General features: G+C 45.0%; 194 protein-coding genes, 3 tRNA genes and 5 pseudogenes (2 of these 202 cut by a window edge). 130 read left to right on the top strand and 72 right to left on the bottom strand.

All coding sequences use genetic code 11. The features are described from left to right. The 14 genes and pseudogenes from PPO43_RS07225 to PPO43_RS07160 form a co-directional block, all read left to right on the top strand. On the top strand, positions 1–1,371 hold the 3' end of the coding sequence (locus PPO43_RS07225) for a hypothetical protein (protein ID WP_272621136.1). Its footprint begins 2,706 nt before the window's first position; the window shows 1,371 of its 4,077 coding nt (coding positions 2,707–4,077); its start codon lies beyond the left edge, outside the window; its stop codon occupies positions 1,369–1,371. Between the two features lie 66 nt (positions 1,372–1,437). Further along, positions 1,438–2,514, top strand: coding sequence for a PorV/PorQ family protein (locus PPO43_RS07220; protein ID WP_272621135.1), 1,077 nt, complete (start codon positions 1,438–1,440; stop codon positions 2,512–2,514). Between the two features lie 739 nt (positions 2,515–3,253). Next, positions 3,254–4,621, top strand: a complete 1,368-nt coding sequence (mnmE, locus tag PPO43_RS07215) for a tRNA uridine-5-carboxymethylaminomethyl(34) synthesis GTPase MnmE (protein WP_272621134.1) — start codon at positions 3,254–3,256, stop codon at positions 4,619–4,621. A gap of 101 nt (positions 4,622–4,722) precedes the next feature. Further along, positions 4,723–5,730: a hypothetical protein gene (locus tag PPO43_RS07210; protein WP_272621133.1), complete on the top strand. Its 1,008-nt coding sequence runs from the start codon at positions 4,723–4,725 to the stop codon at positions 5,728–5,730. 89 nt (positions 5,731–5,819) lie between these two features. Further along, a pseudogene (locus tag PPO43_RS07205) lies at positions 5,820–6,673 on the top strand (Fic family protein). Between the two features lie 244 nt (positions 6,674–6,917). After that, entirely contained in the window at positions 6,918–7,751 is an 834-nt protein-coding gene (locus PPO43_RS07200) for a GIY-YIG nuclease family protein (protein WP_272621131.1), read from the top strand. A 9-nt stretch (positions 7,752–7,760) separates the two neighbouring features. Then, entirely contained in the window at positions 7,761–8,198 is a 438-nt protein-coding gene (locus tag PPO43_RS07195) for an NUDIX hydrolase (protein ID WP_272621130.1), read from the top strand. Positions 8,199–8,276: 78 nt separating this feature from the next. Next, positions 8,277–9,254, top strand: coding sequence for a UDP-3-O-(3-hydroxymyristoyl)glucosamine N-acyltransferase (locus PPO43_RS07190; RefSeq protein WP_272621129.1), 978 nt, complete (start codon positions 8,277–8,279; stop codon positions 9,252–9,254). A 556-nt stretch (positions 9,255–9,810) separates the two neighbouring features. Beyond that, entirely contained in the window at positions 9,811–11,148 is a 1,338-nt protein-coding gene (locus PPO43_RS07185) for a peptidoglycan-binding domain-containing protein (RefSeq protein ID WP_272621128.1), read from the top strand. A 213-nt stretch (positions 11,149–11,361) separates the two neighbouring features. After that, positions 11,362–13,053, top strand: coding sequence for a tetratricopeptide repeat protein (locus PPO43_RS07180; RefSeq protein ID WP_272621127.1), 1,692 nt, complete (start codon positions 11,362–11,364; stop codon positions 13,051–13,053). Positions 13,054–13,242: 189 nt separating this feature from the next. Further along, on the top strand, positions 13,243–15,948 hold the full coding sequence (locus PPO43_RS07175) for a valine--tRNA ligase (RefSeq protein ID WP_272621126.1): 2,706 nt from the start codon (positions 13,243–13,245) through the stop codon (positions 15,946–15,948). Between the two features lie 207 nt (positions 15,949–16,155). Continuing rightward, entirely contained in the window at positions 16,156–16,686 is a 531-nt protein-coding gene (locus tag PPO43_RS07170) for a hypothetical protein (protein WP_272621125.1), read from the top strand. 7 nt (positions 16,687–16,693) lie between these two features. After that, the gene (locus PPO43_RS07165) at positions 16,694–17,686 is read left to right on the top strand and encodes an SDR family oxidoreductase (RefSeq protein WP_272621124.1); all 993 of its coding nucleotides are present in this window, start codon (positions 16,694–16,696) and stop codon (positions 17,684–17,686) included. A gap of 193 nt (positions 17,687–17,879) precedes the next feature. Beyond that, positions 17,880–21,239, top strand: a complete 3,360-nt coding sequence (locus PPO43_RS07160) for a methylmalonyl-CoA mutase family protein (RefSeq protein ID WP_442985446.1) — start codon at positions 17,880–17,882, stop codon at positions 21,237–21,239. Between the two features lie 312 nt (positions 21,240–21,551). On the opposite strand, the gene PPO43_RS07155 is transcribed toward PPO43_RS07160, so the two are convergent. After that, positions 21,552–22,715, bottom strand: coding sequence for a hypothetical protein (locus PPO43_RS07155; RefSeq protein ID WP_272621122.1), 1,164 nt, complete (start codon positions 22,713–22,715; stop codon positions 21,552–21,554). 472 nt (positions 22,716–23,187) lie between these two features. Here PPO43_RS07155 and PPO43_RS07150 point away from each other — a divergent pair, with 472 nt between their 5' ends. The 3 genes from PPO43_RS07150 (at position 23,188) to PPO43_RS07140 (ending at position 27,153) form a co-directional block, all read left to right on the top strand. Then, on the top strand, positions 23,188–23,595 hold the full coding sequence (locus tag PPO43_RS07150) for a lipocalin family protein (protein ID WP_272621121.1): 408 nt from the start codon (positions 23,188–23,190) through the stop codon (positions 23,593–23,595). Between the two features lie 334 nt (positions 23,596–23,929). After that, the gene (locus tag PPO43_RS07145; RefSeq protein ID WP_272621120.1) at positions 23,930–25,510 is read left to right on the top strand and encodes a peptide chain release factor 3; all 1,581 of its coding nucleotides are present in this window, start codon (positions 23,930–23,932) and stop codon (positions 25,508–25,510) included. Between the two features lie 2 nt (positions 25,511–25,512). Beyond that, on the top strand, positions 25,513–27,153 hold the full coding sequence (locus tag PPO43_RS07140; protein WP_272621119.1) for an Ig-like domain-containing protein: 1,641 nt from the start codon (positions 25,513–25,515) through the stop codon (positions 27,151–27,153). A 216-nt stretch (positions 27,154–27,369) separates the two neighbouring features. Here the strand turns inward: PPO43_RS07140 and PPO43_RS07135 are convergent, their stop codons facing one another. The 3 genes from PPO43_RS07135 to PPO43_RS07125 all read right to left on the bottom strand — a co-directional run bounded on the left by PPO43_RS07135 (position 27,370) and on the right by PPO43_RS07125 (position 30,560). Next, a complete protein-coding gene (locus tag PPO43_RS07135) occupies positions 27,370–28,269 on the bottom strand; it encodes an Rpn family recombination-promoting nuclease/putative transposase (protein WP_272621330.1) in 900 nt (299 codons plus the stop codon). Between the two features lie 397 nt (positions 28,270–28,666). Beyond that, a complete protein-coding gene (locus PPO43_RS07130; RefSeq protein WP_272621118.1) occupies positions 28,667–29,026 on the bottom strand; it encodes a DUF779 domain-containing protein in 360 nt (119 codons plus the stop codon). A gap of 13 nt (positions 29,027–29,039) precedes the next feature. Beyond that, positions 29,040–30,560 (bottom strand): aldehyde dehydrogenase family protein, encoded by a 1,521-nt coding sequence (locus PPO43_RS07125; protein ID WP_272621117.1) that lies wholly within the window; start codon positions 30,558–30,560, stop codon positions 29,040–29,042. Between the two features lie 282 nt (positions 30,561–30,842). Between PPO43_RS07125 and PPO43_RS07120 the strand changes: the two genes are divergently transcribed. The 5 genes from PPO43_RS07120 to PPO43_RS07100 all read left to right on the top strand — a co-directional run bounded on the left by PPO43_RS07120 (position 30,843) and on the right by PPO43_RS07100 (position 38,160). Continuing rightward, positions 30,843–31,733: an AraC family transcriptional regulator gene (locus PPO43_RS07120; RefSeq protein ID WP_272621116.1), complete on the top strand. Its 891-nt coding sequence runs from the start codon at positions 30,843–30,845 to the stop codon at positions 31,731–31,733. Positions 31,734–32,147: 414 nt separating this feature from the next. After that, entirely contained in the window at positions 32,148–35,477 is a 3,330-nt protein-coding gene (secA, locus tag PPO43_RS07115; protein ID WP_272621115.1) for a preprotein translocase subunit SecA, read from the top strand. A 276-nt stretch (positions 35,478–35,753) separates the two neighbouring features. After that, positions 35,754–36,227, top strand: coding sequence for a DUF1569 domain-containing protein (locus PPO43_RS07110; RefSeq protein WP_272621114.1), 474 nt, complete (start codon positions 35,754–35,756; stop codon positions 36,225–36,227). A gap of 177 nt (positions 36,228–36,404) precedes the next feature. Further along, positions 36,405–36,620 carry a hypothetical protein gene (locus tag PPO43_RS07105; RefSeq protein WP_272621113.1) on the top strand — a complete coding sequence of 72 codons (216 nt, stop codon included), beginning with the start codon at positions 36,405–36,407 and terminating at the stop codon, positions 36,618–36,620. A gap of 28 nt (positions 36,621–36,648) precedes the next feature. Further along, the gene (locus tag PPO43_RS07100; RefSeq protein WP_272621112.1) at positions 36,649–38,160 is read left to right on the top strand and encodes a S8 family serine peptidase; all 1,512 of its coding nucleotides are present in this window, start codon (positions 36,649–36,651) and stop codon (positions 38,158–38,160) included. 65 nt (positions 38,161–38,225) lie between these two features. Here PPO43_RS07100 and PPO43_RS07095 read toward each other — a convergent pair whose 3' ends face one another. The 3 genes from PPO43_RS07095 to PPO43_RS07085 are packed head-to-tail and all read right to left on the bottom strand — an operon-like array spanning position 38,226 to position 40,218. Next, positions 38,226–38,552 (bottom strand): HesB/IscA family protein, encoded by a 327-nt coding sequence (locus PPO43_RS07095; RefSeq protein WP_272621111.1) that lies wholly within the window; start codon positions 38,550–38,552, stop codon positions 38,226–38,228. Between the two features lie 24 nt (positions 38,553–38,576). Next, positions 38,577–38,963 (bottom strand): Fe-S cluster assembly scaffold IscU, encoded by a 387-nt coding sequence (iscU, locus tag PPO43_RS07090; RefSeq protein ID WP_015692242.1) that lies wholly within the window; start codon positions 38,961–38,963, stop codon positions 38,577–38,579. 34 nt (positions 38,964–38,997) lie between these two features. Next, on the bottom strand, positions 38,998–40,218 hold the full coding sequence (locus PPO43_RS07085) for an IscS subfamily cysteine desulfurase (RefSeq protein ID WP_272621110.1): 1,221 nt from the start codon (positions 40,216–40,218) through the stop codon (positions 38,998–39,000). Positions 40,219–40,699: 481 nt separating this feature from the next. Between PPO43_RS07085 and PPO43_RS07080 the strand changes: the two genes are divergently transcribed. From PPO43_RS07080 to PPO43_RS07070, 3 genes are all read left to right on the top strand, one after another. After that, positions 40,700–41,452 carry a TrmH family RNA methyltransferase gene (locus PPO43_RS07080; protein ID WP_272621108.1) on the top strand — a complete coding sequence of 251 codons (753 nt, stop codon included), beginning with the start codon at positions 40,700–40,702 and terminating at the stop codon, positions 41,450–41,452. A 20-nt stretch (positions 41,453–41,472) separates the two neighbouring features. Beyond that, positions 41,473–42,237 carry a cell envelope biogenesis protein OmpA gene (locus tag PPO43_RS07075; RefSeq protein WP_272621106.1) on the top strand — a complete coding sequence of 255 codons (765 nt, stop codon included), beginning with the start codon at positions 41,473–41,475 and terminating at the stop codon, positions 42,235–42,237. A gap of 199 nt (positions 42,238–42,436) precedes the next feature. Next, on the top strand, positions 42,437–43,480 hold the full coding sequence (locus PPO43_RS07070) for an OmpA family protein (protein WP_272621105.1): 1,044 nt from the start codon (positions 42,437–42,439) through the stop codon (positions 43,478–43,480). A 79-nt stretch (positions 43,481–43,559) separates the two neighbouring features. Here the strand turns inward: PPO43_RS07070 and PPO43_RS07065 are convergent, their stop codons facing one another. Further along, positions 43,560–43,799, bottom strand: coding sequence for a hypothetical protein (locus PPO43_RS07065; RefSeq protein ID WP_272621104.1), 240 nt, complete (start codon positions 43,797–43,799; stop codon positions 43,560–43,562). Positions 43,800–43,995: 196 nt separating this feature from the next. Continuing rightward, the gene (locus PPO43_RS07060) at positions 43,996–44,457 is read right to left on the bottom strand and encodes a DUF2147 domain-containing protein (protein ID WP_442985445.1); all 462 of its coding nucleotides are present in this window, start codon (positions 44,455–44,457) and stop codon (positions 43,996–43,998) included. A gap of 179 nt (positions 44,458–44,636) precedes the next feature. Here PPO43_RS07060 and dnaN point away from each other — a divergent pair, with 179 nt between their 5' ends. Beyond that, the gene (gene dnaN, locus PPO43_RS07055) at positions 44,637–45,755 is read left to right on the top strand and encodes a DNA polymerase III subunit beta (RefSeq protein ID WP_272621102.1); all 1,119 of its coding nucleotides are present in this window, start codon (positions 44,637–44,639) and stop codon (positions 45,753–45,755) included. Positions 45,756–45,971: 216 nt separating this feature from the next. Here the strand turns inward: dnaN and PPO43_RS07050 are convergent, their stop codons facing one another. Next, positions 45,972–47,333: a hypothetical protein gene (locus tag PPO43_RS07050; RefSeq protein ID WP_272621101.1), complete on the bottom strand. Its 1,362-nt coding sequence runs from the start codon at positions 47,331–47,333 to the stop codon at positions 45,972–45,974. Between the two features lie 434 nt (positions 47,334–47,767). Between PPO43_RS07050 and PPO43_RS07045 the strand changes: the two genes are divergently transcribed. Both PPO43_RS07045 and ccsA read left to right on the top strand, forming a co-directional pair. Beyond that, positions 47,768–48,184 carry a cytochrome c maturation protein CcmE domain-containing protein gene (locus PPO43_RS07045; protein ID WP_272621100.1) on the top strand — a complete coding sequence of 139 codons (417 nt, stop codon included), beginning with the start codon at positions 47,768–47,770 and terminating at the stop codon, positions 48,182–48,184. A 46-nt stretch (positions 48,185–48,230) separates the two neighbouring features. Continuing rightward, entirely contained in the window at positions 48,231–50,741 is a 2,511-nt protein-coding gene (gene ccsA / locus PPO43_RS07040) for a cytochrome c biogenesis protein CcsA (protein WP_272621098.1), read from the top strand. A gap of 1,532 nt (positions 50,742–52,273) precedes the next feature. Here ccsA and PPO43_RS07035 read toward each other — a convergent pair. From PPO43_RS07035 to PPO43_RS07015, 5 genes are all read right to left on the bottom strand, one after another. Next, entirely contained in the window at positions 52,274–53,368 is a 1,095-nt protein-coding gene (locus PPO43_RS07035; protein WP_272621097.1) for a mannose-1-phosphate guanylyltransferase, read from the bottom strand. A gap of 38 nt (positions 53,369–53,406) precedes the next feature. Beyond that, positions 53,407–53,967, bottom strand: coding sequence for a hypothetical protein (locus PPO43_RS07030; protein ID WP_272621096.1), 561 nt, complete (start codon positions 53,965–53,967; stop codon positions 53,407–53,409). Between the two features lie 56 nt (positions 53,968–54,023). Then, complete coding sequence (locus tag PPO43_RS07025; RefSeq protein ID WP_272621095.1) at positions 54,024–56,792, bottom strand: 2-oxoglutarate dehydrogenase E1 component; 2,769 nt, start codon at positions 56,790–56,792, stop codon at positions 54,024–54,026. A 557-nt stretch (positions 56,793–57,349) separates the two neighbouring features. Next, positions 57,350–57,718 carry a hypothetical protein gene (locus tag PPO43_RS07020; protein ID WP_272621094.1) on the bottom strand — a complete coding sequence of 123 codons (369 nt, stop codon included), beginning with the start codon at positions 57,716–57,718 and terminating at the stop codon, positions 57,350–57,352. Between the two features lie 56 nt (positions 57,719–57,774). Then, positions 57,775–58,104 carry a hypothetical protein gene (locus PPO43_RS07015; protein ID WP_272621093.1) on the bottom strand — a complete coding sequence of 110 codons (330 nt, stop codon included), beginning with the start codon at positions 58,102–58,104 and terminating at the stop codon, positions 57,775–57,777. 521 nt (positions 58,105–58,625) lie between these two features. Here PPO43_RS07015 and PPO43_RS07010 point away from each other — a divergent pair. Beyond that, a complete protein-coding gene (locus PPO43_RS07010; RefSeq protein WP_272621092.1) occupies positions 58,626–59,210 on the top strand; it encodes a WG repeat-containing protein in 585 nt (194 codons plus the stop codon). A gap of 81 nt (positions 59,211–59,291) precedes the next feature. Here the strand turns inward: PPO43_RS07010 and PPO43_RS07005 are convergent, their stop codons facing one another. After that, positions 59,292–61,115 carry a tetratricopeptide repeat protein gene (locus PPO43_RS07005; protein ID WP_272621091.1) on the bottom strand — a complete coding sequence of 608 codons (1,824 nt, stop codon included), beginning with the start codon at positions 61,113–61,115 and terminating at the stop codon, positions 59,292–59,294. Positions 61,116–61,474: 359 nt separating this feature from the next. On the opposite strand from PPO43_RS07005, the gene PPO43_RS07000 reads away from it, so the two are divergent. Together PPO43_RS07000 and PPO43_RS06995 are read left to right on the top strand one after the other, a co-directional pair. Continuing rightward, positions 61,475–61,861, top strand: a complete 387-nt coding sequence (locus PPO43_RS07000; protein ID WP_272621090.1) for an acyl-CoA thioesterase — start codon at positions 61,475–61,477, stop codon at positions 61,859–61,861. A 271-nt stretch (positions 61,862–62,132) separates the two neighbouring features. Then, complete coding sequence (locus tag PPO43_RS06995; RefSeq protein WP_272621089.1) at positions 62,133–62,882, top strand: hypothetical protein; 750 nt, start codon at positions 62,133–62,135, stop codon at positions 62,880–62,882. Between the two features lie 44 nt (positions 62,883–62,926). Here PPO43_RS06995 and PPO43_RS06990 read toward each other — a convergent pair. The 5 genes from PPO43_RS06990 to PPO43_RS06970 all read right to left on the bottom strand — a co-directional run bounded on the left by PPO43_RS06990 (position 62,927) and on the right by PPO43_RS06970 (position 66,431). Beyond that, positions 62,927–62,998, bottom strand: a tRNA-Glu gene (locus PPO43_RS06990). 30 nt (positions 62,999–63,028) lie between these two features. Further along, positions 63,029–63,100 (bottom strand) — tRNA-Glu (locus PPO43_RS06985). A 31-nt stretch (positions 63,101–63,131) separates the two neighbouring features. Continuing rightward, positions 63,132–63,203 (bottom strand) — tRNA-Glu (locus tag PPO43_RS06980). 59 nt (positions 63,204–63,262) lie between these two features. Next, on the bottom strand, positions 63,263–64,105 hold the full coding sequence (locus PPO43_RS06975) for a DNA-binding response regulator (protein WP_272621087.1): 843 nt from the start codon (positions 64,103–64,105) through the stop codon (positions 63,263–63,265). Further along, positions 64,095–66,431: a tetratricopeptide repeat-containing sensor histidine kinase gene (locus PPO43_RS06970; protein WP_272621086.1), complete on the bottom strand. Its 2,337-nt coding sequence runs from the start codon at positions 66,429–66,431 to the stop codon at positions 64,095–64,097. The genes PPO43_RS06975 and PPO43_RS06970 overlap by 11 nt, the downstream gene beginning before the upstream one ends. Before the next feature lie 276 nt (positions 66,432–66,707). On the opposite strand from PPO43_RS06970, the gene PPO43_RS06965 reads away from it, so the two are divergent. The 4 genes from PPO43_RS06965 (at position 66,708) to PPO43_RS06950 (ending at position 70,603) form a co-directional block, all read left to right on the top strand. Then, the gene (locus PPO43_RS06965; RefSeq protein ID WP_272621084.1) at positions 66,708–68,780 is read left to right on the top strand and encodes a hypothetical protein; all 2,073 of its coding nucleotides are present in this window, start codon (positions 66,708–66,710) and stop codon (positions 68,778–68,780) included. Between the two features lie 336 nt (positions 68,781–69,116). Then, positions 69,117–69,353: a helix-turn-helix domain-containing protein gene (locus PPO43_RS06960; protein ID WP_002658994.1), complete on the top strand. Its 237-nt coding sequence runs from the start codon at positions 69,117–69,119 to the stop codon at positions 69,351–69,353. Continuing rightward, on the top strand, positions 69,328–69,657 hold the full coding sequence (locus PPO43_RS06955) for a HipA N-terminal domain-containing protein (protein WP_015692212.1): 330 nt from the start codon (positions 69,328–69,330) through the stop codon (positions 69,655–69,657). The genes PPO43_RS06960 and PPO43_RS06955 overlap by 26 nt, the downstream gene beginning before the upstream one ends. After that, on the top strand, positions 69,650–70,603 hold the full coding sequence (locus tag PPO43_RS06950; protein WP_272621083.1) for a HipA domain-containing protein: 954 nt from the start codon (positions 69,650–69,652) through the stop codon (positions 70,601–70,603). Before PPO43_RS06955 ends, PPO43_RS06950 begins: the two co-directional genes overlap by 8 nt. Before the next feature lie 10 nt (positions 70,604–70,613). On the opposite strand, the gene PPO43_RS06945 is transcribed toward PPO43_RS06950, so the two are convergent. Continuing rightward, positions 70,614–73,610: a glycoside hydrolase family 3 N-terminal domain-containing protein gene (locus PPO43_RS06945; protein ID WP_272621082.1), complete on the bottom strand. Its 2,997-nt coding sequence runs from the start codon at positions 73,608–73,610 to the stop codon at positions 70,614–70,616. 634 nt (positions 73,611–74,244) lie between these two features. On the opposite strand from PPO43_RS06945, the gene rpsL reads away from it, so the two are divergent. The 37 genes and pseudogenes from rpsL (at position 74,245) to PPO43_RS06760 (ending at position 100,124) form a co-directional block, all read left to right on the top strand. Further along, the gene (gene rpsL / locus PPO43_RS06940; RefSeq protein ID WP_270100555.1) at positions 74,245–74,628 is read left to right on the top strand and encodes a 30S ribosomal protein S12; all 384 of its coding nucleotides are present in this window, start codon (positions 74,245–74,247) and stop codon (positions 74,626–74,628) included. A gap of 126 nt (positions 74,629–74,754) precedes the next feature. Continuing rightward, the gene (gene rpsG, locus PPO43_RS06935; RefSeq protein WP_272621081.1) at positions 74,755–75,228 is read left to right on the top strand and encodes a 30S ribosomal protein S7; all 474 of its coding nucleotides are present in this window, start codon (positions 74,755–74,757) and stop codon (positions 75,226–75,228) included. A 48-nt stretch (positions 75,229–75,276) separates the two neighbouring features. After that, entirely contained in the window at positions 75,277–77,409 is a 2,133-nt protein-coding gene (fusA, locus tag PPO43_RS06930; protein WP_272621080.1) for an elongation factor G, read from the top strand. Between the two features lie 250 nt (positions 77,410–77,659). Beyond that, positions 77,660–77,968, top strand: a complete 309-nt coding sequence (gene rpsJ, locus PPO43_RS06925) for a 30S ribosomal protein S10 (protein ID WP_015692206.1) — start codon at positions 77,660–77,662, stop codon at positions 77,966–77,968. A gap of 41 nt (positions 77,969–78,009) precedes the next feature. Further along, the gene (gene rplC, locus PPO43_RS06920) at positions 78,010–78,696 is read left to right on the top strand and encodes a 50S ribosomal protein L3 (protein ID WP_272621079.1); all 687 of its coding nucleotides are present in this window, start codon (positions 78,010–78,012) and stop codon (positions 78,694–78,696) included. Position 78,697: 1 nt separating this feature from the next. Further along, complete coding sequence (gene rplD / locus PPO43_RS06915; RefSeq protein WP_272621078.1) at positions 78,698–79,507, top strand: 50S ribosomal protein L4; 810 nt, start codon at positions 78,698–78,700, stop codon at positions 79,505–79,507. A 30-nt stretch (positions 79,508–79,537) separates the two neighbouring features. After that, on the top strand, positions 79,538–79,900 hold the full coding sequence (gene rplW / locus PPO43_RS06910) for a 50S ribosomal protein L23 (RefSeq protein ID WP_272621077.1): 363 nt from the start codon (positions 79,538–79,540) through the stop codon (positions 79,898–79,900). Between the two features lie 235 nt (positions 79,901–80,135). Next, positions 80,136–80,975, top strand: coding sequence for a 50S ribosomal protein L2 (gene rplB / locus PPO43_RS06905; RefSeq protein WP_272621076.1), 840 nt, complete (start codon positions 80,136–80,138; stop codon positions 80,973–80,975). 2 nt (positions 80,976–80,977) lie between these two features. Beyond that, entirely contained in the window at positions 80,978–81,247 is a 270-nt protein-coding gene (rpsS, locus tag PPO43_RS06900; RefSeq protein WP_272621075.1) for a 30S ribosomal protein S19, read from the top strand. Between the two features lie 41 nt (positions 81,248–81,288). Continuing rightward, complete coding sequence (gene rplV / locus PPO43_RS06895) at positions 81,289–81,714, top strand: 50S ribosomal protein L22 (RefSeq protein WP_015692201.1); 426 nt, start codon at positions 81,289–81,291, stop codon at positions 81,712–81,714. A gap of 18 nt (positions 81,715–81,732) precedes the next feature. After that, positions 81,733–82,497, top strand: a complete 765-nt coding sequence (rpsC, locus tag PPO43_RS06890) for a 30S ribosomal protein S3 (protein ID WP_272621074.1) — start codon at positions 81,733–81,735, stop codon at positions 82,495–82,497. 129 nt (positions 82,498–82,626) lie between these two features. Then, a complete protein-coding gene (gene rplP / locus PPO43_RS06885) occupies positions 82,627–83,049 on the top strand; it encodes a 50S ribosomal protein L16 (protein ID WP_002659020.1) in 423 nt (140 codons plus the stop codon). A 14-nt stretch (positions 83,050–83,063) separates the two neighbouring features. Then, a complete protein-coding gene (gene rpmC, locus PPO43_RS06880) occupies positions 83,064–83,315 on the top strand; it encodes a 50S ribosomal protein L29 (RefSeq protein WP_272621073.1) in 252 nt (83 codons plus the stop codon). 27 nt (positions 83,316–83,342) lie between these two features. Beyond that, entirely contained in the window at positions 83,343–83,609 is a 267-nt protein-coding gene (gene rpsQ, locus PPO43_RS06875) for a 30S ribosomal protein S17 (protein ID WP_015692198.1), read from the top strand. A gap of 12 nt (positions 83,610–83,621) precedes the next feature. Then, entirely contained in the window at positions 83,622–83,990 is a 369-nt protein-coding gene (gene rplN, locus PPO43_RS06870) for a 50S ribosomal protein L14 (RefSeq protein ID WP_002659023.1), read from the top strand. A 2-nt stretch (positions 83,991–83,992) separates the two neighbouring features. Continuing rightward, a complete protein-coding gene (gene rplX, locus PPO43_RS06865) occupies positions 83,993–84,322 on the top strand; it encodes a 50S ribosomal protein L24 (RefSeq protein WP_272621072.1) in 330 nt (109 codons plus the stop codon). 2 nt (positions 84,323–84,324) lie between these two features. Then, complete coding sequence (rplE, locus tag PPO43_RS06860; RefSeq protein ID WP_272621071.1) at positions 84,325–84,879, top strand: 50S ribosomal protein L5; 555 nt, start codon at positions 84,325–84,327, stop codon at positions 84,877–84,879. 2 nt (positions 84,880–84,881) lie between these two features. After that, entirely contained in the window at positions 84,882–85,151 is a 270-nt protein-coding gene (rpsN, locus tag PPO43_RS06855; protein ID WP_272621070.1) for a 30S ribosomal protein S14, read from the top strand. 97 nt (positions 85,152–85,248) lie between these two features. Then, on the top strand, positions 85,249–85,653 hold the full coding sequence (gene rpsH, locus PPO43_RS06850; protein ID WP_272621069.1) for a 30S ribosomal protein S8: 405 nt from the start codon (positions 85,249–85,251) through the stop codon (positions 85,651–85,653). A gap of 41 nt (positions 85,654–85,694) precedes the next feature. Continuing rightward, entirely contained in the window at positions 85,695–86,249 is a 555-nt protein-coding gene (rplF, locus tag PPO43_RS06845) for a 50S ribosomal protein L6 (RefSeq protein ID WP_272621068.1), read from the top strand. A gap of 59 nt (positions 86,250–86,308) precedes the next feature. Next, positions 86,309–86,689: a 50S ribosomal protein L18 gene (gene rplR / locus PPO43_RS06840; protein ID WP_272621067.1), complete on the top strand. Its 381-nt coding sequence runs from the start codon at positions 86,309–86,311 to the stop codon at positions 86,687–86,689. Positions 86,690–86,716: 27 nt separating this feature from the next. Then, complete coding sequence (gene rpsE / locus PPO43_RS06835) at positions 86,717–87,232, top strand: 30S ribosomal protein S5 (protein ID WP_272621066.1); 516 nt, start codon at positions 86,717–86,719, stop codon at positions 87,230–87,232. Between the two features lie 20 nt (positions 87,233–87,252). Continuing rightward, positions 87,253–87,432: a 50S ribosomal protein L30 gene (rpmD, locus tag PPO43_RS06830; RefSeq protein ID WP_015692190.1), complete on the top strand. Its 180-nt coding sequence runs from the start codon at positions 87,253–87,255 to the stop codon at positions 87,430–87,432. A gap of 40 nt (positions 87,433–87,472) precedes the next feature. Beyond that, positions 87,473–87,925, top strand: a pseudogene (rplO, locus tag PPO43_RS06825) (50S ribosomal protein L15); the annotation flags it as partial. 727 nt (positions 87,926–88,652) lie between these two features. Then, a complete protein-coding gene (gene secY, locus PPO43_RS06820) occupies positions 88,653–90,068 on the top strand; it encodes a preprotein translocase subunit SecY (RefSeq protein WP_272621064.1) in 1,416 nt (471 codons plus the stop codon). A gap of 80 nt (positions 90,069–90,148) precedes the next feature. After that, on the top strand, positions 90,149–90,367 hold the full coding sequence (gene infA, locus PPO43_RS06815) for a translation initiation factor IF-1 (protein ID WP_002659038.1): 219 nt from the start codon (positions 90,149–90,151) through the stop codon (positions 90,365–90,367). A gap of 17 nt (positions 90,368–90,384) precedes the next feature. Next, a complete protein-coding gene (gene ykgO, locus PPO43_RS06810; RefSeq protein ID WP_002659039.1) occupies positions 90,385–90,501 on the top strand; it encodes a type B 50S ribosomal protein L36 in 117 nt (38 codons plus the stop codon). A 15-nt stretch (positions 90,502–90,516) separates the two neighbouring features. Continuing rightward, positions 90,517–90,894 (top strand): 30S ribosomal protein S13, encoded by a 378-nt coding sequence (gene rpsM / locus PPO43_RS06805; RefSeq protein ID WP_272621063.1) that lies wholly within the window; start codon positions 90,517–90,519, stop codon positions 90,892–90,894. Between the two features lie 38 nt (positions 90,895–90,932). Further along, a complete protein-coding gene (rpsK, locus tag PPO43_RS06800; protein WP_272621062.1) occupies positions 90,933–91,322 on the top strand; it encodes a 30S ribosomal protein S11 in 390 nt (129 codons plus the stop codon). A 54-nt stretch (positions 91,323–91,376) separates the two neighbouring features. Then, positions 91,377–91,991 (top strand): 30S ribosomal protein S4, encoded by a 615-nt coding sequence (gene rpsD, locus PPO43_RS06795; protein ID WP_272621061.1) that lies wholly within the window; start codon positions 91,377–91,379, stop codon positions 91,989–91,991. A gap of 135 nt (positions 91,992–92,126) precedes the next feature. Beyond that, positions 92,127–93,125: a DNA-directed RNA polymerase subunit alpha gene (locus tag PPO43_RS06790; protein ID WP_272621060.1), complete on the top strand. Its 999-nt coding sequence runs from the start codon at positions 92,127–92,129 to the stop codon at positions 93,123–93,125. Positions 93,126–93,194: 69 nt separating this feature from the next. Next, positions 93,195–93,710 carry a 50S ribosomal protein L17 gene (gene rplQ, locus PPO43_RS06785; protein WP_272621059.1) on the top strand — a complete coding sequence of 172 codons (516 nt, stop codon included), beginning with the start codon at positions 93,195–93,197 and terminating at the stop codon, positions 93,708–93,710. 493 nt (positions 93,711–94,203) lie between these two features. Continuing rightward, on the top strand, positions 94,204–94,662 hold the full coding sequence (dtd, locus tag PPO43_RS06780; protein WP_272621058.1) for a D-aminoacyl-tRNA deacylase: 459 nt from the start codon (positions 94,204–94,206) through the stop codon (positions 94,660–94,662). Between the two features lie 27 nt (positions 94,663–94,689). Beyond that, on the top strand, positions 94,690–95,499 hold the full coding sequence (locus tag PPO43_RS06775; RefSeq protein WP_272621057.1) for a T9SS type A sorting domain-containing protein: 810 nt from the start codon (positions 94,690–94,692) through the stop codon (positions 95,497–95,499). Between the two features lie 134 nt (positions 95,500–95,633). After that, positions 95,634–96,989 carry an ATP-binding protein gene (locus PPO43_RS06770; protein ID WP_272621056.1) on the top strand — a complete coding sequence of 452 codons (1,356 nt, stop codon included), beginning with the start codon at positions 95,634–95,636 and terminating at the stop codon, positions 96,987–96,989. A 124-nt stretch (positions 96,990–97,113) separates the two neighbouring features. After that, entirely contained in the window at positions 97,114–98,010 is an 897-nt protein-coding gene (locus PPO43_RS06765) for an ion transporter (protein WP_272621055.1), read from the top strand. Between the two features lie 311 nt (positions 98,011–98,321). Further along, entirely contained in the window at positions 98,322–100,124 is a 1,803-nt protein-coding gene (locus tag PPO43_RS06760; protein ID WP_272621053.1) for a leucine-rich repeat domain-containing protein, read from the top strand. Between the two features lie 112 nt (positions 100,125–100,236). Here PPO43_RS06760 and PPO43_RS06755 read toward each other — a convergent pair whose 3' ends face one another. The 3 genes from PPO43_RS06755 to PPO43_RS06745 form a co-directional block, all read right to left on the bottom strand. Continuing rightward, positions 100,237–101,214 (bottom strand): hypothetical protein, encoded by a 978-nt coding sequence (locus PPO43_RS06755; protein ID WP_272621052.1) that lies wholly within the window; start codon positions 101,212–101,214, stop codon positions 100,237–100,239. Between the two features lie 147 nt (positions 101,215–101,361). After that, on the bottom strand, positions 101,362–103,503 hold the full coding sequence (gene scpA / locus PPO43_RS06750) for a methylmalonyl-CoA mutase (protein ID WP_272621051.1): 2,142 nt from the start codon (positions 103,501–103,503) through the stop codon (positions 101,362–101,364). A 222-nt stretch (positions 103,504–103,725) separates the two neighbouring features. Next, positions 103,726–104,103, bottom strand: a complete 378-nt coding sequence (locus PPO43_RS06745; protein WP_272621050.1) for a diacylglycerol kinase family protein — start codon at positions 104,101–104,103, stop codon at positions 103,726–103,728. Positions 104,104–104,439: 336 nt separating this feature from the next. On the opposite strand from PPO43_RS06745, the gene PPO43_RS06740 reads away from it, so the two are divergent. After that, a complete protein-coding gene (locus PPO43_RS06740; protein ID WP_272621049.1) occupies positions 104,440–105,690 on the top strand; it encodes a metallophosphoesterase in 1,251 nt (416 codons plus the stop codon). Here the strand turns inward: PPO43_RS06740 and PPO43_RS06735 are convergent. Further along, a complete protein-coding gene (locus tag PPO43_RS06735; RefSeq protein WP_272621048.1) occupies positions 105,680–106,108 on the bottom strand; it encodes a hypothetical protein in 429 nt (142 codons plus the stop codon). The two genes, PPO43_RS06740 and PPO43_RS06735, sit on opposite strands and share 11 nt — an antisense overlap. 39 nt (positions 106,109–106,147) lie before the next feature. Next, positions 106,148–106,576 carry a hypothetical protein gene (locus PPO43_RS06730; RefSeq protein WP_272621047.1) on the bottom strand — a complete coding sequence of 143 codons (429 nt, stop codon included), beginning with the start codon at positions 106,574–106,576 and terminating at the stop codon, positions 106,148–106,150. Positions 106,577–106,650: 74 nt separating this feature from the next. Between PPO43_RS06730 and PPO43_RS06725 the strand changes: the two genes are divergently transcribed. The 9 genes and pseudogenes from PPO43_RS06725 to PPO43_RS16235 all read left to right on the top strand — a co-directional run bounded on the left by PPO43_RS06725 (position 106,651) and on the right by PPO43_RS16235 (position 118,851). Next, entirely contained in the window at positions 106,651–109,218 is a 2,568-nt protein-coding gene (locus tag PPO43_RS06725) for a S8 family serine peptidase (RefSeq protein WP_272621046.1), read from the top strand. Positions 109,219–109,977: 759 nt separating this feature from the next. Then, on the top strand, positions 109,978–111,405 hold the full coding sequence (locus PPO43_RS06720) for a TolC family protein (protein ID WP_272621045.1): 1,428 nt from the start codon (positions 109,978–109,980) through the stop codon (positions 111,403–111,405). A 7-nt stretch (positions 111,406–111,412) separates the two neighbouring features. After that, positions 111,413–112,741, top strand: coding sequence for an efflux RND transporter periplasmic adaptor subunit (locus tag PPO43_RS06715; RefSeq protein ID WP_272621044.1), 1,329 nt, complete (start codon positions 111,413–111,415; stop codon positions 112,739–112,741). Positions 112,742–113,165: 424 nt separating this feature from the next. Next, positions 113,166–115,364 (top strand): peptidylprolyl isomerase, encoded by a 2,199-nt coding sequence (locus PPO43_RS06710; RefSeq protein ID WP_272621043.1) that lies wholly within the window; start codon positions 113,166–113,168, stop codon positions 115,362–115,364. Between the two features lie 445 nt (positions 115,365–115,809). After that, a complete protein-coding gene (locus PPO43_RS06705; RefSeq protein WP_272621042.1) occupies positions 115,810–116,694 on the top strand; it encodes a MerR family transcriptional regulator in 885 nt (294 codons plus the stop codon). 2 nt (positions 116,695–116,696) lie between these two features. Beyond that, positions 116,697–117,596: a tyrosine-type recombinase/integrase gene (locus PPO43_RS06700; RefSeq protein WP_272621041.1), complete on the top strand. Its 900-nt coding sequence runs from the start codon at positions 116,697–116,699 to the stop codon at positions 117,594–117,596. Positions 117,597–117,622: 26 nt separating this feature from the next. Continuing rightward, positions 117,623–118,120 carry a hypothetical protein gene (locus PPO43_RS06695; protein ID WP_272621040.1) on the top strand — a complete coding sequence of 166 codons (498 nt, stop codon included), beginning with the start codon at positions 117,623–117,625 and terminating at the stop codon, positions 118,118–118,120. A gap of 275 nt (positions 118,121–118,395) precedes the next feature. Further along, positions 118,396–118,596 (top strand): annotated as a pseudogene (locus PPO43_RS16240) (TM2 domain-containing protein); the annotation flags it as partial. Between the two features lie 75 nt (positions 118,597–118,671). Continuing rightward, positions 118,672–118,851, top strand: coding sequence for an SHOCT domain-containing protein (locus tag PPO43_RS16235; protein ID WP_442985444.1), 180 nt, complete (start codon positions 118,672–118,674; stop codon positions 118,849–118,851). A 249-nt stretch (positions 118,852–119,100) separates the two neighbouring features. On the opposite strand, the gene PPO43_RS06685 is transcribed toward PPO43_RS16235, so the two are convergent. The 3 genes from PPO43_RS06685 to PPO43_RS06675 form a co-directional block, all read right to left on the bottom strand. Continuing rightward, positions 119,101–119,352: a hypothetical protein gene (locus PPO43_RS06685; RefSeq protein WP_272621038.1), complete on the bottom strand. Its 252-nt coding sequence runs from the start codon at positions 119,350–119,352 to the stop codon at positions 119,101–119,103. A 351-nt stretch (positions 119,353–119,703) separates the two neighbouring features. Continuing rightward, a complete protein-coding gene (locus tag PPO43_RS06680) occupies positions 119,704–120,717 on the bottom strand; it encodes a FecCD family ABC transporter permease (RefSeq protein ID WP_272621037.1) in 1,014 nt (337 codons plus the stop codon). Further along, positions 120,704–121,798 carry an ABC transporter substrate-binding protein gene (locus tag PPO43_RS06675; protein ID WP_272621036.1) on the bottom strand — a complete coding sequence of 365 codons (1,095 nt, stop codon included), beginning with the start codon at positions 121,796–121,798 and terminating at the stop codon, positions 120,704–120,706. The genes PPO43_RS06680 and PPO43_RS06675 overlap by 14 nt, the downstream gene beginning before the upstream one ends. 371 nt (positions 121,799–122,169) lie before the next feature. Between PPO43_RS06675 and PPO43_RS06670 the strand changes: the two genes are divergently transcribed. The 8 genes from PPO43_RS06670 to ytxJ all read left to right on the top strand — a co-directional run bounded on the left by PPO43_RS06670 (position 122,170) and on the right by ytxJ (position 133,744). Further along, positions 122,170–124,299 (top strand): T9SS type A sorting domain-containing protein, encoded by a 2,130-nt coding sequence (locus PPO43_RS06670; protein WP_272621035.1) that lies wholly within the window; start codon positions 122,170–122,172, stop codon positions 124,297–124,299. Positions 124,300–124,679: 380 nt separating this feature from the next. Further along, a complete protein-coding gene (locus tag PPO43_RS06665) occupies positions 124,680–125,804 on the top strand; it encodes a glycosyltransferase family 4 protein (RefSeq protein ID WP_272621034.1) in 1,125 nt (374 codons plus the stop codon). 226 nt (positions 125,805–126,030) lie between these two features. Then, positions 126,031–126,585 (top strand): LPS export ABC transporter periplasmic protein LptC, encoded by a 555-nt coding sequence (gene lptC / locus PPO43_RS06660; RefSeq protein ID WP_272621033.1) that lies wholly within the window; start codon positions 126,031–126,033, stop codon positions 126,583–126,585. A 22-nt stretch (positions 126,586–126,607) separates the two neighbouring features. Continuing rightward, positions 126,608–127,879, top strand: a complete 1,272-nt coding sequence (locus PPO43_RS06655; protein WP_272621032.1) for a hemolysin family protein — start codon at positions 126,608–126,610, stop codon at positions 127,877–127,879. An 87-nt stretch (positions 127,880–127,966) separates the two neighbouring features. Next, positions 127,967–128,779: a hypothetical protein gene (locus tag PPO43_RS06650; protein WP_272621031.1), complete on the top strand. Its 813-nt coding sequence runs from the start codon at positions 127,967–127,969 to the stop codon at positions 128,777–128,779. Positions 128,780–128,973: 194 nt separating this feature from the next. After that, positions 128,974–130,089 (top strand): T9SS type A sorting domain-containing protein, encoded by a 1,116-nt coding sequence (locus PPO43_RS06645; protein ID WP_272621329.1) that lies wholly within the window; start codon positions 128,974–128,976, stop codon positions 130,087–130,089. Between the two features lie 1,424 nt (positions 130,090–131,513). Next, a complete protein-coding gene (locus PPO43_RS06640) occupies positions 131,514–133,346 on the top strand; it encodes a UbiD family decarboxylase (RefSeq protein ID WP_272621030.1) in 1,833 nt (610 codons plus the stop codon). 5 nt (positions 133,347–133,351) lie between these two features. Beyond that, entirely contained in the window at positions 133,352–133,744 is a 393-nt protein-coding gene (gene ytxJ / locus PPO43_RS06635) for a bacillithiol system redox-active protein YtxJ (RefSeq protein ID WP_015692137.1), read from the top strand. 272 nt (positions 133,745–134,016) lie between these two features. Here the strand turns inward: ytxJ and PPO43_RS06630 are convergent, their stop codons facing one another. Together PPO43_RS06630 and nadA are read right to left on the bottom strand one after the other, a co-directional pair. Next, positions 134,017–134,253: a hypothetical protein gene (locus tag PPO43_RS06630; protein WP_015692134.1), complete on the bottom strand. Its 237-nt coding sequence runs from the start codon at positions 134,251–134,253 to the stop codon at positions 134,017–134,019. Between the two features lie 17 nt (positions 134,254–134,270). Next, on the bottom strand, positions 134,271–135,278 hold the full coding sequence (gene nadA, locus PPO43_RS06625) for a quinolinate synthase NadA (protein ID WP_272621029.1): 1,008 nt from the start codon (positions 135,276–135,278) through the stop codon (positions 134,271–134,273). A 364-nt stretch (positions 135,279–135,642) separates the two neighbouring features. On the opposite strand from nadA, the gene PPO43_RS06620 reads away from it, so the two are divergent. From PPO43_RS06620 to PPO43_RS06595, 6 genes are all read left to right on the top strand, one after another. Next, positions 135,643–136,221 (top strand): RNA polymerase sigma factor, encoded by a 579-nt coding sequence (locus tag PPO43_RS06620; RefSeq protein ID WP_272621028.1) that lies wholly within the window; start codon positions 135,643–135,645, stop codon positions 136,219–136,221. A 5-nt stretch (positions 136,222–136,226) separates the two neighbouring features. Further along, complete coding sequence (locus tag PPO43_RS06615) at positions 136,227–136,418, top strand: hypothetical protein (RefSeq protein ID WP_272621027.1); 192 nt, start codon at positions 136,227–136,229, stop codon at positions 136,416–136,418. 79 nt (positions 136,419–136,497) lie between these two features. Next, the gene (locus tag PPO43_RS06610; protein ID WP_272621026.1) at positions 136,498–137,340 is read left to right on the top strand and encodes a mechanosensitive ion channel family protein; all 843 of its coding nucleotides are present in this window, start codon (positions 136,498–136,500) and stop codon (positions 137,338–137,340) included. Positions 137,341–137,355: 15 nt separating this feature from the next. Beyond that, complete coding sequence (locus PPO43_RS06605; protein ID WP_272621024.1) at positions 137,356–138,531, top strand: hypothetical protein; 1,176 nt, start codon at positions 137,356–137,358, stop codon at positions 138,529–138,531. Between the two features lie 187 nt (positions 138,532–138,718). Beyond that, positions 138,719–141,220, top strand: coding sequence for an OmpA family protein (locus PPO43_RS06600; RefSeq protein ID WP_272621023.1), 2,502 nt, complete (start codon positions 138,719–138,721; stop codon positions 141,218–141,220). A 420-nt stretch (positions 141,221–141,640) separates the two neighbouring features. Then, complete coding sequence (locus PPO43_RS06595) at positions 141,641–142,348, top strand: hypothetical protein (RefSeq protein WP_272621022.1); 708 nt, start codon at positions 141,641–141,643, stop codon at positions 142,346–142,348. Between the two features lie 229 nt (positions 142,349–142,577). Here PPO43_RS06595 and PPO43_RS06590 read toward each other — a convergent pair whose 3' ends face one another. Both PPO43_RS06590 and PPO43_RS06585 read right to left on the bottom strand, forming a co-directional pair. Then, positions 142,578–144,062 (bottom strand): FAD-binding oxidoreductase, encoded by a 1,485-nt coding sequence (locus PPO43_RS06590; RefSeq protein ID WP_272621021.1) that lies wholly within the window; start codon positions 144,060–144,062, stop codon positions 142,578–142,580. A 12-nt stretch (positions 144,063–144,074) separates the two neighbouring features. Continuing rightward, positions 144,075–144,686, bottom strand: coding sequence for a GNAT family N-acetyltransferase (locus PPO43_RS06585; protein WP_272621020.1), 612 nt, complete (start codon positions 144,684–144,686; stop codon positions 144,075–144,077). Positions 144,687–145,316: 630 nt separating this feature from the next. Here PPO43_RS06585 and deoC point away from each other — a divergent pair. The 3 genes from deoC to PPO43_RS06570 all read left to right on the top strand — a co-directional run bounded on the left by deoC (position 145,317) and on the right by PPO43_RS06570 (position 148,071). After that, positions 145,317–145,979, top strand: a complete 663-nt coding sequence (gene deoC, locus PPO43_RS06580) for a deoxyribose-phosphate aldolase (RefSeq protein ID WP_272621019.1) — start codon at positions 145,317–145,319, stop codon at positions 145,977–145,979. Positions 145,980–145,984: 5 nt separating this feature from the next. Next, positions 145,985–146,374 (top strand): sporulation protein, encoded by a 390-nt coding sequence (locus PPO43_RS06575; protein ID WP_272621018.1) that lies wholly within the window; start codon positions 145,985–145,987, stop codon positions 146,372–146,374. A gap of 161 nt (positions 146,375–146,535) precedes the next feature. Next, a complete protein-coding gene (locus PPO43_RS06570; protein WP_272621017.1) occupies positions 146,536–148,071 on the top strand; it encodes a leucine-rich repeat domain-containing protein in 1,536 nt (511 codons plus the stop codon). A 223-nt stretch (positions 148,072–148,294) separates the two neighbouring features. Here PPO43_RS06570 and PPO43_RS06565 read toward each other — a convergent pair whose 3' ends face one another. Next, positions 148,295–148,669 (bottom strand): hypothetical protein, encoded by a 375-nt coding sequence (locus PPO43_RS06565; RefSeq protein WP_272621015.1) that lies wholly within the window; start codon positions 148,667–148,669, stop codon positions 148,295–148,297. 99 nt (positions 148,670–148,768) lie between these two features. Between PPO43_RS06565 and uvrB the strand changes: the two genes are divergently transcribed. Next, positions 148,769–150,799, top strand: coding sequence for an excinuclease ABC subunit UvrB (gene uvrB / locus PPO43_RS06560; RefSeq protein ID WP_272621014.1), 2,031 nt, complete (start codon positions 148,769–148,771; stop codon positions 150,797–150,799). Here the strand turns inward: uvrB and PPO43_RS06555 are convergent. Continuing rightward, positions 150,796–151,434: a DUF4291 domain-containing protein gene (locus PPO43_RS06555; RefSeq protein WP_272621013.1), complete on the bottom strand. Its 639-nt coding sequence runs from the start codon at positions 151,432–151,434 to the stop codon at positions 150,796–150,798. The genes uvrB and PPO43_RS06555 overlap by 4 nt on opposite strands. Positions 151,435–152,030: 596 nt before the next feature. Here PPO43_RS06555 and PPO43_RS06550 point away from each other — a divergent pair. Further along, positions 152,031–152,801, top strand: a complete 771-nt coding sequence (locus PPO43_RS06550) for a TIGR02757 family protein (RefSeq protein ID WP_272621012.1) — start codon at positions 152,031–152,033, stop codon at positions 152,799–152,801. A gap of 90 nt (positions 152,802–152,891) precedes the next feature. On the opposite strand, the gene PPO43_RS06545 is transcribed toward PPO43_RS06550, so the two are convergent. The 7 genes from PPO43_RS06545 to PPO43_RS06515 form a co-directional block, all read right to left on the bottom strand. Continuing rightward, the gene (locus PPO43_RS06545) at positions 152,892–153,425 is read right to left on the bottom strand and encodes an IS5 family transposase (RefSeq protein WP_272621011.1); all 534 of its coding nucleotides are present in this window, start codon (positions 153,423–153,425) and stop codon (positions 152,892–152,894) included. Continuing rightward, on the bottom strand, positions 153,425–153,826 hold the full coding sequence (locus tag PPO43_RS06540; protein ID WP_272621010.1) for a transposase: 402 nt from the start codon (positions 153,824–153,826) through the stop codon (positions 153,425–153,427). The genes PPO43_RS06545 and PPO43_RS06540 overlap by 1 nt, the downstream gene beginning before the upstream one ends. A gap of 92 nt (positions 153,827–153,918) precedes the next feature. Then, positions 153,919–154,116 (bottom strand): hypothetical protein, encoded by a 198-nt coding sequence (locus PPO43_RS06535; protein ID WP_272621009.1) that lies wholly within the window; start codon positions 154,114–154,116, stop codon positions 153,919–153,921. A 21-nt stretch (positions 154,117–154,137) separates the two neighbouring features. Beyond that, on the bottom strand, positions 154,138–154,800 hold the full coding sequence (locus PPO43_RS06530) for a hypothetical protein (RefSeq protein WP_272621008.1): 663 nt from the start codon (positions 154,798–154,800) through the stop codon (positions 154,138–154,140). Positions 154,801–154,838: 38 nt separating this feature from the next. Continuing rightward, entirely contained in the window at positions 154,839–156,134 is a 1,296-nt protein-coding gene (locus PPO43_RS06525) for a hypothetical protein (protein ID WP_272621007.1), read from the bottom strand. A gap of 45 nt (positions 156,135–156,179) precedes the next feature. Next, positions 156,180–156,827: an IS3 family transposase gene (locus PPO43_RS06520; RefSeq protein ID WP_272621005.1), complete on the bottom strand. Its 648-nt coding sequence runs from the start codon at positions 156,825–156,827 to the stop codon at positions 156,180–156,182. Positions 156,828–157,128: 301 nt separating this feature from the next. Beyond that, entirely contained in the window at positions 157,129–157,302 is a 174-nt protein-coding gene (locus PPO43_RS06515) for a transposase (RefSeq protein ID WP_272621003.1), read from the bottom strand. 480 nt (positions 157,303–157,782) lie between these two features. Between PPO43_RS06515 and PPO43_RS06510 the strand changes: the two are divergent. Then, a pseudogene (locus PPO43_RS06510) lies at positions 157,783–158,064 on the top strand (DUF2400 family protein); the annotation flags it as partial. Here PPO43_RS06510 and PPO43_RS06505 read toward each other — a convergent pair. The 6 genes from PPO43_RS06505 to PPO43_RS06480 all read right to left on the bottom strand — a co-directional run bounded on the left by PPO43_RS06505 (position 158,054) and on the right by PPO43_RS06480 (position 166,207). Then, positions 158,054–159,073 (bottom strand): hypothetical protein, encoded by a 1,020-nt coding sequence (locus PPO43_RS06505; protein ID WP_272621001.1) that lies wholly within the window; start codon positions 159,071–159,073, stop codon positions 158,054–158,056. The pseudogene PPO43_RS06510 and the gene PPO43_RS06505 sit on opposite strands and share 11 nt — an antisense overlap. A gap of 11 nt (positions 159,074–159,084) precedes the next feature. Beyond that, the gene (locus PPO43_RS06500) at positions 159,085–159,390 is read right to left on the bottom strand and encodes a hypothetical protein (protein WP_272621000.1); all 306 of its coding nucleotides are present in this window, start codon (positions 159,388–159,390) and stop codon (positions 159,085–159,087) included. A gap of 114 nt (positions 159,391–159,504) precedes the next feature. Continuing rightward, the gene (locus PPO43_RS06495) at positions 159,505–161,709 is read right to left on the bottom strand and encodes a peptidase domain-containing ABC transporter (RefSeq protein ID WP_442985435.1); all 2,205 of its coding nucleotides are present in this window, start codon (positions 161,707–161,709) and stop codon (positions 159,505–159,507) included. A gap of 60 nt (positions 161,710–161,769) precedes the next feature. After that, positions 161,770–163,140: a radical SAM/SPASM domain-containing protein gene (locus PPO43_RS06490; protein WP_272620999.1), complete on the bottom strand. Its 1,371-nt coding sequence runs from the start codon at positions 163,138–163,140 to the stop codon at positions 161,770–161,772. A gap of 245 nt (positions 163,141–163,385) precedes the next feature. Then, entirely contained in the window at positions 163,386–165,764 is a 2,379-nt protein-coding gene (locus PPO43_RS06485; protein ID WP_272620998.1) for an outer membrane beta-barrel family protein, read from the bottom strand. A gap of 260 nt (positions 165,765–166,024) precedes the next feature. After that, positions 166,025–166,207, bottom strand: coding sequence for a hypothetical protein (locus PPO43_RS06480; protein WP_272620997.1), 183 nt, complete (start codon positions 166,205–166,207; stop codon positions 166,025–166,027). Positions 166,208–166,520: 313 nt separating this feature from the next. On the opposite strand from PPO43_RS06480, the gene dnaG reads away from it, so the two are divergent. After that, positions 166,521–168,572: a DNA primase gene (gene dnaG / locus PPO43_RS06475; protein ID WP_272620996.1), complete on the top strand. Its 2,052-nt coding sequence runs from the start codon at positions 166,521–166,523 to the stop codon at positions 168,570–168,572. A gap of 184 nt (positions 168,573–168,756) precedes the next feature. On the opposite strand, the gene PPO43_RS06470 is transcribed toward dnaG, so the two are convergent. Genes PPO43_RS06470 through PPO43_RS06455 form a run of 4 tightly spaced genes read right to left on the bottom strand, consistent with a single transcriptional unit; the run spans position 168,757 to position 171,081 of the window. Continuing rightward, positions 168,757–169,338 carry a hypothetical protein gene (locus PPO43_RS06470; RefSeq protein WP_272620995.1) on the bottom strand — a complete coding sequence of 194 codons (582 nt, stop codon included), beginning with the start codon at positions 169,336–169,338 and terminating at the stop codon, positions 168,757–168,759. 13 nt (positions 169,339–169,351) lie between these two features. Next, a complete protein-coding gene (locus PPO43_RS06465) occupies positions 169,352–169,927 on the bottom strand; it encodes a hypothetical protein (protein WP_272620994.1) in 576 nt (191 codons plus the stop codon). A gap of 9 nt (positions 169,928–169,936) precedes the next feature. Continuing rightward, positions 169,937–170,512 (bottom strand): hypothetical protein, encoded by a 576-nt coding sequence (locus PPO43_RS06460; RefSeq protein WP_272620993.1) that lies wholly within the window; start codon positions 170,510–170,512, stop codon positions 169,937–169,939. Positions 170,513–170,523: 11 nt separating this feature from the next. Continuing rightward, positions 170,524–171,081 (bottom strand): hypothetical protein, encoded by a 558-nt coding sequence (locus PPO43_RS06455; protein WP_272620992.1) that lies wholly within the window; start codon positions 171,079–171,081, stop codon positions 170,524–170,526. Between the two features lie 129 nt (positions 171,082–171,210). On the opposite strand from PPO43_RS06455, the gene PPO43_RS06450 reads away from it, so the two are divergent. The 6 genes from PPO43_RS06450 to PPO43_RS06425 all read left to right on the top strand — a co-directional run bounded on the left by PPO43_RS06450 (position 171,211) and on the right by PPO43_RS06425 (position 180,684). Beyond that, positions 171,211–171,849, top strand: a complete 639-nt coding sequence (locus PPO43_RS06450; protein WP_272620991.1) for an N-(5'-phosphoribosyl)anthranilate isomerase — start codon at positions 171,211–171,213, stop codon at positions 171,847–171,849. 696 nt (positions 171,850–172,545) lie between these two features. Further along, positions 172,546–174,363, top strand: coding sequence for an ABC transporter ATP-binding protein (locus PPO43_RS06445; RefSeq protein WP_272620990.1), 1,818 nt, complete (start codon positions 172,546–172,548; stop codon positions 174,361–174,363). A 130-nt stretch (positions 174,364–174,493) separates the two neighbouring features. Beyond that, positions 174,494–175,057, top strand: a complete 564-nt coding sequence (gene frr, locus PPO43_RS06440) for a ribosome recycling factor (protein ID WP_272620989.1) — start codon at positions 174,494–174,496, stop codon at positions 175,055–175,057. 142 nt (positions 175,058–175,199) lie between these two features. Further along, the gene (locus PPO43_RS06435) at positions 175,200–176,594 is read left to right on the top strand and encodes a DUF389 domain-containing protein (RefSeq protein WP_272620988.1); all 1,395 of its coding nucleotides are present in this window, start codon (positions 175,200–175,202) and stop codon (positions 176,592–176,594) included. A 551-nt stretch (positions 176,595–177,145) separates the two neighbouring features. Then, positions 177,146–179,332: a tetratricopeptide repeat protein gene (locus PPO43_RS06430; RefSeq protein ID WP_272620987.1), complete on the top strand. Its 2,187-nt coding sequence runs from the start codon at positions 177,146–177,148 to the stop codon at positions 179,330–179,332. Continuing rightward, positions 179,332–180,684: a M16 family metallopeptidase gene (locus tag PPO43_RS06425; protein ID WP_272620986.1), complete on the top strand. Its 1,353-nt coding sequence runs from the start codon at positions 179,332–179,334 to the stop codon at positions 180,682–180,684. The genes PPO43_RS06430 and PPO43_RS06425 overlap by 1 nt, the downstream gene beginning before the upstream one ends. A 138-nt stretch (positions 180,685–180,822) precedes the next feature. On the opposite strand, the gene PPO43_RS06420 is transcribed toward PPO43_RS06425, so the two are convergent. Beyond that, positions 180,823–182,154, bottom strand: a complete 1,332-nt coding sequence (locus PPO43_RS06420; protein WP_272620985.1) for a dicarboxylate/amino acid:cation symporter — start codon at positions 182,152–182,154, stop codon at positions 180,823–180,825. Between the two features lie 280 nt (positions 182,155–182,434). Here PPO43_RS06420 and PPO43_RS06415 point away from each other — a divergent pair, with 280 nt between their 5' ends. The 9 genes from PPO43_RS06415 (at position 182,435) to PPO43_RS06375 (ending at position 191,890) form a co-directional block, all read left to right on the top strand. Further along, the gene (locus PPO43_RS06415; protein ID WP_272620984.1) at positions 182,435–183,355 is read left to right on the top strand and encodes a hypothetical protein; all 921 of its coding nucleotides are present in this window, start codon (positions 182,435–182,437) and stop codon (positions 183,353–183,355) included. 30 nt (positions 183,356–183,385) lie between these two features. Beyond that, a complete protein-coding gene (locus PPO43_RS06410; RefSeq protein WP_272620983.1) occupies positions 183,386–183,970 on the top strand; it encodes an RNA polymerase sigma factor in 585 nt (194 codons plus the stop codon). 23 nt (positions 183,971–183,993) lie between these two features. Next, positions 183,994–185,244 carry a hypothetical protein gene (locus tag PPO43_RS06405; RefSeq protein ID WP_272620982.1) on the top strand — a complete coding sequence of 417 codons (1,251 nt, stop codon included), beginning with the start codon at positions 183,994–183,996 and terminating at the stop codon, positions 185,242–185,244. Positions 185,245–185,549: 305 nt separating this feature from the next. Next, positions 185,550–186,371, top strand: a complete 822-nt coding sequence (locus PPO43_RS06400) for a ParA family protein (protein WP_272620981.1) — start codon at positions 185,550–185,552, stop codon at positions 186,369–186,371. Positions 186,372–186,960: 589 nt separating this feature from the next. After that, on the top strand, positions 186,961–188,283 hold the full coding sequence (locus tag PPO43_RS06395; protein ID WP_272620980.1) for a UDP-glucose dehydrogenase family protein: 1,323 nt from the start codon (positions 186,961–186,963) through the stop codon (positions 188,281–188,283). Positions 188,284–188,289: 6 nt separating this feature from the next. Continuing rightward, positions 188,290–189,222 (top strand): UDP-glucuronic acid decarboxylase family protein, encoded by a 933-nt coding sequence (locus PPO43_RS06390; protein WP_272620979.1) that lies wholly within the window; start codon positions 188,290–188,292, stop codon positions 189,220–189,222. Then, entirely contained in the window at positions 189,222–190,277 is a 1,056-nt protein-coding gene (gene rfbB, locus PPO43_RS06385) for a dTDP-glucose 4,6-dehydratase (RefSeq protein WP_272620978.1), read from the top strand. The genes PPO43_RS06390 and rfbB overlap by 1 nt, the downstream gene beginning before the upstream one ends. 256 nt (positions 190,278–190,533) lie before the next feature. After that, a complete protein-coding gene (locus PPO43_RS06380; RefSeq protein ID WP_442985443.1) occupies positions 190,534–191,280 on the top strand; it encodes a shikimate dehydrogenase family protein in 747 nt (248 codons plus the stop codon). Beyond that, complete coding sequence (locus tag PPO43_RS06375; protein ID WP_272620976.1) at positions 191,267–191,890, top strand: polysaccharide deacetylase family protein; 624 nt, start codon at positions 191,267–191,269, stop codon at positions 191,888–191,890. The genes PPO43_RS06380 and PPO43_RS06375 overlap by 14 nt, the downstream gene beginning before the upstream one ends. Positions 191,891–192,082: 192 nt before the next feature. Here the strand turns inward: PPO43_RS06375 and ygiD are convergent, their stop codons facing one another. Continuing rightward, positions 192,083–192,967, bottom strand: coding sequence for a 4,5-DOPA dioxygenase extradiol (ygiD, locus tag PPO43_RS06370; protein ID WP_272620975.1), 885 nt, complete (start codon positions 192,965–192,967; stop codon positions 192,083–192,085). A gap of 212 nt (positions 192,968–193,179) precedes the next feature. On the opposite strand from ygiD, the gene PPO43_RS06365 reads away from it, so the two are divergent. The 3 genes from PPO43_RS06365 to PPO43_RS06355 all read left to right on the top strand — a co-directional run bounded on the left by PPO43_RS06365 (position 193,180) and on the right by PPO43_RS06355 (position 196,607). Next, positions 193,180–194,964: a gliding motility-associated C-terminal domain-containing protein gene (locus PPO43_RS06365; protein ID WP_272620974.1), complete on the top strand. Its 1,785-nt coding sequence runs from the start codon at positions 193,180–193,182 to the stop codon at positions 194,962–194,964. 11 nt (positions 194,965–194,975) lie between these two features. After that, positions 194,976–195,740 (top strand): MBL fold metallo-hydrolase, encoded by a 765-nt coding sequence (locus PPO43_RS06360; protein WP_272620973.1) that lies wholly within the window; start codon positions 194,976–194,978, stop codon positions 195,738–195,740. 261 nt (positions 195,741–196,001) lie between these two features. Continuing rightward, the gene (locus PPO43_RS06355) at positions 196,002–196,607 is read left to right on the top strand and encodes an LON peptidase substrate-binding domain-containing protein (protein WP_272620972.1); all 606 of its coding nucleotides are present in this window, start codon (positions 196,002–196,004) and stop codon (positions 196,605–196,607) included. Between the two features lie 694 nt (positions 196,608–197,301). Here PPO43_RS06355 and PPO43_RS06350 read toward each other — a convergent pair. Next, positions 197,302–198,750, bottom strand: a complete 1,449-nt coding sequence (locus PPO43_RS06350) for an L-serine ammonia-lyase (RefSeq protein WP_272620971.1) — start codon at positions 198,748–198,750, stop codon at positions 197,302–197,304. Positions 198,751–199,049: 299 nt separating this feature from the next. On the opposite strand from PPO43_RS06350, the gene PPO43_RS06345 reads away from it, so the two are divergent. Both PPO43_RS06345 and PPO43_RS06340 read left to right on the top strand, forming a co-directional pair. Then, positions 199,050–200,840, top strand: coding sequence for a BamA/TamA family outer membrane protein (locus PPO43_RS06345; RefSeq protein WP_272620970.1), 1,791 nt, complete (start codon positions 199,050–199,052; stop codon positions 200,838–200,840). A 239-nt stretch (positions 200,841–201,079) separates the two neighbouring features. Continuing rightward, positions 201,080–201,751: a Crp/Fnr family transcriptional regulator gene (locus PPO43_RS06340; protein WP_272620969.1), complete on the top strand. Its 672-nt coding sequence runs from the start codon at positions 201,080–201,082 to the stop codon at positions 201,749–201,751. A gap of 67 nt (positions 201,752–201,818) precedes the next feature. On the opposite strand, the gene PPO43_RS06335 is transcribed toward PPO43_RS06340, so the two are convergent. The 6 genes from PPO43_RS06335 to PPO43_RS06310 form a co-directional block, all read right to left on the bottom strand. Then, complete coding sequence (locus PPO43_RS06335; protein ID WP_272620968.1) at positions 201,819–204,374, bottom strand: OmpA family protein; 2,556 nt, start codon at positions 204,372–204,374, stop codon at positions 201,819–201,821. 252 nt (positions 204,375–204,626) lie between these two features. Then, positions 204,627–205,616, bottom strand: a complete 990-nt coding sequence (locus tag PPO43_RS06330; protein ID WP_272620967.1) for a PorP/SprF family type IX secretion system membrane protein — start codon at positions 205,614–205,616, stop codon at positions 204,627–204,629. A 435-nt stretch (positions 205,617–206,051) separates the two neighbouring features. Next, positions 206,052–206,336 (bottom strand): hypothetical protein, encoded by a 285-nt coding sequence (locus PPO43_RS06325; protein WP_272620966.1) that lies wholly within the window; start codon positions 206,334–206,336, stop codon positions 206,052–206,054. Between the two features lie 52 nt (positions 206,337–206,388). Beyond that, a complete protein-coding gene (locus tag PPO43_RS06320) occupies positions 206,389–207,027 on the bottom strand; it encodes an RloB family protein (protein WP_272620965.1) in 639 nt (212 codons plus the stop codon). Continuing rightward, a complete protein-coding gene (locus PPO43_RS06315; RefSeq protein WP_272620964.1) occupies positions 207,008–208,330 on the bottom strand; it encodes an AAA family ATPase in 1,323 nt (440 codons plus the stop codon). The genes PPO43_RS06320 and PPO43_RS06315 overlap by 20 nt, the downstream gene beginning before the upstream one ends. Before the next feature lie 65 nt (positions 208,331–208,395). Next, on the bottom strand, positions 208,396–209,901 hold the full coding sequence (locus PPO43_RS06310) for a sodium:solute symporter (protein WP_272620963.1): 1,506 nt from the start codon (positions 209,899–209,901) through the stop codon (positions 208,396–208,398). A gap of 286 nt (positions 209,902–210,187) precedes the next feature. Here PPO43_RS06310 and PPO43_RS06305 point away from each other — a divergent pair, with 286 nt between their 5' ends. Then, positions 210,188–212,815 carry an AAA family ATPase gene (locus PPO43_RS06305; RefSeq protein ID WP_272620962.1) on the top strand — a complete coding sequence of 876 codons (2,628 nt, stop codon included), beginning with the start codon at positions 210,188–210,190 and terminating at the stop codon, positions 212,813–212,815. 115 nt (positions 212,816–212,930) lie between these two features. Next, a pseudogene (locus PPO43_RS06295) lies at positions 212,931–214,237 on the top strand (IS3 family transposase). Positions 214,238–214,581: 344 nt separating this feature from the next. On the opposite strand, the gene PPO43_RS06290 reads toward PPO43_RS06295, so the two are convergent. Together PPO43_RS06290 and PPO43_RS06285 are read right to left on the bottom strand one after the other, a co-directional pair. Then, complete coding sequence (locus PPO43_RS06290) at positions 214,582–215,010, bottom strand: hypothetical protein (protein ID WP_272620961.1); 429 nt, start codon at positions 215,008–215,010, stop codon at positions 214,582–214,584. Then, complete coding sequence (locus PPO43_RS06285; protein WP_272620960.1) at positions 214,979–216,802, bottom strand: AMP-dependent synthetase/ligase; 1,824 nt, start codon at positions 216,800–216,802, stop codon at positions 214,979–214,981. The genes PPO43_RS06290 and PPO43_RS06285 overlap by 32 nt, the downstream gene beginning before the upstream one ends. A 221-nt stretch (positions 216,803–217,023) precedes the next feature. On the opposite strand from PPO43_RS06285, the gene PPO43_RS06280 reads away from it, so the two are divergent. Beyond that, positions 217,024–217,944: a zinc-dependent peptidase gene (locus tag PPO43_RS06280; protein ID WP_272620959.1), complete on the top strand. Its 921-nt coding sequence runs from the start codon at positions 217,024–217,026 to the stop codon at positions 217,942–217,944. A gap of 17 nt (positions 217,945–217,961) precedes the next feature. Then, entirely contained in the window at positions 217,962–218,747 is a 786-nt protein-coding gene (gene cysQ / locus PPO43_RS06275; protein ID WP_272620958.1) for a 3'(2'),5'-bisphosphate nucleotidase CysQ, read from the top strand. Between the two features lie 70 nt (positions 218,748–218,817). On the opposite strand, the gene PPO43_RS06270 is transcribed toward cysQ, so the two are convergent. From PPO43_RS06270 to PPO43_RS06245, 6 genes are all read right to left on the bottom strand, one after another. After that, complete coding sequence (locus tag PPO43_RS06270; RefSeq protein ID WP_272620957.1) at positions 218,818–219,375, bottom strand: hypothetical protein; 558 nt, start codon at positions 219,373–219,375, stop codon at positions 218,818–218,820. Positions 219,376–219,423: 48 nt separating this feature from the next. Then, positions 219,424–220,158: a hypothetical protein gene (locus PPO43_RS06265; protein WP_272620956.1), complete on the bottom strand. Its 735-nt coding sequence runs from the start codon at positions 220,156–220,158 to the stop codon at positions 219,424–219,426. Positions 220,159–220,304: 146 nt separating this feature from the next. Then, complete coding sequence (locus PPO43_RS06260) at positions 220,305–220,748, bottom strand: hypothetical protein (protein WP_272620955.1); 444 nt, start codon at positions 220,746–220,748, stop codon at positions 220,305–220,307. Positions 220,749–220,922: 174 nt separating this feature from the next. Beyond that, positions 220,923–222,503, bottom strand: a complete 1,581-nt coding sequence (locus tag PPO43_RS06255) for an NAD(P)/FAD-dependent oxidoreductase (protein ID WP_272620954.1) — start codon at positions 222,501–222,503, stop codon at positions 220,923–220,925. A 307-nt stretch (positions 222,504–222,810) separates the two neighbouring features. Beyond that, complete coding sequence (locus PPO43_RS06250; protein ID WP_272620953.1) at positions 222,811–223,137, bottom strand: rhodanese-like domain-containing protein; 327 nt, start codon at positions 223,135–223,137, stop codon at positions 222,811–222,813. Between the two features lie 18 nt (positions 223,138–223,155). After that, the gene (locus PPO43_RS06245) at positions 223,156–223,881 is read right to left on the bottom strand and encodes an RluA family pseudouridine synthase (RefSeq protein ID WP_272620952.1); all 726 of its coding nucleotides are present in this window, start codon (positions 223,879–223,881) and stop codon (positions 223,156–223,158) included. A 174-nt stretch (positions 223,882–224,055) separates the two neighbouring features. On the opposite strand from PPO43_RS06245, the gene PPO43_RS06240 reads away from it, so the two are divergent. Continuing rightward, positions 224,056–225,318: an MFS transporter gene (locus PPO43_RS06240; RefSeq protein WP_272620950.1), complete on the top strand. Its 1,263-nt coding sequence runs from the start codon at positions 224,056–224,058 to the stop codon at positions 225,316–225,318. Positions 225,319–225,970: 652 nt separating this feature from the next. On the opposite strand, the gene PPO43_RS06235 is transcribed toward PPO43_RS06240, so the two are convergent. Both PPO43_RS06235 and rplS read right to left on the bottom strand, forming a co-directional pair. Continuing rightward, a complete protein-coding gene (locus tag PPO43_RS06235; protein ID WP_272620949.1) occupies positions 225,971–227,200 on the bottom strand; it encodes a hypothetical protein in 1,230 nt (409 codons plus the stop codon). 90 nt (positions 227,201–227,290) lie between these two features. Beyond that, positions 227,291–227,704 carry a 50S ribosomal protein L19 gene (gene rplS / locus PPO43_RS06230; RefSeq protein ID WP_272620948.1) on the bottom strand — a complete coding sequence of 138 codons (414 nt, stop codon included), beginning with the start codon at positions 227,702–227,704 and terminating at the stop codon, positions 227,291–227,293. A gap of 195 nt (positions 227,705–227,899) precedes the next feature. Between rplS and PPO43_RS06225 the strand changes: the two genes are divergently transcribed. After that, a complete protein-coding gene (locus PPO43_RS06225) occupies positions 227,900–229,183 on the top strand; it encodes a DNA recombination protein RmuC (protein WP_272620947.1) in 1,284 nt (427 codons plus the stop codon). Positions 229,184–229,396: 213 nt separating this feature from the next. Then, on the top strand, positions 229,397–230,686 hold the 5' portion of the coding sequence (locus PPO43_RS06220) for a DUF5723 family protein (protein ID WP_272620946.1). Its footprint extends 216 nt past the window's final position; the window shows 1,290 of its 1,506 coding nt (coding positions 1–1,290); the start codon lies at positions 229,397–229,399; its stop codon lies beyond the right edge, outside the window.

Raw genomic sequence — 230,686 nt, 5'->3', positions numbered from 1 at the left:
ATCTTGAAAACTGGAAATGCTCAAGATGATCAGTCATTAGATCCTGATCAAGATTACTCGGAGATGGCTGGTGGCTGGCACCCCGTTCGCCTAGCTGATTGTGTATTCCGTACAGATGAATACTACTTCTCTACATCTCAAATTGTTCTATCTTCAAATGCATTGACTTTCTGCCAAACTTGGAGAGCCGGAAACCGTGATCAGTTACTAAGCAATGTTCGCAATGTAAATGTAGTGCTTACACCAGAGAAGAGTCAATGGAGCCGCTGTATTGTAGTCGAGTCTGCAAGTATATATCACAGCCAATCACTTGGACTTAGCATCCCTGGTAACTATGGTCAATTGAACTGGAAACGTAATGAGCCTAGTCGTAATATCGAAGGCCAGATAGAAGCTGGTACAGGTATGTCTTGGTTCCCCGGTTTTGCTTATGATGTTGAAACTGGTGAGCGTCTTAATGTATACTTTGGAGAAAACTCTCTTTATGACGGTTCTTTCTTCGATGCTAATACTTTCCCAGCTGCTGCTACAGGTAACGATATGCTATTCAACCCGACTGACTTGCAACAAGTAGCACCTAGCAGTGGATTCCCTGTATTTGGCGCAGCCAATACATTTATGTCTACTGTAAATGGTGGTCAGCATGTTATTTATGTAACAAATACTGCTTATGATGAGTGTGCAGCTGTAATTGCAGACCAAGTAAGCGTTGGTGTTTTTGCCACACCTTACAAAGCATTAAGAGATCACCTTGTTTGGGGAACATTCATGTATATGGCTCCAGGAACAAGTATGCTTAACAATGCTGGAGTTGCTGAAATAGGTGGGCACGTACCACCCTCTAAAGTGACTTTCAAGTTGCGTGTATCTACTCCATATGAAATCTATGCTGCCACTAATGATAACCAAGGTTATCCACTTTATGAGTTTGATCTCACTGGCTTAGCTCCTACTAAGGAAGACAAAGCCACAGCTGAAAGTGCTCTAGATCTTATCGGTGTAGTTCCTAACCCTTATTATGCTTACTCTGAATATGAGCAGACAGAAACTCAGAACGTAGTGAAAATTACGAACCTGCCTGCTACTTGCGAAGTAAATATCTATTCTATTGAAGGACGCCTAGTTCGTCATTACAATGTGGCTCAAGACTACAATGCAGAGGTGCGTAGTGGTATTGCTCGCGTTGGTGCTTTTGGTAGTGGTGATATTGAAACTCAGGTAACTACCTCTCTCAACTGGGACCTCAAGAACCAAGCTGGTGTTCCTGTAGGTAGTGGGGTATACCTCATCCATGTTGTAGTGAAGGGTGTTGGTGAGAAAGTGGTAAAAAGCTTTGTTATCAACCGTGCACTTGATGCTCAAAAACTCTAGTGATTTATTTTTGTTTTGCTCCCTCTAATCCAGAGGGGGCAAAACCCTTTTAAACGATTTCATAGCATGACTAAATATACTTCTTTGTTGTTTGTGGGCCTTTTTTGCCTTAGCTTTTTGGCTACTTCGCCCACAGCAAAAGCAGGAAATCCGGATCGACAAGGGGAAGCCGGTGCCTATGAGTTGATCATGAATCCTTGGGCCCGTTCTGCTGGTCTAAATGGTTTGGTGGCTGCTCGTGTAACTGGGGTAGAAGCACTTCGCTTTAACCCTGCTGGGATTTGCCGTATCTCAGGAAAAACAGAGGTGGCATTAGGTCATACTCAATATATGGCAGGAACTGGCATTAGCCTGAATGCCGCTGGATTAGTCCAGAAAATTGGTGACAATGGTGCTTTGGGCGTAGAACTGATGTCTGTAGGCTTTGGTGATATTCCTCTAACTACCGTTGATCAGCCTGGTGGAATTACTACTTTTAGCCCTTCATTTTTTAATATTGGTCTTTCTTATGGCTATGTGTTTAAAGATGAAGAAGGGAATGAAAAAGTTTCTGTTGGTTTTGGTGTCCGCGTAGTATCAGAATCTATCGCCAATGCTTCTGCTACTGGTGTAGGATTTGATGCTGGTGTACAATATGTAACAGGTGTTGATCGTCAAATTAAATTTGGTGTCGCTCTTCGTAATATCGGAACTAAGATGTCTTATTCTGGAGATGGTTTAGCCTTTGTAGGGGTCGCTCCTAATAATACAACTGCACTAACTGTAAATAGTCGTGGTGCAGGTTACGAGTTGCCTTCATTGCTTCATATTGGATTGTCTTATGACTTTTACCTCGGTAGCAAGATTAACCGCCTAACAGCAGTAGGTAACTTTACTTCTAACTCTTTCTCTCGCGACCAATATGGTGTAGGCGTTGAGTATGCCTTTAAGGAAATGTTTATGGCACGTACTGCTTTCCGTTATGAAGGGGATATGTATAACGCTGAAACTTCTAGCACTGCTTCGGGTGGATTGACTGCTGGCGTTACTGCTGAGCTTCCTCTCCGCAAAGGCTCTGCTAAGAAAATTGCCTTTGATTATGCCTATGAGTATACTCAGGTGTTCAAAGGTACTCACTCTTTGACCTTGAAGTTGAAACTCTAATTTTTTAGAGCGGAAATGATATGACCTCTAAGCCTTAGGCTTAGAGGTCTTTTTTTTTGAAAGAAATATCTTGTCCTGATAGATTGGAGCAATAAGGCTAGAAGATGGATTATTTGGGGCTGCCCCGCCCTGCGGGCGGGTCGCTCCCTCCGCAGCTCGCAGTTCTGCTCGGCCCTGCGCGGGCTTTGCCCGCTGGGTCTGCCGCCTTTGGCGGCCCTGCTCTGGCAGCTCAGCCTGCGGCGGCTTCGCCGCCTGTACACCGCAAAAATGGCATTCGTCGCTGCGCTCCTCATCCGCTCCTATTTACCCGCCCACCCACCCCTTTTCAGACCTCCTTGCGGAGGCCCTCAGGCTGGGCTGGGCATTTTTCATTTACTGCAGCCCGCAGGGCTAGCTCAAAATGGCCTAGCGATGTGCAGGGGTGGCCGAAGGCCAGACCAAGGCGCTTTGCGCCGCAGGGCCGAGCGAACAGCGAGCCCCGAAACGTAGCGCCGCAAGCGGAGCGCAGCGGAGGCCCCAAAAAATTAGCGAGCCCCGACAACCAGCCTCGAAGAGGCGCCAGTTCGATGACCAACGGGAATAAACGACAACAAGCCCTTTAGGGCGCAGTTCGACGACCGAAGGGAGTAACCGCCGCAGCTTTGCTGCGGAGGCCCCAAAACATCAAAAAAAAGGGAAAAGAATAGTCTTTTTCTCCAAAGGCCTGTATTTTTGAGTTTGCATAAAAAAAGGCGTTAAAATGTACAACTACCTAGATTTACAAGACACCATTGTGGCCGTGGCCACCCCTGCTGGGGCTGGAGCCATTGCCGTCATTCGCTTATCGGGCAAATCGGCCATTAGCATTGCCAACGGGATGTTTCGGGCCAAGGATTTGAGCCAGCAAGACAGTCACAGCCTGCATTTGGGCTACATTTATGATGAGGCGGGGCAGCGGGTTGATCAGGTACTTTGTTCAGTTTTTAAGGGACCAACCTCCTACACTCGAGAAGACGTCATTGAGTTTTCTTGTCATGGTTCGCCATATATTCAGCAGCGCTTGCTCAGTTTGTGTTTGCGTTCGGGTGCGCGTTTGGCCAAAGAGGGGGAATTTACCCTGCGGGCTTTCCTCAATGGGCAATTGGATTTGGCCCAGGCAGAGGCCGTGGCCGACCTCATTGCGGCAGATTCGGAAGCGGCGCATCAGATGGCTTTGCAGCAAATGCGGGGCGGTTTTTCTCAGCAAATTGAGGGCTTGCGGAAAGAGCTTTTGCAATTTGCTTCCCTGCTAGAGTTGGAGCTTGATTTTGGCGAAGAAGATGTGGAATTTGCGCAAAGAAAAGAGCTAGAGGCGCTCCTTTTGAAAATTCGGGCCATGATTAAGCAATTGATGGACTCCTTTCAGTTGGGTAATGTATTGAAAGAGGGGGTAAGCACCGTTTTGGCGGGCCGTCCCAATGCGGGAAAATCGACCTTGCTCAATGCTTTATTGAATGAAGAGCGGGCCATTGTGTCGGATATAGCGGGCACCACCCGCGACAGCATCGAAGAACTGCTCAACATAGATGGGATTCAGTTTCGCCTAATTGATACGGCGGGGATTCGGGAGGCCAGCGATCAAATTGAGGCCATTGGGGTAGAAAAAACCTATGAAAAAATTGCGCAATCTACGGTCTTGCTCTATGTCTATGATGCCAGCCAATTGAGTCAGGAAGAATGCGAGGCGGACCTTGCTCGTTTGCGCAGAGAGGGCTTGGCCGTCTTGGTATTGGCCAACAAATGCGATCAATTGGAAGAAGGGCAAGCCTTAGCTGCCGATCATTTTCGGCTTTCGGCCAAGCAAAAAGAAGGCTTGGGCGAGCTGCGTTCGGCCTTGCGCAATTTAGTTGTTGAGGGGCAAATTCATCAGCAAGGGACCACAGTAAACAATCTACGGCATTATCAGGCATTGGAAGAAGGTTATCAGGCTATAGATGCGGCCTTACTGGGCTTAGAAGAGGGCCTCAGTGGCGACCTACTGGCGATGGATATTCGAGCTGCGCTTCGGGCTTTGGGCGAAATTACGGGCAAGGTAGATGTGGAAGATTTGTTGGAGAATATTTTTGGGCAGTTTTGTATTGGGAAGTAGGTTGCAAATTTTAAATGAGTTTACTGCTTTTAAACTAAAAGTAGTAAATAGCTAGTGAGCTATAATTTGCTGGCATTTTCGTTAAATTATTAAAGAATAACATGAATAAACAGGATATAGAAAGAGCTAAAATAAATGTTAAGTGTAGAAAAAAGGCAATAGGTGAGATAAATACTTGCTTTTTCCCTGGATGTAACCAAAGATCAATTAACTCTCACATCCTTCAAAAGAATGGTATTCTTTCTTCAATTGCTCCAGACAATCATCTTTGGGAAATTGGTATAAATTTGTTTAAGTCACCTATTTTCCAGCTACAAAAAATTGGAATAAATAAAATTTTTGCATTCAATTGTTTTTGTAATGACCATGACACCAATTTGTTTTCAGAAATAGAGCAGCCGTCAGAAATTGATTTTACAAAGTATAGAATACTTCTCTTATTTGTAGTGAGAACATTTTATAATGAATTATTTCGAAAAAAAGTTTTAGTTAGTGAGTTTTCTTGTTTAGAGAAGAAAACGAGTGATGTAAAGAAGAAAGAATGGCTAAGAGAAAATGTTAATCAAATAAATAAGGCAATAAATGACTTAGTTTTTTGGGAGAAGTTTATTTGGCAAGACTATAATCAAAATACACAATCATTCGTTTTGGAATATCGAGAACTTAGCAAAGCTGATTTAATAATGTCTTCTTTATATGATTATGAGACGACTAAAGATATACAAGAGCATGAGTATAGGACAGGAAGAGATAAAGAAAGACTATCTTCAATATTTGCTTCGTTCTTCCCCTATAAAGATAAGTCAATATTGATAAAAGGATACCTTAAAGAAGATGAAAAAGCATTAAAAGGGCATTTTAATACTTTTTTTAAAGAGTATGAGAAAAGGGTGCAAAGAAAGTTGACTAATTTACTATTGTTTCAATGTGAAAATTGGGTCTGTTCTCAAGATTTTTATGATGAAAAAATAAATGGTAAGGAGGATTTATTTAATAATGCTATTAACTATTCAAATAAAAATGACAATGAACGAAGATGTTTTAATATCAATATATTTAGAAATGATTTTGATACAAAGTTTAAAGAATGGGACGAAAAATATGCCTAATTGAAGACAAGAAAGCTAGCCATACTTACCAAAACTGTAAAACAGAGCTAACGATATTTAACTGAAACCATGAACTAAGGCATTGATGTATGAAACCACCGTATCAGCTTACAGATAAAATCTTAAAGTTAGTTGTGGCTATTTCCGAGCGTTTAGGAGAGGTTAACGCTATTCATATACACAAGCCAGCGACAGCATTACAAAAAAAAAATCGCATCAAAACCATACAGTCTTCTTTAGAGATAGAAGGAAATACGCTAACGGAAGAGCAGATTACAGCGCTTTTAAATAACAAGCGAGTTATTGCTCCGCAAAAAGACATTATAGAGGTACAGAATGCTATAAAAGTGTATGATCAGCTGGATAAATTTGATCCTAATAAGTTAGCGGATTTAGAAAAAGCGCATGCTATTTTGATGGCTGGATTGATAGACGGGGCGGGGAAGCTAAGAGTAAAAAATGTGGGCATTGTGAAAGGGGATAAAGTAGCGCATTTGGCTCCAACTGGATATATGGTGAGAGGACTGATGCAAGATCTTTTCCATTACCTTAAAACAGATCAGGATGTATTACTCATTAAGAGCTGTGTTTTTCATTATGAGTTTGAGTTTATCCATCCTTTTTTAGATGGAAATGGTCGAATGGGGCGTTTATGGCAGACGCTTATTTTAATGCAAAAATATCCTGTTTTTGAATACTTGCCTGTAGAAAGTTTGATTAAGGAAAATCAAGAAGAGTACTATAAAGTATTGAGTTTGTCTGATAAAACAGGGCAATCAACATTATTTATAGAATTCATGTTAGGGCTTATCTTAGAGGCATTAGATCAGCTTTTAGTACCGCAAGTAGAGATTTGAAGTGGGCTGTGGAAGAAGGGGTTTTAGAAAAACAGGGAGATAAACGCTTGACAAAGTATCGGTTTGTTTCTGAAATAGACCTTTAAAAGCACTAGAAAGATTTACTTAAAACTACCTTGATAGTATCAAATGATACTATCACTCATCCATTCAATCCCATAAAATGACTTCTTTTCACCTTGGCGTTGGCGCCATTATCTGTAGTTCGGACCAGCAATTATTTTTTGTGCAGTTTAGAAGGACACTACAAGATGTTTTGGAGAAAAAAATAATGTTTTTTATGAATAAATTTATATGTTGAGCTGTCTTCTAACGAAAAAAAATAAACAGATGGGACAAACAATTATTACACACTTTATAGAGGGAACACCTAAAGGAATACAGAGCTTGCAGTTAAGCAATAAAACAATTATGGGCTTTGTTATTCCAAGGGCAGATACGAAAAAAGCAAAAGACCTATTGAGCGAATTGTTGGATACACCTTGTTTGTATCTGTTGTTAGATGATGATAATGAGGGTGTTAAGCCTAAGGTGTACATTGGGCAAACGGATGATTTTTTCTCTAGAATTTATAGTCATAATCAAACTAAACAGTTTTGGACTAAAGCCCTAGTTTTTACATCTCAAGCAGGGACGTTAAATAAAGCGGATATACTTTTTCTGGAATACTTGGCAATTCAAAAAGCTCGCGAGGCCAATGTTTTTGATACAAAAGAGAATAAGCAAGTCCCTCGACAGCCAAAGTTACAACGACATATTATAGATACCTTAAATGATTTTTTTGGAGATGTTCAGTTCATTATGTCATTTATTGGATATAGCGTATTTAGAGTTGCAGGTGAGGCTACTGATAGTTTGAAGCTTTTCTATACAAAAGGAAGACAATCAGATGCCAAGGGATTTTATGATGAAAATGGTTTTACAGTTTTAAAGGGGAGTATTTTAAGTAAAGAAACATCACCTTCATTTGCATGGTCTGAAAAACGGAATAAAATGATACAAGAGTATGTGAGGGAAGAAAACGAGGTATTGATCTTAAAAGATGATTACTTGTTTTCTAGTCCAAGTACTGCTGCTGAATTTTGTATAGGGAGTAGCACGAATGGTTGGACTGCATGGAAAAATAAAGATGGAAAAACATTAGATGAAGAATATCGACAGTAATCCCTCAAAATGACTTCTTTTCACCTTGGCGTTGGCGCCATTATCTGTAGTTCGGACCAGCAATTATTTTTTGTGCAGCAAAAGGATGAAACTTATCCGCTGTCGCAATGGCAACTGGCCTTATCGGTTTGGGGTGGGGCTGTAGAGGCCGAAGATGAAAGCCCAGAAATTGCCTTATACCGAGAGCTGCAAGAAGAGTTGCGCTGGCAACCTGAGCAGCCGCCTATTTTTATTGGGCAGTTCAAGATCAAAAGTATTCAGGAGTTTAAGCTTTGTTTGTTCAAAATTATCTTGCCCAAAGAAGAGTTAGAACAGTTGGCCCAGCAGCCCGTCTATGAGGGCTATGGCCGCTTGCTCGATGCAGAAAGTTTGCAAAAACATAATTGGGTTTGGGATTTGGGGACAGTTATTTATCAAGAGATTATAGAAAAGGGCCCCAAGGGCTAGTGCTTTCTTCAAATTTTAACGAACTTTGGGTGATTTAGCCCTATGGGGCCTTCTGTTCCTGAATAAATTTGGAAATCAATGAAACTTGCGGAATCGATTCTCGTCTCTGAGCTAGCAGATATGCTAGGCGCCAAACTCATCGGAGATCCCAATGTAGAAATTACTCATCTCAACGAAATTCACAAGGTGTGTAAAGGCAGCCTGATCTTCGTCGATAATGAGAAGTATTATACTCAAGCTATTTATTCTACGGCCTCGGCTATTCTGATTGATCAGGCGGTAGATTGTCCCCCGAATAAGGCCCTTTTGGTGGTGGAACGCCCCTTTGAGGCCTATAATAATTTGGCCAAAAAGTATTTGCCTTTTACGCCTATGAGCAGCCAAATTAGTCCCACGGCCCAAATTGGCAAAGGGACGGTGATCGAGGCAGGTGCTGTTGTGGGTAATCATGTCGTGATTGGCGAAGATTGCTTGATTCGGGCCAATGCCGTGATTTCTGATTATACGGTGATTGGCAATCGAGTGAAAATCCACTCTAATTCTGTAATTGGTAATGATGCTTTTTATTACCATCTAGAGGAGGACCGCAGTTATAAGCCTTGGCATTCTATTGGCCGAGTGGTGATTGAGGATGATGTCCGTATTGGGGCAGCTTGTACCATTGATCGCGGGGTTTCTGGCGATACGCATATTGGTAAAGGCTGTAAATTAGATGATCAGGTGCATTTGGGCCATGGTGTGGTTTTGGGCAAACATTGCTTGATTGCGGCCCAAACGGGAATCGCGGGCAAAACCATTATCCAAGATTTTGTCACTATTTACGGACAAGTGGGTATTTCTAAGGGCTTGGTTGTTGGCGAAGGTGCCGTTTTGCTTGCTCAAGCTGGGGTCTCTAAGTCTATTCCTGGTGGCAAGCGCTATATGGGCGCTCCTGCAGTAGAGGCTTACAGCCGCTTTAAGGAATTGGCTGCCATTCGTCGCTTACCCGAATTGACGAAAACAGTAGATCAACTTCAAAAACGATTTAAGAATCAAGATCTTAACCCCCAAGATTAGGCCTTGATCCATAACGAGATAGGAGAGAAGTATTGCTTTTTAGCAGTACTTCTCTTTTTTTTAGGGGCCTCCGCTGCGGCTTCGCCTTGCGGCGCTACGTTTCGCAGCTCGCTGATCGCTCGGCCCTGCGCGGGCTTCGCCCGCTTGGTCTGGCCTGCGGCCACCCCTGCACATCGCTAGGCCCTGCCCGCCCAACTGCGAAGCTACAAGCTGCTGCCGCAGCTTCAAGCTTCGCAGGCTCGCGCCAAGCGCGCCCGGCCGGCGGATGGCGGCAGCCACCCCCTTCTCTGCGCCTCAGCAAATTAGGTCCTCAAAATATTACATTTCAGCTTTAATTTTCCCTTTGGCCGCCCCCGCCTGGGGGCTGGGCTCCTTTGGCCTTGGGGGCCAAAGCGCCCAGCATTGCATTCGTCGCTCCGCTCCTCATTCTCAAAAAACAAGGAAATACAGCCTAAGCCTGTCATAAATCGTATATCTAGTCTCAAAAAGGGCAAAAACAAGAGATTTTTTGTAATTTAATAGGGCCAAAATTAAACCACCTTTATTTACCATTCCCATGAGTCAAATAGAAACCATTAAGCAGACGCTGCAAACCTATCAGCAGGAACTGCCCAAGCTACGCCAACTCTTTATGCAAGATGGCGTCATCGATGCCCAAGAAAAGGCCCAACTAGAAGAGATTGAAGGCCGCATCCAAAAATTGCAAAGCCAATTGGGGCAGGCCTCAGCTGGAGCCAGCGATGCGCTCACAAAAGCCGCTGGCCTCAGCGGCTCCGTAGGCTACAAAGGCGAGAACCAAAAAGCCGACGTCATCAAGGTCCAAGAACTACTCAACAAAAAAGGCGGAAAACTCAAAGAAGATGGCAAATGTGGCCCAGCCACCATCTACGCCATCCGAGATTTTCAAAAGACCAACTTTGGTGGAGCCGATGCCCGAGTAGATCCCGACGGCAGAAGCTGGAAAGCCTTAACGGGCAGCGGTAAAAACTTTACCCCCTCCGCTCCTCCAGCCAAAGAACAGGTCCAAAACTTTTCTAAGGCAGAAAGCACCGTAGACACTAAAGCCAAAGATACCAGCCCCTCGGCTATCGGTAATCTAGTGTCTAAAGAAAACCTAGAAAAAGGCGCTCGCTTTGCCCTACAACAATTTATTAGCCAAGGCAATGTGGATATCGAGGTCTTTAACGTAAGTAAAGACATCCCCTTAGCGGAATATCTCATCTTTTCTTTACATCTAACGATGGGCGTTCAAATGAACCTGACCCTAGAACATACCTTAGTCGAAAAAGAGCTAGCCATTGAGTCTAAAGCCAGTGGTATAATTGATGCCTATTTTGGGGTCAAAGGAAGTGCTATTGGTATTATGGGCTACAATATGTTGGATGTTACGGCTGCTTTGCATGGTGCTCTAGATGCCAATGGCACCGCCAAATTGGCCATTAAAAAAGATACGGTTTTAGAAGGAAGCCTCAGAGCCGAAATGGTCCTTAAAGCCTATGCAGATTTTAATGTAAAAATCCTGGCGGAATCAATCACGCTTTATACGACCAAAACCAGTGATTTCAACTTCTTTATCATGACGGCGCCAACATATGCTATTTCTTTTCAAGTGAATAGTTGGACCTATAAAGGGGCACGTCGTGTAGGCGGTGAATTTGCCGCTGAAATGCATCCGGACTTCCGCAATTTCTTGCAAAAGACCAAAGAAGTCTTGACCAGTCCAATGACTTATTTGAAGAAAGGTGCTGCCGCCGCCGCCCACCTAGCCGAAGAGGTTTGGGATGGGGTAGAGTATGTCGCCGGAGAAGTAGGCGAAGCCGCCGAATGGGCTCTAGATACTGCTGCGGATGCGGTGGCATATATGAATCCTTATTATTGGTTTGCCGAAGATTAAACGTTCCTCTTGCGTTCCTCTTGCGTTCCGAGGCGAGCGTAGCGAGCCGGCTGAGGGATGGACAGCAGTGGCCGCAGGCCAGACCCAGCGGGCGAAGCCCGCGCAGGGCCGAGCGATCAGCGAGCTGCGAAACAGCCCGACCCCAAGGCCCAAAGGGCCGAGGGGGCAGCCCCAAAATCATTCTAAAAAAGCAAAGAAAAATACCCGAAATCCATGTCAAAAGCAGAACAAATAGAAGCCCTCAAAACCGCTGCTGCCGCCGCTGAATGGCCAAAATTGCAAGAGCTGGCTTTGGGCGCCTTAAATGAATATCCAGAAGAAGGCTTTGGCTATGATTATTTGGCCCAAGCATTAGATGCTCAAGAAGGGGGTTCATTAGAAGCCATAGAGCGTTGTTTACTCAAGTTGGTAGAGCTGAATCCCAAAGATACCAAGGCGCTTTTGCGTTTAGCGCAAACCCGGCTAAAAATGGGGGATGCGCCTCAGGCCATGGTGGCTTATCGCCAAATATTAAAGTTGCAACCAGAGCAAGATGAGGCCCTAAATGCCATTGGAGAAGAGCTGCTTTTTGAGCAAAATAAAGCGACGGAAGCCCTTGCTTTTTTTCAAGCGGCCATGAAGGCTAATCCGCAAGAATTGTTGTATGCAGTTAATGCGCTTTTGGCTATGAGAAGCATGGGGAACCGAGAAAAAGAAGCTTTGGCCCTATTGACCAAAAACATCAAGCAGCATGGTTATCAAGAAAAACTATTTGCGGTAGGGGCCGAAATTTATTTGGCAGAAGGAGAGCAAAAAAAGGCCCTTAAATTGTTGCAAATGCTGCGCGAAAAGGACCCCAATCTGACCTATGTCTATAATGTGGGGCGAATTGCCAATGAGTTAGAAGATTATCCCTTGGCTTATGAGGCCCTAGAACAAGCTTATGAGTTGGCTAAAGCTAGCAATGAATTGAGTTCGGTACTTTTGCAGGCTTATGCCAAGGCAGCTATGGAGCTTGGGCATGCACAAAAAGCGCAGGAACTGATCGAGCAGGGAATACAAATAAACCCCAGCGTTAGTGCCAGCCTTCTGTTACTAGATAGCCTTTTGGCCCAAGGAAAACTGGAAGAAGTAGAGAAGGAACTAGATTTTTTAGGGCGTAAATATCCATTGGGTAGCACTTTTGGTCTAGATGTAACCCTTAAGCAGGGTAAACTCTTACAAGCTAAAGGGGATTATGCTGCAGCAGAAGCTTTATATCTGGACCTTATGAAGACTGAAGGCGGGCAAAAAGATGCCGCTATGGCTTTGGGGCAAATGGTGATTAAGCAAGAGAATAATCCAGCTAAAGCTTACTTTTATTTGTCTAAAGCCGATGCCCAAGGGGCGCCAAGAGCTAGTCAGCTGATTAAAGAAAAGCTTTATGACTATTTGAAGGGCTATGCCGAGCAAACTTTAGCCGAAATGGCTCCTGCGATAGCGCATAATAAAAGTCAAGCGGTATTTCAGCAGCTAGCGGGCAAATACCTTAGTTTTAAAGCTATTCGCTCTGAAAGCATGCAACAGCTTAATAAGGAGGTTGCTGATATGATTGAGGAACAACTCAAAAAACGGATCATCTTTTTTAGTCCTCAAGGGGGCTTTAGCGTTAATCCTATTGGACAAACTACCGTTTTTGCTTACGAGCTCAAAGTGGAACATTCTCCAAATATGCTCGATTTTGAGCTGCGTCCGCTAGATGGCCGCCGTGGACTTGGCGTTCGCCTAAATATGAGCCCACAAGGTTTGGTTTGGAGCGAAAAAAGAGGTGAGTTTCTCCTCTTTGAACTGAAAGATTGGACCGAACTAAGCGAGGAACAGCAATCTCATGTTCAAGAAAGCTTAGCCAAAGTGGCTTATTTACCCGATTTTATTCCAACGCATTAGGCTATTTTTTAGCCAGATAAAGGAGCTTGTAGGCCAATTTTGCCTGCAAGCTCCTTTTTGTTTGTATTTGATGCCCTCAAAGCAGGCCAAAAATAGCCTTGAAGAAGAAAAAGCCGTAACAAAGCTCTTTTCTCCCCACGAACTTCTGTATTTTTGGCCTTCGATTTAGAATCACTAGTTATACAGAATATGGAATTATCTAAACATTATGATGCCGCCAGCGCCGAAAAACGCTGGTATGCTCACTGGGAAGAAAAGGGCTATTTCCGCTCTACCCCCGATGAGCGCCCCGCTTATACCATTGTTATCCCCCCACCCAATGTTACGGGGGTCTTGCACATGGGCCATATGCTCAACAACACCATCCAAGATGTGCTGATTCGTAAAGCACGCTTGCAAGGCTTTAATGCTTGTTGGGTGCCTGGTACCGACCATGCCTCTATCGCTACAGAAGCTAAGGTGGTCAAAATGCTACGGGAACAAGGCATCAAAAAGTCAGATATTTCTAGAGAAGAGTTTCTAGAGCATGCCTTTGCCTGGAAAGATAAATACGGCGGAATTATCCTGGATCAACTCAAGTTGCTGGGCGCTTCTTGCGATTGGGAACGCAGCCGCTTTACTATGGAACCCAAGCTCTCTAAGTATGTACAAAAGGTTTTTGTAGATCTCTACAAAAAAGGCCTTATCTATAGAGGTTTGCGCATGGTGAACTGGGATCCCGAAGCACAAACAGCCCTCTCTAATGAGGAGGTGATCCACACCAATGAACAATCAAAACTCTACCACCTCCGCTACCAAATTGAAGGCAGTGAGGAATATGTTATCATTGCGACAACCCGCCCCGAAACTATTTTGGGCGATACGGCTATCGCCGTCCACCCCAATGACGAACGCTACGAAAAACTAAAAGGGAAAAAGGTACTAGTGCCCATCATTGGCCGTGCTATTCCCGTTGTTTTTGATCGCTATGTAGACCAAGAATTTGGTACTGGGGCCCTCAAGGTGACGCCCGCTCATGATATGAATGACTACGAGATTGGTCAACGTCATGAGCTCGAGAGCATCGATATTTTCTACGATAATGGTCGCATGCACCCCAATGCTGGCCTCTATGTGGGTATGGACCGCTTTGAGGTGCGCAAGCAAATTGCTAAGGATCTCAAGGCCCAAGGTGCTCTAGTTAAAGTAGAAAATTATAGCAATAAGGTAGGCCGCTCAGAACGCACTCAAGCTGTTATTGAGCCCCGCCTCAAGGAACAATGGTTCCTCAAAATGGAAGGCCTAGCCGCTACGGCCCTCGCTGCCGTAGAAAATGGCGAAGTGAATTTCTTCCCCGAGCATATGCTCAATATGTACCGCAACTGGCTGAAGGAAGAGAATGTCAGAGACTGGTGTATCTCTCGCCAACTTTGGTGGGGACAGCAAATTCCCGCTTATTATGGCCCCAATGGCGAAATCGTTGTAGCCGAAAGCCTAGAAGATGCCCTAGCCCAACTCCAAGCCGATGGCAAGGAGTATAGCGCCGAAGACCTTACTCAAGATGAGGATGTAGTGGATACTTGGTTCTCTTCTTGGCTCTGGCCTATGGCCGTTTTTGATGGCTTCGATAATCCCGAAGAACTTCGCTATTATTATCCCACTCAGGTACTGGTAACAGGCTGGGATATTATGTTTTTCTGGGTGGCCAGAATGATTATGGCGGGCTATGAATGGGCCCCCGAACTTCTAGGCGAGAAGTTAGCCCAAGAAAAAGGCGTACAGCCTTTTGAATCGGTTTATTTTACTGGCATGGTGCGCGATAAACTCCGCCGCAAAATGTCTAAGTCTTTAGGCAACTCGCCCGATTCTATCGAGCTGATTAAGAAGTATGGCGCAGATGGCGTCCGCTTCGGTATTCTCTCTTGTGCCGCCGCTGGCAATGACGTTATTTTTGATGCCCCTTTTGCCGATAAGGAGAAAACAGCCATCAAAAATGAAAGTAAACTCTGTGAGCAAGGCCGAAATTTCTGCAACAAACTTTGGAATGCCCTCCGCCTACTCGAAGGCTGGGAGCAAAGCGAAAAAGCGACGCCCAAAGAAAGCGAACTGGCTATGCGCTGGATCGAACAAAAGATGGCCCAAACCCTAGAACAGGTCAATGCCTCTTTTGCCGAATACCGTCTTTCTGAGGCCTTGATGACGCTCTATAACTTCATCTGGGGCGATTTCTGCTCTTGGTATCTAGAGCTCATTAAGCCCGCTTATGGCGATAGCATCGACAAAAAGACTTATGCCTTCAGCATCGATATTTTTGAGCAGTTGATGATCTTGTTGCAACCCTTTATGCCTTTTATCAGCGAAGAAATTTGGTCCAAATTGCGCGAACGTGCCGCTGGAGAAGATTGTGTGGTGGCCAAATGGCCAGAAGTTGGCCAATACGATCAGCAGTTTTTGCAAGAGGTGGAAAATATGCAAGAGGTGGTCAAAAATATCCGCGAGCAAAGAGCCAAAAATCAACTACCTATCAAAGAGGAGTTGGAACTCTTACTCCGCAAAAGCGCTACCGCTGACCAACTTTTGGCCCTAGAAGGCTGGCCCGAGGCCGTCACTAAATTGGGCTTCCTCAAACGCTTTGAATTGGTCCAAGAAGAGGTGGAAGCTAGCTCTTTCCTCGTTGGCCCCGATCAATATTATCTCCTTTTTGATAAGAAAATTGATCTGGCCGCCGAAAAAGAACGCCTAGAAAAAGAACTCAGCTATTCACAAGGCTTTATCAAAGGCATTATGAAAAAATTGGGCAATGAACGCTTTGTCAACAACGCCCCCGCTCAGGTGGTGGAGCTAGAGCGCAAGAAATTGGCCGATCATGAGGCAAAAGTCCAACTCCTAGAAGAACAACTTAAAAAACTGAACTAGGAGCTCCCACAGATATTAAGCGCTCAGTTTTGGGCGCTTTTTTTTTGGGGCTTCCCCGCCCTACAGGCGGGGCGGGCTGTGCCGCAGCTCGCTGATCGCTCGGCCCTGCGCGGGCTGCGCCCGCTGGGTCTGGCCCTTCGGGCCACTGCTATCCATCCCTAAGCCAAGGCGCTTCGCGCCTTTCTAGACGCTTTAAATTTGCTGCAGATGAATATAATTCGCCGTATTTTTGCGCTTTCCATTCTGATGATTTTGGGCTTTTCGGCTCTTTTGGCCGCCGCCATGACCTTTATGGTAGAAAATCCAGATTCTCACTACCTTTGGCCTTACTTTCTGGGCTTTGGGCTATTGACTGGACCTGGCTCGCTTTGGGCTATTATTTATTATAATCAGCAGTTTAAGCAATTGGCCAAAAAAGAAGCGCTAAGCAAAAGCGAACGCATTTTGGGCCAATGGCAACAGGAAGACGGCCAAGAGGTTTTATTAACCCTAGATGCCCTCTTTCTAGGCAAAAGTCACTACCCCTTTTGGGCCAGCTATGAACGCCTGCTTCAAATAGAAGTTGTGGAGGATCAACCTACTCTCCGCTTTCAGCTAGAAGTTGGCTTCAATAGCCAGAAAAAACATTACCGAGACATTTATATTGATGTGCCCCAAGACTTATTGGCCCAACGCCAAACTTGGGCGCAAGACATTCAGACAGCTTCTGCTCATGGGCATAGCTGCGACATAAAATAGTAACCGCATGTATCAAACCGCTTATCACAATCGAGACCTGAGCCAGTTTTCGGTTCTTATTACTGGAGGCGCTGGCTTTATTGGCAGCAATCTGGTCGAATACTTTTTGAAGTATGGGGCCAAAAAGGTCCGTGTCATTGACAATTTCCTCACTGGCTTTCGAGAAAACTTGGCGCCTTATATGGACCATCCCAACTTTGAGTTAATCGAAGGGGATATTTCCGTTTTGGCCGATTGCGAAAAAGCTTGTGAGGGAATGGATGCCGTTTGTCATCAGGCGGCTTTGGGCTCTGTGCCCCGCTCTGTAGCTCAACCTCATCTAACGACCCTTCACAATGTCAATGGCTTTGTGAATATGGTGCATGCGGCCCATCAGGCTGGCATTAAGCGCTTTGTTTATGCCTCTTCCTCTTCTGTTTATGGTGATGAACCCAATTTGCCCAAAGTAGAACATAGAATTGGGCAGCAACTTTCGCCCTATGCGATTACCAAATATAGCAATGAGCTCTTTGCCAAAAACTTTGGCGACTTGTACGGAATGGAGTTTATGGGGTTCCGTTACTTTAATGTATTTGGTCCAAAACAAAGCCCCAAAGGCGCTTATGCAGCCGTAATTCCTCTATTTGCAGAGGCTTGTCTTTTAGGAAAAACCGCTTATATTAATGGCGATGGCCAACAAACTCGAGATTTCACTTTTATCGAGAATGTGGTCCAAATGAATGTGAAGGCCCTCTTGAGTGAAAACCCTGAGGCTTACAATCAAGTTTATAATGTGGGCGTAGGTGGTCGCTACTCGGTGCTAGATCTCTATGAAGGGATTCGCAAAGCAGCAGGCAGCGAGCAAGCTCCTGTACATCGCGAGAGCAGGGCAGGAGATATTCGTGACTCTCAAGCGAATATTGAGAAAGCAAAAACGCTTTTGGGCTATGATCCCCGCTTTAGCTTTGAGGAAGGCCTGGCCATTACGGTCCAGCATTTTAAACAGCTGCTGAAGGCTTAGCGACCAACAAAAAGGCCAAAAGCAAGCTGGCCTAGCGATGCGAGGGGGTGGCCGTTAGGCCAGACCAAGGCGCTGCAAGCGCCGCAGGGCCGAGCAGACCTGCGAGCCCCAAAGCGTAGCGCCCGCCGCAGGCGGGAGGCCCCAAAAAACAAAAAAATAATCAGCAACAACAGAATATAAACAACATAGAATGATGCAAACGCAAGCTCCTTATGAGGCCCAACACAAGATTAGAATTGTGACGGCTGCCTCTCTATTTGATGGGCATGATGCCGCGATTAACATCATGCGGAGAATCATGCAGCGCTCTGGCGCAGAAATTATTCACTTGGGCCATAATCGCTCGGCTCAGGAAATTGTCGATACTGCCATTCAGGAAGATGTTCAGGGCATTGCTATTACCTCTTATCAGGGGGGACATATCGAGTTTTTCAAGTATATCTACGATCTTTTGCAAGAGCGTGGAGCCGGCCACATCAAGATTTTTGGTGGGGGAGGAGGGACCATCCTGCCCACAGAAATAGAAGAGCTGCATGCCTATGGCATTAGCCGCATTTACTCGCCCGATGATGGACGAGAATTGGGCCTACAAGGGATGATTAACGATCTCTTGAGCCAATGCGATTACCCAACAGGGAAAAATATCAATGGCGAGCTCAATAAATATGCAACAGGCGATAAATACGCCCTAGCCCGCCTGATCTCAGCTGCCGAAAACCAAGCAGCCGAAGCCGAAAGCTGGTTGAGCGATCTAGAAGCCAAAGCCGCCGCCAAAAAGACCCCCATTTTGGGCATTACTGGAACGGGGGGAGCGGGTAAATCCTCTTTGGTAGATGAATTGGTGCGCCGCTTCCTGCTCGATTTTGAAGATAAGCGCATTGCCGTGATTTCGGTGGACCCCTCTAAGCGCAAAACGGGTGGGGCCCTCTTAGGCGACCGCATTCGGATGAATGCCATCAATAGCGAGCGAGTGTATATGCGCTCTTTGGCCACTCGCCAATCTAATCTATCAGTCTCTAAGTATATTGGCGATGCCGTGAATATCTTAAAGGCAGCAGATTTTGACCTCATCATTCTAGAAACCTCTGGAATTGGCCAATCAGATACCGCTATTACCGATTTCTCTGATGCTTCTTTGTATGTGATGACGCCAGAATATGGAGCCGCCACACAGCTAGAGAAAATTGATATGTTGGATTTTGCTGATCTTATCGCCCTCAATAAATTTGATAAGCGAGGGGCACAGGATGCTTTGCGTGATGTTCGCAAACAATATCGCCGCAATCACAACCTTTGGGAGGCCAAAGAAGAAGATTTGCCCGTGTTTGGAACTATCGCTTCTCAGTTTAATGATCCCGGCATGAATAGCCTCTACAAAGCCTTGATGGATAAAATTGTAGAGCGAACAGCGGCGCCTTTGGTCTCTAGTTTTGAGGCTAGTCAAGAACAAAGCGAAAAGCAATTTATCATTCCTCCAGCTCGAGTGCGCTACCTTTCAGAAATTAGCGAAAGCATTCGCCGATATAATGATAATATTGAGCAAGAAGCTCGCTTGGCCAGTCAGCTTTATCAGCTCAAGGGAGCTATGGAGCAACTGGGCGAGGAGAGTCCCGCTAGCTTGAATGAAACTTACGAATTTAAATATGCCAACCTCAGTGGAGAGCAGCAGCGCTTGCTAGAAGGCTGGAAAGAAAAACTAGCCCGCTACCAAGCCGATGAGTTTGTCTATAAGGTGCGCAACAAAGAAATTCGAGTAGAAACCTTTACCAAATCCCTATCGCATAGCCGCATTCCCAGAATTGCCGTGCCTAAATATAGCGATTGGGGCGATATCGTCCGCTGGTCGGGCCAAGAGAACTTTCCTGGAGAGTTTCCTTATACCGCTGGGGTATTCCCCTTCAAGCGCAAAGGCGAAGATCCCACACGTATGTTTGCTGGAGAAGGACATCCAGAACGGACCAACCGCCGCTTTCATTATGTTTCTTTGGGCATGCCTGCAGCCCGCTTGTCTACGGCTTTTGATTCCGTGACCCTTTATGGAGAAGATCCCGATTATCGTCCAGATATTTATGGTAAAATTGGTAACTCTGGGGTAAGCATTTGTAGCCTAGACGATGCCAAGAAGCTGTACTCTGGCTTTGATCTTTGCGATCCTAAGACCTCGGTTTCTATGACCATCAATGGTCCAGCCGCTACCATCTGCGCGTTCTTTATGAATGCCGCAATTGACCAGCAATGCGAGAAGTATATTAAGGAACATGGCTTAGAAGCTCAGGTAGAAGCCGCCTTGAAGGCCAAATATGATGATAAAGGCTTGGCCCGCCCCCAATATATGGGCGAATTGCCCGAAGGAAACGACGGCCTTGGTCTTATGCTCCTAGGTTTGACTGGTGACGAGGTGCTTCCCGCCGATGTTTATGCCGAGATGCGCACTAAAGCCTTGCGTTCTGTTCGTGGAACCGTACAGGCTGATATCCTCAAAGAGGACCAAGCGCAAAATACTTGCATTTTCTCTACAGAGTTCTCGCTCCGCCTAATGGGCGATGTGCAAGAGTACTTTATTGAGGAGCAGGTGCGCAATTTCTATTCGGTTTCTATCTCTGGCTACCATATTGCCGAAGCTGGCGCCAACCCCATCACCCAATTGGCCTTTACCTTGGCCAATGGCTTTACCTTTGTAGAGTATTACCTCTCTAGAGGGATGGATATCAACGCTTTCGCTCCCAATCTCTCTTTCTTTTTCTCCAACGGAATTGATCCAGAATATGCCGTGATTGGCCGAGTGGCTCGCCGCATTTGGGCCAAGGCTATGCGCGAGAAATACGGAGCGAATGCTCGCTCGCAAATGCTCAAATATCATATTCAAACCTCTGGCCGCTCTTTGCATGCACAGGAAATTGGCTTCAATGATATTCGCACAACTTTGCAGGCCCTTTACGCAATTTATGACAACTGTAATTCATTGCACACCAATGCTTATGATGAAGCTATCACCACGCCTACAGAGGAATCTGTGCGCCGAGCGATGGCCATTCAGTTGATTATTAACCGAGAATTGGGCTTGACTAAAAACGAGAACCCTCTGCAGGGCGCTTTCATTATTGAGGAACTTACCGACTTGGTTGAGGAAGCCGTTTTGACCGAATTTGACCGCATTACCGATCGTGGTGGCGTTTTGGGCGCTATGGAAACCATGTACCAAAGAGGAAAAATTCAGGAGGAAAGCCTTTATTATGAAACCCTCAAGCATACGGGCGAAATGCCCATTATTGGCGTAAATACTTTCTTGTCAGATGAGGGCTCGCCCACTATTATTCCCAAGGAAGTTATCCGTGCATCTAAGGAAGAAAAGGAGGCCCAAATCTTTGCCCTCCAACGCTTGCATCAAACGCATGAAGAACGTGGCCCTCAGGCCCTCAAGGCTTTGCAAGAGGCTGCTATCGAGAACAAAAACCTCTTCGATTGCCTGATGACGGCCGTGAAATTCTGCTCTTTGGGCCAAATTACCCAAGCCCTCTATGAGGTCGGCGGACAATATCGCCGCAATATGTAAGGATTCCCCTTAATCTATAAATTAGCTAGCGCTCTCCAATTCTTGTTCGGAGGGCGCTTTTTTTATTATGTTTGATAAGTTTTATTGTTTTTTGGGGCCTCCGCTGCGGCTTCGCCTTGCGGCGCTACGTTTCGCAGCTCGCAGGTCTGCTCGGCCCTGCGGCGCCTGCAGCGCCTGGGTCTGGCCCTTCGGGCCACTGCTGCACATCGCTAGGCCAAAACAACTTCCTTTGGCTAAGTTGAAAAAAGAAAGCCTATAGCTTCTTTATGGAGCTATAGGCTATATCAAACTCAATAAAAGAGTTCTTTAGAATTAAGCGTTATCTTCTTCGCCATTGTTTTCGGTAGGTTCCTCCGTTTGGGGAGTTTCTTCTACTACGGGGGGCGTTTCCGTTTGAGCTTCCGTCTCTTTTTGGAGTTCGGCAGCTTGTTTTTGCATTTTGGCAAGGCGTTTTTGGAGTTCCTTCATGGTTTTATTCATGTCGGCAAGTTTTTCGGCCTTAGAGCTAATGCGTTCGCGCAGCATTTTGGCTTTCACCTCACGGAGTTGGGTTTCGATTTGGGTGGCATTGGGTGCATTGATCTTTCCGTCTTGGATATCTAGTTCCTTTTGGTCTCGATCAATAGAGCGTTGCATCTTTTTGATTGCTTCTTCTAGGCCTTGGATGCGGCGTTCGAGTCGGCTATCGCCATTTTGTTTGCCAAAGCGTTTCACTTTAACCACCTTAAAAGCTTGGTCAATTCGTCCCCAAATGCTATTGCGTTGTTTTTTGCTCAGTTTCATCTTTTTCATCTGAGCTTGTAATCCCTTGAGTTGTTCGAAGTACTTATCCCATTTTCCCGTTTCGCCTTCAAGTTCTTTTTCAATAGCAGAGAGGCCTTGGTCCAATTGGTCATAATTGACTTTAGCGGCTTGTTCAAAGGCTTCATCTTGTACCTTGCGCAAGTTTTTCATGAGGCCAAAAAGCTCATTGAGGCTATCGCGTAGTTCTTGCACATGATCTCTAAAGAGATTTTTCTCTTTGTCTTGGGCATGTACTTTCGCCTGAAAGGCCTTAAGTTCTTCCCAAAGCATTTTGTCATATTTGGTCGCTCGTTCTACGCGGTCTTGGATTTCGCCAAGTTCTGACCAATAGGTCTTATACAATTTAGTAGAGAGGACGGCAAAAAGCCATTCTGTCTTTAGGGCTTCCAAGTTGAGGCTGTTATCTAGACAGCTGTAGGCTTCGGGCAAGAGGCGGCTAGCGGCCGATAATTCTTGCTCTGTTTTTTGGTAGCCCGTTGTTGGGAATGCAACCACTAGGTCTTGCATCCATTTTTCCTTCAACTCTTTTTCCAATGCTTCAGTAGCGGCTTCGCCTTCAAATTTGTGCAATTCTAGGCGGTTGTCTTCAGCCTTTAATTCCATGGCCAATAGGCACTTTTGGTTGCCTTCAGCTACGGCCTCTTCGGCCCAAAATACAAGTTTCTGTTTCATCTCAAAACAATAAGTAGATCTAAAAATCGCTGCTCAATAGTCGAGCTGTACAATAGTATTCTTCTAAGTATAAAATGAGCAAAAAGGTTTGCTCGCTTTGCGCTTAGCGTCAATATTTTCTCAAAATAGTTTTTATTTTCCTTTTCCTCAAGATTTTTTTGGGGCTTAAATGCGCCTTGATTCTTCAAGTAGAAAGGCTTATCATCCTGTCACATCGTTTAGATGGCTGGTTAAGGGGCTAAAAGATAGATTGTTGTTGAGGAGAGGGGCTAAAAAAAGAGAGTTTTCTATCTTTAGGGCTTTCGGGTTCAAAACTTTAGCCGTATATTTCATTGAATAAAAGTTCAAAATTAGGGGCTTTTTAAGTTCACAAATTGGCAGAAATAGTCATAAACGTATACAAATCGTTTTCTACCCCCAACTAATTAGAGAGCGAAGACAACAAAACAATCATGCTCAAAATCATTTAACTATGAAAAACTTAATGTTCCTTTTTATGGCCGTATTGGCCTTTGGTCTTGGCAGCTGTAACTCAGAGGCACCTGCCGCCTTGGTAGAACAAGGCTTAGAGGTAACGACTCGTGGCCAGCAAGCTGAAGAAAAAGCAGAAAATTTCACAGCAGGTAAATGGGAGGACCAAAATACTTTTGTCAATCTAAAACTAGATGGTACTTTTGAGGCTTCTTTTGATGGCGAAACTACTATTGTAGGTAGCTGGATCCTTAGCGATGACGAAAAGCAGCTTTCGCTTAAGGCGGAGGAATCGCTAGAAGGGAAAGGCAGTGTTTTTGCCAAAACTTATGAGGTGTTAGAGATTACGCCTGAGTCTTTGAAAGTAAAGGATGATGAAGGTCAGGAGTTGGCCTTTAAAGCAGCCTAAAAAAATAGCTTAAACCCTAAGCGGCCTGCCTCAAATTATTGAGGTGGGCTTTTTTTGCGCCTAGAAGCGGGCGAAGCCCGCTGGCCTAGCGATGCGGCGGGGTGGCCGCAGGCCAGACCAAGTTTTTTTGAGCGCAGCGAAAAAAACGCAGGGCCGAGCGAGCAGCGAGCCCCAAAGCGTAGCGCCGCAAGGCGAAGCCGCAGCGGAGGCCCCAAAAAACAGAAAAAAGAAAAAGCGTATTGATTTTGAGGCAAAAAAGAGAAGGGAGCAAGATGCTATTCAGCAATTACAGGCTTTTTTGCTACTTTTGTGGCGCAAAACAAAAGCAAAATCAATGTCGACAAAAATAGCTGCAGAAGTAAATAAGAGGCGCACCTTTGCCGTAGTGGCCCACCCCGATGCGGGGAAAACAACCTTGACCGAAAAACTCCTTCTTTTTGGTGGAGCGATTCAGGTAGCGGGAGCGGTAAAGTCTAATAAAATTAAGAAATCGACCACTTCCGATTTTATGGAAATTGAGAAGCAGCGGGGGATTTCGGTGGCCACTTCAGTCATGGGTTTTGAGTATCGGGAGCGGCAGATCAACATTTTGGATACGCCGGGTCACAAAGATTTTGCAGAAGATACTTATCGGACTTTGACGGCGGTGGACAGCGTAATTGTGGTGATTGATGTGGCCAAGGGGGTTGAGGAACAGACCGAGCGATTGGTAGAGGTTTGTCGGATGCGCGACACGCCCGTGATGGTCTTTATCAATAAGTTGGACCGTGTGGGTAAGGATGGGATGGACTTATTGGATGAGATTGAGGAAAAGCTCAAACTCAATGTTTGTCCCTTGAGTTGGCCTGTGGGTATGGGCCCTGATTTTAAGGGGGTTTACAATATCTATGAAAAGCAACTCAATCTTTTTGCGCCAGGGACCAAATATGGGGACCTCACGGCTTTGGAAGATTTGGATGATCCTCTTTTGGATAAATTGGTAGGAGAGGACTATGCCGCAGAGCTGAGAGAAGAGGCCAATATGGTTATGGAAGTTTATCCCGAGTTTGATCGAGAAGCTTATCTCAAAGGGCAATTATCGCCTGTGTTTTTTGGCTCGGCGGTCAATAACTTTGGGGTCAAGGAATTGCTTGATTGCTTTGTAGAAGTGGCGCCCACGCCAACGGGTTTTCATACAGAAGAGCGAGATATTGAGCCCTTAGAGCCTAAGTTTACGGGCTTTATCTTTAAGATCCATGCGAACATGGATCCTCGTCACCGCGACCGTATTGCCTTTATGCGGGTTTGTTCGGGCGTATTTGAGCGCAACACCAACTACTTGCATGTTCGGAAGAACAAAAAGATGAAATTCTCGAATCCGACGACCTTTATGGCCTCTAAAAAAGAGGTGGTCGAGCATGCTTATCCAGGGGATATTGTGGGACTTTACGATTCGGGTAACTTTAAAATTGGCGATGGCTTGACAGAAGGGGAAACCCTACATTTTAAGGGGATTCCCAGCTTTTCGCCAGAGCTTTTCCGTTATATAGAAAATGCCAATCCCATGAAATCGAAACAATTGGCCAAGGGGATTGACCAATTGATGGATGAGGGAGTAGCGCAGATTTTTACTAAAACCTCTAACAATCGCAAGATTATTGGTACCGTAGGGCAGCTTCAGTTTGATGTATTGCAATATCGTTTGGAGCATGAATATGGGGCCAGTTGCCGCTATGAACCCGTACAGCTGCATAAAGCTTGTTGGATTGAGGCCGAAGATGAGGCAGAACTCAAGGAATTCTTGCGTAAAAAGGCTCAATTTATTGCTAAAGATAAAGATGGACGTTATGTCTATTTGGCCGAGTCTAAATGGATGCTCAGCACTGCTCAGCAAGATTACCCCAAAATTAAATTTCACTTTAAATCAGACTTTTAAGGATGCGTCAATTGCCTGCTTATCTGCTTTTGGCCCTTTTGGCCCTGCTTCTTGTTCAATGTGCTCAGCAACAACCTCTGCAAGGAGGGCCAAAAGACGAGCAGCCGCCAGAGCTAGATTTGCGGCGCTACTCTACGCCTAACTATCAAACAAATTTTGAGGAAAAGGAGATTCTACTCACTTTCAATGAGTGGGTGCAACTCAAAAATGCCCAACAACAAATTTTAATCTCTCCCCCTTTGGAGAAAAAACCAAAGGTGAAACTGAAGAATAAAACGGTTATTCTTCGCTTCCAAGAAGAACTGAAGGAAAATACTACCTACAGCATTCAGTTTGGGCAAAGTATTGTCGATTTTAGAGAGGGAAACCCCGTTAAAGACCTGCGTTTTGTCTTTTCTACGGGAGACCAATTAGATTCTCTTCAATTGGGGGGGCAATTGTTGAATGCCAAAACAACAGCCCCAGTAGAAGAAGCTTGGGTAATGCTTTATGAAGGGGAATTGGGCGATTCTACCCCCATCCTTGAGCGGCCCAACTACTTGGCCCGAACAGATGAAAAGGGCAATTTTAAACTGGAAAATCTAAAGGCGGGCCGCTATATCCTCCTTGGCCTGATGGATAAAAATAATGACTATCGCTATCAAGCTAATGAGGAAATTGCATTTTGGTCCGAGCCAATTGTTTTGACCGATAGCAGCGCAGGAAACCCTAAACTTCGCCTATTTGCTGCCGAAACAGAACGAAAATTACTTTCTGCTAAACAACTGGCCAAGGAACAGGCGCAGTTGCAATGGAATAAAGCTTTTTCGGATAGCCTTCGCATCCAGCCTTTGGATGAACTAGAAGATTGGACCTATTACCAAAAAGAGGATTATGTCTGGCTTTTCTGGAAAGGAGCAAAAGGGGAGGAGCTTCGCTTTTTATTGGAAGCTGGCGATTATCGCGATACGGCTAAAATTAACCTCTATACAGATCTAGATCCCAGCAAACTGCGCTTGATAGATCCTAAAAAAGCAGGCAAGGCTAGGGCGACAGATGGTCCCCAAATTGACAAGCCTCTTCTACACCCCAAAAATCCTATGTTGCTCGATTTTGGGGCACCAATTCAGCGCATTGATACAAGCCTTTGTGTTTGGCAAAATGATACAGGTCTAGTTTCTGGCCCCTTGAGCTTTGTACCCCAAGGCAATTATCTTTGGACTTTAGAGGCCCCCAAACTAGCTTCAGCTACCTATAGTCTTCAATTGCTGCCTGGAGCTTTGACCGATTTTTGGGGAAATAGCAATGAAGATACCCTCCAAGCTACTTATGCCCTAGAAACCGACAAAACTTTGGGGAACATCTTGGCCCAAATCCAAAATGCAGATAGCAACAAACAATATGTCTTTGAGTTACGCCGTGACCAAGAGGAAGTGGTCCACAGCCAGTTGCTTTCTGGCCAAAGCGAATATGCCCTCAACTTTCCACTGCTGCCGCCAGGCAGCTACCAAATACAACTAATTTGGGATGAGAATAAGGATGGCCAATGGACCACGGGCAACTATTTGCAACTACAGCAGCCCGAACGCATCTCTAGCTCAAAGGAATTGCCTTTGCGCCCGGGTTGGGACAATGAAATAGCATTAGATTTAAAAGAAGATTAGGCGACTAATTTGGGGCTGCCCCTCCCTTCGGTCGGGTCGCTCCACTTCGCAGCTCGCTCTTCGCTCGGCCCTGCAGGCTTTCTCGCTTCGCTTCAAAAGCCTTTGGTCTGCCGCCTTCGGCGGCCCTGCTCCGGCAGCTCAGCCTGCGGCCCTTCGGGCCTGTAGGACTCAAAAAAGCTTGAACCTACTAAGGTTCAAGCTTTCTATTGTTTAAGGCTAATCTTTTAGCCAGTTTTTGATTTGTTCTAGGGGGCAGCCCGTAATTTGCACAATTTGTTCTAGGGGTAAATTGGCGGCTTGCATTTGTTTGGCCATGGCTTTTTTGGCTGCTAATGCGCCTTGTTCGAGTCCTTCTTTTAGGCCTTCTTCCAAGCCCTCGGCTCTGCCTTTTTCTAGGCCCTCTTCTAGGGCCGTGTCAATAGCATTTTTAATATCTCGGTGCTTTTTGAGGGAGACCTCATAATTTTGGCGTTCCTCAACAGAGTAGCTGGCAATTTCGGCGGCACGGAAAAGCCGAGTAAAAATGCGCTCTTGCAGCGCTGCGGGCCGATCTTCTAATTTGGCCAAATATCGGAAAAGATAAAGCCATTTATCTTGTAGGTCTTCTAACCCATCTAGGGTTTTGGTGAAATTAGGCAGCTCGATATAAATATAAGTGAGGTCTTCAAAGAAGAGCTCTTTGTCTTGGTCTTTGAGCTGTACATAGCGGATTACTCGATTATGGGGGTTGGGCTGATTGATCTTAAAATCGAGAATACAGATCGTATAAATGGGCCAGAGCTTAAAATTCCAATCGCCCCTTTCGGATTGTTCTTGAATGGGGAAAGTGCTATAAAAAATAGAGCGGTCGATGAAGTGATTTTGCTTACTGCGTTGCAGCTCAATAATAAACTGTTCGCCTCGGTTGCTGGTGCAATAGATATCAAAAATAACTTTTCGGTCCAGAAAGCTGGAAGGCAAGCGTTCGCTTGGTAGATACTCTAGGTCTTCCACCTGATGCTTTTCGGGGAGCAATTGATTGAGAAAATGGATCAAGAGGTCTTTGTTGGCAGCCTCGCCAAAAAGCTTCTTAAAGCCAAAATCGGTCAGTGGATTGATATAGCGATCCTTGATCATCTTTTTTTCTTCTTTTTCCAAAATTAAGGCATTTCAATGAGGTGATAAAAAAATGCAGGACTAAAAACTGCGTATATAACCAACTATAGGGACTAAAAAGCAAATAGTAAACACTTTAATACACTTAATTTTAAATTTGGGCCAAATTTGTGGTTTTGGGGGCACACAGCGCCTGGCCTAGCGATGTGCAGCAATGGCCCGTAGGGCCAGACCGAGCCGCCGAAGGCGGCGAAGGGCCGAGCTAAGAGCGAGCTGCGAAACGTAGCGCCTGCCGAAGGCAGGAGGCCCCAAAATAAAAAACCCTCCTTATTCAAGATAAGGAGGGTTGAGCTTGTTCAAAAACTACATCTTTAGGGAATGATAATAGCCTTTAAAGCACTCTTGATAAAAGAAACAACTATGCATCTTTAACTTGAGCAGCTTCTTCATCGGTAAGCAATCTAGACTTGATGATGAAGCGAACGCCCAAGGGAATTTCAAGGGAGAAGCTAGCCCCTCTACCTGGAACGACATCCAAGGTGAGATGACTATACTTCCAATATTTGTATTGAAAAGCTGACATATAAAATGGACAGCCTTCAATTTCGGCGAGCAGAACATCCGAATCGTCAATCATAAGTTCTCCAGCCTCAAAACACATTGGAGCTGAGCCATCGCAGCAACCGCCGCTCTGATGAAACATCAGCTCCCCATGTTTGGCCTTCAATTCTCGGATTAACTGCCGCGCCTTTTCTGTTGCATCGACTAGTTCTGCCATAAAATCGAGGGGTTTAGAAGAAGCCGAGGGCGTTCTTATCGTAAGAGATGAGCATGTTCTTCGTTTGGCGATAGTGCGCCAGCATCATCTTGTGGGTCTCGCGTCCGATTCCTGACTTCTTATAACCACCAAAAGGAGCATGAGCAGGGTAAGCGTGATAGTTATTCACCCAAACACGTCCAGCTTCAATTTTTCTAGAGATTTGGTAAGCTTGGTGCATATCGCGTGTCCAAACACCAGCACCCAAACCATAAGGCGTATCGTTAGCAATTTCTAGGGCTTCAGCCTCATCTTTAAAGGTTGTTACACAAACAACTGGACCAAAAATCTCTTCTTGGAATACTCGCATTTTGTTGTGTCCTTTTAGGATAGTGGGCTGAATGTAGTAACCACCAGAAAGGCTGTCTACTGTAGCTGCAGCACCACCTGCTAATACTTCGCAACCCTCTTCTTTACCAATTTTGATATAGTTGAGGATTTTTTCATATTGATCATTAGAAGCTTGTGCTCCCATCATTGTGGTAGGATCTAGCGGATGTCCCATTTTAATGGCTTTAACGCGCTCTACCAGACGTTCGATAAATTTATCAGCAATGCTTTCTTGAACTAAAATACGAGAGGGACAAGTACAAACTTCTCCTTGGTTTAGGGCAAACATAGCTGCACCTTCCAAGCATTTGTCAAAGAAAGCGTCGTCTTCTGCCATTACATTTGCAAAGAAAACATTGGGTGATTTACCACCAAGCTCCAAAGTAACAGGAACCAAGTTTTTAGAAGCATATTGCATGATAAGCTGACCCGTAGTAGTCTCTCCAGTAAAGGCAACTTTACGTACATCAGGGTGTGAAGCGAGAGGCTTACCAGCTTCTACGCCAAAACCGTTGACTACATTCAATACACCTTTGGGCAAAATGTCTTGGATGAGTTCCATCAAAATTAAAATGCCTACGGGAGTTTGCTCTGCAGGCTTAAGTACTACACAGTTACCCGCAGCCAAAGCTGGAGCCATTTTCCATGCAGCCATTAAAAGTGGGAAGTTCCAAGGAATAATTTGAGCAACTACGCCCAAAGGCTCAGGAACATTGATACAAACTGTATTTGCATCCAATTCACTCATGCTTCCTTCTTCTGCACGGATTACGCCTGCAAAATAACGGAAATGGTCGATGGCCAAGGGCATATCTGCTGCACGAGTTTCGCGAATGGCTTTACCATTGTCCCAAGTTTCTGTGCGGGCGAGAAGCTCTAGGTTTTCTTCCATACGATCGGCGATCTTGAGCAAAATATTGCTACGGAAAGTGGCCGAACTGTTATTCCAAGCAGGAGCAGCAGCCCAAGCAGCAGCTACAGCTTTGTCAATGTCTTCTTTGGTTGAACGAGGAATGCGAGTAAAGCTTTTACCGTCTACAGGTGATACGTTCTCAAAGTATTCGCCATTGGTGGGCTTTACCCATTCGCCACCAATAAAGTTTTCATATTGAGGCTTGAAATTAGGTGCTTTCAATGCCTCTTCTAGTACATTTGTTTCTTGCATGATGTTGTTGGTTGTTAAAATTTACAAAAGCCTAGAAACTTCTATAAACTCTTTGTTAGCAAATAGTTTTAACTGTTGACAAGCCAAAGGTAATCTATAACTTTGGGCCCTTTTTGTAGCTTTCTATCAAAGAATTGAACAATCCTATCAATTCTTATTCGATATGCCCACAAAAAAACTGTAATTTATAGGGAGTGCATTATTTTTATTTGGGACGAGCTTTATTCGTTCTGTAGATTGATGTTTACAAAATCCTTCCCCTTATCCTCAAAACTATCTACTATGCTACTTCCTGATAATTATCGAGCTGGTCGCCCACTACATACTTTAGTAGAGCAGCAAAACACTTTTGCCGCAGCTCAAGCAGAGCTTCATATTTTTGAAACTCATCAGATGGCAGAGGCGGTAGAACTGCAGTTTAGACAGCCCGTTTTAGCGGCAATGCTAATGGGGAAAAAGCGAATGCACTTGCGAGACAAGGAGCCATTTTGTTTCTTGCCAGGTGAATCTGTCTTATTACCACCCAATGAGTTGATGATTATAGATTTTCCAGAGGCCAATATGCAACAGCCCACCAAATGTTTGGCTTTGGCCTTAGATGAGGATATGGTTCAAAAGGAACTAGATTGGCTTAATACGGAGCGTCCTCGAGAGGATGGCTTACTTTGGTCCTTTCAGTCAGGCAACTTTCATTTTACGCATTCTATGGCAGTGCAGCAGATTTTACAGCGACTCATCTTTTTATTTACGGAGGGGCATCCCTCAAAGGATTTGTTTGTTGGAATGGCGCTTAAGGAACTTTTATTGCGTATCCTACAACAAGAAAATGAGGTAAAACTAGGAGAGGAAGATAGCCGATTAGCACAATTGGTTCAATATATTCGTCAACATTTAAGTGAAGATCTTAGTGTTGGGGAATTGAGTAAAAAAGCTTGTATGAGTGAGCCTCATTTTTATCGCTCGTTTAAGGCAGAATTGGGCCAATCGCCCAATGATTTTATTCAAGAAGAGCGGCTGAAGCTAGCCGCTAGTCTTTTGCTCCAAACCGATCAAAAAATTGGAGATCTAGCCTTAGATTGTGGCTTTAATAGCTTGTCTTATTTTAATCGCCTATTTAAGCGGCGTTATCAAAAAACGCCCTCTCGTTTTCGGAAAGAGAAGCAGGTGGGCTAAGCCTAGGACTGCTAGGCGTATATTGGCCCAGCGCTGCGGAGGGGTGGCCGAAGGCCAGACCGAAGCCGCCGCAGGCGGCTGAAGGGCCGAGCGAGCAGCGAGCCCTGGAACGACAACAAGAACTTTAGTTCGCAGTTCGACGACCGAAGGGAGTAACCGCCGCAAGCGCAGCGGAGGCCCCAAAATAGCAGTTTAATTAAAATAAAACTGACAGATTGTCAGTAGGTTATGCCAGGGTGAATAAATAAAAAAAAGCCTAAAGTCCCCATAATGAGGAGTTTGAGTCAGAATTGCGGCTATTAATTGCGCAACTTCCTTATTTAAGTTGTATTTTTGTATAGCTTTTGCTTAGTGCAAATGGCAGAGAGGGACAAACCCTTTCTAATTTACAGATTATAAACTTTATACCTTAGCATGTTTGGTTTCTTAAAAAAGATATTTGGGAACAAGGAAGAGCGTGATATTGAAGAGTTGCGCCCCGTTGTCGCCCAAATTAACGAGGAGTACGCCAAGCTCAAGAGCTTGAGCCATGATGAGCTCCGTCATAAAACAATTGAATTTAGAGCGGCCATTAAAGATTATTTGGCAGATATTGATTTAGAGATTGAAAAGCTGCAAGAGCAGGCGGTCTCTACAGAGGATATCTTCAAAAAAGAAGATCTTTATAAGGAGGTAGACCAATTGAAAAAGGATCGCGATCAGCGTCTAGAAGAGGTCTTGGAAAATCTTTTGCCTCAGGCTTTTGCTGTAGTGAAAGAAACGGCTCGTCGTTTTACAGAAGAAGAAACCCTAGAGGTAACGGCTACTGATTTTGATCATGAGGTAGTGAGTACCTGGATCAATGATGAGATTCGTCCACTAGAGCTAAATGGAGATAAGGCGATCTGGAAAAACCGCTGGATGGCTGCAGGAAATGAGGTGATCTGGAATATGGTCCATTATGATGTGCAGCTTATTGGTGGTGCTGTTTTGCACTCGGGTAAAATTGCCGAGATGGCGACAGGGGAAGGTAAAACCCTAGTCGCTACTTTGCCCGCTTACCTTAATGGTTTGGCTGGTGAAGGCGTGCATATTATTACAGTAAACGACTACTTAGCGAAACGGGATGCCGAATGGATGGCTCCTTTGTTGAGCTTCCTTTTCCTTACTGTAGATTGTATTGATAAGCACCGTCCGCATTCTGAAGGACGCAAGGCGGCTTACCGTTGTGATGTAACTTATGGAACCAACAATGAATTTGGTTTTGATTATCTGCGGGATAATATGGTCCATAAGGTAGACGAAAAAGTACAAGGTAAGTTCCACTATACCATGATTGATGAGGTGGACTCGGTTTTGATTGATGATGCACGTACGCCACTCATCATTTCTGGTCCAACCCCTAAAGATGATCGTGCTGAGCTATTTTTGGGCCTTAAGCCTGCTGTAGAGCAGATTATGAATGCCCAAAAGAAATTGGTTGTTCAGTTGATTCGTTCTGCTAAAGAAAAAATTGCCGCTGGTGACGCAAGTGCCGAAGAGGGCGGGGGAGGACTCGATCTTTTCCGTGCTTATCGAGGATTACCTAAAAACCGTGCGCTCATTAAGTTTTTGAGTGAGCCTGGCATGCAGCAAATTCTACAAAAAACAGAGGCTTTCTATATGGCCGAGCAAAGTAAGCATATGCACAAAGCTGATGCGGAACTGTTTTTTGTCATTGAAGAGAAAAACCGTAGTGTAGAACTGACCGATCGAGGAACAGATTTCTTGGGTAAGGGCGGTTCTGATAAGCACCTATTTGTTATGGAGGATATCAATGATAAACTCTTGCAAGTAGATAATAGTAGCCTCAGCCCCGAAGAAAAACAGCTCAAAAAAGATGAGTTGATTCAGGCTTTTGCCGCAAAAAGTGAGCGCCTACACGCCATGCGCCAATTACTCAAAGCTTATGCGCTTTTCCATAAAGAAGACGAATATATCGTTGTAGATGGCAAGGTGAAAATTGTCGATGAGCAAACGGGCCGCGTTATGGATGGCCGCCGCTATTCTGATGGTCTACACCAAGCACTAGAAGCTAAGGAAAATGTAGAGATTGAAAACTCTACACAAACTTATGCTACGGTAACCTTACAGAATTTCTTCCGAATGTACCACAAACTCGCAGGGATGACGGGTACAGCAGAAACGGAATCACAGGAGCTTTGGGATATTTATAAATTGGATGTGGTAATTATTCCCACCAATCGTCCTATCGCCCGCGATGATCGTAACGATTTGGTCTATAAGACAGAACGTGAAAAATATCAAGCGATCATTGATGAGGTCGTGAAATTGAGAGAAGCAGGCCGTCCTGTACTCGTTGGAACAACTTCGGTCCAGAGCTCAGAGATTTTGAGCCGTATGTTGGGCCTTCGCAAAATTCCTCATAATGTACTTAACGCTAAACAACACGCCCGTGAGGCCGATGTTGTGGCCGAAGCTGGTAAAAGTGGACAGGTTACCATTGCAACCAACATGGCCGGTCGGGGTACCGATATTAAACTAAGCGATGAGGTGAAGGAATTAGGGGGACTGGCCATTATTGGTACAGAACGCCACGATTCTCGCCGGGTAGACCGCCAGCTCCGTGGTCGTGCCGGTCGTCAAGGAGATGTGGGGTCTTCTCAGTTTTATGTTTCTCTAGAAGATAAACTGATGCGCCTTTTCCGCTCTGATCGTATCGCTAAAATGATGGACCGCCTAGGCCACAAAGATGGCGATGTTTTGCAACATCCTATGATTAGCAAATCTATCGAAAGAGCACAGAAGAAGGTGGAAGAGAATAACTTCGGTATTCGTAAACGCCTACTCGAATATGATGATGTGATGAATATGCAGCGGGAAGAAATTTACCGCCGCCGTAATAATGCTCTAGAAGGAGATCGCCTAGCGATTGACCTCAACGATATGTTCCTCGATTTGCTTTATGAGTTGATTGCTCAATATCAAAATGAACGCAATTATGAGGGCTTTGAACAGGCTATGATCCAAAACTTTGGGATTGATCCACAAATTACGGCTGAAGAGCTGTACACTACAGACCCCAATGATTTGACAGATCAGCTGTCTGCTCCTCTTTTTGCTACTTATAATCGAAAATTTGAGCATATCGCTCAAGCCATTTTGCCGCTCATCCAACGTATCTATGAGGATGAAAGCAATAATTTTACAAAAATTGCTATCCCTTTCACTAACGGTATCCAAGCTTTGGAGATCAATGCCGATATGGAACAGGCCGTAAAAACAAATGGTAAGAGCCTGATTAACCAAATCGAACGCTCTATTACTTTGGCCCTAATCGATTCTAACTGGAAAGAGCATCTCCGCGATATGGACGAGCTCAAAGATCAGGTCCAAAATGCTTCTTTTGCCCAGAAAGACCCCTTGGTGGTCTACAAAATTGAGTCACGTAAGCTATTTGCTCAGCTCCGTAGCCGAATCTCGCAAGAGGTATGCTCTTTCTTGTTCCGCGGCCTAATTCCTATCCAACAGGAAAGCCAAATTCAAGAAGCTCATGAGGTAGAAGAAGAAGAGTATTTCGAAGAGGTGCACAGCAATATCGAAGAGCAAAAAGCCGAACAGGAGGCCCAAAGACAGGCCGCTCAACAACCTCAAGGCCCTGCTCCAAAAGTAGCTCCACGCCGTGTAGAGAATAAGGTCGGTCGCAACGATCTTTGTCCCTGCGGTAGCGGCAAAAAGTACAAGCATTGCCACGGCAAAAACTAATTTGAGTTAGTTTATTCCCATAAATCGCTCACTTATAAGTATCTTTCTTGTAAGTGAGCTTTTTTTTGGGGCCCGCGGCCAGCAAGCTGGCCGCCGCTATGCTGCGGGGCTCACAGGTCTGTTCGGCCCTTCAGCCGCCTGCGGCGGCTTCGGTCTGGCCTTCGGCCACCCCTCCGCAGCGCTGGGCCGGCTGGACCAAAGGCCCTGCGGGCAAAAAGGGCTTCGCCCCCGCCCAAACCAAATGGACCCTATTTTCCCCACCCAATTCACTAAAAAATGAAGAAAGAAGTAGATATGGCTCAACAGAGCCTCACTCAATTAAAGCAGTATTTAGATCAAGCACCACTTTTGGCCCCTCAAGTATCTGCCAGAGGCGTAGATTGGCATATTGAGCATTCGCTAAAAGCAGCTGTGGCTATGCTACAAGCTATTGTAGAAAGCGAACCCGCTCAGTTTAAACCCAAGTTTAGCCCCTCCAAATCATTGATCTTGGCCACCGGCAAAATCCCCAGAGGAAAAGCCAAGGCCCCAAAGATGATTAACAACCGAGAAGAAATAGACCTAAGTAGCTTGCCCACCTTATTTGAACAGACCGAAGAACTGCTGCAAAAGGTGCAAGAACAAGCCGAAAAAGCTTATTTCGACCATCCTTTTTTTGGCCATCTCAAAAGGAACCAAGGCATTAAGTTTGTAGCGATTCATAGCAATCATCACCTCAAAATTATCGAGGATATCATTGCCGCCCAATAAGGCCGAAGCATTAAGATTTGAGCTGCCTATTAGGCTGAGCGGCTGAGGGATGGATAGCAGTGGCCGCAGGCCAGACCAAAGCGCGAAGCGCTGCAGGGCCGAGCGATCAGCGAGCTGCGACACAGCCCGACCTGCCCGTAGGGCGGGGCAGCCCCCAAAAAATATAAAACAACAAGAATGAAACTAATCGTAACCGTAATTCACGTCCCACTATCTGGTGGATTTTGGGGCCTCAAAGATGATCAGGGCCAAGAATATTTGCCCACCAATTTGGAAGAGAAATATGCTAAGCCTGGTCTTCGGCTAGAAATTATGGCCAAGGAGGTCGAAGATTACTTTTCTGTGCAGATGTGGGGAACCCCCGTCGAGATCCTAGAGTTGAAAGTACTTTAGCCCCATTTTTTACTGTAAAATGCTAACTATGAGTTGGATAGGATTGATTTTTATTTGGACCTTTGCCTCTTTGTCGCTTTGGTTGCTCTTTAAGGAGGAAGCCCATATTCGCAAATATTTTGGGCCTAGTTTTGTTGCCTCTTTTCTGATTTTCTTGGCTTATCATCTGGTTTTGCCAAGTACCTTTGGCTACATTCGGCTAGCGGTTTACCTCATTATTTTATTTGGGGGAGCCTTTGTCCTCAATATTTTTTCCAATAATAAAATTGCCTTTCTCTCTCTTTTAGGGGCCAGTATTTTTGGTCTTTATCAGTTAGATGTGCAGGGACTCAATTTGTTTTTTGGCCAAAAGGCAACAACTGATCAGCTTGATCCACAATCCGAGTTGTTGATTGAATTGGAGGAGGGGCAAACGCCAAAATTACTGGATGAATTGGCGGCCAAATATGGCTTTAGCTATGAGCCCGCCTTTAAATTGCAAAATCCAGAACAAACGGATTTAGATGATTTTTATGCCTTGAATATTCCTGAATCGGCTTTGGACCAATTGAGCGAGATTGAAGAAGAACTCAAAGATTTGCAGGGGGTAGAAAGTTTAGAGGAAAATGAGATTTTACAACTTTGGGAGCCCCAAGCAGCGAATACTATTAGTCGATCTCCCAAACAACCTTTGCTGAATGACCCTGGCATTGCCAAAATGTGGGCTTATGAAGCTTTGAATTATAATGGTTTGCATCAGCTATTGAAAGCAGAAGCTATTCGACCTAAGAAAAAGGCGCGCATCTTCATTTTGGATACGGGCATAGATGCCAAGCACGAGGATATTAAGGACCAATATCGCTCTGTAGGTAGCGAATACGATACGGATGTTCAGGGCCATGGAACGCATTGCGCAGGGATTGCCGCTGCCGTTTCTAATAATGGCAAGGGCGTGGCCTCGGCTTTTCCCTCTTCTGATTTTGTGGAACTGAGTAGCATTCAGGTTTTTCCTCGCTCAGGAGGAACCACTCAGCGTCGAATTATCAATGCTATGCTTTTGGCGGCAGACAAAGGAGCCGATGTGGTGTCTATGTCTTTAGGTGGCCCATCTAGTGATGATCGCCAAAAGGCCTATGAAGAGGCGGTCCGTTATGTGAATAAAAAAGGCGGCATTGTGGTTGTTGCTGCGGGAAACAATGGTTTTGATGCCCGTCGAATTGTACCCGCTTCCGTAAGTGGGGTAATTACCGTTTCGGCCTTGGATCCACAATTGCGTAAAGCTAGCTTTTCGAATGAGGTGCAGCACCTTAATTATGGTTTGGCGGCTCCTGGTGTAGATATTTATTCTACCATGCCCAATTCTAAGTACGATAATATGAGTGGAACCTCTATGGCTACGCCTTATGTAGCGGGGACCATAGGGCTTTTGCGAGCGCTTAATCCGAAACTTACCACCAAAGAAGCGTATGAGCTTTTGGCAAAAACGGGAAAACAAACGACCGATGGCCAAAAAACAGGTCCATTGATTCAACCCCTTCAGGCTGTACAAGCTATTAAGTAATTGATTAAGGACACAAAAAAAGCCCCGCCGAAAGGCGGGGCTTTTTTTGTGTATTTCAGCAACTGTTAGAGCGAGAAACTCTCGCCACAGCCACAAGTTCTAGAAGCGTTGGGATTTTCAAAATAAAACCCCTTGCCATTGAGTCCACCCGAAAAATGTAGGGTTGTATCAAAAAGATAAAGGAAGCTTTTGAGGTCGGTCACCACTTTTACGCCTTTGTCTTCAAACACCTGATCTTCAGTTTGCGACTCATTGTCAAAATCCATTTTGTAGCTAAGGCCAGAGCATCCTCCGCTAGTCACAGAGACACGGATAAAAAACTCATCGCCAAGTTGTTCTTGCTCCTTAATTTCTTGGATTTTTTCCTTGGCACTATCGGCTACATAAATCATAGTACAATTATTTATTGGCCCAAATTAGGCCTTGGCATTTTTCTCTTGGTAATCTTTAATTGCTGCTTTGATTGCATCTTCAGCCAAAACAGAACAGTGAATTTTTACGGGAGGAAGTTCCAACTCTTCCACGATAGCCATATTATCAATAGAAGCAGCTTCATCTACAGACTTTCCTTTGAGCCATTCGGTGGCCAAAGAAGAAGAAGCAATAGCAGAACCGCAACCAAAAGTTTTGAATTTGGCTTCTTGGATGATGCCATCTTCGCTCACCTCAATTTGTAGACGCATAACATCGCCACATTCAGGAGCGCCAACAAGGCCAGTACCTACCGTATTTTTATTCTTGTCCAAGGTACCTACATTACGAGGGTTCTTGAAGTGATCGAGCAATTTTTCAGAATAAGCCATAATATATGGAGTTTAAGCAGTTTTCAAACAAATTCTAGTGTTCAGACCATTCTACTGAGTCCAAATCAATTCCTTCTTGGTACATTTCCCAGATAGGAGACAAAGAACGCATGTGGTTCACCCCATCGCGGATGCGCTCAATAGCATAATCTACATCTTCTTCTGTAGTAAAGCGACCTAGGCTAATACGCAAAGAAGAATGCGCCAAATCATCTCCCAATCCCAATGCTTTGAGTACATAAGAAGGCTCTAAAGAAGCCGAAGTACAAGCAGAACCAGAAGAAAGTGCAATGTTTTCATTGAAGGTCATCATTAGGCCTTCTCCTTCCACATGCTTAAAAGAAATATTGGTCAATTGAGGCAAACGGCTTTCTTTGGCGCCATTCAAGACGACCTCTTCCATTTGCAACAATTCATGGTCAATTTTATCACGCAAAGCTTGCAAGCGAACAGTTTCCGCTTCCATTTCTTCGCCAGCCAATTCGCAGGCCTTACCCAAACCAACAATAGCAGGCACGTTTAGGGTTCCAGAACGCATCCCTCTTTCATGTCCACCCCCATCAATCTGAGCAGTCAATTTAACTCTGGGGTTTTTGCGGCTCACATAAAGTGCACCAACACCCTTAGGCCCATAAATTTTGTGCCCACTAAAGGCCAAAATATGAATGCCCATATCTTTTACATCTACAGGTACTTTCCCTACGGCCTGAGTGGCATCGCTAAAGAAAAGCGTTTTGTTTTCTGCACAGATTTTGGCAATTTCTTTTACGGGTTGGATGGTCCCAATCTCATTGTTGGCAAACATAAGGGCCACCAAAATAGTGGTATCCTTAATCGCTGCACGCAACTCATCCAAATCAATTAAGCCCTGGCGGTTCACATCCAAATAAGTTACTTCGATACCCTGACGCTCTAAGGCCTTACAAGTATCCAAAACCGCTTTATGCTCGGTTTTGGCCGTAATAATATGGTTGCCCTTGCGGCTGTACATATTGGCCACCCCTTTGATAGCCAAATTGACGCCTTCCGTAGCACCAGAAGTGAAAATAATTTCACGAGGGTCAGCCCCCAATAGTTTAGCAATGCGCTCGCGTGCTTGGTCCACTGCATCCTCAGCTACCCAGCCAAAGGAGTGGTTGCGGCTGGCCGCATTACCAAATTTATCCTTAAAATAGGGCAACATTTCCTCCAAAACTCTAGGGTCTACGGGAGTGGTGGCGCTATTGTCCAGATACACAAGTCTTTTATCGCTCATAGCAGTTATTTTTTGTCCTTTCTATTTAGATTCAATCTAATCACAAAGATAACAGACTTCTATGATTAATTGTTTGTCTTTAAGCGCTTTTTTCTCTTGTAGTGACAGCTATTTTTTATTTTTAGCGCTCTAAGGTCCTGAAACGCCTTTTTTTATGATTTTTTTAAGGGGCCTCCGCTGCGGCTGCGCCTTGCGGCGGTTACTCCCTTTGGTCGTCGAACTGCGCCCTAAAGGGCTTGTTGTCCTTTCAGGGCTCGCTGTTATTTTGGGGCCTCCGCTGCGGCTGCGCCTTGCGGCGCTACCTTTCGGGGCTCGCAGGTCTGCTCGGCCCTTCGCCGCCCAAGGCGGCTCGGTCTGGCGCTGCGCGCCACCCCTACAGGCAGCTAGGCCTGCGGCGGCTTCGCCGCCTGTCCACCGCAAAATTTCGGACCAATCTCATAAAAATGCCGTAACTTTGCCGCCCTAAATAAGAAATGAAAATATGCCAAAACATCCTAGAGATCGCTTTATTAGCGTATATGGACGCAAGCCCGTTTTAGAGCTGCTCGAACAAAATCCTTTGCCCAAAATTCATAGCATCCGCCTCGATAAAAAAGCCAAAGGCCCCACTATTGCCGCTATTCTCAAAAAACTGAAGCAATTGGGCCTAGAAGCCGAACGCGTAACTGGCGAAGAGGTGCACCGCATCTCTAAAAATCCTAAGCAGGATCAAGGCGTGGTGGTGGATGTAGAAAATAGCGCTATGGATGATTTTAGCGATTTTTTTCAAGGCCCACTCCCCAATAAAATAGCCTTTATTGCCCTAGATGGCGTAACTACTCCCGCCAATTTGGGCCTGATTATTCGCTCGGCTACGGCTTTTGGCTTAGGTTTGCTTTTGCCCCGAAAAGGCAGCGCCAAACTTAGTCCTCTTGTCGTAAAGGCTTCTGCTGGCGTTTTGTTTAAAAGCCAAATCGTTGGTTGCGAGCGCTTGGCCCCCGCCCTAAAAATGGCTAAAGCCGTTGGTTTTAAAGTTTATGCTCTAGCTGGAGGCGGAAGCAGTAATTTCTACCACAGCCAATTTGCCGATCGGGCCATTTTCATTATGGGCAATGAAACAGAAGGCGTGGGCGAACATTTGGCCCAATATATTGATGAATACTGTCATATTCCTATGTGGAATGAGGTAGAATCCTTAAATGTAGCCTGTGCAGCCACTACTGTCGCTGCTGAATATGCTCGCCGTCAACTCTAAAAAGCTTAAACTTATCGCTTATGCGTTCATCCTATTATGGCCTCTGTTGCTTATCTTTTATCCTTTTGCTAGGCGCTTGCAGTAGCAGCAAAAAGTATAAAATGCTACAAAGCGATAGACAAGAATTGCAATTGCAGTTGGATAGCAGCCGTAGCCAATTGGCCCAATTGATTCGAGAAGGGCAAGCCAATAACAGCCAACAAAGAGCGAAACTTCAAGAGGGACTTGCGGCCCAAAAAGCAGCAGAAGAAGCGAGAACCAAGGCGCTAACTCAATTAAAAGAGGCAATGAAGGCCCAAGAAGCTTGTGTGGCACAGCTAACTCAAGCCGAAAAGGCCCTGCAAATTTTTCAGGCAAAACTAGCCAAAGAGGCCCAAGAAAAAGCCGCTTTTGAATTGGTCGAAAAAGCTATATTAGAGCGTTTTAAGACCTATAAAGGCTTAAATTTTGAGCGAATAGAGGGAACAAAAGCCATTCGAATAGCTTGTCCAGATAGTTTATTGTTTGCCGGCAAGAACTCTGTGCAAAGCAAGGGCAAAGACTTTTTAGAAGATTTGGCTTCCCTTTTGAACGAGAAGGCCGATTGGGAGTTAGAGCTTAGAGCAACGGCAGATAAGGGGACAAAAGCCAAGGCCCGTTTGGCTCAGGCCAATACTCGAGCCAATTCTGTTGCGATAAAACTGCGTCTACTTGATTTGCCTTTGGAGCGACTTTATGTGGGAGCTTGGGCCCAAGAAGATAATATTCCGCTCTATTTGTACATTTACCCCAAGGGAAAACCTTAGGCGAAAGCGGGAGCGGCCAACTTTGGCCGCAGGCCAAAACGGCCTAGCGATGTGCAGCAGTGCGGCGAAGCCGCAGACCAAGGCCGTTAGGCCGCAGGGCCGAGCAGGCCTGCGAGCTGCGAAACGTAGCGCCGCAAGGCAAAGCCGCAGCGGAGGCCCCAAAAAAATAGGATTTACTTCATTGAAAAATAAACGATTTATGTTGCGAAGAAACTACTTAGTTGCTTTTGTGCTGTTATTTTTGATGGCAGGAGGGCTAAGCTCTTGTGTATCTAGCCGCCGCTATAAGGAGGAGGTGACGGCCAAAGAAGCCGCCGAAAAAAATGCCTCGGAAGCAGAGCGCAAGCGCCAAGAAATGCAAGAAGAATTGAGCACTGTTCAGGAAGATTTGAGCAAATTGAAAATCGCTCATAAGGAATTGACCTCGGATTATGAGCTTTTGCAAGAGCGTTACAATCAACAACAACGATTGAACAAAGATTTGCAATCTTCTTATGATAAACTATTGGCCCTCAATGAAAAGTTGAAAGAAGAAGCTGCTTCTAAAAAGCGCGAATTATCTGAAGAATTGAGCATCAAACGCCGTGAGTTGGAGCGTCGTGAGCGAGAACTCAAAGCCGATCAAGAGCGTTTGGAGCAAATGCGCAAAGAATTGGAGGGTAAAGATGCTAGCATTACCGATTTGGAGAAATATAAGAAGGAATTGGAGGCAGATTTGGAAGCCCGGGAGCGCCGTGTGAAAGAATTGGAAGCTGCAATTGCCGAGCGAGATGCCAAGGCGAATGCGCTTCGAACCAAATTGCTAGAGGCCCTAAAAGGCTTTAAGGATGCAGGTGATTTGGATGTAGAAATCCGCGATGGAAAAGTATATGTTTCTTTGAGTCAAAAATTGCTCTTTTCATCGGGAAGCGCAAGAGTAGATCGCCGGGGAATATCGGCCCTAGAAACGCTTTCTGGCGTACTCAACCGCAATAAAGATCTTTCTATTTTGATTGAGGGACATACCGACTCGGATGGAGATGCCAAAATGAACTGGGATCTATCTACAGATCGTGCTTTGGCCGTTAGCCAAGTGTTGATTAAAAATGAGGTAGACCCAGCACGAATTACGGCTGCTGGCCGTGGAGAGCATGCGCCCAAAGCCTCTAATGATACCACAGAAGGAAAGGCGAAAAACCGTCGGACCGAAATCATTTTAGAGCCACAACTCAATGAAATTATGGGCATCTTGTCGCAAGACTAAGTCTGCCTTTAAAAAAATAAGTAAAGCCTAGTCTACTTCGGTAGACTAGGCTTTTTTATGAAAATATCGTATTGCTGTTTTAGTGAAGCTCTGTCTCTAGATGAGAGAGGCGGCTATAGTCTAAAATATTGTCTAGAATATCCTGATCAGGCTCTAACAGGCAATCGTCTAATTGAGCTTGCCCTCTTTTGAGTTGTTCCAATTCTTCTTGTAAAGAGATGTTTGTTTCAAGGGCTTTTTGGATAGCCATAGATTCCAAGCAATCGAGCTCATTATAGAGGTAGAGTAGAAGGTCCTGAGTAGTAAATAATTGCTTCATGGTGGTTGGAATTAAGTGTGTGGAGTATATTCAACTATTTCAAGCAAATAGAATTATATTCGGCGTATATCTTAAAAACGATAGCCTGTCAACAAATGTTGCAGGCTATAGAATATTTTTTCAAAATTTTATTTTGTAAAAAAGTATTGATTTTACCCAACCCTTTTTTATTTACTCTCGTTTTTAACTACCAATATTAGTCTACGCGTTGCCAAGTTTGGGTTCTGTAGAACATGCCCCACCAACCTCTTACTTTTAGGGTGTTGGCGTTCTCTAGCCAAATGGTACAAGAATAGAGTTTTCCCTTTTTAGGATCAAGGATTTGACCGCCAGCATAACGCTTGCTTTCTTTCTCCATGCCATCAATAATTGTCATACCGACTACCTTCTTATTTTTGCGGTCGCCAGGACAAACGGCGCAAACGGGGTCTTTATCTTCATCGGCTGTACGGTTGAGCAATTTGGTGATTTTACCGTAGTATTTGCCGTTTTCCTGATAGATTTTTACATAAGAGCGGGCTTTACCCGTTTCATCATCAATTGTTTTCCAAGTACCTACACAGGTTTTCCCATCTACAGAAACTTGGGCCGAGAGGGCCAAAGAAAAAACGAGAAAGAGGCTCATGAGGCCCCAACGAATGGATGCAGTCAAGTTCATAGTTGTTGTAAATTTAAACATGATTAAAAGTTGTTTGCTAATATTTTTCTCTCCTAAGTTAATGGATTATTTGAAATATTTGTTTGGGGGCCATTTCTTTGTAGGAGTAGAGCACCCAAATTAAAGGGGCTTTTTGTATATTACGCCCGAATTTTATCAAATTTTCATTATAGAAAACTATGCGTTTTACCCTATCCTCTGCAGAGCTCAAAGAGCAGCTCCAGCTCGTTAATGGAGCTTTAGGCTCTAATCCAGTCCTACCTATCTTGGAAGATTTCCTCTTCCAACTTGAAGATGGCCGCCTGCGAATTACCGCGACCGACCTAGAAACCTTCGTGCAGGCAGAACTCGAAGTCAATGCCGAAGAGGAAGGGGCCGTGGCCGTTCCTGCAAAAATTTTGCTCGACACACTCAAGCAGTTGCCTACTCAACCCATTAGCTTTCAAGTAGATCCCAATAATTTTGCCATAACGATTACTTCCGCTTTTGGCCAATACCAATTGGCCGGCGAAGATGGCGACGATTATCCCAAATTGCCACAAGCCGATAGTGCCGAGGAAATCGAAATGCCCGCCTTGCTGCTCCTTGAAGGAATCAATAAAACGCTTTTTGCCGCCAGTAATGACGAACTCCGCCCCGCTATGACTGGGGTTTTGCTCGAAATTAACCCCCAGGGCGTCACTTTCGTCTCTACCGATGCCCATAAGCTGGTGAAGTATAGCTTTACCGAAATTGAACCCACTACCGACACTAGCCTGATCCTCCCCAAAAAGGCCCTGAACTTGCTCAAAAATGGCCTTTCTGACCATAACGGCAATGTCCGCATCGCCTTTAGCCGCAGCAACGCCTTTTTCTATTATGCCAACCAGATTATTATCTGCCGCCTAATCGATGCCCGCTATCCCGATTATAATTCGGTGATTCCCCAAAATAACTCGAAAACAATGCGAGTGGTGCGCCAAGATTTTCTCAATTCACTCAAACGGATCGCCAATTATGCCAATAAGGTGACCAACCAAGTGAAGTTGACGATCTCTGAGGAACATCTCAAAATTGAAGCAGAAGATATCGATTTCTCTAATAAGGCTTCTGAAAAAATGCCTTGCTACTATGAAGGCGAAACCCTAAGCATTGGCTTTAATGCCAAGTTTTTGGTCGAAATGCTCAATGTGATCGGCGGCGATAACGTTTTGCTGCATCTTGAGTCTCCCAACCGGGCCGGCGTTCTCCGCCAAGAAGAAGAAAATCCAGGCGAAGATCTACTTATGCTCGTGATGCCCGTGATTTTGAATTCCTAGGCCATAAACGGACTAAAATATACAGCAGTAAGCTCCTCGAGTTTACTGCTTTTCTTTTTTTGGGGCTGCCCCGCCCTGCGGGCGGGTCGGGCTGTGCGGGGGCTCGCTGCTCGCTCGGCCCTTCGCTTTTTCGCTTTGCTCAAAAGCTCGGTCTGGCCTTCGGCCACCCCCTACCATCCCTCAGCCGAGGCGCTGCGCGCCTTTTGGACCAAGGCCCTAGCGCTTTTCCAATATTTCTAAACGCTCTACCGCTAAGTTTTGTCCCCATTGCAAATGTAGGCTGTAAACGCCTGCGGCTATTTCTGGCCCTAACTGAATCTTTGCTCCTTTTCCCTCCGCTACTTTTTGTCCCCGCAGATTGTATAAGGTCCAGCTATCAAGAGCTTGGGCGGCCCGCCAAGCTCTTGGCCCTTCCATAATCAAATCAATCTGGACCAAAAAGGGCAGCTTGGCCTGCGGCCAAGCTGCCCGCTCTATTTTGGCCTGCCCCGCAGCTTCACCCGCCAATTGCAAGCCCTTGGGTTGCGGCAAAAGGGCCAATAAACGCCCCTCTGCCCAAGGCAAAGTTAATTGCTCCATTTGTTCGCCCTCATAATGGACCAAATAAGGCGAATAGGGTTTTCCCTGAGCTAAATAAGTACTGTCGGCCAGTTGTAGGGAGTCCTGAAAATAGCCGCCCAGAAATAAACCTTTTTCCCCCCAATAAGCGGCTTGTAGATAAATATTGCTTAGGCTGTTGCTCTGGCCCTTGGCCCAAATTTGCCCAGCCGTATCTAGCTCGGCCCAAAAATAATCATAGTATTTATAGGCTGTTTTGAAGAGGGGAGGAGCAGATTTTGGTCCCAACAAACCCGTAAAATGTCCCAAGACCATAAAGCGATCTGCTTTTTGGGGATGGGCCAAAAGCAAACGGGGCGAATCGGAGAAGACGCCCTGCCAAGGCCAAACCTTCTGCTTTTGGCCCAAACTATCGAGCTGCAAAAGCAGAAAATCAGTGTGTACGGGATTATTAAACAACAGTTGCTGCTCTAAAATTAGGCTGTCTCTATATTCTATGGCCCAAATGAGCTGATCGTTTAAGGGCAAAATGGCTCGGCCCCAGCTTTCTCTACTTTTGGGTCCTGTTTCCCAAGCCAAGAGTTTTCCCTCTTCTGTACTGAGTTTTGCCCAAAAGGCTTGGCTAATTCCTGGACCATACAAACATTGGCCTTGCCAAAGCAAACTGTCATTAAAACTGCCCGATAAATAGAGTTGATCTTTGCCCAAGGCCAGTTGATAAAGGGTATTGCTGCCTTTGGGCGACCAACTTTGGTCCCAAAGCCAATTTCCAGCAGCATCTAGGCCAAAAATGAGTGTGCTTTGCTTGGCTGATTGGGCTAGCAAACTATCTTGTCGCCACAAGCTATCTTGAAATTGCAGGGCGGCAAAAACTTGGCCCTCTGTCCCCGCAACTAGTCCCCGCCAAACCAAGTTTTTGCCCTCAAAATGCCAGCTTTTTCCGCTAGAGGATTGCAGACTCAAGGAAACTTGGCCCGCTTTGGCTTGAGTTTGCGCTTGCCAAACTTGCTCCTTGCCCAAAACTTGGGCGTCTATTTGGCTCTTTTGGGCCCAAAGTAAGCTAGGAAGCCCTAAAAAAAGGTAATTTAGATATGATCTAAATAGTTTTGATAAAAGGAAGGCGATAAACGGCAAACAGTGCATAATTGTTAGTTAATTAGGATAAAAAGGCCTTTTCAAAGGGGTTTGCTGTACTTAACAAGGATTTAAAGATGAGGGGATGAACTGGCCCAACGCCTAAAAAATTGTACTTTTGTGGGCCAATTTGGGCGGCGAAGCCGCCAGGGCCGAAGGCCCAACGGCTGAGGGATGGACAGCAGTGGCCCGCAGGGCCAGACCAAAGCGCTTTAGCGCTGAAGGGCCGAGCGAAATAGCGAGCTGCGAAACAGCCCGACCCGCCTGAAAGGCGGGGCAGCCCCAAAAAAAGATCATATTAGATATTAAAACGATAGGATATGAAAAAGATGCAAATTTTGGCTTTGGTTGTCATTGCCGCAGCTATTGGAGTATTGATTACGCAGGCTAGCGATTATCAAAGTTATGGTGATTTTTCGGTGGCTATGGAAGAAATGGACCGCAACCATCAGATTGTGGGGCAGTTGGTGGTAGATGATGCTCGCCCCATTGTGTATAATCCAGAAGAGGATGCCAATGCTTTTTCTTTTTATATGGAAGATGAGCAGGGAACGATTAAAAAGGTGGTGGCGCAGATGGCCAAGCCGCAGGATTTTGAGCGTTCGGAACAAATTGTATTGACCGGCCGCATGCAGGGGAGTGACTTTATTGCTCATGATATGCAGTTGAAGTGTCCTTCTAAGTATCAGGACCAAGCACTGCAAAGCCAAAAAGCAAGGCAGGTAGTGAGTAAATAAGGAGGCTTTTAGGAGCTTTCTATTCTAGTAAGTTGATTTAGGGAAGATGAATTACGAAGGAGAACATTTGTGGCCAGGGATTATTGGGCACAGCCTTATTGTTTTGGCATTTGTGAGTAGCCTTTTGGCCCTTTGGGCTTATGCGGGGGCCACCAATAGCCGAAAAGATCTTGTTGCGAGTAGAGATTGGACACGCATTGGGCGTTGGAGTTTTGGCATTCATGGCCTGAGTGTTTTTGGCGTTATCGGGCTGCTGTTTTACATTATGATTGCTCGTTATTATGAGTATGAATATGTTTGGGGGCACACCTCCGACAGTTTGCCGTTTCAGTATATTTTTTCGGCCTTCTGGGAGGGCCAAGAGGGGAGCTTTTTGCTCTGGATGTTTTGGCATGTCGTTTTGGGCTTGGTTGTATTGAGCCGAAAAGATAAATGGGAGGCCCCGGTTCTGGCCGTTTTTGGCTTAGTCCAAGCCTTTTTGAGCTCTATGCTTTTGGGCTTTTATTTTGGCGAGGGAGATGATCGGATTGGTTCTAACCCCTTTGTGCTGCTGCGCAATGTGCATGAGGCCCCCATCTTTAATATGCCCAATTATTTGCAGTCGATTGAGGGCACTGGCCTAAATCCGCTTTTGCAAAACTATTGGATGACGATCCACCCCCCTACGCTCTTTTTGGGCTTTGCCTCGACCATTGTGCCTTTTGCTTTTGCGATTGCTGGCCTTTGGACCAAAGAGCATAAGGCTTGGATTAAGCCGGCCCTGACTTGGTCACTTTTCTCTGGGGCTATCCTCGGTACAGGTATTCTGATGGGAGGGGCCTGGGCCTATGAGGCCTTGAGCTTTGGGGGTTATTGGGCCTGGGACCCTGTAGAAAATGCCTCTTTGGTCCCTTGGTTGATTATGTTGGCGGGCACGCATACGGCCTTGGTGGCCCGCAATAGCCCGCATTCAATTCGCTCGACTTATCTGTTCTTTATTCTGAGCTTTGTGCTGATTGTCTACTCGACTTTCTTGACGCGCTCGGGGGTATTGGGTGAAACTTCGGTGCATGCTTTTACCGAAATGGGCCTAGAATGGCAGTTGATTCTCTTTATGGCCGCCGTGAGTATTTGGCCTTTGGTCCTTTATTTTAAGGCTAAAAAAGAGATTCCTAGCGTAGAAAAGGAAGAGAGCAGTTACTCCAGAGAGTTTTGGATGTTTGTAGGGGCTTTGGTCCTGCTGTTTTCTTCGGTTTTGATTACGGCCACGACCTCTATTCCCGTTTGGAATAAATTGGCCGATGCCTTTTCTGCCCTTGTTGGCGGTGGCGATATTACCAATATTGCCCCTCCCGAAGATGAGGTGGCCCATCATAATCGCTACCAATTGTGGATTGGCGTATTGATTGGCTTTTTATCGGGGATTTCGGTGCTTCTGCGCTATCGCAGCCGAGAGATTTCGGCTAGTTTTGGCCGCTTTTTGGGGATTCATTTGGGGGGAGCTTTTCTGCTTTCGGCCTTAATTACCGTTCCCCTGATGCTTTGGTCTTCTATTGTGGCTTGGCAATATTGGTTGCTGGTCGGCAGTGGAATTTTTACCGTGATTACGAATTTAGATTATATCGTTTCGGTTATCCGTGGCAACATTAAGGTGGCGGGAGCGCCCGTGGCCCATATTGGTTTTGGTTTGTTGATGGTGGGCGTGGTCTTTTCTGGCGCACTCAAACGGCCCATTTCAGAGGGATTTACCTCTATTGAGGTCAATGATATCAATCCCCAATCGAATAAGAATGTTTTAGTGGTTAAGGGGCAGCCGGTCCCTATCGCCGATGGCTATACCGTAGAATACAGCCGCGATTGGGCCGAGGGCAATCAGCAGTTTTTTGAGCTGAAGTTTACTAAAAAGGATGCTGCAGGGAATATCATAGAGGAGTTTAGCACTTCGCCCAATGTGATCCGAGATTCTTTGCCCAAGGATAAGTTTAAGTTCCGCGCAGCTAACCCCAATACCCGGCATTATTTCGAGAAAGATATCTTTACTTTGGCCATTCCGCATTGGGCTTTTGAAGACCCCGAAGCGAGCAAAGAAGAGGAAGAAGCCGCTAAATGGGAGTCGCATATTATTGAGCAGGGCGATACTTTTTTCACGCCTGGCCATTATGTGGTTTTCGATCAAATTGGGACCGAATTGCCCCAAAACGAGGCTTATCAGTTTCAAGAGGGAGACATCCCCATTACGGCTATTCTCAAGGTGTATGCCCTCAATTCGGACAGCTTTTATTTGGCCAAACCCTTTTTGTACATCCGAGATAATCGCCCCCTCAATATTCCTTATGAGCTAAAGGAATTGGGCCTCGATTTCCGTTTTGCGCAGGTGTTGCCCGAAAGCAAAGATCGGATGAAAATGCAGTTTGATGTCCGTAGCAACAAACCCGAAAAAGCCTATGTGGTGGTCCAAGCTTTGGTCTTCCCCGGCATCAATTGGGTCTGGATCGGCTCCATCATGATGATGATCGGCCTGCTCATGGGCATGTTCCAACGGATGGGGAAAATAAAATCCAAAAAGCTAGAGATCTAAGCTCTAACTGATGGAGAGCAAAAGGAGTAGTAATTTTTTACTGCTCCTTTTTTGTTTTTGGGGCCTCCGCTGCGGCTTCGCCTTGCGGCGCTACGCTTTGGGGCTCGCAGGTCTGCTCGGCCCTGCGTCGCCTTCGGCTCCTGGGTCTGGCGCTACGCGCCACCCCTCCGCATCGCTAGGCCGTTTGGCCTTCGGCCATTACTGCGGGTTAAAACCCGCAGCCAGATCAGGCCCGAATTCGCTAGCTTTTAGCATCCCCATGGCCTGCAGCTTAAAAGCCGCAAGACCTGGAAACCGAATGCTTTCGCCTTTCTTCAATGGAGCCTGTAGGTTAAAACCTACAGGCCAATATGATATAAATCCTCCCCCTAGGGCCAAGGCCCTAGGCTATTAAATCTATCATCCCCTCCTTCGAGGGGATTCGCCTTTCCTCCTGAGCTTGAACAGTTAAGCGAATAAAATCTTTAACTACCAATTATTTGCTTGCTCTTCAAATATAGACTTAGTACCTAAGGGCCAATACACAAAATTACATCTGGGCTCAATTAACCAATAGAGCCAAACAAAAAGCCCCCTCGAAGGAGGGGGCGACTATGACTATTAGCCTAGGGGCTTGCCCCTAGGGTAAAATGAGAAGGGCTTAAATACAACCCTATCCAACACTTCGCTGCTAAGCGAGCTTAGCTGATTTGCAGTAGGGGGGGGGGCAGAAAAAAAAGATAGGGCCTTATACAGCCTCCCCAAGCTAATTGTAATCTGCAGATTAGGCTGGGCGCCACGCCCACGTTAATTGTAATTTGCAGATTAGGCTGGGCGCCACGCCCACGTTAATTGTAATTTGCAGATTAGGCTGGGCGCCACGCCCACGTTAATTGTAATTTGCAGATTAGGCTGGGCGCCACGCCCACGTTAATTGTAATTTGCAGATTAGGCTGGGCGCCACGCCCACGTTAATTGTAATTTGCAGATTAGGCTGGGCGCCACGCCCACGTTAATTGTAATTTGCAGATTAGGCTGGGCGCCACGCCCACGTTAATTGTAATTTGCAGATTAGGCTGGGCGCTACGCCCACGCTAATTGTAATCTGCAGATTAGGCTGGGCGCTACGCCCACGCTAATTGTAATCTGCAGATTAGGCTGGGCGCTACGCCCACGCTAATTGTAATCTGCAGATTAGGCTGGGCGCCACGCCCACGCTAATTGTAATTTGCAGATTAGCTGGGGGAAATTCCCCACGTCAATTGTAATCTGCAGATTAGCGTGGGGGAACAGATTCTCCGCTTTTAGAGAAAACAAAGTACATATTTCATAGAAAAAGCCTGTCCGTTGAAATAACGGACAGGCTTTTGGGATTTATTTTTTGCGTTATGCAGGCGCGAAGCGCCGCAGGCCCAGCGCTGCGGAGGGGTGGCGCGCAGCGCCAGACCTAGGCGGCAAAGCCGCCGCAGGGCCGAACAGACCTGTGAGCCCCGCAGCATAGCGGCGGCCGACCTAGCCAAAGGCTAGCCGGCCGCGGGCCCCTAAAAAATAGTTTAGAGTAAATCCTCGCCCCATTGGTCTACGGCTGCTTGGCGAATCTCCTTGATATGTTGTTCTGCGGAGAGGGGGGCCAAGAGGAGCAATTGAGGTTCATCGACCACCAGCATATTGTCTAGATCGTAGAGAATGACGGGGCGGTTTTGGCTGCTATAGAGCAGATTATTTTTGCTATTGGCGAGTTGGCATTGCTTTTTATCGAGGCCCAGGACCAGGTTATTATCCTCGTCTTTGTTGGGGGCCACTTGTTGGAGGGCCTGCCAGGTGCCCACATCAGACCAGCCGATATCGGCGGGCAGGGTATAGATATTATCGGCTTTTTCGCTCACGGCATAGTCAATAGAAATACTTTCTATTTGCTCATAGATGGCTGCGCTGCCTTGGGGAACGGCCAGTTTATTTTGGAGTTGGCCATCATAATTTTGGAACGCTTGATAGAGGCTAGGGCTATGTTTGGCCAAAGCTTTTTGGATCGTTTGGACCGACCAGAGGTAGATGCCTGCATTCCAGAGATGTTCGCCACCGGCCAAAAAGGCCTTGGCTTTTTCTAGTTCGGGTTTTTCGGTAAACTGTTTAACCTTAGAGATATTTCCTTGGGCTTGGGCATCAAAATGAATATAGCCATAGCCAGTATTGGGGTAGTGGGGTTGGATGCCGAGGGTAAGTAGCGCCTCATTTTGGCCTACAAAATCGAGACCTTCCTGTAGTTTTTTAACAAACTCTGCTTCATTGAGAATTAGGTGATCGGAGGGGGCGAGGACCACGCGGGCTTGGGGGTTGATTTGCTCTAAAAAGCGCATCCCCATAGCAATACAGGGCGCTGTATTTTTGCGGGCGGGCTCCATAATGATATTCTGAGGGGCGAGACCGGATTGCTCTAGGGCCAGTTGGCCGTGTTCCTCAGAAGTAACGATAAAGATATTTTCTTTGGGAATAAAGCGTTCAAAGCGTTTGACCGTCAGTTGAAGGAGTGTTTGGCCTACGCCCAAAACATCTAGGAATTGTTTGGGTAAGCTATGGCGGCTAGCGGGCCAAAATCGAGTGCCGAGCCCCCCAGCCATAATAAAGACATAGTCGTTAGATAACTGCATATAAGTAAGATCTGATTGTAGGGCCGGGGCCCAAGTGGCTAGACTTGTTCTTCTTCCTCTTCATCTTCAAAAAAGCCATAATCGGCTTCTAGGCGTTGGAGGCTATAGAGAAGGCTAGTCTTAAAGTAATTTTTGAGAAAGTAAGCTTGGTATCGTCCGAGGGGGTCTTTGCTATTATGGGGGAGGTCGGCTTCTAGGCGCCAAGCGAGTTGGGTATAGTCGGGAATACTATTGTCTAGCGCCATAATGCCTTGAATTTTGAGTGGGGAGCGGTCAACCTCCAGCTCAAAATTGATTTGTTGTTCATTGGCTTGGGTAATAATAAGTTTGGCAGAGATCTGTTTACTTTTCCAGAACATCATAGCGCCGGGGCCTGCTTCTGGGCCTTCAAAAGAGAAGGAGTAGCCTTGTTCTTTGGTCCAGGCCGACCAATTGGGCCAATTGGCTGGTGTTTGGAAGAGGGCCAATAGTTCTTTGGGGCTAGCGGCTAGTTGGGCCACCTCTTCGATGCGCCAAGATTGGGGCAGCATAAAGGCGAAAACGGCGGCGACTAGGGCCAAGACGGCAATCAGTACGATGAAGGTAAAGAGTATAGACATAGGGCAAAGGTGCATACATAAAAAAGGGCCGCAGTATTGCGGCCCCTAAAGTTACGTTATTTATGGCTTTGCGCCAATTCTTCTATAGGTGCAAAAGCTCGTTGAAGTATATCTTCTAGCTCTTGCTCATGTTGTTTTTTGTATCCCGTGGCTGGAGAAGCACTAGATTTGCGGGCGATGAGGCCCAAATCATAGTTGCGGTAGAAGGCTAAGAGATATTGCCAAGATCCCATGTTTGAGGGTTCTTCTTGTACCCAGAAGAACTTGGCGTTGGCATATTTCTTAATCAATTCATTGACCTGTGCTTGAGGGAAGGGGTAGAGCTGTTCTAGACGAACGATAGCGATATCGTCATGTCCTTCTTTCTCTTTCTTCTCTAATAGGTCATAATAAAGGCGGCCTGTACAGCAAAGTACTTTTTTGATTTTGCTGGCATCTTTTACGCTAGCGTCATCAAAGGTTTCTTGGAAACCACCAACGGTAAAGTCTTTGAAATCAGAAATACATTCTTTGAGACGGAGCAGCTTCTTTGGAGACATCACAACAAGAGGTTTGCGGAAGGGGCGGGCCAATTGTCTGCGGATGAGGTGGAAGAAGTTGGCTGGTGTAGTTACATTGGCTACGGTCATATTGTATTCTGCGCAGGCTTGCAAGAAGCGTTCTAGGCGAGCAGAAGAGTGCTCGGGGCCTTGCCCTTCATAGCCATGAGGGAGAAGCATGACCAAACCGCTCATGCGCGCCCATTTACTTTCAGAAGAAGTAATGAACTGGTCAATAATAGTTTGGGCACCGTTGACAAAGTCGCCAAACTGTGCTTCCCAAACCACTAGGCTATCGGGAGAAGCCAAAGAATAACCGTATTCAAAGCCCAAAACAGCAAACTCAGAAAGTAGAGAGTTGAAAATGCGGAATTCGGCTTGTTCTCCTTCTTTTAGGTGGTTGAGGCGGCTATATTGCTCATTGGTTTTTACATCATAGAGGACAGCATTGCGGTGCGAGAAGGTCCCGCGCTTAACATCTTGTCCACTCATGCGGATAGGATGACCATCCAAAAGCAAAGAGCCATAAGCCAAATGCTCGGCCATAGACCAGTCGCATTTGCCTTCTTCGATATAGGCTTGGCTACGTTTGAGAATCCGCTTAAACTTAGAGAGCATATTGAACTCCTTGGGAATCTCTTGTAGGTTATTGAGGATATAGGTCAATTGCTCTTCAGAAATAGCCGTATCGGGAGATTTTAGATAATCTTCCCAAGAGGTTTTCTTTTGCAATTGGCTCCAGGCTACTTCTGGAGCTTGAAGTGTATAGTCTACTTCTTTTTGTTCTACTCGGTCAAAGCGTTCTTGCAAGAAGGTATTAAATTCTTGGTCCATTTGCTCCGCCATTTCTTTTTCGATAGCGCCTTGTTCGATTAGGCGATCGATATAGATAGAGCGAGGATCACGATGATTTTTGATAAACTCATAGAGTTTGGGCTGTGTAAATTTGGGATCATCTCCTTCATTGTGCCCATGTTTGCGGTAGCAAACCATATCAATAAATACATCTGTATTAAACTTCTGGCGATATTCAGCGGCTAGTGTTGCGGCAAAAATAACGGCATCGGGATCATCTCCATTGACGTGGAAAACGGGGGCTTGCACCAAGGCTGCAGCTCCAGTACAATAGGTAGAAGAGCGAGCATCTTCAAAGTCGGTAGTAAATCCAACTTGGTTGTTAATGACAAAATGGATCGTTCCACCAGTATAATAACCTTCTAGTTGGCTCATTTGGACCACCTCATAAACTACCCCTTGTCCAGCAACAGCAGCATCTCCATGAATGAGAATAGGTAGAATTTTGTCAAAGTCAGAGGTGTAAAGAACATCGGCCTGAGCGCGGGCATAACCTTGTACGACAGGACCTACTGCCTCTAGGTGAGAAGGGTTAGGGACCAATTTCATATGGACCTCTTTGCCAGAAGGGGTGGGATACTTAGAGGCATAGCCTAGGTGATATTTCACATCGCCATCGCCAAAGGTTTCTTCGGGCATGACATTTTGGAACTCACTAAAGATATGATCATAGGTTTTGCCCATAATGTTTACCAAAACATTGAGGCGACCACGGTGAGCCATTCCAATGACCACTTCCTCTACGCCTTCCTCTGCGCCTTTGCAGATAATAGCATCTAGAGCTGGAATTGTTGTTTCTCCACCTTCTAGACCAAAGCGCTTTTGGGCCACATATTTCTTGGCCAAAAAGTTTTCAAAGCCAACAGCTCCATTGAGCTTTTCCAAAATGCGACGCTTTTGCGAAATGCTTAGGTCATAAGCTTTCTGTGGTTGGCTTTGCTCCATGCGGTCACGGAGCCACATGCGCTTGTCGCGGTTCTCAATATGGCTGTATTCTACACCAATATTGCCACAATAAATTTCGATTAGTCGGTTGCGGATATCCTTCAATTTGGCATTGGGCATTCCGATTTCGGCTCCAGCCATAAAACTTTGCTCCAAATCTTCCTCTGTGAGGTTGTAGTTGGCCAAGTCGACATTAGGGAAACGAAAACGTCTGGGCCGTACGGGATTGGTTGTAGACAACAGGTGCCCCCGCTGACGATAACCGTGAATCAGTCCCAATACAGCAAATTCTTTTTGAAGGTTGCCCATAGAAAGGCCGCCTTCAATGCTATCGGTAGGCTCAGCAGCCCCCTGCTCAATGGCAAAATCAAATCCTGCAAAAAATTGTTTCCAGCCCTCGGCCACTTGCTCAGGGTCCTCTTTATAGGTCTTGTACAGATTGTCAATATAACCTGGATGGGCATTGGAAATAAAAGAGTAGCTCATTTTCAGCTGCTTTATGCGTTGTTGATAATTATATAGACCCAAAAATTGGCCTAGTCAGTATCTCGTAAATATAGAAAATCATTCTCCTATTAGTAAGGCCCTTTTTGCTTTTCTGCGTATAAAAACTATTCAGTTTTCAAGGGTTTAGCTAATAGCTAAATGAATATATAAAAATCTATTTATAGATAGAAGGGGCAAGAGGATTTTATTTTGCTTCTTTTCCAAGCTGTTTTATTATTTTTTTGGGGCTGCCCCTTCCGCTGGGTTGAAACCCAGCGCAAAGCGGTATCGCTTTGCGAAGCGATGCAAAATGAGGGTTAAAACCCTCATGAGTTCTTGGGCGGGTCGGGCTGTGTCGCAGCTCGCTCTCTGCTCGGCCCTGCGGCGGCAAAGCCGCCTTGGTCTGGCCTGCGGCCACTGCTGTCCATCCCTCAGCCAAGCGGGCGCAGCCCGCTTTACTAAGGAAATCTTAAGTCGCAGAAGATAGTGCAGCAAACCTTTATATAGTTGAAAAGAACAAGCTATTATACTACAGGTTTTACAAGAAAGAACCTTCTTTATTCTGTAGGATCTTGGGCCTTGTTTTTTTCCTTCAATCCATTTAGCGGACTAATCAATTGATCGGAAATGGTTTCTTTCGGTATCTCTTTGAGTAGCCGCTCTTCTGTTAAACTAGACTTGCCATCTAAACGTGCTCTTAGATGCGCTGTCGTTTCTCCTGGACGAAGGCGCCCAAGTAGCTTTTGGTTGGCCTTTTGATCCTGCTTCGCCTTGTCAGATTGCAGGTATTGATCTGATTTTGAAAAGCCATCGTCAACAAAAACCTCAAAACTAGAATGTTTAGGGGCCGCTTCTTGTTCTTGCGCAGAAAGCTGAAGGGCTGTCCCTGCTAAAATAGAAAGGGTTAAAATCTGTTTGATGAACATAGCACTAATGATTTTATATGAAAATCCTCATTATCCCTGATAATGAGCAAAATAAATTATTTTTCAGGAGTAGCCTGATTCTGTAACTCTAATAAAAGTAACTCTTCTTGCTTAGATGGCCGCCCATCTTCATTACTGCGCACTTTGGCATCTTGCAGTTGCTGTAAAGGAGCTGGTGCCTTAACTGATTGATCACGCTCTTTTTGATACATCTGCATGCTCGGAGCGGAACGCAATTGCTTAAACTTATTTTGGTCTATCTGTACTTTCGTGCTTTTGATCTTTTGGTCTTTTTGACTTTCTTCAAAAGCTTTTTGCTTCTCAGATTTTTGTGCCCATAAACTTAGGCTGACTAGGAGTAGAATAAAGGTGGATAGAAAGCGCATAAGGCAAATTTTTTTTTGAGAAAATCTTTTTCAGGGCATTTATACCCATAAAAATTAGGCTTAATATAAAATTACAAAATTAAAGTTTAACTAATAAGGCCAAGGCTTTTTTTATTATTGCCTGAATAAAGTAGGGCAAATATTCTCCCAATTTAGCTTTAAAATTAAGCATTGTAAAGCCAATGTTAATTTGGAAACCTTGTTTTTAAGAACAGGTTGAAAGAATTTTATTTTAAATATTAGTTGTAATTTGTGTTTTTATACGTAAAAAGGCTTCTTTTTGCCCTAAAATTTTTTACTGGTTCATTTTAGCCTAAGAATCTAAGGAGGTTTAGACTGCAAGCAATTGTAAATGAGTGGTTTTTAATAGGGTTTGGTCGGAAAAAGCCGCCTTGAAGTCGAGAGAACTTGCCCTAGCTATAGGGTTGCCCTATCTTTGTATCAACAAAAGAGAGCAATAGTTCTCTAAGGACATAGAATAAAAACAGATACAAATAATTACAGCTCAAATTTTCATTGTTATGAACTTTCGTTATTTCTTTTTCGCTATCGCTTTGTTTATCGGTTTTCAGTCTGCTTCAGCTCAATCGAGCTGGGCTTTATATAGCAGCGAAGATGTTGTTATTGAAATGACTGCTATTGGTGAAGAGACGGCTAGTGGAGCTGAGGTAGTTTCTGCCTATCAAGAAGGGGTTGCCCTAACTAAACTATATAATAAATATGGTTTGGTCAATGTACAGGGCGTAGAAATTATTGCTCCTCGTTATGAGGAAATTCGTCCCTTTGAAAATGGCTATGCAGCTATTCGCAAAGGCAACAAATGGAGTTTTATCAATAAGCAAGGTCAAAAGATCAGTAACTTCCGTTTTGATTGGGTAGGTCGCTTTGAGCAAGGTGCTGCTGCTGTTCAAATGGAAGGTAAATGGGGCTTTATCAATGAACAAGGTGCTTTGATTACAGCGGCTCAATTTGAAGCTGTACGCAGCTTTGGCAAAAATGGTCAAGCTCTAGTTAAAAAAGATGGCCAATGGTATAACTTGAATCAAAAAGGAGAATTGCAACTTTTGCAGACTACTTTGGAGCCAAGTCTACAAGCTAGTCTCTAACTAAAGAACATAAGAGTAAGCATAAGTATATTTAGGATTTGTAATGAAAAAGCCCGCAGCCAAAAGCTGTGGGCTTTCTTCTTATACGCCATCACCACGCAATTTTCGGAAGCGTTTGCGGGCTTCTACCGTAAAGTAGCTGCCCATATGCTCCATCAAAATTTGCTCATAGAGCGGCATGGCTTTTTCTGGCTGCTTGAGTCGTTCTTCATAAATTTGGGCCATTTGGAAAAGCGCATTGTCAACTAAAATGCCCTCTGGATAATTAGCAACAATCTGCTCTAATTCGGTTAAGGCTTTGCTATAATCTAATTTTTGCAAAAAGACCTTGGCCCGGGCAAAATGGATGTCGTCTTCTAATCCATGGCCCTTGTATAAGATTTTAATGCTGTCCATTTGCGTAAAAGCTTCCTCAAAACGATGCTGAAAGATTTTTAACTCTGCCTGTGCAAAAAGACGCATGCTGTTGGCCGTCGTATCCAAGTTGTAATGTTCCATAATAAAGACAGAAACATCAATGGCATCATTGGAAATAAGCTCTGAGGTGGCTCCTTTTAGAATTTCCAGCTGATCTTGTGCCCACTCAAAATCTCCCTTATAATAAGAGAGTTTGGCGTTTTTGTAACGGGCCATTTCTCCCAAGGGACTATCTTTTTGGTCTTTATCCACTTGGCTATAAAGCAAGCTGGCTTCCCAAACTTCCTGATTCATTAAGAAGTAATCTCCCAACTGGATTTTGGCCTCTGCCAAACGCTGCCGATCCAAACGAGGCATTTCTACTGCCGCTTGCAAAATTTGAATAGCTTGCCCCAAATCATTGAGATAGAGGGCCTCCAATTCTGCGAGTTGCTTCATGATGCCATAAGTGCCCGCATTTTGCCCAAATTCTTTCAAAAAGGCCTTGTACTCCCCTTCTAAGGTCCTTAACTGCTCTTCGGTATAAGCAAACCCCTTGCTGAGCTGCTTGCGCTTGGTGTATAGAATTTGCTCTTTGGCATTGATATAATAAATGGAGGTTTTTCCCTTTTCTTCTACAATGTATTCAAAGGCATCTAAGGCTGCCTGATATTGCTCTTCATTAAGCGCCATCTGGGCCAATTTATAAACTCTTGAGCCATTTTCCTGCAAACGCAAATCAAGCGCCCGAGCCTGTACTAATGCACTCTCAAAGTCTTCTTCTTGCACATAAACCCAAACCAAAAGTTCTGGATAAAGACTGTTGTTTGCATCTTTCTGACTTCTTCTAAATAATTCCGTTTTTAAAACCTCATAACTGCCCGTCATCTCAGGTAAATAACGCTGCAAAAAGGCCTGAATATTCGTCATGCGACCAGGCACTGCCTCAATTGCATCCAAATAAGCCTTGACCATTTCCTCCGCATTGCCCGCCAAACGATGAGCATTTCCCCGCTGATAAGCAAAAATTCCAGGCTGACCCAAAAGCTTTTCGCCCTTCTCATAGGTGGCCACCATCTCCGCATGACGGTCTTGCTGCTGAAAAGCATTGGCCAAACGAGTAATCTGAATTTGATTGCCTTCTAGCTCCTTGATCGCTCGCTTATACTCTTTTTCTGCCTTGTCCATTTCTTGCTGCCGCGCATAAAGCCGCCCATAATCTACACGTCGTTCTAGCTTTTCTGGACTCGCCTTGATGGCTCGCTTGATTACTTTTTCTGCCGTACTATAATCCTCCAACTCAAACAAACAGCTCAAATAACGCTCATAATAGTAGTCGTGACTGCGGTCTTTTTTATGCAGCTCTTCAAAGCAGGCGGCCGCCTTTTCAAACTCGCCATTGCGGTAATATTGCAAGCAAAGCCTAGCCTGCTGCGCATTATTAAAATTTTGCCCAAAACTAGGGGAGATGGCCGAAATAAAAAGGGCCAAAAAAATATACTTATACATATTGCTTTAAGATTCATGATGAGTTGGGGCCTCCGCAGCAAAGCTGCGGCGCTACGCTTTGGGGCTCGCTATTCGCTCGGCCCTGCGTTTTTTTCGCTGCGCTCAAAAAACTTGGTCTGGCCTTCGGCCACCCCGCCGCATCGCTAGGCCAAGCGGCTTCGCCGCTTTCTGGACCCAAATAGGTCCTTTGTCTAATGTAAGTCTTTTGCCGCAAAAATTGTTCTGAATGCTCCGCTTTAGCCGTAGTTTTAGCCTTTTATTAAGTGGGCAAGCAGGCAAAGTTTAGTTGAACTGCCAAAAAAGACCTAGTTTCGTCCCATTCTTTCATGCCGAGCCCCGAGGCTCACAAAAAAAATGTCATGACCATAGAAGAACGTAAAGAACAAGCTACCACTAGAATATTTAAAGCGATTTTTCCCAATACGACCAATCATTATAATACGCTTTTTGGTGGGGCCGCCCTACAACTGATGGATGAGGTTGCCTTTATTTGTGCGACCCGCTTTTGCCGAAAAAGAGTGGTAACGATTTGCTCAGATCGGGTAAATTTTAATCATCCTATTCCTGCAGGTACTTTGGTCGAATTAGTGGCCAAGGTGAGCAAGCTGGGTCGCACTAGTTTAGATATTGAGGTGAAAATCTATCTAGAAAAGATGTATGAAGATGGTCGAGAACTGGCGATTAACGGTTGTTTTAGCTTTGTGGCCATAGATGAAAACCGAAATCCTATTCCAGTTATAGATTAATTATTAAATTATGTGTTATTTCCCCATTCGGCCAGGCGAATTTTCGGCCTAGCGATGTGCAGCAGTGGCCGTTAGGCCAGACCGAAGCCCGAAGGGCTGAAGGGCCGAGCGAATAGCGAGCTGCGAAACGTAGCGCCGACGAGCGAAGCGAGGCGGAGGCCCCAAAACAGCAGCGAGCTGCGAAACGACAACAAGCCCTTTAGGGCGCAGTTCGACGACCGAAGGGAGTAACCGCCGCAGCTCTGCTGCGGAGGCCCCAAAACGATAACCTATGATTTTCCCTAGACTTATTATTTGTTGCTTTTTTTTCTTTTTGCCAGCTTGGAGTTTTGGACAAGGATTATTTAAAGTCTTGATTCCGTTAGCCGATTTTGAGACCTATATGCAAACGCCTTTTCGGCTTAAATTGACCAAAGCTAGCAATAATGGCATGAACAACCCCAACCCAAAAGATGCGAGTAATTGGACCAGTTGTCGGGTAGGGCAGGGGCAGTTGGTGGGCACATTTAGAGATATTAGCGCTTGTGCGGCTAGTCTGCATTTGGGGCGGCCCGTAACGGTGAAAGAGCTCAGTAATTTTAGTTATGAGCAGGCTGCAGATGTATTAGAGGGCTTGTGGAAAGACATTTGGGCCCAGACGATTCCGCATCAACCAACGGCCAATATTTGTATGCATGTAAAAGTGCATTATGGGAACATGCGCCCTGTAGAGCGGGCTTTAAATAGCTTGGGCGCTAACTGCAAAGTAGATGGTGTTTGGCGGAAAAAAGAATTGCGTTGGTTGCAGCATTTGACGTATATAAATGCGGGTGCAACCTACATGGCTATTCGGGCAGAACTGTCGAAAAGTAAGAATTTTAGGCGGCATGTTCGGCGCTATTTTAAGCCCATAGAAATGCCCAAAACGGCAGAAGAAAAGGCATTTGCCTTTGGCAAAAAGTTGTTATTCTTTTATATGGACCATTTTTGTCGGCCAGCGACTAAGAAAAATCCGCCTCGCTCTTGGAGCAGTTATCACTAAAAAAAATGACCCCAGCCAACAAATGCTGACTGAGGTCGGAAGCGTAGCCCATAGGGGAGTCGAACCCCTCTTTCCAGGATGAAAACCTGGCGTCCTAACCGATAGACGAATGGGCCATAATGGCGTTCAAAAAAGAACTAAAAAAGTAGCCCATAGGGGAGTCGAACCCCTCTTTCCAGGATGAAAACCTGGCGTCCTAACCGATAGACGAATGGGCCATAATGGCGTTCAAAAAAAGAACTAAAAAAGTAGCCCATAGGGGAGTCGAACCCCTCTTTCCAGGATGAAAACCTGGCGTCCTAACCGATAGACGAATGGGCCATAACTTTCGTTGTAGCGGATGCAAATATAATAAGCTATTTGAGATCTCACAACTTTTTCTAAATATTTTTCAAATATTCTTCTACGCGCTCTTGGCTATGGAGTTGCATTTTTTGTCGGAGGCGGTATCTATTGCGCAGGGCAGACTCTGGTGTGATGTCTAAAATGTCCATAATTTCCTTTTGGTCGAGGCCCATATAGATTAGGGTACAATAGATTAACTCTTCTTGGGTAATATTGGGATGAGTAGTTTCTAGTTTTTTGATAAATTCTTGATGGAGCAATTGGATGCGGTTTTGCAGCTCAGCCCAATTGCCCTCTTCTTTGAGTTTATGTTTAATTTTTTCTTGGAGTTGGCGCAGAGGACCGTGGTTTTCTAGTTGCTCTAGTTCATCTAAAATTTCTTTGAGCAAGCGTTTTTGTTGGGCAATTTGGACCAAGCTAGCGGATAGCTCTTGCAATTTAAATCGAGAGCGTTCTTCTTCTGCTTGAAGTAAAGCTTTATAATATTGATCACGACTCAAGATAGAGCGGCAGCGGGCTAGCAATTCGATAGGATCAGCGGGCTTGCGCAAGAAGTCGGCAGCGCCAGCATCTAGGGCTTCTCGTAAAGATTCAGGGCTCGTCATAATACCCGTGTACATAATTACAGGGATATTTTTATGTTGGGGATCGGCTTTGAGTTTTTGCAAAAAGCTAATACCATTAGTGCCAGGCATTTCCCAATCAAGGAGAATGAGGTCAATAGCGTATCGTTCTAGTAGTTTATCGGCAATAGCTGCAGAGGGGGCCGCTAAAATCTTATAGGTTTCTTCTTGTTGCATTAACTGTTCTACAGCAAGCAGGCGATTTTGGGGATTATCGTCTACAATAAGAAGACTATATTGGTACTCAGAGGGCATAAAGAGGAATCGTTAGTTGTTCGTAAAGGGGCTGATCACTATTATAAATGGCTTGTTGTAAAAGGTTGCACCACTGTTGTAGGGCCAATTCGTTTTCGGGTTTTTCTTGCAGTTGTTCTAGGATTTTTCTCAAAGCAGAAGCTTCATAAACAGTTAAAATTTCTAGCTCCTTTAGATAAGGAGCCAAACAAAGCTGAAGCTGATTTAAGTGCTGCTGCATGAAGCTTTCAGTGTCACTAGGTGGGGAGGGGGCAATAGCGGGTTGAATTTTTGGGCTGATACTTTCTGGAACAGGAACTTGGGCTTGCTCTCCTATTGGCAGACTGATGCGAAAAATGCTCCCTTTTTGCTCTTGACTTTCAATCGTAATTTGCCCCTGCATACATTCTGTAAATTGCTTGGCCAAAATAAGCCCCAAACCAGAAACACTTTGACTCTTGGTTTGCAGCTTTTTAGTATGAAAGAGCTTGTGAATCGCTTCTTTACTCATGCCTTCTCCCTCATCTTCTACCTCAATATACAATAGATTTTTTTCCTCCCAACTACGAATATAGATATTTCCACCCTCTGAAGAGAACTTAATAGCATTGGTCAATAGGTTGCGCAAAACAGTACGCAACATATAAGGATCTGCTTTGGCATAGGCCGATACATAATCCTGATAGATGTTTAGGTTCTTAAGCAAACGCATACTACTGAGCAATCGCAAACTCTCTTCGACAATAGGCCGAATATCAATGTCCTGATTTTCAGCTTCTAGTTTTCCCGTTTGCCCCTGTATCCAACCCAATAAATTTTCAAAAATCCAATAGGCCTGCTGAGAAGATTCATCCAAAATCTGAAAAGAGGTTTTTAACTCCTGCCAACGGTTGTTCTGTATATAGGTTTGCATCAATTTCGAAAAGCCCGTCAAGCTATTAAAAGGACCACGTAAATCATGCGCAATAACCGAAAATAAAAGATCCTTGGTCTCATTCAACTCCCGCAACTCTTCCGCATTTTCACTAATGATTTTTTGCTTGCTCGCAATCGTACGGTTTTGCTCACTTAAACTGATGTTTTTCTGACTAACCTCCAGACTCTTTTTATACAACAGAAATACAAAAACAGCCAATAACATTAACAAACAAAAAATAATGGATAAAATCCACAACTGTATGCGCTGCTCCTTTTGCTCCTGAGCCAATTCTAACTCCTGACGGGCCAATTTCTCTTGACTGTTATAGTTTTTCCACTCCGCATGAAACCTCAACATGCTCTCCGATGCTCCAGGCGTTTGCCGCTTGACCAAGTCATAGAGTTGCTCATAAGCCGCCGCCATGGCCGCATAGTTTTCTTCTTCCCGATATAAGGAAATTAACGCCTTCCAAAGCTTTTCTTTCTCATCAAAAAAAGAAAGCGTCTGACTCTTCTGTAAAGCCGCCCTCCAAAGCTTTTCAGCCTGATCCTTTTCCCCTTTTTCTCTAAATATTTGGCCTAAGGTATAGTAGGATTTTAAGAAGTAGGGACTCAATTGTGGATAAGGCTCTGCTAACTCAACAGATAACCAAAAATGATATTCCGCACTGTCTAATTGCCCCTGCAAATGAAAGGCTTCCCCCAAAACATAGTGCTGCGCAATAGGCAAAAATTCTAAATCATAACGCCCCCGCATTTGTCCGCCAGACCGATGCGCCATAGAGCTTCGCGCAAACTGCTCTGCCTGCTTTCCCTTTTTTTGAAATAAAGATAAACGACTCAAGTAAAAGTAAGAATGCGCCAATAAAAAGGAATCCTGAAACTGGGCTCTAGAAGCTAATGCTTTCCTAAAAAAACGCTCGGCTATCGCATATTCTCCTTTTTGCTCTGCAACTAAGGCCAAGTTGTTATAGCAGGTCTCTAAGCCCCTCGCCCCAGCTTCCTGCTTAGGGTCAAATATCTTAATCGCCCCCTCATAATAAGGCTTGGCTTCCTCATATTTTTTTAAATCATAATAAAGATTACCAATATCTACTAAAGCAAAACCCGCAGCTAATTCCTCGCCCGAGTTTTTCATCAAAATATAGCTGTTCGTAAATAATTCCGCCGCCCGATAAGTATAACCCCAATGCCGATAACTATGCCCCATATTATTATAAATACGAGCCAATGCAACCGTATCCCGAAGCTTTTCTGCCTTGCTTTCCACAAACTTTAAAATGTCCATGGCCTTTCGCCGATCTTTGCGATATAAGGCATCCGCTTCACTTAAATAACGCTCCAATTCTTGCTCCCAAGCCAAACTGTCCTGCCCAAATGAAACAGCAGCCCACAAACAACAGTACAAGATGTATCTTAACCTTCTCATGTTTTCTTACTTTTTTAGGCATTATTTCCTTTGGTCCTTAATGGACCCTAAAGGGCTTGTTGTCATTTCGCAGCTCGCTGCTGTTTTGGGGCCTCCGCCTCGCTTTGCTCGTCGGCGCTACGTTTCGCAGCTCGCTATTCGCTCGGCCCTGCAGCCCTTCGGGCTTCGGTCTGGCGCTATGGGCCACTGCTGCACATCGCTAGGCCAGCTCGCTTTTAGCTATTTCCTCTTCGCTTAAGTCAAGTGAATAGCTAGCCAACTAAAATACATTTTTCTATGCGATTATCTCTATTCTTGCTCTTTTTCCCCCTTTTCCTTTTTGCCCAAAAAGGACCTTATGCCCCCTACGGAGGCGTATTTACCCCCAAAGGCCAACTCAAAGCCCTTTTGGTCCCTGTCTATTTTACTAATCAACCCCAATCTAACCCCAATTTTAAAAATCAAGACCACTATTTAGCCAACTGGGATGGCCAAAATCCTAATATGCTCCCCAATCCTATTGACCTAAAAACAGGCCGCTGCCCCAGCTTTATGGCTAATAATAGCAGCGATTTTGAACCTGAAAATTTAAGCAAGATGGGCGTTAATGCTTCTTCGCTCTTTTTTCTTCAATCTCAAGGGCAATTTCAATTTACCATTGAGGTTTTTAAAGATAGTATGGGCCAAGCCGCTGCCGTGGGCATCGACCCTAGCGGCGGCCGCAGCTGGTCCGATATGAACCGCAAAGCCCTTTTTGCCATGATGGCCACTAACCCCAATTTGCCCCTTAGCCATCTGGACCAAAGAACAAATCGACCCAATTTCCAATTCAATAACCAAAATACAGCCCCCGATAGCTTACTCGATTATGTCATTTTTGTCTATCGCTATTCCCCTAATTGGAGCCAACAACCCGCCCCCGGCATGAACCGCTGGCTGGGCTCTGGAGGCGGCTTTGCCAGCCCTGGCAGCATTGGCCTCGAAAGCTATCAAGGCTATAGCATCCAACAAGGATTTACCATGATGTGGGGCTCTAATGTGTTTGTCCACGAATTGGCTCACAGCCTCTTTAATGCGCCCCACTTTTTTGGGGCCAATCAAGCCGTTGGCGATTATTTTAGACGGCCTGCTATTGGCTGGGGCGCTACGAGCACGATCCCCATTTTTCAACTTTTTAATGCCTGGGAAGCTTGGTATATGGGCTATTTGCCCAATTTGCGCAGCTTAGAGCTGGATTTTGGTCAAAAAGAGGTCTTGGCTCTAGGCGATTTCTGCACTGAACAGGAAGCGCTCCGCATTCGGCTGCCGCAGGGCCAAGGCCAATGGCTCTGGCTAGAGCTGCACCAAAAATTACATCCCTTTGATGAACACGCTTGGGCAGGACAGCAGCTGGGCCAATTGCAATTGAGTGGTACCCCTGCTGGACTCTACGCTTATTTAGACGATACAGGCATAGATAGCCTGCAACAAATTGTTCGGGCACTTTCGCCAGCCTGTAATGCGCTCTATCCCATTAATGCAGCTGGAAATTACGATTATACTTATATCCAAGAAGAACCTAAACGCAATGCTTGGGGAAACCCACTTTACCGTTTCCAGCGCCTAAGGCCCAATGCCATTAGTGGAACCAATCCCTTTTTCTTTTTTCGGGCCGATCTGAATCAAGATGGAATTATTGCCTATAACCGTAACTATAATGGGGGCCGAAATGAGGGAATGCCCATTATTTATGAGCAAAATGATACAGGCGGCTATAGCGAACTCTACCAAAGTTTTGGTATGCAGGGCGTAGAACCTTTGCCTCAAGGCTATCGAACTCAAGCGTTTGGTCCAGGAGATCAACTTTGGGCGGGAGGAAATCCAGCTTTGGTCCATTACCCAAAATATGATTTTAGAAAGGATATTCAGGCGCCTTATCGCTTACAAGACTTACACCTTCGGGTGCTGGCAACAGAAAACCAGCGCTATATTTTAGAAATTGAGCGCAAAGCCATTGAATTAAAGGAGGGCCAAGATTGGGCTGGAGAAATTATTTTGCCCAATTGCAGTGAAGATGAGCAAGTAGATCTCATTTTGGCCAAAAAACAAGTTTTGCAATTGCGTCCTTCAGGTACAGCCAATCGGAGTCTACAACAAGCAAATGGCAGCTTTGTGGGGCCTACAGTTTTGACTTTAGCGCAGGGAAGCAGTTGTTATTTGGCCAAAAAATCTAGACTTTATATTGCTAAAGATTGCCAATTGAAACTAGAAAAGGGGGCTAAAATTACGTTGGGCCCCAAAGCCAAAATTATCATTGAAAAAGGGGGGGAGCTAATAGCTGAAAAAGAGCAAGTAGAATTGGGCCGCAGGGCTAAAATCATCAAAAAGTAGAGTTGGTCCAATACTTTGTTGGCCAGAAGAGAGCACCGCCTTAGGGCTTTATACAACGATGATGGCGCAGCCAAACGGCCCTCTCGCTGGCTGAATAGCCAGCGAATCGGCTGAGGGGCTGTAGCAGGGCCGCCGAAGGCGGCAGACCAAAGCCCGTAGGGCTGCAGGGCCGAGCGAACAGCGAGCTGCGAAATGGCCCGACCCGCCCGCAGGGCGGGGCAGCCCCAAAAAGAAATAGTAAAAGTGTTTTTAAATGCACTTATGTTTGTTTTTCTGCTTGGAATGGTTAGGTTTTTGCTGTTTAGTGTATTATAGTGCACAATTAAATGCAAAAAAATGGAGTGGATACATTTGGCCAAGCAGATTAAATCGAGGCGAAAACAGCTTAAATTAACGCAGGAAGAGTTAGCGGAAATAGCTGGTGTAAGTTTAAGGGCTTTGAAGCAACTGGAATTGGGGAAGGCGAATCCAACGCTCAGGACCTTGTTTTTACTGGGGGATACAATGGGGTTGAGATTGAACTTTGAAATTAGAACAATAGATAGTGATGCGAAAAGCGACAGTTTTATTTAAAGGGGAAGAGGCGGCTGATATTTGGCAGGAAAAAGATGGCAGTTTTGGCTTTCGTTATCGGGATGCTTGGTTTGCAGATCCTTTGCGGCCTAGTATAATTTTTAGGATGCCGAAAAGTCAGCAGGAATATCGGTCAGAGCACCTTTTTGCTTATTTCTTTAGCATTTTGCCAGAGGGAGGCTTTCGAAAACGTCTTTGTCGGGATTTAAAAATTGATGAGGATGATGATTTTGGGCTCTTATTGCGCTTGGCAGTAGAAGATGCTACTGGGGCGATTACCTTAAAAGATGTAGAGGATGTTTAGACGTTGTTTGTGTTGTTTAGGGCCTTTAAAAGCACGAGATGTAGATTATGATAAAAGGTGTTTAGATGTATTATTTGATGGACAACCTTTAGTTAATCGAATTAACTTAGCTAGGTCAGCTCCAAGTACAGCTAAACTTTTATCTATTTCTGGCGTACAGGAAAAAAAGGCTATCGTGTTGGATGGAGGGATTTTGCGTTTAGCACAAAAAGGAGAGCTTAGTCATTTTTTTGCTAAGCCTATAGGGCTTTCTGAGCATAAAAAAATGACTTTAATGCCAGCTAATGAGCATTTAAGTATGCAATTAGCTTGGCAAGTTTTTGGGATAGAAGTAGCAACTAATGCCTTAATAAGAGTAGGGGAGGGGGATTTTGCGTATTTATGTAAGCGCTATGACCTGATTGGGGAACAACGTCTCAAGCAGGAAGATTTTGCGGCTTTATTGGGCAAAACATCAGCCACAGATGGGACTTTTTACAAGTATAAAGGAAGTTATTTAGAGCTATTTGAAGTGCTAAGAGAAGTTCCTACCTATAAAATAGAGTCTAGGAAGTTATTTGAGCTTATCGTATTTAATTATTTGATTTCCAATGGAGATGCGCACTTAAAGAATTTTGCCCTACTAGAAAGACAAACAGGAGACTACGGATTGAGTCCTGCTTTTGATTTGTTAAATACGCGTCTACATATAGAAGATAAAACCTTTGCTTTAGATGGCTTATTACCTGCGGAATTAAGAAAAGGGAAAGTCAAGGCTCAATTTTACAAATTGGCAGATTTAGCTGCTCTGCCTATAAGCTGGGTAAATCGTTGTTTTAAAAGATTTTTATCGGAAGGGGTAAATCAAAGAGTAGAAGCGCTAGTAAACAGCTCTTTTTTAGATGAGAAGACTAAAAGGCAGTATATACAACTTTTCCAAAGCAGAAGAAATAAATTATTGCGTTAGCTTAGAAATACTATTTCCCCAAAGCCTGATAACAAAGCTCATGAATTCTAGTCCGAATATCTAAGCGAATAAGCTGCATATTTTCGCTATCTGGATAAGTTCTATTGGATAAAAATATATAAATCAGCTCATTATCGGGGTCGGCCCAAGCGCCAATGCCGGTAAAGCCCAGATGTCCAAAAGTATTGGGCGATGCTTGTTTGGCTACATTAATGGAAGCGTTGGGGTCGGTAATTTCTTTGCGATCAAAGCCCAAGCCTCGGCGAGAGCGGGAACTATATTGCTTCGTAAATAGGGCAATTGTGCTCTCTTTGAGGTATTGGCGGCCCTTATAGTTGCCTCCATTGAGCCAAAGCTGATAAATAGCGGCTAGTTCTTGGCCCTGAGAAAAAAGTCCCGCATGTCCAGAAACCCCAGCCAGCATAGCCGCGCCCATATCATGCACATCGCCTTGGACCTTTTGGTAGCGGTAGTATTTATCTTCTTCGCTGGGAATAATCTGGCTTTTGCTAATTTTTCGATTTAAGGGGTTGAAGCCCGTATATTCTAGGCCCATAGGCGCATAAAAATGCTCTTGAACATATTGATCTAGGGTTTGTCCACTTACTTCTTCTACCAAACGAGCAAATAAATAGAAGCCTAAATCGCTGTATTTATAGTTGGTCCGCCCCCTGAGGTCTTGCTGAATAATACGGTCCCACAAATAGGGCTTTACCTTATCTTTATGGAAATAAAGCCCCTCTGCAATCCGAACTTGATAAGGATCTTGAGGTTTTTTGCGATAGAGGCTATCCATTGGGCGCTTATTCTCATCCAAGGTTTTGGCATAAAAGGGGATCCAAGGCTTGAGCCCCGCCTGATGCGCTAAAACAGCCCGAATTTTCAAATTGGCTTTGTTGCTGCCCTTGAGTTCAGGAATATATTGGCCCAATGGAGCATCCAAATCAATTAAGCCCCGCTCATAAAGGTGCATGAGGGTCATGGTTGTAGCCGCTACCTTGGTTACAGAAGCCAAGTCATAAACATCATCTAAGCGCTGTGGACGCTTTTTGGCGTAGGTATGATGACCGTAGGCCTTATGAAAAACAATTTTTCCTGATTTGGCCACAAGGACTTGGCAACCAGGGGTGGCCTTTTTGCGAATCGCTTCTTCGGCAATTTCATCAATCTGATTTAGAATATCGCTGCGCATGCCCATAGATTCGGGACTCTCGGCCTGGGGCATACGGAAAACCTGGGTTTTGACGCCTAAGCCCGCTTTTAAGTTTTTACTGGCCGAAACAGGCAGTTGGCCCATAAAAGATTGAGCGCCAACTACAGCTCGAGCAGCCTGAATTTGGGCCGAGCGATCGTTCACATAAGCACAAGAGAGATAGGGAACTTCTTCAAAATAGCCCAAGCTATAAGGACTGCCAAAGGCGATAAGTACGACCTTGGTCTTTTTGCTCAGCTTTTTGACAAATCGCTCCACTGAACTCGATACCCCAAAACGATCTTTTTGCTTTCGACGAAGACGATCAAGAGCCACAAAGACAACTTCTTGCTGCCCCAATTGCTGCAATAAACGCCGCTCTTGAGCTGCCGAAATCCTTGTGCCCGCATAAAAATGCTGCTGAATGCCATAGCGCTGCAGTTCTAATTGAAAACTATTTTTACGGCCAGAACCAATGCAAAGACTCGCTATTTTTCGTCCCTTGATTTGACGAAGCGGTAGCAGGCTATCGGGATTGGCCACTAGGGTCAAACTCTGCCCTAATATTTTCTTATATAAATCTTGGGCCGCTTGATTATTGATATTTTTGACCACATTTTTAGTCGATACGGGCTTGTAATTCGCCAATCCCGCTCTGTATTTAGCTCGTAAAATCTTGCGGATGCGCTGTTCTAGGTCCTCCCAACTCAAATCGCCTTTTTTCAAGGCGGCCAAAATCATTTTTTTAGATTGTGCCACTCTTTGAGACATTAATAGGATGTCATTCCCCGCTTTTAGGGCTTCTACATCGGCTTGGCCAGGCCCATAATGCTTGGCTACCCCCTGCATATTCATGGCATCGGTAATGACAAGGCCCTTAAAGTTGAGCTCTTCTTTGAGGAGCTTTTGGATGGTGGCGTAGGAAAGGGTGGTGGGCCGCTTCTCTCTAGGGTCTAGAGCCGGAATATTCAGGTGGGCCACCATAATAGAGCCCAAACCTTGGGGAATCAACTGCCGAAAAGGATAGAGTTCTAGGCTATCCAATCGACTCCTAGGATGTTTGATTTGCGGTAAATCGTAATGAGAATCGACATCCGTATCGCCATGTCCCGGAAAATGCTTGGCGCAGGCCATTAGCCCATGATCTTGCATGCCTCGCATATATTGATAGGCTTTGGCCGTAACATTGCGTTTTTGCTCGCCAAAAGAGCGGTCGCCAATCACGGGATTTGCGGCATTGTTGTTAATATCAACTACGGGCGCAAAATTGATATGAATGCCAATATGCTGGGCTTGTCGAGCCACTTCTTTCCCAAAATCATAAATCAGGCGATTGTCGGGCAGGGCCCCAAAAAGCAATTGTCGAGGGTAATTAATGATAGAGTCGAGCCGCATGGCTAGGCCCCATTCGCCATCAATAGCCACTAAAAGCGGGACTTTTGGCGCCCAAGCTTGGTACTTATTACAAAGACTAGCTGCTCGAGTAGGTGGGCCTTTAAAAAGCACGACTCCGCCCAAATGCTCCTTTTGGATCAGGTTTTTCATACGGATTTCATCATTTTTGCCCTGCAATGGGTAGGCGGCCACCATAAAAAGTTGGCCCAGTCGCTCTTCGGGGCGCATGCTTTCCCAACGCTCATTAATCCAAGCTTCTTCCTGCGCCAAAATGCGAGTTTCTAGCGCTTGGAGTTGGGCTTTTTGCCGAAAAAGTTGAGGGCCAAGCTCTGGAGAATCAGGGGGTAGGCTCGATTGGCACATCAAAAAGCTAAAAAAGAGGATGGGCATAAAGGCCAGATAGCCAAGACGAAAGCGCATAAGTTGGATGATTTAAGGCGATGAATATTTTTTGGGGCCTCCGCTGCGCTGCGCTTGCGGCGCTACGTTTCGCAGCTCGCTGTTCGCTCGGCCCTGCAGCCCTACGGGCTTTGGTCTGCCGCCTTCGGCCACCGCTGCGCAGCGCTGGGCCGATGCTGCCTGGGCCTCAGTGGCTAGAGTAGGAGAGGGGGGAGCATTTTTCTTTTAGCGCAAAATAAGGCAGTGTAAGGAGTTTTGGAGAGCAGAGAAGCGAAAAACTTTTTTTTGGGACCAAAAAGGCCGAAGAAGGTCCTGCAAAGCAAAGAAAAAGGTAGAGCGGCCTAGCTGCCCGCAAGGGTGGCCGTAGGCCAGACCGAGGCGGCGGCAAAGCCGCCGCCAAAGGGCCGAGCAGGCTTGCGAGCCCTGAAGGGGAGTGGCGGGCGTAGCCCGCAGGCCCCTAAAACTAACTGATAATCAGTTAGAAAGCTTTTTTTTGAAAATAGCGCCTAAAAAGTTTAAAAAACTGCCTAAAAGTTTAAAAATCATTTTAATAAAACTAGAATTAGTGTTACCTTTGCAAACGCTTAGGCAAACCCTTAGTCCATCTAAGGGCAGTTATTTATTGTCTCTGTTTATCTGTAAAAATAATTATTAGATGCCAACTATTAATCAATTAGTACGCAACGGAAGGAAGCTTATCGTCAAGAAGAGCAAGGCCAGAGCGTTGGACGCATGTCCTCAGAAACGCGGTGTCTGTACTCGTGTATACACGACTACACCCAAGAAGCCTAACTCAGCTTTGCGTAAAGTAGCCAAGGTACGTTTGACCAATGGTATCGAGGTAATTGCTTACATTCCTGGTGAGGGTCACAACTTGCAGGAGCACTCAATCGTATTGGTACGTGGTGGTCGTGTAAAAGACCTTCCTGGTGTACGTTATACAATTGTACGTGGTGCTTTGGATACTGCGGGTGTAAACGATCGTAAGCAAGCTCGTTCACGTTATGGTACCAAGCGTCCTAAGGCTGCGAAGAAGTAATTCGCACTTAGACGAAGATCCTTATTTGTTGAGGTAAACCCTAGAAAAGCTGGGGTTGAAGAGTGGACCAGCCCTTAGGGGGCAGTTACTTTTCGAAGTTCACGCAACGACATTAAAATTTAAGACATGAGAAAACGTAAACCGAAGGTGCGGCAAATCGAGCCCGATCCGCGCTATGGAGACAGCACGATCACAAGATTCGTGAATATGATGATGTTGGATGGCAAGAAGAGCACGGCATTCCGTGTATTCTATGATGCCATGGACATTGTAGGCGAGCGCTCTGAGGGGGAAGAAACCGCTCAGGAGGTATTTCACAAAGCGCTTAAGAACGTAATGCCTCAGGTAGAGGTGCGTTCTCGCCGTATTGGAGGGGCTACCTTCCAAATTCCCACAGAAATTCGTCCGGGTCGCCGGATGTCAATTGCCATGAAGTGGATGATCAAGTACGCCCGTGCGCGTTCTGGTAAAGGGATGGCAAACAAACTCTCTCAAGAAATTTTAGCTGCAGCTAAAGGTGAAGGCCAGGCTGTGAAGAAGAAAGAAGATACGCACCGCATGGCTGAATCTAACCGTGCATTTGCTCACTTCGCACGCTAATCAACTCTATATATTTTATTTTAACCTTTTTCAAAAGCCACCAAAGTCATGGCAAAGAAAGACCTAGTATTCACTAGAAACATTGGTATTGCTGCACACATTGATGCCGGTAAGACCACTACCACTGAGCGGGTATTGTTCTACACTGGTTTGACTCACAAGATCGGTGAGGTTCACGATGGTGGAGCTACCATGGACTGGATGGAGCAGGAGCAGGAGCGTGGTATCACGATCACCTCTGCTGCAACAACCACCAGCTGGAAATGGCAAGATCAGTCTTACCACGTAAACATTATCGACACACCCGGTCACGTAGACTTTACTGTAGAGGTGTCTCGTTCTTTGCGTGTATTGGACGGACTCGTGTTCCTTTTCTGTGCTTCTAGTGGGGTACAGCCTCAGTCTGAAACTAACTGGCGCCTAGCCGATGGTTTCAAAGTTCCTCGTATCGCATTCGTAAACAAAATGGACCGCACTGGTGCTGATTTCTTCGGTACTGTTCAACAAATGCGCGACATGTTGGGTGCTAATGCTATTCCTCTTCAGGTGCCAATCGGTTCTGAAGATGATTTCAAAGGTGTAGTAGACCTTATCACTGGTCAGGCTATCGTTTGGAATGAACACGATATGGGTATGACTTATGAGGTAGTAGAAATGCCTGCTGACTTGGAGGATACTGTAGCTGAGGCTCGTGAGCAATTGCTAGAAGCTGTTGCTGACTATGATGAGTCTTTGTTGGAGAAATTCTTTGAGGATCCTGAGTCTATCTCAGCTGACGAAATCCGCACAGCGATCCGTTCTGCTGTATGTGATATGAGTATCATCCCTGTAATGTGTGGTACTGCATTTAAAAACAAAGGGGTACAAGCTGTATTGGATGCCGTATGTGCATTCTTGCCTTCTCCTTTGGATGTAGAGGAAGTAAAGGGAACTAACCCTGAGACAGAAGAAGAAGAGGTTCGCCCCGCTTCTTACGATGCTCCTTTCTCTGCTTTGGCATTTAAGATCGCTACTGACCCCTATGTAGGTCGCTTGGCTTTCTTCCGCGCTTACTCTGGTGTACTCGAAGCTGGTTCTTACATTCTCAACACTCGTTCTGGGAAGAAGGAGCGTATCTCTCGCCTCTATCAAATGCACTCTAACCAACAGAATGCAATTCCTGAAGTAGGTGCTGGTGATATCGCTGCTGCTGTAGGATTTAAGGACATCAAAACTGGTGATACTCTTTGTTCTGTAGACAACCCGATCGTTTTGGAAAGCATGACTTTCCCCGAGCCTGTAATCGGTTTGGCGATCGAGCCTAAAACTCAGAAAGATGTAGAGAAATTGGGTATGGCTTTGGCCAAACTCATGGAGGAAGATCCTACTTTCCGCGCTACATATAATGAGGAAACTGCTCAAACCGTAATTAGCGGTATGGGTGAGTTGCACTTGGAAATCATCGTGGACCGCCTCAAACGCGAGTTCAAAGTTGAAGTTAACCAAGGTGCTCCTCAAGTAAACTATAAAGAGGCTCTAACTACTTCTGTTACTCACCGCGAACGCTTGAAGAAACAGTCTGGTGGTTCTGGTCTATTTGCCGATATGGAGTTCGAACTCGGACCTGCTGATGAGGAATTCCTCGAAAGCGAAGAGTTCAAGTCTGGTAAGGCACGCTTGCAATTCGAGTGGGCTATCGTAGGGGGATCTATCGATAAAGCTTATATCAACCCCATCACTAAAGGCTTTGAGTCTATGATGGACAATGGTGTATTGGCTGGATACGGTATGGACTCTATGAAAGTTCGCGTTTATGATGGATCTATGCACAACGTTGACTCTAAGCCTATCGCTTTTGAGCTTTGTGCTAAAGAAGGTTTCAAGGCCGCTGCTCGTCAGACTAAGCCCGTAATCATGGAACCCATCATGAAATTGGAAGTAATCACTCCTGAAGAGTACACAGGTACAGTTATTGGCGACCTTAACCGTCGTCGTGGCCTCCTAAAAGGTCAAGAAGGACGTGGTGGCGCTATCGTTGTAAAAGCTGATGTACCTCTATCAGAAATGTTTGGTTATATCACTGAACTACGTACCCTAACTTCTGGTCGTGCTTCTTCTACTATGGAGTTCTCTCACTATGCTCAGGCTCCTGAGGGAATCGCCAAGAAAGTAATCGAAGACGCTAAGGGTGTCGCTGGTTAGTCATAAATTTTAAAAGCCGCCGCTTTCCATTTGCTGGAAGGTGGTTGGCTTTTTTTTGTTTTTTTGGGGCCTCCGCTGCGGCTTCGCCTTGCGGCGCTACGTTTCGCAGCTCGCTGTTCGCTCGGCCCTCGCTATGCTCGGTCTGGCGCTTCGCGCCACTGCTGCACATCGCTAGGCCAAAACAGCTGGTACCCAAATCAACAGCTATTAGAAATCTTATTTATCTATTTTTTTAAATCATGTAAGAGGCATGAATCAAAAAATCAGAATCAAGTTACGTTCCTACGATCACAATCTCGTGGACAAGTCTACTGCTAAGATTGTACAAACCGTTCGTAACACCGGCGCAGTTGTAACCGGTCCGATTCCGCTGCCCACCGAGAAGAAGGTATTCACTGTTTTGCGTTCACCGCACGTGAATAAGAAATCACGGGAGCAATTCCAACTGCGTACTCACAAACGCTTGATCGAAATCTACAGCTCTACTGCTAAGACAGTAAGCGCCCTAGAGAAGCTAGAGCTTCCTTCAGGGGTAGATATCCAAGTGAAATTGATGTAAGCAGAATTTGTTAATCTAGAATTCCAAAAAGTTAAAGAACCGTGGAAGGATTAATTGGAAGAAAAATTGGAATGACCAGCATCTACACTGAAGGCGGCGCAAACCTTGCGTGTACTGTAGTAGAGCTGGGGCCCTGCACCATTACTCAGGTGAAGACGCAGGAAACAGATGGTTATGATGCTCTGCAGCTAGGCTTCGGCGAGCGCAGATCAAAAAATGTTAGCCAGCCTTTGAAAGGTCACTTTGAAAGCCAAAAAGCCCACAAAGAAGAGGGGGCTAAGGCAGCAAGTGCTGTAAAAGAAAACAAGCGTGGACAAGAGGTAACAGTTTACCCTCGTCACTTGGTAGAATTCAGAGAATTTTACACAGAGAAAGCGCTTGGCGAAACCCTAACTGCCGAGGAGGTATTTGCTGAAGGCGATACAGTACAGGTAGTAGGTACTTCAAAAGGAAAAGGATTCCAGGGTGTTGTAAAACGCCACGGATTTGCTGGTGTGGGTATGCGTACACACGGTCAGCACAACCGCGGACGTGCACCTGGAGCAATCGGAGCTTGTTCTTATCCTGCAAAGGTATTCAAAGGTATGCGCATGGCTGGCCGTATGGGTGGCAAGCGTGTAACTGTGAAGAAGCTCAGCGTATTGAAAATGTTTCCTGAGAAAAATATTTTGCTAATCAAAGGAGCTATTCCTGGTCACAAGGGCTCTATTGTAATCGTGAAGAAGTAAAATGAAACTAGAAGTATTAGATATCAACGGAAAAGGCTTGGGTAGAGAGGTCGAACTCTCTAGTGATGTCTTTGGTTTGGAGCTGAAAGAAAATCACGAGCACGTAGTTTACTTGGCTGTAAAGCAGTACCTTGCTCATCAGCGCCAGGGCACCCATAAGTCTAAAGAACGTGCAGAGATTGCAGGTTCTACGCGCAAGCTACACCGCCAGAAAGGTACGGGTGGAGCGCGTAAGGGTAGCATCAAGAACCCTTTGTTTAGAGGAGGAGGACGTGTATTCGGTCCCCGCCCTCGTAACTATGGCATTAAGCTAAACAAAAAAGTTAGCCGTTTGGCTCGTAAAGCTGCTTTGAGTAACAAAGCTCAAGACAACCGTATTTTGGTTGTTGAGGACTTGAAGTTTGATGCAGCTAAGACCAAGAACTACATCAAGTTTTTGGAGGCTTTGAATATTGCAAACAAGAAGAGCTTGTTGTTGGTAGATGCTCCTGTAGCACCTGCAGCGCCTAAGGCTCCTCGTTTGCAGAAGGGCCGTGGACGTAAAGCGGCTCAGCAAAAAGAGTTCAATCAGGCTTATGTAGCGGATTTGAAAGCTTATGAAGCAACTGTAGCGGAATATGAAAAAACGCTAGAGGAGCAAGATAAGGTTTATGACGCGCTATACACTAATGTAGCATTGTCTGCCCGCAACCTCTCTCAAGCTGATGTAATCAATGCTCGTGACTTGAATGTTTATGAGACAATGAATGCAGAATGCTTGGTCATTACAGAGAGTGCATTGGCTGCTATTACAGCTCTTTTGACTAAATAATATTATAAAGCTTGCTAAAAAACGGCTAAAATGGCAAAGAAAGCAATCATCATTAAGCCGCTTCTTTCTGAGAAGAGCACTGAGTTGGCTGACAACCCAATTTCTACGAAATACACTTTTGTGGTGGCAATGGACGCCAACAAAATTGAGATCAAGAAAGCGGTTGAGGAGCAGTTTGGTGTAACTGTAGACGACGTAAACACTTCTATTCGCCCAGGTAAGCGTAAATCACGCGTAGTAAAGGGTCGTATGGTAAGTGGGCGTACAAGCCCTTTCAAAAAGGCAGTAGTTACTGTTGCTGAGGGTGAGTTCATCGAAGGTTTCTACGGTATCGACACGGAAGAGGAGTTGGAAGAAGTAGATGGAAATGAAACTGAGGCTGCTGAAGCCTAGAGTTTAAGAGAAAATAGACATTTTATTTTCTGCGTAAAGCAGGCGGCGGAGCCGCCGCAGGCCTAGTTGCCTGTAGCGGTGCCGGCTTTGCCGGCAGCCCGAAAGGGCCGAGCAGGCTTGCGAGCTGCGGAAGGGAACGGCCTGAGCGAAGCGAGGGCAGGCCCCAAAAAAGTAGGATGATCTAAATTTATATTATTCACTATAGTTTGCGAAACTGATAAATTCGTAGTTTAACATGCCAGTTAAGAAGTATAATCCGATTACGCCTGGTACTAGAACTCGGCTTGGGAACACTTTTGCGGAAGTGACCACAGACAAGCCAGAGAAGAGCCTTATTCGTAAGAGCTCGAAAACTGGGGGTAGAAATGGACAAGGACGCATGACTGTTCGCCAGAGAGGTGGAGGACACAAGCGTCGTTATCGTGTAATTGACTTTAAGCGCAACAAGGATGGGATTCCTGCTACTGTAAAGAGCATTGAGTATGATCCCAACCGTACAGCTTTTATTGCTTTGTTGGTATACGCTGATGGAGAGAAGCGCTATATTTTGGCGCCTCACAAATTGAAGGTAGGAGATATCCTATTGTCTGGAGCTGAGATTGCTCCTAACTTGGGGAACAGCTTGCCTTTGAGCAAAATTCCTTTGGGAACAACCATTCATGCTATTGAGACTCGTCCTGGTAAAGGGGCCACATTGGTAAGAAGTGCAGGTACTTCTGCTACTTTGGCTGGTCGTGATGGCAAGTATGTGATCATTAAGATGCCTTCTGGTGAGACTCGCTTGGTATTGGCTGAGTGTAGAGCTACTGTGGGTACAGTATCTAACCCTGACCATGGTTTGCAGGTATTGGGTAAGGCTGGTCGCAAGCGTTGGTTGGGCCGTCGTCCTCGAGTACGTGGTGTAGCCATGAACCCTGTAGATCACCCCATGGGTGGTGGTGAGGGCCGTGCTTCTGGAGGTCATCCTCGTTCTCGTGGCAACATTATGGCCAAGGGACAGAAGACGCGCAAGACCAAGAAGTACTCAGACAAGTTTATCATCACGCGTAGAAAAACAGGTAAAAATAAGAAATAGATATGGCACGTTCACTGAAAAAAGGACCATACGTTTACCACAAGTTGATCAAAAAATTGATCAAGTCGAAGAGTTCAAAGAAGAAAGGTGTTATCAAAACCTGGTCACGTTCTTCTATGATTATTCCTCAGATGGTAGGCGAGACCATCGCTGTGCATAATGGTCGTACATTTGTACCCGTATATGTAACAGAGAACATGGTAGGTCATAAGTTGGGAGAGTTTGCTCCTACACGTACTTATCGCGGGCACTCTGGAAACAGAAAGAAATAGCCCAGGATCTAATTTTAATAAAATAAAAGCAGCATAAAGTCATGCAATATAATAATGAGACGGTACAGGCGACGGCGAAGTTGAAAGGCTGTCGGATGTCTGCGCGCAAGATGCGTTTGTCTGCGGATATTGTCCGTGGTCTACCTGTATCAAAGGCTTTGGGTATTGTAAAATTTACCCGTAAGGAAGGTGCTCGTCATTTGGAGAAGATGCTATTATCTGCAGTAGCGAACTGGTCTGTATTGACTGGTGAGGAGGCAGATGAGTATGGCTTGGTCGTGAAGGCTATTTGGGTTGACCAAGGGCCTCAGCTCAAGCGTTTTCAGCCTGCGCCACATGGTCGTGCGCACCGTATTCGTAAACATTCTTGTCACGTAAGTTTGGTGGTAGAGAATACCGTAGCTCTTCCTACTGATTTTGTAGTAGAGGAAGAAGTGGCAGAAGAAATTGAAGCATCAAACGATTAAAATCTTAAGTCAAAACTTATGGGACAGAAAACTAATCCAATAGGTAACCGTCTGGGGATTGTACGCGGCTGGGATTCTAACTGGTTTGGCGGCAAGGACTATGCGGAGAAAGTAGTAGAGGATGAGAAGATCCGTGCCTATCTACGCGTTCGCGTAGAGAAAGGTGGTATTGCACGTATTGTGATTGAGCGTACGCTCAAGCGTGTTACTGTAACTATTCATACATCACGTCCTGGTATTATTATCGGTAAAGGTGGCCAAGAGGTTGACCGTATTCGTGAGGAGTTGAAGAAGTTGACAGGTAAAGAAGTGCAGATCAACATCTTTGAAATCCGCAAGCCTGAATTGAACGCACAGATTGTTGGTGAGACTATCGCTAAGCAATTGGAGGCGCGTATCAATTACCGTAAGGCAACAAAAATGTCTATTCAATCAACTATGCGTGCTGGTGCCGAGGGTATCAAAGTACGTTTGTCTGGTCGTTTGAATGGTTCAGATATGTCTCGTTCTGAGGAGTATAAAGAAGGACGTTCTCCTTTGCATACTTTCCGTGCAGATATCGATTACGCTATTGTTGAGGCTCAGACTGTATATGGTAAGATTGGGGTAAAGGTATGGATTTGTCGTGGGGAAATTTATGACAAAGTAGATCTATTCCCTAGTCAGCAGAGCCGTAGTGGTCGTGGTGGCCGTGGTGGTAGTGGTCGTGACAACAACCGTCGTGGTGGTCGTGACAACAACCGTCGTGGTGGTCGTGACAACAACCGTCGTAGAAAGTCTTAAAAAACCTCCTGTAAATAAGGAGTTTTGCAAGAAAAAACTTATTTTTGCAGCCACTTTTGGCCTTCCTTATGAGTATAGGGGAGGCCAAATAGGGCTAATTTTATTTGAACGTAGCACAATACATTAATAATGTTACAACCGAGAAGAACCAAATACCGCAAGCAGCAGAAGGGCCGTATCAAAGGTATTGCCCATCGCGGTTCTAAAATTTCTTTCGGGACATTCGGCATTAAAACCTTGGAAGAGGGTTGGATTACCAACCGTCAGATTGAGGCGGCTCGTATTGCGATGACTCGCTATATGAAACGTGAAGGAAAGGTATGGATCCGAATTTTCCCCGATAAGCCTATCACTAAGAAGCCCAACGAAGTACGTATGGGTAAGGGTAAGGGAGCTTTGTCTCACTATGTTGCTGTAATTAAGCCAGGTCGTGTTCTGTTTGAAATTGATGGAGTTAAGCGATCTATTGCTGAAGAGGCTTTGCGCCTAGCCGCTCAAAAGTTGCCCGTCAAGATGAAGTTTGTCGTGCGCAACGATTATGTAGAACAATAATAGACTTATAGGTAATGGACAAGATTAAGGCAACGTCTATGACAGACGAGCAGCTGAAAGAAGCCCTTGAGCAAGCAGAAACTGCTTTGCAAGAGATGGTTTATCAGCACAATGTTTCTGCTTTGGCCCGTCCTAGCGATCTTAAGCTGACTCGTAAAAACATTGCGAGAATCAAAACAGAGCTTCGTGCTCGTGAATTGAAGCAGCTAGAAGAAGCTGGTGACCTTAAGCGGGATCGCATCCGGGCTCGTAGAAAGAAGAAATAGGAATAGAAAAATTTTAAATCTAATCTAATGGCAACAGAATCAACACGCAATCTGCGCAAGCAACGTGTGGGTATCGTGACCAGCAACAAGATGGATAAAACCATCACTGTTTCTGTTGAGCGCCGGGTAAAGCACCCTATTTATGGTAAGTTTGTAAAAACTACCAAGAAATTTAGCGCTCATGATGAGAAGAACGACTGCAACACTGGCGATGTCGTTCGCATTATGGAAACTCGACCCTTGAGCAAAAAGAAGCGCTGGAGACTGGTTGAGATTATTGAACGTGCGAAATAATTATATTTTATCATGATACAAGCAGAAAGTAGACTGCGAGTAGCTGATAACACGGGAGCCAAAGAAGTACTTTGTATTAAGGTACTTGGTGGCTCTAAACGTCGTTATGCCTCTATCGGTGACATTATTGTAGTTACGGTAAAGGATGCAGCTCCTGGCGGTCAGGTAAAAAAAGGCGTTGTTTCTAAAGCGGTAATCGTACGCACGAAAAAAGAAATTCGTCGCCAAGACGGTTCTTATATTCGCTTTGATGACAATGCAGTTGTTCTCCTCAATGCCTCGGAAGAGCCTAGAGGAACTCGTATTTTTGGCCCAGTAGCCCGTGAGTTGCGCGAGCGCGACTTTATGAAAATTGTTTCACTCGCTCCTGAAGTACTATAATCATGGCAAACAAAAAGCAAACTAAGGTGAAACTACACGTAAAAGTGGGAGACACCGTAAAAGTGATCTCTGGAGACGAGAAAGGCAATACTGGTAAAGTAGTAAAAACTTTCCCTCTAGAGCAACGTGCACTTGTAGAAGGCCTCAATAAGGTAAAAAAACACATCCGTGCTACTAACGAACGCGCAGGTGGAATCATCGAAAAAGAAGCCTCTATTCACGTTTCTAACCTTATGCTTGTAGACGCTGAAGGCGTTGCTAGCAAGGTGAAAATGGAAATTCAAGACGGCAAAAAAGTCCGCATTTCTAAGAAATCAAATCAAGCTATTTAATAATGAGCTATCAACCTAGATTAAAGCAGAAGTACCAAGAAGAGGTGGTTGCTAAGCTGAAAGAAAAGTTTCAGTACAAAAGCATCATGCAAGTACCCAAGTTGGAAAAGATCTGCGTAAGCCAAGGTGTAGGGATGGCTACCTCTGACAAAAAGTTGGTTGATAATGCTGTCGAGGAGCTAACTCTTATCACAGGTCAGCGTGCCGTGAAAACTAAAGCCAAGAAGTCGATTTCAAACTTCAAGCTTCGTGAAGGTATGCCTATTGGTGCTCGCGTAACACTACGTGGCACAAATATGTATGAATTCCTCGATCGCCTAATCAATGTTGCTCTTCCTCGTGTACGTGACTTCCGTGGTATCAGCAACAAAAGTTTTGATGGTAGAGGTAATTACACCCTAGGTGTAACAGAACAAATTATCTTCCCTGAGATTAACTTGGATAAAATCCCTCGTATCACAGGTATGGATATCACTTTTGTCACTTCTGCTCCAACAGATGAGGAATCTCTAGAATTACTCACTCTTCTTGGACTACCCTTTAAAACTAAAAGCTAATTATGGCCCGTAAATCCGTAATCGCAAGAGAAAAGAAAAGAGAGCGCCTAGTGCAAAAATATGCTGCTCGCCGCGAACAACTCAAAAATGAAGGTCGTTGGGACGAACTAGATAAGTTGCCCAAGAACTCTTCTAAAGTCCGCTTGCACAACCGTTGCAAACTTACAGGACGTCCTAAAGGCTACATGCGCCAATTTGGCCTCTGCCGTGTGAAGTTCCGCGAAATGGCTCTAGCTGGTAAAATTCCTGGTGTAACCAAGGCTAGCTGGTAATTTTCACTCTCTACGCTTTCGAACTAGAATTCAAAATTTATTCATCAGCTAAAAGATCTCTCTTCACTGAGATAATTTTAGCGATAACATTGCAATCATGGCAGTAACAGATCCTGTTGCGGACTACCTAACTCGAATCCGCAATGCCCAGATGGCTAAACATCGCGTCGTCGAAATCCCAGCCTCGAATCTGAAAAAAAGAATTACTGAAATTCTTTATGATCAGGGCTATATCCTCCGTTACAAGTTTGAAGAAACTTCTAACAAACAAGGAGTTATCAAAATCGCTCTCAAATACGATGCTTCTTCTAAGCAGCCCGTTATTCGTAAAATGAAGCGTGTTAGCCGCCCAGGCCTCCGTCACTATGTGAAGGCTGGTGAGCTTCCCCGTATCATTAACGGCCTAGGCTTGGCAATCATCTCTACCTCTAAAGGGGTAATCACAGACAAAAAAGCTCGTGAAGAGAATGTAGGTGGTGAAGTACTCTTCTACATCTACTAAGCCCTTTTCTCAGATTTTAATAAGATTTAAAAAATAATAGCATGTCTCGTATAGGAAAACTGCCTATTGAAATTCCAGCGGGCGTAGAAGTTAATATCAAAGGTAATATCGTAGAGGTAAAAGGCGCTAAAGGCCAACTATCTCAAGAAATTGCCTCTTCTGGTATCTCTGCCAAAATTGAAGATGGTCAGGTACTAGTATCTCGCGCTACCGAGCAAAAACGTCATAAAGCTATGCATGGCCTTTACCGCCAGCTGATCGCTAACATGATTGAAGGAGTTTCTCAAGGCTACAAAGTAGAACTAGAATTGCATGGTGTGGGTTACCGCGCTAGCAATAAAGGCCAACTCCTAGAATTGGCCCTAGGTTATTCTCACCCCGTTATGTTCTACCTTCCCGATGAAGTTAGCGTAACTACCGAAACTAAAAAAGGTTCAGCTCCTTTGGTGACTCTAGAGTCTTTCGATAAGCACCTTATCGGCCAAGTTGCTGCCAAAATTCGTAGCTTCCGCAAACCCGAACCTTACAAAGGCAAAGGGGTACGCTTCAAAGGAGAACAAATCCGTAGAAAAGCCGGTAAAACCGCTGCTAAATAAGCGCAGCCTCCTTCATCTAATTTTTTCATTTTTTGCGAACAGTTTTATAGCTCTCTATTATGGCTTCAAAACAAATGACTCGTCGTCAGCGCATTCACAGAAGAATCCGCAAAAAGCTTAAAGGTACTGCCGAGCGTCCACGCATGACAGTATACAGAAGCAACTCTCATATATATGTCCAGCTTATCGATGATATCGCTGGTACAACCTTGGTCTCCGCTAGCTCTAAAGAAGACGGAATTGATGGCCAAAATGTCAATAAATCTGAAACAGCTCGCCTTGTTGGTGGCCTAGTTGCTAAAAAAGCAATCGAAAAAGGTATCAACACTGTTATCTTCGATCGTGGTGGCTATCTCTACCACGGCCGCATCAAAGCCCTCGCTGAAGGTGCTCGCGGTGCTCAAAAAGAAGATGGTAGCAATGAGCTCCTTCAATTCTAATCATCTAGCGAAAACCAATAATTAACCATGGCAAAGAAATCTAATCGCGTAAAGCCAGTAGATACTGAATTCCAAGATAAATTGGTCGCCCTCAACCGTGTCTCTAAAGTGACCAAAGGAGGTCGTACCTTCAGCTTCGCCGCTATCGTTGTAGTTGGAGATGGCAACGGACAAGTAGGCCACGGCCTAGGTAAAGCCCGTGAAGTCTCTGCTGCTATCACTAAAGCCGCAGAAGAAGCTAAAAAGAATCTCGTTAAAGTGCCCGTACTAAACGGAACTATCCCGCACGAACAACACGGTAAGTTTGGCGCAGGTAAAGTACTTATCCGCCCCGCTGCCGATGGTACTGGGGTAATCGCTGGTGGTGCTATGCGCGCCGTACTAGAAGTAGCCGGTGTTCATAACGTACTCGCCAAATCTCTCGGTTCTTCTAATCCTCATAACGTAATCAAAGCGACTATCGATGCGCTGCAAAAACTACGCACGCCTTCTCAAGTAGCTAAGACTAGAGGAATTGAACTCGAAAAAGTTTTTAACGGATAGTCCTTAACCTCTCTGATATCATGAAAAAAGTACGTATCACGCAAATTAAAAGTGTTATCGATCGTCCAAAAGACCAAAAAGCAACTATGGTGGCTCTAGGTCTGCGCAAAATCAACCAGTCTTCTGAGCAAGTTGTAACTCCTCAGGTAGCCGGAATGATCAATAAAGTTAAACACTTGCTAAAAGTAGAAGAGCTCTAACCCAGCTCCTCCTTTTCTCATCAGTAAAACATTTCACATAATGAAACTGAGTAACCTCAAACCCGCTAACGGTGCCGTAAAGAATCGTAAACGCATCGGCCGCGGGACTAGCTCAGGCCGTGGTGGAACTTCTACTCGCGGTCATAAAGGTGCCAAATCTCGCTCTGGATTCAAAAGCAAAAGAGGCCATGAAGGTGGTCAAATGCCTATCCAAATGCGCCTACCCAAACGTGGATTCAAAAACACTGCTCGCCGCTATCAATCTTACCAACCCGATAGCTTCGCTGTAGTTAACTTGAACGATCTTCAAGATGCTGCCAACAAAATGAATACGACTACTGTCGATATCGACACTCTCGTAGCTGCTGGCCTTATCAAAAAGAACGAACAGTTTAAAGTCCTCGCTGAAGGTGAACTAACTTCTGCACTTCAAGTTTCTGCCTTCCGCTTCTCTAAAACTGCTAAAGCAGCTATCGAAGAAAAAGGTGGATCTTGCCTACTTATCATCAAAGCTAACCAAATCCAAGGTGTTGTAGAAGCTGCAGAGCTTTCTACTGTTGGCGCTAAAGAATTGGCAGCACACTTCAAGCACGTTAATGAACATGATAAGTTGCACGTTATCGCTGAAGGTAGCCTCAAAACTAAATTTGACCTCCAAGCTGCGAAAGTAGAGGAAGAAGTCAAAACTCAAATCGAAGCCTTAGGCGCAGCAGTCTCTCTGCTCGGCTAAAATCTGGTACAGTAGTAAGGAGAAATTCCAGTTTCTCCTTCTTTTTTGTACCTCAAGTGTCTAATGCTTTCGCTCCCTTTCTTAAGGTTTTAGGGGCCTGCCGCTTTCAGCGGCCGCTCCCTTCCGCAGCTCGCTATTCGCTCGGCCCTTCGGCGCTAAGCGCCTCGGTCTGTGGCTTCGCCACACTGCTGCAGGCAGCTAGGCCAACGCCCAGCACTTCGCACTCACTGCAAACCCTTACCCCAGGGAGAAATACTCTATTACAAATAGCCGCAATAGCCAAAGCTTTGCTGCCCAGGATATAAAACCCCAGCCTATTTTAGTAATAGGCTAGGGGTTGCTAGGGCTTTTTATACCCTTTTTTGTCCTTTTTAGCAGATATAAAGCTTCACTAAGCGCTATTTATTTCCTTCCCTAAAATAATTCTCTTAATTTAGGGGCCGCAAAAGTCAATCTAGACACCTCTTTTAGACTATAACAGAGCTGATCCATGAAATCCTTTATAGAAAAAATGAAAGAGATCTGGGCTATTCCAGAACTCAAAAACAGAATCCTGCTAACCCTAGGTTTGCTTGCAGTCTACCGCTTCGGTAGCTTCGTCATTTTGCCCGGTATTGATACCGCTGAAATTCAAAAACAACTCAGTAGCGGAGGAGAGGATGGTCCTGGCCTGCTAGACCTACTCAACACCTTCTCAGGGGGGGCCTTCTTTAACGCTGCCGTTTTTGCTCTAGGGATTATGCCCTATATCTCAGCATCTATTATCGTGCAATTACTCGGATTTGCAATTCCGTATTTTCAGAAATTGCAAAAAGATGGAGAAGCTGGCCAACGCCGACTCAATCAAATTACTCGCTATATCACTATAGCGATTACCCTAGTTCAAGGATCTGCCTACCTCAACTATATGCACGCTTCTTTCCCTGAAGCTATCTCTAGTGATGTAGGACTTCCTATTTTCTGGTTCTCTAACATTATTATCCTGACTGCAGGTACTGTGTTCTGTATGTGGCTAGGAGAACGCATTACCGATAAAGGTATCGGAAATGGTATCTCTCTACTCATTACTGCAGGTATTATCGCTACCCTTCCTCAGGCTTTCGTTGGAGAAATGAACCTCAAGTTTAGCGCAATGGCCGGTGGCCCGGTAATCTTTATCGTAGAGCTAGCCCTATTTGCACTTGTTGTTCTTGCTTCAGTCGCTCTGGTTCAAGCTGTTCGCAAAATTCAAATTAAGTTTGCTAAACATATGATCGGACGAACCGATGGCGCTAGCCGTATTGCGGCTATGGGCGGTCAGTCTGGCTTAGATCATATTCCAATCAAACTTAATGCAGCAGGAGTAATGCCTATCATCTTCGCCCAAGCCCTTATGTTTGTTCCTGGTGCCATCGCTGGTTTTCTCGGAGCACCAGCAGGCGCAGATACTATCTGGGGACAGTTGGCAGACTTTACTTCTATTCCTTACAATGTTCTCTTCTTCTTTTTGGTAGTCATCTTTACTTATGTCTATACTGCTTTGATTGTTAATCCTCAGCAGCATGCAGACCAATTGAAACGCCAAAATGCTTTCATCCCTAATGTTAAATCAGGGGCAGACACAGTAGAGCATATTGATAAGGTCGCTTCTCGAGTTACATTGCCTGGGTCTATCGCTCTCGGTGCTATCGCTATTTTGCCTGGTATCGCAGCTGGTATTCTCCAAATTGATCTTGGATTTGCTATCTTCTTCGGAGGAACATCACTACTTATTATGGTAGCTGTAGTTCTCGATACACTTCAGCAAATTGAAGGTCACTTGGCTATGAACTCTTATGGTGGGTTTATCCAAGGTGGACGCCTCAGAGGCCGCAGAGAGAATCCGGCCGTAGATGCTACCCCCACCACAGAAAACCCAGCAAGCTAAAACCACAGCTTGAAAAACAGTCTAATTATTAGGTATTTACCAAGAATTTAAAGATATTTGCAGTCCGAAAAAACAGTCTAATGGGAAAAAAGAATCTTATTCGTCAAGACGGCGAAATTACTGAAGCGCTTTCTAATGCGATGTTCCGCGTGAAGCTAGAAAACGAACACGTAATTATTGCTACCATCTCAGGAAAGATGAGAATGAACTACATCCGAATCTTACCTGGTGATAAAGTAGCCGTCGAAATGTCTCCCTATGACCTTAGCCGCGGACGTATTATCTATCGCTACAAGTAGTAAAAGTAACCTTAATCATGAAAGTTAAGCCTTCTATCAAGAAAAGATCGGCAGACTGCAAAATCGTCCGCCGCAAAGGAAAAGTTTACATTATTAACAAAAAGAACCCTAAGTTCAAGCAACGTCAGGGATAATTTAAAACATATATTATGGCTCGTATAGCAGGTGTTGATCTACCCAAGAATAAAAGAGGTGTTATCGGCCTAACCTATATTTATGGTATCGGATCTACTCGCGCTAAAGAAATTTTAGCTAAAGCGCAGATTGATGAAAGTACTAAAGTAAAGGATTGGTCAGACGATAATATTAAAGCAATCCGCAACATCCTTTCTGATGAGTACCTCGTAGAAGGACAACTCCGCTCAGAAGTGCAGATGAACATCAAACGCCTTATGGATATCGCTTGTGTTCGCGGACTCCGCCACCGTCGTGGTCTTCCCGTTCGTGGACAACGTACCCAGACTAACGCTCGTACTCGCAAAGGAAGACGTAAAACCGTTGCGAACAAGAAGAAAGTGGGTAAATAATTCTAATTTTTTGTCAAGCTTAATATCTCAAGGCAGTTATGGCTAAATCATCTAAGAAAGTCAAAAAGAAAAGTGTAAAAGTAGAAGCACAAGGCCGTGCTTATATCCAAGCTACTTTCAACAATATTATTATCAGTATTACCAACAAAGCAGGTCAAGTAATCTCTTGGTCTTCTGCTGGTAAACAGGGTTTCCGCGGTTCTAAAAAGAATACGCCTTATGCAGCGCAGGTATGTGCTTCAGAAGCAGCTCGCGAAGCTTATGACCTTGGCCTACGTAGCGTAATCGTTTACGTTAAAGGACCTGGTTCTGGCCGTGAAGCCGCTATTCGTGCCATCGATGGTGCTGGTGTTCGTGTTACTACAATCCAAGACACAACTCCACTTCCCCACAATGGCTGTCGTCCACCCAAAAAGCGCCGCGTATAATGCCTTCTGGCATTGGCTTTTATTCAAAAAACAACCGTTAAATCTTAGGAAACAATGGCAAGATATAGAGGACCAAAAACAAAAAAGTCTAGAGCTTTTGGTGAATCTATCTACGGATATGATAAATATTTCGAGCGTAAGAAATACCCCCCCGGCCAACATGGCCTAGCTAAACGTCGTAAGCAGAAATCTGATTACGGTAAACAGCTTATGGAAAAACAAAAAGTCAAATATGCTTATGGTGTGCTCGAACGCCAGTTCCGCCGCATGTTTGAAGCCGCTAGCCGCAAATCTGGCGTTACCGGCGAAATCCTTCTTCAAATGCTAGAAGCACGTCTAGATAATGTAGTATACCGCCTAGGTATCGCTCCTACTCGTCGCGCTGCTCGCCAACTCGTTACTCACGGCCATATCGCCGTTAACGGTGTTGTTACTAACGTACCTTCTTACTCTGTTCGCCCCGGTGAAGTTGTAGCTGTACGTGGTAAATCTCAAGGTCTAGTTGCTATCCAAGAGTCTGTTGCTGCCAATAGCAAAGAAGCTCAAAAGTATAGCTGGCTAGAATTTAATGCCGAAAAACTAGAAGGTTCTTTCGTCGCTTATCCCAACCGCGACGAAATTCCAGAGCCTATCAACGAACAACTTATCGTTGAACTCTACTCTAAATAATCTGTATCTTAAACAGATTTCTAGCTTAGGACAGCCCCCAAGGGTTCGTCCTAAGCTTTCTTTGTTGCCTTCCTACACTTTCATAAGGCTCCTAGTCTGATTATTTTATCTAATCGCCACATCTCTATTTTATTTATGAGCTTGCTGAACTTCCAAAAACCTGATAAAATTCTTCTCCAAAAGGCCGACGACTTCGAGGGCTCTTTTGAGTTCAAACCGCTAGAACCTGGCTTTGGCCAAACTATCGGTAACTCTCTACGCAGAATTTTACTCTCTTCTCTCGAAGGTTTTGCCGTTTCTGCCGTCAGAATTAAAGGGGCCGAACACGAATTCTCTACTATCGAAGGCGTAGTCGAAGATGTTGTCGATATCGTTCTGAATCTAAAACAACTTCGCCTGAAGTACCTTCTAGATGATCCCGATATCACCTCTGAGAAAATTTACCTCAGTGTGTCTGGAAAAAGCCAACTTCTCGCCTCCGATATCAATGAACACACTAACGTTTTCCAAGTTACTAACCCAGAATTGGTGATCTGCAACCTCGATGACGAAATGACTTTCGAAATGGAGTTGACCGTAACTAAGGGCCGTGGATATGTTCCCGCTGAGGAAAATATGCCTAAAGATGCCCCCATCGGCTATATTCCAATCGACGCAATTTATACTCCTATCAAAAATGTTCACTATTCTGTATCTGCTAGCCGCGTAGGCCAACATACCGATTATGAAAAACTGAACATCGATATCAAAACAGATGGCGCTATTCATCCCGAACAAGCCATCAAAGAAGCCGCAAAAATTCTTATCCAACACCTGATGCTCATCACCGATGAGAATATCAAGTTCCCTGATGAAACCGATAAGGAAGACAATATTGTCGATGAGCATATCTTGCACATGCGCAAATTGCTCAAAACTTCTTTGGAAGATCTCGACCTTTCTGTCCGCGCCTATAACTGCCTCAAAGCAGCCAAAATTAACACCTTGGCTGATCTCGTGCAGTACGAAACTCACGAACTTCTCAAGTTCCGCAACTTTGGTAAAAAATCTCTAGTCGAAATTGAAGAGCTGCTCCAAGACAAAAGTCTTAACTTTGGCATGGACCTCAGCAAATACAAACTCGACGAAGAGTAAATTATAATCTTTCACTTTTGTAGTAACCGAGCCCCAAGCGCTTAGTGCTACGATGATAAAATTACCATCATGAGACACGGTAAAAAGTTTAACCACCTTAGCCGCAAATCTGGCCACCGTAAGGCCCTTCTTCGTAATATGGCTATCGCCCTTATTACACACAAACGCATCAAAACAACTTTGCCCAAGGCCAAAGCCCTTCGCAAGTTTATTGAGCCTATCCTTACTCGCGCCAAAGACAACACTACTCACTCTCGTCGTGTTGTATTTAGCTACCTTCAGAACAAAGACGCAATCAATGAGCTCTTTGATCAAGTAGGTCCCAAAATCGCTGAGCGCCCCGGTGGATACGTACGTATCCTCAAAATGGGTTTCCGTCCTAGCGATGCCGCTGATGTAGCTATCATCGAGCTAGTGGATTATAACGAAGCCGCAGACGCCACTCAAGAGGCGGACAAAAAACGCACTCGTCGTCGCCGCAAAAAGAAAAGCAGCGAAACTGCTGAAACCGTAGCCACTGAAGAAACTACAGAGGAAGCTACCGAAGAAGCAGCCGACAATGAAGAAGAAAAGACTGAAGAATAGGTCTTCCCTTCATCATACCTTATATAAAGCCCTTTTTCCCTTAGGAGAAAGGGCTTTTATTTTTTGGGGCTGCCCCTTCCGCCGGGTTAAAACCCAGCGCAAAGCGGTATCGCTTTGCGAAGCGATACAAAATGAGGGTTAAAACCCTCATGAGTTTTCGGGCGGGTCGGGCTGTGCGGGGGCTCGCTGCTCGCTCGGCCCATCGCAAAAAATGCAAAGCATTTTTGCTCGGTCTGGCCTACGGCCACCCCCTACCTTCCCTCAGCCTGCGGCGGCTTTGCCGCCTGCTAGACGCAGATCATTAAATGGCCGGAGCAATAGGCTAAAAGCTAGCCCTTAGGAGGAGCGGCCTAGCGATGTGCAGGGGGGCGGCGCAGCCGCAGACCAAGGCGCTTTGCGCCGCAGGGCCGAGCGAATAGCGAGCCCCGAAACGTAGCGCCGCAGCTTTGCTGCGGAGGCCCCAAACTATTCATCAATCTATAAATCAAAAGATATGCGCTTAGTCATTCAAAGAGTAAAAAGTGCCCAAGTGGATGTGGAGGGCAAAATGGTGGGTCAAATTGAGGCAGGACTTTTTGTACTTTTAGGCATTCATCAAGAAGATACTCCCAAAGATTTGGATTGGCTCATCCAAAAGCTACTAAAAATCCGTATATTCAATGACGAGCAAGGAAAAATGAACTACTCTATTCAAGATGTTCAGGGTCAGTTGCTTGTAGTGAGTCAATTTACGCTTTATGCGGCCTGTAAAAAAGGAAATCGACCTTCTTATATTCAGGCGGCTAGGCCAGAAAAAGCGATTCCGCTTTATGAGGAATTCATTGCCAAAGCAGAGGCGCAATTGGGCCAAAAAGTAGCTAGTGGTCAATTTGGAGCCGATATGCAAATTCATTTGCATAATGATGGCCCTGTCACGATTATTTTGGATAGCAGAACCCCTGAGATTTTTTAACTCTTTCCCCAAAAAAACTTAATTGCTATGAGAAAATCTTTCCTTTTTTTCCTCTTTGGTTTAGGCTTGCTTTATGCGGGCTTGCAAAGTAGTAGTGGTGGCCGGGCGGCTGCAGGAAGTGATAATAGTGGATCGCCTCTTTCCAGCTCAACTTGTTCGGCCTGTCATGGATCGGCCTCGGCGAGTACCTTAGTTTCGGTCAGTTTATTGGACGAAAATGGTAGTGCTGTTACCGAATACATACCTGGTGCAAGCTATAATTTGAGCGTTAGCGTGAGCAATAGTAATTATAGTCGCTTTGGTGCTCAGGCGGTACTTTTAGATGCTAATAACAATCAAGCGGGAGCTTTAGATAGTGTGAGTACTGCCAATACGCAAATTTCTGTAGTGAATAATCGAAGTTATTTAGAGCATCAGGGGCGTTCTAGCACAGGTGTATTTAGGGCCAAGTGGACGGCTCCTGCGGCGGGTACGGGAACTGTGACTGTTTATGCTATGGGAAATGCGGTAGATGGTAGTGGCAGTTCAGGAGATGCGCCATCTAGTCCAATTAGCATCAGTTTTACAGAAGCTGTTAGTAGTAGCATAGTCAGTTTAGCAGATGAAGATTTAACTGTTTGGCCCAATCCAAGTCCTAATGGACTATATTTCTTCCGCCAGAATACGGACTTGCCCTTAGACCACTTGCGTCTATTTAATAGCCAAGGGCAGCTTGTACGGCAAGAAAATATTCAAGGATTTGAGGGGGAAATTTCCTTAGAAGATCAACCTCATGGAATCTATTTCTTAGAGTTACAAACGGCAAAAGGGCGCTGGCAAAGAAAGCTCGTCCGTTAAATACGGATATAAAAGGAAATAACTCCTCTAGTCTAGTTGGCTAGAGGAGTTATTTTTTTGGCCCAAAAGAAGAATAAGTAGGGCTTTGAAAACTGCCTAAAAATGTGTTTTTTAGGGGCCTTAAAGTAAAAAATATGATGCATCAGAGAATGCGGAATAATGCCAAAACCCTTAGCCGAGAATTAAATTGGTTAAAACTGGTATTAAAACTTCGCTATAAAATATCTATAGAAAGTCAGCGGCCCAATCAAGATATCTATGAAATTTTGCCGCCAGACATCAGCCAAGATAATTCGGTTTATGCCCAGTGCATACGGCATTTTGCGATGAGTTCAGATGAGCGGCTTATCCTCATTCTCAGTCTTTGTCCGCATATTCGGCCCGAAATCCTAGATATTTTCTTTACTAAAAACAAGAGCTACGAGCGTATTTATACTCAATTTGGAGGGCTAGTTGGCAAACGCCATAGCGGTTTTCTCCCTACAGGAGAAACGGCGGCATTTGTTATTGCTGGAAATAATGTAGCCAAGCGGATCGAAGTCCTAGAGCTTTTCCGCCCCAGCCATTATTTCTCTAAATTAGGCATTCTCAAGCTCGATCTTCAAAAGGGCCAGTATCGGGAGCCAGTACTTAGTAATCCGCTTGAAATATCGGAGGAATACTTAATGCGCCTCACTAGTGGACAGCCTTATAAGCCAGATTTTAGCACGACTTTCCCCGCCAAACTACTTGGTACCCGCTTAGATTGGGCCGATTTGGTCCTTGATCCCCACGTTCTAGCCGAAGTTTCTGAAATTACGGCCTGGCTAGAGCATGAAGATAAAATTATGAATGATTGGGGGCTTAAAAAATTACTGAAAAGAGGATATCGGGCACTCTTTTATGGTCCTCCAGGTACGGGTAAAACCCTAACCGCTTGTTTGTTGGGTAAAAGTATGGGCCTAGATGTCTACCGAGTAGATCTCTCTCAAGTCGTATCAAAATATATTGGGGAAACCGAAAAAAATATGGCCAATATCTTCGATCAGGCCGAAAACAAAAACTGGATCCTCTTTTTTGATGAAGCCGATGCTTTATTTGGAAAACGAACTAATGCTTCCGATTCTAAAGATCGACACGCCAACCAAGAAGTGGCTTATTTACTCCAAAGGGTAGAAGATTATTCAGGCGTTATTATTCTGGCTACCAACCTCAAAGCCAATATGGATATCGCCTTTACCCGCCGCTTTCAATCCATGATCTATTTCCCCACCCCCAACTATGAACAACGCCTCCGCCTTTGGCGCAATAGCTTTGAAGGCCTACAATTAGAAGATGATGTTGACTTTCATCAATTGGCCAATGATCATAAAATTGCAGGGGGTAGCATTATCAATATTCTACGCTATTGCTCTCTTTCTGCCCTCAGCAGAGGCCAAGAAAAAATAGCAATGGAAGATATAGAGGAAGGATTGCGCAAAGAATTACGCAAGGAAGGGAAAACACTCTAATTGTGAAATTAAAAGGCATGGGAATACAGGGCTTATATAATAAATTACTAATTTTAAGTCCTGTGCTACACCTACCTACCTATATAGAACCAATCACACTGCTAAGCAAAAAAGAAACAGCCCTATGAGCAGTTCCTCGAAAGGATTACAAGAGTTCGCACGCTCGATAATCCGAACCAATTTTTTCAATTTTAGTATCTTAGGAGCCATTGTTATCAACGGTCTCCTCATCGGAATCCAAACCTATGAATGGGCCCCAGAATGGTTGCATTATGTGCAGCTGTTCATCCTCTTTGTCTTCTTTGTAGAAATTTGGTTGCGCTGGGTCGGTAGAACAAGTACCAAGCAATTCCTCTCTGATGGCTGGAACTATTTCGATATCATTATCCTCGTTTTAGGGGTGGTCCCAGAAGTAGCCGATATTATTATGGCCAACGAAAAAGGTGGCCAAAATAGCGTTTGGGCCACGCTTCGTGTTCTCCGTGTCGTACAACTTACCCGCTCGATCCGTGCCGTAGAAGAAATGCAAGTACTAGTGGCCGTCTTGGTCCGCTCAGTCCGGTCGCTTTCCTATATCGCCGTGCTCTTCTTCCTGATTATGTATATCTACGCCATTATCGGCGTCTCCCTGTTCAAAAATCCAGAATACGCCCAATCAGAACACCTAGAATTGACGGTTAGCAATCCCGACCCCTACAAAGATATGGGCGAGGCCTTTTTTACGCTCTTCAGAATCCTAACTGGAGAAGACTGGACCGACCTCCGCTATAATATGCTCGATAATGAGTTTACTACCGCTAATGGCCGAAATGTAGTCGCCCCAGATGTCCCTAACTGGGTCAAAACTCTTTACCACGTTTCCTGGATGATTATCGCCGCCTACCTCCTGATGAACCTAGTTGTCGGGGCAATCGTCAATAACTTCCAAATGGTCCTCGACGCCAAAAAAGAAAAAGAAGAAGGCGGAGACGGTGGAGATAAACCCAAACGAACCCGCATCAACAAAAAACCTAAGGTCTAAATCAGGCCTTCTTTTAAAAAAACCTTATCTTTAAGATATACAAAAGCCCAGACGCTATAGGTGTTGGGCTTTTTTTGGGTCAAATTTGTTCTTATTTTTTGGGGCTTCCGCAGCAAAGCTGCGGCGCTACGGTCCGGGGCTCGCTATTCGCTCGGCCCTTCACAAAATTTCGCTGCGCTCATTTTGCTCGGTCTGGCCTTCGGCCACCCCTTCCCATCGCTAAGCCGCTCGGCCTTCGGCCGATTGGACCAAGCTGCTCTCTTTTGCCTAAATACACTAGCCGCTAATTTTCTTTGAACACCCAATTTTATATGATGCTCATGAAAAGCTTTTACCACCTACTTTTGCTCTTTACCTTTAGTTGTATGGGCCTACAAATGGCTTCGGCCCAAGGTAGCCTAATTCGAAAACTCCCTATGTACCTCACCACCGCCGCCGATACGGTGGCCTTTTGGGAACATCGAAAATATGCCTATGAAGAGGCAATTACCTATTATAGCCTAGAGAGCGCTATTGCTGTAAAAAACCGCGTCCATCGACTAGATCTTAGCAATGACTCTTTGGCTGCTCTGGGCGATAGTATCCGAGAGTTTCGCCATCTCTTTTTTCTCAATCTGGAAAATAATCAACTCAAAGAATTACCCGATGGCCTCTTTGACCTCCCTTACCTAGAAGAACTCCGCCTGTCCAATAACCAGCTGCAGTACTTACCCGAAAAAATCAAAGGCCTGCGCAATCTTCGCCGCCTCTATATTGATGGCAATGAGCTGCGCATGCTCCCCAATAATTTAGCAGAGATTAAAAAACTGGCTTTTATCGCCGCAGAAAATAATCAGCTGCAAAATATTCCAGAAACCCTAGGCAAACTCAAGCTTCTGCGCAGCTTACTACTCGATAAAAATCAACTGCAATATCTGCCAGAAACCCTGAGCGGAGCCTCGGCTCTAGAAGTACTAGCCGTAGATGATAACCGCCTCAAAAAATTACCCGATGCACTGCTCTATCTTAAAAAACTAACTTTTCTTTTTGCCGCTCATAATGAACTGCAAGAATTACCCGCTCAAATTGGAAGTAGCCGCTCTTTGGTTAAACTCTGTCTAGAACATAATCAACTAGAGCGAATTCCCGAAAGTATTGGAGAACTCCAAAAGTTAGAACTACTCCGTCTAGAGCATAACCAGCTTAAGCAATTACCTAAGAGTTTTGGCCAGCTTAAAAGCCTGCGCAAGCTTTATCTTGACGCTAATCAATTGACGGTTTTACCCATTAACTTGGGCGGGCTAATCGCACTAGAAAACCTTTATCTAAGCGATAATCAGTTGACTGATCTGCCCTCAGGCATCGGAAATTGCAAAGAACTGAGAGCCTTATTCCTCAATAATAATGTGGTAACTAGCTTACCCGATAGCATGGGGACTCTTTATCAACTAGAGGAACTCTATATAAATGATAACCAAATTGCAAATCTACCCACTACTTTTGGAGGCCTAAAAAATCTTAAGGTCTTATATCTAACTAATAATAAAATCAACCAATTAAGCGAAGACTTAGATTGTAGCGGTTGGAAAAGATTGACCGCTATTTATTTAGATAATAATGCCTTTCAAAAATTGCCTAAAGCCTTAGAAACCGCCCCACAACTGCAAAAGCTTTATCTCGATGGCAATTTAATCAGTGAACTAGGCGATTCGATTATTATTAAAATGCCCAAAATTGAGCATGTCAGCCTGAATGATAATCAACTTTCAGAATTGCCTGATAATATGGGCACTTGGTCCTTACGCCACCTCGCCTTAGAACGCAATAATATTATGGATTTACCCCAAAGTATTCGCTATTTTAAGAACTTGGAACTTCTCGATTTAGAAGGAAATAAAATTACCAAAAAACGCCTCAAAAAGATCCAAGAGAATATCGCCTCCGAATTTGTAATGGCTAAGCAACCCGTGCTTACTGGCTTAAGAGAACAAATTAAGCCAACCAAAGAAGAGGAAAAAGCCTTCCGCCTCCGCCAAAAGGAAAAACGCCTAGAAGCTAAACGAAAAGCCAAAGAAGAAGAACGCAAAAAGAAAGAAGCCCAAAAAGAATGGGAACGAAATAGAGGAAGACGCTAAATGAAAAAGAGGCGAACAGTTTACTGTTCGCCTCTTGCTGTTTTAGAGCGAAAGCCAAAAAACACAGAGATAAAATAATCGCCAGTCACAACAAATGGCATCTTTTACCAAGTTATTCTGCAATAAAATAAAGACAACCGCGGGTCATGGGAGAGCAGCCTTCTATTTGAATAATAGCTTTTTGCTGCTGAGCATCCCAAGCCAAAACATAACTAAAGAAAATGCCTTTGATATTTGGCATCTGTTTAGTCTGAAAGCTTTTAATCTCCTCTGTAGTTATCAATTTGCCACCTAAAATAGGAGGGGTATTGTAGACGTTTTGGGTCTGGGCTATTTTATCTAAGTTTTTGATTTGAGAGTAAATAAGGGAAGCTATGCTTTGTTCCTCCACTAGCTTTTGCCCTGAAGTAGCGTTAAATCTCCAGCTCAAATTTTGCTTTTGTATCCAGTTTAAATTAGCATTTTGAGCATCTATTTTCTTTGTTGTTTGGACGGGAATCCAAAATGTTACTTTTTCTCTTATTAGCTTGCCCTCATCTGAAAAACGACCAACAATAGGAGCCAAAGAAATAGGGTAGACCTCTAGTTTTTGACTTTTACTGTTATAGGCATAACAAAGAAAAAGTTTGAAGTGAGAGATGTGATAATGTTTGTAGGTTCCATGAATTGGTTCTACAATCTCTGAAAAATCTTCAGGATCGAAAGTGACTAGGGTATCTGTAACCGCATTTTTTTTAGCTATTTGTTCGGCTGTGAGTAACTGCTGTAAGTTCGGATCCAGGTAACATTTATTTTTGGCCTTACTCCAAAATTCCTTATTGGCTATCTTGTCAGCAAAATTATGGTATTCAGATTCTTCTGGGCTAACTTCTAACTGTAGAGGCATTTGGTGCTTAATAACTAAATTCAGATAATGGTCTCCAGATAATTGTTTGTATCTACGGCGACACTTTATATCTGTATCAAATTCTAAAATAGTCGTTTGTGCCCAACTAATATCAGGGTTTTGCTTGATTTTATTCAAAATATCTTGCCCATAACTTTGGGCAAAGCTTGCGCAGAATAGCGCTGTTAAAAGCAGTTTGTACATAGGGGTTTATTTAAATTATAAATAGGGCATTATGTCTTCTTAAAGCAGCAAGCCCCAAAAGTTACAGCTGAATTTTTTTAAAAAAAAAGCTAGTTAGCTTAAAAGAACTAACTAGCTTCCAATAACTTAACTACCTAAAAAAATATTTTATTCTTCTTCTGCCGCCTGCACTTCTAAAAGCAACTCTAAAATAGAAATGGCTGCCTGAGCAATCTGAGTACCAGGACCAAATACCCCCACTACACCAGCCTCATAAAGTGAAGCATAATCCTGAGCAGGAATAACACCACCTGCAACGACCATAATATCCGGACGACCCAAAGCTTCTAAGGCCGCAATGCTTTCAGGCACCAAGGTTTTATGTCCACCAGCCAAAGAGGAAAGGCCCAAAATATGGACATCATTCTCCGCCGCCTGACGAGCAGCTTCTTCTGGAGTCTGAAATAATGGCCCCATATCCACATCAAAACCTAAATCAGCAAAACCAGTAGCAATGACTTTTGCCCCACGATCATGCCCATCTTGGCCCAATTTGGCAATCATAATACGAGGACGGCGACCCTCTGCTTTGGCGTATTGGTTGGCCAAGGCCTGCGCCCGCTCAAAGTATTCATTACCCGATGCTTCCTGAGCATAAACCCCAGAAATAGTGCGGTTGGTGGCCTGATAACGACCAAAAGAGCTTTCCATAGCCGCCGAGATCTCGCCCAAACTAGCCCGCAAACGCGCAGCGTCTACGGCCAAGGCCAAAAGGTTGCCTGCTCCGCTTTCTGCCGCTGCTGTAATTTTGGCCAATGCTTCTTGTACGGCCGCCTCATCTCTACTCGCTTTCATGGCTTCCAAACGCTTGACCTGAGCCTCTCTTACCGCCTTGTTGTCTACTTCTAAAATGTCTAAGGGATCTTCTTTTTCCAAACGGAATAAGTTAACACCCACCAATTGCTCACGCCCGCTATCAATTCTAGCTTGCTTGCGAGCCGCCGCTTCTTCAATGCGCATTTTGGGCAAACCGGTTTCTATGGCCTTGGCCATACCCCCCAATTCTCGCACTTCCTGAATGTGCGCCCAAGCTTTATTGATCAATTCTTGAGTCAAGTATTCTACATAATAAGAACCCGCCCAAGGATCAATGGCATCGGTTACTTTGGTCTCTTCCTGAATATAAATCTGCGTCTCCCGAGCAATTTTAGCCGAGAAGTCCGTAGGCAAGGCAATGGCTTCATCAAAAGAGTTGGTGTGCAAGGATTGCGTGCCTCCCAAAACGGCTGCCATGGCCTCAATACAGGTCCGAGCCACATTGTTATAAGGATCTTGCTCGGTTAAACTCCAACCCGAAGTTTGACAATGTGTTCTGAGCATCAATGATTTGTTGTTCTTTGGCTCAAATTGATTGACCAATTTGGCCCAAAGCATCCGACCCGCACGCATTTTCGCAATTTCCATAAAATGATTCATCCCAATGCCCCAAAAGAAGGACAAACGAGGCGCAAAATCATCTACTTTTAAGCCCGCCTTAATCCCCGTCTCAATATATTCCAAACCATCGGCTAGGGTATAGGCCAATTCCAAATCTGCCGGAGCACCCGCCTCATGCATATGATAACCACTGATCGAAATCGAGTTGAATTTGGGCATTTTGCTAGAGGTGTAGGCAAAAATATCCGCAATGATGCGCATAGAAGCCGCCGGCGGATAAATGTAGGTGTTGCGCACCATGAACTCTTTCAAAATATCATTCTGAATGGTCCCACTCAGTTTTTCCTGCGCCACACCCTGCTCTTCTGCCGCTACAATGAAAAAGGCCATAACGGGAATCACCGCCCCATTCATGGTCATCGAAACCGACATCTGGTCCAAGGGAATCTGATCAAAGAGGATCTTCATATCTTCCACGCTATCAATGGCTACGCCCGCCTTGCCCACATCGCCTTTTACTCTGGGATGGTCCGAATCATAACCGCGGTGGGTGGCCAAATCAAAGGCTACAGAAAGGCCCTTTTGCCCCGCCGCCAAGTTCCGGCGATAAAAAGCATTAGATTCCTCCGCAGTCGAAAATCCCGCATATTGCCGAATGGTCCAAGGCCGCAAAGGATACATGCCCGCATAAGGCCCTCCAATAAAAGGTGCCTTGCCAGCCCCAAATTTATGATGCTCGTTTTCAGCAATGTCTTCCTCCGAAAAACGAGTTTTTAAAGGGATTTGCTCGGCATTCTCCCAAGTCGATGAAGCCGCTTTTTCTTGCTTGTAGTAAGGCGTTTGCGCACAAATGTCTACGTCTAAATAGTTCATAGCTATTATTTTTTAGGGCGGTAATCTGCTTAATTATTTGTTGGCCTTTTTTTCTGCTGCTGTTTGGGGCCTCCTGCCTACGGCAGGCGCTACGTTTCGCAGCTCGCTATTCGCTCGGCCCTGCAGCGCTAAAGCGCTTTGGTCTGGCCCTTCGGGCCACTGCTGCACATCGCTAGGCCGTTTGGCCTTCGGCCATGGCTGCCAAAGGCAGCTATTTTTTGGCTAGCTAGCCAGCAAATTAAGGATTTTAGGCCAAAAAATTAAGCCGGCCAAGCCTAAAGTCGCTAGGGCAAAAATCAATACCGCTGCCGCAGCCATGTCCTTGGCTTTCTTGGCCAAAGGATGAAAATCAGGCTGAACCAGATCAACCACATATTCTAAAGCGGAGTTGAGGGCCTCTAGGGCCAATACGCCCCCAATGGCCAAAATAATAAGGCCCCATTCCCAAGGCGCAAGCGCAAAGTAATAGGCCGCTAGCAAAACCGTGATGGCCGCAATAAGATGCAAAATAGCGTGGGGATGCCGACCCGAAACAAAATCAAAAAGGCCCGCAAAGGCATAGCCAAAGCTGGCCCAACGGGCTTTTATATAGTTTTTCATGCTTTTGATCCCTAAGATAGGGGAGAACAGCTTTTTTTATGAGCCAAAAAGAAACAAAATACCTTGTTTAGCGCTTAAACTGCTGGTCCCAAACAAAATATATCCGCTCCTACAGGCCCGAAGGGCCGCAGGCTGAGGGATGGACAGCAGTGGCCGAAGGCTAGACCCAGTTTTTTTGAGCGCAGCGAAAAAAACGCAGGGCCGAGCGAATAGCGAGCTGCGAAACAGCCCGACCCGCCCGAAGGGCGGGGCAGCCCCAAAAAATAGAAATCAATACATTAGAGCGCCTTTAAAAATAAGTTATTAACTTGAAGGGTTCTATCAAAACAAACCACTATGCTAGCTAGAATTATAGGCTCTTCTATCTTTATTATGCTCTTTCTTTCCCTAGAGTTTTATGTTTTTTATGGCCTCAAGGGGCATTTTAAAGATCAGTTTAAACTCTGGATGAAAATCAGTTATTGGCTTTCTGCTGCGACTCCAGTGGCTTGGCTATTTTTTATGGGCCGTACGGCCTCTGCCCAACCCTTGAGCAATTTACAACTGGCTCATCACCTGATGATTGGAATTTGGGTGACCTTGCTGGTGACAAAGTTGGTCTATGCGGGCTTCCTTTTTATTGAGGATTTTTATCGCTTTACGCATTATGGGGGCCAACAATTGGCCAAACTGAAGGATGCAGAACGGGAAGTGAACTTGCAAAGCCGACGAACTTTTATGCGCCGTTTGGCCCTTTTTGTGGCGGCGGTTCCCTTTGCTTCTTTTCTCTATGGGATTAGCCGCGGAAAATATGCCTATACTGTGGACAAGGTGAAAATTAAGGACCCCGAACTGCCTGAGGCCTTCAATGGCCTGCGAATGGTCCAGATTTCTGATGTGCATGCAGGCAGTTTTGATAACCGAGAGGCCGTGGCCAAAGGCCTGCAAATGATACAGGACCTAGAAGCGGACCTGATCGTCTTTACGGGCGATTTGGTGAATAATCGCGCCCATGAAATTGTTCCCTATATCGACCTTTTTGCCAATTTGACGGCTCCCCTCGGTAAATTTTCTGTGCTGGGCAACCATGATTATGGCAGCTATGTCCGCTGGCCCTCCGATGCGGCCAAGGAACAAAATCTCGATAAACTCAAGCAATATCAAGCCGATATGGGCTTTAAAATGTTAAACAACAGCGCGCTAGTACTCGAAAAAGAGGGGCAGCAAATTTGTTTGGCTGGAGTAGAAAATTGGGGCCATGGTCCCTATCCCAAAGAAGGCGATCTGGCGGGCTGCTTTGGCGAAGAAAATAATGGATTGTTTACCATTTTGCTTTCTCATGACCCCACACATTGGCGGCATAAGGTGCTAGAACATCCCCAAAAGGTGCATCTGACCCTCAGCGGGCATACGCATGGAATGCAATTAGGCGTGAAAATTCCTGGCTTCCAATGGAGCCCCGCCAAATGGCGCTATAAAGAATGGGCCGGACTTTATGAAGATTTGGGCCAACGCCTCTACGTAAATAGAGGGTTTGGATTTTTGGGCTTCCCAGGTAGAGTGGGCATGCTACCCGAAATTACCCTTTTTGAACTCACTAAGGCATAGGAATTTGCTCGCTATAAAGCAAAATTTCTCCTCTACCATTAAAGCCCGGAAAATGAAAGACACACTTCTTGTTTTTAACGTCTAGTTCATAAGGAAACTTAATTTCTTTTTGCTTTTTCTTATCGTAGATAAGCAGATAATCCTCATGTCTTTCGATGATTTTAGCATCTATTGTCTCTTTAAGGGTCTTGAGATAAACCATGCTGTCTTGCAAAAGAATACGCCCATTATTTAGATGCTGGATGATAGCCCGCTCCTGTACAGGTATAGGGGTTTTATCTGAGGATGGGTTCTGCAGTTTGCTTTCATAAATTGTCCAATGGCTATCCTGAATAATGTTATTCTTTGCTAGCTTTTTACTGCTCTGACAAGCGAATAGAAGGCTGGCCAAGAGAAAGATGCTTAGGATCTGTTTCATAGAATTACTTTTAGGTTTGTGTTTTATTAAAAGAACTGACTAAGGCATAGGAATTTGCTCGCTATAAAGCAAGATTTCTCCTTCTCCATCAAAGCCAGGAAAACGAAAGACGCACTTCTTGTTTTTAGCGTCTAGTTCATAAGGAAACTTAATTTCTTTCTGTTCTTTGGCATCATAAAGAAGAAGAAAGTCTGCCTGCCTAGCGATGATTTTAGCATCCGTTTTCTCTTTCTGAGACTGTATGTAAAATGTACTGTCTTGAATTTGAATGATAGCCTGATCAAAAATTTGATTAGCTATTACCTCTTGCAAGGCCTTGCCAAACTGTTCCTCTTGAACGTTTTTTATTTTATAATCATAAACCTTCCAATAGCTGTCTCCAATGACGCTTTTTTCTGCTAGCTGTTTGCTTGTCTGACAACTGAATAAAAGCACTGTAGAGAGCAGAATGCTTAGGATTTGTTTCATAGGATTATTTTTAGTTAGTATTATTTGTCTAATATAGTCTTTTAATAAGTGGCAAAGATCCTTAAAAGCATAATATGAAAAACTACCTCTACACCCTCTGTTGTTTATTTTTTACCTTTTCTTTAGCTGCTCAAGAAAGTTGGATTGTCCAATTAGCCTATAGCGAAGAGATAGAGGCCCAAAAATGGCCTAGCCATTGGGACCTAAGAGTGCTTCGTCCCTTGGTCCCTGCTCTCAATATTTGGGAGCTGCAACTAGGACCAACTGCCGCCCAAGAACTAGCCAATTGGCCTAGAGTAGTGGCCCTACAAAAAAATCATTCATTGCGCCCTCGCCTGATTCCTAATGATCCCGATTTTAATCAACAATGGCATCTGGAAAATAATGGCAGCAATGGTGGCTTGGTTGATGCCGATATTGATGCCACCACCGCCTGGGACTTGGCGCAGGGCGGCCAAACAGCCCTGGGCCAACAGCTCGTTTTGGCCGTTATTGACGATGGACTGGATACGACGCTAACAGAATTGCAAGGCCGCCTTTGGACCAATACCGCCGAAATTCCAAACAACGGCTTAGATGATGATGGAAATGGGTTTATTGACGACTTTAAAGGCTGGTCTAGCTTCAACCAAAATGATGAGATTTCAGGCGGAACCTTTGGCGCTAGCCATGGTAGTCCCGTCAGTAGCTTGATTGTGGGCCAAGCCAATAACAATAGCTTAGGCACTGGCATTGACTGGTACAGCCAACTGCTGACGGTGGTCGGTGGCGGCAGCAATGAGGCCGAAGCCATAGCTGCTTATGCCTACCCCTTGGCCCAAAGAAGAGCCTATAACCGCTCTGGCGGCCAAAAAGGAGCCCTAATCGTTGCCATAAATGCCTCTTGGGGCGTAGATGAGGTGCTGGCTACTGATTTTCCCGTTTTGACCAATCTCTTTGACTCTTTGGGGCAAGCTGGTATTTTGGTCGTGGCCTCTACCTCTAATGCAAATAATAATGTGGACCTAGTAGGCGACCTGCCCACACATAGCCCCAGCCCTTACCTGATTGCGGTGACCAATAGTAACCGTAGCGACCAAAAGGTGACCGCCGCTGGTTTTGGTCGCCAAAGTATTGACCTAGCCGCCCCTGGCGATGGCCTATATACCCAAATGAAAGGGGGAAGCATGGGCAATTTTTCGGGTACTTCGGCAGCGGCGCCCTTAGTTACTGCAGCGATTGGCCTGATTTATAGCCTGCCTTGTCCCCGCCTGGCTTATCTGGCCCAATTGCAGCCCGCAGCCACCGCCCTTTATGTCAAAAATGCCATTTTAGCGGGAGTAGATAGCCTGCCCCAACTCGATACCTTTTGCCTTTCTGGCGGTCGCCTCAACTTAGCCCAAGCCTTAGCCGCTGCGGAATATAGTGATTGCCAATTGCCTAGCTGCACGGCCCCCTATAATCTATCTTTTTCTTCCAATCAGCCCGATAGCCTGCTGCTTTCTTGGAGCAGCCAAGCCGATAGCAGCTTTTTGCGCTACCGCCTTTTGGGCCAAAGCAACTGGCAGTTGCTCAGCACTACAGATAGCTTTTTGCTTTTGGACCAACTGCAGCCCTGCCAAACTTACGAACTTGCCCTTTGGTCGAGCTGCAACGGCCAAGCTTCTGCCGATACCAATTATGTTTTTTGGGAGAGCCAAGGCTGCTGCAATGCCCCTCAACTTTGGCAATTGGATAGCAGCGGCGGCGATTTCTTGGCCCTCTCTTTTACAGAGATAGCCGCCGCCCAAAGCTATACGCTAACTTATGGCCCAATAGGGCAGGGGAGTAGCCAAACACTCCAAAGCAGTCAAAATAACTTTACTTTGCCCAACCTAGATAGCTGCCAAGCCTATGAGATTCGCCTTTGGTCCAACTGCGCTAGCCCTAGTTTAGATAGCCTAAATCTACAATTGAGCACGGCAGGCTGTGGCAGTTGCCGCGATCTAAATTATTGCGCTCCCTTTGCTAATAACAACTTTGAATGGTTGACAGCGCTGCAACTGGGCGATAGTAGTTATGCTTCTTCTGTTGTTGCAAATGGCTATGCCGCCTATGATAGCAGCTTCTTTTTGCAAGCGGGCCAAACTTACCCCATTCACTGGAGCTGGGCCACGGGCAGTAGCCCTTTTCCCAATTGGCGCCTGGGGCTTTGGGTAGATCTGGACCGCAATGGGCAGTTTGATAGCCTCGAATTGGTCTGGAGCTCTCCCACAATTAGCCAAATGCAAACAACTTATGTAGACCAACTGACGATTCCCACCCATTGGCTGGGCAATTACCGCAGTCGCTGGCAGCTCAAATGGGGCTCTGGCGCCTTTAGCAGCTGTGGCGATACGGGCTTTGGTGAGACCAAAGATTATTGTCTGCAAGTGGATTCGCCCGATGGCCTAAACCCCATTGCCCAATCCCAAATGCAGCTTTATCCCCAACCCGCTCGGCAGGCCCTCTACCTAAAGTCGCCCCCTCAATTAGGCGAACTTTGGATGATTTATGACTTACAGGGCCGCCAACTAGCCAGCGGACAGTGGTCGGGCCAAATCTCTTTGGGCCAATGGCCCGCAGGGCTCTATATTTTGCATTGGCCTAATTTAGGCCTACAAGATCGCTTTCTGAAGGAGTAGGTATTGGGGCCTCCGCCTCACTTCGCTCGTCGGCGCTACGTTTCGCAGCTCGCTATTCGCTCGGCCCTGCGGCCTGACGGCCTTGGTCTGCGGCTTCGCCGCACTGCTGCACATCGCTAGGCCGATACTGTAGGTTGAAACCTACAGCAAGGGTGGTATTGCTTCGCAATGTTTTTATGGAATGCGGGTTAAAACCCGCATTGATTTAAATCTTTTGGCGGTAAAATTGGCTGTTTTCCTCTAGTTATGGGCCGAAGGTTTTAACCTTCGGCCCATTTTTATTGGATGTAGCTGGGTCTCCTTGATTGCTGTAGGTTTTAACCTATAGGTCTATATAATAGCGTGATTTCGGAGCCAAGCTCCAAACAATTCAAAGGGAAAGCTATTCGGGATTTGTAAAATGGCATTTGTAAAGTTGAGAAAGACTGTTGGGGGTGTCTGAAAAAGTAGGGGCTTGTCCCTAGGGGGGAAAGGGTGCACACAAAATTTTAAACAGTCTCACAAACTCGGCAAAGGGCCGCAGGCCCGTCGGCTGAGGGATGGAAAAGGGTGGCCCAAAGGGCCAGACCAAGCTTTTTGAGCGCAGCGAAAAAAGCGCAGGGCCGAGCGAACAGCGAGCCCGCGCACAGCCCGACCCGCCCGCAGGGCGGGGCAGCCCCAAAACAAAACTCGAACTATCTAGAAAAGCCTGCTTTTTATCGAACTTGTTGGAGAACTCTTATTTTTAGCCTTAATTTGAAGCAAATAAAAGAATCCCTTATGCGTCAATTTTATGGAGTTTTAGTTTTGCTCATTTTAGGGGGGAGTCCTCTTTTTGGGCAAGATAGTCTTGATTTGGCTGCTTGTATTAACTATGCTTGGCAGCACAACCCCCAGATCAAGCAGGCGGGTATACAGCAGCGGCAGGCCGAGCTGAACCGTAAGCAAGCGAGCTGGGCGTTTTACCCTACATTAAATGCCTCTTTTCGGCATGGCTTGAACTTGGGGCGTTCGATTGATTTTACCTCCTATCAGTATGTCAATCAGAGCACGCAGTCTTCTCAGCTTTCGCTCAATACCAATTTTCCGATTTATCAGGGGTTGCGTTTGCGCAATCAGCTCAAGCAAAGTCGATTGGATGTTCAGGCGAGTGCGCAGGATTTGGAGCAGGCCAAGCAGACCAACGCCCTTTCAGTGGCTCAGGCCTATTTGCAGGTCTTGCTGGCGGAGGAAAACTTGCAGGTTTTGCAGGCACAAAAAGCCTTGACCGAAGAGCAATTGGTCCAAACCCTCAAGCAGATTAAAGCGGGCAACTTGCCTGATAATAGCCGTTTGGAGCTAGAAGCGCAGCAGGCTAGAGATGAGCAGGCCATCGTTAATGCAGAAAACACGATTGAGTTGGCTTATGTCAATCTCAAGGTCCTCATCAATATGCCCGTAGATGAAAATATCCGTTTGAAGGTGATGCAAATGGAGTTGCCTGCAGCCCGAGAGCTAGAAAGCTTGGAGGAGCTATATCTAGAAGCGGCGGCCAATATGCCCAATATGGCCGCCAATCGCTTGAGAGAAGAAAGTGCAGATATGGCGATCAAGATAGCGGAAGGGGGCTTAATGCCTACCTTAGGGGGCTATGTTTCCTTGACTTCCAACTATTCTTCGGCGGCTAAAGACCGAACGACAGAGCAAACTACTCAAACCCTTTATTTAGATGTCAATGGGACACAAATTCCCGTAGAATTTCCTACAGTACAGACCATAGAAGGGGGAACCACTCCTTATTTTGAGCAAGTGGGGAACAACCTCTACACCAACCTAGGCATCAACTTATCGGTCCCTATCTTTAATGGCTTACAGACGCGGATTGCGATTGATCGGGCCAAACTCAACTTAGAATTGGCCAAGTTAAATAGCAGTCAGGCCCAAAATCAGCTCAAGGCAGATATCCAAAGAGCCTTAACCGATGTTAAAGCGGCTAGAAAAAGCCTAGAAGCGGCCCAAAAAAGCTTGGCCGCCACCTCGGCCTCTGCGGCAAACACCCGCAAACGCTTTGAGCTGGGCATTGTCAATGGGTTTGAGCTCAGTTCTGTACAAAATATGTTGACCTCAGCGGCCTCTTCGGTGGTGCAGGCCAAATATGATTTACTTTTCAAACTAAAGGTCCTTGATTTTTATAGAGGGATAGGACTGAATACTCCCCAAGAAAACTAAGAAGGCTATGGCAAAGAAGAAAAAGGGCATCAGTCCCATTATCTGGATTATCGGTTTGGTGCTTATAGCAACGGCCTTGATTGTGATTTTCCGCAAAGACGGAAAGTCTAAGGCGATTCGAGTGGCCGTAGAAGCTGCCGAAAAGCGGCAAATTGTCGAGTCGGTTTATGCGAGTGGAAAACTATTTCCCGCCACAGAGGTAGAAATTACCTCCAATGTATCGGGAACCATCGTCGAGCTTTTGGTAGAAGAAGGAGAAAATGTCAAGGAAGGGCAGTTGTTGGCCAAAATTGACCCCGAAGCCTTGGCTTCTGTGGTTGAACGGGCAGCGGCTAGTGCCAAATCGGCTAGAGCGCAATTGGGGAACATCAAGGCCCAAAAAGATCAACTCTTGGTGCAGTTGGCCCAAGCCAAAGTCAATTACGATCGGAACAAAACCCTTTTTGACGAGGGTGTTATTTCTAAGGCTGAGCTAGAAACCATGGAGACCAACCTCCGCTCTACCGAGGCCAATATTGCGGCCCTAGACGAGAGCATCCGCTCAGCCAAGTTTAATGTAGAAAGTGCCGATGCCACGGTGCGGGAGCAGCAGAAAAACCTTTCGCAAACCTCTATTTATGCGCCTATGGCCGGGGTGGTGTCTAAGCTTTACAAAAAACAAGGCGAGCAGGTAGTTGGAACCATTCAGATGGCGGGAACGCCCATTCTAAAAATCTCTAACCTCAGCTCCATAGAGGTCCGTGTAGATGTGAATGAGCGCGATATTTTACAACTCAACCGAGGCGATTCGGCAGATATTGAGCTAGATGCTTATCCCAACCGCAAGTTTTTGGGCCTAGTGACTCATATTGCCAACACGGCCACGGGCCTGAGCACTATGGCGCTCACGTCGGATCAGGTAACCAACTTTGAGGTGCGCATATTGATGTCGCAAGAAAGCTATAAGGACTTACAAGTTGATCCCAATAAGCCCCCCTTTAGAGCAGGACTTTCAGCCTCTGCAGAAATTCGCACCAATAGCATTCCCAATGCTTTGTCTCTTCCCATTGCAGCCGTCACTAGCCGAGAAGATGAGGAAGCCGAGGAGCAAGTCAGAAAAGGAGAGGAGGTTAGCCTAAAGGAATATGTATTTGTCCAAATGGCCGATTCTGTCCGCCTGCAAGAAGTAAAAACGGGCATTCAAGATGATCGCTACATCCAAATTACCTCTGGCTTAAAGGCAGGCGAGCAAGTCGTCATCGCTCCCTTTGATGCTATTTCTAAGAAGTTGGAGCAGGGGAGTCTAATTGAGGCCGTAGCAGAAAAAGACCTGTATAAAAAGACGACAGAGAAGTAGATGGATTTGGGGCTGCCCCTCCCTTCGGTCGGGTCGGGCTGTTTCGCAGCTCGCTGTTCGCTCGGCCCTGCGCCGCCTTCGGCGGCTGGGTCTGGCCCTTTGGGCCACTGCTGTCCATCCCTCAGCCGCGTCGCTGCGCTCCTTTGCGGCGGCTTCGCCGCCTGCTGGACCAAAAGGGGCTAGTGAGCAGAAAATCTTTTGTTTGCAATGGCTTTAAAGCTCAAAAAATGAAGGGCTAAGGGCTTTTTTGCACTTATAATTTGCTCGGCCCTTAAAAAAATGTTTATTTTTGCAAGCATTTTTAGGGGCTTTTTTGGCTAAATGTCAAGCGCAAACCCCTTTAAAAAGCACCTTTTGAGAGAAAGGAATAAAGAAAATTATTTACATAAAAATCTGTTCAACCAACGCTAAGTAGAACAAAGTTATGGCAGTATTAGGAAAGATTCGCAACCAGTTTGGTTGGGTGATGATGGGGCTAGTGATTCTAGGGATCGGGGGCTTCCTCTTTATGGATGTAAGCTCAGTGGGCCGCGGAATGGGCGCTCAGCAGCGAATTGTAGCAAAAATTAACGGAGAGGATGTTCTCCGTGAAGACTTTGAGGTCTACATTAAAAATTATGAAGGCGCTCAAGCTAGTCAAGAGCAAATTCGTGAACAAGCTTGGAAAGATCTCTTGAGCAATGTTATTTATAAGCAACAGGCCAAAAAGCTGGGCATTGTTGTTACTGAAGAGGAATTGACAGATCTATTTACTGGAGAAAATATTAGTCCTTTGGTGCAACAGCAGTTTGCTCAAATGGGAGCAGGCGTTGATCGCAACATGATCGAGCAGCAACGTAACGCTTATTTTCAAGCCAAAGAAAAAAGCCCTTCAGAATTGACCAATCAGGAAATTCAGTTTTTGAATGCTTGGGAGGCCCTAGAAAAATCTGTAGCGGATGAGCGTTTGGCAGCCAAGTACACTGCAATGCTCCAAAAGGGAATCTATGCTCCTGCATGGATGGTTAATGCAGAGTACGCTCGTAAAAACAGAACATACGACTTTAACTTCAGTCGCGTATTGTATGCAGATGTCGATAATGCTGAAGTAAGTATTTCTGATGCTGACCTTAATAAATACATTCAGGAGCACGCCAAAGCGTATGAGCGCGAGGCTAGTGTGTCTGTTGAATATGTAGTATTTGATGTACAAGCTTCATCTACAGATACAGCAAATTATAAGAAGAACTATGCTAGCATGGTGGTAGACTTTGCCAAAACTTCTGGGCAAGAGGATACTGCTTATGCACAAACTAACCGCATTCAACTAGATCCTATCTATTATACAGAGGATAAATGGCAGGATGCTAGTATTAAGGACACACTCTTTAGCATGGATAAAGGCCAAGTTTATGGTCCTTATTTCGACAATTTGGGGCAAATCAAGCTAGTTAAAGTGATGGATCGCAAGATTATGCCTGATTCTGTAGCTTGTCGCCATATCATGAAGCCAGTGAATCGTCGTGATATTAACACTATGCAAGCGGCCTATATGGAGCTAGATTCTTTGCGTAAAATGCTTGTTGCAGGTACGGCTAACTTTGAGGAGCTCGTTGCTGCTCATAGTCTAGACATGAGTACTAAAGATAAAGCTGGTAAAATGGGTTATCGTGGCCGTGGTGATAGCTATGGCGCTCCCTTTGAAAACTATATCTTTGATATGGGGAAAAAGGATAGCTTTGAAATCATTCAGACACAAAACGCTATGCACCTTATCCAGATTACAGATTATAAGTTTGGGACCAACAAAGTAGGTCTTCGTCTAGCATATAAGAGTGAGCCAGTTCTTCCTTCTACTGAAACAGAAAAAGCGGCAGAAGCTAAAGCCAATGAATTTATGGCCAACAATCGTACTGTTGAAGAGCTAAAAGAGGCTGCTAAGAAGAATCCAAATCTTCGTTTGAGCAATGCTTCGGGTCTAGAAATTAACGATTATGTATTGACTCAGGGGTTGCAAGGATCTAATGCTACAGATATTATCAAATGGGCTCACAAAGAGGCTCAGGAAGGAGAAGTTGCTGGTCGTATTTTTGTCTTTACTGATCCTCAGCACAATACAGTTTCGGCTGTAGTGGTTGCTGGATTAGCGAGCAAATCAGCTAAAGGTTTGGCTAGTATTGAAGACAATAGTGTTCGTGCAGAAGTAGAGCGCATTGTTCGCAATGAAAAGAAAGCTGAAATTATTCTCAAAAAGCTAGAAGGGGTTACTTCTCTTGAAGCTATGGGAGGTAAATACAGCACAGCCAAAGTAGAAACTGCTAATGGTGTTCGTTATGATGCTCCTTTTATTCGTGAAGTAGGAGGTGTAGAGCCTAAGCTTACTGCTGTAGCTGATGTATTGGAAACAGGAAAAGTATCTAAGCCTTTTGCTGGAGAGCAAGGTGTTTATATGATTCAGTTGATCAATAAGCAAGAAGGACCTTCTTTGGAGAATATGCCTAATGCAGTACAGCAAAAGCGTAATTTTGTAATGCGTGCTATGTTGCCTGTAGCAGCAAGCAGTCCCGCAGGTTTCCGCGAAATGCTTTTGGAGGCGATCAAAAATGATATGAATATCAAAGATAATCGCGCTGATATGTACTAGGCCGATTAGCTTTTAGCTATAGAAAGCAGCCCATTCGTTATTGAGCGAATGGGCTGCTTTTTTGGTCTAGCAAGGCGGCGAAGCCGCCTTGGGCCCGAAGGGCCAATGGCCCAGCGCTGCGCAGCCGTGGCCGCAGGCCAGACCCAGCCGCCGAAGGCGGCGCAGGGCCGAGCGAAGAGCGAGCGGCGGAGCCTAGCGGCGGCCGCCCCAAATTGAAGGGCGGCCGCGGGCCCCAAAAGAAAAGGAGCGAGTTTGTTCAGCTTTTGGGGTTGAAAAGTCTTGAATCCCTCCACAAAGCGGCCTAAATATTAGTAAGATTGATAATTCTAGGCTATATTTGTGTAAGCCAAGCTCAACCAAGCATTGGCTTTTTCTGTTAATAGACAGATCATTATTTATTTTTAGCGGCCTTTTAGCCAATCCACCCCTCAAAGCGTATATCATTTTGGCTACTTATTCGATTCGTGACCTTGAAAAACTGTCTGGCATCAAAGCCCATACGATTCGGATTTGGGAACAGCGGTATAATATTATTGAGCCCAAGCGTACGGCAACCAATATTCGGTATTATACGGATGAGGATTTGCAGTATCTGCTCAATATTGCGTTCCTGAATCGGAATGGTATGCGTATTTCCAAGATTGCTCGTTTGACGCAGAAAGAGGTGATGGAGCGGGTAGAAAATATTGCGGAGGAGAGTGAGGAGCAGAGTAATTTGCTGCAGCGGCTTACGATGGCCATGATGGAGCTCAATGAGTTGGATTTTGAGCGGATTTTGGATCAGGAGGCGGAAAAAGAGGGCTTTGAGGCTTTGTTGAATAAGCTTTTGCTGCCATTTTTAGAGAAATTGAGTTTGCTTTGGCTGACTGGAGCGGTAAGTATTGTGCATGAACAGTTTGTGCATAACTTGATTCGACAGCGTTTGGCCCATGAGGTTTATTTATTGGGGCATGAAAGCAGTTTAGGCGATCGGCCAAGGGTCTTGTTGTTTGAGCCTTTGGGCGAGCAGCAAGAGATTTTATTGCTGCTATATCATTATTATTTGCGCTCTAGGGGCTGTACGAGTTGTTATTTGGGCAGCCAGATACCGCCTAAGGAATTAGAAGTTGCGGTAGAGCAATTTAAGCCCAGTTGTATTTTTACCACTAGTTCGAGTAATAATTCACAGTTGTCTCCACAAGATTTTTTGGGCCAACTTTGTAAGCGTTATCCCGATATACAGATATTTTGTTCGGCTCAGCCGATTATGCATCCCTTAGAGGCGGCGCCTAATTTGAGTCTATTTGAGGATTTTAGTGAATTTATCGACTTTTTGTCAGAACTCTCCTAACTATGCAGCTAGAGGCTTTTCTGCATTTTTTGCGCTACGAAAAGCGCTATTCTGAGCATAGCTGTCAGGCTTATGCTACTGACTTACGACAGTTTGATGCCTTTTTGAAGGAGGAATATGAGCTGGAAGAAGCGCAGGCCGTCAATTTGGGCATTTTGCGCTCTTGGTTGGTGCGCCTGATGCAAGCGGGGCGGGCAAGTAGTACGATTCACCGCAAAGCCAGTAGTTTGCAACGCTATTTTAAGTTTCTCATGCAAGAGGGACAGCTGCAACAAAACCCTATGCAAGGCCTTCAATTGCCTAAGAAAAAAGCAGCTTTGCCTCATTTTTTGGCTGAGCAGCAATTGGCCAAACTCTTTAGTGGGCCATATTTTGAAGCCGATTTTCCAGGACAAAGAGATCGCTTGATGCTGCTTTTGTTTTATCATACAGGTATGCGCCGAGCCGAATTGCAGGGCCTGCGTTGGAGCGATTGGGATTTTGGTTTGGAACAACTTAGAATTTTAGGAAAGGGCCAGAAAATGAGAATCATTCCGATCTTGCCTCAGCTTAATACCGATTTGCAAGCCTTTAAATTGCTGGCTCAAGAAAGCCTTCCCAATTTTGATCCCAAAGGTCCCATTATTTTGAACGATCAGGGCCAATCTCCCTATCCAAAATGGATTTACAATAAGGTGCGAGACTATCTAGGCCTAGTGACTACACAAGAAGAACGCAGTCCACACAGCCTACGCCATAGCTTTGCCACCCATTTGAGCAATCAAGGGGCCGATTTACAAGCTATTAAGTTGCTCTTGGGCCACAGCAGCTTAGCTTCTACACAGATTTATACGCACAACTCTTTAGAGCAACTAAAGAAAGTATATGCGCAAAGCCACCCTAAAGCCAAAAAAAAGGAATAATTTTGCCCGCTAAACTTTAGTATGTTATGACGGATCTCGCAAAACAACAATTTCAGCTCAAACTTAAGCTAGAAATCATTTTTTGGGCACTAACTCTCCTTTTGGTGGGCCTATTGACCTACCCACTTTATAGTATCATGAAAGATTGGCATTTTGTCTATGCCAACGCCCTCTTCATTATCATTTTTACGACTTATACTCGCCATCTGTTTTTGCTTAAATATAGCTTTTTGGCCTATGCACAATGGGCCAAATTTGTGCTCATTTTTGCCAGCATTCCCCTCATTTTTAAGCTAATTGAGTACACTTTTGGCTTCCAAGATTTTATGGAGTCAGAAGGGCTACCTAGCTTTACGGTCTATTTTCATCCCGAAGTCGGACTTAAACAACAGCAACAACTCCTTAGCTATATGAAAGGGGAATACCTCTTTTTTGGCGTGGCCAGCATTATTGTGGCCATTTTACTCCCTTTCCGCCTCCTCATTTCCTATTGGCGAGTCTACAATAAGCAAGGAACGGTATAAATTTAGTGTTTTTTGGGGCCCGCGGCCAGCAAAGCTGGCCGCCGCTAGGCTCCGCCGCTCGCTCTTCGCTCGGCCCTGCGCCGCCTTCGGCGGCTGGGTCTGGCCTGCGGCCACGGCTGCGCAGCGCTGGGCCTGCGGCGGCTTCGCCGCCTGCTCCCCGAAAAAAATCAAAAGTAGTTTAAAATCCCTAGGGCAACTTATGGCCAAGTTTTCAGAAAAAACTGTAACTTATTTCGCGTTTTGGTCGTTTTGATTGTGTAAGTATTAACCATTCTATGAAAAACAAAATTGTTGCCGCCCTTTTGGCATTCTTTGTCGGCTTTATCGGAGTCCATAAATTTTATTTGAACCGCCCAGTACAAGGGGTGCTTTATTTCCTATTATCTTGGACCGGGATTCCTGCAATTATAGCCTTTATAGACTTTATTGTCTTGCTGGTCATGTCTCAACATGACTTTGACTACAAGTATAATTATGATAGTGCTGGTGGTGCACTGGTTCGAGAAAAACAAGCGCTTTACCGAGAGAAAATTCAGCTCGAGCGCCTGCATTTGCAAGAGGAGCGCAAAAAAGCTGAACAACGTCTGAATAATAAGAAAATTGAGGTCAAAAAAATTACTGGCGAGCAAGCTGATACCTTAGCAGCTTGGCAAGAGCTATTGGAGAAGGGAATTATTGACCAATATGAGTTTGAAGAGAAAAAACGGGTCATTCTCGGTAGAGATGATTAAACGAATAGAGGCTAAAGCCGTCATAAATAAGCCAGTAGATATATTGAAGAAGGCCAACAAAAGCTGTTAATGTTTAATTAACTATTGTTTTAGTTAAATCTTTTTCAGTAGTTTTGGCTTACACTCTACTAAAAGTGTATCATTTTTGTACATACATTTTCATTACTTACTTAAATTTCACAGCATGAAACAGATCATGATGCTTTTCGCTATGCTAATGTTTGCTGGCATGGCCCACGCACAATGTCCTCACGCTGCTGCTAAAGCTGCTAAAGCTGAAGCTACAGCTACTACAAAAACTTGCACTAAGTCTAAGAAAGCTTGCACTAACAAAGCGGCTTGCACTAAGGCAACTGCAACTGCCGGCAAATCTTGCTGCAAATCAAAGGCTGCTGCTACAGCAACAGCTGCTTCTAACAAAAAAGCTTGCACTAAAGCTGCAGCTGGTAAATCTTGCTGCAAATCAAAAGCTGCTGCTACAGCAACAGCTGCTTCTAACAAAAAAGCTTGTTCTAATGCAGCTGCTTGCACCAAAGGCGACAAAAAGTCTTGCTGCAAGTCTAAAGCCAAAGCTACTGCTGCTGCGGCCACTGAGAAGAAAACTCAAGCTGCTCAAAAAGGCTAAGCCTTTGAGTTGAATATTTTAAGCCAGCGCCCGAAAGGGCGCTGGCTTTTTTTTGGCCCAAAGGGCCTTTTTGGGGCCAGTTGGCTGGCCCAGCAAGGGCCCAGCGCTGCGCAGCCGTGGCCGCAGGCCAGACCAAGTTTTTTTGAGCGCAGCGAAAAAACGCAGGGCCGAGCAGACTTGCGAGCGGCGAAGCATAGCGCCAGAAGGCGTAGCCGCCCTGGAGGCCCCTAATCTAAAGGTTTAGAAAGCAGTAGAAAGAGCAGAAAGGGAGCGCCTAAAAGCGAGCTGATGAGATTGATGGGGAGTAGTTGCTCTAGGCCAGGAAGCTGGGCCAAAATTTGGCAGGCTAGCAGCAAAACAGCTCCTAAGAGGGCTGTAAAAGGCAGTAAAATTTGATGGCGTTGGCTGCCCAAAATCAATCGGGCCAAATGGGGGACCGCCATTCCAACAAAGCTAATGGGGCCACAAAAGGCGGTGATTCCGCCAGCTAAGAGAGAGGAAATAAGTAAAATTTTCCAGCGTAAACGGACATTATTTAGGCCTAGAGAGCGGGCTTCTATGGGGCCGAGGAGCCAAATATTGAGCCCTTGTGCCAGTAAAAAGGCTAAAAAGAGGGCAAAAAAGACCAAAGGCGTGAGTAGGGCCAGCTCGCTCCAGCCTAGGCGGTTGAGGTCGCCCATGCTCCAAAAAATGAAAGATTGTAGTTCTTCTTTGGGGCTAAAATATTGGAGAAAAAGGATAAAAGCATTGGTAAAACTGCCTAGCATCAGGCCCATCAGTAGGAGGTGAGCGGGCCGTTGGCCCAAGCGCCAAGCCAAAAGCAACAAAATAAAGAGGCAAAAGGCGGCCCCGCTGGCTGCGGCCGCTAAAAGTCCCCATCGGCTAGCGGCCCAAAAGGAACTTAGGCCCAGTAGGCTGCCGCCCATAATCCAGAGCGCAGCTCCTAGTCCCGCTGCGCTACTAATGCCCAAGACAAAGGGGCCCGCAATAGGGTTTCGGAAAAAAGTTTGCAGTAAAAGTCCACTGACCGACAAGCCCGCTCCGGCCAAAATGGCGGCCAGACTTCGGGGTAGGCGGAGCTGCCAAATGATGCTCGCCAGCCCTTCGGTAGATTGAGGGCCAAGAGAAAGCCCTTGCCACAATTGGCTAATGGAAATAGGGCTAGAGCCCAGCGCCAAACTTAGGGCGAAGAGCAGCAGAAGGGCTAGGAAGAGCGAAAAAAATCGGTTAAAATGCATCATCCGCCCAATCATAATAATAATGGAGCCGCCAATTGGGCAAAAGCTCTGGGTGGAAAATATGGATCAGGTCGCTAAGCACTTCATCGGGATAAATAGTGCCTGATTCGAAGAAGTTGCGGCGACCTGTGCCACAGTAAACATTGCCATAATAATTATAGATCTTTTTTTGCTGAAAGGCCTGGAAAAGGGCATAGCGGGGGTTATTGGCCCTTAGTTCCTCGAAGCTCCTGTAACTACCCACATTAAGCCAGTAATCGGCCTTTTGTCCTTTGGCCAAAACGGCCTCAAAATCTAGGGGAACGCCCTCTTTTCCTGGCAGGTCTTTCCAGAGATAATTGGCTTGTGCATCGGCTAGATATTGGGCCATAAAGCTTTTCCCTCCAGCCAAATACCAGCCACCGCCAAACTGGCTACCCAGCAAAACTGAAGGCCGTGTTTGGGCCTTTTGGGCCAACTGTTTCAGTTCTTTGTAGGCGGCAAAGCGCTCATTTACAAAATTTTGGGCCATCTCATCTTTTTCGAAGAGTAGACCAAACAAGCGAATCCATTCCATCTGGGCGAGGGGAGAGGCTTCTGCATATTCTTTAAGGCGAAGCTCGGGAATATTTAGGTCGGCTAGTTTGGGGTCAGCTTTGGCCCCATAACCAACCACCAACTCTGGCGATAGTAAAAGTAAAGCCTCATAATTAAGCTGTTCTCGGCCCAATTCGGGGAGGATCTCAACATAATGGCTTTTAAAATCTCTTGCATCAGAAATGCCCACTACGCTTTTATGCTCACCGAGGAGTTCGATCATGGCCCAGGCGGGACTGCTTTTGCAGACCACTCTTTTTAGGGGATAGGGCAAATACTGGTAGTTTTCCAGCCTTTTGCTAATTTTCAACGTCCTAGGATAAAGGCAAAAGCGCTGCTCGCCAATTTCTACTAAATATTGTCCATTTTCTATGGCCTTGACCTTAAACCCTTGGGCCTGCCGAAGCTCTATGGAAGAGGTGGTTTGCGCTTCTTCCTGACTGGAAGTTGGTGCTTCTCCTTGGCAAGCAAAAAGCAAAAGGGCTAAAAAAGGGAGAAAGTATCGCATAAAAGGCTTTTATGTAGAGAAATACTAAAAGCCCAAAGTTAGGGAAAAAGCGGGCAGTCTAAAAAACTAAGCTTTTGTTAAACTAGCATTAGTACGCTTAGCCGAGCTAGAGAATAAACTAACTATTTAGTAATAAGTAAAGCGATTATTAACAGTTAGTTAGTCTTAGGCCAAAAAAAAATAGTTAAATAAAAGGCTTTGAAGTATAATAGATCTTTTATCGAGACTGTCGCCAAATTAAGGCTAAGAGCTTGTTAAATACGACTTAAGACTTAACAAAGGCTTAATCATGGGCTTGTATTCTATAATATTTTGTCTATTTTTACCGAATTGAAGCTATTGTTCTAATTACACAATTTTAAATCTATTTTATGTTTAACCAAAAACTTACTACAGCCTTATTTGCTGTAGCGTTGCTTTTCTCTTGGAATGCAGCGTTTGCACAAGTAACTGTTTGGGGAGCTGGATCCGCAGATGTGCACACAGATTCTGTTGGTCGTTTTGCTTCTGCAGATGGTACCTTAGGAAGCTTGGGCTGGACGCTCACAAGTGCTTACACTCCTCAATGGGAGTACACTCCTACTGGTGCGTCTGCTTCTTTAGCTGCAGCAGATACGCTATTTTCTCCTAGCTGGGCCGATGGTTCTGCTATGTTTGATGGGTTCTACCACTACTTTAATGACACCACTGCAACAGGGGATCCCAAGATACAAGAAGCATATTTGACAAGCCCTGTTATTGATCTTTCTGCTTACGCAGATTCTATCTTGACTATCGAAGGATATGCTAGAACTGTAGCACTTAACGAAGGCTTTGATGGCTATACCGTAGAGGTGTCTTTGGATAGTGGTGCAACTTGGACGATCTTGACAGATTTTTCTGCTACAACTGACTTGCCTACTCTTGGTGCGTTTAGCAATGGCGTTCTTTTCAAAGAAGGCTTTTTCTCTCTAAACTTTACCAGACCGTTACGTGAGGCTGCCGCTAACCAATCACTAGAAAACTGCTTCATTCGTTTTTACTACAATGACTATGCATATTTCTATGGTGTAGATGATATTTCAATCAAAACCAATGAACCTTACTCAGATATTCGCCTAGCATCTATCTCTCAAGTTTCTGATGAAGGAACAACAAACCTTCGTTTGCTTGAGGATACAGATAATATGTTTTGGGGTGGAACTGTAGACAATATCGGATCTGAAAATATTGCTGGTTCAACTTTGTCTATGTACATCGAAGTATTGGATCCTTCTGGTAACGTTGCCGTGCTAGACACGCTAGCCATTACAGATGCTATCCCTGCTTATTATGTACCTGATAGTAGCTCTACTACTCTAGAAGGAACAATTAACGGATGGTTGCCTACAGTTGCAGGTACTTATACTGTTAACCAATGGGTAGCTTACGATCAAGCACCTGCTAGCGGATATACTCCAAATGCAAATGACTCTATGTCTACTCAGTTTGTTGTAACTGAGGACATGACTCTATCTAAAACTTTCTTAGATGCTGATGGTTACCCTGTAACTAGCGGTAGTGGTGCACTTTTGAATGAAGATGCAGCTGGTCAACTTCCTGGTGTTATGGAATGGGGGTCTATGTACTATATCCCTAACTATGCCATCGACCCTGCTACAGAAGATTCACTAATGATCGACTCTATGTCTTATATGGGATACACTCCCTCTTCAGCCACTATTGACCCCAGCCTTGCTGGCGGTCTTGTGAGCATCGCTACACGTATTTATGAAGTAGCTGACACAGATAGCACTGGACTTTGGACGCAAGATCCAGCTAGCGCTTTTGATCCTGAACTTATCCTTAGCGGTATCGGTAATGATACTGTTGCACTTGTAGCTGGTGACTCTTATCAGCGTCGTGTAAATATCGTAGGACTTAACAGCGTATACGGTGTAACACTCAAGCCTAACACTGCTTATGTAGCTACTGTTATCCAATCAGATGTTATTAACGGTCTTAGAACAGCTAATGGCGAACATAGAGGTATGTTTATCTCTATTGCAGAAGCTGTAGACTACACAGATAACTTTGTCGTTCAAGAGGACAATAGCCCTTCAGGCCTTGTTAGAGTTTCTCCCACTGTTTTGCGCACTGGTTATATTGGAACAAGCGGACTAGTTGGTCACCGTTGGTACAACATCGGTTATGGTTTGGATGCAATTCCTGCTATCTCTTTGAACTTGGCTACTAAATTCCCTGTAAATGTAACTCAGAATCCTGATGTTACTACTGAATTTAGCATCTTCCCCAACCCTGCTACTGAGCAAATCACTGCTAAAGTAGAGTTGACTGAGATGAACAGCAATGTTCAATACATTATCACTGATGCAACTGGTCGTATGATCATCAACGAGCAAAAGAATGACCTTCAGTCTGATGTAGTAACTTACGATGTAAGCAACCTACCTGCTGGCGTTTACTTCTTCTCTGTTCGTACTGCTAAAGGTGCTAGCTCTCAGAAGTTTGTTAAGCAATAAGCTTAATTAAGCCATAAATTTTCTGCAGCCCAGACAGTCTTTCTGTTTGGGCTGCTTTTTTTTGCCCTTTTTTCTTTTTTTTGGGGCTGCCCCTTCCGCTAGGTTGAAACCCAGCGCAAAGCGACATCGCTTTGCGAGCTTATACAAAATGAGGGTTAAAACCCTCATGAATTATCGGTCGGGTCGGGCTGTTTCGCAGCTCGCTATTACTTGCTTCGCTGCGTCGGCTCCCGTTGGTCGGGTCGCTCGGCCCTGCGTTTTTTTCGCTGCGCTCAAAAAAACTGGGTCTAGCCTTCGGCCACTGCTGTCCATCCCTCAGCCGCGTCGCTGCGCTCCTTTTGGCGGCTTCGCCGCCTTTCTTGGTCCAAAATAATTAACTTATGTCTATTGCTGTAAATGCCCGCTTTCTACTAACCAATAAATTAGAAGGAATCGGCTGGTATAGCTTCGAAATTCTTAAACGCTGGGTAGAACAGCATCCCGAAGAAGAATTTGTCTTTTTTTTCGATCGTCCTTATGATCCTCAGTTTGTTTTTGGTCCCAATGTAACGCCTGTGGTTTTGGGACCTCCAGCTCGGCATCCCATTCTGTTTTACCTCTGGTTTGAGTGGAGCCTGCCCGCCGCCTTCAAAAAATATGGCTGTGATCGCTTTTTTTCTCCCGATGGCTTTTTGTCGCTTCGGGCCAATATTCCCACGCTTTTGGTAATTCATGATATTGCCTGGAAACATTTTCCAGATTTGGTCCCTTGGGCCCACCGCAAACATTACGAATACTTTATGCCGAAGTTTATTGCGGCCGCCCAAAAAATTGCCACGGTCTCCCAATACTCTCAAGATGATATTTTGGCCCAGTTCCCAGCAGCCCAAGGCAAAACTTTTTATAGTTATAATGGTTGCCACCAAAGCTATAAGCCTTTGACGGAGCCAGAACAACAGCTTATTCGAGAAAAATATGCAGAGGGCCAAGATTACTTTTTGTACCTCGGTTCTATCCATCCCCGCAAAAATATGCTAAGGCTCTTACAAGCTTTTGAGGACTTTAAGGCCAAAACCAACTCGCCTATTTTGCTCTTGGTGGCGGGCCGTTTAGCTTGGCAAAATGATGAACTCAAGACTTATCTGGACCAAATGAATTATCGCTCGTCGGTCCGCTTACTAGGCTATTTGCCCCAAGAAGAATTGCCCAAAGTACTGGGCGCAGCCTATGCTTTGCTCTATGTTTCTTTATTTGAGGGTTTTGGTTTGCCCTTACTAGAGGCCGCAGCAGCTGGAGTCCCCGCTTTAGGGGCCAATACTTCTTCTATGCCAGAGGTGGTTGGAGAGGCTGGCCTTTTGGCCGACCCCTATTCGGTAGCGGATATTAGTGCGCAAATGCAGCGATTGGCCCAGGATAAAGCCCTCTACCAAAAACTGAAAGCTGCCACAGCCCAACAAGCTAGCCGTTTTTCTTGGCAAACCGCAGCTGAGGAACTCTGGACCGAACTGATGAACTTGAACGTTTAGGCGGCGAAGCCGCCCTTTGAGCGCCCCAAAGGGGCGCCTTTTATGGCCTAGCGATGTGCAGCAGTGCGGCGAAGCCGCAGACCAAGGCCGTCAGGCCGCAGGGCCGAGCGAATAGCGAGCTGCGAAACGTAGCGCCCGCCGAAGGCGGGAGGCCCCAAAAAATCATTAAAATGAGCATTCTAAAAAAAAGATGAATAGAGTTCTGTATTTTTGAAAAAAAGAGAAAATGAAATACCCCCTATTGCTTGGTCTGTTGTTGCTCTTTTGCGCTTGCGAAAACGATATGCGAGATGTAAAGCGCTTTGAGGGCATGGCCAATTCGAGTGTAGAAGAAGCCACAGAAGTGGAGTTATTTTATAGTGATTCGGCAGTGGTGCGAATGCGTTTGCAGGCGCCCTTGATGCAAGAAGACCGAGATGAAAAAGAGCCCAAACGCATCTTCCCTGATGGGGTAGAAGTAGATTTTTATGGGCGAGATAAGCAGATTAGCAGCCACTTAACGGCCCTTTATGCAGAATACTCGGAGAAAAAGCGTTTTATTGTGTTGCAGGATAGTGTTGTGATTCACAATAGCCAAGGCGAGCAACTCGAAACCGAGGAACTCTTTTGGGATGAGCGCAAAAATGAAATCTATTCTGACAAATTTGTGAAAGTAACTACGCCCACCGAAGTGATGCAAGGTTATGGGTTTCGCTCAGATATTGAGTTTAAGAACTGGGAAATTGACTCCCTTAGCGGTATCTTTGAAAGCAGTAGTTTGTTGAAAAATCCTGAATTTTAGGCTTCGGCCAGATTGAAATATTATGTACACACAGCTTTTACTCATCTTAGCTTTTCTCTTTGCTTCTGGCTTTTTCTCTGGAATAGAAATCGCCTATGTGTCGGCCAACCGTTTGCGGATTGAGCTGGAAAAGAAAAAGGGGAGTCGCAGAGGGAAAATTTTGGCCCAATTGATTGATGAGCCTTCAGAATTTTTGGGCACCACCCTGGTTGGTAACAATATCGTGCTGATCGTCTTCTCGATTTTGGCCGAGGAATTTATATTGACCGAGGGCTATCTCAACCTAGCCGCAAGCTTTCCCGATACAACCGCTCAACTGTTGTTGGTGACGCTCTTGAGTACTTTGGTGGTTTTGGTCTTTGGTGAACTTATGCCCAAGGTGATTTTTCGGGCTACGGCCACAGCTAGCCTCTTCTTTTTTGCCCTGCCTTTTTCCATGATTAAGTGGGTCCTTACGCCTGTAGTTTGGGTGATGGTCCAGAGCTCTTATGCTTTGCTGCGCATCTTTTTGGGCATTCAGCCAGAAGATGAGGAGCAGGTGTTTACCAAATTGGACCTAGAGCATTTTATGAAGAGTATCAAACCCTCTAACTTGGAAGGGATTGACCAGACGCTTTTTCAAAATGCCCTTTATATCAATAATGTGAAGGTGCGGGATTGTATGATTCCCCGCAACGAAATTCAAAGTATCGAAATCAATAGCTCTATAGAAGATTTGCGAGAGAAGTTTATTAGCTGTCGCAATTCTAGAATCATTGTTTATGAGGATAATATTGATGAGATCAAGGGATATGTGCACCACCAAAAACTATTGGAAAAGCCCGATAGCATCCAAAGCATGCTCTTCGATATACCAATCGTTACGGAATTTATGCCCGTTCGAGACCTGATGAACTCTCTCATCAAAAATAAGGTGAATATTGCTTGGGTGGTTGATGAGTTTGGAGGCACTTCTGGTATCGTGACCTTAGAAGATATTTTAGAAGAAATCTTTGGAGATATCTCTGATGAATATGATCCTGAACCCGAACATCAACAAATTTCAGAATCGGAATACCTCTTGGCGGGCCGCCTAGACATTGATACCATCAATGAGGAATATCAACTCAACCTACCAGAAAGCGAAGATTACCACACTTTATCGGGTTTTCTGGTAACCGAAATGGAGGCCATCCCCGCACAAGGAGAAAGCTTTCACCTGCAAAATTATGAGTTCATTTTTGAACAAGTTAGTGACACTAGAATTGAACTAGTTCGTTTGATTCGTTTGTATGAATTGGAAAATGAAGATTAACAATAAGGGTTCGAACCATTCGCTTATAGGAGTAGTCTATAGTAGAGAAAAAAGAACTCTCCCCTTTTAATGCGAAAAAAAATGACCATGAAAATCAATTTGCTCAGCAGCTCTCTTTTAATTTTAGCTGCTTCTCTACTACTAAGCTCTTGTTTTAAACGAGATAATGCAGACTGGACATTTACACAGGATAATGCTGTTTCTTCAGAGCTTTTTCAAGATGTCTACAAACAAGTAGATGAAGCGGCCCAATCTGACGGAAACCTTAAAAGCTGCGCAGCTGTAACGCTCTCCGATACTTTAGGTAACTTCCCCAACACCGTAACCATTGACTACGATTCTGCCTGCCTAGGCACAGATGGTCGCCTAAGATCAGGGATTATTCAAGCTGTCTTTTCTGGCCGTTGGAGAGATGAAGGAACCACAGTGGCCATAGAGCTCCAAGACTATAGTGTAAATGATTATGCTATTGAGGCTAGTGTTACGGTAACCAATAATGGTCGTAATACTTTAGGAAATATTTCTTATACGGTGGTGGTCGACAATGGCGAAATCATCGACCCTGAAGGAAATACTATCCTCTGGGAAGGAACTACAACTTATGAATGGACCGAAGGAGAACGCACTACCTTCTTTACTGATGGCTTAGCAGGGATCCGCGATGATGTATACAGCATTACGGGTAGCTCTTCTGGAGTAAACAGAAACGGATCAATCTATACCTCAGAAATCACAGAACCGCTTATCCGTAAACTCGACTGTAAGTGGATTACCGCCGGAGAAATTGAACTTACTCCAGCTAATGGAGATCCTCGAGTAATCAATTTTGGCGATGGCGATTGCGATGCCGCTGTCACTTTTAGCTTTAACAGTATTAGCTTTAATTTCCTTTTACCTTAGCTAATTAAGCAATAAAAACTTAATGGTCAGTACTAACTATAGTACTGGCCATTTTTATTTTAGTCAAGTTTTGTATTTAAATGAAGTCACATCTGTGTTAAAATAATATGAGATTTTTGATCCCGCGTAAATAAGCGCCTGTAAAGCAGTGTTTTGAGTGTAAACTAACTCAAAACGAGTGCTTTGTGATAAAAATGATCTACCTTTTCTGCTTTTTTCCCCTCTTCAGCTCAGCCCAAGTTATCTGGCAAGAAAACTTTGATGCCTATGCAGATGGCACGACTCTCGGCAATGATAACAATACGAGTAACCCCGCCGCCGATTGGCAAACGGATTGTCCAACTTGCGTCGACGCTAACGATTATCTGGCCGTCCAAAACGGAGTTTTAGAATGCCGCGACTCTAATGGGCCCGCTAGCTGGACCTCCGAACTGATCGACCTATCCGCTTTCCCCGGCCCTTTTACCTTTTCTATGGACTTTAGCGAAATTGGCGATATGGAAGGCTGTGACCCCGGTTGCGGGACCAATTGCGTGGATTGGGTCCGCCTAGAAGTTAGCCTAGATGGCGGCGCTTTTTCTAGCCTAACTACAGCCAATGGCGGAACCTGCAATAACGTAGCCGCAGGGGGCGATTTCCTCCTGCTCGGCGAGTTTACTAGCTATGCCTATCAATCAGCTTGCTTTACCGCCTCCTCTGTTCAGTTTCGTGTGAGCTTCCAAACTTGGGCCGGCTCAGAATACCTAACTATGGATAATCTGCTGCTCGCCCAAAATAGCTCGCTCTGTAGCGTTTTGGACCTCAAAACGCTGAACTTTGAAGCCGATTATCTAGACCAAAAACACCTGCTGAGCTGGAATATCGAAATGGAAAATGAAAACCTAGCAGGAATTACCCTAGAACACGCTATCGATGGAACTCAGTTTTTCCCTCTCCAAGAACTAGAGGGCGACCAACTCAAAACGAGCTTTATCAATAACAGTCCCCTCCAAGGCTATAATTATTACCGCCTCAACCTAAAACGAGAAAATGGCGAGAGCTACTTTTCGCCTATTAAATCTTTGCAAGGCCCAGAAGATAACTACCAAATTAGCCTAGGCCCCAACCCCCTAGCCGCAGGCGAAGAATTAAAGATATTCAGCCAACTCAATATCCAAGAATTAAGCGTTTATAACGCTCTGGGCCAGTTACTCTGCCGCAAAACAGATCAACAACAATTGCCTATTCCCACAGATTGGCCCGCAGGAACCTATATTCTCCAAATTAAGGCCGCCGGCCTAAGCTATTACCGCCGATTAGAAGTCTATTAAATGACTTCCCTTCAAAGTCTCACTGCTTGCAGCTGGAGGCTTTTTTCTTTTTGGGGCTGCCCCTCCCTTCGGTCGGGTCGGGCTGTGCGCAGCTCGCTATTACTTGCTTCGCTGCGTCGGCTCCCGTTGGTCGGGTCGCTCGGCCCTGCGCTTTTTCGCTGCGCTCAAAAGCTTGGTCTGGCGCTTCGCGCCACCCGCTACCATCCCTCAGCCGATAGGCTGGGGAAACCCCAGCCTTGAAAGCGGTATTGCTGCTCTATCCCCTCCAATCATGACCAAAAGCAAAAGAGCATTGCCGCTTTGCTGCTGATTTGGACCAATGTCTAGCTGCCTATCCCCTCTGGGGGTTTCCCCAAGGCGATTGGAGGCGGCAAATTAGCGTGGGGAAATCCCCCAAGGCGTTTGGATTTTTCCGACTAGCGTGGGGAAATTCCCCAAGGCGTTTGGCTTTTTCCGATTAGCATGGGGAAATTCCCCAAGGCGTTTGGCTTTTTCCGATTAGCATGGGGAAATTCCCCAAGGCGTTTGGATTTTTCCGATTAGCGTGGGGAAATTCCCCAAGGCGTTTGGATTTTTCCGATTAGCGTGGGGAAATTCCCCAAGGCGTTTGGATTTTTCCGATTAGCGTGGGGAAACTCCCCATGGCGTTTGGATTTTTCCGATTAGCGTGGGGAAACTCCCCATGGCGTTTGGATTTTTCCGATTAGCGTGGGGAAATTCCCCATGGCGTTTGGATTTTTCCGATTAGCTTGGGATAGCTGTTTAAGGCCCTATCTTTTTTCTGGACCAGCCCTACGACAGTTTAGCTAGGCTCGCTTAAAAACAACATATTGAAAACCCTTGTATTTTTGGGCCAAGAATCCTGCAGCCTAAAGGCTGCAGGGCCATAGCTGTAGGTTGAAACCTACAGCCAATTAACGAATGCCTTTTAATATAGTATGGAGGGTTAAAACCCTCCATAAATAAACATCTGTTAGGCTGCCTCAATCATAAATGCAGCAATTCTGAGGGCCGTTAAAAGCTGTGGAGGGTTGAAACCCTCCACGCTATGGATCGAGGATGTTTTTTGTTGTATGGCTGTAGGTTTCAACCTACAGGCCTATGTAGCAGGCGGCGAAGCCGCCGCAGGCCTAGCGATGCGAAAGGGGGCGGCGAAGCCGCAGACCAAGGCCGTCAGGCTGCAGGGCCGAGCGACCCGACCAACGGGAGCCGACGCAGCGAAGCAAGTAACAGCGAGCCCTGAAGCGTAGCGCCTGCCGCAGGCAGGAGGCCCCAAAATAGCAGCGAGCAGCGACAACAAGGACTTTAGTCCGTCTTCGACGACCGGAGGAAGTAAGGCCCCAAAAAAAACAACTCATTTATCAGAAAAGAAAAAAACAACCTATTTTAGCCCGGCTTGTTAAAACCAAAAAGCAAGACAAAATATGGCATATAAAAGCATGAAACAGGCCCTCTTAGATTTAGAGCAGACAGGGCAATTGGTCCGAATAAAGCAAGAGGTTGATCCTTATTTGGAAATGGCGGAAATTCATTGGCGAGTATTTGATGCCAAGGGGCCCGCTATCCTTTTTGAGAATGTGAAGGGCAGTAAATTCCCTGCTGTATCTAATTTATACGGCACTTTTGAGCGGACCCGTTTCTTGTTTCGCCATACCTTGGCCAAGGTGCAAAAGGTCATCGAGTTGAAAATTGACCCCATGCAGTTGATGAAAAAGCCGGGGCGTTATCTTGGCACGCCCTTTACGGCCCTGACGGGCCTGCCCCGAAAAGCTTGGAGCAAGCCCGTAAAATATGGAGAATGCAAGATCTCGGACCTGCCACAAATTCAGGCTTGGCCCATGGATGGCGGGGCATTTATTACCCTGCCGCAGGTATTGAGTATGCCGCCCAAAGACCGCAATGTGATGCACTCTAATTTGGGGATGTATCGCATTCAGTTGTCGGGCAATGATTATAAAATGGATGAAGAAATTGGTTTACATTACCAAATTCATCGGGGAATTGGGGTGCATCATAGCCAATACAACCAAACAGATGATCCTTTTAAGGTCAGTATTTTTGTGGGGGGACCGCCCTCTCATGCTTTTTCTGCCATTATGCCTTTGCCTGAGGGCTTATCGGAAATGACCTTTGCGGGGCTGTTGAATGGTCGGGCCTTTCGCTACTTTTGGGAGGATGATTATTTGCTTTCTGCCGATGCTGATTTTTGCATTACGGGAGAGGTAGTCAAGGGCCAGAAAAAGCCTGAAGGGCCTTTTGGCGATCATTTGGGCTATTATAGTTTGACGCATGATTTTCCCTATATGAAGGTGGACAAGGTTTATCATCGGAAAGATGCCGTTTGGCATTTTACAGCAGTTGGCCGCCCACCAGCAGAGGACTCTAGCTTTGGTTATTTGATTCATGAGCTGGTCAAGGAGCTCACGCCCCAAGAGTTTCCAGGCCTTAAAGATATACATGCCGTAGATGCGGCGGGTGTGCATCCGCTTTTGCTGGCTGTAGGCAGCGAGCGCTATATGCCCTTTAGAGAGCGGCAGCCAGAGGAAATCTTGACCATAGCGAATCGGATTTTGGGCAGTGGGCAAACCTCATTGGCCAAATTTCTCCTCATTGCTGCCGATGGCGATCGTCCACAGCCCTTAGATACGCATGATATGCCCGATTTTTTCCAGCACGTACTCGAGCGGATCAATTGGGAGCGGGATCTGCATTTTCAGACCAAAACCACCATCGACACCCTAGATTATTCAGGTTCTGGTTGGAACCAAGGCTCAAAAGTCGTCATGGCTTGTTGTGGACCAAAATTGCGGGAGCTTGGGCGAGAATTGCCTAGACATCTGCGTTTGCCTGAAAACTTTAAGTCGCCTCAGCTCGTTTTACCTGGGGTATTGGCTATTCAAGCAGCGGCTTTTAAGGACCAAGCAACGGCCAAAGCGGAGCTCAATCAATTGAACAGCGAATTGGCGGGCCAAGATTTAGAGCAGTTTCCACTGATTATTTTGGCCGATGATTCGGCCTTTATGGCCCAAACACTCAACAACTTTTTGTGGGCGGCTTTTACCCGGGCCAATCCTTCTCATGATATTTATGGGGTCAATAGTTTTGTGGAGTTTAAGCATTGGGGCTGTAAGGGACCTTTGATTTTGGATGCCCGCATCAAGCCGCATCATGCACCAGTACTAGAAATGGATCCAGCCGTCAGTAAAAAGGTGGATCAATTATTTGCAAAAGGGGGCGTTCTCGCCCATATAAAATAAAAGCTATGGGATTTTTTGATCAGTTATTTGGAAAGCAGGGGGGCGAGGAGCAGCAAGCGGCCCTGCCTTGGCAGCCTTTGCGCAGCCTAAACGATTTGGAGGCGGCTTTGGCCCAATCGGAAAACGAAAAGATCGTTTTGTTTAAACATAGTACTCGCTGTTCTATCAGCTCGATGGCCAAAAAAAGGCTAGAACGAAGCTGGGATTATGCGGAGGGGCAGGGGCCAAAGATGTACTTTTTGGACCTCATCGCCTACCGAGAAATCTCTAACGCCATCGCCGAAGAATTGGGCGTAATGCACCAATCTCCGCAATTGATTGTGGTCCAAAATGGGCAGGCCCTGATGGATTGTTCTCATTCTGATATTCGCTGGGAGGAATTGCAGGCAGTACTTTAGGTTTTGGGGCTGCTCTCGGCGGGTTAAAACCCACCGCAAGCAAGGTATCGCTTTGCGAAGATCTATCAATGAGGGTTAAAACCCTCATGAATTTTGGGCGGGTCGGGCTGTGTCGCAGCTCGCTACTCGCTCGGCCCTTCACAAAAAATGCTGCGCATTTTTTGCTCGGTCTGGCCCTGCGGGCCACTGCTGTCCATCCCTCAGCCGGGGCGGGCAAAGCCCGCCTCTGGACCATAAAAAAGGCCAAACCCAGAAGGGTTTGGCCTTTTGCTTTAGTCGACTGGAGGGGGAGGAATGATTTTCCAGTCATAGTCATCTATTTCTGCATCATCTTGAATATCCTCCTCTTCATAGTAAATTTGTTGCTCTTGAATGAGCAGCCCCAATTTATTCAATTGCATAGCAATTAGGGCTTCTACTTTAGGCTCTAGCTCGGCTAACTGATAGCCTTTTAGGCTTTGCTCTTGCTCTAGAGCGGCTAAAGCTGCTTGGAGGCTAATGTTAGTCATAGCAATTTATTTTTTACTTAAAAGCCAGCCTTAGCCGAAACCTCTAGCATACGATCGATACATTTTCTACCTTCTACAATCTGTTTTTCTTGTAGGTGGATTTCGGGCAGTTCGTGCTTCATGCAGAGGTAAAGTTTCTCCATCGTATTGCGCTTCATGTGGGGGCATTCGTTGCAGGCGCAAGTATTATTGGGTGGAGCGGGAATAAAGGTCTTTTCGGGATTGGCCTTTTCCATTTGGTGGATAATGCCCACTTCGGTAGCGACGATAAACTCCTTAGCTGTAGACTCGGCCGTAAAGCGTAGCAAAGAGCTGGTAGAGCCTACATGATCGGCCATATCGAGGAGGTGGGCCTCACATTCGGGATGGGCAATAAGTAGGGCGTTGGGATGGCGTTCTTTGAGTTTAACGATCTTTTCTTGAGAGAAAATTTCATGGACCATGCAGGAGCCGTTCCAGAGAATCATATCGCGGCCCGTTACCTTATTGAGGTAAGCGCCAAGATTTTTATCGGGAGCGAAGATGATGGGTTTATCTTCGGGAATGCTATCAATGATTGCTTTGGCATTGGTAGAGGTACAGCAAACATCGGTTAGGGTTTTGAGGTCTGCGGTACAGTTAATATAGCTCACCACCACATGATCGGGATGTTTTTCCTTAAACTTGGCGAAAATGGGAGCGGGGCAAGAGTCGGCTAGAGAGCAACCTGCTTTGAGGTCAGGCAAAAGCACCTTCTTGCTAGGGTTGAGCATTTTGGCGGTTTCGGCCATAAAGTGGACCCCAGCAAAGACGATAATATCGGCATCGGTATTGGCGGCTTGTTGGGCTAGGCCGAGGCTATCGCCAATATAATCGGCAATATCTTGGATTTCGCTTTCTTGGTAATAGTGGGCCAAAATAATGGCGTTCTTTTCCTTTTTGAGTTTTTCAATTTCTTGGACGAGGTCCAGAGTAGGATCTACTTCTAGATCTAGAAAACCGTTAGCGTTGAGGTTTTCTTGGGCATTTTGCAAGAGTTGGCTCATAATCAGTGTCAATTATATGAAAAGTGGAAGCCTGAATTCAGGACAAAAAAAGGCGATTTAGAGGGTTGAAGGCCCGCAGGCCTAGCGATGTGCAGCAGTGGCCCGCAGGGCCAGACCGAGCCGCTGAAAGCGGCGAAGGGCCGAGCGAATAGCGAGCTGCGGAACGTAGCGCCGCAAGGCGAAGCCGCAGCGGAGGCCCCAAATACTAAACAAATATAAGCTTATTTTTAGAATTAAACTAAGCTTTGCTTTAGTTCTAAACTAAGTAGGGCGAAAGAGGTTCAATAAATTGAGGAAGAATTTAATAATTCTGAAAAAGTTGTATCTTGAAATTAGGCAAGCAAACATAAACAAAAGAGAGGCTATGCAAGTAAAAAGTAGGGTAGAGCAATCAGCTTTGAGTGATGAGGAATTGGTGCAATTGATTGTGCAGCAGGGCCAAAGTGATTTATTTGGGATTTTGTATGATCGTTATGCGCCTTTGGTGTATCGGAAGGCGGTTTCCTTGGTGAAGCGGGAAGCTTTGGCGGAGGATTTGACGCATGATATTATGATTAAGATCTTTACCAAATTATCGCAATTTGAGGGGCGGGCCAATTTTTCTTTATGGGTCAATACGATTTCTTATAATCATTGTATGCAGCATTTTCGGCAAAACAAGCGAAGGAAAGAAGAGGAAGTGCCGGAGGAGTTTGATGTGATGAGTGAGGATGACATTGAGGCTGAGCAGCAAGAATTATTGGCGGCCAATGTAAAAGAATTGGAGCGTTGTCTGGCCAATATCAAAAAAGATTATAGTGTAGTTTTGTCTATGCGATATTATGCAGAGATGAGCATTAAGCAAATGGCGGAGGCCCTAGAAATGGGGGAAAGTGCCATTAAGATGCGTTTGAAGCGGGGCCGAGAGTGGTTGGCCTCTTGTATTTCTCCAGCAAAAAAATAGAGAAGATGAAAGATTTGTTTAAAAGCATGCATTTGGACAAGCAGCCGCCCGAAAAATTAAAGACGGTAGTCATTTCGGAGCTAGAGACTTTTAGGTTGATTGGGGATGTTTTGGAACTATTTGGGCCAACGTTTTTTAAAACCAATTTTCAGTTATTAGGAGATTGCACAGAAAAAGTAGATAAAAAAGAAGAATAAAGTGACCAACAGCTTTTGTTGGGCTCTAATCAATAAGACGGGCTATTGGTCAACAATAGGCCACAATTTTTTGTTAATCATGGGAGATATTAGTAAGTGGACCGAGTTGTTTTTTGCTTCACTACAGGCAACAACCTCGGCAATTATGGCGGCCCTACCTGCTTTATTTGGGGCACTTTTTGTTTTTCTAGGCGGGTTATTTATAGCCAAATTGATCAATAAAGGCCTACGGAAATTGCTCAAAACGGCTCGGTTTGATCAGTTGGCGGAACGGATTCAGCTCTCTTCTTTTCTAGAGAAGGCCAATATTAAGCAAACGCCTAGTGAGCTGATGGGAAAATTGGCGTATTGGCTAGTGATGTTGCTGGTAATTACCACTGCTTCGGATATTTTGGGTTGGACCGTCATCTCTAAAGAGATTTCTAAGCTCATTAGCTATTTGCCTACGCTCTTTTCGGCTATTATACTCTTTATTATTGGGGGCTTTGCGGCGGGTTTGGTTCGAGATGTCATTAAAGGGGCTACAGCTTCTTTGGGCATTGGTGCGGGCAAGATCATTAGCCAAGTGGTCTACTATATGATATTTATCGTAATTAGTTTGACGGCCTTACAACAGGCGGGTATTGATACCTCGATCATTAGTTCTAATCTCTTTATTATTTTGGGTGCCATTATGGGCTCTGCGGCCATTGCCTACGGCTTTGCATCTAGAGATGTCTTGGCCAATATTTTGGCGGGTTTTTATGGCAAGCGGCTGTTTGAAGTAGGCCAAGAGGTCGAGATCAAAGGCATTCGCGGCGAAATCATCGATATTAGCAGCATAGCCATTACCTTGCAAACCAAGGACGAAAAAGTGGTGATCCCCAGCCAAAAGTTTATTCAAGAAGAAGTAAAAATATATAAACAAGCTAGTGGTGACTAGCCCAATCAAACAACTATGAAGTACTTATTCCCCATTCTATTTTTTTGCTGCGCCAGCTCCCTTTTTGGGCAGCATAAAGCCGTTAGTTTTGACTATGAAAAGGCGGCTTTCAATAATAACCAACCGCTGCCAGCCGAAACGCATATTTTGTTGCAAGGCAAGGCGCCGCAGGATGTCAATTATGTAGAAATTGCGGTCTATAATGATAAGGGCAGCGAAAAACGTCTACCGCTCTATGTGGCGGCCTGGAAACGTCCCTTTGATAAGCTGACCACGGAGTTTAATCTCCCTATCAATTATAAGCTGCGGGGAAGTACCGAATACGATTTTAAAATTAGCTTTTTTCGGCCCATCAATGCCGCCGAACAACAGGCTTTGAAAACACAACTCTATCAGCATTTAGATGCTTATTTGGAGCAAACCTTTGGCCTGAGCAAGAGCAGTATTCAGCTCAACAGAAGCAATCATCAAGTTATGACCGATCTGAATAAGATTGTCAAAACAGGCCTAAAACACTACCGCAGCGCCGCCAATATTCAGTTTGATGGCTTTTCTGATATCATCAAACAGACGCTTCGCCAAATCGAAAAGGCCAAATTGTCTAAGGGAAAGTTTCTCTTTTTGGGCAAAAGTAAGGATGAGGCCCGAATCGAATACCGCAAAAAACTCATCGCCGATCTCAAAACGCTCATTCATGGCGAATTGGACCAAATTCTCAATACCAATTTGGCCAAATTGAGCGATAGCCGCTATATCAACGATTATGAAACGGAGAAAACTGACCGACAGCTGTCTATCCAACTCGGCTATGGCGGCACTTATGTAGAGGGCGACTTTTCTAATCTTTCCATCGGCAGCTCGGCCTTTATCGGCCTGGCGTTTCCATTGGGCAAGCGCGCTTTTGCGCCCCGCATTCTCAGCAATACGGCTATCACGGTGGGCGCTTATGTCAACAATTTTAGAGACCTAGGCCAAAATGGCAACGATCTCAGTGGTCCTATCTTCAAACGCCCAGTATACTTAGGGCTCAGCCACAAACTCTATCAGTTTATTTACCTCAATGCAGGCGCCACTTTCTTGGAAGAGGCCAATACGGCAGGCCAGATTTCTGGTCTGGGCAGCCGGGTCTATGTGCGCCCAAATTTTGGCATTAGTGTACAAATTAACTTGACGGCTAAGTTAGAGCGTTAATTATTTTTTTGGGGCCTGCGGGCTACGCCCGCCGCTCCCTTTCGGGGCTCGCAGGTCTGCTCGGCCCTGCGCCGCCTTCGGCGGCTGGGTCTGGCCCTTCGGGCCACCCCTACAGGCAGCTAGGCCTGCGGCGGCTTCGCCGCCTGTCCACCGCAAAACTTCCTCCCTCAATTAAACGCTTCTTCCTATGTCTAAATATCTCCCTTTACTTGCCGCTTTTTTATTGAGTACGGCCCTTTTGCAGGCCCAACAAACCGATTTTCACTGGAAAATTGGCGCCTCTACGGGCTTTAGCCAATATTATGGCGACCTCAACCAACGGCTCTGGACCAATCAATCCGCCTACCAAAATGTTGAGGAAATGGCCAGCTATTTAAGTTATCAAATTGCGCTAGAAAAACGCCTGTCTGCAGCTTGGACCCTCCGCTTTTCGGGCAGTAGCCACCTGATGCGGACCAATGACCGCTACCAAAATCGAGCAGGAGAGCTTCAAACCGATGATCCTTATTTTTCTCGGGCCCTCAATGCCGAAATGAAGGTCTATAGCGGCCAAGTCGATTTTGTTTATTATACCGATAACGGGCGAGTGTTTGGACCCAATGCTTTTTGTACGCCCTTTTTCTCTTTGGGTTTAGGTTTTAGCCATTTCAGCAACAAAGCCGATTTGTACTTAGCCAATGGGCAACGCTATCATTATTGGTCTAATGGCCGCATTTATAATTTGGCCGAAAATGACCCTAATGCCAATCTCGCTTTTGAAATTGAGCAGGATGGCATTTTTGAAACCGATTTGCGAGCACTAAAAACGGAGGGCCAAGCTTATTCGCCTTGGACCTGGCAGACGAGTTTGGGCTTTGGGCTTAAATTCCGTTTAGCGCAACGCCTGAGCTTACAACTGCAAACACAGTTGTTCTATACCTTTAGCGATTATTTGGATGATGTCAGTGGCGATTATCCCGATAACTACAACAGTACGGCCCAAGCCTATGCAGCTAATCCCAGCAACCAACAGGGCCAAAAAAGAGGAACAGATAATCGAAATTTTGATGCCTTTACCTATAATTCCCTAGGGCTTTATTATAGCTTTGGTTGGAGCAGTAGTGCATTTGATGCGCCCATCATTTTTACCAATGAAATGAGCTTGCTCCAAACAAGAGAAGCCGCCCAAGCGGCAGACAGCAGTCAAGCTACGACACAAAAAAATGAGTTGGAAAAAGGGGCGGCAACTCCGCCTGAAGGAACTTATCCAGCTACTCCAGCGGCCAATCATTTGGCCAATCGCTTAGCGCTTTTGGAGGCGGAGCAGCGGCAGCAAGAACTTTTATTGGTCCAAGAAAAAGAGGCCCAAAACATAGAAAGCCTTCGGAATGAGCTGCTCAGAGAGCAGGCTCTTTTGCGGGAGCAGCTAAAGCATGAGCAAGCTTTAAATGAACTGCGTTGGGAGTGGTTGAGGCAGCAAAAAGGGGGACAAAACATAGAAATTAGGACCATAGACAGTTTGCCTAGCCTCATTAAGCGGGATACGATTTATCAAGTGGATACGGTCTATAGAGAGAAGCAATTGGTCCAAATAGATACAGTAGTAGAAGCGGGCCAAAGTCGGGTAGATACAGTTTATCAGCAAGAGCGGGAAGTAGAAGTAATTCGAGATACACTGGTCCAAATAGACACTGTGTTTTTGACACAAACGCAAACAGAGTTGATAGAGCGAGATTCAGTGATCATCATCAAGCAAGAGATTCCGCGTTTTGATAGTAGTGAGCAGGCTCAGCTCTTGGCTTTAAACAAGCAATTGGAATTAATTGATATGCAAATGCGGGATTCTAGTCAGCAGTTATTGGACCTGCAAGTTAGTTTGGCCAATTTGGGTTTAGCTTTGCGGGGGATCAATGAGGGGGCAAATGATAGTCTTTTGGCTGCGGCGGAGGCTGATCGTTTGCGATTAGAGCAGGAATTACAGCGGGCCAGAGATCAGCGGGATACTACGATTATACATTATGATAATAAGCAGGAGTTGCAGGAAAAGTTGGCCCAATTGCGATTAGATTTGGAAAAAATGCGTCGAGATTCTGTGACCAGAGCAGAAGAAGAGCGTCTAGTAGTTGTTGATACTGTTTATCGGCAGGTAGCAGATTCGGCGGCTTTGATGGAATTGGCCTTAAAAACCAAGGAATTAGCTGATTTGAAGGCCGCTTTGGCCCAGAAAGAAGCTGAAATCGCGCAATTGCCTCAGGTTCAGAATGAGGCAGAGTTAGCGGCCTTGCAGGCAGAAAATCATCGGTTGAAGCAAGAATTGTTAGAAATTAAGCAATCTGTGGGGATGTTAGGCGATTTAAATCGGCAGTTAAAAGGGCAGCCGATGGCTAAGGTTGGGCAATATAGTAGTCGGATCTACTTTGCGAATGCTTCGGCGGACTTGAGTGTACAGGCTCAGCGGAGTTTGGATCTTATTGGGAGTATATTGCGTCAGCAGCCGAATTTAAAGTTAGACATATCGGGTTATGCGAGCAAGACGGGCAACAGTGCTAAAAATGAGGCTTTATCTGTTGCGCGGGCGGAGGCAGTCAAGCGATATTTGCTGCAGACTTCGCAGATAGCGGCGGATCGGATTAGTGTAGCGGCTTTTGGCGAGCGGAAATCGGAGGGGAATGCCTTAGAGGATCGTCGGGTAGAGTTGAGTTTATACTAGTGGTCCAGTTTTGGGCGCCCGCAGGGCAGCAGTTCTCGGCCTTAGGCCGATGTTGAGCGGGCCGCAGGCCCGCCGCAGGCCTAGCTGCCTGTAGGGGTGCCGCGCAGCGGCCGACCCAGGCGGCAAAGCCGCCGCAGGGCCGAGCAGACCTGCGAGCCCCGAAAGGGAACGGCCTGAGCGAAGCGAGGGCAGGCCCCAAAATTTAATTAAATAAACGTTTAATTATAATGGTTCTAAAAGCTTAACTTTAGAGCTGTTTGTTATTTAGTTGGAAACTAAATCTTATCAATTTGTTAAGGTCTATTTTTAACATTATTTGGCCTTTTTAGATATAGAAATATTTTATAGCTTTGCATTGCTATTGGTTAACGCCCCTCCTTAATCACTTAACTTATAGTAAAAGAACAACTTACTAATTTTATGCGATCCCTATTATTGCTTATTTTCCCCTTGCTTTATATTGTTCCTTTATTTGGGCAATTGGAAGCTAGTATTAACGAAGAGTTTCGGACGCTTTCGGAGGGTAGTCAGTCGGCTTTTGTGATGAGTTTGCCGACGGGGGATAGTAAGTTTGTAAAAAAGGCTTGGGCGAATTATAGTAAGAAGAAATTCAAGCAAAAGGCCAAGTATGAGAAGGGGCAGGACCGTATGTTTACGGATGATGCGCGGATTAAGGACATGAGTACAAACACCGTTGATTTGTATGTGCGGACGGTAATTGTGTCGGAGGATAGTTTAGAATTTGTGTTTTGGTGTGATTTGGGGGCGGTTTATTTATCGAGTAAAGAATATCCTAAGCGGGCGAATTTAGCTCGGGAGTATATGCAAGATTTTGCGAGTGTTATTTTCTTAGATTTATTGAAGGCTAGAGAAAAGGCGGAGAAAGCTGCGTTAAAGTTGCAGGAAAAAGAAGCAAAGAAGCAAGAAAAGGCTATTGTAAAATTGGCCAAGCAGATAGAAAAATATAGAGAAGAGATAGCAAAAATAGAGGTTCGGATTGGGGAAGTGGAGGAGGATAAAGGGAAAGAGGAGGAAGTTTTGCTAGAGCAGCGGGCGGCTATTGAGTTGCAGGAGGAAAAGATTAAGGAAACGCAGGAAGCGATTCAGATACAAAAGAAAAAGACATAATAATCCCTTTATAAAATACTTGAAGAACAAGTGTACTGTGCTGCTGAAATAATGCGGTAAAATAGAGTGGCCCTCCCTAAGGCCTTGGTACAAGGTTTTTTCTAAGTGACTATCCCTAATGGTCTAGAGAAAGCTGGTGTATTATAGAAGAAACAAGTTCTTATAGTTGGTTTTTGAGTTTTGGAATTGGTTGATGAGGGCTGCCGTTAGGCGGCCCTCATCTTTTTTTTTAGTGGGGGCAATATCGTTTAGGGGAGATTAAGTTTTGGGGATCTAGGCTATTTTTGATTTGTCCGATTGTGTGCCAGAAGTTATCCTCTGTATTTTGGCAAAAGTGGGCCATTTGTTCCGTGGAGAGTCGGTAGGGAAAAATGCTTAATTTTTCGGCTGCTTCTTGGAGGACTCTTTGGCTCCATTTTTTTGCATTTTGGGTAGCTTCAGGATCATTTCGATTAAAATATACGCGGAAAAAGCCTTCGAAAGTAGTTTCATCTAGGCTAGCTAGATTATAAAATGGGCGGAGGTTCATATCGAGGCTAATCTCGTAGATAAGTTCCATAAGTTCTAGGCAGGAGGCCCCATGAAAAGGAACGGCGAGAAGAGCTACGGCCATACCTGGAAATTTTTTGTTGGTATCTACTTCTTGGGCTGATTGCACAGAAGTTTGTTGGAGTTTGGCCATAGTTTGTATACTATAGTCGGAGGGGATACCATTATAGAGATCTCTCAGAACTTCTTGATAGGGATGGTTACAGCTTGTTTTGCTATCGCTGCGGATAAATTCAATTTTTTGGCAAAACTGAGCTAATTCTAAAGATAGTTCTGTTTGTAAAAACTCGAGCAGGCTACTGCTGCCAGAGAAAGAGCCGATAAGCGTCCATTGTCCGTTATAATCAAAGGGGTTACCTTCAGTAGTTCGGGGATCATTTTTATTGGTGAGGAGAATCCCTTCATTGAGCATATTATCTTGTCGGAGTTGTCTCAATTTTTGGATAATAGGGATAAGTTGTTCCTCTTGGAAGTCGGCAAAAAAGAGAAGTCCAGTACTTTTGGGTTGTAATTGGATAACGGCTCTACTGACAATGCCCAAATTAGATTGGGTAAATAATCCGTTGAGGTCAGGGCCTATACCTGCTGCATAATAGAGTGGTGGTGGGGAGCTAGGGGTTTTATGAAAATGCCAGAGGCCAGTTTGTAGCCATTGGCCAGAAGGGAGTAAGACTTCAAGGCCGAGGAGGCGTTGTCGTCTATGGAAGAAGGCAGAAGCGCCGCGATCTAGAATATTACCAACAATAGCTGTTGATTTTGAAGAACCTGTGAGAGGAAATTTTAGGGCTAGTTGATGTTCTTGAAGATAGTCATTGAGATCTTCTTGAGTAACGCCAGCACCAATAATAGCATATTCTAGGTCTTCAGATACTTCTATAGATTTCCATTGACTAAGGTTAATTAAAACGGCTGGACCTGTTACGGGGAGTTTAGACCCTAGTCCCCAATTAAAGCCAGAGCTAATAGGGTAGAGTTTAAAGTTTTCTTCTTGAGCTAAGGTTAAAATAGCCGCTAGTTCCTCTTTATTTGTAGGACGGAGTTCTGCAATAATATCTGGGGCTTGATATTCTGTAAGGTTTTCCTTAGCTGATTGGGGGGCCATAGATATAGCGGTGGCTGGAAGAACACTTAAAAAGCATTCTTCTAAGGTGGGAGTTGAGTACATTTTTATTTAGAATTAGTTGCAAAAAGCTGCGCTAGCTTGAGCAGGTTGAAGAGATAAATCTAATTCCATTAAAGTAGAAGTATAGCGATCATCAGGATAGCAATACTCACTTCTCCCCAATGCATTGGGGACAGGGCTAAAGCCATATTCTCGAAAAATCCCTTTTGTATGTTGGGGAGGCATGGCCAGTAAATAATCTAGTTGCATTTTTTCCCCTTGATCTATACAAAGGCCAATCAAATGTTGTAGTAATCCGCGCTTTCTTGCTGTAGGAGCAACCCAAGCACCGCAAATTTCTGCTAATCGGCCTTTGTGGCGGCCAATTTTAGGGAGTAAGTCTGGGCTATCTACAGAAATAGCATGACAAAGGGGAAGCTCATAAGGTTGTTGCTCTAAACGCTCTAAACGAATTCCAGCCAGCATCTCATCTGACTCATCATAAGCGACAAAAACAGTAACAGCTGGCCGCTGATACCAAGGCGATAGGGTTGAGCCCAATGGGCCAACGCCAAATGCAGCTAAGACTTCCAAATGCTTTCGATGGTAGTCTGCAGACAATTTAGGTTCTGTTATAGCATCAAATTGCTTGATGCTATAATTAAAGTAGGGGGAATGGAAAAACATAGTAACCGTGGTTCTGAATTAGCTAAGATAGGTAGTAGTTAATTGTGCGGTCGGTCTCCATATATTTGTTAGGCAGTTACAAATATATAAACTTATAGTTCTAAAAAATAATATAAAAGATACTTTTTGTTAAGCCGAAATTTAATTGGCTATGAAATCTCTAGGGGGATATAGTGACATGATTAGAACTTTGGTAGATTAAAAATCGTCTAAAGTAAAAGATGTAATCTTTGCTTTTTGTTACGGAATACATCATCTATTATGTATTTTTTGTTACCCTACAAGCATTTTTGGGATAGAAGCCAGTAGTATATTATGGAGATAATAATGTACATTTAAAAAGGCGTTTTTCTTGATATATACAAATAAGTGAATATTGTAGTGGTCTTAGATTAGTCCTACATTATAGAAGATTTTAGTCAAGATTCTACACCCATTTAATTCTGTACTCAAGAGGAGGTAAAATGATGAAAGAGAGAGTTGAAATGGCCTTCAAGTAAAGGCTTGCTTTTTTTTAATAAATTCTCGAAATAAAAAATAAAGAAGCAAGGCGTCAACTTTATAATTTAATCCGTAATTTAGCCGCCTAAAGGACAAATTTTGTCATTCAACACATAACTATTATAGGCTATGAATTTAGCTGATGCTATAGAACACACACTCCTAAAAGCAAATGCTAGCTCTTCTGACATTGAACAACTTTGTCAAGAAGCCGTGGATAACAACTTTGTTGGGGTCTGTATTCCTCCTTTCCACGTTAATACAGCAAAATACTTTTTATCCAATTTTGAGCAAAGACCCAAAATTGTGACGGTTATCGGCTTTCCGATGGGCTACTCTACTATCTCGGCAAAAGTAGAAGAGGCTAAAAGAGCAACTGCAGAAGGTGCCGATGAAGTCGATATGGTCGTTAATATTGCAGCTGTTATGGATGGCGAATGGAGTTATGTGCAAAATGATATTGACTCAGTAACGAGAGCAGTACATTTGCATGGTAGTACGCTCAAAGTAATTTTAGAAACTAGCCTGCTCGATAATATCCAAATGCAACGCCTTTGCGATATTTGTATGGAAATTGGAGTAGACTATGTCAAAACATCTACAGGTTTTCAAGCTGGAGCTAGCCCAGAAGTTGTACGCCAACTTAAAGGGTTTCTGAAAGGCTCTAACGTGAAAATTAAAGCTTCTGGTGGAATAAAAACACCCGAACAAGCCCTACAACTTATGCAAGCTGGCGCTAGTCGACTAGGTACTTCCTCTGGCCTAGAACTGATTCAAGTGCCCAAAAAATAAATCTTATGCGCCCCCTTTTATGCTGCATTTTTAGCTTCTTTTGTTTGCCTTTTGCTATTAGCCAACAAGCCATAGAAAAGAACGAGGAATCCCAAATTAGAAGACTACTAGACCTCCGTAAAGAACTCAATTTTAAAGAGGATCGGGAAATTAAAGCCTGGGGTATCCAACTAATGGTGAGCCGCGATAAATACGAACTGCTCGAAAAACAAAGCCGCTTTAACCGAAAAGAAGAAAAACAGGCTAACTGGACCTACCAGCAACCCTACTATCGACTCAATTGGGGAGCTTACTACACTAAATTAGAAGCCTATATGCAACTCCAAAAGGTAAAGGAAGATTTTCCCGGCGCCTTTGTCTATAAAAATAATCAGGCACAAGCTAGTGAGTTCTAAACAAGCTAACTGAAAACCTTTAGCCACTCTCCTTCGGATGAGTGGCCTTTTTTATGCCCAAAATAAGCAAATCCAAGACCTTCCTGATATAGACAAAACAGTTGGCATAATTATCCTTAACTTAGCCCAATAGCTTAATTTATCCATCTAAATCTATAAGCATGAATACCAATTCCCTTTATTTACCCTTCCTATTTTTGCTCTTAACTAACTTCTCCCTTTTTGCCCAAGAAGATGGTGAGTACTATTCCTTAAAAGAAGCTCTAGCCGCTAATCCCCAAGACGTACGCTCTCTAGACCTTTCTGAGGAAAGTTTCCAAACCCTCCCCAAAAGCCTAAACGCTTTCACTAAACTAAAAGAACTAAGTGTTAACGGAATCCAGCTTCAAGAAATTGGCGACTTTTGGGCCGCTTTCCCAGAATTAGAATACCTAGACCTCGACGATAATGAGATTAAATCTCTACCCCCAAGCTTTACTAAACTGCAAAAGCTGAAAACACTCTACTTAGCCGATAACCAACTTTCCGAAGAATCCCTCAAACAAATTGCTCAACTCAAAAACCTAGAGGAGCTTAATCTATCTAATAATAAAACACTTACAACAGCCAATTGGAATGCCCTCGCCAACTTACAAGAACTCAAAACAATCGAACTACTACGCCTAAAACTGAAAACTTGTCCAGATGTCCTCAGTAAATTACCAAAACTGAATTATGTCGATTTAGGCGAAAATGAAATCGAAAATGTCCAAATGACCTTTGGCCCAAGCTTTCACAATATAGACCTGAGCGACAACCCCCTACATACACTCGATATTCAAGCCCCCAACCTTAAAGAACTTTATCTCAACCGAACAAAAATTCAAATACTCCCCAAAAAACTCCCACAACTCTATTATCTGAGTATCGACAATGCAGAGATGCAGGAAATTCCTCGCCAAATTATGGCCTACACCCAACTCAAAGAACTAAGCCTTATCGGTAACAAAATTGGAGAACTCCCCCAAGGCCTAACCCAACTCCAACAACTAGAAGAACTCTACCTAAGCAATAATCAACTAATGGAATTACCCGCCTTTTTTGCCCAAATCCCTAACTTAACAGAACTCCATTTAGATAATAATATCATAGGAATCAATAATCTAAAGACTCCGATGAAAAAACTGAAACTCATCTACCTTAGCGATAATATTATCGATGCAGATTTCTTTAAAGGCGAATATATGCCCGCCCTAGAAGAACTCTACCTGACGAACTGTATGCTCACTAATTGCCCCAATTTTACAGGCGCCCCAAATCTAAAAACACTTTACCTCGATGAAAATATGATCGAAATTTTGCACCCCTCTCTTATCCAACTCAAAAAACTGGAAGAATTAGATGTCGCCAGCAACGAAAAACTAGTCTTCCCCAAAGGAATGGAAAATCTTCCCCTAACTAGCCTCAATATTTCCTCTTCAGTCAGCATTGATGATGTCCTAGAAGAAGATGTAGTCTATGATTTTCCCAGCTTTATTGCCAAACTCCCCAAATTAGAATCTCTAGAAATAGCCAATATTCCCTACAAAACAATTCCTAAAACCTGGGCCGCTAAATCTACTCTTATCTACCTAGATGTTTCTGGTACCAATATTCCCTACGAACAAATCAAAGAATTAGGCCTTTACCTCGATCAATGCGAGATTAGCTGGAAGTAATTACCCCCCAAATATGAAGCCCCATCTATTACCTAGTTGGGGCTTTTTATTTTTTCCCTTTTGGGGCCTCCCGCCTGCGGCGGGCGCTACGTTGCAGGGCTCGCTCTTCGCTCGGCCCTTCGCCAGCAAGCTGGCTCGGTCTGGCCTGACGGCCACCCTTCCACATCGCTAGGCCAAATAGACCTTATCATCTGACCTTTGCCTGTAAACGCTCTACCCAAAATTAAATGACCCGCTTGTAAAACCGAATAAACCAAATACGCGCTACTTGCAACTTCAACCGCTTAATCTCTGGCTTGAGCAAGTTGTTCCCTATGGTCATCTTAAACCGATAGTTCCCATTCCCCAATGCCTTGCCCGGCTTGTCAAATAATACTGTCCCCTTGACTTTGTTGTAGTCTTCCCCAACCTTGGTCGACTTAAACTGTATGTCTTTTATTTTCTCATTTTTCTTCCGCACTTTCGGAATATATTCCTTCAACGCCGCCTTAACTACTCGCTGAACCACAGGATGATCTACCGAAAACTTGATCTTCTGTGCAGAAACTGAACCCGAAAAAAGGAGTAGCAATAACCCCATCAATAAACTGATACGCATAAGCCTTGTTTTTTAATTGACTTTAATAAAAGATAAGATGAATATTAGTTGCGCCTAAAGCAAAAGTCGTATTTTTGCGCCTCATTAATGCCCGTAATTATGCAGTTCGAGATCCATTCTCCCTTTTCTCCAGCAGGGGACCAACCCAAAGCCATCGAAAAATTAGTGGAAGCCGCCCAAAGAGGCGATCGCTACCAATGTTTACTCGGAGTTACCGGCTCCGGAAAAACATTTACTATGGCCAATATGATCAAAGAATTGCAAAAGCCTACGCTCATCCTAACGCATAACAAAACCTTGACGGCCCAGCTATATGGCGAGTTTAAGCAGTTTTTCCCAAATAATGCGGTAGAGTACTTTGTTTCTTACTACGATTATTACCAACCAGAAGCCTATGTGCCTTCTACCGATACCTATATCGAGAAAGATTTAGCCATTAATGACGAGGTCGATAAACTACGCCTAAGAGCAACTTCCCAACTATTATCGGGCCGTAGAGATATTGTGGTTGTTGCCTCAGTCTCTTGTATCTACGGTATGGGAAATCCCGAAGACTATAAAAAAGGCGTGATGCGCCTAGAAGTTGGCCAAAACATTAGCCGAAATAGCCTACTCTACCAACTGGTAGATAGCTTGTACGCCCGTAGCGAAAATAGCTTTGAGCGAGGAGAGTTCCGCGTGCGAGGCGATACCCTAGATATTAACCTCCCTTATACCGATTATGGCCTCCGCCTTAGCTTTTTTGGCGATGAAATCGACGAAATTGAACGCATAGATACCGAAACAGGCAAAAAATTAGAAGACCTTAGCGTAGTGGCTATTTTCCCCGCCAACCTTTATGTGGCCCCAAAAGATCGTATGCAACAAATCATCCGACAAATTGAGGATGAACTCCGTGAACATTACGAATATATGGAGGAGGAAGGCAAACACCTAGAAGCTAAACGCCTGCGGGAACGTGTCAATATGGACCTAGAAATGATGCGCCAACTCGGCTATTGCTCTGGCGTAGAAAACTATTCCCGCTACTTCGATGGTCGACAAGCTGGCGCCCGCCCTTTTTGTCTACTCGATTATTTTCCCGAAGATTTTCTCATGATTGTGGATGAGAGCCATGTAACTATGCCGCAATTTAGGGCCATGTATAGCGGCGATAGAGCCCGAAAAATGTCCCTGATTGAACATGGCTTCCGCCTGCCCTCAGCCCTAGATAACCGCCCACTCAACTTTATGGAGTTTGAAAGCCTGATGCGACAGGTGGTTTTTGTGAGCGCTACGCCCGCCGCTTACGAATTAGAAAAAACAGAGGGAGAAGTGGTCGAACAAATCGTCCGTCCCACTGGCTTACTCGATCCTCCTATCGAGTTGCGGCCCAGCATCAACCAAGTGGATGATCTTATGGATGAAATCCGCAGCGCGACCCGCAAAGATCAACGGGTTTTGGTTACGACCATTACTAAACGGATGTCAGAAGAACTCGCAAAATATCTAGCCAAATACAATATCCGCTGCCGCTATATTCACTCTGATGTAGACACCCTAGAACGAGTGGAAATTTTGAGAGATCTCCGTTTAGGCGAATTTGATGTGCTCATTGGAATTAACCTTCTCCGTGAAGGCTTAGATCTGCCCGAGGTAGCCCTAGTCGCTATCCTCGATGCTGATAAAGAAGGCTTTTTGCGAAATGAACGCTCGCTTACACAGACCGCAGGACGAGCCGCCCGTAATGCCAATGGCCGCGTAATCTTTTATGCCGACAAGATTACGCCCTCTATGCAAAGAACGATGGATGAAACCAATCGCCGCCGCAGCATTCAAATGGCCTATAACGAAAAACATGGCATCACGCCCACTACGGTCCTCAAATCTAAGGATGAAATTCGCCGCCAAAGCTCGGTCCTAGATGGCCGCCTGCAAGGCAAGGAATACGAACAAGAAGACCAACAAAACTTGGTGGCCGAAGACCCCATCCTCAAAACGATGTCTAAGGAACAACTGGAAAAAGCGATCGAAGAGGCCCGCCGTAAAATGAAAGAGGCGGCCAAGGCCACCGACTTTTTATCGGCCGCTCAATATCGCGACCAACTTTTTGAATTGCAAGATTTATTAAAAAAACGCTTTGGCGCTTAATCCTCATCTAGGCCCAAAAAGGCAGCTAATTCCTCATTTTTTGGCCTAAATACCCTTTCTTCGGGCAGAAGCAATTCACTGAGCTGCCCTGCATCAATTTTTGCTTTTTGGGCCAAAACAAAGGGACGCAAATCTATAATTTCTACGATCATTTCTTGGTTGAATTGCTGCAATAACTCGCCTTTAATGCCCAATTGGATGGCTCGTCGCTCTTCTTTGCCGCCATAAATATTATGGTCGGGATCCCATTGCAACCGAGCTTTTTTCTGTTCCAAATCCTTGCGCCAATTTTCTCGATCAACGTAAATTTCGGCCTTAAAGGAGCTATAAGCCGATTGGGCCAAAATCTCTTCAAAACCCGATTTTTTGATCCAAATGCCCAAAATATATTCTTGGCCCACTTTGCTGGCCCAACCCGCCCGAAACATCATCCACAAAAAGTTGGGCTTGATCCATGTCATTCTCGAAAAGCTGTAATGCGCTCCCCCAAACTGCTGATGCGCCAAAGCATACTGGGCAATTTCAGGCCGAAATGCCTGATACACCAAAATTTCATCGCCTCTTTCTTGGGCCAAAATATGCTGCCCCTTTGGCGGAATCCCCGCCAGATAATCCTGATAATTTACTGTTTTCATTTTTTTCTCTTCTAAAGCTTGCTCGGCGGCCTATAGTTCCCATTGGGAAGTAGTTGTTTTTGGGGCCTCCGCTGAATATAATGTGGCGGCGGTTACTCCCTACGGTCGTCGAACTGCGAACTAAAGTTCTTGTTGTCGCTTTAGGGCTCGCAGGTCTGCTCGGCCCTTCGCCAGCTTTGCTGGCTCGGTCTGGCGCTGCGCGCCACCCTGTCGCATCGCTAGTCCAGGCGCTTTGCGCCTTCTAGATGCAGAAGGGCCGCTTTGGAAATAAAAATGAAAAAAAGCTCAACCTTTTTTGGGGAGCGTAGTTTACTAATAGAACTTAAGCAACTTAGACAGCTCCTGATGGAGCGGTTAATTTAAGTCAGCTCATGCGCTTATGACGCATTTAAAGTTTATTCATGGGTTTTAGGGTTTAGTTTTCAACTTTGGTCCTCTTGAAGAGGGCCAAAGTTTTTTTTTAGCGCATTTGGCCTAGCGATGTGGAGGGGTGGCCGCAGGCCAGACCGAGCCGCTTTTGGCGGCGAAGGGCCGAGCGAATAGCGAGCCCCGCAACGTAGCGCCCGCCGCAGGCGGGAGGCCCCAAAAACAAAAAAATGAAAGATATTAAGGCCTATTTGGATGAAAAAGTGGCGCAATACAACCGACCAAATTTTATCAAAGATGATCCGATTAGTTTGCCGCATAGTTTGAGTAAGGCGGCTGATCGGGAGATCATTGGCTTTTGGGTGGCTGTTTTGGCTTGGGGGCGTCGGGCCAGCATCATTAAGAGTGGAAAGCGCTTGTTGGAGTTGATGGATTATGCGCCCCATGATTTTATTGTGAACCATGAGGAGGCGGACCGTAAGGCATTTTTGGACTTTAAGCATCGGACATTTCAGCCCACGGATGCCCTTTATTTTTTGCATTGGTTACAGCAATATTACCAAAAAGAGGATAGTTTGGAGCAGGCATTCGCGCGGCATCTTGGGCCAGAAGATGAGCATGTTGGGCCGGCTTTGCTCGGCTTTGAGCAAGACTTTTTTGCCTTGGAAGAGGCCCCGCAGCGGACTCGGAAACACATTGCTACTCCTGCGCGGAAATCGGCTTGTAAGCGTTTAAATATGTTTTTGCGTTGGATGGTTCGCCGAGATGAGGCGGGGGTAGATTTTGGGCTTTGGCGGCAAATTTCGCCTGCGCAACTACTGCTTCCATTAGATGTGCATGTCGGTCGGCAGGCGAGGGCCTTGGGGCTTTTGCAGCGAGAAAAAGACGATTGGGCGGCTTGTTTGGAGTTGGGGCAAGCTGCTAGAGCGCTTTGTGCTGAAGATCCTGCAAAGTATGATTTTGCTTTGTTTGGGATGGGGGTAGAGGGGGAGTTATTGTAGGAAGTTTTGTATTTTGGGAGGGAAATAAATTACAAAAACATCAAACAATTAACGATGAGTCAGAAAGGGCCTTGTTGCATAAATCATAATTTACTGATTAGTAGCAACTTCTAACTTGATAACATTAAGCTCATTTAAAATTTGAATACGCATCAGCACTTCTTGTTTCTGCATCTTAAAGCTGAGCGAAGAGAGCCGTTCAGAGAAAAAGTGCTTGAGTCGCATCATTGCAGTTTCGCTTAAATTTTGACGATGATAGCCTAAATCTTGTTTCCAAGCAGCCGATCCCAACTCCCAGATATATAAAATATCATCGTTGCGATAACTATCGACTAGCTCTCCATTTTTTCCTTTTTTTAGGCGAGCATTTTTACGTGGGGGAATCAATGGAATCGCCCCAGCCGCACAAATTGCTTCTCGACATTTTATTTGGTCATAGGCTCCGTCTGCGTAAACATGGGTAATATTCAAGGATTTCATTTTTTTCATCAGCTTTGGAAGCTGAGAGGCATCGGTTTTTCGCTCTGTGGTAATCTCTACGGATAAGATTTCTCCTGTTTTATCATCTACTACTAAATGTACTTTAATCCAGCTAGAACGCTGTTTTTCTAAATATTTTTTCATTAACCATTCTCCCTGTCCTTTGGTTTTAGTCCTGTACTATCTATCGCTATAGATCTTTCTTTATCCGTTTTTTTAGGCTTAATATTCAGTTTTAGGTTCTTGACTCTACGACATATTTGGCTAAAAGATATCGGCCTGACATCCAAATTATATTTGGAAATGACGCATTTTAGAATACCTTCTAACTGTCGATACCCAAATGAAAAAAGCACTTTTAAACGGAATAAATAGCGAATAAATTCATCAGAAATTGTTTTAGATCTGCCACGTTTTGAGCGCTTAGCGATGAGGTTTTTGCTTACCAAAGGCGGAAACCAAACATTAAAAAGAAACTTACCTTGGGCGGTATAAAATCTGTTGATTAGTGCGTAGTTCTGTAAGGTTTTTTCTACTTTTGTCATGGGACAGCTCGAGGTTTTATTGTTCGTCGAAAAAACTTAAATCTACGGGGCTTGTCCCTTTTTTTATGCCTAATTCGAAAGGTTTTTTGTAATTAGCTGATTTGAAGGGGTTTATTTATGCAACAAGGCCATGGCATTTTAGAATCACAATAATCTTTATAGTGTCCATTTATTATGGTCAAAAGCAAGTCAGATTTATGATGTTGATTCTTTTGTGCTTTTTCAAAGAGACTTCGGATAGCTTTTTCTGCTTTTGGCTCAATAGTCTTTAACCAATCTATGTATATCATTCCCTAATTTTTAACTAAGAGTTACTCACAAACATAACTATTAAATTTCTCTGACCAGCCTTCTTCTAAATCTACATCTAACCGCCTCTTTATGAAACTATTAAAATCTATTTCCCATTTGTCTCCCATCGCTGTTTTTAGTTGAACTATAGGTGATAATTGGTTTTTGATAAGACTTGGAGTAGATTTTGACTTATCAGATAAATGCTGAGGGGGACATTTATAGTGATATTTTGCAATAATCTCCCCATTAGGTGATACTATTTCTCTCTGTTCATTTAATACTAATTCACTACTTATGATGTTATCAAAGACAATAGGAGGAAAGCCATAATGGAATTTTTGGTTAATGATTGTTAAATCCAAAATCTGCTTATCAATCTCTAACCATGAATGCCAACTAATATTAGTATTTGTTTGATGAGACCAAACTTTACAGGATTTTGGGAATCCTTCAAAAGTCTCAAAAAAACCAACTCTCCATTTACAAGGAACTCTATATTTTTGTAAGAAACAATACAATAATGCAGAATTAGTATGGCATAACCCAGCTTGACTTGAGGCAAGTATTTCTAAAAAAGCATTTGAAAATTGAGCTATTTGCTCTTTTGTTGTTCCTATCTCTTGAATAATAACTTCTTGCCAGTAGGGAACTTTTTTTAAGAAAAAAATGTGTTGTTTCATTTTCAAATTATTTAAAAGGGTAATTTTAGATGTATTCTTTAATCATGGTTTTCTAAAAACTGCATAGGAGTAAAAAACTTAATTTTATATTCTTCAAGGTCGCTTTTGGCTTCCTTTTTTGCAGTTTTCAATACTTCTTCATCTCTTACATTAGTAATTACTGAAAAAAGTATTTCTTTCCAACCTTCATCTAATTTGACCAATTTATCTTTAGCTTTTTTTATCTTAGCGATTGCTCCTAATAAGTTGGTTTTTAGTGCATCAAAATCCTTGTTTTTGAACATTTTGATTTCTAACACTTCAGTAACGTAAATATCTGCCTCACATTTAATTATAAAATCTAATTCCACATCTTTTGCTCCTTCTATATATCCATTTTTAGTATAGTTTTGCCCCTTTAAATCAAGGAGATATTCAATAGCTCCAGCTAATAAGCCATCATTTTGCACTATTTTTTCATGAACTTTATCATAAATTCGATAAGGAACGATGTGCAGCATTTTGCTCCCACAATTAGGACACTTTAATTCATTTTTGCTTGGCTTTATATCGGTTGTGCTTACACATTTGAAGCTCTTACATTCAACGCATTCATAGTGTCCTTCATAATGTCCTCCAGACAATACCTCAAAATCATATAAGGCGTCTAATAACGCTAATCTCTTTTTGTATTCTTTCTTATTAGCAGGTAATAAAGAAGCCCCAAACTTTAGGTTCGCATCATATAGGTTGCGTTTGAACTTATAGTTATACATCTTAACAATAGTATCTACTACTTCCCTTAAATCTAAAGCATTTTTAAGATTGATTGATTTCACTTCCTCAATAACCATATTTTCAAAGTAGTTAAAAGCATCTTCAAAATTTTCAAATTGAATATTCGTTGGCAATAGATAAGTATTGATGAGATGCTTAGTTATCGACATTCCCAAAGGCACTTCATTTTGCCAATCCTCAAAAATTTTTTGAGCAATTTGAAATAGTGCATTATTAGGGGTTTCCAAGTTAAAAGCTGGAATTAGTTGCATCCCTTTTGGAAACTTTGATTGTAGATAAGTTTTTATCTGCTCTTCTACCAGATAGTTTTTTGCAAATTCTTCAAAAAAATGATTTACTTCCAGTTCTTCTTCTTCCAGTTTGAATATTAGTAATTCTGTATCTTCCCTAACACGGTTAATGTTTGTAATAAAAATACGAGGCATATAATGGTGCTTTGTTGTAATTAACAAATCAACCTCTTTTTCTAAAAGCTCTGTTCGATGTTGTAAGAATATTGTTCTACATTCTTCACTCTGCCAAAACAGCTTAAAAAACTTTTTTGTAATTAAATCCATGTTCCAATTTTTAGTGTATACCGCCCCCTATCAGCCAGACCAAAATCAAGCTAGTTTTGAAGAAAAATATCGCTCCTCTGGAAGCTCATCATTGATTCCTTGATGTCGTCTTTCTTTATTATAAAATTGAAAATAAGCTTTAACTCCTACTTGCAGCTCCCAACCATTTTTATATTCCTTAATATAGATGTCTTCATATTTTACAGACCTCCACAAACGTTCAATAAAAACGTTGTCTATACGGTGACCTTTGCCGTCCATACTCAGTTTAATCGCTTGATCTATAACATGTTCTGTAAATACACTGGCCGTAAATTGACTACCTTGATCTGTATTCAAAATTTCTGGCTGCCCATGTTTCTCAATAGCTTCTTCCAAAACAGATCGGCACCATTCGCTCGTCATTGTATTCGAAATAGACCATGAAACTACATAGCGACTATAAATATCTATTATAGCTACCAAATACATAAACCCCTGAGGCATTGGTGTATAGGTGGTATCTATCGCCCAAACCTGATTGGATCGAGCAACTTTTAATCCTCTCAATAGGTAAGGATATATTTGGTGACCAGCTCCTTTATTTGGCCTTGAAGTATGAGGACCAGGCAAAATAGACCGCAACCCCATTATTTTATAATATAAGCGTTCTATTCGCTTTATATTAACTTGGTAACCCAAATCTTTTGTCAACTAAGTATGCATTCGTTTTGCTCCTTGTCTGGATGTTGCAAATAGTGCTCATCCATCAATTGCATCAAGTTCAATGCAGTTTGTGGAACTGGCTTGTAATATACTACTGAACGATTGATCCCCAGTATTTTACATTGCTTGCGAATGCTCAGGATTGGGTGGTTGGGGTCTACTTTTTCCCGCTTCTCTTTTGAGCTTTTTACTCCAAGGCTTTTTTTAAAAAATCTACCTCCACTTTTAGTTCTCCTATCGTACGGAGCAAATTTGCCTCTTTTTCTGTCGCTTCTGCCTTCTTCTTTTCTCAGCCAAGGCTAAATACTTCTTCGGCTCCAGCCAAAAAAGCGGACTTCCAATTGCTTATTTGCTGTGGGGAAAGCTCGTACTTTTGCCCTAGCTCTGCCAAACTCGACTGCTCTTTTAGGGCTTCCAATACAACTTTTGTCTTAAACTTTGATGTGAATCTTCTTCTTTTCATAAGTCCTAAGTTACACTTTTTCTGTTAGCTTACTAAACGGTTGGCTTTTTTGGGGGGTGATTAGTCAAAATCGTCAGAAATTTTCTTTAAAGTCTCTGAGGATTGGATATATTCACTTATACTATACTTTAACCTTCTTTAAATCAAGTATAACAGTTGATTGATTTTTATTACAGAAATATTCATAAATATCTTGAAGTAAGCGAGACTTCCCAAATCCTGCTGCCCCCAGTATGAAACTTCTATGCAATAGGGAAAGTTTATCAAATTCAATTTTGGATAATTTTCCCTCAACATCATAGACATCAACCTCTAAAAAATCATAATCGCTTTCTGTAGGAGCTATTTTAAGTGTAGGAACTATATACTTCTTCTTTATAATTGTTTGTATTACAACTACAAAAATAAGGATAATTTACTACAGATGCAATTAGAAAACAATTTATACTAAGGCCGTTTTACGTAAAAAATACCATCTAAACCGCCTGTTTAAATATGTTTTTGCGTTGGATGGTTCGCCGAGATGAGGCGGGGGTAGATTTTGGGCTTTGGCGGCAAATTTCGCCTGCGCAACTACTGCTTCCATTAGATGTGCATGTCGGTCGGCAGGCGAGGGCCTTGGGGCTTTTGCAGCGAGAAAAAGACGATTGGGCGGCTTGTTTGGAGTTGGGGCAAGCTGCTAGAGCGCTTTGTGCTGAAGATCCTGCAAAGTATGATTTTGCTTTATTTGGGATGGGGGTAGAGGGGGAGTTTAGGCTATAGAAGGAGTATAGTCTAAGCCAGAGTATTTTTGCAGAATCATTGGTTGAATCATCAGCTCTTGCAGATAATAATCGTTGATTTGTTGGGCCAAGGCATTTTTCATTTCAGCATCGGCTTGATTTTTCAGGAAGGGAATTAGAAACTCAATCAGTGTAAATTGAAGTAAGTGAGCTTGTTTGTGAAACTGTAGGGGGTCAAATTGCAACAACTCCTTAGCTTGATCAAAATTAGCATTAGCGATAGCTTCAAGCACTTTTAGGGTCTCGATATAGCCTTCATTGGGGCATTCTTTGGCATTTTCAGTGTAGATGAGGGGGAAAAACACCTTTTCGAGAATAGTTTTTAGTGGTAGTTCTGTAGAGAACAGGAGTCTTTTGATAATGTCATTAGTGGCATAGTTAATAAAATTGATTTCTGCTTTTTTAAGAACATCGAGAGAAACGTCTTCTAGGAAACCAGGGCTAAGTTCAAGACAGGCAATTGCTTTAAGAATTGCGGAAGCGTAAAGGAGTGCTTGTTCTGTGTTTTTATTGGTACAGTGGACTCTAAAAATATTTATATAATCTTCCATTTGTCCCCAGACGATATAGTCGATGCCAGATTCTTCTTGGAAAAGGCCAGAAATAGTTATAGTTTTTTGGAGTAAGTCAATGGCTTCATCAAACTGTTGGTCTTTGTATAAGTAAAAAGCGAGGGCGGGCAAGTGATTCAGGTCGACGAGCATTTGGAGAATTGGTTGCTCGAAAGGGGGGATTTGCTTGGCATTATTCAGCCAAAATTGAGCTGTTCCTAAGTCATTTTCTCTTGCAGCTGCTAGAGAATTTGTATAGCAAAGATGTAGATCCATAAGGATCATTTTTTCATCAATACTAAGGCGATCTTCAAGTTCTTCGATACAAACTTCAAAAACATGTTTGTTGCCAGCATAGCGAGAATCTTTTTCGATATTATGATGAGTATCTAGGTAATATTTAAGTTCAGCGATGAGGTCAATGGGTGAAGCAATCATGGTGAAATAGCTTAATTGTTAGGAAATAGAGTGAATATAAGAGGTTGGCTAGGTAGTGCCACCTTCCCAATAGAGATATACTCTTGTTTTAGAAAGCGTTGAGCATCTAGTTGCTCGCTAGAGAGGGTTAGATGAGTAGTATGTTGTTCATGGGTAAACTTTTTAATTTGGAACAGGTACTGCTGGCCATTTTCTAAGATAATAGAGAGGCTTTCTTGTTCCTCTAGCCATTTATGGGGTGGACAAACAGCGATCAACTGGTCGTTATCTTTTTTTGCGAATAATTCTACTTGTAAATAATTGGGGACTTTAATCAAGTATAGTGTTGTGCTTATTAACCCAATAATTAAAAATATAAATAAGAAGCTATACCTTAGTATCCAATGGGGTTTAGGTAACTTATCTTGTAGGCTATCTGTACTATGTATCATTTAATTACCAAGTTCTAATTGGTTTTTAATTAAGTGGAAGTAGGTTCCTTTTTTTGCAGTTAGCTCTGTATGGTTGCCTACTTCAACAATTTCTCCTTGGTCTAACACAATAATTTGGTGTGCATTTTTTACGGTGCTCAGTCTATGGGCCACCACAACTACTGTTTTATTCGTAAAAAAGTGATTGAGGTTCGTCATAATAATCTTTTCATTAGCGGCATCTAAAGCGGAGGTAGCTTCGTCGAAGAAAAGATATTGAGGGTCTTTATAAATAGCTCGAGCAATGAGTATTCTTTGTTTTTCTCCACCACTTAGCCCATTTCCATTTTGACCAATACTGGTATTTATACCTAAAGGCTGTTTTTGAATATAGCCTTCTAGATTAGCCATTTTTATAGCATGTGATAATCGGTCTGGGTCAAACTGAATATCATTAGTGGCTATATTTCGGGCAATAGTATCAGAAAAAATAAAACCTTCTTGCATCACTGCACCGCAGTTGCCCCGCCATTTTTGAGGCGATAATTTATTTAAATCTAAGCCATTAACAAGAATGCTATTATCTGGAGCCTCTTGAAATTTTAAGAGCAGCTTAATTAGGCTAGTTTTACCGCTACCACTAGCACCAACAATGGCAGTTGTTTGATTTTGAGGAATAAAGCAACTGAGTTGGTGTAAAACAGCAGGAGATTGTGGACCTTCATATCTGAAGGTGAGTTCAGTAATTTGAATTCCCTCTTTATGAGGTGTTTGGGGGATTTCATGAACCTGATTATCCTGTTCTTCATCAGGTTTTCTATGAATTTCCTCTAAGCGTTCAAGGCTGAGTTGAGTATCTTGTAGTGATCTAAAAAAAGTAATCAGTTGCTCTATAGGGCTGTTCATTTGCCCCACAATGTAAATAATACTCAGCATCGCTCCCAAAGAAATATTTCCAAGTACGACTTGTTGGGCAGCAATAAACGTAACCAAGATATTTTTAAATTGGTTAATAAATTGGTAGCCAGTAAGCTGGTATTGGTCTGTAGCTAATATAGAGATGTTGTTATTAAAGAGCTTAATTTGGATGTTTTCCCATTGTTCTCTTTTATAATCTTGTAGATTATTGAGCTTAATTTCTTGCATGCCATGCAACAACTCATAAATTGAATCTTGATTCTCCGCTCGATAAGCAAAGTTGGTAAAATCTAGTAATCTACGTTTGGCATGAAAAAGAAACATCCATAGAATAGCTAGCGTCGTGAACCCAAAATAAATGGCAATAATGCTCAAATTATAATAGGCCAAAATCAAAGAGAATACAAGTAGGTTGATAATAGAAAAGAGGGTAAGTAAACTCTGAGAAGTAAGAAAATGCTCAATCCTATTATGATCTTCCATTCGTTGAATGAAATCTCCAATTCGTTTGCTGTCAAAAAACTTAAGAGGAAGTCTCATTAGCTTAGACAAAAAATTAGAGAGAATGTAAATGTTCGTTCTACTCCCAATGTATAATAAAATCCAGTTTTTGATGATTTCTATAAAGGAAGCCCCTAGGAATAAAAAAAATTGCCCAATTAAGATTAAGTAGATGATGTTTAAGCTCTTGAAAGCAACTCCACGGTCTACCAATAGTTGTGTCATAAATGGAAGAGTAAGTGTGATTAAACTCCCGCCAATTAGGCCAACAAATAATTGAGCAATGTCTTTTTTATAAGGTGAAACATAACGAGCTAGCCCCCATACAGAGGCTTTCTTTTGTTCTACAACCTCTAATGATTGACTAAAAAATTTATCTGTTGGATTGAGGATAAGCGCAATCCCCTTATCCGCTCCTTTTTTCCAGTTTTCTTCAAAAACTTCTTGTTGCAAGGAAATTAAACCATACCTAGGATCTGCAACTTTAAAAATATATTTGCCCGAATAACTTCGCTTTATTTTGTATAAAACAACAAAGTGATTTTGATTCCAATGCAAAATGACTGGCGTTAGCTTTTCTGCTATGAGCGTTTCTAGGCTAAGTTTTACAGAAAGAGCCTCCATACCAATAGTTTCTGCCGCCTGGCTAATCCCCCTTAAGCTAACTCCATCTTTTGTAATATAAGATTGCTCTCTTAAATAATCTATACTATATGTTTTCCCAAAGTATCTTGCAATCATTCTGAGACAACTAGGACCACAGTCCATCTCATCAAATTGAGGGTAAAAAGGAAATTTGTTAAACATAATTAAACGCACTAACGAATGGAAAGATAGCAAATGATTAGCCTGCAGAATGACTTAACTCTAATCCACAGCCTCTGAGAGTAACTCACTCAGATTGTTATTCTGCTTGTACAGATATTCTAAGACTAAACGATCTTCAATGTTAAATTTGAAAGATGGACAAGCAGCTGTCTTTTCTAACCACTTCTGAGGACAACCACCACCACATACAGGCAAAAATTTACAACTCTTACACCAAGCATCTGAATGAGGAATGTTTTTGTTCCAATCTCTCATAGGATCTCGCTGGAATTCTTCCTCGGCTTTATCTAAATGGCCATACTGGTAAATTGTATTCTCATATAAAGGAGTATACGGAAGCTCCCAGCAAGAGTAAATGTTACCATAAGCATCAAATACTTCCGATTTTTCATCTACTACCATGCAAACTTTTTTATTCCTCGCCGGAATAAATTGCGCATACTTAAACCCTAACTGAATGGCTTCAATAATCCGCTCAATCTCATACTCCGCATACTCTTCTTTCGTCATCGATCCAGCAGATGCGTTGTTGTCGCCCCAGTCAGTAACTGGCTGAAAATCAAAGGTTATTTTATCCTGTAGCTCTAATGCTGCTAATTCCCAAACTAAAGATTTTATATTGTCTTTATTCGCATGATTAATATTACATCGAATCGTAATATTACAGTTTTTTTCCTTATAAATCGGATGACTCGTAACCGCTAAGATGTTTTTTATGATTACATCAAAAGTTTTTCCCCCTTTCTTCGTAAATCTTCGCTGATCATGCTCTTCCGCCGTCCCATCTAACGTAATCTGAAAATAAGTAACATCAAAATCTCTTGCTAATTCTACAAAAACGCGCTCTTTTAAACCAACTCCATTGGTCACCATACTCGCACTATAATGCAAGTTGTGCTCTTTGGCAATATCTTTTAATCTTGCTGTCAAACTGCGAATCTGCTTCATGGCCATAATCGGCTCCCCCCCATACCAACTAATCGCTAACTCCTGATGCCTAGACTCTACCTTCGACAAAATTCGCGCAAGCATTTTTTCCTGATGCGCCTCAGACATCATTTTGTCACTATGTACCTGTCCACAATAATCACAACCCAACTGACAGTTCGCTCCAGGTTGTATAGTATAAGAAAGTGTCGTACCGCTCTCTATACCCAAGTCATTCTCAGCCAAAATACTCGCTAGCTCATCTTCACTAGAACGAACAATAACCATACTTTGAATCAAAAAGGATAGATAATTAGAAGGAATCGCCCCAAAATCACCTTTCAATAAATGCTGATAAATTTCTTCCTTAATCGAAATAGCTTTTCCCGTTCTCGTAGCATAAATTATTCTTAAAGGTGCTTCTGAAGCCGTTTCTAACACATCCGTGACAACAAGGTATTTGGAAATTTTATAATAGCTCATATCGTATAATGTAAATTAAGATGAAGGAATAAATTAGGAATTACAACTGCTTATGTAAGTGAGGCTCTTATTTTTTAGGGGCTGCCCCTCCTTACAGTCGGGTCGGGCTGTCTCGCAGCTCGCTGATCGCTCGGCCCTTCGGTGCTTCTAGCACCTCGGTCGGCCGCCTTTGGCGGCCCTGCTGCCCATCCCTCAGCCTGCGGTGGCTTCGCCACCTGCAAACCGCAAGAAAATTTTAGCACAACTTATTTTATTACCCGATCTAATGTATTTTCATCCATAGTTTCTACGGAAAAAATATCTCGTTCACGGCCATAATTAAAGTTATACTGCAACGAAAGTGTCAGGGTCTGTACATCTCGATAATGCTTAACCTGCATTTTCTGCTGATAAAAATCAACGCTATTGCGCTCTACATTGGTCCCAAAAATATCAGCTAGATAAAGCGATACAGATAGTTTGTCTTGCAAAAAACGCTTGCGCAGATTGATGTCCATATAAAAAAGATGCTTGCTCTCATAAATGGCTATTGCCATAGGAGAACTATAATTAGCCACAATATCCATCTGCATCCAGTTCCAAAGACTAAAACTATGCATCAAATAACAGTTGGTGTTAAAGGATAAGGTCTTGAAGTTTTCTCCCTGGGCCATCCCGCGGCTATAAATTCCTGTTGGACTAACCTTAAAGCTAAGCTGCCCATATTTCTTTAGCGGCAGTTGCCCCCCAATAGAAAGCCCAAAGGTTGAATTCTGAAAGTTGATGTTTTGAAAGGTCTCTAAACTGCCTTCTCGCTCAGAAATTTGATTGATATAGTCAATCATTTCATTCTGAAAAAGGGTAAACATAAACTGGCCATTCAGAATATAACTCAAACTTCCGCTATGTGTAATTTGTGGACGAAGATTGGGATTCCCCAGAAATTGAGTGTACAAACCGGTGTAATATCGATAAGGACTGCGGTCAAAGAAACCTGTCCGCTGAATCGACTTACTATAAGCAAATCGAAAAATATGCTTATTGGATTTGAACCAAAGAACAGAGGCAGAAGGAAATAAATCAAAACGCTTTTGTTGGCTAGCCAGCCCCAAACGGTCGGCTCCTGCCAAATCACTATACTCTGCCCGCATACCTAAGTTCCACTGCCATCGCTTCCAAGAGGATTTCCAGCTTATATAACTAGCATAAATACTTTGGTCGTACTCAAATTGGTTGTCTTCTCCCGTAAAATTGATGTCGTTGTTCTTAAAAAAGAGACTATAGTAACTGTTAATGTAACTACGCTTGGCCCCAAAGGAAATGCTATGCGCATTTTTATTCCAATCAAAATCTAGCTGACTAATGAGCAGTTTAGCCCGACTCGTATCGGCCAACTGATAACTGAAATTAAAACTTTGGACAGGATCAAGTTGATTGATAAAATCAAAATTATACTGACTAAAACTCAATGGTTGAAGCTGCATATAGTTTATAGCAGCGGTCATCCCCCAATGTTCGCTGAATTGATTATGGTAATTGAGCTGGGCCTGGTAGTTATTAGACTGACTTTGAGTATGGGTTTGATTCTGTAAGAAGGAATCGGCAGTACTTAAAGAAACAGTTGGATCTCCACCAAAATAATCACTTTGATTAGTTACATTTTGCTCCGCAGGAGCATTGTTGGTAGAATATTCCCCCGATAGAGTCAATTGATGCTGTGGCCCAAAATTCCAACTCAAATCAGCATTGACATAGAAGTTATTCGCGCATTGGTCTTGCTGTAAATACGTATTAGAATAATAATAGGGTAAACTAACTTCAAAGGCTCTCTGGCCTTTTGTTACTGATTGAATTTTATTGTAGTCATAGCCCGCATTAAGATTAGCACTAAACTTATTCTTGTTATAATTAATGGAGGCACCAAGATCAGTTCTCGGATATATTCCCTGTGTGTATTTACTGTAAACTGTAGCCTGTACTCCCTCTAAAGTCCCCTTCTTCAATAAGATATTGATTACTGCATCCACCTCTGCATCATATTTGGCAGAGGGATTACTGATGATTTCTATGGCCAAAATAGTGTTGGGCTGAATGTTCTCTAACTTTAAATTGGTCCGCTTGCCATTGATGAGAATACGAACGTTTCCTTTACCCAAAACCGAGATGGCCCCATTTTGTACACTCACCTCAGGAGCTAAAGCTAAAACTTGCGCTGTAGACGGAAAAGTAGACAAAGAATTATCCGCTACATTCAAAATAGTTTTGTCTACATCAATCTCTAAAACAGGCTTTACTTTTTTAGCCTCAACAATTACTCCTTCCGCATATTCTATCGTCAATGAACCAAGATTTACGGAAATACTATCACTCACCAATAAAGAGTCAAACTCATAACTCTTAAACCCTACCCCACCATCTATAGCTATTTTATAATAGCCCTGAGCCAAATCTTCATACTTAAACTGCCCATTCTCATCTGGAAACCCACCATTGATTAGCGCTCCATCTACCTGATAAAGGTAAACTAGGGCAAAGTTCATAGGCTCTGCTTCTTCTGTGAATAATTGTCCAGAAATGATTTGCCCTATACTCATAGGGATAATTAAAATAGAAGCAAATAGGTGTAGAAGTACATTTTTAACCATGGTGGACAACAAAGTTTAATAAAAAAGTATGTGGCAAGACTCACATTTGTAAGTCTTACCACACTTAGTTAAATGAATTCACTTAGAGCAATATCCTTAATTACATTAGAACGACAATTTTAACCCTTTATATAGGCATCCTTGTCTAGGATAATAGTAGACTATCCTGGGGAAGAATACCCGAAAAGAAACGAAAATTCGCCCTCAAGTATAAGGATAGTTGCTTGTTCATGAGTTCAGCATTAGAATCTAAAGATAGACTATCCTTTGGGCTCTAATACGACATCTCTAAATTTGATGATGCAGGTAGTCTTTGTGCCACAATTAACTGTTTTTGTGCCACAACCTTCAGCACCACCTTTCACTGTCTCAGGATTGATGATTTCGATGTCTTGGTTTTGTTTAAGAGTCTTTAAAGCCTTCTTTAAATTTGAATTCTTCATGGAAATAAAGTTTTAAAGTAAAATAATGGCAAGTATAGCACTTTTTTAATTTTAAATCAATCCTTTGATTTATTTTTAATGCCTGATGTTATTTAGACTTATTTTTAATGTGTTTTTTAGGTAGTCACATTTTTTGATGAGTTTAAGTATTTTTATCCTAGCTGTTGTCTGTAAATACTTTGATCGATTTTTAAATCTAATTTTTTATAAAAAATAATAGATTTTAGAAAACTTGCTTTTAAGTGGAAGCCTCCTAACTGAAATGACTTTCTTCCCCCAAAAAGCTGTACTTTTGCAAAAAAAGGAGCAGTAGATGGGGTACATTTCAGAAAAGACGGTTCAAGAAATCTTCGATACCGTAAAGGTTGAAGATGTGGTAGGCGATTTTGTCCACCTCAAAAAAAGAGGGGCCAACCTGATCGGTCTCTGCCCCTTTCATGGCGAAAAAACGCCCTCTTTTACGGTTTCTCCAGCCAAAGGCATTTATAAGTGCTTTGGCTGTGGCGCTGGCGGAAATGCCGTGAATTTTGTCATGGAACACGAAACCCTTTCCTATCCCGAGGCCCTCCGCTTTTTGGCCCAACGCTATAATATCGAAATTGAAGAGGAGGAAAGCTCCGAGGAATATAAGGAACAACAACGCCTGGCCGATAGCCTCTATATTATCAACGACTTTGCACAAAAGCATTTTGCTGCCCAAATGCAAACGGATTACGGCCGCTCGGTAGGCCTTTCGTATTTTAAGGAAAGAGGCCTGCTGCAAAAAACAATCGACCGCTTTGGGCTAGGCTTTGCCAATGGCCGAAATAGCGACCTTCTACAAACCGCAAAAGCAAAAGGCTACGATTTAGAACTACTCCAAAAAGCTGGACTCGCCACCCAATACGGCAATGATTTCTTTAGAACCCGCGTCATGTTTCCGGTCCATAATTTATCGGGAAAAGTTCTCGGCTTTGGCGGCCGAATGCTGGGCAACAATAAGAAACAACCCAAGTATCTCAATACGCCCGAATCCGATATTTACCAAAAGTCCAAAATCCTTTACGGAATTTACCAAGCCCGCCAAGCTATCGTCAAAGCTAAGGAGTGCTATATGGTGGAGGGCTATATGGATGTGCTGGCCCTCAGCCAAGCAGGTATCGAAAATGTGGTGGCCTCTTCGGGGACCTCGCTCACCCCCGGCCAAATCCAATTGGTCAAACGCTATACGCCTAATCTGACCCTACTTTACGATGGTGATAAGGCGGGAATTAAGGCCGCTTTGCGTGGACTCGATCTGATTCTAGAGCAAGATATGAACGCTAAGGTGGTCCTGGTCCCCGAAGGCGAAGATCCCGATTCTTACTTGCAGAAGGTGGGCCTCAAGGCTTTTAGAGCGTATCTAGAACAACAGGCGACCGATTTTATCCTCTTTAAGATGAATCTTTTGCTGGAGGATAAGGCAGATGACCCCCTGGCCCGTGCCGAATTACTACAAGATATCGTGGGCAGTATCGCCAGAATTCCCGATAGCCTCAAACGAGCCACTTATGTCCGCAGCTGCGCCCAAAGACTCGAAATTAGTGAGCAAATTCTCCATGTCGAGGTGAATAAACGCATTGCTAAAGCACAAGCTGATGCCGAAAAAGATGCCCGCAGAGAAGAACGCCAACAAGCCCGCCGCCAACAAAGAGGCCAAGAGTTTCAACAGTTGGCCCCAGGCGAATTGCCCCCGCCTATGGAGGAGGACCAGTTTGGACCCGATGGCCAAGATGAATTTGGACCCGAAAATATAGCCGGCCCCAAAACAGACCAACAAACCGGACCCGCCCCCGTTTTAGGCCATTTTCAAGAAAAAGATATTTTGCGCCTGCTGATCAATTTTGGCGATAGAGCCTGGCCCGATACCGAAGAAGCCGATACTTTGGCCGAGTTTATTCTGCTCGATATGGGCGAACTCCTGGCTGAGTTTGATCACCCCCTTTATGCCGAAATTATCGAGCTTTGTATTGAGCGCTTGGACGAAGGCGAGCCTATCAATTCCCAGTATTTCACTCAACATCCCAAGGCCGAACTGGCCCAATTGGCCATCAATTTATTGGCCGATCCCTATATTTATTCGCCCGGCTGGGAACGCCTAAATGTCTACCTCAACTCCCAAGAAATGCCCGAGCAAAACCATGTGGCCGATGCCAAAAGTGGCATTCTACGCTTTAAACTTCACAAACAAGAGCGCCTTTTGGCCGAAAACCAACAGCAGATTAAGCAGCTCCAAAGCCAGCCCGACAAAATGGAGGACCTCATTCTGCACCTCAAAATTCACCAAAAGCTCAAGGCCCAACAAACCGAACTAGCCGCTCAGTTAAAGACGGTTATTTTACGTTGATGATTATTTTTTTGGGGCCTGCCGCCTTCGGCGGCCGGGCCTTTAGGCTGCAGACAAATGGCCTAGCGATGCGAAAGGGGGCGGCGAAGCCGCAGACCAAGGCCGTCAGGCCGAAGGGCCGAGCAGCCCTGCGAGCCCTGAAGCGTAGCGCCGCAAGGCGAAGCCGCAGCGGAGGCCCCAAATCCTAATCTACTTCCCATAAATTGATATAGATATGCGTGTGCAGCAGTCCCCCGCTTAGTTGGCGCATATCGGCGCTCAGGGCATTGGTATAGCTGCCTTTGAGCTCCCAAGTCCAATTTCTTCCATGATAAATTTCTAGGCCCAAAAAGGGACTTAGTTGAGGGGCCCAATTGACATCATTGCGGGCGACCCCGCCAAACTCTAGCCCAAAAAAGGGCAAGAAAAAGCGACGGCTAAGCTGCGTTTCAAAAGAAAATCGTCCCCCAAAACTGATGAGCAACATGCGGCTATTGCTTTGTTCTAGGCTTTGCAGTTGGCTAAATTGGCAAAAAAAGGCGAGTTGGGCTGGAGAGCCATCGCCTCCTTCCATTGTTTGGTTATAGAATTCAAATCCAAAAGAAGGACCATGAAAAGGCCCCGTTTGCTCGTATTGGATCGGGAAAAAAGTATTGTAGCCAAGGGCGGGGGCAAAAAGGCGGGGCCCCTCTTCCAAATATTCTTTTTGGGGACGTTTATTGACCTGCTCTTGGGCATTGGCCCAATAGGGGAGGAGCAGCAAAAGCAGAAAAGAAAGCATTTTCATAAGGCAATAGGGATTAAAGAATTTCAAGCTTGAAATTGATCGGTTGATAATAAATGATCTTGATGTATGCTCCAACTTCTAGATGCAGGCCCGACTGCGTTTTGCTGTCTATGCTCATCGCCTGTAAATATTTGGCTTGGGCATAAAGGGCAAAGGACCGATGATGCCAGAGTTCTAGGCCCAAAAGAGGAGAAATATGCAAAGCCATCTTTTTGGGGCTCCTCTTCAATCCTCCTGCCTCCAAACCATAATAGGGCAACAAATACTTGCGATCAAAATGGCTCTCGAAAGAGAAACGCCCGCCTAAACTAAAGACAAAGAGCCGCTCTTGAGGAATTTTAGAGCTCCTCAAAAAGCTGAAATGGAGTGAATAGGCTTGCTGGGCAGGGCGATTTTTGCCCTCGAAATCTTCGGTATAGGAATAAAAAACGCAGCCTATACGAGGGCCATCAAAGCCGCCATATTGTTGATATTGGCTAGGAATAAAAACATCATAGCCTAAATTTGGCGCCAAGAGAAAGGGAAACTCTGCCTCTTGTCCCCAAAGCGAAAAGGGCAGACTCAACAGCCAGATAAATAGGTAGCGCATAGACTAATTTTACCAAAAGTTGAGCTGTATGCTGCTACCAACGGTCCAACCACTAAGCGAACTATTGTGCTCGCCTGTAGCAAAGGTATAGCGGCTATTGATGCGCCAAGAAACACGCTTATTATGTATAATATTAAGGCCAAGAACAGGGCTAAATTGAAAGCTGTTGCCCAAATCAGAGCGGCCCATATTTCCTAAATCGGCCCCAAAATAAGGCACGAAAAAAGAGCGATATAGGCCTGTCTCAAAGGAAAACTCTGCACCAAGTCCCCACAAAAATTGCTGACTAATGCCTTTTTGAGTTTCGTATAAACGCTGCAGACGAACATACATATTTAAGTAGGCGGGCCCCCAGGTCTCGTCATCATAACTATATTGATAGAAGTTAAATCGAAAACTTGGGCCATGATAAGCATTGCCCAAACTATCATTGAGTGGCATATAAAAATCATAGCCTATTTCAGGAATCGCATAAGCCTCCCATGAATAATCTGGAAGCACTTTACAAATGGCTAAACTATCTTGCTGCTGAGCTTGTAAGGCCCAGCTACTAAACAGAAGAAGCAACAATAAATATAATCGCATAAATAGGGGATTTACCAAACGGCCACCGAAACGCCCGCCTGAAGTTGAAGACCACTGTACTGATCAAATTCTCTGTTGTTTACATAAGGATATTGGGCCTGAATATGGACCAAAACTCGCTCGGCCTGATAGATATTAAAACCCAAAACTGGACTAAACTGAAAGCCCTGCTCTGCCGAACTTCTCGATATGCCGCCTAGCTCCAAACCATAATAAGGCACCATAAAATGCCGACGAATACCTCGCTCAAAAGAACCCAAAGCCGAAAACCCCCAATAACTTAGATTCTCGCCCCCTTTTTTGCTGCTGCCCAACTGGCTGTAGCGCCCTTCTATCCGCAGATAGCCCAGCATATCCTTATCAGAATTGCCAACGCTGAAAATCACTATCTGGGCATTGATACCGTGAAATAAGCCCAAACTATCCATGTTGTGCTGAGGAATGAAATTCGTATAGCCCACACCAGGCATAAAAAAACGCTCCCAATCTAAACTGGCATCGGGCCTTTTGTCTTGGCCCCAAACAAAGAGGGGAAGGGCCACCAACAAGATCCATAGGAATTTTTGCATAATCTTTTGCTTTTGCTCAATTTAAGAAAATTTTCAAGACCAAGACCTTGCCCCAAATGATTTTCAAAGGCCCAAAATGGGACAAATAGAAGCGCTTGCTTACCTTTGCCCAAACTTCAATATACCGCCATGTTAAAAACAATGATTAAGGCCTCTCAAATGGCCAACCTAACCGACGCCCGCTATTTTGCTGCTTGGGGCGTGGAATATATGGGCTTTTGTATCGACCCAAATGCCGCCGAATCTCTTTCTATTACGGAGTTTAAAGCGATGAAGGAGTGGCTGGTCGGCCCCAAAATTGTTGGGGAGTTTATGGGGCTCAATCAAGCCGAAGAACTCCTGCCCTGGATCGAAAAACTCGGCCTGCAAGCTATTCAACTCGGCCCCTTTTCTAGCCTGACCGCTGCCAAAGAATTGGCCCAACATACCCAAATTATTAAGGAGGATGTGCTAGAATCCCTAGATGACCTCCCCCAATTGGCTAGCACTTATGCCGAATGGCAACCCTATACGGCTTTCTTCCTGCTCGATCTAGAGCGCAATAATATGCACTGGAAGGACCTCAACCCCCAGCAAAAAGCCCAATTAGCCGAGCTGGCCCAAACTTATCCGCTCTGCCTGAGTCTCCCCTTTGAGGCCCCAGAGCTAGACGATATTCTGGCCCTCGGCATTAAAGGCCTCTCTCTCAAAGGAGGCGAAGAGGAAAAAGTCGGCTATAAATCCTTTGATGAATTAGACGATATTTATGAGGTCTTGATGGAAGATTAAAGCAAAATGGGAGTATAGCTCAGGGCTGTACTCCCATTTTTTGATGAATGCATTTTCACTCAAAATTAGTTTGCTGTTTTGGGGCGTTACTCCTTTCAGTCATCGAACTGGCGCCTCTTCGAGCCTGGTTGTCGCAGCTCACTATTTTTTGGGGCCTCCGCTGCGGCTTCGCCTTGCGGCGCTACGTTCCGCAGCTCGCTGTTCGCTCGGCCCTGCGCGGGCTTCGCCCGCTTGGTCTGGCCTACGGCCACTGCTGCACATCGCTAGGCCGTTTGGCCTTCGGCCATAGGGCCGCTTAGGCTTAGATCTCTGTCAAATAGATAGTCCAAAAGGATTAAGGGGTTTGATCTCTGTCAAATAGGATACTCCAAAAGGATTGCGCTATTCTGTAATTAAAAAGGGCCGAAGGCCCGCGGCTGAGGGGCTGTAGCAGGGCCGCCGAAGGCGGCAGACCAAGGTGGCGCAGCCGCCGCAGGGCCGAGCAGACCTGCGAGCTGCGCAATGGCCCGACCCGAGCGAAGCGAGTGGGCAGCCCCAAAACATCCTGAAATATAGCGTTCTCGTCTACTCCTTGGCGGGGATGGGCCAAAAAGTGGCCGACATGAGTCGCTATTGCGTTTTGTTTTGTACTTTGGCAGCTTTGCCCCCCAACCCCAGTTATTTAGTCTTCACTAATTTGCCCAAATGGGCCTGAAAATGAAAGCATTTATAGCCGTTTTAGCCTATCTGAAACCCTACCGTTTCCTAGGCGTTCTCAATGTGATTTTTAATGCCCTAACCGCCTTTTTTAGCATCTTTTCGCTAATGCTTTTGGGGCCCTTTCTCGATATTCTGTTTAAGGAGGAAATGCCTAGCCTGCCCGCCCAAGATCCTACGGCAAGTTGGAGCGATCAGTGGGTAATTTTCTTCAATCGGGAATTGATTATGTATATGCAGGAGCATGGGCGACCTGCGGCCCTTTTTTGGGTTTGTGGGATCATGATTGGGGCCTTCTTTTTTAAGAATGTGTTCCGCTATTTGGCCCTTTTTGTCATGGCTCCCGTACGGAACGGCATCGAAAGAGATTTGCGGCAGGCCGTTTTTGGCCAATTGATGAGTTTGCCGCTTTCTTACTTTTCGCAAGAGCGCAAAGGCGATTTGATGTCGAGACTCAGCTCGGATGTCAAAGAGCTACAATGGAGCGTGCTGCGTTCGGTAGAAACCTTGGTCCGTTCGCCCCTCACCTTAATTGGTTCGGTGGGCGTCATGCTCTATATTAGTCCAGAACTAACGGGTTTTTCTTTTGGGCTTTTCCTTTTTGTGGGCCTTATTATTGGCCAATTGGGTAAGGTTTTGCGGAAAAACTCGGCCAAGGCACAGGCCAGTCTGGGCCGCATCCTCTCTCAAATAGAAGAGAGCATTGGGGGATTAAGAGTGATCCAAGCCTTTGGGGCCGAGGGCTTTCAGCGGGAGCGTTTTGCCGAAGAAAATAGCTATTATCTGAATGTGAGCAATCGGATTCAGTGGCGCAAGGACCTCTCCTCGCCCTTGACAGAATTCTTGGGGATCTGCGTCATTGCGGCCCTTTTGCTCTATGGTGGACATCTCGTCTTTGATGGCGCCTTTGATGCCTCGACCTTTGTGATGTTCATCCTGATGTTTTACAATATCATTGATCCCGCTAAATCCTTTGCCACCGCCCTTTATGATGTGCAAAAGGGTCGAGCTGCGGCCGATCGCCTCAACCAAATCCTCAAAGCGCCCAGAGAAATTGATGAGCAGCCCAATGCCTCGCCCATCGATCAGCTCAAAGAAGCCATAGAGGTAAAGAACATTCAGTTTGGTTATGAAAAGGACCAAAAAGTATTGGATGGAGTGAGCTTTCGCTTAGAGAAAGGGAAAACCATCGCCTTGGTGGGCGTATCGGGTTCTGGAAAATCAACTATTGCCGATTTACTTCCCCGTTTCTATGAGCCGCAGGCTGGCGAAATCCTTTTGGATGGCGAGCCCCTTTCGGCATATCGCCTACAAGATTTGCGGGCCTTGTTTGGGATGGTTTCTCAGGATGCCATTCTCTTTAATGATACCATATATAACAACATCGTTTTTGGTTTGCCCAACGTAAGCAAAGAGCAAGTAGAAGCGGCGGCCAAAATTGCCTTTGCCCACGACTTCATTATGGAGCAAGAAGAGGGCTATCAAACCAATATTGGGGACCGAGGCATGAAGCTCAGTGGGGGGCAGCGGCAACGGCTGACCATTGCTAGAGCGGTACTGCGCAACCCTCAGGTTTTGATATTAGATGAGGCCAGTTCGGCCCTAGATGCCGAATCTGAACAGGCCGTACAAAAAGCCCTAGATGAGCTCATGCAAGAGCGCACCGCCTTGCTGATTGCGCACCGCCTTTCTACGGTGCAACAAGCCGATGAAATCTTAGTCATGCAAGAAGGAAAAATTGTAGAAAGAGGAACCCCCGCCTCCTTAGTGGCCCAAAATGGGGTTTATGCGAAGTTGGTGGCTTTGCAGCGCTTGTAACCCCCCATTTTTCATAGTTCTTAAATAAGTTCATTGAAAAATAGCCCCAAAAGTTGTAATATAGCAGCGTTCTTTGCGAGGGGCCTGACTAACAAGCTCCTTTACAACCTTATAATTACCATTTTAAGTTATGCAAGAAGATATAGATTTAGCCCTAGAAGCTGCCGAAGAAGGCATGCAAAACAGCATTGTCCACTTTCAGCGCGAACTCATTAAGATTCGCTCAGGAAAAGCTACCCCTCAAATGGTAGCCGACGTAAAAGTAGAGTATTACGGTATGCCCACCCCACTCAATCAAGTGGCTGGCATCAAAACAACAGATGCTCGTACCCTCGTCATTCAACCCTTTGAAAAGAAAATGGTCCCTGTTGTAGAGCAAGCCCTCTATGCCGCTAATTTGGGAATTACTCCTCAAAGCGATGGAGAGGTGGTCCGTATGGTAGTGCCACCCCTTACCGAAGAACGTCGTAAGCAATTGGTGAAGCAAGCTTCTGGCTTTGCTGAAGATGCCAAAGTGAGTATTCGCAACGCTCGCCGCGATGCCATCCAAGATGTGAAAGCCGCTGTTAAAGAAGGTTATCCCGAGGATGCAGGAAAGCGCAGCGAACAAACGGTACAAGAGCTAACCGATAAGTATAGCAAGCAGGTGGATGCCATCTTTGCTAAAAAAGAAGAAGAACTCATGACGGTTTAAACCCTCATAGATCTCCACAAAAAAAAGAGCAACTGGTTTTCAGTTGCTCTTTTTTTGTGACCAAAGTCGCTATTTGAATCTATAGGGGACAAAAAACTAAATCGCTTTTGTATCTTGATAGTCCATTTTAAAACTTATGAGTATGCCGAATACATTTACTTACTTGCTCAAGCGTCTTTGGGATGAGATTACCCGCTTGTTTAGCTTGCATCTGGATACCGATGAGGCCGGAACGACCGAGAATGTCAAAAAGAGCATTGAATTTAGAGGGGGAAACCTTTGGGCCCTCATTTTTGCCTGTTTGATCGCCTCGATTGGACTCAATACCAACTCTACGGCAGTAGTAATTGGGGCCATGCTTATCTCGCCCCTAATGGGACCGATTGTCGGGGTGGGCTTTTCCGTGGCTACCAATGATTTTGGTACGCTTAAATACTCTTTGCGCAACCTAGTCCTCATGATTGTTTTGAGCATTGGTGCAGCAGCCATCTACTTTTTGATGTCTCCGCTCAAAGAGCCAACGGCCGAGCTAATCGCCAGAACACAACCCTCGCTCTACGATGTACTCATTGCCGTTTTGGGTGGGGTGGTTGGTATTGTGGCCAGCTCTCGCCGCGATCGGGGAAATGCTATTCCAGGGGTGGCTATTGCTACCGCCCTCATGCCTCCACTTTGTACGGCGGGCTATGGCTTGGCTACTTTCCAACTGGAGTTCTTTATGGGCGCCTTTTATCTCTTCTTTATCAACTCAATTTTTATTGCTTTGACCACCATGATTGTCGTGCGCTCTTTGCAGTTTCCTCAAATTGAGTTCCTCGATAAGAAGCGGGAAAAGCAAATGAAATGGGCCATTTTGCTCATTGTTGTGGTGACCGTAGTGCCCAGTATCTTTACAGCCGTTCATGTGGTTAATGAGGCAATTTTTACTCGTCGCGCCAAGGACTTTGTTACCCAAAACCTGATGATGCTAGACAAAAGCGAGGTTTTGCAGTATAAGGCCACCTACGCCAGCGACTCTTCTGTCATTGAGGTGATTATGTTTGGCGAAGAACTCAGCCCCGAACGTATTGCAGAGTTTAGCCGAAAACTGAAAAACTACGAACTAGAGCATACCTTTCTCGATATCCATCAGTCTACCGAAAAGCGGCCCACCAATCTTCCACAACAAAACTTTGATGTAAGCAAATACGAGGAGATTTATCGCCGCAAAACGGAGGAAATTGAAAGCAGAGAGAGCCAAATCCGTGATCTGCAAGAACAGATTATTCGCCTTAAAGAGGCCCAAAACCCTATTCATAAAGCGAATTTGGACAAGATTTCTCGCAAAATTGCTGCGCTTTATCCAGACATTGAGGCCATCGGCTTGAGCGAGGTGGTCAAAAGTAGCCAACTCCAAGATTCTGTCATTACGGATACCTTGCCCACGGCTCTCATCCACTGGAAAAATAGCCGCCAAGCCGATAAATACACCCAAAATCTAAGCAAATATCTACAACTAGAATTGGGCTTAGATACTGTAGAGGTGGTAATTTATTAAAGATTTGGGGCCTCAGCAGCAAGCTGCTGCGCTATGTTGCGCAGCTCGCAGGTCTGCTCGGCCCTGCGGCCTGACGGCCTTGGTCTGCGGCTGCGCCGCACTGCTGCACATCGCTAGGCCCTTTTACTGTAGGTTGAAACCTACAGCAAGAGTGGTATTGCTTCGCAATGATATATGAATGAGGGGTAAAACCCTCATAAAATTAACTTCTCGGCCATTCTTGGATAGAAGTGACAGGACTTCTACTTGGCCTTTGTCTGCGGTGGACAGGCGGCGAAGCCGCCGCAGGCTGAGGGATGGATAGCAGTGGCCGCAGGCCAGACCAAAGCGCGAAGCGCTGCAGGGCCGAGCGATCAGCGAGCTGCGACACAGCCCGACCTGCCCGTAGGGCGGGGCAGCCCCAAAACAACAGCAGTCTGTAAAAACAAGGGCTTCTGATGCTTGCAGCATGGGAAATGTTTTCTATGCGCTGCTTTTTTGTTAATATTGAGCTCATCTATTGCCAAATTGGTTGTAGATGAGCTTTTTTATAGACAGGATTTAGTTGATATATGGCAAAAAAGAAAAAACAACAGCCGGCTAAAACGGCATCTCAGCAGCAGCAACAGCCGCAAGAGCAAGCGCAAATTTCGGCCAAAGCAGGTTTTTGGTTAAAGACCAATTGGCAAGTTTACCTTTTATTTATTGTCTCTTTTCTGCTCTATGCCAATACCTTGGGCCATCAATATGCAGTAGATGACAGTATTGTGATTCAGAAAAATCAGTTTACTCGTCTTGGCCTGAAGGGAATGCCAGGCATTTGGGGAGAAGATACCTTTGTGGGCTTTTTTGGTGGCAAACGCAATCTGGTAGCGGGGGGACGTTATCGCCCATTTACCCTAGCTACCTTTGCCCTAGAAATGCAGTTGTTTGGCAGCCCAGCCAAGGATGCGCAGGGCCAGTTGCTCAAAGACGAAAAAGGTCGACAACTCTATGATGGGAATCCAGGAATTAGCCATGCCATCAATGCCATTTTATACGGTTTGTTGGTGGTGGTCCTATTCCTTTGGATCATGGCCCTTTTTGATCCTCAGATGAAGGACAAAAAGCTGTTGCACTTTTTGGCTTTTGCCACGGCCCTTCTCTTTGCTGCTCATCCCTTACATACCGAAGCGGTGGCCAATATCAAGGGCCGAGATGAGATTATGGTCACTCTGGGCGCTATTTTGGCGGCCTATTGGAGCCTTAAAGCCATTGACCAGCCCAAAAAGCGCTTTGTATATGGAGGCGGAGCTATTTTAGCCTTTTTTGTGGCCCTCTTTTCTAAGGAAAGTGCCATCCCCTTTATTGTTTTGATTCCGCTTTCGTTCTACTTCTTCCGCAAGCAGATGAGCTTAGAGAAGGTCCTTATTTGGAGCTTACCCTTTTTAGCTGCTGCAGCCATCTTTTGGTTTGGCATGCGCAATCCCGCCATTGGTTGGGATGGCAAAACGGAGCCAGCGGTAGAACTAATGAATGATCCCTATCTCAAATTGGCGCCTGCTGCAGATGGCAAAACGCAGGTATATGTCCCCTTTAGCGATTCAGAACGCTATGGAACGGTCCTCTATACTTGGGGGGAATACATCCGTCTGTTAGTACTTCCGCATCCATTGACCAATGATTATTATCCCAAGCATATCCGTGGGGCCAAAAATGAAATTCCAACCCTAACTGATCCTTGGGTACTCTTGATCTTATTGTTCCATATTGGTTTAGCCGTTTGGGCCTTTATGGGCTTGCTCAAGCGGAAACCCTACGCCTTTGCGCTAATCTTCTATGCGGCTACTTTTTCGGTAGTCTCCAATTTATTCTTCCCCATTGGGACCAATATGGCTGAGCGCTTTATGTTTATGCCCTCTATTGGCTTTAGTTTATTGACGGCTCTAGGTCTTGTGGCCCTTTTGCCCGTTAATCAAGAAGGCGTTAAAAACTATTCGACGATACTATTTGGCTTATTGGGCTTGACGGCCCTGTATGCCTACAAAACCATTGATCGAAATCCCGCTTGGTATGATGATTATACCCTCTTCACAACAGATGTAGAGGTCTCGCCCAATAGCGCCAAGCTCAACAATGCTGTCTCTGGCGTGTTACAAGAGCGCATTAAAGACCCCAAATTGTCGGCGGCAGAAAAAATGCGCATCTTGCAAAAGGCGCAGGGACATGCAGCCAAGGCTATCGAGCTGCACCCTAGCTATACCAATGCTTGGCTATTGCAAGGTAATGCCTTCATTTATATGGGAGAATTAAAGGAACAACAGAATGCGGCTCAAGAAGCCCTGCAGCTCTTTGATCAGGCCATCGCCTGCTTTAATCAGGTAAAGGTTTATCGGCCCGAGCATCCAGATGTAAATAACAACATGACGGTCGCTCTTCGAGATAAGGCCAGAGTATTGGGCCAACGACTCAATAAATTGCAAGAGGCGATTACCGAATTGCAAAAGGCTTATACCCTCAGCAATGGCCAAGACTTTGAAACCCTCCGCCTAATGGGGATTGCCTATGGTATTGGTGGACAACCTCAGCTGGCCGCCCGCTATTTTGAGGAGGCCTTGGCCGTAATGCCTAACAATATTGCGATTCTCTACAACTTAGAAGCGGCTTATAACCAATTGGCCCAAAATGGGGGAGGAGCCGCTGCCCAGCAAAAGGCCCAAGAATATGGCCGCCGCTGGAAAGCCATCAATCCGAATTACGATCCTAGAAAAGCACAGTAATGAAAAATATTTTGGCCCAAAGGCCCCCTATACATCAGATTCGCCAGCTGCCTCTGCCCGCTCCCGAGCGGCAAGAACTGGCCAATGGCCTCATTTTGCACGAGCTGCAAATGGGCACCCAAGAGGTCCTCAAAATCGAATGGCTATTTCAGGCGGGCCGCTGGTTTGAACAACATAAGTTGCAGGCCCGAGCTACTGCCGCCCTACTCAAGGCCGGTGCTGGCCAACGCACAGCCGATGAGCTGGCCGATTTCTTTGATTTTTATGGGGCCAAGCTCAAGGTATCTGACGATTTTGATAGCTTGAGTATTCGCCTCTATTGCCTGTCTAAGCATTTGCCCAAATTGCTGCCAGCAATTATGGATCTACTCCTCGATCCACAGTTTGAACAAGAAGAGCTGGACCAATTTCAGCAGCTGAGCAAGCAGCGATTACGCATCCAACTTCAACGAAATGAGTTGCAAGCCTATCGCATCTTTACCGAAAAGCTTTTTGGCAGCGAACACCCCTATGGCTATAATAGCGAGGCAGAGGATTATGATACACTTGATCGAGATCGCCTCTTAGCCCATCATCGCCGCTGCTTTTTGGCCAATAATTGCCAAGTGATTGTTAGCGGAAAAACCGATGTGGCAACTATGGACTTGCTCAAAACGGAGCTGAGTCGCCTGCCTCAAGGGCCCCAGCCTCAAGGCTCTCGCTTAGTTTTGCCCGCTGCCGAAACAGGGGCCTTTCACTATCCCGCAATTAAGGCCGAAAGCCAACAGGCGTCTATCCGCATCGGCCGCCGCGCCCTTTCGCAAAAGTCGGCCGATTATGCGGCCTTCCATTTTACCAATACGCTTTTGGGCGGCTATTATGGCGCTCGCCTGATGCAAAACCTCCGTGAGGATAAGGGCTATACGTACAGCATCTACTCGGCCGAGGAGCTGATGCGACACGCTGGCTATTTCTATATCTATACGGATGTGGCCAAGGAGGTGAAAACCGCCGCTTTAACCGAAATTTATAAGGAAATAGATCGCTTGCAGGAGGAAGTCGTAGCCGAAGAGGAAATGCAGATGCTCAAAAATTACTCGCTAGGGATGTTCCTCAGCGCTACCGATGGCGTTTTTAATCTCTCTGCGGTCTGGAAAGAGCTGATTCTATCGGGCCTAGACGCCAGTTTCTACAACCAATTAGTAGAGGCTACCCTAGCTATGCCCGCCTCCGAAGTGATGCGCATCGCCCAAACTTATCTCCAAAAAGAACAACTTACAGAGGTAGTTTTTTATAGTTATTTTTTGGGCCTCCGCAGCAAGCTGCGGCGCTACGCTTCAGGGCTCGCAGGTCTGCTCGGCCCTGCGGCCTAACGGCCTTGGTCTGCGGCTTCGCCGCCCCCTTTCGCATCGCTAGGCCTGCGGCGGCTTCGCCGCCTGTAGGACCGTATAAATGGCAAAAGGCCCAATCCTTTAAAGGATTGGGCCTTTTTATGCAAAAAAGCCTTGAGTTTATTCTTCCTTATGGTAGTGGTCATCCCAATTTTTAACCTCAGGTTCTTTGAGTTCGCCCAAGCTAGCAGCTACAGAAGTGGCCACCATGGCATCTCCAGTAACATTGGCTACCGTTCTACACATATCGAGAGGGCGGTCAATAGCGAAGATAAGGGCAATACCTGCAGAGGGCACCCCAATAGATTCGAGTACTACGACCAGCATAAGCATACCCGCACCAGGCACGGCTGCAGAGCCAATAGAGGCTAGGGTAGCGGTCATTACAATGCTTAGTTGGGCGCCCAAAGTGAGCTCATAGCCGAGCACTTGGGCTATAAAGACGGCGGCAACGGCTTGGTACAAACTGGTTCCGTCCATATTGATGGTAGCGCCAACGGGCAAGACAAAACTACTAACCTCCTTACTCACGCCAATATGCTCCTCTACTCGCTCCATAGTAACAGGTAGGGTGGCGGCACTAGAACTGGTCGAGAAGGCGAGTAATTGAGCGGGAAGAATATTTTTGGTAAAAAAGCTAGGCGACTTTTTGGCAAAGAGCATCACCAGCAGCACATCAATAACAATAAGGCTAGCGAGGCCAAGGACCACCGTTAGGGCGTACCAAATCAGGGCATAGAAAATCTCGGCATCGGGGGCTTCGGCCACGAGAGAGGCCATCAGAGCCAAGACCCCATAGGGAGCGCCCAGCATAATGAGGTCAATAAGTTTGAGGACCACCTCATTGGCTCCATCAAAGAAAGCTTTGACGGGTTCGGCCTTTTTGGGATCAATCAAGATAATGCCGATGCCAAAGAAAATGACAAAGAAAATCGTTTGCAGCATCAAGCCATTATTGGAGAGGGCCACAAAAATATTGGAGGGGACCAGGTCGATCAGGGCTTGGAGAGGGCCTTTGCCTTTTTCGGCGGCGGCGGCCATAATCTTGCTATCGGCATCGCCTTTAAACTGGGCCAAGAGTCCGTCGCGGGTGGCTTCAGAAACGCCGCCGCCGGGCTCAATAATATTGACCATAATGAGGCCGATACTCACGGCAATAACTGTGGTACAAACATAAAAGAGAATCGTGCGTCCGCCCATGCGGGAGAGCTTAGAAATATCTTGGAGGTCGGCCACCCCTTTAATGAGTGAAGTGACAATAAGGGGGACCGCAATCATTTTGAGCAGGTTAATAAAAATGGTCCCAAAGGGTTTGATCCAGTTTTGGATAAAGATGGCTGCGGTATTCTCGCCATTTTCGAGTGTGGTCCCTAATTGTAGGGCGATCACTGCGAGAACGATCCCGGCTAACATGCCTAATAAAATTTGCCAGTGTAGGGCTAGTTTTTTCATGTAGATAATTTTTTTTGGGCAAAATTGCAGCTTGCAGCCAAAAAGGCCTGAGCATCCTTGTATCTTTTGAGTAATTTTGTCTTAATGATGGTGGAGAGACTTTGTTGTTGGCCGAGGGTTAATTGGCCTAGCGCTGTGGAGGGGTGGCCGTCAGGCCAGACCGAAGCGCGTAGCGCTGAAGGGCCGAGCGAATAGCGAGCCCCGCAACATAGCGCCGCAGCTTGCTGCGGAGGCCCCAAAAAATAAATAAAGTCTGTCGATAAATTAAATTCTTTTTTTCATGATGCGTCTTTTGCTACTTTTTTGCTGTTGGAGTTGGGGGCTAAATGCCCAGCTATTGCAAGATAAATTTGCATTAGCTTATCCAGAGCGTCCCTATTCGGTAGCGGCATTGAAAGAGGCGGGGGGGTATAATGATTTATCGGTTTGGTTATCTATAAATCAACTAGATAGTAGTTTATCTTTGGGGGCTTTGGGGCCAGAAGTTCAGGCGGCCTATCAGTTGGAGCGGCACATTCTTCGGGATGGGAAGCCGTATAAAAGTAGTTATTATTTGCCTACGGGGGATAAGGAGCGGCGGTTGGATTATTATTATCGGCAGGGGCAAATTTTGGCGATAGATGAGTTTGAGTTTGATTCTTTGCAGGAAGATCGCATAAAATATCTGCATACTTTTTTGTACAAAAAGGATTCTGTTCCTTTACAAAAAGTGACGGAATATAAGCAGGAGCAGCAGTTTAGGCAACTCTTTGTCTATGATTTTGATGAGCAGGGGCGTTTGTTGCGGCAGCGTGTGGAGGATGTGGGGAAGATGAGGGATCTCAATGAGATGCAGGCGGCTTGGCCCAACAAAAGTTTGTTGTTGTATAGTTATGAAGAGGATGCGCAGGTCGCCCGTCTTTATCATGATCAGCATCGTTTAATATATAGAGAGCGGGCCCAGCTCAATGAAGAGGGCCAAGTATTGACAAAAACTAGGAAAGACCGAATGAATCGACTAATTTGGGACGAAAATTACCAGTATAGTAGTCATCGGCTATATAAAAAAGAGCGCCATAGCTTTAATGCGGAGGGTGAGCGAAAATTGGCCGAACGAATTTTCTATGAGTATGAAGGGCCAGCAGGTCTTCTTTCTCGTAAAATAGTAGAAAAAGAGGGCTTGCAATACGTATATGATTTTCAATACTCCATTAGCGAATAGAACACAGTCCGTTCACAGTAAGAAAGACAGATGAGTACATCTTCCAACCATATTCCAAAAACTCAAGAAGAACTAGAAGCCGAATGGGAGCTGGTTCAGCAGGCGCAGCAGCAGCCCCGGGCATTTGGACCACTATATAGGCGATATCACGAGCCCATTTTCCGCTTCATTTATAAGCGGACGGGGGATGAAAGTTTGAGTGCAGACCTCTGCTCTCAGGTATTTCTAAAAGCCATGCAAAATTTGGGCAGTTATGAGTATAGAGGCTTACCTTTTGGGGCTTGGCTCTATCGATTGGCGAGCAATGAAATTGCGCAGTTTTTTAGAAAAAACCGTCGACATAGAGTGGTTCATATAGAAGAAGAACAATTGCAGCTTTTGCAAGATGAGATGGAAGTTGATGATAAAATTGGCTTAGAGTTTCGCTACAAACAGATGCAAGAAATTATCGAGCAGCTCAAGGCGGAGGAGGTCCAACTACTGGAGCTTCGCTTCTTCGAGTCGCGCCCATTCAAAGAAGTAGGAGACATCTTAGATATTACCGAAAATAATGCAAAGGTCAAGGTGTATCGGCTCTTACAGAAAATGAAAAAAATGCTCAAAAAGCTGGCTTAGGCCACTAACATAAACTAACCGTCATGAATAACAATTACAAAATTGAACGTGATTTACCTCCGCTCAGTAGCGAGAAAATTGCTCAGTACCAAGATTTTGATGCGCTGATGGGGCAATTTGAAGCACAGACCGAACAAACTGATAGGACTCAAAAAGAGCTGGAGCCCAAAGCAAAAACACCTGCCGCTATTCGCTATGGATTGGGAGCGGGTATGGCTGTTCTTTTGGCCATTTTGACTTGGTGGATGTTGCCCAAAACAACGGAAACTTCTGAAGAATTACTCAACTTTTTGCCCGCCTATGAAAATTATGAGGAGCAAGCACCACCCAAATTGCAGGCTGTAGATGGGGATTTGCCCAAAGATTTGCGCTGCCGATCTATTCAGGAACCTTTGGCTATTTATCAGGCAGAGCTTTTGCCTTTGGCCCAAAAAGAAGGCAATTTTGTTTGGCCCAAAGCCATCTGGCAGCTCCAAACTAATGCAGCGGATCTTCAGTTAGAGTGGCCCGAAAAAGGCAGTTTGCAACTCTTTAATTTTGATGCAGCAAGCAAAAGCTGGGAACCTATGGCTAGTCAGGAACCCGAAGCTGTTGCCGCTCAAATAGAGAAGAATTTCCCCTTGCCCAAAAAACCTTTGGCGCCCGAAAAGCTCAAGGATAATATGCAGGTCTTTAATGTAGACCTCAATGCAGCGGATTTTCCAACCTTGGCCCAATATAAGGAGCTGCTTTGGGTGGCCCCTAAATCTAAAATTAACGGAGATTGGTTTGATGTGAACTGGACCGATATTAGTATCCAAAAACAGGACGAATTGCACTACCAATTGGAACTCAAGAATAAGGACCAAAAGCTCCAATTAGCCGTACAGCCCTTGATCCCTTATACTCAAGCCAGCCAGGCTCGCTACCAAAAAGAGTTGGCCCAATATGAAAAGGCATTGGCCGAGCAAGAGGCTAAACGAGCCGAGGCCCTGAAGGCCGCAGAGTCAGCAGCTATCCAAGAATCTGGCAGCTGGGCCTATGGCCAAACTGCTCAATGGCAAAAGGTTTTGGCTAGTGATAAAACCTTGGATACTCAAAACGAAAATGGGGAGAAACTAGCGCTCAAAGAACTCATTATAGAAACTGAAGATGGTTTGGTTTACCGCAGTGCAGGCCAAAATCCATTGTTGCCCAAAGCTAAACTCAAAAACATCTGGGGCCTAGATGCCCAAAATCAACTCTGGCAACAACAAGCCAATGGCCAATTTAAGGCAATCGGCAAATTGAAATAAACGCTAATTTAAGCCTCTCTGCTTTTGTAGAGGGGCTTTTTTTGGGGCCCGCGGCCGCCCTGATTAGCGGGGCGGCCGCCGCTATGCTGCGGGGCTCGCTATTCGCTCGGCCCTGCGGGCTCCACTTCGTTTCGCCCTCGGTCTGCGGCTATGCCGCCCCCCTTCGCAGCGCTGGGCCAGACTGACTTTTGGTCCAAATAGCTAGGGCTTAGCCGCAGATCTTCAATTTGTAATTGAGGGAAAAAAAAATTACTTTTGTTGGGTATCCAAAAAGACGTTAATAAATGCCTTCGGGCAGTAATAATATGGGAAAAGTAATCGCCATCGCTAACCAAAAAGGAGGAGTGGGCAAAACCACTACGGCCATCAATTTGGCCGCCAGCCTAGCCATTTTAGAGCATAAGGTCCTTCTTATTGATGCAGACCCCCAAGCAAATGCCACCTCAGGGGTGGGCATTTCGCCAGATAGTATTGAGCAGAGCTTATATGACTGTCTGGTTAATGAACTGGACCCCAAAACGATTATCCAGTCGACCACAACACCTGATCTCGATCTATTGCCCGCTCATATCAATTTGGTGGGGGCCGAAATCGAGCTAATCAACCGTTGGCAAAGAGAATATATCATGAAGGGCCTAATTGCGCCCCTCAAAGAAGAATACGACTTTATTATTATTGATTGCTTGCCGTCTTTGGGCTTAGTAACCGTTAATGCTTTGACCGCCTCAGATTCTGTGGTGATTCCCGTGCAATGCGAGTACTTCGCTTTGGAAGGATTAGGCAAATTGATGAATACTATCCGTTTGGTCAAAAGCCAAATCAATAAGCAATTGGATATTGAAGGAATTTTGCTTTCTATGTACGATGCCCGCTTGCGTCTCGCCAAAGAGGTGGTGGAAGAAGCGCGCAAATACTTTGGCGAAAGAGTCTTTAAAACGGTCATCCACCGAAACTCTAGAATTGCCGAAGCCCCAGGTGAGGGCAAACCCGTGGCCATGTATGATGCTAGCTCTAAAGGAGCCATCAACTTCTTTAATTTGGCCCAGGAAATCTTGCAAAAGAATGGACAAAAAGGCAAAAAGAAAGAACTTAAAGAGCAATTGCGCAAGCAAGCAAATAAGGACTAAAGGCTTTGGGCCAACACAAGCGGCTGAGCCCTTAAGGGCTCAGCCGCTTTTTTGTCTAGCTCGTTTGGACTAGCGATGTGAAAGGGTGGCCGTTCGGCCAGACCTAGGCGGCTTTGCCGCCGCAGGGCCGAGCGAGTAGCGAGCCCTGTAACGTAGCGCCGCAGCTTGCTGCGGAGGCCCAAAAACAAAACAGGCTGTGACAAAAATTACGACTAAATAGAAGAATAAACAGCTTCTTCTTTCATCAAAATAATGAAATGGGCTTAAGAGGACATTTATCAAGAGGTCCAAAAGCAAGAAAACTCAGCTAAAAGCAAACTGCTTATCCTATTCAAAATTAGCTTTCAAGCGCAAGGACAGTTGTTTTTAAATGAGTTCACTGAACTCATTTGAAGATGACGTTCTTATAGCGCTTGAGTAAAAATTTTGAGTCATTTTAGGCATTTTTTGACAGGATAGCAGCGCTATCGTGGAGAAAAATAACGAGGAAGGGCGCAAAATTAGCTTTCAAGCGCAAGGACAGTTGTTTTTAAATGAGTTCACTGTATATTTGCCCAGATTTTTAAACCATAATTATCATTTCTAGGCTATGAATATTGCAATCGTAGGGACTGGCTATGTTGGGCTAGTAACAGGAACTTGTTTTGCCGAGACGGGCAATCACGTAATTTGTGTAGATATCAATGAAGAGAAAGTGCGGCAAATGCAGGCCGGACAGGTTCCCATTTATGAGCCCGAATTGGACCACCTTTTTGAGCGCAATGCACAGGCTGGCCGCCTTAAGTTTACAACCAATTTGGCCGATGCTATCAAAGATGCAGAAATTATCTTTTTGGCTTTGCCCACCCCTCCCGGTGGCGATGGCTCTGCTGACCTCTCTTATGTTATGGGCGTAGCTGCTGATTTGAGCAAAATCATCACTTCTTATAAGGTAATTGTTGATAAAAGTACGGTACCCGTAGGCACAGCTGAAAAAGTACATGCGATTTTGGCCGAAAACCTAGATGAATCACTTTTTGATGTGGTCTCTAATCCAGAGTTTTTGCGAGAAGGCGTAGCCGTAGAAGATTTTATGAAGCCCGATCGGGTGGTTATTGGAACCAATTCGGACCGTGCTCGCGGATTGATGAAGCAGCTATATATGCCCTTTGTTCGCCAAGGTAACCCCATTTATTTTATGGATGAGCGCTCGGCTGAAATGACCAAATATGCAGCTAACTCTTATTTGGCTACCCGTATTTCTTTCATGAATGAAATTGCTAACCTCTGCGAGCGTGTAGGTGCCAATGTAGATGCAGTACGCAAAGGAATGGGCTCAGATAACCGCATTGGTAAGCGCTTCCTATTTCCGGGTATCGGTTATGGCGGAAGCTGTTTCCCTAAAGATGTAAAGGCTTTAGCCAAAACGGCAGAAGAGTATGATTTTGACTTTAAAATTCTAAAGTCAGTTATGCAGGTAAACCAAAGACAGAAAAACCGCCTAGTCGAAAAGTTAGAGAACTATTATGGCGATGAAATCAAGGGCAAAACGATTGGACTTTGGGGCTTGTCTTTTAAGCCGAATACCGACGATATCCGCGAGGCACCCGCACTTTTGATTATTGAACAATTGCTAGAGCTAGGCGCAAAAGTACAGGCTTTTGATCCCGAAGCGATGAGCCATATTCAGCAAATCTTTGGCGATAAAATTACACTTTGCGAAAATAAATATGAGGCCCTAGAAGGTGCTGATGCTTTGGCTATTTTGACCGAATGGAACGAGTTCCGCACACCCGATTTTGCTAAAATTGCTAGCCTGCTCAATAACAATGTCATCTTTGATGGCCGCAACGTTTACTCGCTAGAGCAAATGCGCGAACAACCTTTTTATTACGAAAGCATTGGCCGTGCTACCGTTCACCCTAAAGCCTAATAAACTATGAAACGCGTATTGATTACTGGAGCCGCAGGTTTTCTGGGCTCTCACCTTTGCGATCGCTTTATTGCTGAAGGCATGCACGTGATCGGCATGGATAACCTCATTACAGGCGATATCCGCAATATCGAACACCTTTTCCCCCTAGAACGCTTCGAGTTTCATCATCATGATGTCTCTAAGTTTGTACATGTGGCCGGAGAACTCGATTATATCTTGCATTTTGCCTCTCCCGCTAGCCCTATTGACTACCTCAAAATTCCGATCCAAACCCTCAAAGTAGGCTCTTTGGGTACGCATAATCTTTTGGGCTTGGCGAGAGCCAAAAATGCTCGCATTTTGGTCGCTTCTACCTCAGAGGTTTATGGCGACCCCCTTGTTCACCCCCAAACAGAAGATTATTGGGGGAATGTGAACCCCATCGGCCCCCGTGGTGTCTATGATGAGGCCAAACGCTTCCAAGAAGCCATTACTATGGCTTATCATACCTACCACCAACTGGAAACTCGCATCGTACGGATCTTTAATACTTATGGTCCCCGTATGCGCGTAGACGATGGCCGAGCACTTCCCGCTTTCTTCTCTCAAGCGATGCTGGACCAAGAAATTACGGTCTTTGGTAAAGGACAGCAAACCCGCTCTTTTTGCTATGTAGATGATTTGGTAGAAGGCATTTTCCGCCTGCTCATGAGCAATTATGCTATGCCCGTAAATATTGGTAATCCCGACGAAATATCGATTCTCGATTTTGCCAAAGAGGTGGTCCAAATGGTAGGCAAAGGAAGCATCGGCTACCACCCACTCCCCAAAGACGATCCCCAACAACGCCAACCCAATATTAGCCTAGCTAAAGAAATCTTAGACTGGGAACCCAAGGTGAGCCGCGCCGAAGGGATGGCCAAAACCTATGAATACTTCAAAAAAGTACTCCTCTAATGAAGAATCAAAAAACTTTGCTCATTACAGGTGGCGCCGGTTTTATCGGCTGCCATCTGGTGGAGCTGCTCGTGAATAAATATCCGAACTATCAAATTATCAACCTAGATGCCCTAACTTATGCTGGCAATCTAGAAAATCTCAAATCGGTAGAACAAGCCCCAAATTATAGCTTTGTCAAAGGCAATATTTTGGACCAAAACCTGCTCGACCAACTTTTTGAGCAATACCAATTTGATGGCGTTATTCACCTGGCCGCAGAATCTCATGTGGATCGCTCTATCGAGAATCCACTCGCTTTTGTGGAAACCAATGTGATGGGGACCCTCCAACTCCTGCAAGCCGCCCGTAAGGCTTGGGCCAATAACATGGCCGATAAGCTGTTTTATCACGTCTCTACCGATGAGGTTTATGGCACCCTAGGCGAAACGGGCCTCTTTACGGAGGAAACCGCCTACGATCCCCGCTCGCCTTATTCGGCCTCTAAAGCAAGCTCCGACCATTTTGTGCGCGCCTACCACCATACCTACGGCCTGCCTGTGGTCATCTCCAATTGCTCCAATAATTATGGCCCCAATCAGTTTCCCGAAAAACTGATCCCGCTCTGTATCAATAACATCAAAAAGCAGAAAACTTTGCCCATTTATGGCGACGGGAAGTATACCCGCGACTGGCTTTGGGTGAAGGATCATGCCGCCGCTATTGATAAAATTTTCCACCAAGGAAAATTAGGCGAAACCTATAATATTGGAGGCCACAATGAATGGAAAAATATCGACCTGGTCCGTCTGCTCTGCAAAATTATGGACAAACAACTGGGCCGAGAAGCCGGCAGCGCCGAACAACTCATTAGCTTCATCAAGGACCGCCCCGGCCACGATCGCCGCTATGCCATCGACGCCAGTAAATTGCAAAATGAACTGGATTTTGGCCCCTCTCTCCAATTTGAAGAGGGCCTAGAAAAAACCGTCAAATGGTATCTCGATAATGAAGATTGGCTAGAGCATATTGTCTCTGGTAGCTACCGCGATTACTACGAAAAACAATATCAATAGATTATGCAAAGCCTCCTTTTTGGGGGCTTTCTGCTTTTTAGGGGCCTTACTCCCTTTGTTGTCGTTTTGGGGCCTCCGCTGCGGCTTCGCCTTGCGGCGCTACGTTACAGGGCTCGCTATTCGCTCGGCCCTTCAGCGCTTGCAGCGCTTCGGTCTGGCCTGACGGCCACCCTTTCACATCGCTAGGCCTGCGGGCCTTCGGCCCTGCAAAATCCAATTGGACCAATTATTTTCTTTCCCCACTAATCTTATTCTCATGCAACTTTATGGCTTATTGGGCAAATCCCTCCAACATAGCTTTTCCCCCAATTACTTTAATCAGAAATTTGTAAAAGCCGGCCTCAGCGCCGAATATAAGGCGTTTCCCCTGGACCAAATTGAGGCCCTGCCCGAGCTTTTGGCCCAATACCCTCAACTGCAGGGACTCAATGTAACGATTCCCTATAAACAGGCGGTGATTCCTTATCTCTCGGTTTTAGCGCCTACGGCCGTGGCCGTGGGGGCCGTCAATTGTATTCAGTTTTTGCCCAATGGCCAGCTCATGGGGCATAATACTGATGTGATGGGCTTTCGCTTAGGTTTGCAAGAGCTACTAGGAGAGGGGCCCGCCCTACAAGCCCTAGTTTTGGGCCATGGCGGAGCTGCCCGAGCGGTGGCCCACGCCCTAGAATTAGAAGCGATTCCGCATAAGGTGGTTTCCAGAACCCCCGAACGCTGGCAACTGAGCTACAGAGACCTGAGTGCCGAACTCCTACAAGATTATCAATTGATTGTGAATACAACGCCCCTGGGCATGTACCCCAAAATAGATCAGGCCCCAGCTTTACCCTATGAAGCCCTTGGTCCCAATCATTATTTGTACGACCTCATTTACAATCCAGCCCAAACGCTATTTTTGCAAAAAGGGGCCGAACAAGGCGCCAAAACATTAAATGGCTTGCCTATGCTCATTGGACAAGCCGAAAAATCTTGGGAAATCTGGAATAGAGATGTGGTATCCTAAATATACGCCCCGCTTTTGGCAGCGCTTTTTTTCGACTATGCGCACGCATTATCCAGCTTCTTCTACTGGGCCTTGCCTCTACCTTACTTTCGATGATGGGCCCACAACAGAACACAGCCGCTGGATTTTGGACCAACTCGCTAGCTATCAAGCGAAAGCTAGCTTTTTTTGCTTAGGCAAAAATGTAGCGGCCTTGCCCGCTTTGGCCCAAGCCACCCTAGCCGAAGGGCATTGTTTGGCTATGCACGGCTATGCCCACCTCAATGGCTGGAAAAGCAGTACTGTCGATTATCTAGCCGATTTGGAAAAGGCCGAGCAGTTTATCCAATCCCGTTATTTTCGGCCAGCTTACGGCCGCATTCGGCCTAGCCAAGCCAAGGCCATTCGGGCCAAAGGCTATGAAATCATTGCTTGGGAAATTATTCCTGGCGATTTTGATGCCCAAAGAAGCCCCCAACAATCTATGCAGCTGCTCAAAAAAAAGGCCCAAGATGGAAGCATTATCGTCTTGCATGATAGCCTGAAGGCGGGCGCTCATCTTCGAGTTTTGTTGCCAGAGCTCTTGGCATATTTTAGCGCAAAGGGGTATTCTTTTAAGGCCTTGCCTTAAAAGAAAAAAGGAGCAAAACCGAAGTTTTGCTCCTTTATTTGCGTTTTGCAGGGCCGAAGGCCCGCAGGCCTAGCGATGTGAAAGGGGTGGCCGTAGGTCAGACCGAGCCAGCAGAGCTGGCGAAGGGCCGAGCGAAAAGCGAGCCGCGACACAGCCCGACCCGCCCGCAGGGCGGGGCAGCCCCCAAAAAAATTAAATTCCCTCGCCCAAAATGAAAGAAGTCATATTGAGGCTACCGCCCAAAAGTTCATCATTGAACAGGCGGATTTGATCGTTTTTGTCGGCTAGGCCGATGCTGTAGATCATGGGAAAATAGTGGTCGGGGGTGGGGATGGCCAATTCAAAGGCTTTGCCGCCCTTTTTATAGTCAATGAGGGCCTGATAATTTTGGTCCTTGAGGTATTGGCCCGTTTTGGCGTGGACCTCCTTGGCCCAGTCGTAGCCATAACCAATCGTATTGATTTTAGAAAAATTGACCTGGCGGAGGTTATGAATAATATTACCGCTTCCTACGATCAACACGCCTTTGTGGCGGAGCTGTTGTAGCTTTTTGGCCAACTCAAAATGGTAGCTGGCGGGTTTATTATAATCAATGCTCATCTGGATGACGGGCACATCGGCCTTGGGATAGAGGTGCTTGATGACCGACCAAGAACCGTGATCGAGCCCCCAGCTGTGGTCCAAATCGCCACCGACCATATCACGGACCTCGCGGGCCAGTTGTTGGTCGCCAGGAGCGGGATATTGCACATCAAAGAGGGCTTGAGGGAAGCCGCCAAAATCGTGAATTGTTTTGGGCGGATCAGAAGCCATGATTTTGGTCCCTTGCGTGAGCCAGTGAGCCGAAACGCAAAGAATTGCCTTAGGCTTGGGCAATTTTTTACCCAAATCTCTAAAGTTGCGCACGAATTGATTCTCTTCGATCGCATTCATGGGGCTACCGTGTCCTAAAAATAGGACGGGCATTTTGGCGCTGTTGTCGAGCGAGTCGCTCCAGTTGCCTAATTTAGATAGTGGTTGCATAGCAAATAAGAATGGGCTAAGTGCTAGCCATTTGACAAAATCTTTCCGTTTCATAATATTGATGTATATACATTAAATGTATAGACTTTGTTTCAGTTTTCCAAGTTTTCCATTAAGTTTTAACGCTTATTTTAGGGATTTGGAGAAATTGCGTTCATAATCTTTGACTGGGGCCAATCGTTAATGCTGCAGTAAAGCGGGCTTTTCGGCCTTTATTCCTTTTTGATTATCTTTAAATTTGAGCTCTTGCAGTTCGATAAATCAGGATGAATTTTATGCGCGATATCTATTTATATTTCTTTGGCTTCTTGTTTTTCCTCTGTCTTTTGCCTGAGCAGGGGAGGGGACAGGCGGCTGTTTTTGATCTTTGTGCTCGGCAGTTGACAGGTAGTAGCAATGATTCTTTGACTTGGTCCTCCTCCAATCTTTGTGCAAATTTCACGGCCTATGTGGTTTTTTCTGGACCTACTGCTAGCAATTTGCAGCCGATAGATACTATTACAGATCCTGCTCAGTTGGGCGAGTTGTATTTATATGGAAGTGGGGGAAACCGTTTTTATCAAGTGGGGCTACTTTGTGGGGCGAGTATTTTAACTCGTTCTACGGTGATAGATAATGCTCGGCCCATCACGCCCAATCTTCAGTCTGTAGATTTGCAGACGGGTGTGCCTGTTTTGAGCTGGTCGGCTAGTCCGAGCCCAGGCATTATTGGTTATCAGATTTATAAAGAGAATCCCTATGGATCGGGTAATTTTTTCCCTTATCCTGCAAATAACCAATTAGTAACGGGTACGCAGTTCACGGATGTCAATTCTGCGGATTTATTGGTGCGCTATGCCATAGTTGCCGTGAGCAATTGTAATAAAGGTCCATTGGGAGAGGGTACGTCTGTAGATGGTACCACTGGTCCACATAGTTCTATGTTTTTATCGTCTAGCTTTGAGCCTTGTAGCCGCCGTTTAGATTTAAACTGGAACCCCTATGAAAATTGGGCCGATGGGGTGGCGGGCTATTTGGTTTGGATGCAAGAAAATGGGGGTAGTCCCCAACTGATAGATACCGTGAATAGCAATAGCTATAGTTACTTGGGGGCGGAGGATGGCCAAAGCCTGCGTTTTTGGATAGAAGCCATGGAGGAAAATGGTAGTTATCGAGCCAATAGCAATATCTTAGATTTTAATATCTCGGCCAATCGCCCCATTGACTTTTTAGAATTGACGGAGCTCAGTTATACCCCCGCCAATGCTGGTATAGAAGTGCACTGGCGCTGGGATTTGGATAGCGATTTTGCCGAAGGTCGATTACAACGCTCTACCGATGGGCAAAACTGGGAGGATCGCTTAGTGATTCCCGTACAAACTAATCAGCAGAATAGCTATTTGGATCTGGGGATAGACAGTGCTGCGGGGCCCTATTATTACCGAGTTATTGCTAGAGATCTTTGTGGCCTAAGCTATTCGAGCAATCAAGCGCTTAGTCTAGAGCTAAGAGGCGAGGCCCTAGATAATTTTGAAAACCGCTTAGATTGGTTGCCGCTAGAAGGCGATAGCTTAGAAGCCGAGTTTTATCAGCTCTATGCTTTGGAGCAAGGCCAATGGCAACAAATTAGTTTTTTAGATAGCAGCCAGCGAACATTTTTAGATCCTGTGGATTTAACTAATCCAGAACAGGCCAACCGCTGTTATTATGTACAGGCCGAGGGCCGCCTAAAACTAGCCAACGGCCAATACCGCTTTTGGTCGAGCCGTTCCAATGAGTTTTGCTTGAGCCAAAGAGCCTTGCTCCATTTTCCCAATGCCCTAGCTCCCGATGGCCGAAACCCTCTGTTTAGACCTCGAGCAGCCTTTGGCCAAAATATAGGCAATTACCGCCTACAAATTTATGATCGCTATGGCGCCCTAATTTTTGAATCTGTAGATATTATGCAGGGTTGGGATGGCAAAATCAACGGTCAACCCGCCCCTCAAGGTGTCTATATTTATTTGGCCCAATATCAATTAGAAGCGGGCAAAGACAAGCAGCAAAAGGGCTCCCTCTTTTTACTGCGTTAAAGCTATAAACTATGAAAATTCGATTTTTAGGAACGGGAACCTCTCAAGGCATTCCAGTAATTGGCTGCGATTGCGAGGTTTGCCAATCCAAAGATCCCCGAAATCAACGCCTGCGAGTTTCTATCCTGATAGAACATCAGGGCCAAGCAGTGGTCATTGATAGCGGCCCCGATTTTAGAGCTCAAATGCTGGCCGCTAACGTAGACCGAATCGAGGCTCTCGTCATTACGCATGAACACCGAGATCATGTGGCTGGCCTAGATGATGTCCGCCCCTTTAATTTTCGACATGAAATGGATATGCCGCTCTATGCCACGACCCGCGTCCAAAAGGCCCTCAAAGAGAGCTTTGCCTACATTTTTGCCGCCGATTATCCCGGTGTGCCCAAGGTCCTCTTGCAAACAGTAGAAAAAAATCAGCCTTTTTCACTGATCGGCCTAGATTGGATGCCCGTGGAATATAGCCACGGCCGCCTGCCCGTGATGGGCTACCGCATCGGCAATTTTGCTTATCTGACCGATTTTAAGGCTATGTCTGAGGACCAATACACCTATTTGCAGGGACTCGATACTTTGGTCATTAGTGCCCTGCACCACGAAGAACATTATTCTCATATTACGCTGGCCCAAGCCCTAGAAGAGATTAAACGCATCGCTCCAAAAAGAGCCTTTATCACACACATCAGCCATAATATGGGCCTACATGAAGAGCAGGAAGCCCCTCTGCCCAAACATATTCGCTTTGCCTATGACGGGCTAGAAATTGAAGTGGATTAAAATTAGTTTTTCTTTTTGGGCCACCGCTGAATATAATGTTGCGGTGGTTACTCCCTTCAGTCATCGAACTGCGGCTTTCAGCCTTGTTGTCGCCAGCTCTGCTGGCTCGGTCTGACCTACGGCCACCCCTTCAGATCGCTGGGCTACTCAACAGTTATGTTTTAGCTGGGCTGCCCTTTTTTTATCCCTACTCCTCCTAAATCACTAAAATAGCCATCAACAGTTTTTATCTTTCATCTGTTACTATAAATAAAACTGCCTATGCTTAAAGCGCTGCCACTCTTCCCCCTCCCCTTAATCAAACTGCCTGGCGAACTACTCGAACTCCATATTTTTGAGCCTCGCTACCGCAAATTATTAGAGGACCTAAAAACAGGAGAGCAGCCACTCATCGGTATTCCTTGTACTATAGATGAGGCCCCACAAACTGGACAATTAGGCTGTCTGGCCCGCCTCAAATCTATCCTTAAGATTCATCCCGATGGCCGAGCCGATATCTACCTAGAAGTAGTAGACCTTTTCCAATTGGCTCAGTACGAACCTAAATGGCAAGATAAACCCTATCCCGGTGGTCAGGTTCAAGTGCTTAATGCCCAAAATCTACGCATAGAGGACCACTGGCTAATCCAACAACTTCGCTTACTCAAAGCCCAATATCCTCTGGCCCTTCCCCTCACTATTAAAAAGGATATGGGCGAATTTGACCTCCTCGCTCAACTCCCTATTCAAGATATCGCTAAGCTGAATTATCTACAACTGCCCCCAAATAGCCCCGCCCGTAAAGCCTTACTCCGCTATGAAGTCAAGCAGTTGGGCCTGTTACTGATGCAACAAAAAGCCGTCTATAAAGGCTTTTGCTTTAATTAAATCAACCCTTTGGCCAAATAATAAAGAGGAGCAACTACTATGGTAGTTGCTCCTCTTTGCGGTCTCAGAGAGGGGTTCTCCTAGCCCTACAGAGGGGTTCCCATACCCCTCTGTAGGGGTCGCATAGTCCTCAGGGGGATTCTTACACCCCCAAGCGAGGACCTATACTAGTCCTCGAGAGGACCAATGAAAATCCTCTTGAGGACTTTCCTTAATCCTAGCGAGGACTTCTCCTAATCCTCAGGAGGAGGTCTTTAGGTCCTCAGGAGGACCTAAGGAAACCCTAGCGAGGACTTCTCTTGATGCTAGCGAGGACCTACAGTAGTCCTAAAGAGGACCTCTGCACCTCCTAAGGAGGACCTCTGATAATCCTTCCCCTTATTTTAGGCCCTACTAGCCAGAATTTACAAAAAAAAAGAGCCAAGCCCCCAAGGTCTTCGCTCTCATTTAGTCCTCTAGAACACAGCAAAAATAGATAGGACTGCTTTGCTACAATGCTCCCCTATAGCGTATAACCTAGGGCTAACGGCCTGCGCTGGCCTTCGGCCAGCGAATCGGCTGAGGGATGGGCAGCAGTGGCCCGAAGGGCCAGACCCAGCCGCCGAAGGCGGCGCAGGGCCGAGCGAACTGCGAGCTGCGATACAGCCCGACCCGCAGGCCCAAAGGGCCGTAGGGGCAGCCCCTAATCATCCTCCTAACATTCTGAAAGGCCGATTGGCACTTGTACAGCCAGCCCGCCCTCTGCAGTTTCCTTATACTTAAAGTTCATATCTTGAGCGGTTTCCCACATAGCCAAAATGACCTCATCTAGGGCCACTCTAGCTTGGCCTGGCTCTGTTTCTAGGGCCAAATAGGCCGCATTGATCGCCTTAATGGCCCCCATGCTATTGCGCTCGATACAAGGAATTTGGACCAGCCCCCCAATAGGATCACAGGTGAGGCCCAGATGGTGTTCCATAGCAATTTCGGCAGCGATTAGGGCCTGCTCATAGCTACCGCCCAGACATTCGGTCAGGGCAGCGGCGGCCATAGCCGAGGAGACTCCAATTTCGGCTTGACAGCCGCCCATAGCCGCAGAAATGGTCGCATTGATTTTGAACAAAACCCCTACCTGTCCAGCCGTTAGGAGAAAGCGAGCGATATTCTCCTTCTTAAAGTTATCGGCAAAGCAGATATAGTACATCAGCACGGCGGGAATCACGCCAGAAGCCCCATTGGTAGGGGCCGTAACCACTCGGCCAAAGGCCGCATTTTCCTCATTGGCGGAGAGGGCAAAGCAACTGACCCACTTAAAAATATCTTGATGAGCATGTTGTTTCCCTCGAATCAGGCCGATCCATTCTTGGACATTGCTATAACTAGCGTTTTCGCCCAATAGGCGTTGCATCATGCGGTTGGCGCGGCGGTGCACCTGCAGGCCTCCAGGCAAAATCCCAGTTTGGTGGCAACCTTTATAGACACAGGCCTTCATGACCTCCCAGATCTCCCAAGCTTGCAACAGGCTGCTTTCGGCGGGTCGCCATTGCTTCTCTCTTTCCAAGACAAACTGGCTAATCGAGGCGCCATCCATAGCTTGGCAATAATTGAGAATATCCTTGGCTTTGCGGACCGAATAGCTGGTGACCAGCTCTGGAAAATCCTGTTCCTCCTGAATATGCGGATGGTCTAGAGCCGAGGCCCATTCAATAAAGCCACCGCCTACGGAGTAGTAAGTTTCTTCAATTATTTTATCGGCCAAAAAGGCTTTTACCTTCATGCCATTGGGATGATAAGGCAGGTTTTCGGGCCAAAACTGCAGATCCTGTTCATAGCAAAAAGGGACCTTTATTTGGCCGCCCAGCAAAATCCGTTGGCCAGCCTTAATATCTTGAATGCGGGCCCCAATTAAATCGGTATCCGTCGTTTTGGGGTCCTCATTGAGCAGGCCCATCAGCACCGCAATATCGGTCCCGTGCCCAATACCCGTTTTGGCCAAAGAGCCATAAAGCTCTAGCCGAATTTGTTTTACCTTTGGCCAATTCTCGGCCCCAAGTCGTTTGTGAATAAAGTGCAGCATGGCATTCCATGGGCCCAGCGTATGCGAGCTCGAGGGGCCAACGCCCACCTTAAACATATCAAAAACGCTTAATGAATCCTCTTGCATAGTTGTTGTTTTCTGTGCGGACTAAATTACAACTAGTTTTCAATTCGCCTAAGCCCCCTACTTTAAATCGCTTAAAAGTTTTGTTATTATTTATTTGGGGCTGCCCCTACGGCCCTTTGGGCCTTCGGGTCGGGCTGTGCGGGGGCTCGCTGTTCGCTCGGCCCTGCGCTTTTTCGCTTTGCTCAAAAGCTTGGTCTGGCCTTCGGCCACCCCCTACCATCCCTCAGCCATAATGCTGGTTGGGAGAGCCAGATGAATTTAAGGGCTCATACAGAACAGTTCCCAAAATAGCTTTGTCTATGCCTTCTTTGCTTATATTTTTAGTTTGCTTATTATCTACTGTTGTTGTTTATGGGCAGCAGTTTTCTTTAGCCTTTCCTTTGGATAGTTTGCCTAAGCGTTGGCTCAAGAAAGAGGCTGAACCTCAGGGCTTAACGGCTGCGGCCTTGCAGCAATACTGGCCCAAACAATTGGCAAGGCTACATCAGTTGGGGTATTTGGCTGCTGAGTTGGGGCCGCCTAGGCAGTTGGATAGTCAGGCTTATGTTGTGCCCGTTATCTTGGGACCTGTCTATCGCTTAGAGCAGTTGGCCCTAGATAGTATTTCGCCTTATCAGTTGGCGGCCTTGGGGCCAAAATATTGGGATTTGGAAGGGCAGGCTTTTTCTATGGAGCAAATCTCTGATTTAGAATTGGCCTTATTAGAATATGCCGAGCGCCATGGTTATCCCTTTGCGCAAACGCATTGGCAGCTAGACAAGATAGAGGGGCAGAATATTTCGGCTCAGCTACTATTGGACCAAGGGCCATTGATTCGCTTAGATAGTTTAGATATTCGGCAAAAGGGAAAGAAGAAAGGGCCAATCCCCATTCGCAAAGGGTTTTTGTCTCGTTATTTGGGCCTAAAAAAAGGAGATTTATATGATGAGCGGAAAATACAGACTATTCGCAAGCGGGTAGCGGAGCTCCCCTTTTTGGCCCTTTCTGCCGATCCCTACATTCTATTTGAGGGGAATTTGGCCAAGCCCATCTTATTTGTGCAGAAGAAAAATGCCAGCCGCTTTGATGTGATCTTTGGGGTTTTGCCCAATGACAATGCAATTCCTCCTGCTCCTCGCTTTAAATTTACGGGGCAGGTAGATATAGAGCTCTTAAATCCCTTTGGGCGGGGGCAGCAGATTGCGGGCAAATGGCAACAATTTGAGACGGGCCGTTCGGAATTGAACTTGGTCTATTCGGCGCCTTATATCTTTAAAACGCCTTTGGGTTTAGAGGGCGACTTTTCCATTTATCGGAGAGATAGCACTTATATCGACATCATTAGTCAATTGGGCCTTAGTTATCTTTTTGATGGGAACCAAGAGCTGACTGCTTTTTGGAAAAATAGTACTACAACTGTGCAGCAAATGGATACCTTAACGGTTTTGCAGAATCGGCAGTTGCCCAGCTTGGTTGATAGTCGGCAGAATATGTTGGGCTTAGATTATCATTTAAGGCGGGTAGATTATCGTTGGAATCCTAGGCGGGGATTTATCTTAGGCTTGACAGGGAGTTTGGGGCAGAAAAGTATTCGGCCCAATTCGGCCATATTGAATTTAAAGGACCCAGCGGATTTGGACTTTGATTTTGGGCAACTCTATGATACTGCTAGTACGGCAGCCCAATATCAGATAGAGACCGATTTGCAGTATTATCAGCCGATATTGGGGCAGCTTAGTGTAATGGGGCGTTATCGGATGGGCTATATTTTGGGGCCTGCTCAGAAGTACGACAATGAGTTATTTCGTTTAGGGGGGCAGCAGCTCTTGCGGGCATTTGATGAACAAAGCATCTTAAGTGAGAATTATCACTTAGTAAGTGTGGAAGTCCGTTATATTTTGGGCCAAAATAGCTACACCTATTTATTTGGTGATTTGGCCCAATTTGAACAGGCTAGCCAGCAGCGAAACACCTATGCTTTTGGGGCGGGCTTAGCCTTAGAAACCCCAGTAGGCATATTTGCGATTAGTTATGCTTTGGGAAACTATTGGGAAAATGCTATTTTGTTTCGCAACGCCAAAATACATTTTGGCTATTTGAATCGCTTTTAAGTACTTGCGGCCGAAGCTATTGGCCAAGCGCAAAGAAAACAGCTGAGCGGCCCAGCGCTGCGGAGGGGTGGCCGCAGGCCAGACCTAGGCGGCAAAGCCGCCGCAGGGCCGAGCGACCCGACCAACGGGAGCTGACGCAACGAAGCAAGTAATAGCGAGCCCTGTAACATAGCGCCGCAGCTTTGCTGCGGAGGCCCAAAAACAACAGCATATCCACTTTTGAAAAATCCCTATAAAATATGGAACTGACCACACATTTGGTACGCAAATCTTTTCCTTTACTGACGGAATTAGAGTTGCAAAATGAGATTGTAGCCTCCTCGACTTTAAAGAGTTTTGAGGCCAATGAGATGTTGATGGATTATGGCGATTATATTCGCTATGTGCCTTTGGTGATTGAGGGCAGCGTAAAAGTTTTGCGTCAATCGGAGGACGGCAACGAGTTGTTTTTGTATTACCTGAATGGGGGCGATACCTGTGCGATGGCTTTTACTTGTTGTATGATGCGCAGGAAAAGTGAGATTCGGACGATTACGGAGGAGCCTAGTCAGATTATTTTTATTCCCTTGCAAAAGATGGAAGATTGGATGGGGCAGTATCACAGTTGGCGAGAGTTTGTGATGACTTCTTACAACAATCGTTTTGAGGAGTTATTTACGGCCTTGGACAATATTGCTTTTTTGAAGATGGATGAGCGTTTGTTGCGTTATTTGGCGAGCAAGGCGCGTTCGTTGGGGCAGAATAGCTTGAGCACTACGCATCAGGAGATTGCTAGAGAGCTGAATGCTTCTAGGGAGGCGGTTTCTCGTTTGCTTAAGAAATTGGAGCGGAATAAATTGCTCAAATTGGGGCGGAACAGAATTGATTTGTTGTTAGAGCCTGAAGAGCTAGAGAATTGGAACCGTGAATAGGCGGTAGTTTAAAGCAACGAAAAAGGACCACTTTCTGATTGAAAGTGGTCCTTTTTATTTTGTTCATTTAGTTGGTACTAGAAGTAGACTCATCTAGGCTTTCTTCATCTTCTACAGCGGGAGCTTCGGGGCAATCGCGGCAGGGATCGATACTAATACCATCCATGCGTTTGAGTGATTTCAGCTCGGTGCCGTCTTCTTTCCAGTCAATAATTGTAAACTCTGTACGGCGGTTTTCCTGATGTTCTTCTTCGGTACAGGGGATGCCGTCATAGCAATCGTTGAGCATTACCGTTTCGCCCATTCCTTCTGCTTTCAGGCGTTTTTTGGCAATTCCTTTAGCGATCAGGTAGCGGACCACAGACTCAGCTCGGCGGCGAGATAGGCGCTTATTATAGCGCTTTTTCCCACGGGCATCGGTATGAGAGGTAAAGCGAACAGAAGCTTGGGGGAACATTTCGAGAAATGCCACCAAAGAATCTAGGCCAGGACGAGCATCGGGGCGGATATTTGCTCTATTAAAATCGTAGAAAATGTGTACGATTTCGGGTACGCCTTCTGGGCGTTGGAACCAGATCGTATCGCCTTCTGGGGTGACCATATAGATTTTATTGCCATTGACATCAATGTAGTTCTTGTTGCCTTCTTGGTCCTCACATTCATCATAACCATTTTCGTCTTGGTTACCTGTGGGCAAGCAATCTTCGGGAAACTTCTTTTGGTCGGGGCAATCTGCGGTACCTGGTAGGCAGTTAATGGCCAAATCGACTTCAATGGCTTCATCTCCTTTACCGATATTTCTGGTGGTGAAGGTAGAAGAAGATTTGGTATAGCCATCTTTAGAGACAATCAGTTGATAGTCGCAATCCTCATTGATTTCGAGGAATTCATAATAGCCTGTTTCATCGGTTAGGGTAGACAACTCATTGATTGTTCCTTCGCAATCTGATTTTAGGCGGACCAAAGCATTTCCTAAAGGTTGTTCAGAATAGCCATCGATTACGGTACCTCCTACATCAAATACTCTTTCAAGGTCTAAGGGAATTTGGATCACGACCGTTTGGCCGGGTTTGATTTCTGTAGCTTTTGTTCGAACGTTATTCGGGCGATAATTGAGCATTTCTGCGGCAAAATCGCAGGGATTATCGAGCCCTACTTCCAAAAAGGCTTTACCATCTCGGTTGGTGGTATAGCTATCTACAGAGCTACAAGCGGTATAAACGGTAGCCCCTTCAATGGGCATTTCGGTTGTTTTATCAAAAACGATGACTTCTACAGAAACCGAAAGTTTAGTAAAGCTATAAATTTGGTCGCCTACGCCCTCATCGCCTTGGCCTTCGCTATTATCTCGATTAGAAGCGATTAGTCCATAGGTTTTGGTTTCATTCATCGTAATCGAGAAATCATCCTTATTACTATTGATTGGATAGCCGAGGTTGACTGGGTCTAGCCAAGCACCATAGCTTTCGGTCACCTTATAAATATCTAGTCCACCAAGACCCACCAAACCATTAGAGGCAAAATAGAGGGTCATGTTTACGCCCTCGCCATGAGCAAAGGGAAAAGCCTCATCGCCTTCTGTATTTACGGTGGGGCCCAAGTTAACGGGAACCGACCAGCGGCCACCTTCCATATAAGAGGCATAGAGGTCTAAGCCCCCAAATCCCCCAGGCATATCCGAGGCAAAGAAGAGCATCGTTCCATCCTTAGACAAAGAGGGGTGCATCACATTATAGCCCTCATCGTTGAAGACCACGCCTTCGGGTTTATCCCATTTGTCCCCTTTTTTATTGACCAAATAGATTTTTTGGCGGAGCACGCCATCTTCATTTCCAGCCTTACCGTCTAGGTCTGTTGCTGAGAAATAAGCCTGAGTTTGGTCGGCATTAAAGGTAATTGGGCCAATATGTCGGGGCGTTTTACGAATTTTCTTAGCGTACTTTTCGGCATCGCCATAATCGTAAATATATTTCTTCTCGTCTTTAAGCGTCAATTCAAAATCGAAGAGTTGAGCAAAGCCGTCTTCGGTCCATTTATCTTCTACAATTTTGGTTGGAAACTTAGACTTTACCCGATCACGAGTCGAGCTAATAATTACTCTTTCCTTTTCCCCATCCTTATACAAAACAGGCGAAAAATCATCGGCATTACTGCTCAATTCTGGACGAGGTTCTAGGTCGTACAGATCCCCCGCAGCCCGTAAGTTTTCCACCATAGACTCCTCACAACCCTTTTCTAAAAAGCGTGCGCGGGTATCATCGGGCATGAGTTTGAGGTATTCTCGCACCCATTGGGTCGCCTTTTGGCATTTCCCATTCATCTGTAGGGCCTGCGCATAATAAAGCAAAGTAATTGGTGGGGCCTGAGGCATCAAAGATACCTGCCCATACCAGTACTCCATCTCATCAGAATTGCGGAGCATACGGTAACATTCGGCAATATTTAGTTTAGCCTCCGCTTCATCATAATTCTCCAATACTTTTAGATAGACATCAATGGCCCCCTGATAATTATAGTCCTCCATCAGGCGTTTCGCCTTACGCAATTTTCCCTTCTGGGCCATTAGGCCAGTCCCCAAAAGGCTAAATAAAAGTAATAGAAGAAAGGATTTATTATAACGCATATATGTTTTATTTAAGCACAAGACGCTTTTATTTTGGGGCTGCCCCTCGCTTTGCTCGGGTCGGGCTGTGTCAGGGCTCGCTATTCGCTCGGCCCTGCGGCGGCTTTGCCGCCTAGGTCTGGCCCAAGGGCCACCCTTTTCCATCCCTCAGCCTGCGGCGGCTTCGCCGCCTGCTAAACGCAGAAAGAGCAGCATAAAAGGTCCTGTACTTAGTCGTTTTATTTTGCTGCTCTCTCTTTATTCAAGTAATATTTAGAAGTAACGGACGTGCGTGGTTTTTCCTTTGTAACGCATCAAGTCATAACCCAACATAATCTCATAAGATCCTTGGGCGGGCCCTTGCAATTCCGTTAACGTATAATCATAGGCGGCACCAATGCGGAGGCCATTCTCAAAGCGCATAGAGATCCAGAAATCTACAGAATCATAAGTGCTAGATTGGTCAATCACTTCTAAAGCAGTACGGAAAGATGCACCTACCCAAAGGCGATTATTAAACAAGAGCGAAAGATCTACATCCATTTCTGTAGGTGCCGCTACATTATTAAGCTCATTTTTCTCAAATAGCCCCACATGCTTAAGCAACAAAGAGGGACGGAACACCATACTAGAGTTGATGGGAATCGCTACACCTCCAGACAAATAATAGTGGCGATATTGTTGGGCCACAGGAATATTGGGGTTGTTGGTTTCTTGGCGCAAAGCATTATTGATGAGCATAGGGGCAGATAGACCCACAAACCACTTTTCAGAGAAGAGGTAAAGTCCCCCACCAAAGTTGGGCAACCATAGATTGGGTTGCAAATTCTGAAAAGCAGGGTCGTTAAGATCTTCTAGCTCCAAGTCGGTCCAATCGGCGGCCCAGTTAGAAACCCCTCCCTGCATACCAATAGATAATTTTACCGATTTGTTGATGGGGATATGATAGGCAAAAGAGCCATAGACATTAAATTGACGAGAGTTGGCAATTTGGTCCAAAGACATATTTAGGCCCAAACCAATGTTTTTTCCCTCTACGGGAGAATGCAGATTGATGGCCTGCGTCATTGGTGCTCCCTCAATCCCCCACCATTGTTGGCGATGCAAAATCCCCATATCTAAAACCTTAGCCGTTCCTGCATAAGCGGGATTATAAGCCATAGGCATAAACATGTATTTGGTAAACATTGGATCTTGCTGGGCTTGCATACTTAAGCTCAGCAAACAGCTAAAAAGAAAAGTGTATAAAATACGCGCGCTCATATCAGTCAATTATTATTAAGAGGAATGTCATTTTGAGAGGGGGACCAAAATGCATCTGTATTTTATGGTCCAAACCCTCACAAAAATAGCATTTAAGTTTTGGAAAAGAATAATTTTCGATTCTTATCCCTACAGATGCAGTTAAAAAACGTTTTTGGGCCTTGGCTTGTCCGCTTGGATCGCCTAGTTTATTAGAAATTAGCCTCCTAAGCCGTATTTCATTGCGTCTAGCAGGCCCGAAGGGCCGCAGGCTGAGGGATAGAAAGCAGTGGCCCGAAGGGCCAGACCCAGCCGCCGCAGGCGGCGCAGGGCCGAGCGAATAGCGAGCTGCGACATAGCCCGACCCGACCGCAGGGAGGGGCAGCCCCAAAAAAATCGCCCCTAATAACAGCGTATTAGGAGCGATTCAAAAAGGCTTTTGCTTAGGGCTAGCCTTTAGATAATGAAGATAGCTTCGGTTTCGTCTTGGTCGGGAAATTGGCGGTTGAGTAGCCCGCTGACCTGCTCTCGCATTTGCTCAAATTGGGCCCGAACGGCCTCCAAAAAAGGTTGATCTACTAAGGCTTTGAGCTCTTTGAGATTGCTCATACCCTCGCCCTGTCTAAACTTATAGGTTTGCTCGTAGAGGCCATCTTCAAACTTGATGCTGTAGCGCAATCCCTGCTCGAAAAAGGTGACCTTCATGTCGGTAACCTCTTCTAAATATCCAATAATTCTCATAATCTTGTGGCTTTTGGGCAAAGATAGGGAAATTAGGGAAAAGGGGGCCTAGTTAGAGACCGACTAAGTCGATCAGCTTATAAATATCTGCAGCCGCATCGGGCTTATTTATTTTCTTCAGTAGCTTTGCGCTATCGTAAGCCGCTTTCTGATTGGGTTTGAGTAAAGCATAAAGATTTGCGGCCCCCTTCTTAGAGCTTTTGTAGTAGTTCTCTGTTTTCTTATAGTCGACTAAATGCTTTTTCAAATCAGGCAGTAAGTCATTGTAGCTCAAATAACACCTTTGTGTTTGTTTGTAGTGCAACAACAGCCAAAACTCTAGGCATGGGAAGTTTTCCCAAGCTTCAAAAACTTCAGGAAAGTCAGCTAGTAAATTAGTTTTGATGCGCTTATAATCATTTAATTTCTTAGGATTCCCCTCTCTATCCTCTTTATAAGGCACATCCAAATCAACAATCCAGATCACCTTATCTCCTAATTTAGCATCTGCTTCCTGACAAATTTCACTTAGCTCTTGTGCTATATCTTTAAGTGTTTTTTTAGTTGGCAGACGAGGTGCAATATCTATATCCAAGCGTTCAAAACCTTTTAGGCTATCCAGATACCATTTCTCAGTATCTCCATCTACAAAGAAGACTAACTTTTTCTTTACACTTCTTTTTTTACGGGCTTTAGTCGGTCTTCTGCGCATTAGCTAAAGGATTATAGGGATCATCTAAATTGGGAGTTGCACCAAGTCGCCCTTTTTCATAGGCATGATAATAAGCCTCTAAGGAGCGAAAATCTTTAGCTTCAAAATCAGCTAAAGAGAAAAGTTCTGAAGCCCCATTGGCTTGTTTTTCTGTAAACCAAACTGCATCCGCCCGCAGAATATCCTTAGAGCGCAAAAGCTCTCTTTGGTGGGTGCTAAGAATAAGCTGTGAATTGGGCTGGCTATTAAGTAAAAAGCTAAGCAGAAAATGCTCTAATAGTTCGGGATGCAAGGAGCTGCCTACCTCATCAATGGAAAAAATAGCTGCTTGGCTGGCCAGAATAGCGAGCAAGCCACTAAAGCCAAAATAGCGTTTTGTGCCCTCAGATTCTAGAGAATAAGGTAAGGCATAATAGCTAGATAGATTCTCATCTTTTACCTGATGCTTAATCATTAACTTTTTACGAACTATTTTTCCATCGACTACAGATTGAGCCAATTCAGATTCAGGGTGAGCAGCGACAAAGTCGTTAAAATAAGCTGAAATATCTTCTTTTTGCTCCTCAAAAAGCACATCCTCTATTTTCAGATCTGCTTTTTTTAGAAAAGATACTAATAGATTTTTATCTAAAATTCCTTTACTCAACAGTGTAGAAACAATACCAGTCAAATCTAAGTCAGGGTTAATCATCCCATACAAGACCTCCTTAAACCAAGAAAGCGCAATTCTTAACTCTCGACAGTCTGTATTGGCCTTATGAAAGGCCCCCAAAACAGTGCGGTTCCAGAGTACATGGGTCTTTAGACTTTCCTGCTCTATTGCAGAGAGTTTAATCTTAGAGCCCCAATTGAGTTCACTCAACTGCTTGGCTAAATCTGTTTTTCGCTCAAAAACAAGCGCCCGACGAGGTTCATAATAATGTAGACTTTCCTCTAAAATAGCTTCTTGATTAAAGCGAAAATAATAGTCAAACTCAATTCCTTCATGAATAAAGCGAATACTCAGCGCACTATCCTTTTCTAGCGGATTAGCACAAAACAAAAAGGGTTGATAGTCAATTTTATCACTCTTATCGTTAGCTGCCTCTAGTTGTAGCTCACGCATAAATTCTAAGGCCTTCAACCAACTACTTTTACCTGAAGCATTGGGACCAAAAATATACAGCAACTTAAGCAGCTTCAATTTACTATTGGGCCGATGAATATAATATTCACTTAAATGCTCCGACTTATTCGCCTCAAACGATAGGGTCTGGGCTTCTTGGATGGGACCAAAGTTTTCTACTGTAAGTTCTATAATCATAAGTTTTCTACTATTTCATGTAAATATATAGCAGTGAAACCAGAAATAAAAGTAAATAAATGCCTTTAAATTTTTGCACGCCTCGACAAAGCCAACAAGCCCAACAACATCAATCCCCCATTCAACAACAAGATTTCAAAGCCAAATTTGTAGCCCCACAACAACTCTTCTGAATAGTAATTGATGCCAAAACTGAGCAAAGGCGCCCCAATGGCCAAAAAGGGAATGTACTGGTCTTTGCCCCGCCTTTTACTAAACAACCCAAAGCTATAAAGGCCCAGTAATGGCCCATAGGTATAGCCCGCCGCCTTAAATAATTGATTGATGACCGACTGCTCATTGATGTAGGCAAACAACAAAATAACCCCCACCAATAAGGCCGAAAAAAAGAGGTGCACCCGCTGCCGACTTTGCTTAGATTGCGCACTTTCATCCTCTTCCGACAAGCCCAAAATATCTATGCTAAAGGAGGTCGTCAAGGCCGTCAAAGCCGAATCCGCACTAGAGTAGGCCGCCGCCACCAAACCCAACAAAAAACAAATGCCCATAAAGAGCGGCAGCTGGGTTAAGGCCAGTTGCGGATAAATCAAATCATAGGCAATTTTATCGCCCCGCATCGGAAAATCTAGGCCTTTTTGCTGCATATACAAAAATAAAAGCCCGCCCATCCAAAGAAATAAAAAGTTGACGACCAATAAAATAGCGCTAAAGCTATACATGTTCTTTTTGGCCGATTTCAAGTCTTTGCAAGCCAAGTTTTTTTGCATCATGTCTTGGTCCAAACCCGTCATGACAATAGTGATAAACATACCCGACAAAAACTGTTTGAAGAAGTTATTGGGATTGCTCCAGCCATCTTCCCAAAAGAAAAATTGCCCCAAATTGGCCGCCTCTAAGGCCGAAAAACTCTCGGCCGCACCCAACTCCATGCCCGACAACAGGTAGTACAAACTAAAGCCCAAGGCCAATAACATCATGCCCGTCTGCAAACTGTCGGTCCAAATAATCGTCTGTAATCCAGAGCGAAACGTATAGGTCCAAATCAAAAGCACCGAGCCAGAAGTGATCGCCCAAAGCGGTATCTCCCAGCCCCCCAATCGCAAAATGCTATCTAAAACCAAGACGACCAAGTATAAGCGAAAAGCCGCCCCTAAGGTCCTCGATAAAAGGAATAAACTAGCCCCCGTTTTATAGCTCCGCTCCCCATATCGCCCCTGCAAATAACTGTAAATGGAGGTCAAACGCAAACGATAATATAAGGGCAATAAAATCTCTGCAATGACCAGATAACCTGCTAAATAACCCAAAACAACCTGCATATAGGAAAAGCCCTGATTGAGCCCCCCAGCCCCCACTACACCCGGTATCGAAATAAAAGTTACCCCCGACAAAGAGGCCCCGATCATCCCAAAGGCCACTAAGGGCCAGGGCGCCGCCCGATTCGCCCGATAAAAGGCTGCATTACTGCTGTTTCCCCGACTCTGCCAAAAGGATAGCAAACTCAAAAAGATAAAATAGCCCAAAAGCAAAAGCAGGATCCAACCCGCCGATAGTTGTAGTGGATAATTCATAGTTTTTGTTTTTTCTTGGGGCCCGCGGCCGCCCTTCAATTTGGGGCGGCCGCCGCTATGCTGCGGGGCTCGCTATTCGCTCGGCCCTGCGTCGCCTTCGGCTCCTCGGTCTGGCCTGCGGCCACCCCTCCGCAGCGCTGGGCCATTGGCCCTTCGGGCCCAAATTTAGCCCCTAAAACAACCCTAACAAACTCTTTGGGCAGAGATAGCGGGCAAAAGTTTGAAAAAGTTGTATTTTTAAGGACAGAAAAGTCCCCAAAATTAACCGAATTTTTAATCCAAGAGTATGAGTGCCCTAGGCGGAAACTATAAATTCAAACACCTCAAAGTGTTTGGCTCGGTAGAAAACCTCTACCAAAATGTAAAGAAATATAGACGGGTATATGATGAGTCGGAAGCTCGTTATATCTATGCAGAAATGGCCCTCTATAATAAGTTGTTCGACGAAAAAGATTGGAATATTAGCCTGCGCCTAATATGTACGAATGAAGCCACCGAAGAACAACTTTGCGAACTCAAAAAAGACTTTAAGGTCAGTAAAGACACCAATGTCTTTTATGTGCGCGAAGGCTGGGGTACTCCTCAGCCCGGTTGGTGGAAAAAAGGTAAATATCGCTGGGATGCCTATATCGGCGACGATTTTATTGGGACTAGCCACTTTTATGTGGTGGACGGAGGCCTTGTTACCCCCACCGAAAACCCCTACCTCAAAATTAAACAGGTACGCCTCTTCGAAAGCGATGGGGAAGGCCTTGAGCTAGAAAAACGCCAGTACCTTCAGGTCTTTTCTCAAGCCAAAACCCGCTATATCAATATCGAAATGGCCGTGGATCTCCTCAAAGAGGAAGAACTGCTCCCCCTAGAGTTTCAATTTAATTTCTATAATGACGCAGGCCAACATAAGGCCTATATGGAGTACTTCTCCGAAATTACCGATAAGCGACAGCAACTGAGCTTCGATACTGGCTATGGCCTCGATAAAGGCGGCTATTGGTTCGAAGATCGTTATACCCTAGAAATTATTTTCATGGACCAACTCATCGGGGTGGTCCCCTTTGAAGTAGGCCAAGAAGAAGAAACCCTACAAGGCAAAATGCCTTTCCAAATTGGTGGCCGCAAAAGCAGCACTACTGGCCAAAGTACCGAGGAAGGTGAAGAAGAAGTGAAAAAAATGAGTTATGAAGAGGCTGTAGCCGAACTCAATGCTCTGATTGGTCTAGAATCCGTCAAACAACAGATTGATGAACTGGCCACTTACCTCAAGTTTATCCAAATCCGCAAGGAAAAAGGCTTTAAGGAAAATGCCGCTATTAACTTGCATACGGTCTTTATGGGCAATCCCGGCACAGGTAAAACAACGGTGGCTAAAATGCTCGGGCAAATTTATGCCAGCCTCGGCCTATTGTCTAAAGGCCAAGTGCATGAGGTGGGCCGAGTAGATCTGGTCGGAGAATATATCGGTCAAACCGCTCCCAAGGTCAAAAAAGCAATTGATAAAGCCCGTGGCGGTATCCTTTTCGTCGATGAGGCCTACGCCTTATCTGATCGTGGCGATGACGGAAAAGATTTTGGAAAGGAAGTCATTGAGGTCCTCATTAAGGAGATGTCTGATGGCCCCGGCGATATTGCGATCATTTTTGCGGGCTACCCCAAAGAGATGAATCTCTTTATCCATAAGAACCCAGGCATGAGCTCACGCATTCAATCAACTATCCAATTTCCCGATTATCGCCCCGATGAGCTAATGCAAATTGCAGATTATGCCGCCGAAAAACGCGATATCAAACTGGATGAGGAAACGCTCAAGTTTCTTAACCGCAAGGTGGTTGAAGCTTATCGCGGACGCAATGACAATTTTGGCAATGCCCGCTTTATCAATGGCGTGATCGAAGAATGTAAACAAAATATGGCCCTCCGCCTGATGCGCCTAGGCGTTGAGGAAATGGAAAAAATGGAGGCCGAACAATTGTCTACCATTATCCTAGAAGATGTCGAAAAAGCCTTTGGCGTAAGCAATAAGGCCAAGGTGCATATTCCTATTGATGAGCCTCTTTTGCAAGAGGCCCTCAATGAGTTGCATAGCTTGGTCGGTCTAGAAGATGTCAAAAGAGATGTGGATGAGGTGGCCAAATTGGTCCGCTACTATACCGAAATTGGCCGCGATGTGAAGAAGGCCTTTTCGCTACATACCGTCTTTGTCGGTAATCCTGGTACAGGAAAAACTACCGTGGCCCGCATTCTGGTCAAGATTTATAAGGCCTTAGGCGTTTTGGAACGTGGCCATTTGGTTGAAACAGACCGTAAGGATTTAGTGGCTGGTTATACTGGCCAAACGGCCCTCAAAACCGATGAAGCAATCGAGAAAGCCATGGGCGGCGGTCTCTTTATTGATGAGGCTTATGCCCTCACTCAAGGTGGCCAAGGCGATTTTGGCAAGGAAGCCGTAGATACTCTGCTCAAACGCATGGAGGACAAAAGAGGGGAGTTTATGGTCATTGTCGCAGGTTACCCTAAGGAAATGCGGCAGTTTCTAGAAAGCAACCCTGGCCTGCTCTCTCGCTTTGATCGCACCCTCAAGTTTAAGGATTATACCGCTGAGGAACTCTTCCAGATTGCCTCGGATATGTGTGAGCAAAAAGACCTTTATCTCAATGAAGAGGCCAGCAAGTTGCTCCAAAATTATATTCAAGACCTTCTGGACCACAAACACAAGTATTTTGGCAATGCCCGTAGTATCCGCAAGGTGGTGGATGAGGTGGTGCGTCGCCAAAATCTACGTCTGGCTAGTATCTCGCATGCCGAGCGCAGCCACGAAATGGTTAAAACAATCACTGCTGCCGACCTACAAGATTTCCGACTGATCGAACAAGACGAACAACGTCCAGGTTCTATCGGCTTTAATCACCGTGACTAATCGAAACCACTTTCTATTAGCGAAAACGCCTAGTCTTCTAGAGGAAGGCTAGGCGTTTTTTTTTTGTTGATTATGTCTTGTCCTGATATACTGATACAACAAAATCAGAAGATAGATGGAAAATAAAGAAGGTCAGTATGTTAAGCGGACACAAAAAGATTATACCTTAGCTTTTAAGCTCCAAGTTGTGTCGGAAGTAGAAAATGGAGAGATTGGATTAAAGGCAGCTCAACGAAAGTATGGGATACAAGGAGACAATACAATTCGGACATGGATTGAGAAACATGGCCAATATGATAAGAGCTATAAAATAAGAAGTATGAAAAAGAGTCCAGAACAAGAATTGATGGAATTGCGTCAGCAAATGAAGCTATTAGAGAAGCAAAATCGTCGTTTGGAAAAGGAGCTAAATCAGGCAGATAAGAAGGCCTTATTTTTTGATATGATGATAGATATAGCGGAAGAGGAGTTTCAAATTCCCATTAGAAAAAAGTCTTTACCCGAACAGTTGATAAATTCCAAAAAGAAGAAAAAATAAGCTTAAGTAGCTTATGTCGACTGGTCGGGCTAAATCGTCAGAAGTATTATAGGCCAAAGGCAAAACATAGCTCTAATCAGGGATTGGCAGAAAAAGTAGTCGCTTTAGTTCAAGAAGTACGAAACAAAATGCCTCGTTTAGGAGGTCGTAAACTGTATCATTTACTTCAAACAGAGTTGAAGGCTCTGCGAGTAGGACGAGATAAGTTTTTTACTATTTTGCGAGCCAATAACTTACTCGTTCAGCCCCGAAAGAACTATCATACAACGACGAATTCCTTTCACCACTATAGAAAGCATAAGAACAAAATAGCTGATTTGAAAATTTATCGGCCAGAGCAAGTTTGGGTTTCAGATATTACTTACATTGGAACGAGAGAAAATCCAATGTATTTAGCCTTGGTTACAGATGCTTATTCTAAGCAAATAATGGGTTATGATGTCTCGAATAGCCTAAGCAGTATTGGCTCTATTCGAGCCTTGCAGCAGGCTGCAAAGCGCCGTCAATATCCCAATGAAGAGCTGATTCATCATTCTGATCGGGGCATTCAATATTGCTCAAATGATTATCAGCAAGTACTTAAAGAACTAGGCATAAATTGTTCGATGACGGAATCTTACGACCCTTATGCAAATGCCGTAGCAGAGCGAATAAATGGAATATTAAAGCAAGAATTTATTGCAGATTTTTTCCATTTGGGCCTAGAAGCCATGAAGAAAATAGTCGCTCAAAGTATTGATATTTATAATCAAGCTCGGCCACATTGGTCTTGCCAATTTATGCCGCCTGCTGAAATGCACCAACAACAAGAGCTCGAATATAAGAGCTACAAAAAGAAAACAACTCTAGCCCAAGATCATCTCAAGCCAGAGTTGTTAAATTGACAACAAGTTATTTCCGTAAGATTTTTTGACCTTTTTGAAGGAGGTCAAAATCTTCCAGAATAACTTTTAACCGTATTTAATCAGAATTTTATTGCTTTAAATTCTGTATCAGTTTTTCAGGACGGGACATTATTGGGAGAGGCCAAAAGGTTGAAGTTTAACCCTCATTTCATAAATCATTGCGAAGCAATACCTATTTGCTGTGGGTTTAAACCCACAGTATCGGCCTAGGGGCCTGAAAGGGTGGCCGCAGGCCAGACCCAGCGGGCGAAGCCCGCGCAGGGCCGAGCAGACCTGCGAGCCCTGAAAGGGCCCGGCCGCCGGAGGCGGCAGGCCCCTAATATTTAAAAGCGTTCCCAAGTTTGTCTATTCCCATTTCCGCTTCCAGCCACTTTAATATTGAGGTAAAGATAGTCTGTGGGACCACTTTTATCGAGCGTCATTGTACCATCATAGAACTCATTATTGCTGCCTTTATCTTCATAGCTAAAATTGGGGCCATCGGTAGGGCGGATGCGTCGCCATTTTCGTTGGCCAAGCAAGAAGTAAGGGCTGCTGCCATTTGTGGCTCGGATAAAGGCCTCGATACCTTGGACTTCCACCTCCATAGCGTCTAAACTAGGTTTATTGCTATCGATTCGGCGCCAGTTTCCTTCTAAATCGGCTGGAGCGTATAGGGGGTCTGCCGAGGAAGATTGGCAGGCGCTTAAGAGCAGAAAGAGTAAGAGTGGGCAAAGAAATTTACTGATAAAGTTTTTCGATAGCATCTTCATAATTAGCTAAAATGACTCTTCTTTTGAGTTTCATGGTGGGAGTAAGTTCGCCTGTTTCCACACTCCAAACAGTAGGGACCAAATAGAACTTTTTGATTTGTTCTACCTTAGCAAAGCGGGGGTTATAGCGATTGACTGTAGCTTGGAAGTAGGCCAGTACTTTGGGGTTGGCCAGTACATTTTCGGGTTTATCCCAGGGAATATTTTCATTTTTACACCAATTTTTGAGGCTATCAAAATTGGGTTGGATAAGGGCAGAGACAAACTTGCGTTTTTCGCCCACCACCATGACTTGTTCCACCAACAGGTCTTCTTTGAGGGTGCTTTCGATGGGAGTGGGGGCCACGTATTTCCCACCAGATGTTTTGAGCAATTCCTTTTTGCGGTCAGTAATCTTGAGGAATTTGATTCCTTTTTTATTCTCTACGATTTTTCCGATATCGCCAGTTAGGAACCAGCCTTCTTCATTGAAGACCTCGGCAGTTTTGTCTTCTTTGCGGTAATAGCCCATCATGACCGAATTTCCTTTAACGAGGATTTCCCCTTCATTGGGGCCATAGCTATCATCTAGGTCAATTTTGACTTGTACACTAGGAAGGATAGGGCCAACACTGCCAATCATGGCTTGGTAGGGCTCAAAAATATTGATAGAAATGGCGGGAGAGGTTTCGGTCAGGCCGTAGCCCTCCCTAATTGGGATCCCCACAGCGGAGAACAATTGCGTCATGCGAGGGGGGCAGGCGGCAGCACCGGTGACAATTCCTTTCAAGCGGCCACCTAGGCGTTCTCTAACCTTAGAGTAGACTAGTTTATCGGCAATCTTCCATTTGATAGCATCTAGGCCAGAGGCTTGCCAGTCAAAATCATATTTTTCGGTTAGTCCGAGGGCCCATTTAAAGATCTTTTCTTTGAGGCCGCCTTCGGCCTGTACCTTCAGCATCATTTTCTCGTAGACTTTTTCTAGGAGTCTGGGTACTGTAGTAAAGAAATGCGGGCGGATATCTTGTAAGGTTTCGGATAGGGTATCTAAGTCTTTAGCATAGAAAATTTGGGCGCCTTTTGCCATATAGCTATAGGTCACGGTACGTTCAAAAACGTGGCAAAGGGGCAAAAAGCTGAGGGCGATATCTTGAGGTTGGAGGGGAATAAATGGAAGTACATCGCGAACATTCGTAGCAATGTTATTATGGCTGAGCATAACGCCTTTGGGTTTGCCTGTTGTGCCCGAGGTATAGATAATTGTGGCGAGGTCTTCGGCTTTAATTTTTGATTTATGAGATTCTATGATCTTCATATCTGGGTTTTCGCCCCAAATATGTTCCCAGAAATTGACCTCTTGATCATTGGCGTCTACTTGGCCTTCGGCATCGGCTTGGTCAAAGGTGAAAATAGCTTGTAGAGAGGGAATATCGCTTTGGGCGGTACGGACCTTATCGAGTAGGTCACCATGGCCTACGATTGCATATTTGATTGTGGCGTCATTAAAGATATAGACATAATCATCGGGGCTAATAGTTGGATAGACAGGAACATTGATCACACCTATTTGTTGCATGCCTAGGTCCATGATATTCCACTCAGGGCGGTTATTATAAGAAATCAGGGCAATTTTATCGCCGGGTTTCATGCCCATTTGTAGAAGTCCCCAGCTCACTTTATTGATGAGTTCTAGTACTTTTTCTGTGCTATAATAGTACTTTTTACCACTAATGTGTTGGCCACCGAGGGCTTTGGGGAGGGGATAATGGGCAGCTTGATAATAAGGGATATCAAAAAGACGACGAATTTCCATAAGGTTGATTATTTTTGGCCTATAGCGTTAAGACGCTTATTTGAATGTAACAATTTGGGCCTATTGGCCTTCTTGTTTGGGGGAGTAGCAAAAGGGCTACTGTTCTAAATTTAGAAAATATCTTAGATATAAATATCCTTAGTTGCGAAATTATCTTAAAAAACCACTATATCTAAGGCTCTATATAAAAATATAATTTGGTCCACTAGCATTTTATTCTTATGCCTATTTTAGCTCTTTTGTTGATTCCGTCTGGAATAGCGACGATAATCTTTGCCTATTTACTTATCTATGATTTAATTTCGGATGAATTGAAATGGTTGGGCGCCATTCCCTTAGGTATATTTGTAGGCACCTATTTAATTCGGAAAGGGATCTATGAGTGGTGGGCGGTTAAACACCCTCCAGGTTTGGCTCAGATAGAGCGGGATATTCTAGAACAGTTTTTTCCTTATTATCAAAGTTTAGGGAGTGACCACAAGCGCTTTTTTGAGCAGCGTTTGAGCATCTTTAGAATGCAAAAGCAGTTTCAGATGCGAGGAGCAGAGAAACTGCCAGGTGATATTCAGTTGCTAGTTTCGGCTAGAGCAATTCAGATAACCATGGGGAAGGCTTTTCAAAAGGAGTTCTTTCCGAAGTTGGGAATGATTATTCTTTATCCAAGGACCTTTATTACGCCTAAGATCAATGATAAAATTCACGCGGTAGAATTTGAGGAAGAAGAGCCCTACGCTAGCCTTGTTCTTTCCGTTAATATGTTTATTAGAGCACTTAAAGCTCCACATCAATTTTATGATGTTTGCTTGTATGGCTTTGCGAAGGCTTTTAAGTCAGAATATCATATTCATGATGAAGATCTTCCCATTCCGGATCGCATGGAATTTTTGGCTCGCCTGCATGTTTTGCGTCAGTTTAAAATAGGCTATAGCTTAGAATATACAGGCCTGCCTGATTTTGAGCTCTTTGAGTTAGCTTCTGAACACTTTTTTGTCTTTCCAGAGGCCTTTAAAGGAGAATTCCCTGAGGTTTATGAGTTTTTGGTCAAGACTTACGGCCAGGATCCACTTAGCTTCAGTTCCCCAGATTTGCAGGATGGAGATGGAAATCCAGCTTTAGCTGAAGAGGAAGAAGATTTGAGTTAAATTTTAGATAGAACGTTATGTGGTTAAATCCCTCTGATATTCAACTTATCCAAGAAATTGCCCAAGAGGCTGGGCAAGCAATTATGAGCGTCTATGAGCAGCCTACAATCAACTGGCAGCTAGAGCAAAAAGCTGATGATAGTCCATTGACGCTGGCCGACCAACGCTCAAATGCTATTATTTGTCAGGCTTTGGCCTGCCATTGGCCCGAAATTCCAATTATCTCAGAAGAGGAAGAAAAAGCACCCTATGAAGAGCGTAAAAAATACCGTTATTGCTGGTTAATTGATCCACTAGATGGTACTCGAGAGTTTGTGAATCGGAATGCTGAGTTTGCAATCAATATTGCTTTAATTGAACAGGATAAACCCGTCTTTGGCTTATTATACGCTCCAGTAAGCCAGACTTTATATTGGGCCCAAAAAGGAGAGGGGGCTTTTGTGGTAGAAGAAAAGGAGAACAGACCTATTTGGGCCAATACTTTCTCTTTTGAACAAGAAGGTTTACGGGTATTAGGCTCCCGCTCTCATTTAAGAGCCGCTACCCAAGCTTATATTGATTCGCTAAAAAAAGCTCAATTTGTGGCCAAAGGCAGTGCCCTCAAGTTTATGGCCTTGGCCCAAGGCCAAGCCGATATTTACCCCCGCTTAGGCCCAACTATGGAATGGGATACCGCAGCCCCTCAAATTATTCTAGAAGAAGCTGGAGGCCAAATACTAGATTGGAACAGCCGAAAACCACTGCGATATAATAAAGCCGATTTACATAATCCGCATTTTATGGCTCAAGGCAAACTAATCTAAATGCACACAAAAAAAGCCCTAGTTCTATATAGAACTAGGGCTAAATATTTAGCGTCTATTAAGTAATCTCTTACTCGATTTCAATCACCTCATCACCAATTTTGATGTCACCCGTTTTGAGCTCAATCTGTGCATCAGACTTAAGAGTAGTCTTTAGTACAGGCTTGAAAACTACCACAGACTCAATGCTGTGCTTCATATTACCACGAGCAGCCAAACCCGCATCAGGCATAAGGCGGTTCTCGCTAAGCACATAGTAACCAGGAGTTTTTACATTGAAGTTGATGACTTCTTCCAACAACTTACCGCGAACAGTAACCTGCTTTTCCATTTTAGGCGCATTCACATAGAAAATACCATCTTCTGTGCGACCTTCTAGCTCATAACGGCCAGCTTTTACCAACTGCTCCAATACAGAAACAGGCATATTAGAAATTACTTCGATTTCTACACGCATTCCTTTCTGATCCCAAGGCTCAGAACCAATAGTAGCATTCTTGGTCTCAAAAATTACTTCCGAGCTTTCCTCGGGCATTAGCGTTTTTACTAGCGTTTTTTCACTGTTCTCTTGAGCTTGTACAAAAAAAGCAAAAGACATAAATAGAGCAATAAAGGCAGAGATTCTCATGATTCTGTGTTTTGTATACAAAATTAAAATAAGGACGGAAGCAATTGGCTATTTGTAGTCGAGCTCATCTTCTACCAAAATCCAGATGCCACCATATTGGCTTTTAAATTCTTCAGCAGTCATATTGGGTTGCGTAGTAGCTCGGCGGCTAGCCCCAACGGGCTCTTCATCAGAAAGACCATGTACACGACCCTTGGCCTTTTCTTCTTTCTTGTTGAAGCGCTCTTTCATGTTCGCCTTGGCCGATGTTTTCTCATTCACACCAATCCAAACAAATTCTACTTCTACTTTATCCTCAATATCCTCTTTGATCTGACGCATCTTTTTGAGAGCCGCCTGATTGCCACGAGCATTAACCACTAAAGCAGGATCTAGCTTTTTCTTAATGGTCTTTCCTTCTTTTTCAAAGTAGCCCGGGGTCTGTACCGACACAAAAATTTGCTCCTCCAACAACAAGTTACCCACTGTAATCATCTTATCCAAATTTGGCATCGTGATATAGTAAGTATCCCCATCCAATAATCCTTGCATCTCATAACGACCCGCTTTGAGCAACTCTTTCATGATCGATTCTGGATAATTAGAATGAACCAAAAGACGAATACGCAAAGTACCCTGATCCCAAGGCTCCAATTGCAGTTCTTCAAAATTAAATTTGAAACTGATATTCTCGGCTCCCTCCGGATCCAAAGTCTTAATCAGATTTTTCTCACTGCCTCCTTGCGCCTGCGCAAATGATAAACTAAAAGCAAAAAAGAGAAATAGAAACGCTAACTTCTGCATGTACTTAGAGATAAAAGTTGGTGATGAATAATTGAAGGGCTTGTTTTGTATTGGTTCCCATGATTGGGCAAACTACTTGCCAAGCTGTCTTTTAGACCATTCCTTTTTTATTCTTTTACGCAATTCTCCCCCAAAAGATTGTTTTTCTACAAGAATATTTGCTCCAGAGGAACATTTTTTTCCCGCTCTTCCCCCGCTTCCCAAAGGTCTACAATGGCCTTTTCTACCCCCTCTGTTACCTTGATATTCTTGTTTTTGCCCAACTTGCTGACCAAAATCGCATTCATTTTTGGCAAAACGATATCCCACTTGATAAAGGGCCGAACGATGGCCGGAATTTTCTTGAGCTGCTGCTGTATGGCCTCATCTTCCAATAACTGCTGGGCCGTCATCCGTACCAAGTTTTCTCCCGCCTGATTGCGCAAGCAAACAAAAGGCAAGCCCTGATCTACCTCCACCCACATATATAAGTTGGGGTCCTCAAACTGCTTTTTCCGATAAATTAAGGCCTCGTTTAACTCTTCCTGGGCCTTCCCAAAGACCATGTTCAAGACTTTGGGGTTCTTTAAAGGGTTGCTAAATAATCCCATCTGTTGTTGTTTTATGCTGTTGTTTTGGGGCCTGCCGCCTTCGGCGGCCGGGCCCTTTCAGGGCTCGCAGGCCTGCTCGGCCCTGCGCCGCCTATGGCGGCTGGGTCTGGCCCTTCGGGCCACCCTTCCACATCGCTAGGCCTGCGGGCGCTTCGCGCCCTGTCCACCGCAAAATTATTGTACCGCTATCCATTTGGCCAAAGCCTGAGCTACTTTCTGCCCATCCATTGCCGCCGAAATGATGCCGCCCGCATAACCCGCCCCCTCTCCACAGGGAAATAGGGCCTGCAATTCAGGATGCATACAATTATCCGACTCCCTAGGTATCCGAATCGGCGAACTGGTCCGACTCTCTACCCCAATTAACTGGGCCTCTTCGGTATAATATCCCCGCATCTTTTTCCCCATCTGCTGCAAACCCTGCTGCAAACGGCGACTAATCCCCGCAGGAAGCAACTGGTCCAAACGAGCCGAATAAATCCCCGGTATATAAGAGGTCTTGGGCAAACTACTAGAAGGTTTCCCCTTTACAAAGTCTGTTAAACGCTGTGCCGGCGCCGCCTGGCTCCCATCTCCCGCCTGAAAAAGGGCCTGCTCTACTTCTTGCTGGAAGCTCATGGCCGCAAATGGCCCCAAATGCGCATACTCTTTTAAATCTTCCATATCTACCGCCACCACCATGCCCGAATTGGCAAAGGGAGAATCCCGTCTAGACATCGACATACCATTGACAACTAATTCGCCCGGAGCCGTAGAAGCCGGCACAATCAATCCCCCCGGACACATACAAAAGGAAAATACTCCCCGATTTTCTACCTGACAAACTAGGCTGTAACTTGAGGCGGGCAGCTCTTTGGGCCGCTCTTTTATTCCATATTGCAATTCGTCAATAAGGGCCTGTGGGTGCTCTATCCGAACCCCAAGGGCAAAGGGCTTGGCCTCAATCGCTACCTTTTTTTGGTCCAATAAACGGAAGATATCTCTAGCCGAATGGCCAGTAGCTAATATGACGCCTTGACCCCACCATTCTTGGCCATCAGCCGTGCGCAAGCCTTTTAGGGTTCTCTGGCCCTGCTTCTCTTCAATCAGAAAGTCCGTTACCCAAGCCCCAAAGTGAATTTCTCCGCCCTTGCTTTCTATGGTCTCTCGCATGGCGGCCACTACTTTGGGCAGCTTGTTGGAGCCAATATGCGGATGCGCATCAACCAAAATGTCGCTTGGAGCACCATGCTCAACAAATAGGCGCAGCGATTTTTCTATGCTGCCTCTTTTCTTGGCCCGAGTGTAGAGCTTTCCATCAGAATAAGTACCCGCCCCACCTTCGCCAAAGCAATAGTTAGAATGTGGATTAACCTCTCCAAATTGCTGGATGGCGCGGAGATCGCGGCGGCGGGCCTGCACATCTTTTCCCCGTTCTAGAATGATGGGTTTTAAGCCCAACTCAATCAGTTCTAAGGCCGCAAAATAACCCGCAGGCCCCGCCCCAACAATCAGTACTTTTGGGCGATCTTGGACCTGTGGCAAGGCCGCAATAATAGAAGGCGTTTCGGGAACGACTTCTCCAGCTTTATAGGCCACAATACGCAGGCGGAACAGCGGTTGCCGCCCCCTAGCGTCTAAACTTTTGCGGCGAACATGCCAATGGGCCAACTGTTGATCCTTGGGCCAGCGCAATTTTTTGCGCAATTTCTTCTCGATCAGGGCATCTTGCTCCAGCTCCTGCGGCAAAATGCTAATTTCTACTTCTTGAGGCATAGCTAGCTAATGACTACGATTTAGGTAGTAAATGATAAAATAGAATCTAATCTACCACAAAGGCCAAGGGAAAGCCTTGGCCTAGCGATGTGGAGGGGTGGCCCGAAGGGCCAGACCCAGCCGCCATAGGCGGCGCAGGGCCGAGCAGGCCTGCGAGCCCCGCAACGTAGCGCCGCAAGGCGAAGCCGCAGCGGAGGCCCCAAAACAGCGGGCCCCGAAACGACAACCAACCCTTTAGGGTGCAGTTCGACGACTAAAGGGAGTAACCGCCGCAACATTATATTCAGCGGAGGCCCAAAAAAATAATCTAATAAGCGGTCATCTCAGGATCAATCTCCTTAGCATAGGCGATGATGCCGCCATCTAGGCTGTAGAGATTCTCAAAACCGTGTTGTTGTTGTAGGAAAAGGGCGGCCATATAGGAACGGCGGCCCGTTTTGCAGTGTAAAACTACGGGCTTGTCGCGGGCAATTTCTTGAGCGCGGACATCAATTTCGCCTAAGGGAATATGCGTCCCATTGATATGGCAAATATCGAGTTCATCGGCTTCTCGAACGTCGATCAGTTGGAAATCAAATTGGTCGTCTTGCATCCGTTTGAGTTCTTGTACATTGACGGCTTTTACCTGCTCCATAGTTGTTTGTTTTGCTGTTTAGATAATGACATTTTGGTAATCGGGCATTTCTCCCAAAGCATCTTTGAAAAGCTTCCAGATTTGCTCATTGGGAATGGGGGCCCAAATATCAATAGGTTCTTTTTTGACGGGGTGAATGAAGGAAAGCCCAGCCGCATGTAGATGAATGCGACCATCCTTGTTCTTATTTTTGGCCCCATACTTAACATCGCCACGGATCGGGCAGCCCATGCGGGCGAGTTGTGCGCGAATTTGGTGCGGGCGGCCCGTGTGGGGAATCACCTCTAGCAAATGGTGCTCTCCAATTCCACCAAGCAAACGATATTCGAGCTTGGCAAATTTGTAGTGCTTGTTACGGGCGCTATTAGAAACGGCAACGATATTTCGATCTTTGTCCTTGGCAATATAGTTTAATAAGGTGCCAGAAAGCTCTTCAGGGCGTTTCTCGACGATGGCCAAATAGCGTTTTTGTACCGCTCTTTCTTTAAAGAGGTTGTTCATTCTTTCTAGGCCCTTAGAGGTGCGGGCAAAAAGCACGGTGCCACTAACGGGCCGGTCAATCCGGTGAATGACCCCCAAAAAAACATCTCCAGGTTTCTGATATCGAAACTTGATGTAGTCTTTGGCGTACTCGGATAAGGGGCGGTCTCCAGTTTGATCTCCTTGGACCAACCAACCAGAGGGTTTATTCAGGGCAATCAGGTGATTGTCCTCATAGATTACGGTATAATTTTCTTCTCGCATGATATTATTTTAGTCCACAAAGATAATCAAGTTGTTGAAGAACTCATATTCGTTATGGCTGAAAGGAAGGGCAGCAGCTTGTTTCTCGGCATTTTATTAGGAAAAGATTAAATGGAGGGGGGAGGCAGTAGCGCTATTTTTTCAGGACCTTTGCGGCAATAAAATAAAAGAGCTTTGAGAAATAAATCTGCTATTCGATTATTACTGGGCGCCAACTTTATCTCTGGTGTGGCCCAGGGCATCAGCATGATTGCGGTGCCGCTTTATTTTGCCGAAACCGAACAGTCGGCCTGGTTTGGTGTGGCCTATACCCTGATAACTTTGGTCACCCTCTTTTGGGCTCCTTATGCAGGGAGTTTGGTCGATAAATATGATCGTAAAAAGCTATTTCTGGTCCTGATGACCGTTATGGCCATTGCCCTGGGGACCCTAGCAGGCCTAGGCTTTAGTCTCGGACTCAATAACTATATTGTAGCAGGGGCCTTTGCACTGACTTTCTGGAACTACAGCCTGCATTATATCTGCTTTTATGCCTTTATGCAGGAGATTACAGAACGGGAGCATTATGGTAAGATTGCTTCTTTGCTGGAGGTGCAAGGGCAGCTGGCTTCGGCCTTAGCGGGTGGAGCTGCTGCCGTCCTCTTAGATCCCGAAATGGCGAATTATTTGGGCTTTGAGGCCTGGGAATTACCCGAGGTCTTTGCCTTAGATGCCAGCACTTATGTTTTGGGCTTTTTGATTATCTTCTTCATGAAGTTCGAGTCGCTTACCCTAAGAGAAGCCGAGAAGGGTAGCCTTTGGAAACGCCTCAAGATTGGTTGGGACTACCTCAAGGGAGAACCCTATATCTTTTTGTTTGGGGTCTTGACTCATGCGGTTTTCATTACGGTCCTTTTGCATGTTTTTGAGCTATCGCCCACTTATGTCAAACAGTGTCTGGTCGATCAGGGCGATAGCGCCGCCAGCATTTTTGCTATCTCGGAGGTGCTTTATTCCGTTGGGGCCGTTTTGGCCGGCTTGGCCATACAGCGCATCTTTAAGGGCACTAGTTTTTTATCGGCGATTATTGTGCTTACCCTAATTACACTTTTAGAATATGGGGCCTTGTTTTCGGTCTATTCGGTTGGGGTCTTTTGGGCTGTGAGTTTGCTCTTGGGCCTAACCAATGCTGGAGTGCGCGTGATTCGCGTCTCTTATTTGTTTGAGGTGGTCCCCAATCAGGTGATTGGGCGGGCCAATAGCATTTTTGGCATTAGCAATACGCTCTTCCGTTTAGGCTTTTTGGCTTTGTTTAGCCTGCCCTTCTTCCACGAAAAGGGGCAAGTCGTTTTTAGCTTCCTCATTTTTATGGGCTTTTTGGGCTTGTCGGTAGCTATTTTGAGAGCATATTATTACCCGATTGTCGGCAAAAGAGAGGCTGCCGAAGACAGAAACTAGTTCTTCAAACACTATATACTGCCGTTCTTAAACAGCTCGTCTTCTATTGGGAGGCGAGCTGTTTTTTCTTTTTTTGGGGCCTCCGCTGCGGCTTCGCTCGTCGGCGCTACGCTTTGGGGCTCGCTGTTCGCTCGGCCCTGCGGCGGCTGCGCCGCCTGGGTCTGGCCTGACGGCCACCCCGCCGCATCGCTAGGCCGTTTGGCCTTCGGCCATGGGCCTGTAGGTTGAAACCTACAGCCAGACAACAGTTGATATTGCTTCGCAATAATATATCTATGAGGGTTAAAACCCTCATGAATTTAACTTTCGGGCCCCTAAAACCGCAAAATTGGCCCTTTTACCTAGCTGGTTATGTTTTTTAGTAAGCCAGTTATGTTCCAGACATAACTTTTACCTTTTTTGATTTTGTTACATTATTTTCATTTTTAACAACTCCCTAACAATTGCTGGGCATTATGGCCCTAAAAAAAATTGGGCTGAAGGTTGAAACCTTCAGCCCAATGGCCTAGCGATGCGGCGAGCTGGCCGCAGGGCCGAGCGACCCGACCAACGGGAGCCGACGCAGCAAAGCAAGTAACAGCGAGCCCCAAAGCGACAACAAGGCCTTTAGGCCGTCTTCGACGACTGAAAGGAGTAACGCCCCAAAAAGAAATTAAAATTCTTGTTCGTTGCCACGGACTTGTTGGAGGGCGCTATTAAAAACTTGGACCAGGTACTCGCTTTCTTCTTGAGTGATGGGGAGTAGGTTAGCGTCGAATAGTTTTTGGCGTTGGCCATTTTTTAATTGGATAGAGATGGGGTAGATATAGCTTGTATAGGTTCTGCCCTTGCGTTTGCTCACGACTTTTTCCTCTTCAAATTCCCAGTATTGAATATCTTGGATAGGGATATGGAGTCTTTTGCCGGTTTTGAAGGGGCGGTGATTAAGGTTAAAGGAATCTGTAGAGAGTTGAAACTGGCTACTATTGACTAGATTAATTAGGGCTCGGCGGAGGATCCAGATGCCAACACCGACAAAGACCATGAGAATAGCGAGAGGGAAGAGTATAATGGGGCGATGGTCTTCTAGGTAAAGTTGGAAGAGGAAATAAGTGATGCTAGCCATGATGCCGGTCCAGGTGAGGCCAAAGACAAAGAAAAAATAGCCGATAGGGCTATACCAGTTTTTGACTAAGAAGAGGCCATCTTGGTTAAATTCGGTTAGGATGCTGTTGGGGTGGGCTTTAAGTAATGCTTGGAGGCCTGTTAAGCTTAGGGGGCTATTGTCTATTTCTGGGCTCTTTTCACTTTCTGTTTCTTCTAGAAAGTTGGGAAATTCTTCTCTTTCTTTGTATTTGGGTAATTCATCTTTAACTGGGGCGTCTTGGATCTCCCAAAAATCTTCGATAAGGTCTTCTAGGGTTAGGGCTTCTTCCACTGTTAAAAAGCAGGGGGTGGGCATGCTAAACGTTTGGCCAAAGAGGTATTGGCGTTGGCCATTTTGGTTGAGGTAGGCGGGGAGGACTTTGCCATCATTGTGTTTAGCGGAGCTGATGATAAAAATCTGATTGACTTGATTTTTCCAGATTCGTTTCTTTTTAAAGAAAGGGAGCGGTCCGCTAGAGATAAGCAGTTCATCCTCGGAGAGGAGTATTTTTGTTTTGTTCAGGATATTGCCGAGGGCTAGATAAAGCAGGCCAATACCGATGAGGATAAAAAAGCTAGGGACAATAATAAAGGGCAGGTCTAGGGCGGATAGGTTGCTGTTGTGTCCATTGGCCATAATGAGGAAAAAGCTGCTAAAGCTGGTCCAGATGAGGCCAAAGATGAGGAGGCCAATGCCTGAAGAGTAGTACCAAGGGGTACTAATGAGGTAGCCATCATTTGTTTTTTGGATATCCATAAGGGTGTAGTTAAGGGGAACAGAAAAAGGATTGTTGACCAAATTAGTCAACAATCCTTTGATATAGTAAGTCTTGAGTAGAAAAACTTCTTATTTATTTCCGAAGGTCCAGCTATGCTTACGACCTTTGTCTTCAGCAGTTTGGCGCTTAACAAAAGTTTTCTCTTTCACGCGAGCAGCTTTTCCGATAGCATCGCGAAGGTAGTAAAGGCGAGCGCGACGAACACGGCCTTTCTGGTGGTTCACGATACTAGCCAAGGTAGGGCAGTTGAAAGGGAAGATACGCTCGATGCCTACACCGTGCGAAATTTTGCGGATAGTGAAGGTTTTGGTAGCTCCTTTACCTTTCACTTGGATAATGGTGCCACGGAAAGTTTGTTCCCGTTCTTTTTCACCTTCAATGATTTTGTAAGTGACAGACACAGTATCTCCAGGCTTGAAATAATCAAACTGGCCCATCTCTCTGGCAGTCTGCTCTTCTACGTATTGAATCAAGTTTTTCATCTCAAAAATATAATTGATAGCGTTTGATATCTATAAAGCGAGGCAAAGATAATAAAATATCTAACTCCCAATAAGAAAGGAGCCTTTTTTATTGCAAAATTGTGCTAGATGAGGGCCAGTTGCTGCCTGCTTTCAGATTTTTAATATCTTTGGTTGGCCCACTAAAAGAATGGAGGGCAAAAATAGCTAATTTTTATGGAATATCTAATCTTTTTTGCTCCGGGTTTAATTTTGGGCTTTTTTTTGGGGAATTTCTGGGGGAAAAGGGGGCAAAAGCCGACTAATCAGCCAGATAGTTCGGGGCAGTTATTGCCTTTGTTGCAAGAAAAGGAGGCGGAGTTGCGGGGGAAGAATGAGGAATTATTAGAATTGCATAAGGCTTTATCGGCGCAGGAGCCATTGATTGATCAGTTGCGGGAGCAGAGTCAGGCGCGGGAGTCGGACTTAGAGCGTTTACAGCAGCAGATGTATTTGCGTTTTGAGCAGATGGCCAATCAGTTATTGCAGGAGAGGGGGCAGCATTTGAATCAGCAGAACCAGCAGCAGTTAGAGCAGTTATTGCAGCCATTGGGGCAGCAGTTGCGGCGTTTTGAGCAAGATTTGGTACAGATGCATCAGCAGAGTCAGACGAAGCAGGCGCAATTAGATGAGCAGCTTCGGCAATTATTTACTTTAAATCAGACGATAGGGCAGGAGGCCAAAGAGTTATCTCAGGCTTTGAAGGGGAACCTCAAGTTGCAGGGCAATTGGGGGGAGCAGATATTGGAGCGTTTATTTGAGGCTTCGGGTTTGAGCAAACAATATATGATAAAGACGCAGGCTCATTTTGTAACGCCTGATGGGCGGAGGCGGCAGCCAGACTTTATTGTTCAATTGCCTCAGAACCGACAATTAATAGTTGATTCCAAGGTTAGTTTGCGGGCCTATTTGCGTTATATGCAGGCAGAGGAGGGGACTGCGGCGGCAGCCAAGGCCAAAAAAGAGCACGTTCAAGCCATAAAGCAGCATATAAAGGGATTGAGTGAGAAGAAATATGAGTTATTGCCTCAGCTCAATAGTTTAGATTATGTGTTGTTGTTTATTCCGATAGAGCCAGCCTTTTTGTTGGCTTTGGAAGAAGAGGAAGAGTTATTTTTTGAGGCCTTACAGCAGAACATCGTATTGGTGAGTCCGAGTAGTTTATTGGTCAGTTTGCGGACCATTGCGCAGCTTTGGCGGCAAGAACAGCAGAATGAGAATGCGCAGCAGATTGCTCGGCAGGGGGGGCGTTTATATGATCGCTTTGTGCTTTGGGTAGAAAAGATAGAGAGTTTGGGTAAGCAGATCAAGACCGTGCAGAACAATTATGATAAGATTCTGTATGATTTGCGGGATCAGCGAAACAGCTTAATCAATGAAAGTGAGAAGTTAAGAAGTTTGGGAAGTCAGAACAGCAGGCAGTTGCCAGAGAGCATGCAGCGGAATGAGGAAGAGTTGTAGGGGAGGAGCGGACTAGGTTCAAATTGGCCTAGCGATGTGGAGGGGTGGCCGTTAGGCCAGACCGAGGCGGCGAAGCCGCCGAAGGGCCGAGCGAATAGCGAGCCCCGCAACGTAGCGCCGCAAGGCGAAGCCGCAGCGGAGGCCCCAGAAAAATAGGGTATTGCCACTTTTTAGTGTTATTTTTCGTTTGTAAGAAAACAAAACCAATACCTTATGAAAACTATTTTACCATTTTTGGGGCTCTTTTTTTTGAGTCTATCGCTTTGGGCGCAGCCTTCTACGGGTTATCATGCAAGTAATTATGCGGGTATACAGTCTATTTCTGTGAATCCGGCGAACATTGTGAACAGTCGGTTTAGGCAAGACATCAATTTGTTTAGTTTTGATGTGAACATTAGCAACAACTATTTGGGCTTGAACACGAGCATGTTCAATTTGAGCAAATTGAAGAATCCGTTATTTGATAGTACCTATAGTGGAAACTTTCAGTTATTTCGGGATCAGCAGTTAAAGGAGAAGTCTAAGGATGAGGCGCGGATGTATCAGGAGGGTTATACCTTGGGGCCCTCAATAGGTTTTGAGATTGGTCGGCATTCTTTTGCGATTACGACGGCATTGCGGCAATACTTCCATATTGATAATTTGAATCAGGACATGGCGCAGATGATTTTGTCGGAATTGGAAAACCCCAGTTTGCAAAACATTAATATCAATAATGGCAAGTTTCAGGCTTTGGCTGGCTTTTGGACGGAAATCGGTTTGGCCTATGGGCAGGAAGTATTAAAGAAGGGAGAGCATCGTTTGAAGGTTGCGGGGCATTTAAAGTTGCCGATAGGAGGATTTAGCTCTTATTTTTATGCGGATACTTTAGTAGTCAACTTTCCGAATGCGGATACCTTAAATGTATTGGCCTCTAATGTGCGTTTTGGATATAGCAACAACTGGCAGGATTTTACGACCGTTAAGGGAAATGATACAGTTCGTCAGTCTGCCTTTTCTGGGGCTGCAGCGCTATTGAATCAGGTGGGCTTCAACGCGGATATTGGGGTAATTTATGAGTGGCATCCAAAAGAGAAGTCGCCGATTCCAGGTATTCGGGATAATCAGCAGTATAAGTTGAAAGTGGGGGTTTCGATTTTAGATTTGGGAGTTGTGAATTTTCAGCGGGGGACTTATGGGGCTAATTTTAGTGATGTGGCGGTAAATTGGCCAATTGATTCTATGAATTTTGATGGGGTTCCTGATTTTGGTCGGATAATGCGTGATTCATTTAATATGGAAGAGACCAAAGATGCTTATCAGCTTCGGTTGCCAACATCTATGAACATTCAGGTGGATTATCATGTGTTTTCTCGTTTGTTTGTTAATATGTCGGGACATTTTGCTTTTGCTTCTGGGGGGGCACCTCTCAAATTGCATGATTTGAGTCAGTGGTCTGTGAGTACTCGTTGGGAGCATAAATGGTATGAGTTGGCTTTACCTTTTGCAATAGATGGCTATAAT

This window comes from Saprospira sp. CCB-QB6 (assembly GCF_028464065.1).
Classification (GTDB): Bacteria; Bacteroidota; Bacteroidia; order Chitinophagales; family Saprospiraceae; genus Saprospira.
The sequence above is the reverse complement of the archived record's forward strand: the minus strand, read 5'-3'. Positions and strand labels throughout refer to the sequence as shown.

What these genes read in the sequence shown, in the direction of transcription:
- PPO43_RS07220 (WP_272621135.1), top strand. Translation starts at nt 1,438, where the DNA reads ATGACTAAATATACTTCTTTGTTGTTTGTGGGCCTTTTTTGCCTTAGC.
- mnmE (WP_272621134.1), top strand. Translation starts at nt 3,254, where the DNA reads ATGTACAACTACCTAGATTTACAAGACACCATTGTGGCCGTGGCCACC.
- PPO43_RS07210 (WP_272621133.1), top strand. Translation starts at nt 4,723, where the DNA reads ATGAATAAACAGGATATAGAAAGAGCTAAAATAAATGTTAAGTGTAGA.
- PPO43_RS07200 (WP_272621131.1), top strand. Translation starts at nt 6,918, where the DNA reads ATGGGACAAACAATTATTACACACTTTATAGAGGGAACACCTAAAGGA.
- PPO43_RS07195 (WP_272621130.1), top strand. Translation starts at nt 7,761, where the DNA reads ATGACTTCTTTTCACCTTGGCGTTGGCGCCATTATCTGTAGTTCGGAC.
- PPO43_RS07190 (WP_272621129.1), top strand. Translation starts at nt 8,277, where the DNA reads ATGAAACTTGCGGAATCGATTCTCGTCTCTGAGCTAGCAGATATGCTA.
- PPO43_RS07185 (WP_272621128.1), top strand. Translation starts at nt 9,811, where the DNA reads ATGAGTCAAATAGAAACCATTAAGCAGACGCTGCAAACCTATCAGCAG.
- PPO43_RS07180 (WP_272621127.1), top strand. Translation starts at nt 11,362, where the DNA reads ATGTCAAAAGCAGAACAAATAGAAGCCCTCAAAACCGCTGCTGCCGCC.
- PPO43_RS07175 (WP_272621126.1), top strand. Translation starts at nt 13,243, where the DNA reads ATGGAATTATCTAAACATTATGATGCCGCCAGCGCCGAAAAACGCTGG.
- PPO43_RS07170 (WP_272621125.1), top strand. Translation starts at nt 16,156, where the DNA reads ATGAATATAATTCGCCGTATTTTTGCGCTTTCCATTCTGATGATTTTG.
- PPO43_RS07165 (WP_272621124.1), top strand. Translation starts at nt 16,694, where the DNA reads ATGTATCAAACCGCTTATCACAATCGAGACCTGAGCCAGTTTTCGGTT.
- PPO43_RS07160 (WP_442985446.1), top strand. Translation starts at nt 17,880, where the DNA reads ATGCAAACGCAAGCTCCTTATGAGGCCCAACACAAGATTAGAATTGTG.
- PPO43_RS07155 (WP_272621122.1), bottom strand. Translation starts at nt 22,715, where the DNA reads ATGAAACAGAAACTTGTATTTTGGGCCGAAGAGGCCGTAGCTGAAGGC.
- PPO43_RS07150 (WP_272621121.1), top strand. Translation starts at nt 23,188, where the DNA reads ATGAAAAACTTAATGTTCCTTTTTATGGCCGTATTGGCCTTTGGTCTT.
- PPO43_RS07145 (WP_272621120.1), top strand. Translation starts at nt 23,930, where the DNA reads ATGTCGACAAAAATAGCTGCAGAAGTAAATAAGAGGCGCACCTTTGCC.
- PPO43_RS07140 (WP_272621119.1), top strand. Translation starts at nt 25,513, where the DNA reads ATGCGTCAATTGCCTGCTTATCTGCTTTTGGCCCTTTTGGCCCTGCTT.
- PPO43_RS07135 (WP_272621330.1), bottom strand. Translation starts at nt 28,269, where the DNA reads ATGATCAAGGATCGCTATATCAATCCACTGACCGATTTTGGCTTTAAG.
- PPO43_RS07130 (WP_272621118.1), bottom strand. Translation starts at nt 29,026, where the DNA reads ATGGCAGAACTAGTCGATGCAACAGAAAAGGCGCGGCAGTTAATCCGA.
- PPO43_RS07125 (WP_272621117.1), bottom strand. Translation starts at nt 30,560, where the DNA reads ATGCAAGAAACAAATGTACTAGAAGAGGCATTGAAAGCACCTAATTTC.
- PPO43_RS07120 (WP_272621116.1), top strand. Translation starts at nt 30,843, where the DNA reads ATGCTACTTCCTGATAATTATCGAGCTGGTCGCCCACTACATACTTTA.
- secA (WP_272621115.1), top strand. Translation starts at nt 32,148, where the DNA reads ATGTTTGGTTTCTTAAAAAAGATATTTGGGAACAAGGAAGAGCGTGAT.
- PPO43_RS07110 (WP_272621114.1), top strand. Translation starts at nt 35,754, where the DNA reads ATGAAGAAAGAAGTAGATATGGCTCAACAGAGCCTCACTCAATTAAAG.
- PPO43_RS07105 (WP_272621113.1), top strand. Translation starts at nt 36,405, where the DNA reads ATGAAACTAATCGTAACCGTAATTCACGTCCCACTATCTGGTGGATTT.
- PPO43_RS07100 (WP_272621112.1), top strand. Translation starts at nt 36,649, where the DNA reads ATGAGTTGGATAGGATTGATTTTTATTTGGACCTTTGCCTCTTTGTCG.
- PPO43_RS07095 (WP_272621111.1), bottom strand. Translation starts at nt 38,552, where the DNA reads ATGATTTATGTAGCCGATAGTGCCAAGGAAAAAATCCAAGAAATTAAG.
- iscU (WP_015692242.1), bottom strand. Translation starts at nt 38,963, where the DNA reads ATGGCTTATTCTGAAAAATTGCTCGATCACTTCAAGAACCCTCGTAAT.
- PPO43_RS07085 (WP_272621110.1), bottom strand. Translation starts at nt 40,218, where the DNA reads ATGAGCGATAAAAGACTTGTGTATCTGGACAATAGCGCCACCACTCCC.
- PPO43_RS07080 (WP_272621108.1), top strand. Translation starts at nt 40,700, where the DNA reads ATGCCAAAACATCCTAGAGATCGCTTTATTAGCGTATATGGACGCAAG.
- PPO43_RS07075 (WP_272621106.1), top strand. Translation starts at nt 41,473, where the DNA reads ATGCGTTCATCCTATTATGGCCTCTGTTGCTTATCTTTTATCCTTTTG.
- PPO43_RS07070 (WP_272621105.1), top strand. Translation starts at nt 42,437, where the DNA reads ATGTTGCGAAGAAACTACTTAGTTGCTTTTGTGCTGTTATTTTTGATG.
- PPO43_RS07065 (WP_272621104.1), bottom strand. Translation starts at nt 43,799, where the DNA reads ATGAAGCAATTATTTACTACTCAGGACCTTCTACTCTACCTCTATAAT.
- PPO43_RS07060 (WP_442985445.1), bottom strand. Translation starts at nt 44,457, where the DNA reads ATGAACTTGACTGCATCCATTCGTTGGGGCCTCATGAGCCTCTTTCTC.
- dnaN (WP_272621102.1), top strand. Translation starts at nt 44,637, where the DNA reads ATGCGTTTTACCCTATCCTCTGCAGAGCTCAAAGAGCAGCTCCAGCTC.
- PPO43_RS07045 (WP_272621100.1), top strand. Translation starts at nt 47,768, where the DNA reads ATGAAAAAGATGCAAATTTTGGCTTTGGTTGTCATTGCCGCAGCTATT.
- ccsA (WP_272621098.1), top strand. Translation starts at nt 48,231, where the DNA reads ATGAATTACGAAGGAGAACATTTGTGGCCAGGGATTATTGGGCACAGC.
- PPO43_RS07035 (WP_272621097.1), bottom strand. Translation starts at nt 53,368, where the DNA reads ATGCAGTTATCTAACGACTATGTCTTTATTATGGCTGGGGGGCTCGGC.
- PPO43_RS07030 (WP_272621096.1), bottom strand. Translation starts at nt 53,967, where the DNA reads ATGTCTATACTCTTTACCTTCATCGTACTGATTGCCGTCTTGGCCCTA.
- PPO43_RS07025 (WP_272621095.1), bottom strand. Translation starts at nt 56,792, where the DNA reads ATGAGCTACTCTTTTATTTCCAATGCCCATCCAGGTTATATTGACAAT.
- PPO43_RS07020 (WP_272621094.1), bottom strand. Translation starts at nt 57,718, where the DNA reads ATGTTCATCAAACAGATTTTAACCCTTTCTATTTTAGCAGGGACAGCC.
- PPO43_RS07015 (WP_272621093.1), bottom strand. Translation starts at nt 58,104, where the DNA reads ATGCGCTTTCTATCCACCTTTATTCTACTCCTAGTCAGCCTAAGTTTA.
- PPO43_RS07010 (WP_272621092.1), top strand. Translation starts at nt 58,626, where the DNA reads ATGAACTTTCGTTATTTCTTTTTCGCTATCGCTTTGTTTATCGGTTTT.
- PPO43_RS07005 (WP_272621091.1), bottom strand. Translation starts at nt 61,115, where the DNA reads ATGTATAAGTATATTTTTTTGGCCCTTTTTATTTCGGCCATCTCCCCT.
- PPO43_RS07000 (WP_272621090.1), top strand. Translation starts at nt 61,475, where the DNA reads ATGACCATAGAAGAACGTAAAGAACAAGCTACCACTAGAATATTTAAA.
- PPO43_RS06995 (WP_272621089.1), top strand. Translation starts at nt 62,133, where the DNA reads ATGATTTTCCCTAGACTTATTATTTGTTGCTTTTTTTTCTTTTTGCCA.
- PPO43_RS06975 (WP_272621087.1), bottom strand. Translation starts at nt 64,105, where the DNA reads ATGCCCTCTGAGTACCAATATAGTCTTCTTATTGTAGACGATAATCCC.
- PPO43_RS06970 (WP_272621086.1), bottom strand. Translation starts at nt 66,431, where the DNA reads ATGAGAAGGTTAAGATACATCTTGTACTGTTGTTTGTGGGCTGCTGTT.
- PPO43_RS06965 (WP_272621084.1), top strand. Translation starts at nt 66,708, where the DNA reads ATGCGATTATCTCTATTCTTGCTCTTTTTCCCCCTTTTCCTTTTTGCC.
- PPO43_RS06960 (WP_002658994.1), top strand. Translation starts at nt 69,117, where the DNA reads ATGGAGTGGATACATTTGGCCAAGCAGATTAAATCGAGGCGAAAACAG.
- PPO43_RS06955 (WP_015692212.1), top strand. Translation starts at nt 69,328, where the DNA reads ATGCGAAAAGCGACAGTTTTATTTAAAGGGGAAGAGGCGGCTGATATT.
- PPO43_RS06950 (WP_272621083.1), top strand. Translation starts at nt 69,650, where the DNA reads ATGTTTAGACGTTGTTTGTGTTGTTTAGGGCCTTTAAAAGCACGAGAT.
- PPO43_RS06945 (WP_272621082.1), bottom strand. Translation starts at nt 73,610, where the DNA reads ATGCGCTTTCGTCTTGGCTATCTGGCCTTTATGCCCATCCTCTTTTTT.
- rpsL (WP_270100555.1), top strand. Translation starts at nt 74,245, where the DNA reads ATGCCAACTATTAATCAATTAGTACGCAACGGAAGGAAGCTTATCGTC.
- rpsG (WP_272621081.1), top strand. Translation starts at nt 74,755, where the DNA reads ATGAGAAAACGTAAACCGAAGGTGCGGCAAATCGAGCCCGATCCGCGC.
- fusA (WP_272621080.1), top strand. Translation starts at nt 75,277, where the DNA reads ATGGCAAAGAAAGACCTAGTATTCACTAGAAACATTGGTATTGCTGCA.
- rpsJ (WP_015692206.1), top strand. Translation starts at nt 77,660, where the DNA reads ATGAATCAAAAAATCAGAATCAAGTTACGTTCCTACGATCACAATCTC.
- rplD (WP_272621078.1), top strand. Translation starts at nt 78,698, where the DNA reads ATGAAACTAGAAGTATTAGATATCAACGGAAAAGGCTTGGGTAGAGAG.
- rplW (WP_272621077.1), top strand. Translation starts at nt 79,538, where the DNA reads ATGGCAAAGAAAGCAATCATCATTAAGCCGCTTCTTTCTGAGAAGAGC.
- rplB (WP_272621076.1), top strand. Translation starts at nt 80,136, where the DNA reads ATGCCAGTTAAGAAGTATAATCCGATTACGCCTGGTACTAGAACTCGG.
- rpsS (WP_272621075.1), top strand. Translation starts at nt 80,978, where the DNA reads ATGGCACGTTCACTGAAAAAAGGACCATACGTTTACCACAAGTTGATC.
- rplV (WP_015692201.1), top strand. Translation starts at nt 81,289, where the DNA reads ATGCAATATAATAATGAGACGGTACAGGCGACGGCGAAGTTGAAAGGC.
- rpsC (WP_272621074.1), top strand. Translation starts at nt 81,733, where the DNA reads ATGGGACAGAAAACTAATCCAATAGGTAACCGTCTGGGGATTGTACGC.
- rplP (WP_002659020.1), top strand. Translation starts at nt 82,627, where the DNA reads ATGTTACAACCGAGAAGAACCAAATACCGCAAGCAGCAGAAGGGCCGT.
- rpmC (WP_272621073.1), top strand. Translation starts at nt 83,064, where the DNA reads ATGGACAAGATTAAGGCAACGTCTATGACAGACGAGCAGCTGAAAGAA.
- rpsQ (WP_015692198.1), top strand. Translation starts at nt 83,343, where the DNA reads ATGGCAACAGAATCAACACGCAATCTGCGCAAGCAACGTGTGGGTATC.
- rplN (WP_002659023.1), top strand. Translation starts at nt 83,622, where the DNA reads ATGATACAAGCAGAAAGTAGACTGCGAGTAGCTGATAACACGGGAGCC.
- rplX (WP_272621072.1), top strand. Translation starts at nt 83,993, where the DNA reads ATGGCAAACAAAAAGCAAACTAAGGTGAAACTACACGTAAAAGTGGGA.
- rplE (WP_272621071.1), top strand. Translation starts at nt 84,325, where the DNA reads ATGAGCTATCAACCTAGATTAAAGCAGAAGTACCAAGAAGAGGTGGTT.
- rpsN (WP_272621070.1), top strand. Translation starts at nt 84,882, where the DNA reads ATGGCCCGTAAATCCGTAATCGCAAGAGAAAAGAAAAGAGAGCGCCTA.
- rpsH (WP_272621069.1), top strand. Translation starts at nt 85,249, where the DNA reads ATGGCAGTAACAGATCCTGTTGCGGACTACCTAACTCGAATCCGCAAT.
- rplF (WP_272621068.1), top strand. Translation starts at nt 85,695, where the DNA reads ATGTCTCGTATAGGAAAACTGCCTATTGAAATTCCAGCGGGCGTAGAA.
- rplR (WP_272621067.1), top strand. Translation starts at nt 86,309, where the DNA reads ATGGCTTCAAAACAAATGACTCGTCGTCAGCGCATTCACAGAAGAATC.
- rpsE (WP_272621066.1), top strand. Translation starts at nt 86,717, where the DNA reads ATGGCAAAGAAATCTAATCGCGTAAAGCCAGTAGATACTGAATTCCAA.
- rpmD (WP_015692190.1), top strand. Translation starts at nt 87,253, where the DNA reads ATGAAAAAAGTACGTATCACGCAAATTAAAAGTGTTATCGATCGTCCA.
- secY (WP_272621064.1), top strand. Translation starts at nt 88,653, where the DNA reads ATGAAATCCTTTATAGAAAAAATGAAAGAGATCTGGGCTATTCCAGAA.
- infA (WP_002659038.1), top strand. Translation starts at nt 90,149, where the DNA reads ATGGGAAAAAAGAATCTTATTCGTCAAGACGGCGAAATTACTGAAGCG.
- ykgO (WP_002659039.1), top strand. Translation starts at nt 90,385, where the DNA reads ATGAAAGTTAAGCCTTCTATCAAGAAAAGATCGGCAGACTGCAAAATC.
- rpsM (WP_272621063.1), top strand. Translation starts at nt 90,517, where the DNA reads ATGGCTCGTATAGCAGGTGTTGATCTACCCAAGAATAAAAGAGGTGTT.
- rpsK (WP_272621062.1), top strand. Translation starts at nt 90,933, where the DNA reads ATGGCTAAATCATCTAAGAAAGTCAAAAAGAAAAGTGTAAAAGTAGAA.
- rpsD (WP_272621061.1), top strand. Translation starts at nt 91,377, where the DNA reads ATGGCAAGATATAGAGGACCAAAAACAAAAAAGTCTAGAGCTTTTGGT.
- PPO43_RS06790 (WP_272621060.1), top strand. Translation starts at nt 92,127, where the DNA reads ATGAGCTTGCTGAACTTCCAAAAACCTGATAAAATTCTTCTCCAAAAG.
- rplQ (WP_272621059.1), top strand. Translation starts at nt 93,195, where the DNA reads ATGAGACACGGTAAAAAGTTTAACCACCTTAGCCGCAAATCTGGCCAC.
- dtd (WP_272621058.1), top strand. Translation starts at nt 94,204, where the DNA reads ATGCGCTTAGTCATTCAAAGAGTAAAAAGTGCCCAAGTGGATGTGGAG.
- PPO43_RS06775 (WP_272621057.1), top strand. Translation starts at nt 94,690, where the DNA reads ATGAGAAAATCTTTCCTTTTTTTCCTCTTTGGTTTAGGCTTGCTTTAT.
- PPO43_RS06770 (WP_272621056.1), top strand. Translation starts at nt 95,634, where the DNA reads ATGATGCATCAGAGAATGCGGAATAATGCCAAAACCCTTAGCCGAGAA.
- PPO43_RS06765 (WP_272621055.1), top strand. Translation starts at nt 97,114, where the DNA reads ATGAGCAGTTCCTCGAAAGGATTACAAGAGTTCGCACGCTCGATAATC.
- PPO43_RS06760 (WP_272621053.1), top strand. Translation starts at nt 98,322, where the DNA reads ATGATGCTCATGAAAAGCTTTTACCACCTACTTTTGCTCTTTACCTTT.
- PPO43_RS06755 (WP_272621052.1), bottom strand. Translation starts at nt 101,214, where the DNA reads ATGTACAAACTGCTTTTAACAGCGCTATTCTGCGCAAGCTTTGCCCAA.
- scpA (WP_272621051.1), bottom strand. Translation starts at nt 103,503, where the DNA reads ATGAACTATTTAGACGTAGACATTTGTGCGCAAACGCCTTACTACAAG.
- PPO43_RS06745 (WP_272621050.1), bottom strand. Translation starts at nt 104,103, where the DNA reads ATGAAAAACTATATAAAAGCCCGTTGGGCCAGCTTTGGCTATGCCTTT.
- PPO43_RS06740 (WP_272621049.1), top strand. Translation starts at nt 104,440, where the DNA reads ATGCTAGCTAGAATTATAGGCTCTTCTATCTTTATTATGCTCTTTCTT.
- PPO43_RS06735 (WP_272621048.1), bottom strand. Translation starts at nt 106,108, where the DNA reads ATGAAACAGATCCTAAGCATCTTTCTCTTGGCCAGCCTTCTATTCGCT.
- PPO43_RS06730 (WP_272621047.1), bottom strand. Translation starts at nt 106,576, where the DNA reads ATGAAACAAATCCTAAGCATTCTGCTCTCTACAGTGCTTTTATTCAGT.
- PPO43_RS06725 (WP_272621046.1), top strand. Translation starts at nt 106,651, where the DNA reads ATGAAAAACTACCTCTACACCCTCTGTTGTTTATTTTTTACCTTTTCT.
- PPO43_RS06720 (WP_272621045.1), top strand. Translation starts at nt 109,978, where the DNA reads ATGCGTCAATTTTATGGAGTTTTAGTTTTGCTCATTTTAGGGGGGAGT.
- PPO43_RS06715 (WP_272621044.1), top strand. Translation starts at nt 111,413, where the DNA reads ATGGCAAAGAAGAAAAAGGGCATCAGTCCCATTATCTGGATTATCGGT.
- PPO43_RS06710 (WP_272621043.1), top strand. Translation starts at nt 113,166, where the DNA reads ATGGCAGTATTAGGAAAGATTCGCAACCAGTTTGGTTGGGTGATGATG.
- PPO43_RS06700 (WP_272621041.1), top strand. Translation starts at nt 116,697, where the DNA reads ATGCAGCTAGAGGCTTTTCTGCATTTTTTGCGCTACGAAAAGCGCTAT.
- PPO43_RS06695 (WP_272621040.1), top strand. Translation starts at nt 117,623, where the DNA reads ATGACGGATCTCGCAAAACAACAATTTCAGCTCAAACTTAAGCTAGAA.
- PPO43_RS06680 (WP_272621037.1), bottom strand. Translation starts at nt 120,717, where the DNA reads ATGATGCATTTTAACCGATTTTTTTCGCTCTTCCTAGCCCTTCTGCTG.
- PPO43_RS06675 (WP_272621036.1), bottom strand. Translation starts at nt 121,798, where the DNA reads ATGCGATACTTTCTCCCTTTTTTAGCCCTTTTGCTTTTTGCTTGCCAA.
- PPO43_RS06670 (WP_272621035.1), top strand. Translation starts at nt 122,170, where the DNA reads ATGTTTAACCAAAAACTTACTACAGCCTTATTTGCTGTAGCGTTGCTT.
- PPO43_RS06665 (WP_272621034.1), top strand. Translation starts at nt 124,680, where the DNA reads ATGTCTATTGCTGTAAATGCCCGCTTTCTACTAACCAATAAATTAGAA.
- lptC (WP_272621033.1), top strand. Translation starts at nt 126,031, where the DNA reads ATGAAATACCCCCTATTGCTTGGTCTGTTGTTGCTCTTTTGCGCTTGC.
- PPO43_RS06655 (WP_272621032.1), top strand. Translation starts at nt 126,608, where the DNA reads ATGTACACACAGCTTTTACTCATCTTAGCTTTTCTCTTTGCTTCTGGC.
- PPO43_RS06650 (WP_272621031.1), top strand. Translation starts at nt 127,967, where the DNA reads ATGAAAATCAATTTGCTCAGCAGCTCTCTTTTAATTTTAGCTGCTTCT.
- PPO43_RS06645 (WP_272621329.1), top strand. Translation starts at nt 128,974, where the DNA reads ATGATCTACCTTTTCTGCTTTTTTCCCCTCTTCAGCTCAGCCCAAGTT.
- PPO43_RS06640 (WP_272621030.1), top strand. Translation starts at nt 131,514, where the DNA reads ATGGCATATAAAAGCATGAAACAGGCCCTCTTAGATTTAGAGCAGACA.
- ytxJ (WP_015692137.1), top strand. Translation starts at nt 133,352, where the DNA reads ATGGGATTTTTTGATCAGTTATTTGGAAAGCAGGGGGGCGAGGAGCAG.
- PPO43_RS06630 (WP_015692134.1), bottom strand. Translation starts at nt 134,253, where the DNA reads ATGACTAACATTAGCCTCCAAGCAGCTTTAGCCGCTCTAGAGCAAGAG.
- nadA (WP_272621029.1), bottom strand. Translation starts at nt 135,278, where the DNA reads ATGAGCCAACTCTTGCAAAATGCCCAAGAAAACCTCAACGCTAACGGT.
- PPO43_RS06620 (WP_272621028.1), top strand. Translation starts at nt 135,643, where the DNA reads ATGCAAGTAAAAAGTAGGGTAGAGCAATCAGCTTTGAGTGATGAGGAA.
- PPO43_RS06615 (WP_272621027.1), top strand. Translation starts at nt 136,227, where the DNA reads ATGAAAGATTTGTTTAAAAGCATGCATTTGGACAAGCAGCCGCCCGAA.
- PPO43_RS06610 (WP_272621026.1), top strand. Translation starts at nt 136,498, where the DNA reads ATGGGAGATATTAGTAAGTGGACCGAGTTGTTTTTTGCTTCACTACAG.
- PPO43_RS06605 (WP_272621024.1), top strand. Translation starts at nt 137,356, where the DNA reads ATGAAGTACTTATTCCCCATTCTATTTTTTTGCTGCGCCAGCTCCCTT.
- PPO43_RS06600 (WP_272621023.1), top strand. Translation starts at nt 138,719, where the DNA reads ATGTCTAAATATCTCCCTTTACTTGCCGCTTTTTTATTGAGTACGGCC.
- PPO43_RS06595 (WP_272621022.1), top strand. Translation starts at nt 141,641, where the DNA reads ATGCGATCCCTATTATTGCTTATTTTCCCCTTGCTTTATATTGTTCCT.
- PPO43_RS06590 (WP_272621021.1), bottom strand. Translation starts at nt 144,062, where the DNA reads ATGTACTCAACTCCCACCTTAGAAGAATGCTTTTTAAGTGTTCTTCCA.
- PPO43_RS06585 (WP_272621020.1), bottom strand. Translation starts at nt 144,686, where the DNA reads ATGTTTTTCCATTCCCCCTACTTTAATTATAGCATCAAGCAATTTGAT.
- deoC (WP_272621019.1), top strand. Translation starts at nt 145,317, where the DNA reads ATGAATTTAGCTGATGCTATAGAACACACACTCCTAAAAGCAAATGCT.
- PPO43_RS06575 (WP_272621018.1), top strand. Translation starts at nt 145,985, where the DNA reads ATGCGCCCCCTTTTATGCTGCATTTTTAGCTTCTTTTGTTTGCCTTTT.
- PPO43_RS06570 (WP_272621017.1), top strand. Translation starts at nt 146,536, where the DNA reads ATGAATACCAATTCCCTTTATTTACCCTTCCTATTTTTGCTCTTAACT.
- PPO43_RS06565 (WP_272621015.1), bottom strand. Translation starts at nt 148,669, where the DNA reads ATGCGTATCAGTTTATTGATGGGGTTATTGCTACTCCTTTTTTCGGGT.
- uvrB (WP_272621014.1), top strand. Translation starts at nt 148,769, where the DNA reads ATGCAGTTCGAGATCCATTCTCCCTTTTCTCCAGCAGGGGACCAACCC.
- PPO43_RS06555 (WP_272621013.1), bottom strand. Translation starts at nt 151,434, where the DNA reads ATGAAAACAGTAAATTATCAGGATTATCTGGCGGGGATTCCGCCAAAG.
- PPO43_RS06550 (WP_272621012.1), top strand. Translation starts at nt 152,031, where the DNA reads ATGAAAGATATTAAGGCCTATTTGGATGAAAAAGTGGCGCAATACAAC.
- PPO43_RS06545 (WP_272621011.1), bottom strand. Translation starts at nt 153,425, where the DNA reads ATGAAAAAATATTTAGAAAAACAGCGTTCTAGCTGGATTAAAGTACAT.
- PPO43_RS06540 (WP_272621010.1), bottom strand. Translation starts at nt 153,826, where the DNA reads ATGACAAAAGTAGAAAAAACCTTACAGAACTACGCACTAATCAACAGA.
- PPO43_RS06535 (WP_272621009.1), bottom strand. Translation starts at nt 154,116, where the DNA reads ATGATATACATAGATTGGTTAAAGACTATTGAGCCAAAAGCAGAAAAA.
- PPO43_RS06530 (WP_272621008.1), bottom strand. Translation starts at nt 154,800, where the DNA reads ATGAAACAACACATTTTTTTCTTAAAAAAAGTTCCCTACTGGCAAGAA.
- PPO43_RS06525 (WP_272621007.1), bottom strand. Translation starts at nt 156,134, where the DNA reads ATGGATTTAATTACAAAAAAGTTTTTTAAGCTGTTTTGGCAGAGTGAA.
- PPO43_RS06515 (WP_272621003.1), bottom strand. Translation starts at nt 157,302, where the DNA reads ATGAAAAGAAGAAGATTCACATCAAAGTTTAAGACAAAAGTTGTATTG.
- PPO43_RS06505 (WP_272621001.1), bottom strand. Translation starts at nt 159,073, where the DNA reads ATGATTGCTTCACCCATTGACCTCATCGCTGAACTTAAATATTACCTA.
- PPO43_RS06495 (WP_442985435.1), bottom strand. Translation starts at nt 161,709, where the DNA reads ATGTTTAACAAATTTCCTTTTTACCCTCAATTTGATGAGATGGACTGT.
- PPO43_RS06490 (WP_272620999.1), bottom strand. Translation starts at nt 163,140, where the DNA reads ATGAGCTATTATAAAATTTCCAAATACCTTGTTGTCACGGATGTGTTA.
- PPO43_RS06485 (WP_272620998.1), bottom strand. Translation starts at nt 165,764, where the DNA reads ATGGTTAAAAATGTACTTCTACACCTATTTGCTTCTATTTTAATTATC.
- PPO43_RS06480 (WP_272620997.1), bottom strand. Translation starts at nt 166,207, where the DNA reads ATGAAGAATTCAAATTTAAAGAAGGCTTTAAAGACTCTTAAACAAAAC.
- dnaG (WP_272620996.1), top strand. Translation starts at nt 166,521, where the DNA reads ATGGGGTACATTTCAGAAAAGACGGTTCAAGAAATCTTCGATACCGTA.
- PPO43_RS06470 (WP_272620995.1), bottom strand. Translation starts at nt 169,338, where the DNA reads ATGAAAATGCTTTCTTTTCTGCTTTTGCTGCTCCTCCCCTATTGGGCC.
- PPO43_RS06465 (WP_272620994.1), bottom strand. Translation starts at nt 169,927, where the DNA reads ATGCGCTACCTATTTATCTGGCTGTTGAGTCTGCCCTTTTCGCTTTGG.
- PPO43_RS06460 (WP_272620993.1), bottom strand. Translation starts at nt 170,512, where the DNA reads ATGCGATTATATTTATTGTTGCTTCTTCTGTTTAGTAGCTGGGCCTTA.
- PPO43_RS06455 (WP_272620992.1), bottom strand. Translation starts at nt 171,081, where the DNA reads ATGCAAAAATTCCTATGGATCTTGTTGGTGGCCCTTCCCCTCTTTGTT.
- PPO43_RS06450 (WP_272620991.1), top strand. Translation starts at nt 171,211, where the DNA reads ATGTTAAAAACAATGATTAAGGCCTCTCAAATGGCCAACCTAACCGAC.
- PPO43_RS06445 (WP_272620990.1), top strand. Translation starts at nt 172,546, where the DNA reads ATGAAAGCATTTATAGCCGTTTTAGCCTATCTGAAACCCTACCGTTTC.
- frr (WP_272620989.1), top strand. Translation starts at nt 174,494, where the DNA reads ATGCAAGAAGATATAGATTTAGCCCTAGAAGCTGCCGAAGAAGGCATG.
- PPO43_RS06435 (WP_272620988.1), top strand. Translation starts at nt 175,200, where the DNA reads ATGCCGAATACATTTACTTACTTGCTCAAGCGTCTTTGGGATGAGATT.
- PPO43_RS06430 (WP_272620987.1), top strand. Translation starts at nt 177,146, where the DNA reads ATGGCAAAAAAGAAAAAACAACAGCCGGCTAAAACGGCATCTCAGCAG.
- PPO43_RS06425 (WP_272620986.1), top strand. Translation starts at nt 179,332, where the DNA reads ATGAAAAATATTTTGGCCCAAAGGCCCCCTATACATCAGATTCGCCAG.
- PPO43_RS06420 (WP_272620985.1), bottom strand. Translation starts at nt 182,154, where the DNA reads ATGAAAAAACTAGCCCTACACTGGCAAATTTTATTAGGCATGTTAGCC.
- PPO43_RS06415 (WP_272620984.1), top strand. Translation starts at nt 182,435, where the DNA reads ATGATGCGTCTTTTGCTACTTTTTTGCTGTTGGAGTTGGGGGCTAAAT.
- PPO43_RS06410 (WP_272620983.1), top strand. Translation starts at nt 183,386, where the DNA reads ATGAGTACATCTTCCAACCATATTCCAAAAACTCAAGAAGAACTAGAA.
- PPO43_RS06405 (WP_272620982.1), top strand. Translation starts at nt 183,994, where the DNA reads ATGAATAACAATTACAAAATTGAACGTGATTTACCTCCGCTCAGTAGC.
- PPO43_RS06400 (WP_272620981.1), top strand. Translation starts at nt 185,550, where the DNA reads ATGGGAAAAGTAATCGCCATCGCTAACCAAAAAGGAGGAGTGGGCAAA.
- PPO43_RS06395 (WP_272620980.1), top strand. Translation starts at nt 186,961, where the DNA reads ATGAATATTGCAATCGTAGGGACTGGCTATGTTGGGCTAGTAACAGGA.
- PPO43_RS06390 (WP_272620979.1), top strand. Translation starts at nt 188,290, where the DNA reads ATGAAACGCGTATTGATTACTGGAGCCGCAGGTTTTCTGGGCTCTCAC.
- rfbB (WP_272620978.1), top strand. Translation starts at nt 189,222, where the DNA reads ATGAAGAATCAAAAAACTTTGCTCATTACAGGTGGCGCCGGTTTTATC.
- PPO43_RS06380 (WP_442985443.1), top strand. Translation starts at nt 190,534, where the DNA reads ATGCAACTTTATGGCTTATTGGGCAAATCCCTCCAACATAGCTTTTCC.
- PPO43_RS06375 (WP_272620976.1), top strand. Translation starts at nt 191,267, where the DNA reads ATGTGGTATCCTAAATATACGCCCCGCTTTTGGCAGCGCTTTTTTTCG.
- ygiD (WP_272620975.1), bottom strand. Translation starts at nt 192,967, where the DNA reads ATGAAACGGAAAGATTTTGTCAAATGGCTAGCACTTAGCCCATTCTTA.
- PPO43_RS06365 (WP_272620974.1), top strand. Translation starts at nt 193,180, where the DNA reads ATGAATTTTATGCGCGATATCTATTTATATTTCTTTGGCTTCTTGTTT.
- PPO43_RS06360 (WP_272620973.1), top strand. Translation starts at nt 194,976, where the DNA reads ATGAAAATTCGATTTTTAGGAACGGGAACCTCTCAAGGCATTCCAGTA.
- PPO43_RS06355 (WP_272620972.1), top strand. Translation starts at nt 196,002, where the DNA reads ATGCTTAAAGCGCTGCCACTCTTCCCCCTCCCCTTAATCAAACTGCCT.
- PPO43_RS06350 (WP_272620971.1), bottom strand. Translation starts at nt 198,750, where the DNA reads ATGCAAGAGGATTCATTAAGCGTTTTTGATATGTTTAAGGTGGGCGTT.
- PPO43_RS06345 (WP_272620970.1), top strand. Translation starts at nt 199,050, where the DNA reads ATGCCTTCTTTGCTTATATTTTTAGTTTGCTTATTATCTACTGTTGTT.
- PPO43_RS06340 (WP_272620969.1), top strand. Translation starts at nt 201,080, where the DNA reads ATGGAACTGACCACACATTTGGTACGCAAATCTTTTCCTTTACTGACG.
- PPO43_RS06335 (WP_272620968.1), bottom strand. Translation starts at nt 204,374, where the DNA reads ATGCGTTATAATAAATCCTTTCTTCTATTACTTTTATTTAGCCTTTTG.
- PPO43_RS06330 (WP_272620967.1), bottom strand. Translation starts at nt 205,616, where the DNA reads ATGAGCGCGCGTATTTTATACACTTTTCTTTTTAGCTGTTTGCTGAGC.
- PPO43_RS06325 (WP_272620966.1), bottom strand. Translation starts at nt 206,336, where the DNA reads ATGAGAATTATTGGATATTTAGAAGAGGTTACCGACATGAAGGTCACC.
- PPO43_RS06320 (WP_272620965.1), bottom strand. Translation starts at nt 207,027, where the DNA reads ATGCGCAGAAGACCGACTAAAGCCCGTAAAAAAAGAAGTGTAAAGAAA.
- PPO43_RS06315 (WP_272620964.1), bottom strand. Translation starts at nt 208,330, where the DNA reads ATGATTATAGAACTTACAGTAGAAAACTTTGGTCCCATCCAAGAAGCC.
- PPO43_RS06310 (WP_272620963.1), bottom strand. Translation starts at nt 209,901, where the DNA reads ATGAATTATCCACTACAACTATCGGCGGGTTGGATCCTGCTTTTGCTT.
- PPO43_RS06305 (WP_272620962.1), top strand. Translation starts at nt 210,188, where the DNA reads ATGAGTGCCCTAGGCGGAAACTATAAATTCAAACACCTCAAAGTGTTT.
- PPO43_RS06290 (WP_272620961.1), bottom strand. Translation starts at nt 215,010, where the DNA reads ATGAAGATGCTATCGAAAAACTTTATCAGTAAATTTCTTTGCCCACTC.
- PPO43_RS06285 (WP_272620960.1), bottom strand. Translation starts at nt 216,802, where the DNA reads ATGGAAATTCGTCGTCTTTTTGATATCCCTTATTATCAAGCTGCCCAT.
- PPO43_RS06280 (WP_272620959.1), top strand. Translation starts at nt 217,024, where the DNA reads ATGCCTATTTTAGCTCTTTTGTTGATTCCGTCTGGAATAGCGACGATA.
- cysQ (WP_272620958.1), top strand. Translation starts at nt 217,962, where the DNA reads ATGTGGTTAAATCCCTCTGATATTCAACTTATCCAAGAAATTGCCCAA.
- PPO43_RS06270 (WP_272620957.1), bottom strand. Translation starts at nt 219,375, where the DNA reads ATGAGAATCTCTGCCTTTATTGCTCTATTTATGTCTTTTGCTTTTTTT.
- PPO43_RS06265 (WP_272620956.1), bottom strand. Translation starts at nt 220,158, where the DNA reads ATGCAGAAGTTAGCGTTTCTATTTCTCTTTTTTGCTTTTAGTTTATCA.
- PPO43_RS06260 (WP_272620955.1), bottom strand. Translation starts at nt 220,748, where the DNA reads ATGGGATTATTTAGCAACCCTTTAAAGAACCCCAAAGTCTTGAACATG.
- PPO43_RS06255 (WP_272620954.1), bottom strand. Translation starts at nt 222,503, where the DNA reads ATGCCTCAAGAAGTAGAAATTAGCATTTTGCCGCAGGAGCTGGAGCAA.
- PPO43_RS06250 (WP_272620953.1), bottom strand. Translation starts at nt 223,137, where the DNA reads ATGGAGCAGGTAAAAGCCGTCAATGTACAAGAACTCAAACGGATGCAA.
- PPO43_RS06245 (WP_272620952.1), bottom strand. Translation starts at nt 223,881, where the DNA reads ATGCGAGAAGAAAATTATACCGTAATCTATGAGGACAATCACCTGATT.
- PPO43_RS06235 (WP_272620949.1), bottom strand. Translation starts at nt 227,200, where the DNA reads ATGGATATCCAAAAAACAAATGATGGCTACCTCATTAGTACCCCTTGG.
- rplS (WP_272620948.1), bottom strand. Translation starts at nt 227,704, where the DNA reads ATGAAAAACTTGATTCAATACGTAGAAGAGCAGACTGCCAGAGAGATG.
- PPO43_RS06225 (WP_272620947.1), top strand. Translation starts at nt 227,900, where the DNA reads ATGGAATATCTAATCTTTTTTGCTCCGGGTTTAATTTTGGGCTTTTTT.